Source organism: Cupriavidus sp. FW306-01-F10A (genome assembly GCF_058782785.1).
Genome location: NZ_JBYSYA010000003.1, coordinates 57836 through 279824, shown reverse-complemented (window position 1 = coordinate 279824; position 221989 = coordinate 57836). Strand labels below are relative to the sequence as shown.

Genomic DNA, 221989 nt, shown 5'->3' with positions numbered 1-221989 from the left:
CACGGCGGCGGTGCGCACCAGCACCTCGCGCGGGCCGGGCTTGCCGATGGCAACGTCTTCGATAATCAGCGGGGTCTTGGGTTGATGCAGGACAGCGGCTTTCATGAAGCTCCTTTGCGGCAGGCAACGAAGCGGAAAACCATACGCCCAAACCCGGGTTCAGGAAAGGCGCGGTGCAGCACCGCAGTCAGGTTTACAACTCTTCCTTGATCGGGAGCACGCGCAGCACGCCAATGCCCAGATGCTGCAGCGGACCCATGCCGGGTTCGCTGTCATAGACCATGAGCTGCCCTTTCTCGCGCGTGGTCCAGGTCAGGCGCCGGTTGCCGCCGTCGCCATCGGTCTGCATGCCGACGCGGTAGGCCATGTCGAGCAGCCCGTGCTCGGTGGACTTGATCATGCGCTCGGCCAGGGCCGGGCTGTCCAGCACGACGCCCATCTCGGTATTGAGCTTGGCCGAGCGCGGGTCCATGTTGAGCGAGCCGATGAATACCAGGTGCCGGTCGACGATGTAGTTCTTGGCATGCAGGCTGGCGCGGCTGGACGACAGCCATGAGCGCGAGCGCGAACCGCGCGCGGCCTTGCCGCTGCTTGCCAGTTCGGCGTAGGCGCTGGGCTTGAGCTCGTACAGCTCGACGCCCGCGGCCACCAGCGCCAGCCGGTGCGGGGCGTAGCCGGCATGCACCGGGCTGACATCGGTGGCGGCAAACGAGTTGGTCAGGATGCGCACGCGGATGCCGCGCTTTGCCAGGGCGATCAGCCAGGCCTCGCCGTCGTCGTCCGGCACGAAGTACGGCGAGATCAGCAGCACTTCCTTCTGCGCGCCGTTGATCATTTTCTCGAGCCGGGCGGTGGCGTGCCCGGGGTCGTCGTCGGTCTGGTGCGTAATCTTGGCGGCCTTGTCGGAGACCACGACAGCCTTGCCGCTGTAGGCAGGCATGCGGCCGCTCTCGATGCCCTTGGCCAGGCCGGACTCCAGCAATTCCTTCACGTAGGGGCTGGCGACGGCCTGGTCGCCGCGTGCTTCCAGGCCCTTGCGCAGGCTGCGCATCTCCACCGGCGCTTCCTTGCCTGCGGGGATCAGCGCCACCACCGGGTATGAGGACTGGTCGTTCCAGTATTCGTCGAACACGGCCGATACCTGCGGTACCGCCGGTCCGGCAATCAGCACATCAAGGTCGCTGAAATCCATGTCGGTGCGCGCGGAGAAGTAGGCATCGCCGACATTGCGCCCGCCCACCAGCGACATCTGGTTGTCCACCGTCATCGACTTGTTGTGCATGCGCCGGTCCAGCCGCTTGAAGCCTGCCAGCATTTCCAGCCAGCGCACGCTGCGGTTGGCAAACGGATTGAACAGGCGCACCTCGATATTGGGATGCGAATCGATGGCCGACAGGATTTTGTCCATGCCGCCGGTATGCAAGTCGTCGAGCAGCATGCGCACGCGCACGCCGCGGTCGGCCGCGTCGATGATGTCGCCCAGCACGGCGGCGCCGGTGCCGGTGGTTTCGAAGATATAGGTCTGCAGGTCCAGGCTGCGCTGCGCCGCACGCGCCATCGCCAGCCGCGCAGCGAGCGCGTCGGGCCCGGACGACAGCGGATAGAACAGCGATTCGCCGGGGCGCTGGGCAAGGCGCGGCGCCAGCACCTTGCCCAGCGGAGTATCGGCGGTACTGGCCGGGGCGCTCGAGGGGGTGCGCTGCGCCGAGGCCGGCAGGCTGGCGCACCCTGCCAGCAGCCCGGCCACCAGCGCCGACCCCAGCATGGCCGCCGTCAGCCGGCGCAGGCCCCGGCTGGCGCCCGCGTGTGCCGCGGCACGGCTTGACCGGGTATCGAACGGAATATGGCAGAGCGTCTGGAACATCCGTAAGGTCCCCCTGCGGCGGGATGGAATGGAGCTGGCCCCGCGCGCCGGCCGGCATGCAGCGCCTGCTACCTCGCACGATATACCGCGCGCCGCTGCCGTGGCAGCGGTGCCATTCCTGTTCCGCGCCGGGTGTTTGTCCTACACCTCATTGCACAGGCACGCGGCGACGCGGCGGATGCAGCACACCTGGCGGCCCACAGCCCGCGCAGCGGCTTTCCCTGCACAGCGATTTCTCTTATGATGCCGCCCAATATACCGGCCGGTAGAACCGGGAGGAGGCACTGGCGGCGGGCCGCCGCGACCCGTGCGGCTGGCGCTTCGGCACAGCTTGCCGCCTCTCGGCGATGCCGGCATAGTTGCGCGCCTTCGCGCCTTTTGTCCTGGCGCGCGCCCAGACCGGATCCTGATGTCAAGCCAACCTTCCCAGCCCACCTCTTCCGGCGCCCCCGCGCCGACGCTGCGCCGCACCCTGCGGGCACGCCATCTCACCATGATCGCCATCGGCGGCTCGATCGGCACGGGGCTGTTTGTGGCCTCGGGTGCCACCATCGCGCAGGCCGGCCCCGGCGGCGCCCTGGCCGCCTATATCCTGATCGGGGCGATGGTCTATTTCCTGATGACCAGCCTGGGCGAGCTGGCGGCCTATATGCCGGTGTCGGGCTCGTTCGCCACCTATGGCGCGCGCTATGTCGATGAAGGCTTCGGCTTCGCGCTCGGCTGGAACTACTGGTACAACTGGGCGGTGACCATCGCCGTGGAACTGGCCGCGGCCCAGCTGGTGATGCAGTACTGGTTCCCCGACACGCCGGGCGTGCTGTGGAGCGCGCTGTTCCTGGGCCTGATGTTCCTGCTTAACGCGATCTCGGTGCGCGGCTTCGGCGAGGCCGAGTACTGGTGCGCGCTGGTCAAGGTGGTGACGGTGATCGCCTTTATCGGCATCGGCACGCTGATGATCTTCGGCATCCTGCGCGGCGACGTGTCGGCCTCCCACGGACTGGCCAACCTGACCACCGGCGACGCGCCCTTCGTCGGCGGCCTGCCGGCGCTGATCGGCGTGGCCATGATCGCCGGCTTCTCGTTCCAGGGCACCGAGCTGATCGGCGTCGCCGCCGGCGAATCGGCCGATCCGGCCAAGAACATCCCGCGCGCGGTGCGCCAGGTTTTCTGGCGCATCCTGCTGTTCTATGTGCTGGCGATCCTGATCATCGGCATCCTGATCCCCTACACCGACCCGAACCTGCTCAAGAACGACGTGCAGACCGTGGGCGTCAGCCCGTTCACGCTGGTGTTCCGCCATGCGGGCCTGGCCTTTGCGGCAGGCGTGATGAACGCGGTGATCCTGACCGCGGTGCTGTCGGCCGGCAATTCGGGCATGTATGCCTCCACCCGCATGCTGTACAACCTGGCCACCGAAGGCCGCGCGCCGCGCATCTTTGCGCAGCTGACGCGCAACGGCGTGCCGCTGATGGCGCTGCTGGCCACCACCGCGGTGGGCGCGCTGTGCTTCCTGACCTCGCTGTTCGAAAGCAGGTCGGTCTACCTGTGGCTGCTGAACCTGTCCGGCATGACCGGATTTATCGCGTGGCTGGGCATTGCGGTCAGCCATTACCGCTTCCGCAAGGGCTTTGTCGCACAGGGGCTGGACCTGGACCGGCTGCCTTACCGCTCGCCGTTCTTCCCCTACGGGCCGATCTTCGCCTTTGCGCTGTGCCTGATCGTGACGCTGGGGCAGAACTACCAGGCCTTCACCAGCGGCAAGATCGACTGGGTCAGCGTGGCCGCCACCTATATCGGCATCCCGATCTTCCTCCTGATCTGGCTGGGTTACCGCATTGCGCGCAAGACGCGCTTCGTGTCCTATGCCGAGATGCAATTCCCCGCCCTGCCGGCCAGACGCGATGCCGCCCCGGCCCGCGCCGCCGTGCCGGCAATCGGTGAATAAGCGCCAATCCCGGGCGCTTCACAACCAGCAGTACACAAAAGCAAGAAAGCACAACAACAAGGAGCATCGCTTTGAAGAAAGCAATCCGCATGAGCATGCTGGCGCTTGGCGCCTGCATGGCACTGAGCCTGTCCGCGCACGCCGCGCCGACGCTGGTGGAATCGGTGCAGGGCTATACCCTGAAGCAGGACAAGGTCACCAGCTTCACCGGCCTGGTGTTCGACCAGGGCAAGGTGCTGGCCACCGGCGACGCCGCCGCGCTGCGCGCGCAGTACCCCGATGCCAGACGCATCGACGGCCACGGCAAGACCCTGCTGCCGGGCCTGATCGACGCCCACGGCCATGTGTTCCGCCTGGGCTTCAAGACCACCGAGATCTCGCTGTCCGGCACCAGGACGCTGGCCGACGCGCAAGGCATGATCCGCGCCTATGGCGACAAGAACCCGCAGCGCAAGTGGCTGCTGGGCTATGGCTGGAACCAGGTGAACTGGAAGCTGGGCCGCTTCCCGACCGCGGCCGAGCTGGACGCGGCGGTGTCGGACCGCCCGGTGCGGCTGGTGCGCGTGGACGGCCACGCCGCGTGGCTCAACACCAAGGCGCTGCAGGCCGCCGGCATCACGCGCGACACCAGGGACCCGGCCGGCGGACGCATCGAGCGCGATGCCAACGGCAACCCCACCGGCGTGCTGGTCGACAAGGCCATGGCGCTGGTCAACAGCGTGATCCCGCCGTACAGCGACGACGATCGCCGCGCCGCACTGGCCGCCTCGCTCGCGCACATGAGCGCGCTCGGCCTGACCGCAGCGGGCGACGCCGGCGTGACCGTTGCCGAAGACAAGATCTACCGCGAGTTCGCCGACCAGGGCAAGCTGACCACGCGCATCTACGGCATGATCCGCGACACCGGCGACGACTTCAAGGCGCTGTCGGCCAAGGGGCCGCTGGTGGGCTATGGCAACGACCGCTACTACCTGCGCGCGGTCAAGCTGTATGGCGACGGCGCACTGGGCAGCCGCGGCGCCGCGCTGATGGCACCGTACTCGGACGACCATGTGCACAGCGGCCTGCTCTTCATGAGCGATGCCGCCATGCAGACCGCGGTCAAGAGCGCGATCAAGGCCGGCTACCAGGTCAACATCCACGCCATCGGCGATGCCACCAACCACCAGGTGCTGGATGCCATGGAAGCGGCCTACAAGGACGTGGGCGGGCGCCAGCTGCGCAACCGCGTCGAGCACGCGCAGGTGATCGCGCTGTCGGACATCCCGCGCTTCAAGACGCTGGACCTGATCGCCTCGATGCAGCCCACCCACGCCACCAGCGACATGAACATGGCCGAAGACCGCGTCGGCAAGGACCGCATCAAGGGCGCTTACGCCTGGCAGACGCTGCTCAAGCAAGGCACCGTGATCGCGGGCGGCTCGGACTTCCCGGTGGAATCGGCCAACCCGTTCTACGGCCTGCACGCCGCGGTCACCCGCACCGACCATGAAGGCCGCCCGATCCGCGGCTGGCATCCGGAAGAGGCCATGACCCTGCCGCAGGCATTCCGCGCCTTCACGCTGGACGCGGCCTATGCCGAGCACCAGGAGAAGACGCTGGGCTCGCTCGAAGCCGGCAAGTGGGCCGACTTCATCCTGGTCGACCAGGACCTGTTCAAGGCCAAGCCGGCAGACATCTGGAAGACCCAGGTGCTGGAGACCTGGGTGGCGGGTGAGCGGGTGTACGCGAAGGACGGCAAGCGCTGAGCGTTTCCCACGCATCCCGCGCGCACGCGGTAAATCTCACCCGCTAGCCATGGCTGGCGCTCCCCCTCCCGCACGCGGGAGCGGGGAGCTCCCAGACCGCATCAGTCGCCTGCACGGCAGAGATCGGCCCTCAGATCGTCCAGCGACTCAAACCTGCGCAACCCGCCGGCCCGCGCTTGCCTCAGCGCAGCAATAGTCGCCGCATTTGGCGTCATCAACGCCAAGGGAAGTGCCTTGTCGGTTGCTATGCGCTTCAACAGCATGCGCACTGCGTCGGACACCGTCAGGCCCATCGCTTCCAGCACGGCAGAAGCCTTTTCCTTGGGTTCGCAGATCAATCCGGACACGAATGTTCGACATGGCCATGGCAGGCTCCAGTGATCGATAAGGGAGTCAGGGAGCCTAGCGCGAACGGCTACGCCAGCCATCCGTTGCTTTCACCGCAACACCCCTTCCCACACCTTGACCCTCGCAACCGGCTTAGGCATCATTCGGCCTTTTCCTAAATGCGAATTATTCGCATTTGTATTCTACATTTACATACAGGTTTGCCTGTCTCCTGCCCTCTGCGGGTCCCCTCATGAATCGTCAAGTCATTCGCGCCGCGCGCCTGCGCGCACCGAAACCCCGCCATCTCGCCGTGCTGGCGCATGTGGCCGTCCTGGCCGGCTTCCCGGCAACCGCCGCACTGGCGCAGCAAGCCGCGGCGCCAGCGGATGCGCAGTCGCTGCCCGCGGTGACCGTCAGCGCCTCGGCGGTCGACGATTCCGGCCTGCAGCTTGAGAAAAAGGCCAGCACCGGCGCGCTGGGCTCGCGCACGCAGCTCGACACCCCGTACTCCACCACCATCGTCACCGGCGAAGACCTGGCCGACCGCCAGGTGGCCAAGCTGGGCGATGTGTTTGCGATGGATGCGTCGGTCAGCGACAACGGCAACGGCTACAACAGCTGGTCCAGCTACCTGAGCGTGCGCGGCCTGCAGATCGACTGGCAGAACGGCTTCAAGATCAACGGGCTGCCGTTCGTGGCCTACGGCATCACGCTGCCCTATGAGCACATGGAGCAGGTGGAACTGCTCAAGGGGCTGCCGGGCTTCATGTACGGTTTTGCCACCCCGGGCGGCATCGTCAACTACGTCACCAAGAAGCCGACCGACACCTTCACCGCCTCGTTCGAACTGGGCTACCGCGCCGCCAATGTCTGGAGCGAGCACGTCGACCTGGGCGGGCGCGCCGGCCCGAACAGTATGTTCGGCTACCGCCTGAACGTGACGCACGAGGAAGGCACGCCCTACAACGCGCGCAATATCAAGCGCGACAGCGTCTCGCTGGGCCTGGATGCGCGCCTGACCAGGGACCTGACCTGGACCTTCGACTCGATCTACCAGGACCGCCGCGCCACTGGCCAGATGCCGTCGTTCAGCCTGTGGAGCTACGGCGACGCGGCCCTGCCGGCCGCGGTGTCCGGCCGCATCCGCAACTTCGCCGGTGCCGACCAGCACCTGAACACCAACCTGCAGCTGTACAGCACCGGCCTGCGCTACCAGATCAATCCTGACTGGGCGGCCAGCACCAACTACAGCTTCACCAAGGTCAACCGCAGCCGCAACGAAAGCACCTACAACCTGCTGAACCAGGCCGGCGACTACAGCGACCAGCGCTACGACACCGCGCAGAACCAGCAGGTGGGCCAATGGCAGGCGATGCTGGAAGGCAAGTTCCGCACCGGGCCGTTCGGGCACCAGCTGGTGGCGGGCCTGTCGTGGCAGAAGCAGATCGACCGCTATGACAACAACGGCTTCGGCGCCGTCATCGGCACCGGCAACATCTTCGAGCCCAACACCAACACGTACTACAGCTCGACCGCCTTCAACAAGGTGCGCAACAGCGACATTACGCAGAAGTCGGTGTTCGCCAGCGACACCGTGCAGCTGAGCGAGCGCTGGTCGGTGCTGGCCGGCCTGCGCGTGACCAACTTCGAGCAGAACGGCTACGTGCCGGTGAGCTCCAGCTACAGCAAGAACGGCGTGGTCACGCCCACGCTGGCGCTGATGTTCAAGCCGGTGCCCACGGCCACGGTCTACGCCAGCTACGTGGAAGCGCTGGAGCCCGGCTCGATCGTGCCGGATGGCTACACCAATGCACGCCAGCTGCTCAGCCCGATCCGCAGCAAGCAGTATGAAGTCGGCGTCAAGGCCGACCAGGCCGCCTGGAGCGCCACCGCCGCCGCCTTCCGCATCGAGCGCGGCGCCGAGTACGACAGCATCAACGGCGGCGTGCCGACGCGCCAGCAGGACGGCACCTCGATCTACCAGGGGCTGGAACTGGCCGGCGTGTACCGGCTGGGCCCGCAGTGGGAATTCGGCGCGAGCGCGATGTACCTGGACTCGTACTACGACAAGGGCCTGGCCAACAACGGCAAGCGCGTCGCCGGTGCGCCTGACCTGGTGCTGGCGGGACGCATCAGCTACCGCGTGCCCTTCGTGCCAGGCCTGCGCCTTGGCGTCGATGGCAAGTACACCGGCAATACCAAGCTGAACGCGGGCAATACGCTGGACGCCGGCGGCTACACGGTGTTCAATCTCGGCGCGAGCTACAACACCCGCGTCGCCGGCAAGGACCTGACGCTGCGCGCCGCGCTGAACAACGTGACCAACAAGCGCTACTGGGGCTTCCAGTACGAGAACTACATCCAGCCGGCCGATCCGCGCAGCGTGAGCCTGACGGCGAAGATTGCTTATTGAGATTGGCCGGAGCGCAAGGCCGCCCGCAGAAGCCCCGCTTCCGCAGGCGTCTGCCTTCAGTCAACCTTGACGTTCAGGTCTTTCACCACGCCAGCCCATTTGGCCAGCTCGGCGTTGACGAAGCGGCTGAGCTCAGCCGGGGTGCTGCTGGCCGGCGTCGCCCCTTCCCCGTTGAAGCGCTGAACAAGCTTCGGCGACGCCAGTGACCTGGCGACGGCCCGGTTCAGCGCATCGATCACCGGCTGGGGCGTATTCTTCGGTGCCAGCAATGCATTCCAGGTATTGATCTCGAAGCTGCCGAAGCCCGGCACTTCACGCATGGCGGGAACATCCGGCAGTTGCGGCGACCGCTCCCTGGTGGTCACGGCGATGGCGCGCAGCCTGCCGGCCTTTACCTGCGGCAGGGCGCCAGGCAGCGTGGCGAAGCTCAGTTGCGTCTCGCCGGCGATCACCGAAGTATTGGCAAGCGCTCCGCCCCGATACGGCACATGCACCAGCTTGGCATTGGCGCTCTGGGCAAACATCGCGCCGGCCAGGTGGACCGGCGAACCGTTGCCGCTGGATGCGTAGTTCAGCTCTCCCGACTTCTTCCGGGCCAGCGCCACCAGGTCAGGCACGTTCCTGGCGGGCAGGTTCGGGGTCGTGATCAGCACTAGCGGGATCGAGGCGACCATGCTGACCGGCGCAAAGCCGCTGACCGGCTCGTAGCCCAGCGTTTTCTTGTACAGGGCTGGGTTGATGCCGTGGCTCGACACGGTTGCCATGAACAGCGTATAGCCATCCGGCGCCGACTGCTGCACATAGGCGGCGGCCGAGTTGCCGGCCGCGCCGGGCTTGTTCTCGATGATCACCGACTGCTTCAGCTCGCTGGCCAGTTGTTCGGCCAGCGCCCGCGCCAGGATGTCAGTGGTGCCCCCGGCCGCATAGCCCACCACGATACGGATGGGCTGTTGCGGATATTGGGCCGCCGCGTGCCCTGCCAGGCCCAGGCCGGCCACGGCCATCGCGAGGACAAGCCTCTGCTTCGTGTTCATGCCATGTCTCCTCTCTTTTGTATGTGTCCCCACGTCATGCGTGGCGGCATTGCCGATACTCCCGGAGCTCCGGGATGTAACGCTTATTGGCCCTTGAAAGCGGGGCTGCGCTTTTCGGCGAAGGCGCGCTTGCCCTCGCGGTAATCGTCGCTGGCGAAGCACTGCATGACGAGCTGCTGCATGCCCGCGATATCGACCTGCGGGCCCAGCTGCTGCAATTGACGAATCATGCGTTTGCCGGCGCGCAGCGTGAGGGGCGCGTTGGCGGCAATCTGGTCCAGGCGCGCCTGCAGCGCCGTGTCGAGGTCGGCCGCATCGGTTACGTGGTGGACCAGGCCAAGGGCCTTGGCGTCGGCCGCCGAATAGCGGTTGGCGGTCAGGAAGATTTCGAGCGCATTGGCGGCGCCGACCGTGCTGACCAGATTCCGGATTGCGGTGAGCCGGTAGCCCAGGCCGAGCTTGCCGGCCGGGATGGCGAAGGTGCTGTCGCCCGACGCAATCCGGATATCGCAGCACAGGGCAATATTCAGGCCGCCGCCGATGCAATAGCCCTTGATCCTGGCGAGGGTCGGCTTGGCGTAGTCGTAGAGGGCCAGCTGGGCGGCCTCGGCCACTTGCTCATAGGCCGCGACGGCCTCTTCGCCGGAGCGCAGGCTGTCAAACTGCGCGATGTTTGCCCCGCTCACGAAGGCGCGTTCTCCGGCGCCAGTCAGCACTACCGAGCGCACTTCGTCGTCCTGCTCGAACGCTGCGAGCGCCTGGGGCAGTGCCGCCCACATGTCGAACGAGACGGCGTTGTGGCGGCCAGGGTCGTTGAAGGTAATCCAGCCGGTGCGGCCGCGTTTTTCCACCAGCAGGGTATCGGTAATCTCGCCTTGCAGTATGCGTGTCGTGGTCATGTTGTCTTTCCAGGCGCTCGGGCCTTATGTCTTTCAATACCGTTGGTCAAGTGGTAGCGCATGGCGGCGCGCGCCTGGTCGGCGTTCCCCACGGCAATGGCGTCGAAGATCGCGTGGTGCTCCTGCTCGACTTCCGCGATGCGCGTGGTCCCGGTCGAGGTGGAGCGCAGCGTGCGCACGGAGTCGTGGAGCACATGGCTCAGATGCGCCATCAAGCGGATGAAGTACGGATTGTTGGTCGCGTTGCCGACCGCGAGGTGGAAATCGAGTGCGGTGTCCGCGCCCTTTTCCCAGTCTCCGCCCGCTTCATCGACCTTCGCCAGCGCCAGTCGCAGCGCCTCCAGCTGCGCGGGCGTGCGGAACCGCGCCGCCAGCGCGGCCGCGCCCGATTCGATCTCGACGCGCAGCTGGAAGACATGCTCGAGCGCATCCTCATGCAGCAGCTCGTCGGTGACGATCTCGAAGTTGCGCTGCCCGATGCCCTGCGCCACGAACGTGCCGGTGCCGCGCCGGGTTTCAACGTAGCCGGCCAGCTTCAGGCGCGCGATGGCCTCGCGCACGACATTGCGGCTCACGTCGAACGCGGTGGCCAGCTCGTTCTCCGTGGGCAGCTGCTGCCCGTGGGCCAGGGTCCCGTCCAGGATGCGCTGGCGGATCTGGTGCGCGATCTCGTCGGGCAGGTTGTCCGGCCGGCGCAGGCTCGTGAATCCGCGAATCTCCATGCCAAGTTGGGCCTTCATCAGAATCTCCGTCATGTCCGTGGCCCCGGAAGCGGGGCAATCATGGCGGATATGGTAGCGCTCAATCAGATGACCCCCTGCGCTGCAAGCGCTTCGATCCGCGCGTAATCCAGGCCGAGCAGCGAACGGTACACGTCGTGGTTGTGCTCACCGCTCTCCGGTGCCGGCGCCAGTTCGCCCAGCGAGGTCCGGCTCAGGATCACCGGCTGGCCGACCACGGAGATCGTGCCCAGCCTGGGGTGCTCGATGGGCTGGCTCATGCGCAGATGTTCGACCTGCGGATCGGCGAAGGCCTCGTTCATGCTGAGGATGGGGCCGCACGGCACCCCTTCGCGATTCATGCGGCCGATCCATTCCTCGGTGGTGCGCGTGCGCGTGCGCTCGGCGATCGCGGCGTTCAGCGCCGGGCGATTGCGGGCACGCAACGGCACCGTCAGGAAGCGCTCGTCCGCGATGAGTTCAGGCACGTCGAGCACCTTGCACAGCCGCGCGAAGATGTCGTTGCCCATGGCGGCGATATTCATGTAGCCATCCTGCGTCGGGAACACGCCGGTCGGGCTGCTGGTGGGATGATCGTTGCCGCTCTGGCCCGGCACCTCGCCATTCATCAGCCAGCGCATGGCCTGGAAGTCCATCATCCACAGCTGCGATTGCAGCAGGGAGGTCTGCACCCACTGGCCCTGGCCGGACACTTCGCGTTCCAGCAGCGCCACCATCAGGCCGATCGCGCAGAACAGGCCGGCGGTCAGGTCCGCAACGGGAATCCCCGCGCGCATCGGTCCGCGCCCGGGTTCGCCCGTGACCGACATCATGCCGGAGATTCCTTGCGCGATCTGGTCCAGGCCCGGGCGCTCGTGGTACGGACCATCCTGCCCGAACCCCGATACGCTGCCATAGACGATGCGCGGATTGACCTTGCGCAGCGACTCATAGTCGATGCCCAGCTTGAACTTCACGTTGGGCCGGTAGTTCTCCACCACCACATCGGCCTTGCGCACCAGTTCCAGGAACAGCGCGCGCCCCTCCGGATGCTTGAGGTTGAGCGTAATGCTCTGCTTGTTGCGATGGGTGTTCTGGTAATCGGCAAATTGCGCCGAACCGCCAGGCTTGTCATCGGGCGCCTGGCCCGGCTCTTCGATCTTGATGACGGTCGCCCCCCAGTCGGCGAACTGGCGCACGGCGGCCGGACCGGAGCGCACGCGCGTGAGGTCAAGTACGGTGAATCGGGAAAGCGGACCATGCCCCAAAGTTATCTCCAATTTTGTCTCTTTGCCAGGCATCTACAGATGGGATGTTGGACATCCTATATTCAGGATCTGCACGAATCAAGCCGGGGGTAAACCCCTGAGGACATCCCGGAGTGGACGAAAAGACTTCAGGGAAAGCGAATGTTGACAATCACGAAACCGTGATCTACAACATCGTCTACACACCAAATCAATTTTGTAGACAATTTTGTAGTCAATAAAAAGCAGCTTTCCACCGGCGCACACCAAAGAGCCAAACGGCCGCATGTCGCCTATCGTCAAGACACACATCTGCCAGGAGACTCAGATGATGCAAACGACCGCAACCCCCGCCGACGCACCGCAGGTGCAGGCGGGGCATGCCGCACACGGCAACGCCCTGATCAAGCCGGGCTATGACGAACGCCTGACCAACGAGGACCTGGCGCCGCTGCGCAAGCAGACCTGGGGCACCTACAACATCTTTGCCTTCTGGATGTCGGACGTGCACAGCGTGGGCGGCTACATCACTGCCGGCAGCCTGTTCGCGCTGGGGCTGACCAGCTGGCAGGTGCTGGTGTCGCTGCTGGTCGGCATCCTGATCGTGCAGTTCTTCTGCAACCTGGTGGCCAAGCCCAGCCAGGTGACCGGCACACCCTATCCGGTGATCTGCCGGGCCTCGTTCGGCGTGCTCGGCGCCAACATCCCGGCGGTGATCCGCGGGCTGATCGCAGTGGCCTGGTACGGCATCCAGACCTACCTGGCTTCCAGCGCGTTCCTGCTGCTGGCGCTGCACTTCTTTCCCGCGCTGGCGCCGTATGCCGACGTGAAGCTGCACGGCTTTGCCGGGCTCTCCACGCTGGGCTGGGGCGCATTCATGGTGCTGTGGGTGCTGCAGGCGCTGGTGTTCTGGACCGGCATGGAGACCATCCGCAAGTTCATCGACTGGGCCGGCCCGGCGGTCTACGTGGTGATGATCGCGCTGGCGATCTGGCTGGTGAACAAGGCCGGCTGGGAGAACGTCAATTTCACGCTGAGCTTCGTCAAGTACACCGGCTGGGAATCGGTGCCGGTGATGCTGAGCGCGATCGCGCTGGTGGTGTCGTATTTCTCCGGCCCGATGCTGAACTTCGGCGACTTCTCTCGCTATGCCAAGGACTTCAAGTCGGTCAAGCGCGGCAATTTCTGGGGCCTGCCGGTCAACTTCCTGGGCTTCTCGCTGCTGACCGTGATCACGACCTCGGCCACGCTGCCGGTGTTCGGCAAGCTGATCACGGACCCGGTGGAGACCGTCAGCCATATCGACAGCACCTTCGCCATGCTGCTGGGCGCGTTCACCTTCATGACCGCCACCATCGGCATCAATATCGTCGCCAACTTTGTTTCGCCGGCATTCGACTTCTCCAACGTCTCGCCCAAGCACATCAGCTGGCGCACCGGCGGCATGATCGCGGCCGTGGCGTCGATCTTCATCACGCCGTGGAACCTGTACAACAACCCGGCGGTGATCCACTACACGCTGGACGTGCTGGGCGCCTTCATCGGCCCGCTGTTCGGCATCCTGATTGCTGACTACTACCTGGTGCGCCGCCAGCATGTCGACGTCGACGACCTGTACACGCTGAACCCGCGCGGCCGCTACTGGTACCGCAACGGCTTCAACCCGGCGGCGGTGGCCACCATGATCCCGGCGGCCATCATCCCGATCCTGTGCGTGGTAGTGCCGGCCTGGCAGTCCGCGGCCAACTACAGCTGGTTTATCGGCATGGGCATTGCGCTGGTGCTGTACCGGCAACTGGCGCCGCGCATGATGCCCGGCCACTTCGGCAGCCGCGCCGCCAGCCAGGCCTGATCTCCGGAACCATTCTTTCGACTGCACGATTTCGACCGCACTTAGCAGAGCCGCGCCCATGAAGCTGAAGATCATCAACCCCAATACCACCCAGAGCATGACCGACAAGATCGGGCAGTGCGCCGTCGCCGTGGCGGCACCGGGCACGCGCATCAGCGCGGTCAGCCCGCGCATGGGACCGGCTTCCATCGAAAGCCACTATGACGAAGCCCTGTCCGTGCCCGGCATACTCGACGAGATCCTGGCCGGCGAGCAGGAAGGCATGGACGGCTACGTGATCGCCTGCTTCGGCGACCCCGGCCTGTACGCCGCGCGCGAGGTGGCGCGCGGACCGGTGATCGGCATTGCCGAGGCCGCCATGCATATGGCCAGCGTGGTCGGCAGCAGCTTCAGCGTGGTGACCACGCTGGCGCGCACCTGCAATATCGCCTGGCACCTGGCCGAGCGCTACGGCATGAAACGCTTCTGCAACAACGTGCGCGCCTGCGACCTGCCGGTGCTGGAACTGGAGCGCCCGGGCTCGGACGCGCGCCGCATCATCACCGAGGCCTGCCGCCAGGCGCTGGTTGAAGACCGCAGCGAATGCATCGTGCTGGGCTGCGCCGGCATGACCGACCTGTGCGACGAGATCGCCGACGCCATCGGCGCGCCGGTGATCGACGGCGTGGTGTGCGCGGTCAAGATGGCCGAGGCGCTGGTCTCGGTGCGCCTGGGCACCAGCAAGCGCGGCGACTGGGCGCGGCCGCTGCCCAAGGCGTATGCGGGCATGCTGGCCCCTTATGCGCTGAACTGAACCGTATGACTTCCCGACCCATTTCCGACTCCACCACCATGCTCCAGTCCCGCTATCCACGCGATCTCATCGGTTACGGCGCCCGGCCGCCGCACGCCCGCTGGCCGGGCGGCGCGCGCGTTGCGCTGCAGTTCGTCCTCAACTACGAAGAAGGCGGCGAAAACTGCGTGCTGCACGGCGATGCTGCCTCCGAGCAGTTCCTTTCCGAGATCGTCGGCGCCGCGGCCTACCCCGACCGCCACATGAGCATGGAGGGCATCTATGAATACGGCTCGCGCGCCGGCGTCTGGCGCATCCTGCGCGAGTTCGAGAAGCGCGGCCTGCCGCTGACCGTCTTCGGCGTATCGATGGCGCTGCAGCGCCATCCTGAACTGACCCGCGCCTTGGTCGAACTGGGCCACGAGATCGCCTGCCACGGCTGGCGCTGGATCCACTACCAGGGCATCGACGAAGCCACCGAGCGCGAGCACATGCGCATCGGCATGCAGATCATCAAGGACCTGACCGGCGAACTGCCGCTGGGCTGGTACACCGGCCGCGACAGCCCCAACACGCGCCGCCTGGTGGTGGAGCACGGCGGCCTCCTGTACGACTCGGACTACTACGGCGACGACCTGCCCTTCTGGACCGAGGTCGAAGTCACTGGCGGCGAGAAGAAGCCACACCTGGTGGTGCCGTACACGCTCGACTCCAACGACATGCGCTTTGCCACGCCGCAGGGCTTCAATACCGGCGAACAGTTCTTCCAGTACCTGAAGGATGCGTTCGACGTGCTGTACGAGGAAGGCGACCCGAGCGGCCAGGACAGCCCCAAGATGCTGTCGATCGGCATGCACTGCCGCCTGCTCGGCCGCCCGGGCCGCTTCCGCGCGCTGCAGCGCTTCCTCGACTATGTGCAGGGTCACGACAAGGTGTGGATCTGCCGCCGTGTCGACATCGCCCGGCATTGGGCGCAGGTGCATCCGTTCGAAGCCGCCGGTGGTGCCGCAGCCGTGGGCACGATGCGCGAGGAAGTTGCTCCGGCCTGACAAATGCCGTCCATGTCGCCATATTTGTGTACGATATAGCCGTCTTTCGTCGCCAGTTCCGGCGACAGGCTGAATGTCCGTCCCCTGATATGGCAACCACATCGAAGAAGGCGGCGCCCGGCGCGGCAGCAAAAACGCCGCGCCGGCCCGCGTCCAAGGCAACCCTGAAAACGGCACCCAAGGCCGCCGCCAATGCCGCGCCGGAGGAAAGTGCCGGCCCGGAGGCCGCCGCCAGCGAGGCTTCCGCCACCGAGGCGATCTACCTCAGCCTGCTGACCGCGATCATGGAGCACCGCCTGCTGGCCGGCACCAAGCTGGTCGAGGAACGGCTGTGCGAAGTGACCGGCGCCAGCCGGGCCCGCATCCGCCAGGTCTTCGCGCGCCTGGCGCATGAGAAGCTGGTCACGCTGGTGCCCAATCGCGGCGCCTTTGTCTCCAGCCCCACGGTGGACGAGGCACGCGAGGTGTTCCAGGCGCGCCGCGTGGTCGAGCCCGCGCTGGCGGCCGAACTGGCCCAGCGTGCCACGCCGGCCAAAGTCCGCAGCCTGCGCCGCCATGCCATGGAAGAAGACAACGCGCGCGGCCGCGGCGACCGCGCGGCGATGATCCGCCTGTCAGGGGAATTCCATATCCTGCTCGCGGAGATGGCCGGCAATGCCATCCTCGAAAAGCTGATCCGCGAAATGGTGTCGCTGACCTGCCTGATCATCACGCTGTACGACCGCCCCGGCGCGCCGGCCTGCGCCGAGCATGAGCACCGCCAGCTGATCGACGCCATCGAGCAGCGCGACGCCGCGCGCGCCAGCGCGATGATGGCGCAACACCTGGAACACATCGAAGGCTCGCTCGACCTGAGCGTGCCCGACAGCGGCGCGCCGGACTTCTACAGCATCTTCAGCAAGGGTTGACGCCCTGCCCTCGCACGCCCAGGCAGGCATTGCACTCCGCGCCCGGCAGCCTAGACTGGCTGCATAACAACGCGCGCAATGCGCCGCAGGGAGGTGCGCCATGGCTGCCACTGCCGAACCCGTCACAACCGCGCGTGCGCCGCTGGCCTTTGAGCGGCTTTACGCGGATGCCGCCGGCGAATCCCACTTTGCCCCGCTTTCCGTTGCCATCACCGAGCGCCTGTTCGCGCCACCGGCGCGCGCCTTCTGGGTGTCGCCGCTGGACGAAGCCGCGCGCCAGGGCTTCCTGCTGGTGCCGGCCGGCTGGGTGGGCGCACTGCACCCGTCGCCGCTGCGCATGTGGATCTTCGTTCTGGCCGGTGCGATGGAGTTCGAAGCCAGCGACGGCGAACGCCGGCCGCTGTCGGCAGGCAGTGCGCTGCTGCTGGAAGACACCACGGGCAAAGGGCATCTGAGCAAGGTCGTCGGGCCAGCCGATGCCACGCTGGCCGTGGTGCAATTGCCGGCCCGCGACGGCTGAATCCGCGGCCCGCCTGGCCAGGCTGCGGAGGACGCAACGCCACCACCGGAGACGCCCATGAATGCTCCCGATCCAGCGGCTTCACCCGGGCCAGCGCCGCAGATGGTGCCCAACGGCTATCGGCAAGGCATCATCACCGCGATCACGGTGCTGCTGGGCTTTTCGCTGGCGTTCTGGCGCTTCTGGGGCTTCGAAAGCCCTGGCCACTGGAACCTGCGCGCGCTGTTCGCGGCGGTATCGCTACTGGCCGCCGTGTCGCTGCAGATCGTCGCGCTGTTCCGCGCGCTGCGCATCGAGGACGGTGCGGTGGACGAGTACCGCAGGACGGTACGATGGTTTATCGCGTCGGCCATCGCACTGCTGCTCGGGCTGGCCGTGGCGATGGTCGATGCGGCGCTCGGCCCGTAGGCTGTCCGCGGCTATGGTGCTTGCCGTCGATGCAAGCAACCGCGCAGTTCCGTTCCTGGTGCCGCCATGCCGCGCGGCGCGCGATCCTTCAGTTGCCGAGGATCTCGATGCTGCCGACGCGCTCCGGATAGAAGGCCAGGTACGAGCCCATGGCGGCGACCGCGGCGTAAGGCGCTTCATAGCTCCACACCGCATTGCGCGAACGCTCGCCGCCTGCGGGAACGGAGAAGTAGCTGCAGTCGCCCTTGTACGGGCAGTATGTAGCGTGCGCGGTACGCTCCAGCTGCGCCATGTCGACATGCGCGCGCGGGATGTACTGCACCGGCGGGTAGGCCGCCTCTTGCAGGGTCAGCGCAGCGTCGCTGTCGGCAATGGTGACGCCCGCCACCTTGACCACGACCCTGCCGGCGGTCGGCGTGATGGTGATCGGATGGTCGGGGCCGGGGATCTTGACAGGCTTGTCGGACATGGTCGTCCTCCTGGGGGCATCGCCACGGTGGCTGCAGGCATTCTAGGCGCTTGGCGCGCATCCTGCAGGCCACACCGTGCCCAGTCACTTAGCCGATCTTTTCCAGCGCCGTCCGGTAATACGCGGCACGCCGGACGTAGTCCTCGGCATTCACGCGCAGGTGCTTCACTTCCTCATCCGTCAACTCGCGCACAGCCTTGGCGGGCGAACCCAGGATCAGCGAGCGCGGCGGGAACTGCTTGCCCTCGGTCACCAGCGCGCCGGCGGCCACCAGCGACTCGGCGCCGATCGACGCGTTGTTCAGGACCACGGCCTGGATGCCGACCAACGCGCCATCGCCCACGGTGCAGCCATGCAGCATGGCCTGGTGCCCCACGGTCACGCCGGCCCCGAGCGCCAGCGGACAGCCCGGGTCGGTATGCAGCACCGCGCCTTCCTGCACGTTGCTGCCGGCGCCGATTGTCACCGGCTCGTTGTCGGCGCGAATCACCGCGCCGGGCCAGACCGAGACGTGTTCGGCCAGTTCCGCGCGGCCGATGATGGTGGCTTGCGCCGCGACAAACGCGGTACCGGCGATGGCGGGCGCGAGGTCGCCAAGTTTGTAGAGTGTCATGAACGAGAGCGTGAGGATGGATCAGGTGTGGTGCCGCAGCGAAGTGGGGCGCTATTCGATCTTGACGTTGGCTTTCTTCACCAGCGCGGCGTAGCGTGTGGCCTCGCTGCGGAAGAAGCTTGCGGCGGCTTCGGGTGTGCCGGGCTCGACCACGGTGGCTTGCTTCTTCATCGCTTCCAGCACTTCAGGCGAGGTGAAGGCCCTGGCGAATGCGTCATGCACGCGCTTCACCTCTGCCGGCGGCATGCCGGCGGGGCCAACCACGGCAAACCAGCCGGCGACGTTGTAGTGGGGCAAGCCTTGTTCGGCGATGGTGGGGATGTCCGGCGCTGCGGCTGAGCGCTTGTCGCCGCACACGCCGATCGCCCGCAGTGTGCCGGCCTTCAGGTGCGGCGCCACCGCGTTGAGCGCGACTACGCCCAGTTCCACCTGTCCGGCGATCAGGTCGTTCATCATCGGCCCGGTGCCCTTGTACGGCACATGGCGCGCACTCACGCCGGCCTCGTCCAGGAACATCTCCCCGGCCAGGTGGATGATGGTGCCATTGCCGGACGACCCGTAGTTGTAGCCGTCGGGCCTGGCCTTGAGCAGCGCCACCAGTTCCTTCACGTTCTTTGCCGGCACCTTCGGGTTCACGACAAGCACCAGCGGCGTGGTGCCGATCACGCTGATCGGGGTGATGTCCTTGATGGCATCGAACGGCATGGTGCGGAACACGCTCGGGTTGATGACATGGTTGTTGGAGACCAGCCCGAGCGTGCTGCCGTCCGGCTGCGCCTTGACCACGGCCGCGGCACCGGTGATGCCGCCGGCGCCGGGCAGGTTCTCGATCACCACCGGCTGGCCAAAGGCCTTGCCCAGGGCCGGGCCGGCCGCGCGCGCGATGGTGTCCACGCCGGAACCGGCGCTGATCGGCAGGATCAGGCGCACCGGCTTGCCGGTGCTGCCCTGCGCGAGCGCGCCGATGCCGGGCGCGGCCAGCGCGGCGGCCATGGTGGCGGCCAGCGCCAGTCCTGACTTGAAAAGGATGCGACGGGGGTGCATGGGGTTGTCTCCGTATCGTTATCGTAGGATCTTTGCGGGCTGCCGCTGTGGCGCGGCATGCCCGTCGTGGTACCGGTCAGCCGGCGCGGCCCTGGCCGAGCTGCGACAGGATCTCTTCGTTGTGCTCGCCGGCCCTGGGCAGCGGCCGGCGCACGCCCGGGCGGCGCCCGCCCATCAGCAGCGGCAGCAGCACCGTGGGCGTGGTCGAGCCGTCGTCGGCCTGCATCGGCACCAGCCCGCCGCTGGCGAGCAGGTGCGGATCGTCGAGCAACTGGTCCGGGCGCACGATCGGCGCATAGGGGATGCCGGCGGCTTCGAGTCTGGGCGCCAGTTCTGCGCTGCGGTGGTGGCGCAGGATCGCGCCCAGCTCATCGAGCAGTTGCGGACGCACCGCCACGCGCGAGGCATTGCTGGCGTACTCGGGCTTGTCGAGAAGCTCCGGATGCTCCAGCACCTGGCACAACGTCACGAACTGCTTGTCGCTGACCGCGCCGATGAACAGCTGCTCGTCTCCGGCCAGCGTGAAGACGTCATACACGCTCCATGCCGATACGCGCGACGGCATCGGCGGCGGCGCCTCGCCGGTCATCGCGAACTGCTGCATATGCTGCGAAGCCAGGAACACGCAGTTCTCGAACAGCGCGCTCTGGATCTCCTGGCCGCGCCCGGTGCGGTCGCGCTCGCGCAGCGCGGCCAGCACGCCGATGGCGCCGAACATGCCGCCCATGATGTCGTTGACCGAGGTGCCCGCGCGCAGCGGCCGCCCGCTGGGGCCGGTCATGTAGGACAGGCCGCCCATCATCTGCACCACCTCGTCCAGCGCCAGCCGGTTCTCGTACGGGCCGGGCAGGAAGCCCTTGTGCGAGACATAGATCAGGTGCGGGTAGTCGCGCGACAGCGTGGCGTAGTCCAGCCCCAGCTTCTGCATCAGGCCGGGCCGGAAGTTCTCCAGCAGCACGTCGCTCTGGCCCGCCAGCTCGGCGGCGGCGGCGCGCCCTTCCTCGGTGGTGATGTCCAGCACCACGCTCTTCTTGTTGCGGTTGAAGGCGCGGAAGAAGCCGATGCCCAGGCCCGGCAGGTTGCGCGTCTTGTCGCCGCCGGGCGGCTCCACCTTGATCACTTCGGCGCCCAGGTCGGCCAGGATCATGCCGCAGGTGGGGCCCATCACCATATGCGTGAATTCGACCACGCGGATGCCGGCCAGCGGCAGGGAGTTGCTGTTGTCTTGGGTCATCTTGCGTCTCAGGCAGTGGCGCCAGCGTGCTGGGCCGGGAAGGTCTTGGGCAGGCCGGCGCGCCACAGCGTGCCGTGCAGGGTTTCGTCCTTGAGCCAGCCGGCCACGTCTTCACGCAGCGCCAGCAGGCGGCCGATATCGATGCCGGTGTCGAAGCCCATGCTGCCGAGCATGTAGGCCAGGTCCTCGCTCGTGACATTGCCGCTGGCGCCAGGCGCGTGCGGGCAGCCGCCGATGCCGGCCAGGCAGGCGTCAAAGCGGCTCACGCCGGTTTCCAGCGCCGCGTGGACGTTGGCCAGGCCAAGCCCGCGGGTATCGTGGAAATGGCCGCACCAGAAGCGCTCGCCGGCGATCTCGACGGCGCGCGCAAACAGCTCGCGCACCATGCGCGGGTCGGCATAGCCGACGGTGTCGGCCAGGCTGACGCGGTCGGCGCCGGCATCGAGCAGCGCCTGCATCAGGCGCAGCACTTCATCGGGATCGACATGGCCCTGCAGCGTGCAACCGAACGCGGTACCGACACCGCCTTCGATCAGCGTCTTCGCGCCGCTGGCATCGCGCGCGGCCCGGATGCGGGCGACTTCCGCCACCACCTCGTCCGGCGTCTTGCGCAGGTTGGCCAGGCTGTGCGCATGGCTGGCCGACAGCGGCACGAGCATGAGGTCCGCGCCGCTGGCCAGCGCATCCTGCGCGCCGCGCAGGTTCGGCACCAGCACCGAGACGAACAGGCCCGGCAGCGTGCGCGCAAACGCCACCAGCCGCGCGGTATCGGCCAGTTGCGGCAGCAGGTGCGCGGGCACGAACGAGCCGACTTCCAGCTCACGCAGGCCGGCCGCGTACGCGCCGCGAATCCACGCTTCCTTGCTGGCCGTGGGCAGGATGGTGCGGATGCTCTGCAGGCCATCGCGCAATCCGACTTCGCGGATAACGGCGTGGCGGGGAAAGGGAACAGACATGATTCAGGGGCTTCCGGTTTGCGCCCTGCAGTGGGGGCGACGGAAGAACTCTATGAGTTTCTGCTCAAGAGCTGAAGCGGTGGTTTACGCACGATAACATTCCGAACCGGAATGTCTGCCGGGCGCCGCACGACGGCATCCAGGAATTCCCGGATGAATGATTACGGGCAAGCAAAGGGGCTTAACATTCCATTCCGGAAACCCCGCAGTCCCTCACAGCCATGCGAGACCTCGACCTCACCACCCTGCGCCTGTTCGTCGCCGTCTGCGAAACCCGCAACATGGCGCGCGCGGGCGAGCAGGAGCACATCGTGGCATCGGCCATCAGCAAGCGGCTGGCGCAACTGGAAGAGACGGTTGGCGCAACCCTGCTGGAACGCCGCCGCCGCGGCGTGATCCCCACGCCCGCCGGCGAGATGGTGCTGGCGCATGCGCGCGCCATGCTGGCGGCGGCGGACCGCGTCGCGCGCGACATGGCCGACTATGGCGCCGGCATCCGCGGGCAGGTGCGGCTGCTGGCCACGGTGTCGTCGATGGCGGAATCGCTGCCGGACGATATTGCCGCCTTCCTGCAGCAGCCGGCCAACCGCGACGTGCGCGTGACCATCGAGGAAAGCCTGAGCAGCGACGTGGTGCGCGCGCTGCGCGAGGGCTCGGCGCCGCTGGGCATCTGCTGGGACGCGGCCGACCTGGAGGGCTTCCAGACCCGGCCCTACCGCACCGACCACCTGGCGGCGGTGGTCCACGCCTCGCATCCGCTGGCGCAGGCCGAGGACTGCCGCTTCGAGGACACGCTGGACTACGACCATATCGGCATGCCCGCCCAGACCGCGGTGCAGACCATGCTGACGCGCTACGCGGCCATCCTCGGGCGCGGCATTGCCTACCGCGCGGTGGTCTCGACCTTCGACGCCGCGCTGCGCTGTGTGCGGGCCAACCTCGGCATCACCATCATCCCGGCCGAGATCGCCGCGCCGATCGCGCCCACCTTCGGCCTGCGCGTGATCCCGCTGCGCAACGACTGGGCGCGGCGGCGCTTTGCGATCTGCTTCCGCGACCTGGAACTGCTGTCGCCGGCGGCGCGGCTGCTGGTGGCCTTCCTTGAACAGACCGCGGCGGCGGAAGCGGCGGCCGCCCCCGCGGACATCGCGCCAGCGCGCAAGCCACGCCGCAATCGGCAATGACGCCGGCGCGGCGCGCAACTTCCTGTGCCGTTCAAGGGTTAGCCCGAGGCAATTTCGCAAGCAAATGTTGGGGAGCGGTGCGTAGACTGGCTTGCGTTTTTCGCCCCGGCCCACGATGGTAAAAGCCGGCCCCGGGCGATGCTGACCCCGACCATGCGCGCCACCACGGCGCAGGAGCACCAAGATGAACTTCAACGGCAAGAACGTATTGATCACCGGCGCACGCGGCAACCTGGGCCGCGCCGTGGCACAGGCCTTCGCGCAGGCAGGCGCGCGCGTGGTGCTGCTGGACCGGCATGCAGCGCCGCTGCCCGAAGCGGGCACCGGCCACCTGACGCTGCAGGCGGACCTGCTGGATGCCGCCAAGCTGAGCGAGGCCGTCGCGCAAGCGGTTCAGGCATGCGGCCGCATCGACGTGGTGTGCAACCTGGCCGGCGGCTTCGCCATGGGCCCAAGCGTGCATGAAACCAGCGCCGAGGCCTGGAACCACGTGTTCGACATGAACGTGGGCACGGTGCTGAACATGGCGCGCGCGGTGGTGCCGCACATGCTGGCCGCCGGCGGCGGCGCCATCGTCAACGTGGGTGCCAACTCGGCGGCGCGCGGGCTGGCGCAGATGAGCGCCTATTGCGCCTCGAAGGACGCGCTGGCGCGCGTGACCGAATCGATGTCGGCAGAGCTGCGCGACCAGGGCATCCGCGTCAACGCGGTGCTGCCCAGCGTGCTGGATACGCCCGAGAACCGCCAGGCCATGCCGGATGCCGATGCCGCGCGCTGGGTCAGCCTGGATGCGCTGGCCGATGCGATCCTGTTCCTGGCCTCGGATGCGGCGCGCGCGGTGCAGGGCGCGCTGCTGCCGGTGGTCAACCGCGCCTGACGCGGGGCTTGCGCGCGGCGGGTTCGGCCGCGCTGATGGCGCTGGCCGCCTCCTGGATCTGCTGGCGCAGCCAGCGCCGCAGCCGGTCGGCATCGGTGCGCGCGTGCCAGATCTGCATCATGTCGACGTGGGGCAGTGCGAACGGCACCGGCAACAGCACCAGATCAGGGTCGCGCGCCACGGCCTCTTCCGCGACCGAGCGCAGGCAGGTCAGCAGCAGTTCCGTGCCGCGCACCAGCCGGCTCGGCGCAAGGAAGCTCGACAACCCCGCCACTACGCTGCGCTTGTGCCCCTTCCGGGCCAGCGCGCGGTCGACCACGCCGTTGAGGTCGCCGGTCAGCGTGGTCAGCAGGTGTTCGCACGCCAGGAAGGCGTCGAGATCCAGGCCGTCGGCAATGCGCGGATTGGCGCGCGAGGCCAGCACCACGAAGTCTTCGCTGCACAGCCGCTGCTGGTGGAAGGTATCAGGCAGGTTCTCATAAAAACCCGCGATCGCCAGGTCGCAGGTGCCCTTCTCAAGTTCCTCGCGCGGCAGCTCGCCGCGCGTGTTGTGCGTGACCAGCACCACGCCCGGCGCCTGGCTGCGCAGCCGCGGCAGCAGGGCTGGCAGCAGCAGCTGCTCCATGTAGTCGGTGGTGTAGATGTGCAGGTGCTCGCTGCGCGCCAGGTAGTCGTGGCCGGCACAGGCGTCATAGAACGCGTCGAGATCCCCGACCAGCCGCTGCACCTGCGGCGCCAGCGCGTGCGCACGCGGCGTCGGCGTCAGGCCGCGCGGCGCACGCACGAACAGCGGATCGCCGAGCTCGTCGCGCAGGCGGTTGAGCTTGTGGCTCAGCGCGGGCTGGCTCAGCGCCATGCGCGCGGCCGCGCGCGAGGCATTGCCCTCCTGGTACAGCACGTGGAACACGTACAGCAGGTTCAGGTCCTTGCTGCCGATATTCATTTTTTGGATAACAGAGATCGAATAATAGAAGTTTTCGAATCATAGTCCGCTGCCTAGGATGTTGCCAGTGCCGCGGCATTTCAGCCCGGCTGCCTGTGAACCGACATGGAGCGGAACAATGAAAATCCTGATGGTGCTGACGTCGCACGACCAGCTGGGCAATACCGGCAAGAAGACCGGCTTCTGGCTGGAGGAATTCGCAGCGCCCTACTACGTCTTCAAGGACGCCGGCGCCGACATCACGCTGGCCTCGCCCAAGGGCGGCCAACCGCCGATCGACCCGAAAAGCGACGATCCGGGCGCCCAGACCGACGCCACCCGGCGCTTCCAGGGTGACCCGGCCGCCAGGGCCGCACTGGCCAGCACGCTGACGCTGGACCAGGTGAAGGCGGAAGACTTCGACGCCATCTTCTACCCGGGCGGGCACGGCCCGCTGTGGGACCTGGCCGAAGACAAGCGCTCGGCCGCGCTGATCGAGCAGTTCGACCGCGCCGGCAAGCCGGTGGGAGCGGTATGCCACGCACCGGCGGTGTTCCGCCATACCAGGGGCGCGGACGGGGAACCGCTGGTCAAGGGCAAGGAAGTGACCGGCTTCACCAACAGCGAGGAAGAAGCCGTGCAGCTGACCAGGGTGGTGCCGTTCCTGGTGGAGGATATGCTCAAGGCCAACGGCGGGCGCTTCACGCGTGGCGAGGATTGGGCCAGCCATGTCGTGGTCGCGGGGCGACTGGTGACCGGGCAGAATCCGGCATCGTCTGATGCGGCGGCGCAGGCGTTGTTGAAGATGTTGAGGTGAGGAAAGGCGGCAAACGCGCCGCCGCCGGTTTGCTCCCCTCGCCCGCTTGCGGGAGAGGGGAGCGTACGCCAGGCTTGATGGCTACTTCAAACGCATGGGTTGCCCCACTTACTGCGGCACCAACTCCAACCGCTCCCGGCTGGCCTTCTCCACCGCCTTGCGCGTATACACCAGCGGGAAATACTCCCCCTTGGCCCACAGCGGCGCCAGGTCGCGGTAATGCGGGCTGGCGGGATTGCCCGACTGCCCCGGCGTGTTGATCACGCGCGAGGCATCCCAGTTGCCCACATCCAGCACCATGCGGAACGACGCGCCGGCGGTCAGCCGGAAGTCGGTATTGCGGTAGCTGGTGTTCATCGGCGTGAAAGCCGAGCCGCCGATCGGACCGGCGTTGACATTGAACTGCTGGCGTTCCGCATCGCTCAGGATCGGGTCCATCGGATGCGTGAACACGGCGGTGTGGAGCTTGCCCCATTGCCATGCGCGCGGGTCGGGGCCGAGCTTGCCTTCCGCTTCCGCCATGGCGGCCTTCAGCGATTCGAGCATCACCGCATTGCGGCGCTCCACCGGCATCCACGGACCGGGCTGCTCCAGCACCGCCACCACGCGCGCGGCATCGCCGGCACCGACCAGGCGTGCGGCTTCGGGCGTCAGCGCGGCGCGCACCACGGCCTGGCGCAGGTGTTTGCTGAACCAGACTTCGAACAATGCCGCTGCGGCGCTGTCGGCGCGCTCGTTGCCGTCCCAGCCGCGCAGCAGGTCCAGGCCGCGGGCCAGTTGCGGGTCGTCGCTGCGCACGTCCTTCAGCAGCGCCACCACGCGCTGGGCCGGCAGCGACACGGTGTCGTTCTGCCACGCCATCGAGTCCTGCACCGAGCTGCGCGCATTGGCGCCCACCACGGCCTTGAGCCGGCGCGCGCGCGAGCTGTCGCTCCATTCATAGCCCACGCCAAGTTTCGCGGCCGGGTGCTCGGGCGGGATGTTGTTCTCGTTGGCGGTGACGATGTAGCCTGGCGCGGGGTTATAGGCCCATGGCAGCTCGTCCATGTTGCGGTAGCCGGCCCACTCGTAGCGGCCATCGCCGGCCACCGGCGTGAGGCCGTCCCAGTTGGGCCGCTTGACGGTCAGCCCGCCCGGGATCCAGCCGATATTGCCGCTGGTGTCGGCATAGACCTGGTTCTCGCCAGGCGCGCCCCAGCGGTTCATGGCGGCGCGGAACTGGTCCCAGTTGCGCGCGCGCATATAGTCCATCGAGCCGAAGTACGGCGCCATGCCGTAGTCGAGCCACGCGGCGCGCAGCGCCCAGGCCTGCGCGCGGCCGGCATCGGCGACCAGCACCGGGCCGTGGCGCGTGAAGTCGATGGTGACCTTGCGCGGCGCGGACTCGCCCTTGACCACGATCTCTTCGGTGATGGTCGCCATCGGTTCCCAGCGGCCCTTGTACTTGTACTCATGCGGGTTGGCCGGATTGAGCTCGTAGCCGTACAGGTCTTCCTGGTCCATGTAGAAGCGCGTCAGGCCGAAAGCGATGGTGCCGTTGTGCCCGATCGAGATGCCGGGCAGGAACGGCTCGCCCGCGCCGATCACCGACATCCCCGGCGCGTTCAGGTGGCTGATATAGCGCAGGCTGGGCGCGCCGTGCGAGCGGTGCGGGTCGTTGGCCAGGATCGGGCGGCCGGTGGTGGTGCGCTTGCCGCCGATGACCCAGTTGTTCGACCCGAGGCTGCGGCCGGTATCGCTGTTGGGGTCCACCAGTGCGTAGAGCTGGTCGAGCGAGATGCTGGCGGCCTGCACATTGCCCCACGCCTCTTTCGGGAAGCGCGCTGCGGCGGTGGCCAGTTCGTAGGCGCGGCGCAGTTCGGCGGCGGGAACCGTGCAGGGGTCGATGCCGGGGCTGAGCCTGGGCTCGATCTGCGGGTCGAGTTCGCGGCGCAGCCAGTCGGCACGCGGGGCGTCCTGCCTGGCCTGGCAATAGAGCTGGGCGCGTTCGACTTCGCCGGTGAAGTTGAGCGTCAGGCCGTGGTGGCGGATGCGCACGATATCGTCGGCGCGCCAGCGCGCAGGCTTGTAGTTGAGCTTGCGGAATTCCGGCGGCAGCAGCTCGGGCTTCTGCTCGGTCAGCGCCACATAGGCGTTCACCCCGGCCACGAAGGCCTCGGCCACGCGCTTGGCGTCGGAGCCATAGGCTAGCCATTCGCGGTACATGTCGCCGCGGAACAGCACCGCGCGCGCCATGCGGTCGCCATCGGCATAGGCCGGGCCGAAGTCCCTGGCCATCTCGCCGAGTCCGCGCTTGCGCCACAGGTCGATCTGCCACAGGCGGTCGCGCGCGGCCATGAAGCCCTGCACGAAGAAGGCGTCGTAGAGCGTGCCGGCATAGATATGCGGCACGCCCCAGCGGTCGACCAGCACGCTTGCGGGCTTTTCCAGGCCGGGCACGGCCAGCACGTTGTTGCGGGCGGGGGCTTCGGCCATGGCGGCCGGGATGGTGGCGGCGAGCAGGGCCAGCGCAGCGGCCAGGCGGCGGGGGGTGCGTAACATCAGGTCTCCTCGGTGTTGTGATTGGCTGCAGATGTCTTGCAGTTCACACCGAAGATAGTGCATCCCCGGCCAGCGCGCGAGCCGCGCGGCCGATCTCCGCACGGCGCGTGCCGCTGCGGGTTCGCTCAGTAGACGTCGCGCCGGTAGCGGCCGTCGTCGGCAAGCCGGCGCAGCGCGTCTGCGCCGAGGATCCCGGCCAGTGCGTCATGGATGCCGCCGGCCATGCCCTGCAGGCTGCCGCAGACATAGATGGCGGCGCCGTCCGCCACCCATTGGCGCACCGTATCGCCCTGCGCGCGCACGGCGTCCTGCACGTAGCGCGGCGCGCCGCCGTCGCGCGACCAGGCATGGTCCACGCGCTGCAGCGTGCCGTCGGCCTGCCATGCGGCCAGTTCCCCGGCAAAGAACGCGTCATGCTGCGCCGAGCGCTCGCCGAACAGCAGCCAGTTGCGGCGCTGCCCGGCCGCGGCGCGGGCCTTGAGCTGGGCGCGCAGCCCGGCCAGCCCGGTGCCGTTGCCGACCAGGATCAGGGGCCGGTCGTCAGTCGGCGGGTGGAAGCTGCGGTTGGTGCGGATGCGCAGCGCGATGCGGGTACCCACGGGCGCGTGCTCGGTCAGCCAGCCGGAGGCCAGGCCGAGGCGGCCGTCGTCGTAGCGGGTCTGCCGCACCAGCAGTTCGAGTTGCCCGTCCCGCGGCAGCGAGGCGATCGAATACTCGCGGTGCGGCAGCGGCGGCAGCGTGTCCACCAGTTGCTGCGGCGGCAGGCCCAGCATCGCCGCGAAGTGCGCCTCAGGCAGCGGCATGCGTGTGCCCAGCGCCTCGGCGAGCGTGGCGTCGCGGCCGTCGCAGCGCACCGGTGTGGCGCCGTCGAGGCCAAGCCGCGCCAACAGCCGTTCAACCTCGGCCGGCGCGTGGCACGGGCCGATCTCGGCGATGTCGCCGGCTTGCCAGTCCATTGCCGCATCGCCCTGCGGCGCCAGCGACAGGTGGAACACCGGCGCACCCTGGCTGCCGGGGTTCAAATGATGGCGTTGCGCGAGCCGCCAGCTGTCATAGCGCGGCCGTTCCCAGTCGGCAATTTCCGCGCCGCCGCTCAGGGCCGACAGGTGGTTCTGCCAGTGGCGCAGGGCGCCTGCGTCCCCGTTGTCGACTTCGACCAGATCAAAGAGCGGCTGCGCACGGTGGCGCTGCAGCCAGCCGTCGAGCTTGTGGCCGAAAGCGCAGAAGCGCGCGTAGCTGCTGTCGCCGAGCGCGAGGATGCCATAGCGCAAAGACTGCAGGCCATCAGCGCCGGCCAGCAAGCGGCGTGAAAAACCGGACGCGCTGTCGGGGGCGTCGCCCTCGCCGGTGGTGCTGACCAGGAACAGCGCCTGGCGGCATGCCTGCAGGCGCTGCGCATCGACATCGGCCAGCGAGAGCAGTTGCACCGGCACGCCCGCGCCTTGCAGCGCGGTGGCGGTCTGCAGCGCCAGCTGTTCGGCAAACCCGGTCTGGGAGGCATAGGCAACCAGCGTCGCGCCCTCTTCCGTGCCAGCCAGTGCGGCCGCGCGCGCGCGCCGCTGGCGATAGTGGGCAACCACCGCGCTGCAGAAGCCCGCATAGGCCGCCACCACGCCGGCCGCCATGGCCATGCGCGACGGGCCCAGCACGGACAGCGCGATGCCGCCGGCAACGGCAAGCCAGCTTGCGCCGGCGATGGCGGACGGCATGGCCTTCGCCCTCATGCCAGCATCGCGGCAAAGGCCGGCGAAAGATGTTCATCGAAACCGCCCGGCGTGCGCACCAGGAAGCGCGCGGCAATGCCCTGGCGGCGCGCGTGCGCCATGCCGGCCTCTGGGCCCAGCACCGTCAGCGCGGTGGACAGCGCATCGGCCAGCATGCACTGCGCATGGATGACCGTGACCGAGGCCAGCGCGTGGCTGGCCGGATAGCCGGTGCGCGGATCGATGGTATGCGCGTAGCGGCGACCGTCACTGTCGAAATAGCGGCGATAGTCGCCGGAGGTGGCGATGGACAGGCCGTGCAGCGCCACCAGCGTCTGCCCCCCGGCATCGCAGTCCAGGCCGGGGGGTGATTCCAGCGCGACCCACCACGGCATGCCGTCGGGCTTGACGCCATGGCCGCGCAGTTCGCCGCCGATCTCGGTCAGGTGGTGGTCAAGGCCCTGCTCACACAGGTAGCCTGCCACCGCGTCGACGGCAAAGCCCTTGGCGATGGCGCAGAAGTCCAGCGACACGCCCCCCGGCTGCCAAGCGCGCCGGCCCGTGGCATCGACTTCGATGCGGGCCCAGCCGCAGCGGCCGCGCGTGGCCTGCACCGCGTCTGGCGACGGCGGCGCGGTGCGCGCCGGTGCTGGGCCGAAGCCCCACAGGTCGACCAGCGGACCGGCGCTCGGGTCATAGGCGCCACCGCTGTCGCGCGCCACCTGCAGCGCGCATTGCAGCACCATGAAGCAGTCTTCAGGCAGCGCGTGCCAGCTGCCGGGTGCCGCGCGGTTGAAACGGCTCAGGTCAGAATCCGCTTCCCAGTTGCTCATCTGCGCGATCACGCCATCGAGCACGGCCCGGATGCCGGCGGCGATGGCGTCCGCATCCGTCGCCGGCGGCAGCGGCGCCGCCACCGACCAGGTCGTGCCCATGGTCTGGCCGCCCCAGCGCTGCAGCCGCGTATCGGCTGCGGGCGGCTGCGGCGGCGCGGTCAGCGCGACAGGTACCAGGACGCGGTTCAAACCCGGCAACCGGCTTATTGCGGCAGCACTTCGACCGTCACCGCATAGACGGCACGGCGCGATTTGGCCTGTTTGAAGGTGGTCTTGTCGTCCTTCACCTCGGCTTCCATCCAGTACATGCCTGGGGCCGGCCACTTGACGCTGAACTTGCCGTCGGCGTCGGTGGTGGCGCTGAACTCCTGCAGCTGGTCGCGGTAGCGGATGCCGCCCGGCACCACCGAGACCTTCAGGTTGCTGGCGGGCTTGCCGTCGAGCAGCATGCGGAAGCTGGCGGTGTCGCCCGCGACCAGGTCGTTCGGGTGCGTGATCGGAGCCAGTTCCAGGCCGCGGCCGGCGGTGCGCAGGCCCTTGTCGCTGGGCTTGCCGGCGGTGACGAAGGATTCGATGCGGCCTTCGGCCTGGGTGACCTGCAGGTCCTGCGCATTGGCCGGGACTTCCTTGGCGAAGTTCTCGGCCGAACCGCGCCAGCGCTTGGCCTGGCCGTCGACCTTGTAGCTGGCGAACAGGCCGTTGTTGACCACCGCCACGCGGTAGGTGCCGGGCTGGGTCAGGTGCAGGTCGAAGGTGCTGCGGTACTTGCCGGTGGCAGCGTTCTCGGCCTTGACGGCGCTGCCGTCGGGCGCGGTCACCTGCAGGTTGTCGAGCCGCATCGGCACGTGCTCGAAATAGAACAGGTCGTTGGAGACAGCGGCGTCCACGGTCACCCACGGATCGCTGCCGGACAGCACGGTGGCCGACGGCAGCAGCCACTGGCGGTGCGCGTGCGCGGCCAGCGGCGCCAGGGCGGCCAGGGCGAGCACGGCCACGCGCGTGGCCATGCGGGTAGATGCGGCGGACATCAGGGAAGGTTTCATCGTCTGGCTCCGGAAGGATTACGGCTTCAGTTCGACGGTCACGCCGCCGAGTTCGTGTTCGCCCTTGGCGCGGGCGGTCTGTGCGGCTTGCGGCGGCCATGTGAACGGCACGCGCAGCAGTTCGCGCCCGCCCACTTCACGCGCGGCTTCCACCACCAGCTGGTAGTTGCCGGCGGGCAGCTTGCCCAGCGGCGCCTTGCCGTCGCTGAAGCTCACGCCGTGCTCGCCCGGCGAGCGCGTGGCACCGGAGATGCCGTCGGCCGGCATGTGCAGATCGCGGCCGGCCTTGCGCCACCACTGGCGCATGTCCTTGAGCCACTTGGTGCCTTCGCCGTCCTTGAGCTTGCCGTCGTACCAGACCGCCAGGGTCTGCACCGGGCTCTGGTCAGCGCGCTCGACCCACATCGCCACATAGGGGCGGTGGTACTCGGCCACGGTCAGGCGCGGGATTTCGACCTTGACGTTCAGGTCCGCGGCCAGCGCGGGGCCGGCCAGGGGAACCGCGGCCATGCCGGTCAGGGTGACGGTGAGCAGTCGGCGCATATCGGAGAAACCTCGTCAGTGAGATGCAGGAAGGAAAACGGTTGGAATGGTTGACTCAATGGATAAACAGGAGCGCCAGCAGCACCGGGACCACCAGCCCCAGCCCCACCAGCGGCCAGGTCCCCACGCGCCCGGCCGCATGCAGCTTGAGCAGGAACAGGCCGGTCACGCTGAAGACCAGGCACGCCAGCGCGAACACATCCAGGAACAGGCTCCACGCGGCGCCGGTGTTGCGGCCCTTGTGCAGGTCGTTCAGGTAGGAGATGGCGCCGCGCGTGGTTTTCTCGTACTGGGCTTCGCCGCTGTCGAGTTCCAGGCTGACCCAGGCGTCGCCACCCGGACGCGGCAGCGCCACGTAGATCTCGTCGGCGGACCATTCGGCCTCGCGCCCGCTGGCGTCGATGTCCAGCGCCTGCGCCAGCCAGTCGGCCAGCACCGGCGGCACCGGCGCCTTCTTTTCACGCGCCTGGGCATCGCCCGCCGGCGCTTCGGCTCGCACCTGGTCGAGCACACGCGTGGGCATGGTGGCGTGACGCGTCTCGACCGCGGGCCTGGCCTCGATTTGTGCGGCGTGGTTGAGCGTGAAGCCGGTGACGGCAAACAGCAGCATCCCGATCAGGCAGATCGCGGAACTGATCCAGTGCCACTGGTGGAGATGCTTGAGCCAGAAGGCACGGCGCTGCTGGCCGGAGGCCGGCTGGGTTTCGGTCATTGCGGTTGGTCGGCGGGCGCAGCCCAAGTGGTGGCCCGGTCTTGCCTTGTGTACGGATAGCTGTAGCGCCCCTTGTGCGCGTCACACGGCGCTCAGGTGTGCCATTGTCTGCACAATGGCTGGCGGAAGAGAGAAGGATAATCGTTCGCATTTGAAATCGCAAACGGTTCGGGGTGGGCGCTGGATTACAGCGCGTTACAACGTGAAGCAGCGGGACGGATCACTTGTCCGCGGCGCTCCGATTCGCTGGAAGAGATGTGCAATGCACAAGCCCGACGGCACATGCAAGCCAATCAACCACATCACCCGAAGGGGTGAAATTCCCCGGTCAAGTTAGTTGCCTCCTGCGCCGTTAAGGCGATGACTCACACGCATGCGACAGGCGCCACCGATGCATGACGCCGCCGGCGTGTCGCCGACAAGAAACGCGCAGTGCGCGGAATATGGAGGAGTGGAAGCAATGCTGCACAACCTGAGCCTGAAGAAGAAGCTGTTATTGCCGCTGGTGCTGAGCTGGATCTGCCTGCTCGGCATCACGCTGTGGAACGCGTGGCAGATCCGCACGCTACGCATGGAAGAGCGGCGCCTGGACCTGGCCCACGTCACCGACACGGCATTCTCGGTGGTGGCCGAGTACGAGGCGCTGGCCAAGGCCGGCAAGCTGACGCAGGACGAGGCCAGGAAGCAGGCCATCGAGCGCGTGCGCGCGATGCGCTTCGGCAGCGATGGCTATTTCACGCTGATGCGCTCGGACACCGTGGTGCTGATGCATCCGTTCAAGCCGGAGATGAACGGCAAGGCCATGGAAGGCACCAGGGACCCCAACGGCGTCTACCTGTTCCGCGACATCGCCGAGATCGGCAAAGGGCCTGGCAAGGGCTTCGTCGAATACCTGTGGCCCAAGCCCGGCGCCGAAGCGCCGCAGCCCAAGCTGAGCTACGTGGCCAACTTCCGCCCGTGGGACTGGAACTTCATCGCGGGCCTGTACCTGGACGACATCGAGGCGGCGTTCCGCGCCGAGCTGATGAAGGCGTTCGGCATCCTGCTGGGGGTTGGCCTGCTGATGTCGCTGGTGATGGTGCGCGTGGCCGCCAGCCTGCAGCGCCAGCTGGGCGGCGAGCCCGCCACCACGGCGCACATCGCCGCGCGCATTGCCGAAGGCGACCTCGGCAGCCAGGTCGAGGTGCGCCCCGGCGACGAGCACAGCGTCCTCTATGCGATGCAGCGCATGCAGGCGCGCCTGACCGGCGCGATCGGCAGCATCCGCGGCTCGGCCGATTCGATCGCGGGCGCGGCCAAGCAGATCGCCGCGGGCAACGCCGACCTGTCGCGCCGCAGCGAAGAACAGGCCGCGTCGCTGCAGGAAACCGCCGCCAGCATGGAGCAGCTCACCAGCACCGTGCGCCAGAGCGCCGAGAACGCGCGCCAGGCCAGCCACCTGGCCGAAGGCGCATCGGACATCGCCGTGCGCGGCGGCACCATTGTCAGCCAGGTGGTGGACACCATGGGCGAGATCAAGAACGCCTCGGGCAAGGTGGTCGACATCATCGGCGTGATCGAGGGCATTGCCTTCCAGACCAACATCCTCGCGCTCAACGCGGCAGTGGAAGCGGCGCGGGCCGGCGACCAGGGCCGCGGCTTCGCGGTGGTGGCCGGCGAGGTGCGCACGCTGGCACAGCGCAGCGCCACCGCGGCCAAGGAGATCAAGGCGCTGATCGGCAACTCGGCGCAGCGCGTTGACGACGGCGCGGTGCTGGTGGAAAGCGCGGGCAAGGCCATGGACGAGATCGTCGGCGCGGTCAAGCGCGTGACCGACCTGATGGCCGAGATGCGCGCGGCCACCGAGGAGCAGACCGGCGGCATCGAGCAGGTCAACCAGGCGGTGTCGCAGATGGACCAGATGGCGCAGCAGAACGCCGCGCTGGTGGAAGAAGCCGCGGCCGCCGCCGCCTCGCTGGAAGACCAGGCCGACGCGCTGCATCACGCGGTCGGCCAGTTCCGGCTGGCGCAGGCTTGACGGCAGCGCCGCCGCTTGTCACTTGGGCGTCATACGCACCAGACTGCTGCGTGTATCATGAAGCGCAGCCGGCCGCCCCATGCGGTCGGCATGGACTCTGACCACTACCGGGAGAGCGCATCATGATGGCATTCATTGGCACCGTGTTCGTTGGCCTGATCGTCGGCCTGATCGCCAGGGCGGTCAAACCCGGCGACGACAAGATGGGCTGGATCATGACCATCGTCCTGGGCGTGCTGGGCTCGCTGGCTGCCGGCTACGTCGGCCGCGCCATGGGCTGGTACCAGCCGGGCCAGCCGGCCGGGTGGATCGCGTCGGTGCTTGGCGCGATCGTGCTGCTGGTGATCTACGGCATGGTCCGGCGCAAGGGCTGACTGGCGCGGCGCACGCCAACGGCATCGTTGGCGTCGGCCAGGTCCGGTACCTCGGGCGCGGCAGGCGCCTGCGGTACCGCGGCAGCATCGGGCTTGCCGCTGCGCGCCGGCGCCTGGAGACCCTGGGCCAGCGCGGCGCCAGGCACGGCATCGGCCGGCGCGGCCATGGTGGGCACGCGCGGCGTACGCAGCCCGGGCGCAGCATCGCGGCAGCGCAGCAGCGCGCGGTCGCCACCCGGCGCCATCGCCGACACCTGCGGCGCGATCGCCCGCAGGACCCGCACCGCCAGCGCGCTGGTAAAGCTGTAGCGCGCCGCATAGGGTTCTCTCACATTGACCACCACGGTGCCGAAGAAGCGCTCGCCCAGCGTGAACACAAAGGTGGCCGAGCGGTTCACCGAGCGCGACGAAATCAGCCGCCCACCCGGCCCGTAGACCTGGTAGCGCTGGTCGCCGGTGCCGGTCTTGCCCGCCACCGCCAGCGTGGCGCCATCACGCCCCGGCACCGTGAAGGCGCCGCGAATCGACTTGGCAGTGCCGCGCTCCACCACGTCCAGCATCGAGCGCCGTGCCAGCTCTGCCACCTCGGCCGGCAAGACCCGCTTGCCCGGGCCCGGCTGCAGCACGTAGCGCGTGGCGTACGGCGTGCCGTCGGCAAACGCCAGGCTGCGCACCGCCGTGTTCTGCGTGACCACGCCGCCCGCCAGCAGGATGCCGGCCAGCTCCGCCAGCGCGGCCGGCCGGTCGCCCGCGGCACCGATGGCGCTGCCGTACGACGGTGTCAGGGAATCGAACGGATAGCCCAGCCGCTGCCAGCGCCGCGCAATCCGCGTGAAGGCATCTTGCTCCAGCAGCGTGCGGATGCGGTTGTCCTGGCCGGCCTTGCTGCGCGTGCGGAACAGCCATTTGTACACTTCCTGGCGCTCGGCGGTGCTGGCCTTCAGGATCTCTGCCAGGGTCGCGTCGGGGTGCTGGTCGAGGTACTCCACCATCCACAGTTCCAGCGGATGCACCCGTGACAGGTAGCCCCGGTCGTTCAGGTTGAACTTGTCCTTGCCGTACTTGCGGTACAGCGCACTCAGGTCTTCGCCGGCCAGCTGCTTGTCGCCCAGGCGGGCGCGCATGATGCGGATGTAGCTGTCCTCGTCCAGCTGCGGCCGCGCGCTCAGCAGTGTCACCGACATGCGCACCGCGTTCAGGTGCGGCGTAGTCATGCGCACGCGGCCCAGCAGCGTGGTCAGGCGCAGCTCAGAACTCTTGCCGCGGTAGCGCTGGTAAAAGTTCGTCATGTAGGCGCTGCCCTCCTGGTCGGCAAAGCGCTCCAGGTAGGCGCGCCGGCCGGGCGCGTCGCGGTCATCGAAGAGCTCGCCAATGTCCGGGCTGGCGTGGAAGGTCTCGTAGCGCACGATGTCGCGCATCATGCGGATGAAGACCAGGTTGACCGAGTGCTGGAATGCGGTCCGCACCGTCAGGTTGCGCATGCCCGATTCACGCTCGAAGTTGGTGAAGCTCTGCAGGCCGCCGCCGGTGTAGAAGGCTTCGCCGGCGCCGCCCGAGTACTTGCGCTCCATGGCGGCCTCGAGCATGGCCATCAGCTCGCGCTCGGCGGGCTTGCGCGCCTTCAGCAAGTATTCGACCGCCCAGTGGCTGAGCGCATCCTGGCGTGCCAGCGGCACCGCGGCCAGCTGGGCGCTGGTCATGCCGGCGTAGCGTGCGTGCAGCTCGCTGATGATCTCCAGGTAGGTCACCAGCGTGCGCAGCTTGGCAGTGGAACCCAGGTTCAGGCGCGCGCCGCTGTTGATATCAAAGGGCTGGTCGATATTGTCGGCCTGGATCCGCACCACGCTGGCATTGCCCACGCGCTCATACAGCGTGAAGCTCGTCATCAGCTTCGACGGATCGTCGTGGTCGCGCAGCAGGTTGTGGCCGTACAGGCCCATGGCGCGCGCATCGGCCTTGTTGTTCACGCGCTGCAGGGTCTCGGTGACGATGCGCTGCGCCTCGCGGTTAACGGTGCTGTCCACGCTCAGGTCGAGCCGGTCCATGTCGTAGCGGCTCTCCACCCCCGTCAGCCGGGTGATATCGGCGCGCACCCGGTTGACGGCCTTGCGCGTGACAAAGGGCTCCTGCGGCGGGCTCTGGGGTGGCGCGGCCTTGTCCAGCGGCTGCGCCAGCGCCGCGTCGCGCAGCTCGGCGGTGATGACATTGTTGGCCGCCAGCAGGCGCAGGTAGCTGCCGGTCAGCGCATCCAGGTTGGTGTCGTCGCGGCGCAGGTGGTAGGACGGGCGGCGCTGCGAGATGATCAGCGACAGCGCGCGCTTGAAGGCCTGCGCCTGGCGCGGATCGGGCGCGCGCTGGTCCAGTTCCTTGAGCAGCCGGTTGACCTCGCCGAAGTCCTCGCCATACCAGACCCAGAGCCCATCGCCGATGCCGTTGATCTCGCCGAAGCCGGCGCGCGCCGACAGCGGCACCGTGTTCAGGTAGTCGACCACGATGCGCTCGCGCGCGCGCTGGGTGTCGGGGCCGTCCAGGTAGGCACGCAGCGACGCCGACGCCATCTGGCGGAATTTCTCGGGGATCGATGCGGTGCGGCCTTCGGGCGAGTGCCGGTATTTCTCGATCTGCGTGGCCAGCGTGCTGCCGCCGGGCGCGTCATGCGACTTGTCGGCAAGCCGGATCACCTGGTCAAGCACCGCGCGCGACAGCCGGCGCCAGTCCAGCGCCGGGTTCATATTGGGGTATTCCGGGTTGAGCAGGCCCTGGTTCTCGACATAGAGCAAGGCGCTCACCAGCAGTGGCGGCACCGCGCCGAAGTCCGGGTACTGGCGCTGCGGATAACGCTCGAACGCCAGCGTCAGCCCGTTGCAGTCGCGCAGCAGCAGGCCCGCCTGGTTTTTCTCGCGGTAGGGCGTGAACAGGCCTTCGTCGATCAGCCGCACCATGTCGGGCGACATGCGCGCCTGTTCGGCAGGAACGTAGCCGCGCTGCTCCAGCCGCTGCGCGAACAGCGGCATCCGGCCGTAGCCCATGCGGGCGTCATAGGGCCCGGAATGCGGGAAACGGATGCTGTCGCTGGCGCCCGGCTGGATCTCGAATGTCAGTCGCTGCCCCAGGCTGCCGATCAGCCGCGCCTGCAAGTGCGAGTTGCGCACTTCGCTTGCGACAAAGCTGTACACGACATAGGCGCCCCCACCAAGGGCGACCGCCAAGCCAGCGAAGATCCAGCCACGACGCGACACGTTTGGGCTTCCCTGTTGGGCCGATGCAGCGCGCAGGCGCTGCCATGCACCGGCTCGAAGCGCTATGTTCTCGCGGCGCGCGCACGCCGCGCGCCGCCTGTCTTGATATTAGTAGGAGTAAAGGCAGCCTGCAGCAAGCGCGCGCGCGGGCATCGTGCCGTTGCATACAGGCATCACTCCAGGCAGCGCCTGCGCCACATTGCGCCCCTGTCCGAAAGGGTCATCAGGCTGCCTGCGCGCGTGCCACGGGCCGCCCCCCCAACGGGTAACCCGGGTCGTTGTAGCCATGCGTCGAGGCATGACCCGGCGACACCAGCGCATCGACCATCGATTCTTCCTCGCGTGTGATGACGGCACCGGGAGCGCCCAGATAGTCCTCGAATTGCGCCAGCGTGCGCGGACCGGCAATGACCGACGAGATGATCGGGTTGGCCAGCACCCACGCCGTGGCGAACTGGCCCGGCGTCAGCCCGCGCCCTTCGGCATGGACCTTGAGCTGCTGTGCGATCACCAGCGATTCTTCGCGGAACTCGGTTTCCATCATGCGGCGGTCGGCGCGGCCGGCGCGCGTGCCCTCGCCCGGTGCCTGCCCGGGTGCGTACTTGCCGGTCAGCACGCCGCGCGCCACCGGGCTGTAGGGCACCACGCCCAGCCCGTAGTGCTCGCATGCCGGCAGGATCTCCACCTCCGGCATCCGGTTCAGCAGGTTGTAGTAGGGCTGGCACGCCACCGGGCGCGGCACGCCCAGCTCGCCGCACAGCCGTGCGATCTCCGCGATGCGCCAGCCGCGGAAGTTCGACACCGCCCAGTAGCGGATCTTGCCGCTGCGCACCAGGTCGCCCATCGCCCGCACCGCCTCTTCCAGGTTCGCGCCGGGATAGTCGCGGTGCAGGTAGAGAATGTCGATGTAGTCCGTCGCCAGCCGGTGCAGGCTGTCCTCCACCGCGCGCAAGATCCAGGTCCGCGAATAGTGGCCGTGATTGGGCGCCGCCTGCATCGCGTTGCCCAGCTTGGTGGCAAGCACCCAGTCGTGGCGGCTGGCGGTCAGCAGGCGCCCGACCATCTGCTCCGACGCGCCCTTGGTATACACGTCGGCGGTGTCGATGAAGTTCACGCCGTGGTCGCGCGCGCTGGCAACGATGCGGGCGGCTTCGGCCTCATCGGTCTGGTCGGCGAACATCATGGTGCCCAGGCAGAGTGCCGAAACGCGCAGGTTGCTGGCGCCGAGGCGGCGGTAAGGCATGGTGGTGGCGGGCATGGTGGCTCCTTGGGATGGGGTGGGATGGCGTCGGGGTGGTGAAAGCACAGGGCACAGGCGGAAACGGCAGGCTGTGACCACGGTTCCACATTTTGCCGCGAGTCGGCGTGGCTTGCTGGCCCCCTGCCGGTGTCCGTGCGGCCCATCGGGTATCCAGCCCGGGAGAATTGGTTTCAATATGTTGCAGGCCGGCCAACGGGAGCCAATTTGCAGTCATATTCTTGCGTTTGCCGCGTGAGGATGACGCTTTGCGCTACCCTCGCGGCCTCCATGCAATAGAAGAAAAGAATCGAATCTTATGAAAACGGAAACCACGGATGTCGTTATCATCGGCGCAGGGCCCGCGGGCTCGGTCGCGGCCGGCTTGCTGCGCAAGCATGGGATTCCGGTGCTGGTGATCGAGAAGGAAACCTTCCCGCGCTTTTCCATCGGCGAAAGCCTGCTGCCGCAGAGCATGGCCTACATCGAAGAGGCAGGCATGCTGCGCGCGGTGGTGGAAGCGGGCTTCCAGTACAAGAACGGCGCCGCCTTCTCGCGCGGCGACCGGCAGACCGCCTTCGACTTCCGCGAGAAGTTCTCGCCGGGCTGGGGCACCACCTACCAGGTGCAGCGCGCGCGCTTTGACGACGTGCTGATCCGCGAGGCGGCGCGCCAGGGCGCCGAGGTGCGCTTCTCGCACCTGGTCGAGGACGTCGACGTCAGCGGCGCGCAGCCTGAGGTGACCGTGCGTGCGCCGGACGGCAGCCGGTACACCGTGCGCGCGAAGTTCCTGCTCGATGCCTCCGGCTTTGGCCGCATCCTGCCGCGCCTGCTGCAGCTGGAATCGCCGTCGGGCTTCCCGGTGCGCAGCGCGCTCTTCACCCACGTGGAAGACCGCATCGCGCCAGGCGCCTTTGACCGCAACAAGATCCTGATCAGCGTGCATCCGCAACACCCGGACGTCTGGTACTGGACCATCCCGTTCTCGGATGGCCGCTGCTCGCAGGGCGTGGTTGCCGAGAAGGCATTCCTGGACCGCTACACCGGCACCGAGACCGAACGGCTGCGGGCGCTGGTGGCCGAGGAACCCGGCCTGGCAAAGCTGCTTGGCAACGCGCAGTGGGACACCCCGGCGCGCCAGATCGCCGGCTATTCGGCCAATGTGAAGTCACTGTGGGGCAACGGCTATGCACTGCTCGGCAATGCCGGGGAGTTCCTCGACCCGGTGTTCTCGTCCGGCGTGACCATCGCCTTCAAGTCGGCCAGCCTGGCAGCGCAATGCCTGCTGCGCCAGCTTGCCGGCAACACCGTGGACTGGGACAAGGACTTCGCCCAGCCGCTCAAGGCCGGCGTGGACTGCTTCCGCGTTTTTGTCGAAGCCTGGTACGAGGGCCGCTTCCAGCAGTTGATCTTCCATCCCAATGCCAACTCCGAAATCCGCGACATGATCTCGTCGATCCTGGCCGGCTACGCGTGGGACCGCAGCAACCCCTTCGTGGCCGAGCCACGCCGCCGGCTGGCGGTGCTGGAAGAATTCTGCCGCGTATGATGCGCCGCATCCGCGTGCGTTCCGCTTTCGCGCGCGCAGAGGACTCTTTTCAAGGACACCAGGTATGACCAATCCGACCGTGCTGGTTACGGGATCGTCGCGCGGCATCGGGCGCGCCATCGCCCTGCGGCTGGCCCGCGACGGCTATGACGTGGTGGTGCATTGCCGCTCGCGCCGCGACGAAGCCGACTCGGTCGCCGACGCGGTGCGCGCCTGCGGCCGCAAAGCCCGCGTGTTGTGCTTCGACGTGGCCAGGCGCGAGGAAGCCGCGGCCGCGCTGCTGGCCGATATCGCCGCCCATGACTGCTACTACGGCGTGGTATGCAACGCCGGCCTGGCGCGCGACGCGGCCTTCCCGGCCATGAGCGGCGCCGAGTGGGACGAGGTGGTGCACACCAACCTCGACGCCTTCTACAACGTGCTCAACCCGGTGGTGATGCCGATGGTGCAGCGGCGCCAGCCCGGGCGCATCGTCACGCTGTCGTCGGTCTCGGGCCAGGTGGGCAACCGCGGCCAGACCAACTACAGCGCGGCCAAGGCCGGCATCATCGGCGCCACCAAGGCGCTGGCGATCGAACTTGCCAAACGCGCCATCACGGTCAACTGCGTGGCGCCCGGCCTGATCGACACCGACATGGTCGAGCAGCACGTGCGCGACGAGGCGCTGCGCATGATCCCGGCGCGGCGGCTCGGCACGCCCGACGAAGTGGCCGCGACCGTGGCCTTCCTGATGTCGCCCGACGCCGGCTATATCACGCGCCAGGTGATCTCGGTCAACGGGGGCATGTTCGGATGAAGCGCGTCGTCGCCAGCGTGGCCCCATGAACGGGGTCAGCATCTTCTTCCTGCAAGCGATGCTGGTGGTCGCCCTGCCCTACCTGCTATGGCGTGGTGCCGGCCTGCGCTCGGTGTTTCCGCTGGTCGGCGTGCAGGTGCTGGCCGGCATCGTGCTGGGGCCGTCGGTGTTCGGGCAGCTGGCGCCGCAGGGCTGGACCGCGCTGTTCGGCCCCGATCGCCTGCCGATGCTGTCCGGCCTGCAGTGGCTGGCGGTGACGCTGTTCTGCTTCCTGACCGGCCTGCACCTGCGCGAAGACAGCGTGCCTGCGCACTGGCGCGCGACCCTGCAGATCTCGCTGGGCAGCATTGCGGCGCCGTTCGCGCTGGGGGCCGCTGCCGGCTGGTGGATGACCACGGCCGGCTGGCCGGTCGCGGGGGAACTGGCCAGCCCCTCCTGGTTTGCCTGCGCCATGGGCATCTGCACCGCCGTCACGGCGCTGCCGGTGCTGGGTGCGCTGCTGCGCGAAATGCGCCTGACCGGCACCCGCCTGGGCCAGCTGGCCTTGCGCTGCGCGGCCGTCAACGATGCCTGGGTGTGGCTGTTCCTGACCCTGGTGCTGCTGCAGCATGGCGGCCAGGACGGCGCCAGCGGCCTCACCGTGGCGGCCCGCGCCGGTGCCTACCTGGGGTTCATGTTCCTGGCGGTGCGCCCCGCGCTGGCATGGCTGCTGCGCCGCCGCGCGCCGGAGACCGAGCTGCTGCTGGCGATGGCGCTGTTCCTGGTGCTGGCCTCGGCATTCCTGGGCGAACTGGCCGGGCTGCACCATGTGATGGGCGGCTTCGTCGCCGGGCTGGTATGGCCCGCGCGCGAAGCGCAGCGCGTGCGCCAGCAGCTCGAACCGGTCACGGTGGTGGTGCTGCTGCCCTTCTTCTTCCTCGCCGCCGGACTGCGCACCGAGATCTCGCTGGATAATCCGATGACACTGTGGATCGCGTTGCTGTCGCTGGTCATCGCGATCACCGGCAAGATGGCCGGCGTGGCGCTGCCCGCGCGCCGCGCCGGCATGGGCTGGCGCGAATCGCTGGCGCTGGGCACGCTGCTGCAGACCAAGGGCCTGGTCGAGGTGGTGGTGCTGACCGTGCTGCTGGACGCGCGCATCATCAGCACCGCGGCGTTTTCCGGGCTGCTGCTGATGGCGCTGGCCAGCACGCTGCTGGCGCGGCCGTTGACGATGCTGGTGGCGCGGGGCCGGTCGCATTAAGCGCCATCCGGCCGCTCACACCGGGGTCAATCCCGGCAACCCTGCAATCGCCTGCGCCAGGTAGTCCAGCAACAGCCGCACCCGCTCCGGCTGGTAGCGCCGCGACGGATAGACCAGGAAGGCTTCCTGCGCCGGACCGCTCCAGCGTGGCAACACGCGCTGCAGGGCGCCGCTGTCGAGCAGGTCCTGCACCAGCCATGCCGGGGTCATGCCAAAGCCGGCGCCGGCCAGGAAGCTCTCGCGCATCGCCAGCGAGTTGTTGACACGGTAGCGGCAGGGCGCGCTGACCGGCGCCTGCCCGCCGGGCCCGTCGAGCACGATCTCGTCGCCGGCGGCCAGCCAGGTGAAGCGCAGGATCTGGTGCCGCGCCAGGTCGGCCGGCTGCCGGATGCGCGGATGGCGTGCGAGGTAATCCGGCGAGGCCACCAGCAGCCGCGGCGACACCGCGATGCGGCGCGCGACCACGTTGGGCGGCAGCGAGGCGCCGAGGCGCACCGCGATGTCGACGCCCTCCTCCACCAGGTCGACGAAGCGGTCGTCGAACAGCAACTCCACCTCCACCCCCGGATAGCGCTGCTGGAACGCCAGCACCAGCGCATTGAGCCGCAGCACGCCGAAGCTGGCCGGCGCGCTGACACGCACCCGCCCGGCCGGCTGCCCGGACATGCCACGCGCATCGCTGACCGCCTCGCCGTATTCATCCAGCACGCGGCGCGCGCGCTCATGGAAGCGCCGCCCCGCCTCGGTCGGCGACAGGCTGGTGGTGCTGCGCTCCAGCAGCCGCACGCCCATCTCTTTCTCCAGCGCAGCCACGACCTTGCTGATGGTCGGCTGGGTCGACTGCTGCTCGCGCGCCACCGCCGACAGGCTGCCCAGCTCCACGGCGCGCACGAAGACCTGCATTGCCCTGATGGTGTCCATGCCGTTCCTTGTGTGCCGACTCATTCCATCATGGCATGAGCGATATGCCATTCTGCCCGCTACCTGTCATTTCCGGAATGCCCTACCTTTGGCGTCATCCCGGCACCAACGCCGGTCCACGAACCGAGGCAAACCCAATGCTCCGCATTCCCCGCATCCTGCGCCGCCTGACTGCGCTGACGTTCTCCGCCACCATCGCCAGCACCGCGGCGCTGGCCAGCCCCTTGCAGGACCCGGCCTGGCTGACCAGCTGGATGGCAAGCCAGCAGCCGGTGTGGCAGCCCGGCGCCCAGCCGCTGCCGACTGGCGTGCCCGCGGTGCTGTCCGGCCAGACGCTGCGCCAGGTGGTACGGCTCAGCGTGGGCGGCAAGCGCGTGCGCGTGGTGCTGTCCAACCCTTACGGCCGCCACCCGGTCGCGGTCGGCGCGGCGCAACTCGCGCGCCATGCCGGCAGTGGCAGCATCGATGCGGCGGGCAGCCGCGCGGTGACGTTCGGCGGCAGCGCGTCGGTGATCATCCCGGCTGGCCAGTCCGTGGCAAGCGATCCGGTCGCCTTCGACGCCCCCGCACTGGGCGAACTGGCACTCAGCCTCTACCTGCCGCAACCGACAGCGATCGAGTCGTTCCATTGGGATGGGCGCCAGACCGCGTGGCTCGCGGCCGGCAATGCGACTACGCGGGCCATGCTGCCTGCGCCGCAGTGGTTCAGCGCGCGCATCCTGCTCAGCGAGGTGCAGGTCGATGCGCCCGGGCATGCCGGCGCCGTGGTGGCCATCGGCGATTCGATCACCGAGGGCAACGGCTCAACCCCCGACACCAACCGCCGCTGGCCCGACGTGCTGGCACAGCGTGCGGCCGGCAACGGCGTGGCTGTGCTCAATGCCGGCATCTCCGGCGGCCGGCTGCTGCGCGATGGCATGGGGGAGTCCGCGCTGGCGCGGCTGGATCGCGACGTACTGAGCCAGCCGCATGTGCGCACCGTGATCGCGGCGATCGGCATCAACGATATCGCCTGGCCGGGCTCCACCTTTGCACCGGGCGATGCGGTGCCGCAGGCCGCCGCGCTGATCGAGGGCTACCGCCGCCTGATCGCGCGCGCCCACGCGCGCGGCGTGCGCGTGATCGGCGCCACCATCACGCCGTTTGCGGGGGCGCTGCGCGATACGCCGATCCGCGGCTATGACAGCCCGGGCAAGGAAGCGGTGCGGCTGGCGGTCAACGACTGGATCCGCAACGGCGGCGCGTTCGATGGGGTGGTGGACTTCGACGCCGCGGTGCGCGATCCCGCGCGCCCGCAGGCGCTGCTGCCGGCGTTCGACAGCGGCGACCACCTGCATCCCGGCGACGCGGGCTATCGCGCCATGGCGGCGCAGATCGATGCGGCGCTGCCTGAGCTTGCCCGTCAGTCCCGGTCCGGCGCACCCGGTGGAAAGAGCGGGCGGTAGGGCCGCGCCTCGTCCACCGCGCGCGCGAACGATGGCCGCGCCAGCAGCCGGTTGCGATAAGCGCGCACATTGGCGCGCGCATCCGGGATGGGATGCACCCAGTCCGCATAGAACAGCGACGGCGCGGCAGCGCAATCGGCCAGCGTGAAGGCGCCGCCCGCGGCCCATTCCCGGCCGGCCAGCGTTGGCTCAAGCCAGGCATAGGCTGAGTCAAGCAGCTTGCGCGCCTCGGCCACGCCATAGGCATCGCGGTGCTCCGCCGGGCGCAGGTAGTCGGCCACGATGCGTTGCATCGGCGTCATCACGTACTGGTCGAAGAAGCGGTCGAGCATGCGCACTTCCAGCGCGGCGTCGGGCGAATCCGGCAGCCAGCGCACGGGGCCGCGGTGATGCTGGTCCAGGTAGTCGATGATGATGCTCGACTCGAGCACCGTGCGGCTGCCGTCGACCAGCACCGGCATGCGCCTGAGCGGCCATAGCCTGGCGAGTTCGTCCATGTTCTGCGCGTGTTCTGGCGACAGCATCCGGAATTCGAAGGGGATGGCGTTCTCGTACAGCGCAACCAGGACCTTCTGGCAATAGGACGAAAACGGGTGGGCGTATAGCTCCATCGTGGTCTCCGGTGGTGATCTTCGGTGGTGGTCGGCGCGCGACTACTGCTGCGCCGCAAAGCGATCGGTTGCGGCAATCAGCTGGTCCATGATGCCCGGCTCGGTCCACGCATGGCCGGCGCCTTCGATCAGGTGGAAATCGGCCGTGGGCCACGCCTGGTGCAGCGCATAGGCATAGCGCACCGGGCACGGCATGTCATAGCGGCCGTGCACGATCACGCCGGGGATGTCGGCCAGCTTGTGCGCGTCGCGCAGCAGCTGCCCGTCTTCCAGCCAGCAGCGATGCGTGAAATAGTGGTTCTCCAGCCGCGCGAACGCCAGCGCGAAGTGCCCGTCGTCATGCTTGGCGCTGTTGCCGGCGTCCGGCAACAGCGTGATGGTCTCGCCTTCCCAAACGCTCCATGCGCGTGCCGCTTCCACCTGCTTGTCCTGGTCGTCACCGGTCAGCAGCTTGCGGTACGCGGCCATCATGTTGCCCCGCTCGGCCTCGGGCACCGGCGCCTGGAAACGCGCCCACTTGTCGGGAAACATCTCGGACACGCCGTATTGGTAGTACCAGTCCAGCTCCGCCTGCGACACCGTGTAGATGCCACGCAGCACCAGCTCGCTGACGCGCTGCGGGTGCTTCTGCGCATAGGCCAGCGCCAGCGTCGAGCCCCATGAGCCGCCGAACACCAGCCAGCGCTCCACGCCGGCCAGATCGCGCAGGCGCTCGATATCGTCGACCAGGTGCCAGGTGGTGTTGGCCTCCAGCCCCGCATGCGGCGTCGAACGCCCGCAGCCGCGCTGGTCGAACAGCAGCACGTCATAGCGCGCCGGATCGAACAGCCGCCGGTGGTCCGCAGAGATCCCGCCACCGGGCCCGCCGTGCAGGAACACCGCCGGCTTGGCGCCGGGTGTGCCCACGCGCTCGTAGTAGATGACATGCCCGTCGCCGGCATCCAGCGTGCCGGTTTCATAGGGCTCGATTTCGGGATAGAGGGTGCGCAAGGCGGGCATGGATATGGTCTACGGAGATCGGGAGCCACAGTGTACGCCGGAGGGAACTGCAAACAAGTAGCCCGCCCCCTAACCGGCAAACACCGCCTTCACCCAGTCCCTCAGCAACCGCGTGGCGGGACGCTCCGCGGCGCGCTCGCTGTAGACAAGGTCATAGCGGAAGCTCTCCAGCGTAAGCCCGAAGGGCTGCACCAGCACGCCCGAGGCCAGCTCTTCCGCGACCAGCGTCAGGCTGAGCAGGCCGACTCCCTGCCCCGCGATGGTCGCCTGCACGGCGTGGATCTCGTCGGTAAAGCTGAGGCCAGCCTGTGGATCGGTGACCTCGACGCCGGCGTGCGCCAGCCACTGGCGCCATACCGGCGCGCGCTCGTCATCGCGCGCGCCGGCGCCCCATTCAAAGTGCACCAGCGTGGCGTGCTTCAGGTCTTGCACGCTGGCCAGCTTCAGGCCGGGGCTGCAGACCGGCGCAAACCGGTCGCGGAACAACGGCTCGACCACCAGGCCGGGATAGCTGCCGCTGCCGTAGCGGATGGCAGCGTCCGCATCGTGGTCCAGGTCGACGATCTGGTCCGACGCATCCAGGCGCAGCGTCCAGTCAGGGTAGGCCGCGCGGAACTGGCCGGCGCACGGTGCCAGGCGCCTGGCCATGAAGGCAACGGTCGACGTCAGCGTGGCAACGTTGGCCTGTCCGCTGCGCTGCACCGCCAGCACGGCGCGCTCCATCCCGTCCAGGCCGTCCCGCACCGCGGGAAACAACTGATGCCCGGCGGGCGTCAGGCGCACCTTGCGGGTCTGGCGCTCGAACAGCTTCACGCCAAGGCTCTCTTCCAGCAACCGGATCTGGTGGCTGACCGCCGTCGGCGTGACGTGCAGTTCGTCCGCCGCGTGCTTGAAGCTGGCGCGCCGGGCGGCGGCTTCAAAGGTGCGCAGGGCACCCAGTGGCGGCAGTTTGCGCAAGCTTCCTCCTTAGATGAGATGCATTCATGTGTCGACTGAAAAGCAACCATTTGTCGCGGCCTGATCCCGCTCCGATACTTGACCCATCGGATCGGCCATCCAGGCGATCAGGTGAATTCTACTAAACCATCTACCGGAGTCAGCAATGCTGCTGGAACAAGTCCACACCCAACCCGACCCCTATGCTCCCTATCTGCTTTCGCAAGCCATCCGGGCCGGCGGCTTCCTCTTCGTCTCCGGCCAGGCCGGGGTCGGCGACGATGGCGCCATCGTGGGCCGTGACGACTTCGATGCCCAGGCCGAGCAGGCGTTCAGCAACCTCAGGCGCGCGCTGCAGGCGGGCGGCTCGGGGCTGGACCGCGTGGTGAAGGTGACGATCTTCCTGACCTCGATGGCACACTTCCCGAAGATCGTCGAACTGCGCCGCAAGTGGTTCTCTGCCCCCTATCCGGCCGACACCATCGTCGAGGTCTCGGCGCTCTACTCGCCGGACGCGAAGATCGAGATCGAAGCCATCGCCCTGGCCGCAGAGGCTGCGCGATGACCACGCCCGCCACCCCATCGCTGTTCGATACGCTGGCGCTGAACGGCGTGCCGCTGCGCAACCGGCTCGCGGTGGCGCCGATGACGCGCATCAGCGCCACCGCCGCAGGCGTCCCCACCGAGGCCATGACGCGCTACTACGCAGGCTTTGCCCGCGGCGGCTTTGGCCTCATCGTCACGGAGGGCATCTATACCGACCGTGCCTATGCCCAGGGCTATGCCGGCCAGCCCGGTTTGACGGATGCGCAGCAAGTGGCCGCGTGGCGCCAGGTGGTTGCCGCGGTCCACCAGCAGGGCGGGCGCATCGTGGCCCAGCTGATGCACGCCGGTGCGCTGTCGCAAGCCAACCGCTTCCGCGACCACACGGTCGGACCCTCGGCGGTGCAGCCCAAGGGGCAGCAGATGACCGTGTATGCCGGCAAGGGTCCATACCGGATGCCGCGCGCCATGGAAGAGGCGGACATCCTGCAGGCCATCGAAGGCTTTGCGCAGGCCGCCCGGCTGGCCCGTGACGCGGGTTTCGACGGCGTTGAAATCCACGGTGCCAATGGCTATCTGCTGGATCAGTTCCTGACGGGCTATACGAATCAACGCCAGGACGCGTGGGGCGGCAGCATCGCGCAGCGCATGCGCCTGCCGCTGGAAACCGTCCGCGCGGTGCGCGTTGCCGTGGGGGCGGTCTTTCCCGTCGGCATGCGCATCTCGCAAGGCAAGGTCAATGATTTCGTCCACAAGTGGCCGGAAGGCGCGGAGGGCGCGGCCGCCGTTTTCTCCGCGCTCGCGGCGAGCACCGTGGACTACCTCCACGTGACGGAGCACGAAGCATGGCAGCCCGCCTTCGCGGACCACGGCGCGACGCTGGTGCAGCTTGCACGCCGTGCCGCACCCGGGCTCGCGATCGTGGCCAACGGCAGCCTGCATGAGCCATCGCGCGCTGCCAGCCTGCTGGACGATGGCGCGACGCTGGTCGCGCTCGGACGCGGCGCCCTTGCGAATCCGGACTGGCCGGTGCTGGTGCGCGAGGGACAGCCGGTGCGGCCGTTCGATGCGGCCGTTCTCGCGCCGCTGGGCAATATCAAGGATGCCGAACTAGCGCTGCGCGAAGCACGCCGCCCAGCGGTCACGCCGGGCTGACGGTCGCAACCGCCACGGCCTCCACCTCGACCTTCAGCCCGAAATGCAGCGGGCCGGTGGGCACCACGGCCCTGGCCGGCCGGGCCTCGCCGGCCCATGCGGCGTAGATCGCGTTGAAGGCGGGCCAGTTGTCCATCGTGTCCACGTAGACGCGCACCTGTACCAGCGCCTCGATGCTGCTGCCGGCGGCAAGCAGTGCGGCCTCGACGTTGGCCAGCGCCTGTTGCGCCTGTGCAGCGAACGTCGCGTCGACCAGCTTGCGTCCGTCCGGTGCAATCGGCAACTGGCCGGAGATAAAGACCAAGCCGCCGGCAGCGGCGGCATGGCTGTAGTGGCCGCCTGGTGCGGCGAGCGAAGCGGGACTGACTGTGCGTACCGCGCCGTGTTCATCGTTGAGCTTACCAGCCATGCAGACGGCTCCATTCGGTGGCCGCGCCATCCTCGGCAATGGCGTGGTAGGTGGGAAACTGCGCCCCGGTGGCGCAGGCGTGATTGGGCAGGATGCGCAGCATCGTGCCGACGGGCAAGCGTGCGGTGATATCCGGATCAGGCGTGCCTTCGCGCGAGAGGATGCCATGCTCCTGGTTGGCGCCGCTAAGGACGTAACCGGGCATGACGGTGCCGTCGATGGCGCAGGCCTGGCCGTAGCCGAAGTCGTGCTTGTGCTTCTGCGTGCCGCGGTCGCGGCTCATGGCCATCCAGCCGGCATCGACGATGGCCCAGCCCTTTTCCGGCTGATGCCCGATCACGGTGGTCAGCACGCTCAGCGCCACCTCGTCTTCGGTGCAGACGCCGACATTGCGCATGACCAGGTCGAAGAATACATAGACCCCCGCGCGCACCTCGGTCACGCCTTCCAGGCTGGCTGCCGACAGCGCGGTCGGGGTCGAGCCCACGCTGACCTCCGGGCACGGCAGGCCCGCCGCGCGCAGCCGCGTGGCGGCGCGCACGCAGCCGGCACGCTCTTGCTCGGCCATGGCCGCAAGCGCCGCGGGCGTGTCCAGGTCATAGCTGGAGCCGGCGTGCGTCATCACCCCGCCCAGGCGCACATCGCCATCATGCAGGATGCGCGCCACGTCGATCAGCGCGGGGGCGTCGGGGCGGACGCCGGAGCGGTGGCCATCGGTATCGATTTCGATCCAGACCTCGAACGCCTCGCGGTGTTCGTTGCAGAAGGCGACGATGGCGCGCGCGGACTCCACGCTGTCGGTCACGATCTTGAGATCGCAGCCGCGGCGGCGCAGCGCCAGCGCCTGGGGCAGCTTGCTCGCCACCATGCCCACGCCGTAGAGGATGTCGGTGATGCCGGCGTCGAAGAAGTGCGCGGCTTCCTTCAGCGTGGAGACGGTGATGCCGCTTGCGCCCGCATCGATCTGCGCGCGCACGACCGGCGTGCATTTGCTGGTCTTGGCATGCGGGCGGAAGCGCACGCCGAGCGCATCCATGCGCGCCTGCATGCGGTGGATATTGCGCAGCATGCGCGGGGTGTCGATCACTGCCGCAGGCGTTTCCAGGCTGCGCAGCGTGGCGGAGGAATCAAGCATGTTGTCGTTGGTGATGGTTGGTTCAGGAGGGCGCGGCCCGCTTCAGTCGGCAAACTGCCCCTTGGCCTTCAGGGCGGGCACGTCATCGCGCAGGCCGCGCGAGATCAGGCCGGAGACCACGCCCGGACCCATCGCGCCGGCGGCAGGCAAGTCAACCCCGACCGCCTGCATCTGACGGCGCAACTGGGGATCTGCCGCGGCGACGGTCATGGCGGCGTTGAGCCGCGTGACGACGGCATCCGGCGTGCCTTTGGGCACGAACAGCGCATTCCATGAGCGCAGGTCAAGCGGATAGCCCGATTCCCTGGCCGTGGCGACCGCTGGCAGTGGCTTCAGGCGCTCGCCTGACAGCACCGCCAGCGCCTTGATCTTGCCACCGGCCAGCTGCGGCAGCGCCGTGGTGGTCTGGTCGCACATGAAGTCGACCTGGCCGCCCATCAGGTCGCTGATGGCGGGCGCCACGCCGCGGTAAGGCACATGCGTGACCTTCTGCTTCATCGCCGCCAGCAGCATCACGCAGCCGTAGTGCGAGACCGAGCCCACGCCCGCGCTGCCGTACGAAGCCTGGTCGCCGCGGCGGGCCAGCCAGGCGCTGAACTCCTGCAGGTTGCTGGCTGGCAGATCGGCACGAGCGATCAGCAGGAGCGGCGCCGAACCCGCCAGGCCGATGGGGCGGAAGTCCGCCACCGGGTCATAGGGCAGCTTCTTGTACAAGGCGACGTTGGCCACATGCGTGCCGATAGTGCCCAGGCCCAGCGTATAGCCGTTGGGCTCGGCCTTGGCCACCTTGCCCAGGCCGACGGTGCCGCCCGCGCCGGAGAGGTTCTCGATCACCACTTGCTGGCCGAGTTCGTCGCCCATCTGCCTGGCGAAGCCGCGCGCCAGCGCGTCACTGGGCCCGCCTGCGGGGAATGGCACCACCAGGGTGATCGGCCGTGCCGGGAAGGCCTCGCCCTGTGCCATCGCGTGCGTGGCCATGGCCAGCGCCGCGGCGGCGGCCAGCCGGCGCAGCAGGCGCGGGGAAATTGCAGAAGGCTTGCAGGTCATGGCAAAGCTCCTCAGCGCGTGCCGGCATGGAAGGACCGCAACCATGGCAGTGCCGGCGCCAGCGTCGACGACTCGGCCTCAGGCGCAGGCGCGCCGCCGGGCAGGGCCAGGCCGACGCGGTTGTGCCAGTAGGTGCGCAGCCCGACGGCGGAGGTGCCGAACATGTCGTAGCCGGAGCCCGCGACAAACGCGGCATCCTCAGCACGCACGTCGAGCTTCTGCAGCGCAAGCCGGTAGGGACGCGGATCCGGTTTGTAGAAGCCGGCCGCTTCGGAAGTGATGACCACATCCCGGTCGATCCCCAGCAGGGCCGCGGCGCGCCGGCCCAGGCGCTCGGAACAGTTGGTCACCACCGCCAGGCGGCAATGCGGCCGCAGCGCCTGCAGCAGTTCGCGGGCACCGTCCCAGGGCGGCAGTTCGTCCCAATGCGCTTCCAGCGCGTCCGGGGCGCCGGGAGGCAGGCCGACCCGCGCGGCGGCCTCGCCCACCAGCTGCTCGTAGCCCACATAGGCGCCGCAGCCGTAGGTGAGCTTCAGGTACTCGGCGCGCCAGGCACGGCCCTGGGCCTCGGAGCCGGCCGCGGCATTCCAGACGGTCCAGGAGTCCAGCAGGGCGGTCAGCAGGTCGAACAGCACGGCGCGGGGCCAGGCGGGGGCGGTGGATGAGGCAAGTGTGTCCATGGCGTCCTTTGCGGGGCAGGTTGCGCGGAGGATTGGCAAGTTCCGCGCGGTTGTCTGAGGTTGCCAGTGTAGGTAGCGGATGATCGCTCGTGGTTAAATCCGGGAATATCAATCGTTAAGCTGAAGTGAATGATCCAGATCGAGGACCTGCGCCTGGTCGAGGCGCTGGCGCAGTCGCCTTCGCTAAGCGCGGCGGCGCGCTCGCTGAACGTGACGCCGCCCGCGTTGTCGGCCCGCCTGCGCAAGCTGGAGGCGACACTGGGCCTGGCGCTGGCGACCCGCACCGCCAGGCGGCTGAGCCTGACGCCGGAGGGTGAGCGCTTCGCGCGAGAGGGGGCGGCCCTGCTGGCACAGCTCGACGCCTTGCCCGAGTCGTTCCGGCGCGAGGACAGCCGGCTGACGGGCACGCTGCGCATTGCCGCGCCGTTCGGCTACGGACGCCACCGTGTGGCCCCGCTGCTGGCGCGCTTCGCCCAGCTGCATTCCGACCTGCGCCTGCAGCTTGACCTGCGCGAAACGCCCTGGCCCGACCGGCATGACTCGGACGCTGTCATCCATATCGGCGCCGTGCGCGATTCGTCCTGGATTGCGCGCACGCTTGCGTCCAATACGCGCTGGCTATGCGCCAGCCCCGCCTACCTGCGCCAGCGCGGCACGCCCGCCGTGCCGCGCGACTTGCTCGAGCATGCCTGCATCTGCATCCGCGAGAATGACGAGGACGTGACGCTTTGGCGCTTGCGCCGGGCCGGCACCGGGCGGCGTACATCGGCGCGCGAGAGCGTGCGCGTGGTGCCGGCCTATACCAGCAATGACGGCAGCGTCGCGCGGGCCTGGGCCGAACAGGGGCTGGGACTGGTGCTGCGCTCGGAATGGGACGCCGCCGACGCGGTGGCGCGCGGAGCGCTGGTGCGCGTGCTGGCAGACTGGGAATTCGACAGCGCGCCGGTGACGCTGCTGGTTCCTACGCGACGGGGACGCACGGCGCGCGTGCAGGCGCTGATGCAGTTCCTGGAAGAGGCCCTGGGAAGCGGCAAGCGGAACCAGGTGCCGGCGCGCCGGGCCCGTCCGCCAGGCTGAGACCTTATCCCGCTACCCCCCTGCGTGATCCCTGCGCCAGCTGGCCGGCGCCATCCCGAACTGCGCAGAAAACCACCGGGTAAAGGAGCTGGCCGACCCATACCCCAGCAACTGCGACACCCGCAGCAGCGAATAGCGCGGGTTCTCCACGTACCGTCGCGCCAGTTCGCGCCGCACGTCGTTCAGGATCTCAGTAAAGGTCTCGCCCGCGTCGTCGAGCTGGCGCTGCATGGTGCGCAGGCTCAGGCCCAGGCCCTCCGCCACGGCCTCGCAGGTGGCGCGGCCCATCGGCAGCATCAGGTAGATGGCGGCGCGCACTTCATGGCCGATGGACTGCGGGTTGGCGCGTGGCAGCGTGTCGATAAACTGCTGCGCGTAGCGTGCCATGACCGGATCCGCCGTCGGGTTCGGCGCGTCGAGGTCGGACGCGCGGCAGATGATGCCATTGCAGTCCGCGTTGAATTCCAGCGGGCAGCCGAACAGGCGGCGGTGGATGCGCAGGTCGGCCGGGGGCGCGTGCGTGAAGCTCACGCCGATCGGCTGCCAGCGCGGACCCAGCAGCAGCGCGCACATGCGGAAGACGACGCCGATGGCCAGCTCGGTGGCCTGCCGCGAGGGCGCGTCGCTGAGCACTTCCTGCCGGATGACCACGGCGCTGCCGGCATCCTCGAGCAACAGCGCCACCGAGTCGTTGACCAGGTGCCGGTAGCGGATGGTGGTGGCCAGCGCGGCGCGCAGCGTGGGCTGCTGGCTGATCAAGAGGCTCATCACGCCAAAGTCCGACAGCTGGCGCGACTCCGCCATGCGCAGCCCGAAGGTCGCGCAGGCCGAGGCCTGCGCGGCGGCTTCCAGCAGTGCCACGCAGGCGCTGAGCGGGACGCGCTGGTCGGGATCGTCCAGCCAGGCGCGCCGCAGCCGCGCCTGGCGCAGCAGCGGCTGCGGATCCAGGCCGAGGTCACGTGAAACCTCGAGGAAGTTGGTCAGTGCGGCTGCACGTATCAGGGTTTCCAAGCAGCGTTGCCTTGCGATGAGATGTCTGTTGGCGGCGCAGTCTGCCCGCCCGCAGCAGCGATCATAGGGCCGCGTGGCATGAAATGCAAAGTCATCGGTAGCCAATGCAAAGCCACCCGGGGCAGCAATCTCTACAGTTCCCTGCAGCTGCAGCGTGTTCTGCACCAACCAGATTCCAGGAGACAAGACCATGGCAAACGTTGTCCGCATGTACGAGACCGGCGGCCCCGAAGTGCTGCGCTATGAACACATGGAAGTGGGCGATCCGGGCCCGGGACAGGTCCGCATCCGCCACGTGGCGGTAGGACTGAACTACGCCGACACCTACTTCCGCAATGGCACCTATCCCGTGCCGCTGCCCAGCGGCATGGGCGTGGAGGCCGCCGGCGTGGTGGTATCCGTCGGCCCGGGCGTGACCAACGTGGCGGCGGGCGACCGCGTCACCTACACCGGCTTCGTCAACACGCTGGGCGCCTACAGCACCGAGCGCCTGGCACCGGCCGCGCCGCTGATCCGCCTGCCCGAGAGCATTGCCTTCGAAACCGCCGCGGCCATGACCATGCGCGGGCTGACCTCGGCCTACCTGATGCGCCGCATCTATCCGTTCAGCCAGGGCGACACCATCCTGCTGCACGCCGCGGCGGGCGGGGTCGGGCTGATCGTTTCGCAGTGGGCCAAGCTGCTGGGCCTGACCGTGATCGGCACGGTATCCACCGAAGCCAAGGCCGAAGTGGCGCGCGCGCACGGCTGCGACCACATCATCCAGTACACCCGCGAAGACGTGGCCAAGCGCGTGCGCGAGCTGACCGACGGCGTGGGAGTCTCGGTGGTATTCGACAGCGTCGGCAAGACCACCTTCATGGCGTCGCTGGATTCGCTCAAGCGGCGCGGCACCATGGTGTGCGTGGGTACCGCATCGGGCCCGATTCCGCCGTTCGACCCGGTGCTGCTGGCGATGAAGGGATCGCTGTTCCTGACGCGCCCGGCGCTGGCCGACTACATCGCCGACCCCGCGGAAAAGCAGGCGCTGGCGGGCGAGCTGTTCGACCACGTGGGCGCGGGCCGCATCCGCATCGGCATCAACCAGCGCTATGCGCTGGAAGACGCGGTGCAGGCGCACCAGGACCTGGAGGCGCGCCGCACCACCGGTTCGTCGATCTTCGTCATCTGAGAACAACAACAGAGGAGACCACACCATGCATGCAGAACCCCTGACCTGCACCATCGGCGCCGAACTGAGCGGCGTCAGCCTGGCCGACGCATCACGCGACGCCGGCCTGTTCGCCGAGATCAAGGCGCTGCTGCTGCAGCACAAGGTGCTGTTCCTGCGCGACCAGGACATCACCCGCGCCGAACACGTTGCCTTTGCGCGCCGCTTCGGCGAACTGGAAGACCACCCGGTGGTGGGCAGCGACCCCGAACACCCGGGCCTGGTGCAGATCTACAAGTCGCCCGACAGCAAGGTCGAGCACTACGAGAACTCCTTCCATTGCGACGCCACCTGGCGCCAGGCGCCGCCGATGGGCTGCGTGCTGCGCTGCGTGGAAACGCCGGCAGTGGGCGGCGACACCATCTGGGTGAACATGGGCGAGGCCTACCGGCGCCTGCCGCAGGACATCAAGGCCCGCATTGAAGGCCTGCGCGCCAAGCACAGCATCGAGCACACCTTCGGCGCCAATATGCCGCCGGAGAAGCGTGCGGCGCTGGCGGCGCAGTTCCCGATGGTGGAGCATCCCGTGGTGCGCACCCATCCGGAGACGGGCGAGAAGGTCCTGTTCGTCAACGCCTTCACCTCGCACTTTGCCAACTACCACCGCGACGACGTGGTCCGCTTCGGCAAGGATTTCATGCCCGGCGCGGGCGATCTGCTGCACTACCTGTGCGCGCAGGCGGAGATCCCGGAGTACCAGGTGCGCTGGCGCTGGAAGAAGAACAGCGTGGCGATCTGGGACAACCGCTGCACCCAGCATTACGCAGTGCAGGACTATGCGCCCACGGTGCGCAAGATGGAGCGCGCCGGCATCATCGGCGACGTGCCGTTCTGAAGGAGGCAGACATGCAACCAAACCTTGTGTCTGCGGCGCCGCAGGCTTACGCCTATCCCTTGCTCGTCAAGCAACTGCTGCTCAATTCGCTGTCGCTCTACGGCGACCAGCAGATCACGTACCGCGGGCAACTGCGCCATAGCTATCGCGAATTCCGCCAGCGTGTCGGCCGGCTGGCTTCAGCGCTGGCCGCGCAGGGGGTGGCGCACGGCACCACCGTGGCGGTGATGGACTGGGACAGCCACCGCTACCTGGAATGCTATTTCGGCGTGCCGATGATGGGCGCGACGCTGTTCACAGTCAACGTGCGGCTGTCGGCGCAGCAGATCCTGTACACGCTGAACGATTCCGGCGCCGAGGTGGTGCTGCTCCATCCGGACTTCCTGCCGGTGATGGAAGAGATCCGCGGCCAGCTGACCAGCGTGCGCAGCTTTGTCCTGCTGGCCGACGGCCAGCAGGTGCCGCCGACATCGCTACCGTTCAGCGGCGAGTATGAGGCCCTGCTGAGCGCGGCCTCGCCCGACTTCGACTTCCCCGAGTTCGACGAGAACACCCGCGCCGCCACCTTCTACACGACGGGCACCACCGGCGATCCCAAGGGCGTGTGCTACAGCCATCGCGATATCGTGCTGCATGCGCTGGCCTCGGCCACCAGCCTGTGCGCGCCGCGCGAAGGACAGCGCCTGCATCGGGAAGACGTCTACATGCCGATTACGCCGATGTTCCATGTGCTCGCCTGGGGCATCCCATATGTCGCGGTCATGCTCGGGCTGCGCCTCGTGCTGCCGGGGCGCTATGCGCCTGACATGCTGCTGCAGTTGCGCGAGACCGAGCGGGTCACGTTCTCGCACTGCGTGCCGACCTTGCTGCAGATGCTGTTGCAGGCGGCGCAGGCAAGCGGCCAGGACCTGTCGGGCTGGAAGCTCATCATCGGCGGCTCGGCGCTGCCGGCGGCCTTGTGCGAGGCTGCCCTCGAGCGCGGCATGGATGTGTTTGCCGGCTATGGCATGTCGGAGACCGGCCCCATCGTCGCGCTGGCCCAGTTGCCGCCGGGCGACGCGCCTCGCGACCACGAGACCGAAGTGCGCATGCGCTGCTCGACGGGCCGGCCGGTGGCGATGGTGGACTTCCGCCTGGTGGATGAATCGATGCACGACGTGCCGCGCGACGGCCAGGCGCGCGGCGAGATCGTGCTGCGCGCACCGTTCCTGACCAGGGCATACCACGGCAAGCCCGAGGCATCGGCCGAGCTGTGGGCCGGCGGCTACCTGCATACGCAGGACATCGCGGTAATGGGGGCCGACGGCTTCGTGCAGATCGTCGACCGGATCAAGGACGTGATCAAGACCGGCGGCGAATGGGTCTCGTCGATCGAGGTCGAGAGCCTGGTCACGCAGGTGCCGGGCGTGCAGGAGTGCGCGGTCATCGGCGTGCCGGACGCCAGGTGGGGCGAGCGGCCGATGGCATTCGTGGTGCGCAAGCCAGGTGCAACGGTGACCGCGGATGCGATTCGTGCGTCGCTGCTGGTGCGCGTCGAGGCCAACCGGCTCAGCAAGTACGCCGTGCCGGAATCTGAGCGGATCCTGTTTGTCGACGAGATCCCGAAGACCAGCGTCGGCAAGATCGACAAGAAGCGCTTGCGCGGCACCCGCGCCTGAGCCGGCAGCAGGAAGAAGAAAGGGCAGCCTCGGATGAGGCTGCCCTTTTGCGTTGCCGGGAACTGACTCAGGGCTGGATATTGAACGCCTTGACGATGCCGGCATTGCGCTCGAACTCCGTGCGCACTGATTCGCTCAGTTGCGGCAGGGGCTGCGCCGGCAGCGGCTCATAGCCAAGCGCCTCCATGCGGTCACGCACCTTGGCAGAAGCCGCAGCCTTGTAGGCAGCCGCGTGGACCTTCTCGGCCAGTTCGGGCGACAGCTTCGACGACGCAATCACGCCCACCCAGTTGCTGAACTCCATGTCGGGGTAACCCATTTCCGCAAAGGTCGGCACCTGCGGCAGCAGCGCCGAGCGGCTCTTCGACGCCACGGCATAAACCTGCACCTTGCCGGCACGGATCATCGGCAGCGAGGTCACCATGCCGTCGTACATCACGGCGATCTGATTGCCCATCACCTGCGTCAGCGCCGGCGCGGAACCGGCAAAGGGCACATGCTGCAAGTCCAGCCCGGCCTTCTGGTTCATGATCATGCCCGCGTAGTGCGAAGCGGTGCCGGCGCTGTAAGAGGCAAAGCTGAGCTTGCCCGGATTGGCCCGGGCGTAGCTGACCAGGCCCTTCAGGTCCTTGGCCGGCAGGCCAGGCGCGCCAATCATCACCATGCGCGAACGCGCCACGGCGGCGACGGGCCTGATGTCTTTCAGCGGGTCGAACGGCTGCTTGAGCACATGCGGGATCTCGGTCAGCACATTGCTGGCGGTGACCATGATGGTCTGGCCATCAGCGGGCGCGGCCAGCATGGTAGTGATGGCAATGCCGCCGCCGGCGCCCGGCTTGTTGTCGACCACCACGGGATGGCCTAGGTCCGCCGACAGCTGGTCTGCCAGCAGGCGCGCGAGCACGTCCATGGTGCCGCCCGCGGGGGCGGGCACCAGCATCCGGACCGGCTTGCTGGTCCAGGCCATGGCAGCGGGAGCCGCCAGCGCCAGGCCGGCCGCCACGGCGGCGATGCGCAGCAGGAATGAAGGGTGGGTGGGCATGTTGTCTCCGTTATGTAGTATGGATCTTCTGTCCAGCATTGCCGGGCGCGGCGTCACCGGGCGGTGAGCGCGATGCCTGGCGGGGGTGGGGAAGCGGGAGATGCGCGGGCCAGCGCCCGCAGCATTGCCTCCAGCAAGGCACGCGGCGGCCTGGCGCCGGCGATCGGCGGCGCACCGTTGATCACAAAGCGTGGCACGCCCAGGCCGGGATTGGGTAGCGGCACCTCCTCGCCATGCAGCGGCGGCAGCCATGCCAGGTCTTGCGCAGTGGCTGGTGCCGCCGCTTGCGGCATCGGCATGCCGGAGGCGATCGCCGCGGCGTGCAGCACGCGTGGATCGCCGAGGTCCTCACCGCGCAGGAAGTACCCTTCAAACAATCGGTCGATCAGCACGGATGCGGCCGCTTCGCCACCAGCCTGGCGCGCATACCGGATCAGGCGATGCGCAAGCACGGTGTTGGGCAGCACTTCGATGCGGTCGAGTTCCAGCGTGATGCCGGCCTCGCGCGCGGCGGCGCACACCTGCGCCTTCCGCAGCGCCACGGCTTCGGCACTGCCGAGCCGCGCCAGGCTGAACTTGCGATAGGGGATGCCGGCAGGCGGCAGCGTCGGAAACAGGAGAGAGCTGCGCCATTCGACCGTGACTGCTACATCGGGCCGTTGCTGGGCCAGTTGCGCCAGCGCCGTTTCAAGATGGCGCTTGCCGATCATGCACCAGGGGCAGACCAGGTCGAACCCGACCTGGATGAAGAGGGAGACGGGCTGGTTCATGGCAGAGCGCCCGTAGCGGCACGCTGCCCGCGGCGGGCCGGCGCCGCCGCCAGCACTTGCGCGCGTTCGGCCTCGCTCATCTGCGCCCAGCGCCCGATTTCCAGCCGCGTCCTGGCGCAGCCCTGGCAATAGCGGTTGGCGAGGTCCATGCGGCAGATGTTGATGCAGGGATTGGCGAGGGCGTCAGGGTGATGCATCACGAACTCCGGTAGTGCATGGCCAGGGCCGGCCGTTATGCCGGCCCCGCGGCCAGGATCAGGCCGCCGCGCGCAGCGGCAGGTTCTTCTGCCCTGCCTTGCGGTTGGGCGCCATGCCATTGGCTTCCAGCGTGGCGTCGGCGCTGTCGTACCAGGTGCCGATGCGGTAGATCTCGCGGGCTTCCTTGCCGGATGCGATCTCGCGGCCCAGTTCCTGCGCCACGCGCACGCACTGTTCGATCTGCTGCACCGAGGTCATGCGCTTGCCGTGCTGGTCGATGATGGTGTCTTCGATGCCGCAGCGCGGGTGCAGGCCCATCGCCATCGCCATCATGTTGAACGGCAGCACGTTCTTCAGCAGCGACTCGGCGGTCAGCGTGCAGCCGTCCGGCGCGCGGTGCACGAAGTTGAAGAAGTTGAACGGGTTGGGGCCGTCGAAGCCGCCGCCGATGCCGATCCAGGTCAGGTTCAGCGGGCCGGTGTAGATGCCGGCGCGCACCAGCCGCTCCAGCGTTTCCAGCGCGTGCATGCCGGTCAGCTGGAAATGCGGCTGGATGCCCGAGGCCTGCAGCCGGCGCAGGTGCTCTTCCACCCAGCCCGGGCCGGCCGGCACGGTCATTTCGCGATAGGCGGCCTGGTAGGCCGGGTGTTCCAGCGAGGTGCCCTTCAGGTATTCCGGATAGAGCAACTCCATGATGTTCATCTGCGTGGTGTTGATCGCCACGGTCACCTGGTCGGGCTTGGGCTCCAGCTCCGCCAGCATGTGGCGGGTGTCGTCGGACAGCCACTTGGCCGCCTGGCCGTCGTCTTCCGGCGCAAACGAGATCGAGCCGCCCACCTGGATGATCATGTCCGGCACCGCGGCGCGCACGCCGGCGATCAGCTCGTTGAACTTGGACAGGCGCTTGGAGCCCTTGCCGTCCGGTTCGCGCACGTGCAGGTGCAGCACCGTGGCGCCGGCGTTGTAGCAGTCCACGGCTTTCTGGACCTGCTCTTCCATGGTGACGGGGATGTCTTCGGGGAAGTCCTGCGGCATCCATTCCGGGCCATAGGGGGCAACGGTGATCACCACCTTGTCCATGTTTTCGGGGTGCAGGGAATCGTCAAGGAATTGCATGGATGGCTCCGGTTGGTTAGTGGTTGGAGTATCGGTGAACGACCGGCCGCGATTTGACGATTGGGGACATCCGATTTACATTTCGGGACACTCAGGGAAAGCACGGAATCCGCCCAATGTCCTACTATCTGCGCAGCGCCAGCCTGACCAATTACGTGGAAGTCGCGCGTTCGCTGGGGCTGGATCCATACCAGCAACTGAGGGCGGCAAAGATCAACCGCTCGGTGCTGCTCGATCCCGATATCCGCATCCCCGCGGCCTCGGTCGGCCGCTTGCTGGATGCGTCGGCACACGCCACCGGGGCCGACGACTTCGGCCTGCGCATGGCCGAGCTGCGCGAGTTCTCCAACCTCGGCCCGCTCGCCTTCGTGGTGCGTGAAGAGCCCACGCTGCGCCGCGCGCTGGAGTCGATGGTCCGCTACATGGGCCTGCAGAATGAGTCGCTGTCGATGCGCATCGAAGACAGCGATGAACTGGTGATGATCCGGCTGCAGGTGCTCACCGAAGCGCCGGGGACCTTGCGGCAGGCCGCCGACCTCGCGGTCGGCGTGGTGTTCCGGATGCTGAGGCTGTTCCTGGGGCAGTCCTGGCGGCCGCGCAGTATCTGCTTCACCCACCCCGCGCCGGCCAACGCGGCCACGTTTTCACGCGTGTTCGGCATGCCCTGCACCTTCAACCAGGATTTCGACGGCATCGTCTGCCTGGCCTCGGACCTGGAGGCGCCGTTGCCGTCGTATGACCCGGTGATGGCGCAGCAGGTCAAGCACTATCTCGGCACGCTGCTGGCGCAGTCGACCGCGGCGACCATGTCGGACATGGTGCGCAAGCTGGTCTATGCGCTGCTGCCCACCGGACTGTGCTCGGTCGAACGCGTGGCCCAGCACCTGAGCGTCGACCGGCGCACCGTGCATCGGCGGCTCGGGCAGGAACATACGACCTACTCCGACATCCTTGCCGAGGCCCGTGCCGACCTGGTGATCCGCTACCTGGAGAACCGCGAGCGTCCGCTGTCGGAAGTGGCTGCGCTGCTGGGGTTTTCGTCGCTGAGTGCGTTTTCGCGGTGGTTCAGCGGGCGTTTTGGGCGCAGTGTGTCGGCATGGCGGGCGCAGGTGGGGTAATTGAGGAAAGGTCCTTTGCGGATTTGAGGGTGGTGGCTGTTGGCGGTGTGGTTGATTGGGCTGTCGCTATGCAACAATCCAACAGCAGCCAACTCAGAACTTGTGCCGCATCCCCAAAGCCACGCCAACCATGCTGCGCTGCCCGTTGGCCGCAGCATAGCTGTTGCCCAACGACAGGCTGTTGGCATAGACCGTGGCCAGCGACTCCAGCATCAGCCCGGCATTGCGAGCATAGGCCGTAGACAGGTACACATCCGTGCGCCGCGAGAACGCATAGTTGGCAACAAAGGCAACCTGCCACGGATTGGCCACCTGCGTATTGCCGAACAGGCTCCTGACATTGTCGTAGTTGTACTCCAGCGTCAGCCCCACGGCGGGGGTGACCTGGTAGTTGGCGCCGATCCAGTAATAGTCATCGCGCTGGATCACCACGTCAGCGGCATTCTTGTTCTGGCCCCAGCGATAGCCACCCATGATCTTGGCCGGACCGAAGGCATAGCTCGCCGCCACGACCGCCTTGCGCACGGTGCCATTGCTGGTGCCGATGGTGGGGTTCCACTGGTCATAGCCGATAGTGGCGCCGAACGGCCCGGTGGCATACGCCAGCGAAGCCCCGTAGGCGGTGTCACGCCGGAACTGTCCGGGCACTTCGCCATTGCCGCCGATCGGCGTGGCAATGCCAACCGTTTGCGGCAGCGCCAGCCCGGCGCCGAACGACCAGTGCGCGCGCGCCGTCAGCGGACCGAACTGGCCGGTGTACTTGACCGTGTTGTCCTCGCGGAAATTGGCGCCCGCCTGCAGCACCACCGGTTCATATTGCGTGGCGTAGGCAGTAGGCGAGAAGTTCGCCAGCGCTTCAAAGATCGACGTGTACTGGCGGCCCAGGCTGAGCTGGCCGATGCCGGCGCGCTGCAGCGCGACAAAGGCCTGGCGGCCGAACAGGCGGCCGCTCTGCTGCATGGTGCCGTTGTCCAGGCTGAAACCGCTTTCCAGCACGAACGACGCCTGCCATCCCGCACCAAGATCTTCCGCGCCGCGCAGGCCCCAGCGCGACCCGGACAGCCCGCCCGAGGCCATGCGGAACACCTTGTCGCCCGGCCCCGGGTTGAAGCCGTTAGTGGCAACCGGCACAGCGCCGACGCGGTTCACGTATTCGACGTTGACGTCCGCCACGCCATACAGCGTGACTGACGATTGCGCGGCGGCCGCGAGCGGGCAGCCCAGCATCAGGGCCATCACGGTGCTTCTGGTTTTCATTTATCTCCTCCTTGATTGCCCGGCCTTTGCGGCCGGATTCTTTTGTTGTGCCGCGGATGCGGCGGGGTCACGAATCGCGCGTGACCAGGGTGCCCAGTTCCGCCAGCAAGTCATGGGCACGCGGCCACGGGCCGTAGCCCGCGGCAGGGTTGAGGTGGCCGACGTTGCCCAGGTCCACCAGGCGGCCGCCCCATGCGGCGGCCATCTCTGCGACACGCGCATGGCTGGCCAAAGGGTCGTTGCCGCTGGCAGCAACCAAAGTTGGGAACGGCAGAGGCGCGAGCGGCGTCGGCAGCCAGCCCCCCTGCACCAGCGCGTCCTGCGCCGGATAGCCGGGCGGCAGCGGCTGCGAGAAATCCGGCGGCGTCACCAGCAGCGCGCCCAGGATCTGGCGCTGGTGCCGTGCCGCCCAGTGCACGGTGATCATCACGCCAGCGCTGTGCGCGACCAGCACGACCGGCTTGTCGATGGCCGCCAGTGCCGCATCGAGTGCAGCGACGCGCGCCGCGCAGCTGAGCTTGTCGTGCTCCAGCGGCGGCACGCAGCGGACGTCGTGCCCCTGCGCCTGCAGTTCGGCTTGCAGCAGCGTTTGCCAGTGCTCGGCGACGTGGTCGCGCAGGCCCGGCACCATCAGGACAGTGTGGGTGGGTGTAGCAGTCATGGTCGGATTGGAAAGAGTCAGGCAGGAACAACGTCAGGCACAGCGTGGCCATCCAGGCGGCGCAGGTCCGCCGCGTAGTGCCGGCGGCCGAGGCAGAACAGCAGGGCCGCGGCCGCACCGGCCAGCGGAATCCATTGCAGCGCGCCGGTCAGGCCAATGTGGTCGGCCAGCACTCCGGTCAGGAACGGTCCCGGCGCCAGCCCCAGCAGGTTGTTGATCAGGGTCAGCGTGGCAAACGCGGTCGCATGGATGGCAGGCCGCGTCAGGTTGGCCACCATCGCGCTGGCGGGGCCGGCGGTGCCGCCCACCACCAGCATGCCCGCGCCGATCAGCACCAGCTGCGCGTGGCCCGCGGGCAGCCGGAACGCCGTCATCAGCAAGACGCAGCAAATCACGCTGTAGGCGATGGCCATCTGCCATTTGCGCGCGGGCAAGCGCCGCGCCACGCGGTCGGTCAGCGCACCGCAAGCCACCATGCCTACGCCGGCCACCAGCACCAGCATTGCCGCGGCCACGCCGGCGCGCCCGGTCGCCATGCCGTAGTCGCGCGACAGGAAGCTGGGCAGCCAGCCCAGCAGCGCCGCCATCACCAGCAGTTGCAGCGCACTGCCCGCGCAGGCGCAGAGCATGGAAGGCACCGTCAGCAGCTCGCGCACGATCCGGCGCGGCTCCAGTTGCCGGGCCGAGGCCGCCGCGTCGCCGTTGGCCGCGCCCACACGTTGCTGGAGCCCGCGCAGCCGATGCTCGCTGATGGTCAGGTAGTAGAGCGCCACCATCACCAGGCCGAAGCCGGCGATCCCGGCAAAGGCGATGCGCCAGCCAAAGTGGGCCGACAGGATGCCGCCCAACCCCATGCCAAGCACCGAGCCGAAGGCACCGCCGGCAATAAACGCAGCGCTGAGGCTGGCGCGCAGATGGCGCGGGAACACCGACACCACCACCGCGATACCCACGCTGCCATACGCCGCCTCGCCGATGCCGACGCAAAGCCGCGCCAGGAACATCTGGCCGAAGCTGTCCGCCACCGCGCAGCCCAGCGTGGCCAGGCTCCACAGCGCCGCCATCAGGATCAGGCTGCGCACGCGTCCCCAGCGGTCGGCCAGCAGCGACAGCGGAATCGCGAGCACGCCCACCATCAGCGCCACCACGCCGCCGAGCGCGCCCAGCTCCGTATCACCGAGCTGCCATTCGGCCTTCAGCAGCGGAAACACCGCGTTGAGCACCTGGCGCGACATATAGTCCGACAGCAGCAGCGCGAACGTCAGCGCAAAGACGAGCCACGCATAGCGCGGTCCGGCAGCAGCCGGCAGGACCGGCGTGGCCGGCTCTGCCGCAAGGGCAAGGCGGGGTCTGGACATGGGCGTCTCCGAAGCAGACCGGCGGTCTTCGCGCCGCCGTGCGTTCACAGCCCGCCCCCGAAGGGCGACGAGCGCACGCAGTATCTGGCGATCGGGACCGCGCGGTTTGATATTCCGGGACGTACGTTTGACATTCCGGGACAGCTGGGGAAAACGCCGAGACGAAAAAAAAACCGGCACCCGAAGGTGCCGGTTTCTCGCTGGCCCGCCGTCAGGCGAGGCGCGGCGACGCTCAGTCTTCCAGCTTCGGCAGCGAGGCGCTGACCTTGGTCGACAGCAGGCCGCTCTTGGCATACGTCTGCAGCTTCTCGCGCGTGTCGACGATATCCAGCGTGCGCATGGTCAGCTGGCCGATCCGGTCCAGCGGCGTGAACATCGACTCGCCCTTTTCCATGGTCAGCCGTTCCGGCTTGTAGGTCAGGTTCGGCGAGGTGGTGTTCAGGATCGAGTAGTCGTTGCCGCGACGCAGTTCGATGGTGACTTCGCCGGTGATGGCGCCGGCCACCCAGCGCTGGGCGGTTTCGCGCAGCATGATGGCTTGCGGGTCGAACCAGCGGCCCTGGTACAGCAGGCGGCCCAGGCGGCGGCCGTTGTCGCGGTACTGCTCGATGGTGTCTTCGTTGTGGATGCCGGTGATCAGGCGCTCGTAGGCGATGAACAGCAGCGCCAGGCCCGGGGCTTCGTAGATGCCGCGGCTCTTGGCTTCGATGATGCGGTTCTCGATCTGGTCGCTCATGCCCAGGCCATGGCGGCCGCCGATGCGGTTGGCTTCCATGAACAGGTCGACGCTGTTGGCGAAGGTCTGGCCGTTCAGCGCGACCGGCTGGCCTTCCTCGAAGCGCACGGTGACTTCCTCGCGCTTGACTTCCACGTCATCGCGCCAGAACTGCACGCCCATGATCGGCTGCACGATGCGGATGCCCGAATCCAGGTGCTCCAGGTCCTTGGCCTCGTGGGTGGCGCCCAGCATGTTGGAGTCGGTCGAGTACGCCTTTTCGGCCGACATCTTGTAGTCGAAGCCGTTCTGGCGCATGAACTCGGACATCTCGGCGCGGCCGCCCAGTTCATCAATGAACTGCTGGTCCAGCCACGGCTTGTAGATCTGCAGGCCGGGGTTGGTCAGGAGACCGTAGCGGTAGAAGCGCTCGATGTCATTGCCCTTGAACGTGCTGCCATCGCCCCAGATATTGACACCATCTTCCTTCATCGCAGCAACCAGCATGGTGCCGGTGACGGCCCGGCCGATCGGGGTGGTGTTGAAGTAGGTGATGCCGGCGGTCGAGATATGGAACGCGCCGCACTGCATGGCGGCGATGCCTTCGGCCACCAGTTGCGTGCGGCAGTCGACCAGGCGGGCTTCCTCGGCGCCGTAGGCCTTGGCGCGGCGCGGGATGTCGTCGTAGTCGGGCTCGTCGGGCTGGCCCAGGTTGGCGGTGTAGGCGTAGGGGACAGCGCCCTTCTGGCGCATCCAGAGGAGTGCCGCGCTGGTGTCAAGGCCGCCGGAGAAGGCGATTCCGACGCGCTGGCCGGAAGGAATGTGCTGCAGGATGGTAGTCATCGCCAGAAAATCTAAGTGAATTTGTCGGCTCTTGGGCGGGCTTCCGATACGCGCGTCGGGGCGGCGGGAAGCACGGCGACGCGGCCGGCCGAGTCACGTGCCGCGTCAGTGCCAAACGCGAATTGTGACACGGCAGCGCCCACGCGCCAAACGCCGGGGCTGGCGGGGGCGCCGGCGCCACCTGCATCCGGGCCTGCCGGACCATTCAAATCCCGCGAACGCGCCCTTCAAAACTCTCGACTGGTTCGCGCCAGGACCCCTCCCTATACTCCGCCGCACTGTCGTCTGAAAGCGGAGTCGTCATGCTGCATCGTGCCCTGGAAGGAGTCCGGGTCCTGGACCTGTCGCGCATCCTGGCCGGTCCCTGGTGCACCCAGAACCTGGCCGACCTGGGCGCCGAGGTGACCAAGGTCGAGCACCCAGAGCGCGGCGACGATACCCGCGGCTGGGGCCCGCCCTACCTGGAAGCGCCCGAGGGCAGCGGCGACACCCAGCGCCTGTCCGGCTACTTCATCTGCTGCAACCGCGGCAAGCGCTCGGTCGCGATCGACTACGGCACGCCTGAGGGCGCGGCGCAGGTACGTGAGCTGGCGCGCGAGGCCGACGTGCTGGTCGAGAACTACAAGGTCGGCACGCTGCGCCGCTACGGGCTGGACTACGACACGCTCAAGGCGCTCAACCCGCGCCTGGTCTACCTGTCGATCACCGGCTTCGGCCAGAGCGGGCCGATGGCGGACAAACCCGGTTACGACTATGTATTCCAGGGCATGGGCGGGCTGATGAGCTACACCGGCCAGCCCGACGGCACGCCCGGCGCCGGGCCGCTGCGCACCGGCGTCGCCGTGGTCGACCTGAGCACCGGCATGTATGCCACCTCCGCCGTCCTGGCCGCGCTGTACCAGCGCCAGGCGACCGGGCTGGGTGCGCACCTGGATATCGCGCTGCTCGATGTCGCGGTGGCGATGAACGCCAACCAGGCCGCCAACTACCTGGTGTCGGGCCAGAACCCGCAGCGCAGCGGCAACGCCCATCCCAACTGCGCGCCCTATGAGGTGTTCCGCTGCGCCGACGGCCACCTGATCCTGGCGATCGGCAATGACAGCCAGTTCGCGCGCTTCTGCGCCGTTGCCGGCATGCCGGATCTTGCGCAGGACCCGCGCTATGCCACCAATTCCGCGCGCATCGAACACCTGCCCGCGCTGCGCGCCCTGCTGACCGATCTCTTCCCCACACGCACCCGCGCTGCGTGGACCGATGCCTTCGATGCGGCCGGCGTGCCCTGGGGGCCGATCCACACCATGGCCGAAGTCTTTGCCCACCCGCAGGTGCAGCACCGCGGGCTGATGCAGACGGCCGAACACCCCGTCATGGGCCGCGTACCCATGGTGCGCAACCCGATGCTGGCCGGGCACGACCTGCCGCTGCCACCGCCGCCGCTGCTGGGCGAACACAGCCCGGCAGGCTGAACGGCGCGCAGCTACCCACGAGACCGAAAACACCGATACGGAGACACCGATGAAACCAACCTTCACCGCCATCGCGCTGCTGGCTGCATGCGCAAGCGGCGCCGCGCATGCCACCGCGTATCCCGACCGGCCGATCAAGCTGATCGTCCCCTATGCCGCCGGCGGCACCACCGACATCATCGCTCGCATCGTCGGCACGCGCCTGGGCCCGGTGCTGGGGCAACCGGTGGTGGTCGAGAACCGCCCCGGCGCCGGCGGCGCCGTTGGCAGCGCCTACGCGGCCAAGCAGCCGGCCGACGGCTACACGCTGGTGATGGAGGTGGAGAGCTCGCACGCGGTCAATCCCAACGTCTACCTCAAGACCGCCTACGACCCGGTCAAGGACTTCGCGCCGGTCAGCAACCTGGCCGACGTGCCCAACGTGCTGGTGGTCAACCCGGCGTTCCCGGCCACGGATTTGCAATCGTTCATCAAGCTGCTGAAGGCCAACCCCGGCAAGTACTCGTTCGGCTCGTCCGGCAACGGCGGGCTGAGCCATATGAACGGCGAGCTGTTCATGAACGCCACCGGCACGCGCATGCTGCACGTGCCGTACAAGGGACTGGGCCCGGCGCTCAACGATGCGGTGGCGGGCCAGATCCAGGTGGTGTTCGACAATATCCCGTCGTCGTCGGGCCTGATCCAGGGCGGGCGCCTGAAGCCGCTGGCGGTCGCCGCGAAGCAGCGGCTGAAGGTGCTGCCCAATGTGCCGACCTACGCCGAGGCCGGCCTGCCGGCGATGAACAACCCGTCGTGGTTCGGCCTGGGTGCACCGGCAGGCACGCCCGCAGCCATCCTCGACAAGCTCAACCACGCCGTGCGCCAGGTATTGGCCGAGCCGGATGTGATCGCCGCCATCGAAAAGCAAGGCGCGATCCCGGCACCGACTTCGCGCAAGGCCTTCGGCGACCTGATCCGGGCGCAGAATGCGCACTGGAAGCAAGTCGTCGAGGACATCCACTTCACCAAGCTCCAGTAAGCCACAAGGAACGACATGAGCGCACTTCAGCAAGAACCGCACGCCGGCGTCGAGATCGACGCGCGCGGCATCGCCACCGTCACCATCCGCGAGGCGGGCTCGCTCAATATCCTGAGCACGCCGGTGATCGCATCGCTCACGCGCGCCATCGAAGCGCTGGCCGGCAATGACGCGGTACGCGTGCTGGTGCTGCGCGGCGCCGGCGAGAAAGGCTTTGTCGGCGGTGCCGACATCAAGGAGATGGCCGCGCTGGACCGCGCCAGCGCCGAGGCCTTCATCAGCGGCCTGCGCCGCCTGTGCGATGCCGTGCGCCACCTGCCGGTGCCGGTGATCGCGCGCATGCCGGGCTGGTGCCTGGGCGGCGGGCTGGAACTGGCGCTGGCATGCGATATCCGCATCGCCGCCGACAACGCGCAGCTGGGCATGCCGGAAGTGAAGGTCGGCATCCCGTCGGTGATCCACGCCGCGCTGATGCCGCGCCTGATCGGCAATGCGCGCACGGCATGGATGCTGCTGACGGGCGAGATCTCCGATGCCGCCGAGGCGCTGCAGTGGGGGCTGGTGAGCCGCGTGGTGCCGCTGGCGGAGCTGGATCTGGAAATCGAACGCGTGGCCGCGCTGCTGGCCGGCTTTGGCCCGGCCGCGGTGCGCCAGCAGAAGCGCCTGCTGCGCGAGTGGGAGGATGCGCCTCTGGAAGTCTCGATCAACAACAGCGTGACCGAGTTCGGCAGCGCCTTCGACACCGGCGAACCGCAGCAGCACATGGCCGCCTTCCTGAACCGCAAGCGCTGAAGCGCGGGGAAAGTGCTTACGGCGCCGTGGCTGCCACGGCGCCGCCTTCGCGCGTGGCCACCACGCGCGGATCGTTCAGCAGGAACTGCACAAAGGCCTCGGCAAACGCCGGCAGCTTGCCGTCGGCGCGCACGATCAGGTTCAGTTCGCGCAGGGCCCACGGCTCGGCCAGCCGCACCCCCACCACGCGCGCCTCGCGCAAGGCCTGCGCCGCCACGCTGCGCGGCACCAGCGCCACCCCCACGCCGGCCTCGGCCAGCGACAGCACCGCATCGAAGCTGTGCGCATGCAGCCGCACGTTGGGCGCCTTGCCCGCGCGCTGCGCCATGTCGCGCAGGAACAGGAAGTTGCTGCTGGTGCGGCTCATGCAGACAAAGTCGAAGGCCAGCGCCGCGCCGAAGCGCACTTCAGGCTCGCGCGCCAGCGGGTGATCGGCGGCCACCGCAAGGATCAGCTCGTCGCGCGCGTAGCGCACCGAGCGCACCCCGGTGGCTTCACCGCCCGTCTGGAAATCGCCTGCCAGGATGCCGACATCGGCTTCATGCGCCGCCACCGCCGCCAGGATCGACTGGCTGGCGCGCTCCTCCAGGTCGATGTTCACATCCGGGTTGGCCAGCAGGAAGCGGCTCACGCTCGGGATGATGAAGCCGTTGAGCGAACTGCTGTTGGCCAGCAGCCGGATATTGCCCTTCAGCCCGGCAGAGAAGCGCCCCACCTCGCCATGCATGCGCTCCACGCCAAGCAGCAGTTCGCGCACATGGACCAGCAGCGTTTCACCGGCCGGTGTCAGCTCCATGCCGCGCGCGGTGCGCACGAACAGCGGCGTGCCCATCGCGTGCTCCAGGTTCTTCAGCCGGTAGCTCGCCGCCGACGCGGTGATATGCGTGGCCGAAGCGCCACCTGACAGGCTTTGCGCATCGGCAATGGCCTGGAACAGGCGCAGGTCGGTCAGTTCGTAACGCAAGGCAACTCCGTTTGGGGCGGGACGGTCGAAAGGATTGGCGCTTGGTGGTGTCGCGGCCATTCTAGTGCAGCACCGTGGGCTTCCCGCCCGCCATCCGGTCCGAACACGCTCCGCCCATTTAATGTGGACGTCGTCCATTTTCTTTGCTAAGGTATTGTGGACGGCGTACACAAAAGCATGCGCCAGTTGCCAGCGCGCCGCCTGATTCGCGCGCCATGCCGATATCCACGGCCGCCCGAGCGGCGGCCTACCTACAGGAGTTGTCATGCAAGTCCAGCCCTATCTGTTTTTCGAAGGCCGTTGCGATGAAGCCGTTGAGTTCTACAAGAAGATTCTCGGCGCCAAGGTCAACATGCGGATGACGTTCAAGGACAACCCGGAGGCCGACAAGGGCGGCGAGGGTTGCCAGCCCGGCGCCGGCACCGAAGACAAGGTCATGCACATGGAGTTCCAGATCGGCGAGAGCGTGATCATGGCCTCCGACGGCCGCTGCTCGAACCAGCCCAACTTCCACGGCTTCGCCCTGTCGATCAACTACCCTGACAAGGCCGCGGTCGAAAAGGCCTTCAACAGCCTGAAGGAAGGCGGCCAGGTAGTGATGCCGCTGGACAAGACTTTCTTTGCAGACCAGTTCGGCATGGTCACCGACCGCTTCGGCATCATGTGGATGCTGCTGACGGCACCGAAGTAAGCGGCACATCGCGCAAGTTTCCCGGCAGCGACGCGCCCTTTGAGCGTATGGGCTTACAATGCGCCGCCTGCCGGAGAAACCTTGCCATGGACGATCGCATCAACGAACTCGAAATCAAGCTCGCCTTCCAGGAAGACCTGCTTGATACCCTGAACAGCACCGTGGCGCGCCAGCAGCAACAGATCGACCTGCTGCAGGAGCAGTTCCGCGCGCTGTACCAGCAGGTGCGCAGTGCCGCCACCACCGCGGCCGAAGCCGACCCCCAGCAGGAAATCCCACCGCACTACTGATCGACGCGGCCCGCGCCATGCAGGCCGATCGCCGATGTGACGGAACGCCACCCCGCCCGCGCGGTCTGACTGGCTGACCCATCCACCGCCGCCCTCGACAGGCGCGCCCCATCCGCCACATGCGTGTGAAACCTTCCCTGCTGATTGCCGCCGCCTGCGTCGCTGGTGCCTCCTCGGCGCTGGCCGGCTACAACATCTGGACCGGCGAGTACTCCCTCTCCCGGCAGGAACTGCAGACCGCGCTGGACCAGCGCTTCCCCGCCACGCTGCGCTACGCCGATGTCGTAAGCGTGCAGCTCAGCCATCCCCGGCTGGTGCTGGACGAGGCCAACAACCGCGTCACCACCCATGTCGACGCACGCCTGACCAACGCCTTGCTGCCCTCCCCGCCGGTAGACGGCAAACTTGCGCTGAACAGCGGCGTGCGCTACGACCCGGCCAAACGCGCGGTGCTGCTCGACAACCCGACCGTACAGCAGGTGGAAGTCGCCGGCATGGGGCAATACCGCGAACAGCTCAACGCCATCGGCGCTGTGGTCGCGCAGCAGTTGCTGAAGGACTATCCGGTCTATACGTTCAAGCCCGAGGAACTGCGCGTCGGCGGCAAGGACGTGGAGCCGGGGGCGATTACCGTGGGCAAGGATGAGGTGCGGGTTGAGGTGAAGCAGCGGTAGGCATAGCCTGCGGACCAGGCTCGCTCCCTCTTCCTCTGCCTCAACCCCGCCCACCTCTGAACACCACCCCCAACCCCGCCAGCACCGCACCCATCCCGGCCATCGCCAGCGGCGCCATCCGGTTGCCCAGCAGCAGGTAGTCGAGCACCGCCGTGCCCGCCGGCACCAGGTAGAACAGGCTGGTGACGTTGACCAGGTTGCCAGCGCGGATCAGACGGTAGAACAGCAGCGTCGCGCCGATTGAAATGACCAGCGCCAGCCACAGCAGCGGCGCAGCAAAAGCCAGCGAAGCATCGAAGGCGAAGGGCTGGAACGGCAGGCACAACAGGCAGGCCGCGAGGCTCGCGCCGTACTGCAGCGGCAGCACTTCCGCGGGTGCACGCGTGATGCGCTTCTGCAGGATGGCGCCGACGGTCATGCTGGCGAGCGAGGCCAGTGCGCACAGCACGCCTGCCAGCGACAGCCTGGCCGGCAGCAGGCTGTCTGCCACCACCATGGCCAGCCCGGCGAGCGCGAGGGCAAGGCCCGCCATGCGAGCGGCGCTGAAGCGCCGCTCGGTCAGCAGCAGCGTCAGCATCGGCTGGGCGCCGAGCACGGTGGCGAGCACACCGGGCGTCATGCCGTGGTCGAGCGCAAGGAAGTAAAAGACGGAGTAGCCGCCGATCAGCAGCAGGCCGGTCACGGCGGTGTACAGCCGCTCGCCGCGCGGCGGCAGCAGGCGGTGCCTGGCCAGGCCGATCGCGCCAAGCACGGCGCAGACCAGCGCGAAGCGCAGCGTCAGCAAGGCGAAGGGCGTGGCGTGGTCGAGGGCCAGCCGGGCGGCGATGGCGCCGCTGCTCCACAGCAGCACGAAGAGGGGCGTGGCCCAGGCGGAGGTGTTGGTGGCGCGTGTGCCGGCGGCGGCGTCGAATTGCGCCGCGCGGTCTTTGTCGGTTGTCATGGATGTCATCTGTCGTCAGCTTGGCAGGCTCCGGCGACGCGCATGCGGCCATGGCACGGTGGCAGCACGCGCAGGCGTGCGGCTGCCGTGCGCGCAGGCACACGGATGCGGGACTACCGGAGACGAATGAGGCTGGGGGGCGTGCCCGTCAGCCGCGCGGCGGCGGCGCGACAGATGTGAACGCAGGCTGGCGACGCACGCGTGGCCACGCGCGGCCCGGGGGCGCGGCGTTGACGGGGCGTTGGCGGTCTGCGGTCATGGTGGGAATTGAAGACTTCGAAGAAGTAGTCCGGCGATGCTATGCCTGTGCGGCCATCGCGTCAACGCGATTCTGTTGTGCGCTGCTCCAGCCGGGACACCAGCGCCTGCAGCGTCGGCGCGCATCCGGCCTCCACCTTCAGCGCCAGCATCGCGTCCGCCCGCGTGGTGCCCAGGTTGAGCGCGGCCACGGGCTTGCCCATCTGTCCGGCCCAGACGCAGAAGCGGTAGCCAGAATAGACCATCAGCGACGAACCGACCACCAGCATGGCATCCGCTGCTTCCAGCGCCGCGCGGGCGGCATCGACCCGCGGGCGCGGCACGGATTCGCCGAAGAACACCACGTCCGGCTTGAGGATGCCGCCGCAGCGCCCGCACTCGGGCACGCGGAACTGCGCGAACAGCGGCGATTCGAAATGCACGTCGCCATCGGCGGCGGGCTCGGCGATCACGTCGCGCAGCGCGGCGTTCTGTGCCAGCAGCCAGTCCTGCAGGCCGGCCCGGTCATGGCGCGTGCCACAGTCCAGGCAGATGGCACTGGCCAGGCTGCCATGCAGTTCGATCACGCCCTCGCTGCCGGCGCGCTGGTGCAGGCCGTCGACATTCTGCGTGACCAGCGCCGTGAGCCGGCCGTGCGCGCCAAGGCGCGACAGCGCATGGTGCGCGGCATTGGGCCGCGCCTGCCACGCCACCGGCCAGCCCAGCATGCTGCGCGCCCAGTAGCGCTGGCGCCCCGCGTGCGAGCCCAGGAAGGCCTGCAGCGTGATCGGCTGCGAGCGCTGCCACTGGCCGCGCGCGTCACGGTAGCCGGGAATGCCGGAATCGGTGCTGATGCCCGCGCCGGTCAGCACGAACAGGCGCGGGTGGCGCTGCACGAAATCGAACAGGGCGGACGTCGGGTGCGGGGGTTGCAGCGGCTCGCTCAATTTGCCGGATCCTCGGCATGGCGCGCCGCCTGGCGCGCTTCCCAGGCGCGCAGCTCCTCGCGGTAGCGGTCCATCTCCTGGTAGTAGTAGTCGAAGATGCAGGGATCGCAGCCGGAGCCGCAGCACTCGTCATCGCCGGGCCGCTCTGGCGGCACCGGGCGGGGGTCGTCGGGGGGCACGGCGGGGGACGCTTGGGACACTGACAGTTCGCGAACAGGCGCATTGGCGGATCAACCGCCAGTATATTCCCGCCGGCCCCGGCCTGCCGCCGGACCCCTCAGTGGCCGAGCAGCCCCTCGCCGACCGGGATCACCAGCGCCGTGCCCGCCAGGCAGGCGATGTCGTCCTCGGCAAGCCGGCGCGACACCACGCTGGCCAGCCTGGCGCCGATGCGGGCAAGTTCGGCGGCGTCGGCCAGGTAGACGGCGTCGATCACGCTCTGGTCGAACTGCAGGGCCGCGCTCAGGCGGCAGCGTCCGGGCGAGCCGGCCGGCTCGGCCTGCCAGCTGACCTGCACCTGATTGCCGTCGCTGCGGTGGTATTCGGCCGACATCGGAAACAGCCGGCAGGTATGCTCGCGGGCCCACTCGACCAGGGCAGTCATGGCGATTCCCCTTTGGCGGGACAGCGCGTCCGCCGGTACGCCGCGTCAGCGGCTCAGTACATGGTAGAGCCAGTCGTGCGCGCGTGCCGGCACGCCCAGCGCGCTGGCATCGATGCGCCGCCCCTGCACCCGCAGTGTGCCTTCGTGCAGGGCATCCACCGCTGCCTGGGCATCCGGGAACCTCCCCATCACGCCATTGCCCAGCATCAGCATCCAGTCCTTCTCGCGGGGAATGAGCGTGAGCTGTCCCGCAGCGGTCTGGCAAAAGAAATAACCGTACATGCACCCCCCAAGCACCTTACCTGTATCCATCCTAGTGCAGGGCACCGCGGGGTCGCGTGCCGATCTGCACGCTTCCGAACGGCGTGATGAATTGTTTTTGCACGGCCGCGAGTGGGCGGCCTGCATGCAGCATTTTGCCCGAAGATAGCCAGACCTCCCCGCCCGGCGGCCGCCGGGCGGGGCCACTGCCGCCCGCTGCGGCCGACAGCGAACCGATTGCGAACCCACGGTGCCATGAAGGCAGCCCCATTCCATTGCTTGCGCAAACTGCTCGTACCGGCGGCCCCGGCACTGGCTGCGGGCGCGGTCCTGGCCGCTGAGCCGGCCTCCATGCCGGCGGCGCCGGCGATCGAGCCGCCCGCAAACCAGGTCGCGGCGGCCACGCCGCAGCGGGCCGCAGGCGCGCGCCCCCGCATCTGCCTGGTGCTCTCGGGCGGCGGCGCGCGCGGCGCGGCGCATATCGGCGTGCTCAAGGTGCTGGAGGCGATGCGCATCCCGGTCGACTGCATCGCAGGCACCAGCATGGGTTCGCTGGTGGGGGGCGCCTATGCCACCGGCATGGCGCCCGCCGAAATGGAGCGGCTGGTCGGCGGCCTGAGCACCGACAAGATCTTCAAGGAGCGCCCGCCGCGCCAGGACCTGACCATCCGGCGCAAGCAGGACGATTTCACCAACCTGTTCACGCCCGAGATCGGAGTGCAGGCCAGCGGCCTCTTGCTGCCCAAGGGCGCGGTCTCGGGCGTGCAGCTGGAGACCGTGCTGCGCCAGCTGGCCAAGGTGCCCGGCTACCGGGACTTCGACCAGTTTCCGATTCCCTACCGCGCTGTCGCCACGGACCTGGTGGCAGGCACGCCGGTGGTGTTCAGCCAGGGCGAGCTGGCCAACGTGATGCGCGCCAGCATGTCGGTGCCGGGCGCGGTGGCGCCGGCCGAGTACGAGGGCCGGCTGCTGGTCGACGGCGGCCTGACCGACAACCTGCCGGTGGACGTGGCGCGCAGGATGGGCGCCGATATCGTGATCGCGGTGAACCTGGGCACGCCGCTGATGAAGCGTGAGGAACTGACCTCGATCATCGGCGTGACCGGCCAGATGCTCAATATCCTGACCGAGCAGAACGTGCGTGCATCGCTGGCCTCGCTGCGGCCCACCGACGTGCTGATCGAGCCGGCGCTGGGCGATTTTTCCGCGACCGACTTCGACCACCTGCCGGCAACCATCCCCATCGGCGAGGCTGCCGCGCGCAAGGTCGCCGACCGCCTCGCGCCGCTGGCGCTGCCGCCGGCGCAATATGCACAACTGCGCGCCAGACAACAGGCGGTGCAGCCGCCTGACACCCGCCCGGTCGATGAGATCAGGCTGGCGCCGCTGCAGCGCGTCAACCCGGACTACGCCACCGCAGTGATGGAAACCAAGCCCGGGCAGCCGGTCGACCAGGCCACGCTGGACCAGGACATGCGCCGCCTGTTCGGCACCGGCGACTTCGAGCACGTCAACTACGGCATCCTGGAGGAGCCCGGCAAGCGCGTGCTGGCGGTCAATGCGGTGGAGAAATCCTACGGTCCCGACTACCTGCGCTTCGGGCTCGGGCTGAGTTCGGATTTCCGCGGCGATGCCTACTTCAACCTGGTGGGCAGCTACCGGCGCACCTGGCTCAATGCGCTTGGCGCCGAATGGCGCACCGATGCGCAGGTGGGCCAGACCTCGTCGCTGATCAGTGAGTTCTACCAGCCGCTGGATACGCGCCAGTACTTCTTTATCGCGCCGCGCATCGAGCTGGAGCGGCGCCCGGTCAATGTTTTCCAGGGCAGCACGCGCATCGCCACCTACGACCTGCGCCGCTTCGACATCGCGCTGGACGCCGGCAGCCAGTTCACCAAGTACGGCGAGCTGCGCGTGGGCGTGCAGACCGGCACGGAGCACGCCACCCTGAGCACCGGCCCCGAGTCGCTGTCGCCAGGCCCGGGCAATATCCGGCGCGGCGCCATCACCGGGCGGCTCTTGTTCGACCAGCTCGACAGCGTCGACTTCCCGCGCTTCGGCTATGCGGCCCGGCTGCACATCTACGGCTCGCAGCCGGGGCTGGGTGCCGACCAGGCTTATGTCAAGGCGCAGGCGGATGGCATCTATGCCCACTCGTTCGGCGACAACACGGTCTCGCTGGCCTTCAAGGTCGGCAGCAATATCGGCGGCAAGCCGCTGCCGCGCTATGACCTGTTCCAGTGGGGCGGCTTCCTGCAGCAATCCGGTTATGCCACCGGGCAGCTGCTGGGCGGCAACCTGCAGTTTGCGCGGCTGGTCTACTACAACAAGCTGGCGCGACAGACCCTGCTGCAAGGCGTGTACGCAGGCTTTTCGCTGGAGGCGGGCCGCATGGGCGACCCGCTGGTGCCGGGGAGCCCGACCGGGCTGCTCAAATCGGGCTCGGTCTTCCTGGCGCTGGACAGTCCGCTGGGCCCGCTTTACCTGGCCTATGGGCGCGCCGCCGCAGGCACATACAGCTTTTACCTGTTCCTGGGCAAACCCTTCTGAGCCGGCCAGCATAAGCACCCACCAAATGTGAGCCTGCCGCACCCTACCAAAGTTGTATGTAATGTCTTAATTCAAATGTCTATACTTTTTACGTCACCAAGACCCCTCTTGAATGACGACCTTCCCCGGTCGCCGCTCCCCAGCGGCGACTTTTTTTTGGGCGCCCGCCTGACATGCGGCGCCTATAATCCGGGCCTCGGGCTGCACTTGCGGCCGCACTGCGTCCCTTTCGCGCGCCTCCTCCCATGCAGATTGATTTCACCCATTTCACGCCGTGGCTGTCACTGGCCGGCGGGCTGGTCATCGGCCTCGCGGCGGCGCTGATGATCCTGGGTCTGGGCCGCATTGCCGGCATCAGCGGCATTGTCGGCGGCCTGCTGAAGCTGCCGCACGGCGACAGCGCGTGGCGCGCCGCCTTTGTGATCGGGCTGTTGCTGGCGCCATGGCTGGCGGGCGCGTTCGATGCCATGCCCGCGGCGCAAATCGATGCCGGCTGGGGTGAGGTGCTGGCGGCGGGGCTGCTGGTAGGCATCGGCACGCGCTACGCCGGCGGCTGCACCAGCGGGCACGGCGTGTGCGGCCTGTCGCGGGGCTCGGTGCGCTCGCTGGCCGCCACGCTGACCTTCATGGCGGCGGGCTTCCTGACGGTGCTGGTGCAGCGCCATTGGCTGGGAGGCTGACCGATGGGCATGCTCTTCTCATTGCTGGCCGGGCTGGTGTTCGGCATCGGCCTGATCCTGTCCGGCATGGCCAACCCGGCCAAGGTGCTGGGTTTTCTCGACCTGGCCGGCGCCTGGGACCCGTCGCTCGCCTTTGTCATGGCCGGCGCGATCCTGGTGGGGGTGGTGGCCTTCGCACTGGCGCGCCGGCGCCAGCGCTCCTGGCTGGGGCTGCCGATGCAGTGGCCGGCGCTGGCCGCGGTCACGCCGCGGCTGGTGCTGGGCAGCGCGGCGTTCGGCGTGGGCTGGGGCCTCGCGGGCTTCTGCCCGGGCCCGGCGCTGGTGGCGCTGGGTGCCGGCTATGCCAAGGCCTGGGGCTTTGTCGGCGCCATGCTGGCTGGCATGGCGCTCTACGAGATCGCGGAGCGACGCGGGCGTTGATGCCGTGCAGCATCCGGCCCGCGTGCCATGCGGGCGATGCGCGAATGCAGCAAAGGCTGGCCCCTGGCGGCCAGCCGGTTTAAGATTGCGCGATTATCGGACAACAAGCCCAGACAACACACCTCCCAATGGATGTCCTCCGCCCCCTCGGTCTTGGCCATGCACAGGCCGACACCGTCCGCGTTGCCCGGCCCCAGGCCGACCTGCTCGCCAGTTTTGCCGGCGATCCCAACTTCATGCTGTCGCTGGCGCGCGGGCTGACCGTGCTGGAGGCGTTCTCGGAACGCAAGCGCCCGCTGACGATCTCGCAGGTGGCGCAGCGCACGCAGTTGTCGCGCGCCTCGGTGCGGCGCTGCCTCTATACGCTGGAACAGCTCGGCTACGTCAGCCAGCAGGACGGGCAGTTCGCGCTGCGGCCGCGCGTGCTGCACCTGGGCCACGCGTATTTCTCGTCGACCTCGCTGGTGTCTCTGGCGCAGCCGATCCTGGACAACCTGAGCGCGCGCATCCACGAGACCTGCACGCTGGCGATCCTGGACGGCACCGACATCCTGTACCTGGTGCGCTCCGAAGTGCAGCGGGTGCTGAACTATTCGCTAGGCATGGGCAGCCGCCTGCCAGCCTACTGCACCTCCAACGGCCGGCTGCTGCTGGCGCACCAGCCCGCCACAGTGCTGGACGGCTTCTTCGAGCATGCCGAACTGCGCCCGCGCACGCTGCAGACCAAGGTCTCGCGCCAGGAGCTGGAAGCGTGCTTCGAGCGCGCCCGCGAAGTGGACTACGTGATCGTCGATGAAGAGCTGGAACCGGGCCTGCGCGCGATGGCGGTGCCGGTGCGCTCGGCCTCGGGCATCGTGCTGGCGGGGCTGAGCGTGAGCGTGCGCGCGGCGCGCGTCTCTGAAGCAGAGATGATCTCGCGGCTGCTGCCGCCGATACGCGAAGCCGCGGCGGCAATCGGCCGGCTGATCGGCTCCTGATTGCCGCTGACTACCCGGGCAGCCGCACGGGAATGAGGTAAGCCGGGCCCGGGTTGCGCGGCCTCGGCACCGGTGCTTCAGCCCCGGTGCGCCAGTTCCAGCGCAAATACCAGCCGCTGCAGGAAGTTCTCCATGCGCCCGTCCGGATGGATGAAGGCGCAGCCGAAATGGTGGATGGCGCTGTCGTCATGGCCCACCAGCCAGTGGCCAACCACCTGCAGGTCCAGCTCAAGCTTACCCAGCTCGCGGAAGTCCAGCCGGCACTTGCCGACCGTGGTGCCGACCGGCAGGTGCTCTGCCGAGACCGTCTTCGAGCGCAGACCCACGCCCGACAGCGACAGGTCGGCGATATCGAGCCCCAGCACGGTCTTGTCCGACATGTGGATCTCGCAGCGGTAGCCTCTCGTCACCAGCGTGCGCGCGCGGAAATGGCGGCGGCGCTGGAAGTGGTAGAGCTTCTCGGGGAATTCGACGACGAAGGCGGGGCCTTCCTCATAGCGCGTGGCGCCCGGCCGGCCCACTACGAAGTTGACCGGCACGCCGCGCAACAGCCCCGAGAACGCATTTTCATCCGAGGTCATCAGCGACATCCGTTCGGGTTCCGCATTGCACCAGTCGAACACGAAGGTGCGGTCGACCGGGTCAACGTGCAGGACCGACGTGACGAACTGGTGCCCGGTGCGGGTGCGCACGCTCAGCATGCACTTCTGCCAGGACAGGTCGCGCAGCACGGTGCCGATCTGCGAGTTGTGCGTCAGGCGATAACGGTCATCCGCCGGCTCAATGTCGGATTCGGCGCCGTTATCGGCTGGCCCGGAGGCATCGTGCTGATTCATGGATTCACGCAACATCTGGAGTGGCTGGGATCGCCGGTTACGGGGGCTTCGGCCTGCCGGCCGCGCGCATGTTAAGCGCGTGTCCCGATGCCCGGCAAGACGCATGCTCTCACTTCGGCAGATCTGTGGCAGAACTTGAGCACAGACTTCCGGGGGGTAGCGCGCACGCCGCTTTCAGGCGTCCGGTGGCGGCGCCGCAAGCGTTGCCTGCGCCTCTTCGCGCAACCACGCCAGCAGCACCAGCCGGCGCGTGTCGTGTTCAAACGGCGCGGGCGACAACAAATGATAGGCCGATCCGTCGGCAACAAAGCCGAACGGCGCGGCCAGCCGGCCATCGGCGATCTCGTCCGCGGCCATCAGCTGCGAGGCCATGGCCCAGCCCAGCCCTGCGGCGGCGGCCTGCAGACTGAGGTAGAAATGTTCGTACCAGGCGTCGCCGTCGCACTGCACGACGGGGGCGGCATCGTCGCGCACCGCCTGCCAGCGCTGCCATGCCTCGGGCCGCGTGCGCGTATGCAGCCGCGCCGGGACCGTGGCTGCCCCCTGCGCAAGCTGCGGCCGGCACACCGGCCCCACCCGTTCCTGCGCCACCTCGCGCGCATGCCAGCGCGCATCGAAGGCAAAGTCATTGCGCCGCAGTGCCAGGTCGGCGCCGCTGCGGGTGAAGTCGATCGGCCCGCCTGCTGCCATCAGGTGCAGCGGGATATCGGGATGGCGCGCGGCAAAGCGCGGCAGCCGCGGGATCAGCCAGCGCATGGCGATGGTCGGCTCGCATGACAGCACCAGCGCTCGCCCCGGCGGTTGCGTGCGGATGCGCGCGGCGGCGCCGGCCAGCACCTCCATCGATTGCGTCGACGCCGCGAACAGCGTGCGCCCCGCCTCGGTCAGGAAGACCCCGCGGTTGCGCCGCTCGAACAGCGCCACGCCCAGCGTGTCCTCCAGCTGGCGGATCTGCCGGCTGACCGCGCCATGGGTCAGGTGCAGTTCCTCCGCCGCCCGGACAAAGCTTTCGTGGCGCGCTGCGGCCTCGAAGAATCGGATCCAGCCCAGCCAGTGCATCAGTCAGTTTTTCTCACGTAATTGCGCGAGTATATATCGGTTGTGGCGGCGCTTTCCGGCACGCAGAATTGGGTACGGCCGGATCTCCCGATGTGGCGATTTCCGGATAACTGTAACGTAACCTCACAGAAAATGCCCCCAATCGCCGAATCCCTGGCGGTCGCCGCCGTGACCGTGCTGGCCGTTGTCAGTCCGGGCCCGGACTTCGCCATGGTCACCCGCAACAGCTACTTGTACGGCCGCCGCGCCGGCCTGCTCAGCGCCCTCGGGATCGCGCTGGGGGTGCAGGTGCATGTGCTCTATACGATGTTCGGGGTGGGGCTGCTGATGGCCCATGCGCACAACGTGCTGACGGTGGTGAAGATGCTGGGCGCGGCCTATCTGGTTTGGATCGGTATCCAGACGCTGCGCAACCGCGAGGCCCTGGCAGTAGACCTGCAAGGTGCGCGCACGCTGCCGCCGTGGGCGGCGCTGCGCATGGGCTTCCTGACCAATGCGCTGAACCCGAAGACCACGCTGTTCGTGGTCAGCACCTACACCCAGGTGGTCGATGTGCACACGCCGGTGCCGGTGCAATGGGCTTATGGCGGATTCATGTCGGTGGCGCACCTGGCGTGGTTCAGCCTGGTGGCGTGCGTGTTCACCGCGCCGGCACTGCGCGCGGCGATGCTGCGGCGCCAGCGGCTGCTGGACCGCACCATCGGCTCGGCCTTGTGCGGGCTGGGCGTAACGCTGGGGCTCAGCAACCTGGCGTAGGGCCGGCCTGCGTCAGTGGCCAGGCCTGGCGCACGAGATGCTGGGGGCCTTGCGGGCCGAGCCGGCTTTCGAACAGCACCAGCCGCTGCACCTGCCAGGCCTCGCTGGCCAGGCTACGGTGCGTATCGAGCCACGCGCGCAGCACGCTTTCGGGCACGGACGGCTTGCAGCGCGCCAGCGTCAGGTGCGGATGGAAGCGCCGCCGCTCCGGGGTAATGCCCGCGGCCCCGGCCAGCGCCTGCCCGACGTCGGCATGCAGGGCGCGCAGCGCGTCCAGGCCGGGACCTGGCGCCAGGCCCGCCCACAGCACCGAACCCTGGCCGCTGCGGAAGCGCCCGGTACCGGCTGCCTGAAGCAGGAAGGCAGGCGCGCGGATGCTGTCGAGCGCGGCCTCCAGCGCTGCGCCAGGCACGTTGCACTCACCCAGGAAGTGCAGGGTCAGGTGGACCTGCTCTGGCGCTGCCGGCCGCACACCGTGCGCGGGCGGCAGGGTCGACAGCAGCCATGCCGCCCGCGCGGGCGGGACTTCCACGGCAATGAACAGGCGCGGCATGGCAGCGCAGCCGGCGCCATCAGCCGGGCGTGGTGCCGACGCCTTCGCGCTGCAGCAAGGCGCGCTTGCGCTCGATGCCGCCGGCGTAGCCGGTCAGCGCGCCGGCGCTGCCCAGCACGCGATGGCAGGGCACGATCACCGACAGCGGGTTGCGTCCTACCGCGCCGCCGACTGCGCGCGCATGCGTGGGCGGCAGGCCCAGGGTGCGGGCCAGTTCGCCGTACGACGCGGTCTCGCCGCAGGGGATGGCCAGCAGCGCCTCCCACACGCGCTGCTGGAACGGGCTGCCGGCAAAGCGCACCGGCACGGTGAAGGTATCGCGGCGGCCGGCGAAATATTCGGCCAGTTCCGACGCGGCGCGGTCGAGCACCGCGGCGTCGGCCGGCGGCACGTCGCGGCTGTCGGCAATGCCTGCGGGATGGTATTTCTGCCCGGCGAAGAAAAGGCCAGTCAGGTGTGCGCCTTGCGCGCGCAGCAGGATGGTCCCGAGCGGGCTGTCGATATGGCGATAGCTGGTCATGTGATCGTCTCCGGTTCGGCCGCGGCACTGGCCGCATCCTTCATCGCTTCATAGCGATGCCACAGGTGGATGGCGGCGTAGGCACGCCACGGCGCCCATTGCGCGGTGCGCTCGTGCATCGCGCGCACGGTACTGACGCCCAGCACCTTGCGCAGCGCATAGTCGGTGCCGGGGAACGCATCGGGCCAGCCCAGCGCGCGCATGGCGACATACTGCGCGGTCCAGTCGCCGATGCCGCCGACCTCGCGCAGCGCCGCCACGGTCTGCTCCGGCGGCGCGTGCGCATCGAGCGCCAGCGTGCCGTCGGCCACGCGCTGCGCCAGCGCCAGCAGCGTGCGCGCCTTGCCCGCCGACACCCCGGCATCGCGCAAGCCTTGCTCTGGCAGTGTGGCAATGGCGGCGGCAGTCGGGAACGTGTAGCGCAGGCCGTCGGGGGGCGTGCCGTCCAGCGACTGCCCCGCGTGCCGCGCCAGCGCGCCCAGGATGCGCCGCGCCTGCACCACCGAGATTACCTGCCCCACCACCGCGCGCACCGCGATCTCGAAGCCATCGACGCTGCCCGGCAGGCGCACGCCCGGCATTGCCTCGGCAAGCTCGCCCAGGTGCCGGTCCACCACGTCCGGGCGGCAGCCCAGATCGCACAGGCGGCGCACCTTGCCCAGCGCCTGCGGAATCACGCGCGCCAGCGAGGCCGACAACGTGACGCGTAGCACCAGCCGGCGCGGCACATGTTCGATCCGTACCCAGCCGGTATGCGTGCTGCCGCCGGCATCCACCAGCAGCGTGCGCATATAGGTACCGTCCCGGATGGCCTCGATGCCATCCACCGCCCGGGTAGCCAGGAAGCGCAGCCATGCGTCCCAGGCAAACGGCGGGCGGTAGCCCAGGTCGAACACCAGCCGGTCGGCCACGCCGTCGGCGGCGCGGCGGCGCAGCGCCCGCGGCGTCAGGCCGTAGCGGGTCTTCAGCACATCGTTGAAGCGGCGCACGCTGCCGAAGCCCGCCGCCAGCGCCACTTCGGTCACAGGCAGCGCGGTGTCGGCCAGCAAGCGCTTGGCCAGCAGCAGCCGCTGCGTCTGCGCGTACTCCAGCACCGACACGCCGAACTGCGCATCGAACAGGCGCCGCAGGTGCCGCTCGGTCACGCCGATGCGCGCCGCCAGCGTGGCCACGCTGCCTTCGGCCATGAAGCCCTCGTCGATCAGCGTGGCCGCGGCCTGCGCCAGCCGGCCTGAAATATCGGCCAGCCCGTGCCCGGGCGCCAGTTCCGGACGGCAGCGCAGGCAGGGGCGGAAGCCATGCTTCTCCGCCGCCGCAGCGCTCTCGTAGAAGGTGCAGTTTTCGCGCTTGGGCGTGCGCACTGCGCACACCGGCCGGCAGTACACGCCGGTCGACGACACGCCCACGAAGAAGCGTCCGTCGAAGCGGCGGTCGTGCGAGGCCACGGCCTTGTAGCAGGTATCGGGATCGAGGTGCATGACGGCATGCTACCGCTACCTGCAAGTGCTTACCCGCTGGATTCGGACATTTCCCTCTGGCGCGCGGGCGTGGGCTGCGGCACAGTTCCTGGCAGGGGCGGCGGCTAGAATGCGCTTCGTGCCTCACCCGCCAACCCACTGCCACCGCCCGCCCGGAGACGCCATGCGCCGCACTGCCCTGCACCTGTCCTTGCTCGCTTCGCTTGCCTGCGCGCCGGCGTTGGCGCAGCCGGTGCAGACCGCGCCCACGGCGACGCCTGCCACAGCCACGCAGGTGGCATCGGTCGAAGGCATCACCGAATACCGCCTGCCCAACGGCCTGCGCATCATACTGGCACCGGACGCGGCCAAGGCCACCACCACCGTCAACATCACCTACCTGGTCGGCAGCCGCCATGAGAACTATGGTGAGACCGGCATGGCCCACCTGCTCGAGCACCTGCTGTTCAAGGGCACGCCATCGCTGCCCGGCAAGGCCATCCCGACCGAGTTCGCCCGCCGCGGCATGAGCGTGAACGGCACCACCGCGCAGGACCGCACCAACTACTTCGGCACCTTCAGCGCCAACGATGAAAACCTTGACTGGGCGCTGCGCATGGAAGCCGACCGCATGGTCAACAGCGTGATCTCGCGTGCCGACCTGGACAGCGAGATGACGGTGGTGCGCAACGAGATGGAAATGGGCGAGAACAGCCCCGGGCGCATGCTGATGCAGCAGACCATGGCCGCCGCCTACCGCTGGCACAACTACGGCAAGGCCCCGATCGGCGCGCGCAGCGATGTCGAGCACGTCAGCATCGACGGCCTGCGCGCCTTCTATCGCCGCTACTACCAGCCCGACAACGCGGTGCTGGTGGTGGCCGGCAAGTTCGATCCCGCCGCCACGCTGGCACGCATCGAGCGCTACTTCGGGCCGATCCCGCGCCCGACGCGCGTGCTGCCGCCCGAGCATACCGTCGAGCCCGCACAGGAAGGCGCGCGCGAGCTGGTCGTGATGCGCCCCGGCGACAACAGCCTGGTCGCCGCCCAATACCACGTCAGCCCGGGTGCGCATCCGGACAGCACGGCACTCTCGCTGCTGACCCTCATCCTCGGCGATACGCCGGGCGGGCGGCTGTACAAGGCGCTGGTCGAGCGTGGCCAGGCCGTGTCGGTCGGCACCGCGCTCTATGCGATGAAGGACCCGGGCGCGCTGCTGCTCATGGTCGAGACGTCCAAAGACCAGCCGCTCGCGGCTGCGCGCGCCGGGCTGATCACGCAGGTCGAGGGCTTTGCCGAGGCGCCCGTGACCGAGGCCGAGCTGGAACGTGCGCGCGTGCGCATGCGCAACGCCTACGAGCACTACATGAACGATCCCGGCGCGCTCGGCGTGGCGCTGTCCGAGGCCATCGCCAAGGGCGACTGGCGCCTGTTCTTCCTGGCGCGCGACCGCATCGAGACCACCACGCTGGCAGACGTGCAGCGCGTAGCGCTGAACTACCTGCAAGCCTCGAACCGCACCGTGGGCGTGTTCCTTCCCGCCGAGCAGCCGTCGCGCGCGCAGGTGCCGCCGGCGCCCGATGTCACGGCCATGGTCAGCGGCTACCAGGGCAGGCAGGCAATGGCCGCGGTGGCGGCATTCGATCCCAGCCCCGCCAATATCGAGGCCCACACCACGCGCCAGACGCTGGCCAACGGCATGCAGCTGGCGCTGCTGCCCAAGCCCGCGCGCGGTGAAGTGGTGCACGGCGCGCTGGTGCTGCGCATGGGCGACGCGCAGAGCCTGCAGGGGCTGACCACGGTGGGCGCGCTGACCGCCTCCATGCTCCGGCGCGGCGCGGCTGGCATGGACCGCCAGCAGATCGCCGACCGCATCGAGGCGCTGCGCGCACGCGTCGGCATCTCTGGCAGCTCTGAGCGCGTGGCCGTCAGCTTCGAGACGCGCCGCGCGCACTTGCCGGAACTGCTGGCCCTGCTGCGCGACCTGCTGCGCGCACCGACCTTCCCCGAGGCGGAGTTCGAAACGCTGCGCAAGACCAGCATCGCGGAGATCGAGAGCATCCGGCGCGAGCCGGGCGTGATGGCGTCCAACGCGCTGGGCCGCCATGGCGACCCCTACCCCGCGGGCGACCCGCGCCATGCGCGCACCTTTGCCGAGAACATCGCCGACCTGCAGGCCGCCACCCTGGCGCAGGTGCGCGACTTCCACGCGCGCTTCTATGGCGCGGGCCATGCGCAATTGAGCCTGGTGGGCGACTTCGATGCCGCGGCCGCGGCCGCGCAGGCAGCGCAGCTGTTCGGCGACTGGAGCGCGCAACGGCCCTACGCGCGCGTCGAGCGCCCCTTTGTGCCGATCCCGCCGGCGGAGTTCACGCTGCCCGCGCCGGGCAAGGCCAATGCCATCTACCTGGCCTCCACGCCGATCGACCTGACCAATGACGCGCCGGACTATGCGCTGATGATGATTGCCAACCGCGTGCTCGGCGGCGCCAGCCTGCGCGGCCGCCTGGCTGACCGGCTGCGGCAGCGGGAAGGCCTGAGCTATGGCGCGAGCAGCTGGGTGCAGGTGGGCGCGCTCGACCGCGCGGGACGCTTCGGCCTGCAGGCGCAATACGCACCGCAGAACCTGCCGCGCTTGCAACGCGCCGTGACCGAGGAGCTGGAGCGTTTCGTGCGCGACGGCATCACCGCGCAGGAACTGGCCGAGGCCGTCAGCGGCCTGCTGCAGCAGGGCATGGTCAGCCGCAGCAACGACGCCGCGCTGGCCGGCGCGCTGGTCAACCAGCTCTACCTGGGCCGCACCATGGCCTTCACCGCCGAACTCGAAGAGCGCCTGCGCAACGCCACGCCGGAAACCGTCAACGCGGCCATTCGGCGCTACATGCAGCCAGGCACGCTGTCGCGCGTCTATGCTGGCGACTTCAGCGGCGCACCGGCGCAACTGGGCCCAACCGGCAGCGGAAGTGGCTCCGGCGCGGCCGGCAGCACAGGCAACGAAGCGGCCGGCGCGGCACCGCAGGCGCAGCCCTGACATACGCGGGAAACAATATTCGGCTGCACTGGCAAGAGGCCGCAGGCGCGGCCAGCGCAACATCGCAGCGGCAAGGCAGGGAGCGGTCGGCAGGCGTCCGGTGCAAGCCCCTTGCCGCGACCCCGGGTTGACTGTATATTCGTACAGTATAAGTCGATATAAGAGGTGTGGATGTCAATCGTGCGAGCTGGCAGCAAGGCAGAAGCGCTCAGGCTTCTGGCCTCGGAAGGCGTGCTGGCGCTTGAGCTGGACTACGAGACAGGATGGCAGGATGCCGTCGAACTCGGCAGGCTCGGAGAAAAGCGCGGTATCAAGGTGCAGTATCGCGGACAAGAAAGCATCGCCGTCCGTTCCCGCGAAGCCCTGATCGAAGGGCTGGCCAAACCCAAGGCCACGTTCCGTCAACGCAATCTCTATTGCCAGTTCGATCTCGGCACGCTGGCGGACCATGAACTGCTCGACCTCGAGGCCAAGGCCACGCGGCTCGGGGACTATATCCTCGCCGGCCATCTGCTGCGCGATGTCGATGGCGTGTGGCCGCAATAAGCGGCTTGCGCGCACGCCGGGCCACTAGAAGAGAAAAAGCCGCCATGCAGGCGGCTTCCGTCATATTGCGCTGAGCATGTTCTTCGTGCCCGGTACCCCGGTCAATGCCACACCCGCGTGGCGTTGGCCCAGCGCGCCGCGCACGACGACTGCGCTACGGCCGCGTCGATCGTTTCGTTGGCGGCCTCCGCCGCCGGCACCGCCGCGGCGGTATCCAGCGCCGCGCGCCACAGCACCGCCGACACCAGCGTCTTGCACTGCCGCCGTTCGCCATGCGCAAGCGCCAGCAGCCGCTCATAGCCGTCCAGCACGATCAGCCGGTCACCACGGCGCGGATGCAGCGACAGCGTGTAGAGGTGGTCAGACTCGCATTGCAGGCTGCCGCCGCTGACCGCGACCACGATTGCACCCGGCAACGCAATGCCGCTGGCCTGGACCTCGCCACGCAAGCGCGCCAGGTGCGCGTGCGCGCGTGGATCGCTGGTGCCGCCCACACCGCCCGCCATCTCAGCTGGCAGCGCGCTGAGCGCCATCAGCTCGGCCGGCGACACCGCCAGCGTATAGGCCTGCAGCGTGGGACGATAGGTCGCCACCACGGCGCGCAGCCGGTGCGGCGCATCGCCATCATGCCCTGCCTGCAGCGGGCTGTCCGGCCCGCGTAACTGCATCGTGTTCATGTCGACTCCTGCCGCGCCGGGCGGTTGCATGGTCAGTCGCGCAGCAGTTGCTTGGCGATGATCAACTGCTGGATCTGCGTGGTGCCTTCATACAGGCGCAGCAGGCGCACGTCGCGGTAGAAGCGCTCGGCCTTGTACTCGGCGATATAGCCGGCGCCGCCATGGATCTGCACCGCGCGGTCGGCCACGCGGCCCACCATCTCGGTACAGAACATCTTGGTGCACGAGGCCAGCATGCTGACCTCCGGATCGCTCTTGCCGGCGGGCTTGGCGTCGTAGCGCTGGGCGCAGTCGCGCACCATCGACAGGCCGGCGTAGAGCTCGGCCTGGCTGTCGGCCAGCATCGCCTGGATCAGCTGGAAGTCGCCGATGGGCTTGCCGAACTGCTTGCGCTCCCTGGCATAGGCCACAGCGTCGGTGATCAGGCGATGCGCCATGCCGCAGGCCAGCGCCGAGATATGCAGGCGGCCGCGGTCGAGCACCTTCATCGCGGTCTTGAAGCCCACCCCCGGCACGCCGCCGATGATATTGGCGGCCGGCACGCGCACGTTCTCAAGCACCACGTCGCAGGTCTTGGTGCCGCGCTGGCCCATCTTCTTGTCCGGCTTGCCCAGCGAGATGCCCGGGGTGTCGGCCGGCACGATGAAGGACGAGATGCCCGAAGCGCCCGCGCCGCCGGTGCGCGCCATCAGCGTGAAGGCGCCGGCGCGCGGCGCGTTGGTGATGAAGCGCTTGGTGCCGTTGATAACGTAGTGGTCGCCGTCGAGCTCGGCCTTGGTCTGCAGCGAAGCCGCATCGGAGCCGGCGTTCGGCTCGGTCAGCGCGAACGAGATGATCAGCTCGCCGCTGGCGATGCGCGGCAGGTATTGCTGCTTCTGTTCCTCGGTGCCATCCATCAGGATGCCCTGCGAGCCGATGCCGACGTTGGTGCCGAACACCGAGCGGAAGGCAAAGGCGGTATGGCCCAGGTCGTAGACCACATCGCATTCCTGCGACATCGACAGGCCGATGCCGCCGTAGTTCTCGGGGATGGAGATGCCGAACAGGCCCATCTCCTTCATGTCCGCGACGATCTCGGCGGGCACGTCGTCGGTTTCCTCCAGCGTGTCTTCGGCGGGCTTCAGGCGTTCGTCGATGAAGCGCTGCACCGAGGCGCGCAGCAGGGCAAAGGATTCTTGGTCAAGGGCCATGATGATTCTCCGGGTCAAGCCAGTGCGTCAGTCTGGCCGCCTATGGTACGCTGGTCGCGGGATTTGACAATCCACTGAAACTTGGACAGAAGCGTCAGTATAATTTGACAATCGCGGTCGGCCTCAACCCAATGTGGCGGATAACAGGCCCGCCACGCCGATGGCCAGCGCCGCCAGCGCATCGCCCGCGATCAGGCCGCCACCGACCAGCGATGCCGTGCTCATATCCTGCGGCAAACCCCGGGCCGTCCTTGCGGGCCTGGCCACGGCGGCGGCCACGCTCGCCGCCACGCCGCCGGCCGCCATCCACCCGGCCGCCGCCAGGTTGACGAAGCCACCGAAAGACGACGCATAGGGCGAGGGCAGGATCGCCGCATCGAGCAGGAAATCCGCCACCCGCCCGCGCCGGCTGGCTTGCGCGAAGCGCTGCCACGCCTGCCGGCCGAGGATGGCCTTGCGCAATACCGCGGTGGCCAGGCCGAGCGCCAGACCCGTTGCCACCGCAACATGCTGGCCGGTGCGGCTTTGCGCCAGCCCGTGCAGCACGCCCACGATCTTGTATGTCATGGCCGAGGTCCAGCGCGCGGGCTGCTGGTCGGCCGGCAGGCTGGTCTGGTCCAGCGCCAGCACCGGATAGGCATGCATGAACAGCCGTGCCATCGCCACCGCCACCAGCGCACCCACGACGATGCCCGCCACCTGGTAGCCGAACTGCACCATGCGGTCGCTGCCCAGGCGCCAGCCGGTGGAGCGGTCCTGCTGCATGTCGCTCGCCTCGGCCGTGGCCACCAGCAAGACCGTGGCGGCGATCAGCCCGACATGGGGCGCGCGCAGCCCGGCGGCGGCCATCAGGATCACGGACAGCACGAAGGCGGACGAGATCGGGTTCTGGTCGACCATGCCGACCGAGATGCCGTTGACCAGCGCAAACACCAGCACCAGCAGCACCGCCATCAGCTGGAAGCCCAACGGCTGGCCGAACCAGGCCACGCCCGCCGCCACCGTGGCCGCGCCCCACAGCAGCGCCCAGGCCGCCACCCAGCCCATGCCCGGCCCGCGCCGCGGCGCAGGGTGGCGGCGCGCGCGCCACTGGCGGCACGCCTGTGCCAGCAGCAAGGCCACATCGACCGCAGCCGCCCCCATGATCATGCCCAGGGCCACCAGGAAGGTGGCCTTGCGATAGGGCTCGCCGGGCGCCATCCAGCCCGCGGCGACAAACCACGGGGTCATGGCCCAGCCGGCCAGCCCGCCCACCAGCGCGGCAATGCCCACGCGCGCGCCGACGATCATCCCGGCGCCGAAGGTCGCGGCCGACAGGTCCAGCGCCGCCAGCCACGGCATGCGCGCGGCGCCCAGGCCGCAACCCAGGCCCAGCGCCAGGCCGCCCCCGAGCCGCGCCACCGAACGCCGCAGCAGCGCCGGATCGGTCAGCGCGCGCAGGATATTGGCCACGGCCAGCCCCGACGGAAAGGTCAGCTGCATCCGGTCCACCAGCAATGGCGTGTACAGCATGCCCACACCCACCCCGAACATGCCGATGCACAGCATGTACAGCACCAGCTGCCACAACGGCGGCTGCGCCATGCCCAGCCACGCCATCGCCTGCAGCACCACGGCCATGCCGCCCATGCCCGCCACCGACGCCGCCGCGGTCTGGATGTAGTTGGCGCCGTGGCGCCCGGGCGCGCCATAGCCTGCAGTCACCACCGAGCCGAGGATGCCCGCCAGCACCTGCCCGCCGACAAAGAAGCCCAGCGAGAAATTCATATACGCGGCAGCGATGCCGCCCAGCGGACCCAGCACCAGCATGCCTGCCGCGCCCAGCAGCACGTGGTACTGCCAGCTGCCCGGCGCAGGCAGCCTGGTGGCGCGGGGTGCGGCATCGGTCGGGAGCGTGGGCATGGCGCAGCGGGTGGGCTGAAGTAGTGTGCCTCTTGCGAAGCATAGGCCAAGGACGGCCTGCGGCGATGTGCGACTTGTTCCCGACTTTCGCCGGATCGCCGTTTCCCGGCCGGGTTAACACTAGTTTCGTGCGCAACCATCTGGTCGATATAGTTGCGCACACAACTACATCGCAGAGACACTACGACCCCGCCATGCCAGACTCCACCGCACCCCACGCGGCCGTGCCGCCGGCACCGCCGCCCTCGTCATCGCGCCCATGGCCGCAGCACGTGCCGGTACTGATTGCCGGCGGCGGCCCGGTCGGCCTGACGCTGGCTGCGCTGCTGGCGCGCCAGGGCATAGCCGCGCTGGTGGTGGAAGCCGACGACGGCTACTGCGCCGGCAGCCGGGCCATCTGCATGGCGCGGCGTTCGCTGGAAATCCTCGGCTGGGTGGGCGCAGACCGCGCCACCGTCGAAACCGGCCTGCCGTGGGTGGGCGGGCGTAGCTACTACCGCGATGCCGAGGTGCTGCATTTCCGCATGCCCAGCGAACCCGGCGAGCGCTTCGCGCCGATGGTCAATATCCAGCAGTACTACCTGGAAGCCCTCGCCCACGACGCCGCGCTGCGCGGCGCTGCGCCAGCGGATGTGCGCTTCGGCGCGCGCGTGCAGGCGGTGCGCCAGCACGGCAGCGGCGTCGTGGCCGAGATCCAGACTGGCGCAGGCGTGGTGCAGGTCGACGCGCAATGGCTGGTGGCCTGCGACGGCGGGCGCAGCACCGTGCGCGAGCAACTGGGGCTGCGCATGGAAGGCACCCAGTACGAAGGCCGCTACGTGATCGTCGATATCGTGCAGAAGACGCGGCGCGAGGTGGAGCGGCTGGCCTGGTTCGACCCGCCTTCCAACCCCGGATCGACCATCCTGATGCACCGCCAGCCTGACGACGTCTGGCGCATCGACTACCAGATCCGCGACGACGAAGACCCTGACGAAGCCGTCAAGCCCGAGAACGTGCTGCCGCGCGTGCAGAGCCACCTCGACATGATCGGCGAGACCGAGCCGTGGCGGCCGCTGTGGATCTCCATCTACAACGCCAAGTGCCTGACCTTGCAGGACTACCGCCACGGCCGCGTGCTGTTTGCCGGCGACGCCGCGCACCTGGTGCCGATCTTTGGCGTGCGCGGGCTCAACTCCGGGCTGGACGATGCCGGCAACCTGGCCTGGAAGCTGGCGTGGGTGCTGCGCGGCCAGGCGCCCGACAGCCTGCTCGATTCCTATTCGGCCGAACGCGTGCATGCCACGCGGCAGAACATCGCCTACGGCGCCAAGAGCACCGAGTTCATGGCACCGCCCGACTTTGCCTTCCGGCTGATGCGCGAAGCCACGCTGCGGCTGGCGCAGCATGAGCCCGCGGTGCGGTCACTGATCAATCCGCGGCAGTCGGCACCGATTGCCTATACGGATTCGGCGCTGAACGGTCCCAGCGACTTTGGCGACGACTGTCCTGGCGCCGCGCCCGGCCTGCCCGCGCCGGAAATGCGCGTGGCAGGCCCCGACGAGGTCGTGCACCTCACGCAATGCTTCGGGCAACGGTTCACGTTGCTGTACTTCAGCGATGCGCCCTCGCTTCCCGAGCCACTGGCCGCATTCGAGAATGCGCATCCGGAGGCCGTGCAGACACACGTGGTGGTCACCGGCGGCAACGTGGCCGGCGCCACGGCGCTGGCCGACGTCGCCGGCCAGGCCCACGCCCGCTACGGCGCACGATCCGGCACGCTCTACCTCATCCGCCCCGATGGCTATGTTCTGGCACGCTGGCGCGAACCGTCATGGGACGCCGTGCGCGCCACCCTCGCCCCCCTGATGCAAACCGGAGCCCGCCATGCAAGCTGAAGACCTCGACCTCGCCTACACCCGCCTGTGCGAGGCTATGGGCCGTGCCGGCGAAGCACGCTCCCCGCTGCTATTGGCAATGGTGTGCCTGGGCCTGATGAGCCGGCAGGAAGCGCTGGCGCCGGTGCTGGCGCTGATCGACGAAGCCGAGGCTCGCAGCCAGCAATAGGGAGTACAGGACGCTAGAATGCCGACGCCTGACAAGGACACGCCATGAAGCCACTGCCACGCCTCGACCAGTTCCTGACCTACCGCCTGCACCAGGTCAACAAGCTCAGCGACAAGGACAGCGCCGCCGCCTACCTGGAGCAATGCGGCCTGCCGCTCAGCGAGGGCCGCTGCCTGGCCGCGATCGGCGCCTTCGCGCCGCTGTCGGTCAACCAGCTGGCGCAGGGCGCCAACCTGACCAAGGGCCAGGCCAGCCGCTCGGCGCAGGCGCTGGTGGCGCGCGGGCTGGTCAGCAAGGAGGCGAGCGAGGCCGACGGGCGCGGCGTGGTGCTGTCACTGACCGCACAGGGCAAGCCGCTATACCGGCAGGCGATCGCGATGATCGCCAGGCGCAATGCGGAGATCTTCGGCTGCCTGAGCGACGCCGAACAGGCGCTGCTGGGCAGCTTGCTCGACCGGCTGGTCGCGCACGCCGGCCAGCAGGACGAAGGCGGCGCCGAAGACGCCAACGCCTGATCCGTCAGCGGCGCAGGTTGTCCACCTGCAGGCGTGCGCCATCGCGGCGCGCGGCGTCGGCCACTTCATTGGTGACCACGGTCTGCCCGATCGGCGCCAGCGCAATGCCGGCCAGCTTCAGGTGCTGGATCGCAAACGGAATGCCGATGATGGTCACGAAGTTGGCGACCGCCGCCATCACGTGGCCGATGGCCAGCCACACGCCGGCAAAGATAAACCACAGCACATTGCCGACCAGCCCCAGCGCGCCGGTGCCGACATCGTCGCGCCCGGTCAGCTCGCGCCGGCTGATGGCCTGCTTGCCGAACGGGAAGAAGGTGAAAGTCCCGATCACGAAGCAGGCCTTGCCCCAGGGGATCCCGATGATCGAGATAAAGGCCAGCAGCCCGGCCAGCCACCAGGCCAGGCCCATCACCACGCCGCCAAGGATGAACCAGAGGAAGTTGCCGATTGCGCGCATGCCGTTCTTTTGCGAGTGAGGAAGAGAACACGCATGATACGCAATGGTGTGATGCGGTCATGGCGCCGAGGGGGGCGTACCCCGCAAAGCGTACCCGTTTCTGCGTGCCTTGCCGGAACCGGCGGAACGGTACTGCCGGCCCTTCGGGAATCGCGTTCGACCCTTGTTTATAGGCATATTCCATTCTGCAAGACCGGTCGCAAACCTCGCTGCCGCAGGCAAAGCGTACCCGTTTCTGCGTGCCTCCGCGCGTGCTGTCGCCTTCGGCAAGCCCGGCGCCGCAGCGCTAGAATGTGACGTCTGCCCGCTATCCGCGTGACGGACTCCGGGTGCATCCCACCCGCTGCCACCCCTCTCCGACTCCACCCCGCCATGAAGCCCACGCTGCTGATCCTGACCCAGGTCGCCACCCACCACCGCGACGCCATTGCCGAACGATTCGAGATCCTCTACGCGCCCGACGCCGAAGGCCGCGCAGCGCAGATCGCCACGCAGGGCGAACGCATCCGCGCGGTACTGACCATCGGCTCCACCGGCCTGACCGCGGCGGAGATCGACGCGATGCCAGCACTGGAACTGGTGTGCGCGCTGGGCGCGGGCTTCGAGAACATCGCCGTGGCCCACGCCCGCGCGCGCGGCATCGCCGTGGCCAACGGCGCCGGCACCAACGACAGCTGCGTGGCCGACCACGCCTTCGCACTGCTGCTGGCGACCGTGCGCGCCGTGCCGCAGCTGGACGCGGCCACGCGCGCCGGTACCTGGCGCACCGCGCTGCCGCTGCGGCCCAATGTCTCGGGCAAGCGGCTGGGGATCGTAGGGCTGGGCACCATCGGCCGGCGTATTGCCCGGCGCGGCGAAGGCTTCGACCTCGAGATCGGCTATCACAACCGCAAGCCGCGCGAAGATGCGGGGTACCGGTACTTCGACAGTATCGGTGCGCTGGCCGCGTGGGCGGACTACCTGGTGATCGCCACACCGGGCGGGGCGGGTACGCGGCACCTGGTCGATGCAAGCGTGCTGGCGGCGCTGGGGCCGGCCGGGTTCCTCGTCAATATCGCGCGCGGCAGCGTGGTGGATACCGAGGCGCTGGCTTCCGCACTGCGCGCTGGCAAGCTTGGCGGGGCCGGGCTGGATGTCTATGAGAGCGAGCCGGCGCCGCCGGTCGCGTTGTTCGACTGTCCTAACGTCGTGCTGACCCCGCATGTGGCCGGCTGGTCGCCGGAGGCCATCACGGCGTCCGTGACGCAGTTCCTGGAGAATGCGCGGCGGCATTTTGCGGGGGAGGAGGTATTGACGCCGGTGGGGTGAGGAGGAAGGTTTTGCATTGGCCAACGGTACGCCGTCGCTCGACAACAGCCCAACCTGCAGCTAAGACCTACCCGGCGCCAAACACCACCCTAACCCGCAACCCCGGCCCCGCATCCTCCAGCACCACCCGCGCCCCATGCGACTGCGCAATCTCCGCCACGATGGCCAGCCCCAGCCCGCTGCCGCCGGTCGGCGCATCGGCCACCCGATAGAACCGGTCAAACACGCGCGTGCGCTCTTCAGCGGGGATCCCCGGCCCGTTGTCGCTGACCACCAGTTCAACGGCGCGCCCATCGGCGCTGCGACCCACCAGCACATCGATACGGCTTCCGGCAGGGATATAAGCCAGCGCGTTATCCAGCAGGTTGGTCAGCAGGATGCGCAACGCATCCACATCACCCCGCACCACCGCCGGCGATGAGTCCTTGGTGCCGTCCAGCCCAAGATCGATATTGCGATCCAGCGCGGCCTGCGCCATGTCCGCGACCACGCTTGCGGCCAGTTGGTGCAGCTCCACCGGTTCGTGCCGGGGCATGGCTGCGCCCGGCTCCTGCCGTGCCAGCGTCAACAGCTGGGTGACCAGGTGGGTCAGCCGCTCCAGCCCCTGGCGCAGCTTGCCGATGGCTTCGTCACGCGCTGCGCCGTTCTCAGCCCGCTCCACCAGCTGTGCCTGCAGCTGCAGCGCTGCCAGCGGCGTGCGCAGGGCGTGCGCGGCGTCGGCGACGAAGGCGCGCTGGGTGTCGATGGCGTGCGAGAGCCGTGCCAGCAGCTGGTTCAGCGCCGCGCTCAGCGGAGCGATCTCGTCCGGCATCTGGCGCACGGCCAGTGGCGCCAGCGTGTTGGCGTCGCGCGCGCGCACCTCGGTGGCGATTTCGCGCAGCGGGCGCAGGCCGCGCCCCACCGCCATCCACACCAGCCAGCCCAGCAGCGGCAACAACAGCAACAGCGGCGCCACGGTGCGCAGCGCCATGCGCGCGGCCAGCGTGCGCCGTGCGCTCATCGGCTGCGCGATCTGCACCACGGTGGGCCCGAGCTGCATGCTGTACAGGCGCCATTCGCCCTGCTGCGTAGTCACGTTGGAAAAGCCCAGCTCCGCGCGCGCGGGCAGCGCCGGGTGCGAATGCGACAGGTACAGGCTGCGGCCGGAGCCGTCCCAGATGTGGATGACCACATCCTCGTCGGCGTGCGTCAGGTCGCCGGGCGAGCCCAGAAAAGGCGGCGCCACCGGGTCGGCAAACTGGCTGGGCAATGCCGCGGCCATCTGCTTCATCTGGTAGTCGAACAGCGCATTGGCTTCCTGCCGTGCCTGCCCGTAGATCAGCGCCGTGGCGACGGCGATGCCGGCAAGCAGGCCCGCGGCCAGCCACCACAGCAGGGTTCGCTGGATGGAGCGCATCAGGGGGTGTCTCCTTCGCCCGCGGATGCTGCATCCCCATCGAGGCGCGGCACCACATAGCCCACGCCGCGGATATTGCGGATCAGCGCCGCGCCGAACTTCTTGCGCAGCGCGTGGATATAGACCTCGACGGTATTGCTGCCGACTTCGTCGTCCCAGCCGTACAGCCGCTCCTGCAGCTGCGGCACCGACCAGACCTTGCCGGGCCGCGCCATCAGCGCGGACAGCAGCGCGAACTCGCGCGCCGACAGCCGCACCGGCTCGCCGTGGTGGGTGGCCTCGCGGGTAGTGGGGTTGAGCACGATGTCACCGTAGCTGACCAGCGGTTCCGCCCGGCCGGCAGCGCGGCGCGCCAGCGCGTGCATGCGCGCCGCCAGTTCCTGCAGGTCAAAGGGCTTGACCAGGTAATCATCGGCGCCGGCATTGAGCCCCGCGACACGGTCCGCGACGGCATCGCGCGCGGTCAGGATCAGCACCGGCGTCGGCACGCCGCGCGCGCGCAAGCTGCGCAGCACGTCGAGGCCCGGGCGCCGCGGCAGGCCGAGGTCGAGCAGGATCAGGTCATAGCATGCCTGGCCGTGCTGCGCGGTGCTGGCCGCCGCCAGGCCCGCGTCGCCGTCGCGCACCCAGTCGACGGTAAAGCCATCCTGGCGCAGCGCCAGCTTGACGCTGTCGCCGATCATGGCGTCGTCTTCCACCAGCAGCACGCGCATGGCTATGCGTTCCGGCCGCGGCCGTCGAGCTGCTCGGCCAGTGCGCGCGCCAGTCCCGGCAGCGCGGGGTGGCTGGCGGTGATGACGTGGACCGGCACGGCCTCCAGCCAGCCGCGCATGCGGCCCTTGGCGACAAAGCGCTCGGCAAAGGCCGAGGCCTGCAGCGCCGGCACGAAGCGCGGCAGGATGCCACCGCCCAGGTAGACCCCGCCACGCGCGCCCAGCACCAGGGCGATGTCGGCCGCAACCGAGCCGAGCAGGCCGAAGAACACCGCCATGGCGCGCTGGCACAGCGGGTCGTGGCGCTCGAAGGCGCCGGTGGTGACCTGCTCCGGCAGCAGCGGCGCGAGCAAAAGCGTACCCGTTTCTGCGGCCAGCGCGGCATGGATATGCGACAGGCCGCTGCCGCACAGGAGCCGCTCCGCCGACACCCGGCCGACGTTGCGATGGGCGGCGCGCCAGGCGATCCATTCGTCGTCAGTGTCGGGCATCAGCTCGATATGGCCGCCTTCGCCGGCCAGCGCCACGGCTGCTCCGCCCGGCGCCGGCACCAGGCCGGAAACGCCCAGCCCGGTGCCCGGCCCGACCAGCGCGAGCGGCGCGGTGCGCACCGCGGTGCCGGCACGCACGGGCACCAGCCCGTCGGCAGGCAGGTGCGGCAGGGCCAGCGCCAGCGCGGTGAAGTCGTTGATGGCCACCAGCGTCTGCAGCCCGAGCGCGCGCCGCATGCCGTCGATCGAGAACGACCAGTTGTGGTTGGTGAGCCGGACCTGGTCGCCGGTCACCGGGTTGGCCAGGCCGATCGCCGCGTGGCGCGGCACCGGCTTGCCCGACGCGGCAAGTCCGTCGAGGTATTGGCGCAGGGCCGCCTCGAGCGACGGGAAATCGGCCACCTTCAGCGCGGTCACCGGGCCGATCCGCATTGGTGCGGTTTCCAGTGCAAAGCGCACGTTGGTGCCGCCCACATCGCCGAGCAGGCGGGGGAAGTCAGCGCGGGAGGATGCAGTGGTGGCCATGGCGTCGGGTTCGCTCCGCTTGGGAATCAGTCTGTCAGGTCTTGAACACGTCAAGCCCGTGCCGGTGCCGTGACAGCACCAGGCTGACCGGCAACGACGGCGCAGGTCCCTGCAACGCGCGTTCGAGCACCTCGGCCTTGGCCGCGCCCGACACTGACAGGAACACGCGCTCGGCGGCCAGCAGCGCCGCCAGGTTGAGCGTGATGCGGGCATGCGGCGCGGCTGACGGGTGCGTGATCACGTAGCCGGGCTGCGGCTCGCTCAGCGCGCCCTGCAGTTCGGGCGCATCCGGGAACAGCGAGGCGGTATGACCGTCCTCGCCCATGCCCAGCACCACCACGTCGGGCTGGCGGAATGCGCTGTTGGCCCGCGCCACCGCCTGTGCCGGCGCGGCAACGTCCTGCGCATCGGCAATCAGCGGTACGAAGGCGGCGCTGGCAGCGGCCTCGCGCAGCAGGTGCGCGCGCACCAGGGCGGCGTTGCTGTCCGCGTGCTCGGGCGGCACCACGCGCTCGTCGACCAGCGTGATGGTCACCGCTTCCCAGCGCACGTGCCGGTGGCGCAGCCGCTCGAACATCGCCACCGGCGAGCGTCCGCCCGAGACCGCCAGCACCGCCCAGCCCTTGACGCGGATGGCCAGCTCCAGCGCATTGCCGATGGAGATGGCCAGCGCCTCGGCCTGGTCCATCGGGGTGGGATGTTCAAACACGCGCATGATGGTTTCCTTTGCGATTCTGCGGGCGCATGGCTCAGGCTTCCTCGTGCCACAGCCCGCCGTCGCGCGACATCAGCGCCGACGACGCGGCCGGTCCCCAGGTGCCGGCGGTATAGGGCTTGGGCGGCACGGTGCTGGCCTCCCAGGTGTCGATGATGGGTTCGACCCAGCGCCAGGCCTGCACTTGTTCATCGCGGCGCACGAACAGGCCCAGCCGGCCGCGGATCACGTCGAGCAGCAGCCGTTCGTAGGCGCCGGCGCGGCGCACCTTGAACGAGTTGGCAAAGTCCAGGTCGAGCGAGGTCGGCGTCAGCTCCAGCGTGTCGCCAGGCTGCTTGACCAGGCAGTACAGGCGGATGCTCTCTTCCGGCTGCAGCTGGATCACCAGCCGGTTCTGCGGCGACAGCGTCAGCGGCCGCGGGAAGATCGCGTGCGGCACGTCGCGGAAATGGATCACGATCTCGGCCACGCGGGACTGCATGCGCTTGCCGGTGCGCAGGTAGAACGGCACCCCTTCCCAGCGCCAGTTGGCGATCTCGGCCTTGATCGCGACAAAGGTCTCGGTGCGGCTGTCGGGCGCGATGCCCGCTTCCTCCAGGTAGCCCGGCACCGGCTTGCCGCCGATGGCACCGGAGCGGTACTGGCCGCGCACGGTCTTCTCGGCCACGTCCTGCGGCGTGATCGGCTTGAGCGCCTTCAGGATCTTGATCTTCTCGTCGCGGATGGCATCTTCGCTGAGGCTGGCCGGCGGCTCCATCGCCACCATGCACAAGAGCTGCAGCAAATGGTTCTGCACCATGTCGCGCAGCGCGCCGGTGCGGTCGTAGAAGTCGCCGCGCGTTTCCACGCCGAGTTCTTCGGCGATGGTGATCTGCACGTCCTGCACCCACTCGCGCCGCCACAGCGGCTCGAACAGCGCGTTGCCGAAGCGGATCGCCATCAGGTTCTGCACCGACTCCTTGCCGAGGTAATGGTCGATGCGGTAGATCTGCTCTTCGGCGAAGAACTTCGCCACTGCCGAGTTGATCGCCTCGTTGGATTCGAGGTCATGCCCCAGTGGTTTTTCCAGCACGATGCGCACGTTGGGCGCCTGGCGCGTGTTCAGGCCGGCGCGTGCCAGCTGCTCGCAGATCGACACGAACAGGTGCGGCGCGGTGGCGAGATAGCACACCACCACGTCAGGCTTGCGCGCCAGCACCTGCTCCGCGAGCGTATCGAAATGCGCAGGCACGCGTGCGTCGGCCTGCACGTAGACAATGCGCGCACAGAACTTGTCCCATGACTCGGGCGGCGCATGGGCTAGCCCGGGGCGCACGGTCTGCTCCAGCGAGGCGAGGTAGTCCGCGGTCGAGAGCGGCTGGCTGCCGGTGGCAAGGATGCGTGCGGCCGGGTGCAACAGGCCGGCGTGGTGGGCATCGAACAGGGACGGCAGCAGCTTGCGCCGCGCCAGGTCGCCGGTGCCGCCGAACAGCACCATGTCGAAATCAGGCATGCTCACCCTGGACTCCTTTAGCGATTTGAAGACCCGCCATGGAAGGCGCGCGTTGTGGCCAGTTTACGTGACTCGCCAGCGCTTGGCGAGGCGCAGGCCGCGGCACTTGCGTGGCAAAGGCATGACCGGAGCGCGAAGCGTACCCGTTTCTGCGTGCGCTGCGCAGTGGATCGTGCGGTACGCGGCAAAGTGCGCTAGGCTGAAAGCTCCCCCGCAGGAGAACCCCATGCCACGTCATCCAGTGCTCGAGCGGGTCACCGCCCGCATCGTCTCCCGCAGCGCCGCCTCGCGCCAGGCGTACCTTGACCGCACCCGCGCCATGGCCGGGCAGAAGGTCGAACGCGCGCAGCTTTCCTGTACCAACCTGGCCCATGCGGTGGCTGCCATGCCGGACGCCGCGAAGATCCGGCTGAAGGCCGACGAGCGGCCAAACCTGGCGATCGTCTCGGCCTACAACGACATGCTGTCGGCGCACCAGCCGCTGGCGGCTTTCCCCCAGTGGCTCAAGGAAGCGGCGCTCGAGGCCGGCGGCACCGCGCAGTTTGCCGGCGGCACGCCCGCGATGTGCGACGGCGTCACGCAGGGCCAGGACGGCATGGACCTGTCGCTGTTCTCGCGCGATGTGATTGCGCTGGCCACGGCGGTGGCGCTGTCGCACCAGATGTTCGATGCCGCGCTGTACCTGGGCGTGTGCGACAAGATCGTGCCCGGGCTGGTGATGGGCGCGCTGTCGTTCGGCCACCTGCCGGCCGTGTTCGTGCCGGGCGGTCCGATGACCACCGGCATCAGCAACGACGAAAAGGCGCACACGCGCCAGCTCTACGCCGAAGGCAAGATCGGCCGCAAGGAGCTGCTCGAGGCCGAGACCCGCTCCTACCACGGCCCCGGCACCTGCACCTTCTACGGCACCGCCAATTCCAACCAGATGCTGATGGAAATGATGGGCCTGCACCTGCCGGGCACGGCCTTCGTCAACCCCAACACACCGCTGCGCGAGGCGCTCACGCGCGAGGCCGCGCGCCAGGCGCTGAAGCTGGTGCACGGCGGCGAGCGCTATACGCCGGTGGCCGAGGTGCTGGACGAGCGCGCCTTCGTCAACGGCATCGTCGGGCTGCTGGCCACCGGCGGCTCTACCAACCACACGCTGCACCTGATCGCGATGGCGCGCGTGGCCGGCATCGTGCTGGGCTGGGACGACTTTGACGAGCTCTCGGCCGTGGTGCCGCTGCTGGCGCGCGTGTACCCGAACGGCAAGGCCGACGTGAACCAGTTCCAGGCCGCAGGCGGGCTGCCCGTGGTGATCCGCGGGCTGCTGTCGCTGGGCCTGGTGCATGACGACGTGACCACCATCGTCGGCCGCGGGCTGCAGGACTACACGCGCGAACCCGTGCTGCGCGACGGCAAGCTGACCTGGATCGACGGCCCGGCCGCGCCGCTCGACGACAGCATCGTGCGCGCCGCCGACGCGCCCTTTGCGCCGGACGGCGGCATCAAGGTGCTGGACGGCAGGCTGGGCCGCGCGGTGATCAAGACCTCGGCGGTCAAGGCCGAGCACCAGGTGGTGGAGGCACCGGCGATCGTGTTCGAGCATCAGGACGATGTGCTGCACGCATTCAAGCGCGGCGAGCTGGAGCGCGACTTCGTTGCGGTGCTGCCGTGGCAGGGCCCGGCCTCGTGCGGCATGCCCGAGCTGCACAAGCTCACGCCCACGCTGACGGTGCTGCAGGACCGCGGCTTCCATGTGGCGCTGGTGACCGACGGGCGCATGTCGGGCGCTTCGGGCAAGGTGCCGGCAGCTATTCACGTCTGCCCCGAGGCGCTGCACGGGGGCGCGATCGGGCGCGTGCGCAGCGGCGACATGATGCGCGTGGATGCGCCCGCGGGCGTGCTCGAGGTGCTGGTGCCGGACGACGAATGGCAGGCGCGCGCGCCTGCCCGTCCGGACCTCAGCGCCAATCGCCACGGCGTGGGCCGCGACCTGTTCGCCACCTTCCGCCGCCATGTCAGCACCGCGGAAAGCGGCGCCTGCACGCTGTTTTCCGACGAGGGCGACGACAACAATAACGCACCTGTGCTCGGCTAGCCCAGGTGCTGCACCGGCTGGCGCGGAGCCGCGCCGGCCGGGTGCGGCGCGCTCGCCGATGGCGCGCTGTCGGCCACCTTCACCGCACCCGGCACCGAGGCGGCGCCCGGCACGTGCAATTCCTGGATCGGCACCGCCAGCTTGCTGCCGGCTTGTTCCAGCACATGCTTGATGCGCTCGTAGAACGCGAAACGCACGTTCCAGTAGTCGTCGTTCGAGGTCCAGTAGCGCACGTTCAGCGTGATGCCCTGCTGCGTGTAGTTGACCACCATGGTCTCGGGCCTGGGTTCGGCCAGCAGGCGCGGCTCGCGCGCGAGCATCGCGCGCAGCGCTTCCAGGCTGCGCTGCACATCGCTGTCGAAGGTCACCGTGGCCTCGATGTCAGCGCGCCGCGTGGCGTTCTCGCTGTAGTTGGTGATGGCGCTGCCCCACAGCTTGCCGTTAGGCACGCGCAGGCAGACGCCATCGAAGGTGGTCAGCTCGGTCATGAAGAGGCCGGTCTCGCGCACGGTGCCGGCCACCCCCTGCGCATCGATGTACTGGCCGACGCGGAACGGCCGCAGCAGCACCAGCATGATGCCGGCGGCAATGTTCTGCAGCGTGCCCTGCAGCGCCAGCCCGATGGCCAGGCCCGCGGCGCCCAGCATGGCGATGATGCTGGCGGTCTGCACCCCGAACTGCGACAGCACCAGCACGATGGTCAGCACGCGCACCATCCATTGCAGAGCGTTGGCCAGCAGCGGGCGCATGGTCTCGTCCACGTGCGTGCCGCTGAGCGCGCGCCGGGCGCCCCGGGCCACGCGGGCCGACAGCCACCAGCCGGCCATCAGGATCAGGATGGCTGCCAGGCAGTTCATTCCCTGGTTGATGGCGAACTGGACCAGGTAGGTCCAGCCCGCCTCCAGCTTGTTGGCATCGATGAAGTTCAGGTCCATGGGAGCGGCTCCGTTTGCGCTTGTTATGGAGGAGACAGGCGGTGCTGCGTACCCGTTTCTGCGTGCGGCAGCGGGCTGCCAGATCGCCCCCAGGCGCCTGGCGGGAAACTTCCCGCTTGACAGATTTCCGTACGTTGCCAGCGCGATGTCAGAGGATCACCGACAATGCCGGCACGGCAATACAGTGAAGGGGACAAGCAAGGCGGGATTTGGTTTCCGGCGATTGCGTCACGCGGTTGCGTGCAGGCGCGCCAGCCCTTGTGCAATCAGGGCTGGCGGCGGATCAGAAAAATCCGAGCGAGGGAGGAACCAGGGGCAGCCAGGCCAGGCACGGCGCGGCGGGCCAGCTGTGCGGCACAACTTTCAGCGACGAAAGTTGGCGAATAGGGGTCGGCGATAGCGCCATCCGGGCATCGACAGGGACGCAGAAACGGGTACGCTCCCTGCCCTGCCCCGGCAATGGGTCAGGCCGGATGATCGTGCAGCCGGTCGCGCGCGGCCAGCGCAGGGAAGAACCGCATCCACAGCGCCACCACCAGCAGCGTGCCGACGCCGCCCAGGATCACCGCGCCCACCGGGCCCAGCAATGCCGCGGTGACGCCGGACTCGAACTCGCCCAGCTGGTTCGAGGCGCCGATAAACACCGAATTGACGGCGCCCACGCGCCCGCGCATGTCGTCCGGGGTGTCGAGCTGGACCAGCGTGGAGCGCACCACCACGCTGATCATGTCCGAGGCGCCCAGCACCACCAGCGCCACCATCGACAACGGCAGCCAGGTCGACACGCCGAACACCACGGTAGCCACCCCGAACAGCGCCACCGCGCCGAACATGATGCGCCCGGCGCGCCGGTTCAGCGGATGGCGCGCCAGCCACAGCGCCATCACCAGTGCGCCGACTGCAGGCGACGAACGCAGCAGCCCCAGGCCCCACGGCCCGGTGTGCAGGATGTCGCGCGCGTAGATCGGAAGCAGCGCCACGGCGCCGCCCAGCAGCACCGCGAACAGGTCCAGCGAAATCGCGCCCAGCAGCACCGGGCGGCTGCGGATATAGGCAAACCCCGCAAACACCGTGCGCACGCTGACCGGCGCGGTCAGGCGCTGCGCGGCCTGGCGCAGCGTGATGCCGCTGACCAGCACGGCGGCAATGGCAAAGAGCGTGGCACTCAGCCCATAGACCACGCCCGGCCCGGCCACGTAGGCAAAGCCACCAATGGCCGGGCCGATGATGATGGCGGCCTGCCCGGCGGAACTGGCCAGCGCCACCGCGCGCGGCAACTGGCGCGGCGTCACCACGCTGGGCAGCAGCGCCTGCAGCGTGGGGGTCTCGAACGCGCGCGTGGCGCCGATCAGCGCGACAAAGACAAAGATGTGATGGCTGTCGATCCAGCCGCTCAGGCTGGCCACAGCCATGCCGGCGGCCAGCAGCGCCTCGATCGCCTGGCAGGTGCGCACGATGCGGCGCCGGTCGAAGCGGTCGGCCACGTGCCCTGACATCAGGATCAGCACCACCGACGGCAGGAACTGCACCAGCCCGACCATGCCGAGCATCAGCGGGTCGCGGGTCAGGTCATACATCTGCCAGCCTACCGCCACCGTAAAGATCTGGTAGCCAATCGTGGTGCACAGGCGTGCGAACCAGTAACGGCGGAAAACGGCGTCGCCGAAGACGCTGTCCGGCGCGGCGGCCGGGACGGTGGCAGGGGAGGACATGAATGCAGGAGGGAGGCGAAGATTGCTGTGCACCGCCCAGCGCCGCCGTGCCGTTGAGGACGCCACGCCAGGCTTTGCAGTGCACAAAGGCAAGATTCTAAAGCGCCTGCTGAATACCTGCATACAGATGCCCACACGCGCACACGGGTTCAGGGAAATGTCGGCAATTCACCTCTTTATGGTGTCCGAATGTCTGCACATTGATGCACAGAAACCACAATGCACCGGCGCCGGGTGCTGGCCGTCTCGCTTCTGAGAATCACTCGCATTTATAATCGCGGCCCATTGGCGCGGCCGCCCACGACGTCCCTCTCTGGCTTGCGGAACGCGCTGCTTTTCAGGAATCTCATCTTGCAGCCCGCTTTCCGCCTTTCCGGGGGTGCCATCGGCGCCGCCCTGCTGTTCGCCCAGCTTGCCGCCCTGCCCGCCCACGCCGCTGATCCTGCCCCAGCTGCAACACCCGCCGCCAACCCCGAAGCCACGCTGAACACCGTCACCGTGGTCGGCAACTGGCTGGAAAACGCCAACGAGGCCAAGGTGCTGGAGCATCCCGGCGCGCGTACCATCGTCGACCGCGAGACCTTCCAGGAAGCCGGCGCCAACAATGTGCGCGAGGTGCTGCGCCGCATCCCCGGCGTGCAGGTGCAGGAGAACAACGGCACCGGCGGCAGCGATGTCTCGCTCAACGTGGGCGTGCGCGGGCTGACCTCGCGCCTGTCGCCGCGCTCGACCATCCTGATGGACGGCGTGCCGCTGGCAGTGGCGCCCTACGGCCAGCCGCAGCTGTCGATGGCGCCGCTGTCGCTGGGCAACCTGGAAACCATCGATGTGGTGCGCGGCGCCGGCTCGGTGCGCTACGGCCCGCAGAACGTGGGCGGCATCATCAACTTCGTGACGCGCCCGATACCGAAGACCTTCGCGGCGGATGCGTCGGTGTCGACCGACATCTACAGCCACGGCGGCAGCGTCAAGACCAACCCGACCGCATTCATCGGCGGCACCAACGACAACGGCCTGGGCGGCGCGCTGCTGTACTCGGGCATCCATGGCAACGGCTATCGCGAGAGCAACGACCACGTCAATATCGACGACCTGATGCTCAAGGGCGCGTACCGGATCTCGAAGACCGATGAACTGAGCGCGGCCTTCCACTACTACGAGGGCAGGGCCGGCATGCCCGGCGGCCTGACTTCGGCCCAGTATGCGGCCGACCCGTTCCAGTCGGTGCGACCCTACGACAATTTCGACGGCCGCCGCAGCGACTTCAGCCTGAAGTACAGCCACAACGACAATAACCGCAAGTTCGAGGTGCTGACGTACTACACCGACAGCTTCCGCGGCAGCAACATCGAGCAGCAAGGCACCGGCACGCAGGCCAACCTGCGCCGCCTGACCGCGGCCCCGCGCAACTACCACACGTTCGCGATCGAGCCGCGCTACTCGCAGCTGTTCCGCGGCGAGAGCATGAGCCACGAGGTCAGCGTCGGCTACCGCTTCCTGCGCGAAGCCAGCGACGAGAAGGCATCGCGCACGGTGTTCTACACCCCGGGCACCATCGACCCGACCACGCTGCGTTCGCCGGTGTACCAGTCGCGCACGGGCGGCACCACCGCCAATGCGGTCTACATTGACGACACCATCAACGTCGGCAGCTGGACCATCACGCCGGGCCTGCGCTATGAGTTCATCCGATCGTACGTGACCGACAACTTCACCGGCGCTCGCAACGACGTCTCGTCCAACGAGCCGCTGCCATCGCTGGCGGTGATGTACCACGTCAGCGACCAGTGGAAGCTGTTCGCCAATGCCGGCGTCTCGTTCGGCCCGCTGCAGTACTTCCAGATCGCGCAGACCACCAACGGCCTGACGCCCGAGAAGGCCAAGACGTATGAGGTCGGCACGCACTTCAACGCCAACGGCTGGGGCGGCGAGCTGACGCTGTTCAATATCGACTTCGACGACGAGCTGCAGCTGCGCGGCGGCACCGGCGGCGCGCCGGATGCGTGGACCAACCTCGGCGCTACCACCCACCGTGGCGTGGAATCGTCGCTGCGCTATGACTTCGGCGCGCTCGACAAGTCGCTGGCCGGCCTGTCGGCCTACGCGACCTACACCTTCACCGAAGCCACCTACAACCAGGGCAACTTCGCCGGGCGCGACCTGCCGTTCTATTCGCGCCACGTGGCCACCGTAGGCATGCGCTATGCGCGCAACCGCTGGGCGCTCAATGTCGATGGCTTCGCGCAGTCGAAGCAGCGTTCGCCGGGCGATCCGAGCACGTCGACCAACTACCAGACAGCGGAAAGCGCAAACGGTGCGCTGGGCGATATCCCGGGCTATGCGCTGCTGAACATGCGGCTGGGCTATGACTTCGGCAAGTCGGCGCAGAATCTGAAGGTGGCGGTTGGGGTGAAGAACGTGTTCGACAAGCGCTATTTCACGCGCTCGACCGACAACAATGCGGGCAAGTATGTGGGGATGCCGCGGACGTTCTATATCCAGGCGTCGTTGGCGTATTGAGGCGAAATCAGGGGGGTGCTCCCCTCAGGTAGCAAAACGGTCGCAACTGAACTGCACCCCATCCAATCTTTGGGGTGTTTTTCATGACGAAGTACGACGAGGCATTCAAGCGCAAGGTAGTTCAGGAGTATTTGTCTGGGGGGATTGGGATCCGGGCACTGAGTCAGAAGCATGGGATACAACGGGGAGATCATCGCTTGGCAAACCAGCGAACGACCTGACTTCGCACTGATCCAGAAGATGCTCGACAAGGCATTGCAAAGACTGCGGCCGGGGGAATCCCCTTTGCTGCACTCGGATCAGGGCTGGGCGTACCAAATGGCGGCGTATCGCCACAAACTGGCCGCACGAGGCCTGCATCAGAGCATGTCTCGCAAGGGCAATTGCCTGGACAACGCGGCCATGGAGAGCTTCTTCGGCACGCTCAAGTCAGAGTGCTTCCGGCTTGAGCGTTTCGCCGATCTCGACCAACTGCGCAAAGGCATAGCCGAATACATCCGGTACTACAATCACGACCGCATCAAGCTCAAACTAAAAGGGCTGAGCCCCGTGCAATACAGGACTCAGCCCTTGGCGGCCTAACTTACCCGTCCAACTTTACGGGGTCAGTTCAAACTGCGAGCCGTTTTGTTTTTGCAGCTTTAGTACGCGATCAAACGATCTCGCGCGTCTCCATGAACTGCAGCTCCGGGAACCGCTCCTGGGTCAGCCGCAGGTTCACCATGCTCGGCGCCAGATAGACATGGTCGCCCGCGCCATCGAGCGCCACGTTATGCCCTGCCTTGGCGATCAGCTTCTCGATCTCCGCGGGCGCGCCCTTGAGCCAGCGCGCGGTCGCGCATTCATGCGATTCGAAAATGGCATCGACGCCGTACTCATGCTCGAGCCGGTGCGCGACCACGTCGAACTGCAGGATACCGACCGCGCCCAGCACCAGGTCGTTGGAGGCGAGCGGGCGGAACATCTGCGTGGCGCCCTCCTCGGCCAGCTGCTGCAAACCCTTCTGCAACTGCTTGACCTTGAGCGGGTTGTTCAGGCGCGCGCGGCGGAAGAATTCCGGCGCGAACGACGGGATGCCGGTGAACTTGAGCGGCTCGCCCTCGGTGAAGACATCGCCCAGGCGGATGGTGCCGTGGTTGGGCACACCGATGATGTCGCCGGCATAGGCTTCTTCGGTGGTGTTGCGGTCCTGCGCCATGAAGGTGATGGCGTTGTTGATCGCCACGGTCTTGCCGGCGGACACGTGCAGCAGCTTCATGCCGCGCTCGAAGCGGCCCGAGCACACGCGCACGAAGGCGATGCGGTCGCGGTGGCGCGGGTCCATATTGGCCTGGATCTTGAAGACGAAGCCGGTGAACTTGGGCTCCTGCGGCTCAACCACGCGCGAATCCGTGTTGCGCGCCAGCGGCGGCGGCGACAGCTCGCACAGCGCATCCAGCAGCGACTGCACGCCGAAGTTGTTGATGGCCGAACCAAAGTAGACCGGGGTCTGCTTGCCGTTGAGGAACGCATCCTTGTCGAAGGTGTGCGAGGCACCGCGCACCAGCTCGATCTCGATGCGCAGCTCTTCAGCCTGGCTGCCCAGGATGCGGTCCAGCTCCGGGTTATCCAGCCCGTCGAGGATCGCGGCCGTGCCCTTCTCGCCGTGCGGATCGAACAGCTGCACCTTGTCGTCGATCAGGTGGTACACGCCGCGGAAGGCCTTGCCCATGCCGATCGGCCAGGTCATCGGCGCGCACTGGATCTGCAGCACCTCCTCGATCTCGTCGAGCAGCTCGATCGGCGAACGGCCTTCGCGGTCGAGCTTGTTGATGAAGGTGAGGATGGGCGTGTCGCGCAGGCGGCAGACGTTGAGCAGCTTGATGGTCTGCGCTTCCACGCCGTTGACCGAGTCGATCACCATCACCGCGGAGTCCACCGCGGTCAGCGTGCGGTAGGTGTCTTCAGAGAAGTCCTCGTGGCCCGGGGTGTCGAGCAGGTTGACGATGTTCTCCTGCGCCTTGCCATCGGCGGTCTCCCGGCGGTAGGGGAACTGCATCACCGACGAGGTCACCGAGATACCGCGCTGCTTTTCCAGCTCCATCCAGTCCGAGGTGGCGTGGCGGTCGGCCTTGCGCGCGCGCACTTCGCCCGCGACCTGGATGGCGCCGCCGAACCACAGCAGCTTTTCGGTCAGGGTGGTCTTGCCCGCATCGGGGTGGGAGATGATGGCAAAGGTGCGTCGACGCGCAATTTCAGAAACGAGCGAGCTCACGGCAGCGGAGTTTGACTGGGAAATATTGGATGGCCCGGCGGGCGGCCGGGCCAGGGCCGGCAGCGCCCGCGGGCGATGGCGGGGCCGGGCTCTGCGGGCACGCGAAGGGAATGGGGCGCTATTTTACCGGTTTTGGGCACCGCTCCGGGTTTGTGGCGCCCAGGTTCGGCAAGTTATTCCGCCAGCTTCTCTGCCGGCTTGCCACGCAGGCTGCCGAACTGCAGCGCGTACTGGCGCGTCAGTTCCGCGCCGAAAAAGAAGATCTGTGCCGAGTAATACACCCATAGCATCAGCGCCACCACCGAGCCCGCGGCACCGTATGACGAGGCCACGGCGCTGTTGCCCAGGTACAGGCCGATCAGCCGCTTGCCAATCGAGAACAGCAAGGCGGTGATGACCGCGCCCATGGTGACGTCGCGCCAGGCAATGCGCGCGTTGGGCAGCATCTTGAAGATCACCGCGAACAGCGCCGTCACTACGGCAAAGGAAAAGGCTGTGGAAATCACATCGGCCACCGGCGCGAACCACGATTGCGTCCACAACTGGCCCCACAGGCGCTCAACCACGGCCAGCGCCGCATTGACGATCAGAGACACCAGCAGCATGAAGGCCAGCACCAGCACCAGGCTGAACGACAGCAGGCGCGTGCGCAGCAATTGCTGCCAGCCCGCGGTCTCGGGCACCGGCACATGCCAGATATCGTCCAGGCTGCTCTTGAGCTCGGCAAAGGCACTCGTGGCGCCCACGAACAGGATGCCCGTCGCCACCAGCGCCGCCATGCCGCTGCCGCCGGCGCGGTGCGTGGCCGCCAGGATTTCCTGGATGGCCGTGGCGCCCTGCTCGCCCACCAGGCCTTCAAGCTGCGAGAAAATCTCGCCGCGTGCGGCCTCGGCGCCGAAGAACAGGCCGGCGATCGAAATCACCAGCACCAGGATGGGCGCCAGCGAGAACAGCATGTAGAAGGAGAGCGCCGCCCCTTTGCTGGCCGCCCGATGCGCGAACCAGGAGTTGATGGCGGCGGCGACCACGCGCAGGGTGCGTGCGCCGGTATGGCGGTCCGGCAGCCAGTGCGGGCGATGCCTGCGGTGCTGTGACGCCGCGCTGCCGGCGGAAGAGGACTGGTGTTCGGTATTGTCGGTCACGGCCAGGTGCTGGCGCGATGCGCCAGGCGGATCGCGTGTGCGTTGCGCATGCCTTCGCGGCGCGGTCTGTGCGGCGAAGGCCCGTGCGTTCATCATACTGCGCATTGCGCGCTGCCCCAAGCCGGCGCACGGAGGCAACCTGCTACAGTAGGACCAGGCACACCTGCCGGCGCAACCCGTGCCTGCGCGCCGGCGCAAGGAGGCACCGTGACCTGCAACCTCCGCACGCGCCCTGCGGCCGTGCTACTGATCATCGGCATGCTGGGCTGCGTCGGCTGCGAACGCAGCCAGCCGGGCCCCAAGCCCATTTCCGGCACGGCGGCCAGCGCCACCCCGGGCGCACCCGCCACGCTCAATCCCGCCGACACACCAGCCAAGCCGGCATCGGGGCAACCACGCTGACGGCACTGCAGGCAGGCACTGACCGGGGCGTACCCGTTTCTGCGTGACGTATCGGCGGCCGGTGCAGATGTTGCCGGGCCGCTTCCGCTGCAATGCCGGTTTCAGGCGTGCAACGCGTTGCAAGTGCGCGCCTGCGGGCGTAGCGCAGCGCGTTATCCCGCACCCCGCGTACGCAACGTGCACCCGGCACCGCACCAGCGCGGCCACCACGCGCGCCGCCGCGCGCATGGCGCGTTGCAGCGGCGAAACCGATTGGTCTGCCACCGCGCTCCGGGACCTGCCCGCACTCGCCCCGCATACCGCAAACCCGCGTGGCATAAGCCTTTGCGGCCCTTGGCACACTTGTCGCTCAGGCTGGGCAGGGGCACATGGGCCCGTGCCCATGGAATCAGCCATTGCATGCAGGAGAAAACCCAGACATGCGTCATCCGCCATCACGCATGACGGCGCGCCGGCGCTCCTACCGGCTCGCGGGTCCGCCGCCGTCGGTGGTGGACCTGCTGTCGTCGCCACTGCTGCCCCATCCGCGGGCGCGCACGCCGCCCGCCACGCCGGCCGCGCAAGGCGCTGGCTGCGCAGCGACGGCCAGGCACGGAGTTGCCAGGGCTGCCTTCCGGCGCCACGCGGGCAAGCGGCGCGCGTGACCGCAGGCAGCATTGGCAACGCAGGATGTCGCGGCAGGCTGGCGCCGCGAACGGAATGATGGCGGGTACGCGAGCCAGCGTGCCCGCGCGGATTTGGTGCTCCGTCCCCCGGCGGGCACCGTTTTTTCCACAGGGAGGCACCCGCCATGACAGCCGGAATGCTTGCCGCCACGGTGCTGGCGGTGTTCTCAACCAGCGCCGCGGCGGCAAGCTACGCCTGGTTCGACCGCCCCGAAGCGGCCAGCGCCGACAGCCACGCGGCGGTCAGCAATGATGTTTATGTGCGCGGCTTTGGCTGGGCCTGGGGGGAACTGCAGCTATCGCCGGACACGCCGTCCGGTGCCGCCGCGCCAACGCCAGGGCGGCAAGCGCGCGACAAGCCGGAGCGCGGCGCGATCGTGCCGTGGCGCCAGCATGACGAGAACGGGCCGCCGCGCCAGCCGCGCGGCAAGCTCAGCATGAACCTTGCCGCCGAGCCGATGGATGCGGCCAGCGGCGAGTCCGGGGCCAGGCAGCCCCTTGCGGTGGTGCGCTGACGTGCCGACGGGCACGAGGAAAGGCGGAGCCGGCGAGCGGACGTCGCCTGTTCCCCTTTCCTGCGGCGCCTGGGATTGCGTCCGGCCTCCGGCAACCTGCGCCGGCTTGCCGCTTACTCGCCCGCCGTCGCCTGGCTCTCCACGCGGATGTTGTGCTTGTGCATGAGCCGGTACAGCGTCACGCGCGAGACATTGAGTTCGCGCGCGGCCGGCACCACGTGAAAGCCGTGGCTGGCCATTACGGTGCGGATGGCCTCGCGCTCGGCTTCTTCGCGGATCGCGTCGAGGGTCTTGCGCGGCAGCTCCGCCCCGCCGTGCAGCTGCAGGTCTTCGGCGGTGATCTTGCGGTTGTCGGTCATCACGATGGCGCGGCGCACGCGGTTGATCAGTTCGCGCACGTTGCCCGGCCACGCGTACTGCATCATTGCCTGCGTTGCGCAGGCCGAGAACCCGCGAATGCGCCGGTGCGCCTCGTGCCCGTGCTCGGCCAGCACCGCGTTGGCCAGCTGCAGGATGTCCTCGCCGCGCTCGCGCAGCGCCGGGATGGTCAGCGTCAGCACGCACAGCCGGTGGAACAGGTCGGAACGGAAGCGCCCGTCGGCCTGTGCCGCCACCAGGTCCACGTGCGTGGCCGAGATGATGCGCAGGTTCAGCGGGATCGACTGGTGCCCGCCCAGGCGGGTGATCATGCCCTGCTGCAGGAAACGCAGCAGCGCCACCTGGCTTTCCAGCGGCAGATCGCCGATCTCGTCCAGGAACAGCGTGCCGCCCTGCGCCTGCTCGATCCAGCCGATCTTGCGCTGGTTGGCGCCGGTGAACGCGCCCTTCTCATACCCGAACAGCTCGGACTGCACCAGGTGCGAGGGAATCGCACCGCAGTTGATGGCGATAAACGGTCCCTTGCGCCGGCTCGAGGCATCGTGGATCGCCTGCGCGGCGAGTTCCTTGCCGGTGCCGGACTCTCCGGAAATGAACACCGGTGCTTCGTTGTGCGCCACCTTGGCCAGCGAGCGGAACATCGCCCGCATCGCCGCGCACTCGCCGATCATGGTGCCGCGCGAGGCGGTCTCCTGCGGGCGCGCGCCGTGCAGCGACGCCATGCCCTGCGCATGCTTGAGCGTGTAGAGCAATTCAGGCATCGAGAACGGCATGCGCACGTAGTCGACGCAGTAGTCGCGGATCAGCCGGCGCGCGCGCTCCTGCGCCAGCATTTCATCGGAGGTGATGGCCACCCATGTAATGTGCAGGTACTGCAGTGCCTGTTCGAGTTGCGCGAACTCGGCATCGCTGTAGTCGGACTGCAGGTCGATCACGCCTGCCATGGGTGGGCAGGCCCGCACCACGCGTTCAAGGTCGCGAATCTGCTGGACCCGGCGGATTTCCCATCCCGCGGCTGTGCCAGACGGGTCAAAACCAAAATCTTCATGACGCGACACGACCACGATCTGTGCAGTGCGTGACGCCTTGCACAGTCGGTCCATCACGATCTCCCGGACGTTAGGCTTGTTCTTGGTTCGGGCACCCGTGTCCGCCGTCGCGGCCTGCGGCCGCGGCGGACGGTGGGGCTGAACTGGCTGCGGGCACGCACCCGCGCGCGACGTCGGTATCACGAGCTGGACAGACTGCGGAGTTGCTCATCGGGCGCGGCAAGATCGTCCGCACCCGCCTGGAGCTGAGCGCGGATACGCCGCCGCACAGCCTCCTTTTCACGCATCAACTCCAGGCGCGGCGCCTGCTGCGACTGGCCGGAGTATTGGTAGTAGAGCGTCTTGTAGGTCTGTTGGCTCAGGATCCATTCCTGCAACAGCGTGCGCTGGCGTGTCAGTTCGCCTTCGAGCAGGCGATGGCGGCGCAGCAGGTTGGCCACGGCCGCGCGTGCGCTGTCGCTGAGTTCGCTGTCGTCGGCAAGCAGGGCGGCCACCTCGGCCGTCGCGCCGTCATGGACGGTCCGCTTGCTGGGTGCTTCGCCTGCGGCTTCCCCCACGGCAGCCCAGGCATGATGGATGGCTCGGATGGAGCGGTTATTAGTCTCCCTGACAGGCCCGATAGCGGGTCGCCGGATTTCTCCTGCGGTCATGATAATCCCCGTTGAACAACATCCCCCGGCACTACACGTCTGCGGTTACCACTTGTCAGTCTTTGAACTAGTTTTTGTCTGCGTGGCGCGCGTGTTTCCCGCACGCTCCCGGATGGTGGCTATGCCGCCTTGTTGACGGTCTGGACCGAAATGTCCACCGACCGGCGAACGGCGCTCAGGCGCTCTCGGTTGGCTCCGGCATCCTGCCGCATGCACCGGAGTCAAGAAGGGGCGCCTTGCCGCGCCCCTCTTTGCCACGTCTATAGTTCAGTGCATTTAGGCCACTTTGTCCAGCCCCGCGTGGGTGACTTACAGCCAATCTCATACTTTGGTATGAGGCCGCGCGCACACTGGCCGCCGGCCTGCCACCGCCACCTTTTCGGACACATTCCGAGCAGTCGATGTCTGCATCCATGCTACGCAGAAACGGGTACGCTTTGACACCCCCGAACGGGTGATGGCAGCACCGTCACCGCGGGTGGCGCAAGCCGTGCCGCATGCCCGAGGGGTGTAGCGGACGGTCACGCAGAAACAGGTACGCCCGGCCGGTGGACCCGCTTGCGCGGCCCGCAGAAACGGGTACGGCCGGCGAGTGTTGGACGGCGCCACGGCTCCCGCCCGGCATCACGATGGCAATATCATGACAGCAGCGCACCATGGAATAGGGCGGCCCAGGCCGCCCTTCCTTCATCCCATGCCGGCTGGCGCGCTCAATGCCCCGGCAGGTAGTAGAACTTGAAGATGAACACCGCCGCGATGATCCACACCATCACGGGCACGCTGCGTGCGCGGCCGGTCAGCAGCTTGAGCGCCGCGTAGCTGATAAAGCCGAACGCAACGCCGTTGGCGACCGAGTAGGTGAACGGCATGCCAAGCGCGGTCATCACCGCGGGCACGACTTCGGTGACGTCATTCCAGTCGATCTCCAGCAGCTCGCGCAACATCAGGCAGGACACATACAGCAACGCCGGCGCGGTGGCATAGGCCGGCACCGTGCCGGCCAGCGGCGCGATGAACAACGCCGCGAGGAACAGCACGGCCACCGTCACCGCCGTCAGTCCGGTGCGCCCGCCCGCCTGCACGCCGGATGCGCTTTCGATATACGCCGTGGTGGAAGACGTACCGAGGAACGAGCCCGCCATGATCGCGGTGCTGTCGGACATCAACGCCTTGTTCAGCCGGTCCATTTTCCCGGCCTTGAGCAGGCCCGCGCGGTTGGCGACGCCCATCAGCGTGCCGGTGGCGTCGAACAACTCCACCAGGAAGAACACCAGCACCACGTTGATGATGCCGATCGACAGCGCGGCGGAAATATCGAGCTTGAACAGCGTCGGGCTGAGCGACGGCGGCGCGGAGAACACGCCGTGGAAGGTATTGCCGGCAAACGCAAAGCTCAGCAGCGTGGTGAGCAGGATGCCGATCAGGATCGCACCCTTCACCCGCAAGTGGTCCAGCGCCACGATCACGAAGAAGCCGATGATCGCCAGCACCGCCGAAGGCTGGTGCAGGTCGCCGATGGTCACCAGCGTGGCCGGGCTGGCGGTGACGATGCCGGCGTTCTTCAGCGCGACAATCGCCAGGAACAGGCCGATGCCCGCGGTGATCGCCACCCGGATCGAGTGCGGAATGCCGTTGACGATCATCTCGCGCACGCGGAACAGCGTCACCAGCAGGAACAGGCAGCCGGAAATAAAGACCGCGCCGAGCGCCGCCTCCCACGCAAAGCCCATGCCCTTCACCACCGTATAGGCAAAGTACGCGTTCAGGCCCATGCCCGGCGCCATCGCGATCGGGTAGTTCGCGTAGAAGCCCATGATCAGCGTGCCGATCGCCGCGGCCAGGCAGGTGGCGACGAACACCGCGTCTTTCGGCATGCCCGCATCGCCCAGGATCGACGGGTTGACGAAGATGATGTACGCCATCGTCAGGAACGTGGTGACGCCGGCGAGGATCTCGGTGCGCACATCGGTCTGGTGTGCGCGCAGCCTGAACAGGCGCTCGATCAGCGAAGGCGCGGCCTGTGGCTTGCCGTGCGGCGGATTGGTGGTTGACGTGCCCGGCTTGGAAGCGGGTTCCGGCATCGACATGACTGGTCTCCTGATATCGTTATCTGTGCGCGGCGACAACAACGGCGCGGCCGCAGGTGGCTGGCTTCGGCCTGAAGCATCCCGCGACGCCCCGCTGGGCGGCAAGCGTACTCTGGTGCAGGTCGGCCCCGCTTCGCCACGCACAGGCGAATAAGCGATATGCAAAAGGCGTGATGATCCCACAGCGCGAACCGCTGAAGCCAGCGGCGCCACGGGGATGCTTCGGGGCGTCCCCGGCTTGACGCTTGCGGCAATCCCCCGTATAAAGCCGCCTAGATTCAAGCGACGAGGCAACAGTTCATTCGTTAGCCACCGTCTGGTACTTCGGTTGTCCATGGTGTCCTTTCCTTGAGTTTCCCGTGTCGGATGACGTTTTCGTCATGCGATGTTTTTTGTCCTTTTTCTGGAAAGCAAATCATGCAAACCGGTATCGTCAAGTGGTTCAACGACGCCAAGGGCTTCGGCTTCATCAAGCCGGACGCGGGTGGTGACGACCTCTTCGCCCATTTCTCGGAAATCCGCGCCGACGGCTTCAAGTCGCTGCAGGAAAACCAGCGCGTGCAGTTCGAAGTCAAGAATGGCCCGAAGGGCCTGCAGGCCGCGAACATCACCCCGCTGTAAGCATTGACTGCCGGCGCGCCCCGTGCGCGCCGAACAGCGCAGAACCCCGCCCGATGGCGGGGTTTTTTGTTTTCAGGCACGGATAGCGCGTTCAGCGGTGCTGGCTGCGCCACCTTCATCACGTCCCGGCCCCCGTCCTGTTCCCCGCCTCCCCGGTCATGCAGACCGCCAGGCGCTCCGCTCCAGCCCCCACCTGCCCATGCCGCCGCCAGCCAGCACCTCTGGCCTTGCGCGCGGCACGCTTTCCTGCACACCACCCAGCCTTGCGCTCCACGCAGAATCAGGTACGCCCTGCTGCGCCGCACTAGGTCAGCCGCGGCCCATGAGCCTCGCAGAAATGGGTACGGTCTGTCTGGCAGGCCAGCTCGCGCTGGGCAGCGCGCACGCAGAAACAGGTACGCCCTGCAGCTGCTGTGGTCTTTCCAGGCGCCTTATGGCACGAAGAAATGGGTACGCCCCATATTTTTTTCGAATTCGATTCGGCCGATGCCAGCGATTCTCCGGCCCACATTCCTCCTACATATCCACAAGACCGGGCCGGACCGACGACGCAGAAACGGGTACGGCGAATGTTGCAACGCAATAACCATCTGAAGCCCTGAGGCTGCCGCCACCTCACGCAGAAACAGGTACGCCCACGGGCGCAGGCGCACCACTCAACGCCACGCAGAAACGGGTACGCCAACGACATGCAAGGCCGCTGGCTACCCGGCCGCGCTGCGGTATCCATGATCTGTCTGCGCAGAAACAGGTACGCCGTGCAGCGCCGCGAATTTGTTACGTATACGTTGAGTGTAAGCGCTAGCTTTTTATGTAAGTCTCATGTAGAATGGAAACTTGGTAACAGTTGCGTCTGAACAGCGCCATGGGTCTGCGCAGAAACGGGTACGCATGACTCGGAAGAGCCCGGAAGGAGGTACGCAGAAACGGGTACGCTCCGTGGCGCACCAGGGTGCGAGAGTCGGCACGCAGAAATGGGTACGCCGCAGAAACAGGTACGCTGCGGCAGCACGGCAGCGGCTTTTCAGGCCAGCGCAGAAACGGGTACGGTTTCAGGCCTCGGAACGCAGAAACGGGTACGCCTGGCGTGCAAAGCGCCGTTCAGCAGCCCGGCAAATGAACCAGTTTCTGCGGGGATAACCGGTTTCTGGCGGTGCTTCTGCGGGAAAGACGCCCTGGAACGCCCGCAAAACGCGTATATCCGGCGCTCGCTCGCAGAAACGGGTACGGTTTGCGGAGTGGCCGCTGTGGAAAAGGCTGTGGAGCCCGCAAGTTATCCCCGCAGAAACCAGTTCGCCCCGCCCGCAGATACAGGTTCGGCTTGCCGCAGATACGGGTTCGGCCCTTCGCAGAATCGAGTACGTTTGCCCGCAGAATTGGGTTCGGCGGGGTTGGTTTTTCCCTTACGAATCAAGGCGCTGAACTTCACGTATACGGTTTACAAGTAGTTAACCCGTATCGGTATCGTTTACTGGTAGTGGATGGGTGGCGAACCGTGGACAACCCTGGCGGGTTGCCCACCGTCCGCCACCATGCGACCAGTCGTGAGATCCCCGGCTCGCAAAAAACAGGGCGAGCAAGGCAAAGGCTTTGCGTACCTGTTTCTGCGTGACAACCTTTGCGGCTTCGAGTACAAAGGCGGGTAATCCGAAGCACGCCAATATGCCCATCAAACGCTCCCCGGCCACCACGGGGGATCGAAGCGTCCTCGATCTGGACGCCGAACCCTCCCGCATCATTGTTCCCGGCAACGAGAACAACCTGGTTCCGTCCGAGAAATTCCAGCGTCTGTTCGACGAAGCGCAGGCCATGGAGCGTGAAGACGCCTGGCAAAGCGGTGAAGTCGGCTTCCTGAGCCGCGCCAGCGTCCAGGTAACGCTGCCCTACCGCGCGCCCAAGGGCGCGCCGCCGGTATGGACCCGCACCAGCGGCAATATCTCGCTGATGATCCAGCCTGGCTACTTCACGCAGCAACGCTCCGAGCGTGCCGCCAACGGCCGCCAGAAGCTGGTGTCCGAGACCGTCTCGCTGGGCTACCCCTATGGCTCCTATCCGCGGCTGATGCTGGCCTGGATCGGCAAGGAGATCATGGCGAAGAAAAAGCGCGGCGAATTCACCGGCACGGTAGAGGACCGGCGCATTTCGCTGGGCAATTCGCTGTCCGAGTTCATGTACAACCTCGGCATTCCGATGGCCACCGGCGGCAAGCGCGGCACCATGACGCTGGTACGCCAGCAGATGATTCGCCTGTTCTCGGCGACCATCGCCATCGTGCAGAACAAGTCGACGCCGAGCCAGAACCAGAATCCCAACCACGAGCCACTGTCGATCGATCGGGTGGGCTACCTGCTGGCCGACCAGCTGTCGACCTGGTGGGACCCCATGCAGCCTGGTCAAGGGTCCATGTTCGAGAGCTTCGTGGTGCTGTCCGAGCCCTTCTTCAACGAACTGGTCAACCGCCCCGTACCGGTCGACATGCGCGCGCTCAAGGCGCTGAAACAGTCGCCGTTCGCGCTGGACGTGTATTCGTGGCTGACCTACCGCTTCTTCACGATCCAGCGCCGCACGGAAATCCCGTGGGAGGCGCTGCAGATGCAGTTCGGCACCGAGACCGAAAGCGAGCGCAAGTTCCGTGCGCTGTTCCGCAAGGCCCTGAAGGATGTGCTGGTGGTGTATCCCGGTGCCAAGGTCGATGCGGATTCGTCCAAGGCGCTGATCCTGCAGCCTTCCCGGACCAGCGTGCGCAAGCTGGGCTGATCTGCTAGCTTCCCGCCCGGGGAGATCCGCGCACGCCGTTGCACGTGCTCTCGGGACGGTATCAGCAGGGCCGGGCGCCCCGGAGCTGAGGCCGGGCACCATGTCCGGCCCCTGAATGCAAAAAAGGCAAGCGTTCAACGCTTGCCTTTTTTGTTTGCCTGCCGCGGACGGAGCCGCAACGGGCGGGATCAGCCGAGGCTGGTCAGGCCGGCTTGATTGCCGAAGCCTGCAGGCCCTTCGGGCCTTGCTTGACTTCAAACGTCACGCGCTGCCCATCCTTCAGGGTCTTGAAGCCCGAGCCCTGGATTTCCGAGAAGTGCGCGAACAGGTCTGCACCACCGTCGTCCGGGGTAATGAAGCCAAAGCCCTTGGTCTCGTTGAACCACTTGACCGTACCGGTTGCCATAGGAATTTCCTTTTCGAAGCAAGTTCTTGTACACAACGCAAACAACCGTTCAAGCACGTTGAGTTCTCGTAGATACCGAACGGAAGCCGACGAGGTTGACACGACTTGACTCGACTGTAGCGCGCATCATAACCACTTTGGATTGCGGTGTCATGTGCGGCGTAATGCGCACTACAGATACTTTAGGCACATTCCGTCCTGCTTTTCAAGCAATTTTACGGTCCGGCCGGTTTCCGGCTGCCAAATGGCGGCCAGTGGGCCCCGTGGCGGCAACATATATTTTGTAAATTTGGAAAACGGTTGAAGCATCACGTGCTTTTGGCTACAGTTGCGCCTTAAGAATCAACCGCGCTTTCAGCGCTGAAAGAGAGGTCGCAGTGCCAGCCAAAATCATCACAGTCTTTAACCAGAAAGGCGGTTGCGGCAAGACTACGGTCAGCATGCACCTTGCTGGCACGCTCGGCCTGCGGGGCGCGCGCTCGATGCTGGTCGACATGGACGAGCAAGGCACCGCCACCCGCTGGGCGGCGCAGGCCAGCGACGAGCGGCCGTTCCCGGCTTCCGTGATCGGCCTGGCGCCCTCGGGCGGCGCCATGCACCGCGAGGTCCGAAAGTTCGTCCAGGATTATGACTACATCGTCGTGGATTGCCCGCCGGCGGTGCATTCGGCAGCGCCCTCGAGCGCGCTGCTGATTTCCGACCTTGCCATTATTCCGGTGGTGCCTTCACCGCCGGATCTGTGGGCGGCGGTTGCGGCCAAGACGCTGGCGCAACACGCCCAGGTCCAGAATGAGTCCTTGCTGATCCGCGTGATGGCCAATATGGTCCAGCGCCGCGTCTCGATCGCGCGCCAGGCCATTGAAATCCTTGGCGACGACGGCGACGTACCGCTTTTGAATTCGATGATCGGGTCGCGCTCGGCATTCCGGGAATGCCAGGCGATCGGCTGCACCGTGCACGGCGTCGCCGGCGCACGCGAGGCGGTGCAGGAGGTCGACATGATGGTCGATGAAATACTGTCTTTGATTGAGCACTAGGCATGGCTACCAAACTGAAGAGCCTCAAGGCTGGCATGCTGGCCGGCATGGCGGCCGAAAAGACCCGCAACGATACGCTGGACCGTTTCGCACGCGCGGAAGCGGCCATTTCCCAGCATCCGAATGGCTTGCTGCAGGGCAGGGGAGCCGATGGAGCGCCTGTTTTCAGCGCTGAAAGTCCTGGCGAAGCCGCCGCGGGTCGGCAGCTGATCAGGATTCCGCTGGCGCAACTGCACGACAATCCTCTCAACGCGCGGCGCCTCTACGATCCCGCCGTGGTGCAGGAGCGGGCGGCATCCATTGCCACGCACGGCCAGAAGACCCCCGGCCTGGCCGCGCCCGATCCGGCGCGCCCCGGCCATTACATCCTGATCGACGGTCATTACCGCAAGCGAGCCCTGGCGTCTGCCGGCAAGCTCGAGATGGAATGTTTTGTCGAAAACGACCTGAGCGACCTGGACTTCTACCGGCTGTCGTTCATGCTCAACGAGCAGCGCTCGGACCAGTCAGCGCTGGACAATGCGATCGCCTGGCGCCAGTTGCTGGACGAAGGCAAGGTCCAGAAGGAAGAGGAAATCTGCGAGCTGACCGGCATGTCGGCCGGCACCGTGAACAAGACGCTGGCGCTGCTGCGCCTGCCCGAGTCCGTGCTGGGCGTGATGCGCGAGCGCCCGAGCGCGATCGGCATCGCCGCGGGCTATGAGCTGACGCTGTACTGCAAGCTGGCGGGCGAGGAGCGCACGCGAGAACTCGTGGCGCGCATCATCAATGACGGCCTGTCGAGCCGCGAGGTTGAAGCCATCCGCAAGCACGCGCAGGAAGGCAAGGCGCGCAAGGTCAAGGAAATCAGCCGGCAATACAAGATCCGGACCGACAGCGGCCAGTTGCTGGGCACCATCAAGGAATGGGACTCGGGACGCGTGATGCTGGACGTGCAGCTGAGCGACCGCAGTGCCCGCGAGGCGCTGGTCGAGGCCCTGAAGGCCCGCTTCGGGCTGGATAACACGCTGCTCTGAGCCGGGAAGGCACGCCATGGCGGCGCTGCGGCAGCATTGCCGCCGCAGCGCTCAGGCCAGCAGGTCGCGCGGCGAGCGCGCGCCAAACTCCGGATCACAGGTCTTGCGGTAGCGCTCAAGCATGCTGGACAGCAGGGCATGCAGGCCACGCACCGAGTAGCCGGCCTGCGGCAATGCCGCCAGCTTGCGCTGCGCGCGCCGGGTCGGCGGCGCGGCCGGTGGACCGATCAGCGAGGCGTCTTCGGTGCCCGCGCCATCCCACTGGAGATTGCGGTCACGCCAATGCCGGGCCAGCGCGTGCTGCGTGGCCAGGCCAAAGCCAGGCGTTCCGTCTGGCACAATACTTTCCACACCGTCTTCCGGAACCCGCGCAGGCTGCTGCATCGGCGCCAGCGAACGCCGCGTGACCGAGGTCAGCCGGTCCAGGCTGAGCCGGTGTTCCCGCAACAGCAGGATTGCCGCATGGGCCGTTCGGTAGCGCTGGCCATCGCCGTCGCCGCCCCGGCGTTCCAGCCATGACAGGAAGGGGGCCAGGCTGGTCTCGGCAACCTGCAAGGTGTCCGGCCGCGCCGCCTTTGTTGCCGTCGAGGCATCGGTGCCATCCGGGATCCGGGCTGGCCAGAGCGCTGCGCCCGGGTAGCCGTTGCCATGCATCCAGCGGAACAGGGCGGCCAGCACCCGCATGCTGTGCCGCACGCTTGCCGGACTGAGCGGGCCGGTGAACGGACGCCATCCGGCCAGGTAGCGCGGCGCCCGTGGTCCGCACCAGCGGCTGGCCGGTTCGGGCTGCGCCAGGAAGCCCAGGTAGGCCCGGCGGTCGTCCAGATCGAGCTGCGACAGGCCCTTGCGCCGCTCCAGCGCTGCCCACAGCAGCAGGCGCTCCGCCTCCTTGCGGTAGGCCGAGAACGTGCTGCCGCTGTCACCAGCGGCATCGCGCAGCCAGGCCTGGACCACGTCGAGGCCCTGGCTGTACGGGCAGCTGGCGTCTGAGGCCAACGCGGGCGACGCGGTCATCCATTCCAGCGGCAACGGCTGGCGCAGCCCTGGTCCCAGCCTGCCTCGCTCGAGCAGAGTGCGGTTGCCGACGTGTTCGCCCAGCAATGGCTTGCCGTCCGGATCCCGGAAGGCAGCGCGGTTCTCGCCGAGCCAGCGGTTGACGGCCGCGCCGGCAAGCGCGCCAATGCGCGGGACGGTCCGCCACCAGGCGCTGCCGCGTCGGTTTGCAAGCTCAAAAAGAGTATTAAGAGTCACAATTTCAGCCTTGCGCAAGCGCCGCGCCAAGGCTGGTGCAAACCACAACTCCACGCCGTGCTGGGGGCGCGGCGCCGCCGTACCCAAGCGTTCGAGCTCCGCCAGCGCGTCGACGCGGCGATCCATGCCGCGGTTGGAGCGGCCAGGGCCGGCCAGCAGCAGTTCGGCCAGGTCCGCCCGTCCGTGCAGGTGCGCGAGCTGGACCATCCGGTCGCGCAGGGCAAGCAGGATTCGCAGCGCAGACTCGGCCCCGGCTTCGTCGTCATCGGCTTCGTCGGCCAGGTAGCGGGGCACCACCATGGCCGCCGGCATGCCCTGGACATAGGCGCGCACCGCTGCAAATTCGCTGCGGGTGAGGCTGACCGTCATCATTCCGGGAATCATGGGCAGGTATGCGCTGAATGGCTAACTTCTTGATTTATAAGGCACTTGAAGCGAGCGAGAATTCATCCGGCCCGAAATGCATAGGTAAATGCAATGCCGATAATTTTATGCGCGTTTTCACTGGAAAGTCATCCCCGCTGCCCTTGTGGGATCCGTATGCTGGTGTCAGGCAGTGCTCGGGGAAAACCCGCCGCAGCGCACCATCACCTTGCATTCGACCTACGCGTTTCATATGCTGCAGGTCAGGAGTTATAAATACTTAGATCAGACTTCAGTCGCATCTAAGACTCTTTCTACATAAGCGTCTTAACACGCAAAACGGGGCGATCCGGTATCTCCACGGGAAGGACGGACCTGCAGCCTGACGGGAAGGCTGCCGGGCGGTCTGGAGCGATGGCGGATCGTATGGAAGTGCAACCGCAAGATAGCGGAGCATTTCCGACAAGCAAGCGCGGATTGTCGCAGGGTCCGTACTTGCCGCAATAATAAGAGAGCGGCCATGGCCACCATCCTCTTGATCGAGCCTCACCCCCTCCTGCGCCTGGGTCTGCGCCATCTGCTGGCCCAAGCACATATTCCTGGTGACCTGATCGATATCGATCCCCTCGCCCCAGTCGATTCAGATTTGTGGCTGTACGATGCCGACCTGCTGATCTATGGCCTGCCAGCCGATCACGCCGGCGGCTGGGCCATGCTGGAGGAACTGTGCCAGCGGCTACGCCCGCAGCGCGTGCTGGTCCTCAGCGATCAGGCGGCGCCATCGCTGCCGGATGCAGGCTTGCCTGACCCGGTGCGCGGTTGCGTGGCCAAGAGCTGCAGTGCGGATGCGCTCGATGCCGCGGTGCGCCTGGTGCTGGCCGGCGGCGAGTGCTTCCCGGCGCGTGCCCAGGGCAGCCACCACGCCTGGCAACCGGAACTCGATGCCGGCCATGCCCCGGTGGCAAGCAGCGCAGGGCAGGGCGAGGCCCGGGTCGTGGCGCTGCGCGCAGGCATCGGCGAGGCCGTGCTCGAGCATGCGGTGCCCGCGCCCCAGCGCCATTTCCAGGCGCACGCGACGTACCACGAAACCCCGTCGGCCGGCGCGCACCTGCTGAACATCACCGAGCGCCAGTATGAAGTGCTGGCGCTGCTGGCGCGGGGCTATCCCATCAAGACGGTCAGCCGCATGCTGAATATCTCGGTAGCCACCGCGAAGACGCATGCCTGCACGCTGTACCAGCGCCTGCACGTACGCAACAAGGGCGAAGCCGTCTACGTTGCACTGCAGAAGGGTGCAACGCTCAACTGGGCCGGGCCCGCCACGCCCGTTAATCCGGTGACCCGGGTGCCGGCACCCGACCCCACCTGCCAGGCTGCGTGACGGGTGGCGGCGCGGCTTTCACGGGCCGCGCCTCATCCTTCTGGCGTGCGGCTCTCGGCCAAAAGCATGAGGCAATGGCGGCGGCGGCTTGCTACCTTGTGATGAAAGGCATCTGCAGACACTTTTTCCGGCGGCCGGCGCTGCCCTGATGCCCTGCAAGGCGGGCCGCCCACGCGGCCCGGCTCCCGACCGGGTGGCAAGCGCATCTGCGGCCCGGGCCCGCTGCCAGACCGAGTCAATGCCGACCTATCTCATCGCCAGCAATGAAATGATGTGCCGTGTCCTGGCGCGTCGCCTGAACGCACTGGACGTGCCGCAGCCGATCACGTGGCGCACGCCGCAGTGGCTGCATGAATCGGCGCGCGCATCGACGCAGGCTTCGTCTTCGGAGACGAAGCCGGACCCGGCCGATATTGCGCTGATCGATTGCAGCGCGCTGGAGGGCGACCCGCGTGCGTTGCTGGACCAGCTGCAGGCACGCCTGGCGCCACGGCGCTGGCTGGTGCTGTCCGATCGCCTCGATGCCTCGCTGATGCTGCATGCCGCGCTGCTCGGTGCCAGCGGGTGTCTCGCACTGCCGGCACCGCTTGAACTGGTCTGCGCTGCCACCGCGCTGGTGTGGGCCGGCGGCCAGTGCTTCCCGCGCATGGCGCTGTCGCTGACGGGCGCCAGCGGGACCACCGCCTCCCTCCTTTGAGCGAGCAGGCCTACATCCACCGGATGAGTGCGCATCGCACCTGATTGCCTATGCTTGATTCGCCCGGAGGCAGAAGCCAGCCCAGTTTGCAGGCAGGCCGCCCCGGGGAAGTAAGGGGGTCATATGGAGGCCGGACTGGAATTCCTCGTCGTTCGCGGCTTTGCTGTGCGCGAAGGCAGAGGCAAGTGGGCGTGCTGCTTCGAGATCAGGCTGGCTGCCAGCCTTGACCATGGTTGCCACGCGGGTGCCAACGAGGGCAGCGATGAGCCGCTGCTCTATCGCGGTGAACTGCACGGGCGTCAGTTTGACTGCGAGCTGGCCGCCGCCGACGCGGCCCGCGCGGCCGGTGAGCGCGAAGCGCGGCTGCGTGTGGAAAGCCTGAGGGCGCTGATCATTGCTCAGCATCGGCATCGCGTGCCGCCGCCACTCGTAGCCTGAACCAGCAGGCATCCAGCGAGAATCAGGCACAGTGGCACCCGGCGGCCTCGCCGGGTGCCACTGTGCCTTTGTCGTTCCCCTCGTGATTGCGCAGCTAGTGTCCTGTTCCGTAGATGGCTTGCCAAAATTTCATGGCAAGGTATTTGCGGAACAGGACACTAGCCGGCGAGCCAAAAAAGAAGCCCGCCGACCGGGGGACCATGCGGGCTTTGAAGGCGTGCGGGCCATACTGCCCGCCCACACGTCTCCTTGACGATAACCAATCAGCTCGCGCTCCTCCATCAACCAGAAGCACCATGCGCGCAACTTTGCGGCTGAGTGCCCCTGAACCGCCTGAACCCTTTGCCGGTTTGTGCGCCGTCCAACAGACTGGCCAGAACCGCGCGCGCCAAGATCGCCATCACGGCCAATGGCAGCAAGTATCTGGCTCGGGTTCAGGGGGAGACGGAAAAATGACTGGTGTCGGCGCTCGGCCTGCCGTATCGCTCGTCAGGCACGCGCGCGGGCCCGGCATGGGCCGTCCGTACCCGCTCATGAAACGGCATGGCAGGGGCGGAGGTCACTAGTGCACGGCGACACCAGGATGCGTGGACGGGGCGGACCGGGATTGCGCGGCGGCAATCCGGTGTGGTCGCACGTCAACTGCCATATCGACCTTTGGATCGAGCTGCTGCACGGGCTGGACCTGCCGCCGGTCGCGGCACTGGCCTGCGCGGTGCGGCAGGACTTCGAGGCCGACCACTTCACGCAGTGCCGCTTTCCGGATGCCGACCTGGAGCGGCTGTATGGCCTCACCGTGCACGCCCTGACGTTCTACGACTCGCTCGAGTCGCACGTGGCGGCACAGACCTCGCGCGGCCATATCGTCGTGATGGAGCTGGACAGCAGCCAGTTGCCGCCACCCCGCGGCGCCGGCTACCTGCGCCATTGCATGCCCACCTGCATTGCCATCGATGTGTTGATCCCCGAGGCCGGCGCGGTCGGCTACTACCACTCCGACGGCTACCACACCGCGACCGGCGAGGACTACGCCGCCATCATTCGCCTGGCACCGGGCGTGCGCAGTGCCGAGGCGCTGCCCTTCATGCACGCCGACGTGGTCCGCCGCAACGGGCACCCGCACGCTGCCGAGACGCTGCTCGAGGCCTCGCTGGCATTGCTGCGCTTTCACCTGGGAAACCGTCCGCGCGAGAACCCCGTCACCCTGTTTCGGGCGGTGTTTCCCCAGCATCTCGAGCGGCTGATGGCGCGCGGCGAACCGGGCTTTCACCACTACGCGTCGGGCGTGCTGCGCCAGCTCGGCGCCAATTTCGAGCTGCTGGCGCGCTACCTGCGCTGGCTGGTGATGCATGGGCAGGAGGTGCCTGAGAAGGCGGCGCAAGCCTGCTACACCATGGCCTCGGAGGCGATGGTGATGCAGTTCCGCCTGATGCGCGCGGTCATCAGCCGCAAGCCGGACCGTTGCGAAGACTGCCTGGACCAGCTCGAAGCCTCATACCTGGCCAGCGTGCCGTTGCTGGCCGCGCATTTCGGCGAGTTCACGCCATGAGCCGGCAGGCCGTGCCTGCAGCGGGCAACCCGTGGCTTGTGCGCCGCCTCTGGCGCGTGGCACAGAACCGGTTTGATCCGGCGCTGGGGGCAAGCCGGTGCATCCGCCATTTGCACGATAGCCCGGGTCTCATGCCGACAGCGGAGGGCATGCCATGCATCCAGGCTTGCGTGCCTGCCGCGGCTGATTAGCCCGGAACCACTTCCAGCCGCCATGCTGCCTCGCCTCGTGTGGCGGCGGCAGACATCGCGCCCGCCGCGGCGCATGGCGCCTTTGCCAGCGCCCGCTGCACTCTCGCCTTTCCGTCCAACCTCCCGATGGATGACCGTTTCCCAGCCGTTCGCCTACTGTCGGAGCGCGCTGCCATGACGCTAAATAGAGGCACTGGCTTGCAAAGAGCGCCGCATCTGGGTCGGTGGCGTGGCCAGCCGGTTCTCGGATAGCAGTCGTGCCGAGCCAGGCCGGCAGAGCGTTGTTCCCGGACACGGGATTGGACAGGGGGTACGAAAATGATTACGCATCGATCGGATCTGCATGTCAATCACCTGCTCAGCGCGCTGCCGCGCGGCGAGTGGGAGACGCTGGCGCAGCACTTCGAGCTGGTCCGTCTGCGCGCCGGCGAACTCCTGACTGATTCCGGCCAGCGCATCGTCCACGTCTATTTCCCGACCACCGCGGTGGTGTCGCTGCTGTCGCTGCTGGAGGACGGCGCGACGGTCGAGATCGCCGCGGTCGGCAACGAAGGGCTGGTCGGCATCCCCGTGGTCACCGGCGGCGACACCATGCCCAGCCGGGTGGAAGTGCGCAGCCCCGGAATGGCCTATCGCATTCCCGCGCGCCTGCTGCGCGGCGAGCTGCCGCGCCTGCCCACGCTGCAGCGCGTGACGCTGCTGTACGTGCAGGCCATGCTCACGCAGATTGCACAGACCGCGGCCTGCAACCGCCACCACTCCCTGAACAAGCAACTGTGCCGCTGGCTGCTGCTGGCCATCGACCGGCTCAGCTCCAACGAGCTGGTGATCACCCAGCAGGTCATCGCCAACATGCTCGGCGTGCGCCGCGAAGGCGTGACCGAAGCGGCCGGCAAGCTGGAAGACCTGGGCCTGATCCACCACAGCCGCGGCCATATTACCGTGATCGACCGCTGCGGGCTGGAGAAGCATTCGTGCGAGTGCTACAAGCTGGTCAAGCGCGAGTATGACCGCCTGCTGCCCGCGCTGGCCAGCGCCTGAGCGGCACGCTTCGGCGCGTGGCCTGCGAGGCGCGGCGTGCATACGCCGCGCCGATCCCATTTGAGGAGCCGTACTCGTGAGCAGACTGTCATATGCCGGTGGACCGGCTGAGAGCGCCACCCCGCGCCGTGATGCCCAGCCGGGCACCACGCAGGCGCGTGCGCTGATGGACCACCTCGGCTGGATCGCCGCGGCTGGCGTGGCCGGTGCGGCCGCCGGCTTGCTGGTGGCGCTGTCGGCGCCGCCGCAGTATCGCGCGCAGGCGCTGGTGCAGGTAGAGGGGCGCGATGGCGGCATGCGCAGCGTCGCCCAGATGCAGGGCCCGGCGGCCTTCGACGCGGGCCTGCTCAAGAGCCGCGCCGTGGTCGCTCCGGTGGTGGAGCGGCTGCGGCTCGATATCACCGCGCAGCCACTGCGTGCGCCGCTGCTGGGCGCGCTGGTCCAGCGCTTTTCCACACCCGGCCAGCCGCGCGGCACCTGGCCTGCCAGCCTGGGCTATGCCTGGGGCGGCGAGCGCCTGGTAATCGCCAGCATGACCGTGCCCGAGGCGCTGGTAGACCAGCCACTCACCTTCGAGGTGCGCAGCGACGGCCGCTACCGCCTGATGCAGCAGGACACCTTGCTGCTTGAAGGGCGGGCCGGCGAGACCGCGATGGCCAACGGCATTGTGCTGCGCGTGGACAAGATCGAGGCCGCGCCCGGTACGCGCTTCCAGCTCACGCGGCACGACCTGGCCCGCACCGCCGAGTCCGTGCGCCGCGGACTCACGGTGGAAAGCGAACGCAGCGAAACCCCGGCGAGCCTGGGCGGCGCGGCCGACTCGCTGTCCGCGCCGGGCGGCACCGTGCGCGTGAGCTGGCAATACCCGGACCGCCAGCTTGCCGCCCAACTCGTCAACGGGGTCACGCGCGCCTATATCGACGGCCAGACCGACAAGCGGCGCCAGGACGCGGCCGGCACGCTCGCGTTCCTGTCAGGCGAGCTGCCGCGCGTGCAGAGCGAACTCACGCGCGCCGAAGAGGCGCTCACGCGCTACCGTGCGCGCACGGGTTCGCTGCAGCCCAGCCGCGACGCGCAGTCGTTCCTGAGCAACAGCATGGAGTACCAACGCCAGATCGCAGCGCTCAGGCTTGAGCGCACGCGGCTGCTCCAGCGCTTCACGCCCGAGGCCAACGAGGTCCGCACCGTCGACAGCCAGATCCAGCAGATGACTCGCGAGCGCGCGGAGATCGACGCGCGCATGCAGACCCTGTCGGCCTCCGAGCGCGAATCGGTGGCGCTCACGCGTGACGTCAAGGTGGCCGAGGACATGTACATGTCCTTGCGCAGCAAGGTCGAGCAGCTGTCGCTGATGCTGTCCGACAGCTCTACCCAGATGCGCGTGGTCGATGCCGCGATCGCGCCGGTCACACCGGTCGGTCTCGGCACGTGGCCGTTCGCCTCCGCCGGCGCCTTGCTCGGCCTGTGCCTGGGCGTGGCCGCGGTCAACCTGCGCCAGCGCATGCGCCCGTCGGTAGCCAGCGCCGCCGATGCGGAACAGCGCCTGGGCATGGCCATGCTGGGCGATATCGCCTTCAGCAACGAGCAGACCGCGCTGGAACGACTGGTCGATGCCAAGCGCCGCCTGGGCATCGCCTCTGGCTTTGTGCTGCCGCCCAATGTGCGCCTGGGCTGGCCCGAGTCTGTCACCAGCGTGATCGACGCCGCCACGGCCGCCGCCCCGGAGGACGAGCGCGCGCGCGCCGAACGGCTGATGCGCCAGGGCCTGCACGACCAGTTCCTGCTGGCGCGGCGCGCCCCGCATTCGCTCGCCGTGGAAGGCCTGCGCACGCTGCGGGCGGCGCTGCATTTCGCGTTGCGCGATGCGCCCAACTGCGTGGTCGCGGTGACCAGCCCCGCCGCCGCCGCCGGCAAGACCTTCGCCGCGGTCAACCTGGCGGTGCTGTTCGCCGAAGCCGGCCAGCGCGTGCTGCTTGTCGACGCAGACCTGCGCCGCGGCCGCGTGGCGGACTGGTTCGACCTGCCTGCCGAGCCCGGGCTGGCAGAAGTGCTTGCTGGCCGCAGCGCAATCGCAGACGCGGTCAAGCCGAGCGTGGTCAACGGCCTGTTCCTGCTTAGTCGCGGCGCGGTGCCGGCCAATCCGTCCGAGCTGCTGATGCTGCCCGCGCTGGCGGAATCCCTGCGGCTGTGCGCGGGCCGCTTCGACCTGGTGCTGGTGGACACGCCGCCAGTGCTGGCGGTGGCCGATGCCACGCTGGTGGCCAACCTGGCCGGTTCCACGCTGGTGGTGGTGCGCGCCGATGTCACGGCGACGGCGCAGGTTGATGAAGCCCTCAAGCGCCTGGCGCACGCCAATGCCAGGCTGGCCGGTGGCATCCTCAACGGTGTCATGCCCCGGCGCAGCAACCGGGCGGACTTCAATACCATCAATCCTTATCTGGGGATGCCGTTGCCCCGAGCGGTAGCGAAGCCTCCCGCATTGGCCGGTCAAGCCGATCGGGTAGGGAAAGACTGACGCACGCCAAAGCACGCCAGAAACCGCACCGCCATTTGTGTGGGCGTACCCGTTTCTGCGAGCGTTTGGCGGACGTTCTGAGCACGCGCATTGGTGTGAAAACGCACTGATGCGCGTGCGACGTTCAGGCCCAATAGGTCACCAAGGCGTTGTACCTCAACCTGGAGCCCGGCATGCGAGCAGCGATACGCACCATACTTTTAGAAGTGGCCCGACTTGACGTACCAGTTGAATCGCTGGACGACCAGGCCGATCTATACGAAGCGGGACTGTCATCACTGGCAACGGTGCAAGTCATGCTCGCGATCGAGAATACCTTCGGCATCGAGATACCTGACCGCATGCTGACCCGCCAGCTGTTCCGCAGCATCAGCACACTGGCTGCGGCGACCGAGCAGATCAAACAAGAGCAGGAGGCGGCATGAGCCCGGTCCTCGCCAGCGTCGAGCAGGCCTTTCCGCGCGCAGAGACTGCTGACGCCGCACACTTGCTGGCCGGAGCGCGCCTGGCTGCGGCAGAAGCAGCCAGGCATGCAGACCAGGTCGACGCCGATGCGTGTTTTCCGCACCAGGCGTTTGCAGTCTTGCGTGAGCAGCGGTTGCTGGGCGCCATGGTGCCGCCAGCCTGTGGCGGTGATGGCGCGTCGCTGGAAACGATCGCAGCGGTCTGCCGCGTGCTGGGCGGTGCCTGTGCCTCGACGGGAATGATCTACGCCATGCACCAGATACAGGTGGCATGCCTGGTCAATCATGCGAGCACCAGCTCGTGGCACGCACAGCTATTGCAGCGCCTGGCCAGCGACCAATTGCTGCTGGCTTCGGCCACGTCCGAAGAGGCGATTGGCGGTGCCCTGCGCAGCAGCGGCTGCGCGGTTAACGCCGATGGCGGCAACCTGCACTTGCTCAAGATGGCTCCGACCATTTCCTATGGCGCCCACGCCGACGGGATCCTCGTCACGGCACGCCGCCATCCCGATGCCTCGCCATCGGACCAGGTCATGGTAAGCGTGCTCAAGCCAGACTACGTACTGGAAAGTCTCTCCACCTGGGATACCCTGGGCATGCGCGGCACCTGCAGCAATGGATTCCGGCTGGAAGCCCGCGGGCATACCGATCAGATCCTGCCCGTGTCGTTCGGCGAGATTGCCGACGTCACCATGACCCCCGTGTCGCACATCTTGTGGTCTGCCCTGTGGACCGGCATCGCCGCGGATGCGGTTCAGCGCGCCAAGGTGCTGTTCCAGGGCCAGGCGCGCGCCCGGCCTGGCACGCTTCCGCCCTCGGCTACGCGCGTGGCCGAAGCGGTTGCCATTATCCAGATGCTGGAGGGGAGGCTGGAACTGGCGTTGGCTCACCAACGCCAGCGTCATGCAAGCCAGAGTGTGTCGGCAATTTTCAACCTGGCGGCGGAAATGAACGGGCTCAAGACCAGCGTGTCGTCGCTGGCGCTCGAAGCGGTGCAAATCGCGATGCTGGTCTGCGGCATGGCGGGCTACAAGCATGGCACGCCGTTCAGCCTGGGACGCCACCTGCGGGATCTGTGGTCCGCCCCCTTGATGATCAACAACGATCGCATTCTGACCAATACCGCCAATCTGCTACTGGCGGACCGGTCTGCCTGAGGAGCCGTCCATGGACGATACCAGCAACGCTTACGTGCCAAGCGACGACTCATCCGTTGCCCCGGGTGACCATCATGCCGTGGCCACGCCGGCGCAGGATCCTGACACGGGCCGCCGGGCTTACCGGCAGGCGCTGATTGACGCCCGGGTGCTCTTCCCCACCACGGTCGACGGCATTTATGGTCGTAGCGGACTGTTCGAGAGTATTGCCGACGGCTTGAACTACGCGATCAGCAAACTGGGCGCCGACCAGGACGCGGAGGTGATGCGATTTCCTCCTGCCATGCCGCGCAAGGACTTTGAAGCGAGTGAATATCTCAAGAGCTTTCCCCAGCTGGCTGGGACGGTGCATTGCTTCTGTGGTGGCGATCGCGAGCATCACCGTCTGCTGGCGCGCCTGGAGCACGGTGAGGAATGGGCCGATCAGCAGCAGCCCACCGATGTGGTGCTGGCCCCTGCGGCGTGCTATCCCGTCTACCCGGTGCTGGCCAGCCGCGGTCTGATGCCTCGGGAGGGGCTGGTGGTTGACGTGTTGACGTATTGCTTCCGCCATGAGCCTTCGATCGACCCTGCACGCATGCAGATGTTCCGCCAGCGCGAATATGTCCGGCTCGGCACGGCCGGGCAGATCGTGGAATTCCGTCAACGATGGATGGAACGTGGTACGCAACTGGCCAGCCTGCTTGGCTTGCCGCACGAGGTTGACGTGGCGAACGATCCGTTCTTTGGCCGTGGCGGCAAGATCGTGGCCGACAGCCAGCGCGAGCTCAAGCTGAAGTTCGAGTTGCTGGTGCCGATCAATGATGGCGCGCCACCCACGGCTTGCATGAGTTTCAACTACCACATGGACCATTTCGCGCACGCGTGGCCGTTGCGTACCGCGGACGGCGCGCCGGCGCACACCGGCTGCGTGGGCTTTGGCATCGAGCGCCTGACGCTGGCACTGCTGCGTCATCACGGCTTCAAGCTGGCGAACTGGCCCCAGCGGGTGCGTGATGTGCTCGGAGGCATCTAGTACGTGCCAGCACGGCGCGACTGGACGACTTTACGTGCCGCATCCGTTCGGCCAATGAGGTGCCGTGACGGCGGATGCGGCCGGGGCCTCGCCCGGCGCGGCCGTCCCGTGCTGTCACGCGTGCTCCGCCATGCTGGCGTTCCGGTCCTGTCAGGTTTTCTCAGGGAAGGCAGTCCATGAAGGCGCAAACTAACGCGGACACGGGCACTTCGGCGTCCGCTCGGCAGGCATCGCCCGGCAGCCGTCCCGGCGTCGCCATCGGCAGTGCCGCGTTCGGCGGCGAGTGGGCCTGGGTGCAAACGCCCGCCGGCGCCGCCGATAGCCCCGCCGCACTGGATCCCGCCGCAGCCTGGTTGCCAGCACCCGTGCCCGGCACGGTGGCCAGCGCCCTGCGCGCTGCCGGGCGCTGGGACGACTCGGCGCCACCGCCACTGCACCTGCATGATTATTGGTATCGCGTCAGCTTTGCCGGCCGTGGCCGCCGCGTGCTGCGCTTTAACGGGCTCGCCACGGTGGCCGAAGCCTGGCTTAACGGAAAGCTCGTGCTGAGCGCGCAGCATATGTTCGTCGCGCATGAGGTCGAGGCCGACCTGGATGGCGACAACCTGCTGTACCTTTGCTTTCGCGCGCTCTATCCATGGTTGCGCAAGCAGCGCGGCCCCGTGCGCTGGAAGCCGCGAATGATCGTGCCGCCGACGCTGCGCACCGTCCGCACGACGCTGCTTGGCCACATGCCGGGGTGGTGCCCGCCGGTGCATGCGGTGGGTCCCTGGCGCTCGGTGGAATTGCTCGACCCGGCCAGCGACGACATCCTGCATGGGGTGCGCTCTGACCTGTGGGGACAGGTGCAGGGCGATCTCGGTGTCATCACGCTGCGCCTGCATTTTCCGGCCTCCGCGCCGGCTTCGGGATCGATCGAAGCCAGGGACGCGGAGGGTTGCGGCTATCCCGGCTCGCTGTCGCGCGTTGACGATCACACCCTGGTGGGCACGGTGCGCGTGGAACGCCCCAGGCTGTGGTGGCCGCATACGCATGGCGAACCTTGCCTCTACGGCGTCGATGCGAACATCGAGGGGCGCGCCATCGACTGCGGCCGGGTGGGCTTTCGCACGGTATCGTCGGATCGTGCTGGCGAGTCCGGGCACTTCGCACTGTGCATCAACGGCGAGCGGGTGTTTTGCCGCGGGGCCTGCATCTCAAGCCATGACCTGCCCGGCCTGGCAGACACCGATGAAGCATCCAGGCGTTGGTTGACGCTGGCGCGCCAGGGCGGCATGAACATGGTGCGAATCAGCGGCGTCACCTGCTATCCGGGCGAAGCGTTTTACCGGATCTGTGACGAACTTGGCTTGCTGGTCTGGCACGATTTCATGTTCGCCAATTTTGACTATGGCGGCATCGGGCCTGGCATTGGCCTTACCGATGACATCACGCGCGAAGTCAGCGAGTGGCTGACATCAACCCGGGCGCATCCGAGTCTCGCGGTGCTGTGTGGCGGTAGCGAGGCAGAGCAGCAGGCCGCGATGCTGGGCGCGTCGCGCAGCAACTGGAAGCAACCGCTGTTCGATGAACTGATTCCGGGCCTGGTTGCCGCCCATCGGCCGGACGTGGTGTATGTCAGCAATTCGCCGACCGGCGGCAGCTGGCCGTTCCAGCCTGACACGGGCATCAGCCACTACTACGGCGTCGGGGCCTACCAGCGACCGTTGGCCGACGCACGCCTGGCGCAAGTGCGCTTCGCTTCCGAATGCCTGGCTTTTGCCAATGTTCCCGGTGACCGCACGTTGACGGAGCACGGCTTGTCTGCGCCGCTGCACGCGCCGCGCTGGAAGGCCACGGTGCCGCGCGATGCCGGCGCTCCGTGGGACTTCGAGGATGTGCGCGAGCACTACTTGCGCGTGCTGTATGACGTGGATCCGCCGCGCCTGCGGTACGAACAGCCCCGGCGCTACCTGATGCTGTCGCGCGCCGTGGTCGCGGACGTCATGACCGAAGTCTTCAGCGAATGGCGGCGTGTCGGGTCGAGTTGCGCGGGTGGTCTGGTCTGGCAATTGCAGGATCTGATGCCTGGCGCCGGCTGGGGTATCGTCGACGCGTGTGGCCGTCCCAAATCGGCCTGGCATGCCTTGAGGCAAGTCTGGCAGCCGCTGCAGGTACTGATTACCGATGAAGGCCTCAACGGACTGCACTTGCACGTGCTCAACGAAACGCCGCAGCCACGTGCATTGCGGCTGGAGCTGGATTGCCTGCGCGATGGCGAGGCGGTCGTGGCGCAGGCTCGGCACAGCCTGTGCCTGCCGGCCCGCAGTGCGCAGCGCGTGGAGGCTGCTGCGTTGCTTGACCGCTTCGTCGACCTGACTTATGCCTACCGCTTCGGCCCGCTGACGCATGACGTCGTGGTGGCGACATTGCTTGCTGCCGACAGTGGCGAGCCACTGAGTCAGGCCGTCTATTTGCCCGACCGCCGTGCCGCGGCGCTCAAGGCGCCAGGCTTGCGGGCACAGCTTGAGCAAGCGGCAGGTGAGTGGTGGCTGACCGTGTCAACCCAGCGCTTCGCTCGCTGGGTGCACATCGAGGATCACGCCTACCATGCCGCCGAGAACTGGTTCCACCTTGCGCCGGGCAGCAGCAGGCGTGTCCGCCTCGTGCATGAGGGCAAGGTGGGGGCGCATGCTGTTCCGCCGCCTTCCGGCGAGATTTACGCTGTCAACGTGGAACATTCGCTTGGCTATGATGGTTGACTTTGGCCGATCGGATCATTGTCGACGCCACCGAAGGCAGCGATCAGTCCTTCCATGGTCCTGTCATGGCAGGTTTCCAGTGTGTCGAGGCAGTCCGTGCAGGGATCGGCGCGGCGGCGTGCCACCGCACGCGCCAGGCGGAACTGCAATACCTTGCTTTCTGTCGCGATGGTCCGTGCGGCGTTGATAGCGGCCATTGGCACCTCGCGTCCCTGCTCGCGCAGCCAGCACAGCCAGTGGTGCAGCATCTCGAAATTGGCGCCGAGCTGACGCGGGAAATTGAAAGTGTACAAGTGGAAGTAAGCCTCATCACGTGCCAGCAGCGCGTCCATATGCTTGCCGAAAACTTGTCGCCAGCGTCCCACCGGGTTGGCCGCAGGGCGCCGGGCCAGGTGGTAGTCCATCAACGCGACCGAGGCGTCGACCAGCGCGGACGACTCGAGCGATGGCCGCACGCGCTTCGCGCATTCGGCATAAGGGAACAGGATATTGCCATTGCCGCTGAGTTCAGGCAAAAGCCGCAGCAGGCCGCGATAGTCTTCATCCTGCGCGCTGTGATAGCCGAGACTGTGGTAGTACCAGAGGCGCTGGGCCTGGCTGTCGATACGGTCGATGGCCACGGTGGTCTTGACGTGCTCGCGCCGGTACGCGGTGGCGTGCGTGTCGGGCAGGTAATAGCTGTCGACCTCAAGCAGTACGGTGTGACCGCGTTCGACCTGGGCCAGGACGTGCGCCTGGAGCGTGTCGTAGACCGCCATTTCCTGCACGACGGTTCCGTACAGCGTCTCCAGATCCATCTGCGGGTACTTGAAGAAGGTGAAGTGATCCCCTTCAAAGTCCTGGGCAACCGTGAACGGAAGTCCCGCGCGCGGATCGAGCCCCCAGCCATGCAGCAGTTCCACCCAGAGGTCGATATAGCAATTGGTTTCCTGCCAGATGGCATCGGCGCCATGCAGCAGGTGGCGATGCGCGATCGCCGCGGGGCTAGCGTCGACTCCGCCGCCACCCTCGCCGCATGCTGTGGTTGCTTTCATTTCGGTTCTCCGGACCTGTCTCGCCCCAAGGCATTGCCTGCTTGCCTGCGCGTCGACGTTCACTCTAGCGGGAGGGCTCCCATCTCTCGGTGCGCTCTCCAACAGAATCGGAGGCTTGCCCCGTACGCCAGTGTATGGTGGCGAGGCGCCAGTGCAACGTGACCGGGGCCTGTAGCACAGGCCACTTGCACCGGCAATTTGCGTTCCGTGCCCGCCATCACATAGCCGCGCAACGCATGCTTGTCACCTTGACTATATTGAGCCAGTGGAGGCGTGCAGTCAGCGCTCGCGTGCGTGGCCGAAAACCAGGCCAAGGCGCAGGCGCAGGCGCGGGATGCGGCCTCTGCCTGCAATGTTCACACCTTCCCCGGGCATTCCTCCATGCGGCGACGCGGTGCCCACCTCCATCGCCTGAGGCCGGATTTCAACGGCAGGATGAACCATCATGAAGCGCATCTTTGACGTCTGCCTGGCCTCGCTGGGTCTCCTGGTGCTTGCCGTTCCGCTGCTGCTCCTGGCTTGCGCGATCCGGCTGAAGCTGGGCAAGCCGGTCTTCTTCCGGCAAGTGCGGCCAGGGCTTCACGGCGAGCCATTCGAGCTCCTCAAGTTCCGCACCATGACTGACGCCCGCGGCGAGGATGGCGAGCTGCTGTCTGATCCCGAACGGCTGACGAAATTCGGCGCATTCCTGCGCGCCACGAGCCTTGACGAGCTGCCGGAGCTCTGGAACGTCCTCAAGGGCGACATGAGCCTGGTGGGCCCGCGTCCGCTGTTGGTGGAATACCTGCCGCTCTACTCGGCCGAGCAGGCGCGCCGGCATGACGTTCGTCCTGGCATCACGGGGCTGGCGCAGATCAGCGGACGCAACGCCATCAGCTGGGAGGAGAAATTCAGGCTGGACGTATGGTACGTCGACCACGTATCGGTGTGGCTGGACGTGGTGATCCTGTGGAAGACGGTCATCAAAGTGCTGGCACGCGACGGTATCAGCGCCGCGGGAGAATTCTCCGCCCCCCGGTTCCGGGGCAGCAAGCGCAGCATGCCGGATGTCGATGTCGCCTGACATCGCGGTAACGGGGGCGACATGCCTGGAGGCGCAAGAGAGATCGGCGATTCCATGAGCAGGGCCGACGGTGCATAAGCCCTGGTGCAAATGCTGCTTGCCTGCTGGCCTACCGCAGCTTACCGGAGCTTACCGGAGCTTACCGGGACTCTTCCGAGCGTCCCTGCGTCAAGTCCCGGTAATCTTATATCACTGGTCGCGAATGCGGCGTGAGGTAATCTGGTGAGTCCCGGTAGTGATGAACTGCCGGTCTTTGGCGTTGGCCGAAACGCCGGTGTGTGAGTCCACCACGCATTCCGCACCGATTCTTATGCCGGGGTAGAGCGTCGCACGTGTGCCGAGGAAGCACCCCGGTCCGACCGCGGTGTTGCCATTGAGCACGGCGTGCGGCGAAAGCACCGAGCACGCGCCCACGCAAGCACCGTGGCCAATCCCCGAGAAGACATTGGCAACCACGCCGTCTTCCACCACCGCGCCCCGGCTGACGACGGTGAAAGGAAAGATCAGGGCCCCGATGCCCAAACGGGAGGAAGGCGAGATCAGGGCTTTGTCATGCACGTACAGCGGGACCGTGATCCCGTTCTGCAAGAGCCACGACAGTACCTCCTGACGCGCTTGCGGGGAGCCGATCGCGACCAGCACTGCCTGTCCCGGTGCGGGGCGGAACTGGCGAACTGACCCCAGATTGGGCGCATCGACCCCATCGGGAACCTTGCCTGGCGTGTCGTCAAGGAAGCCAGCCACGGTTGGCCCGCCGCGCAATGCCTCTTCGTACAGATAATCGTAGAGCTCTATCCCAAGGCCGCCGGCGCCGGCGATCACTACGGAAGAGACGGCAGGCGCATTAAGAAGTGGCATGGCTGGTTGAACGCCGAAGAAACGAAACTGAGGCCGACGGTGGCTGAAAGGCAACGGTGGCGCCCGTACCGGCCGCCACCGTTTATCTAAGCCTGCTTGGTCGGTGCATTGCCGTACTCGGCGAGATAGCGATACTTGCCGAAGTAATTGTGGGCCCGATACCAGCGTCCCTCGATCACGAGCCCGTTGAACAGCACGCCCTTGACCTCTGCGCCAGCCTGGCGGATGGTTCGCTGCGCCGCGACCAGCTCGCCGGCGGTGGTCTTCTCGGCGCGCGCCACGAGGAATACGGCGCCTGCCTTGCCGGCCAGGATGCCGGCGTCAGCGGCCGCGAGCACTGGCGGCGTATCGATCAGCACGAGGTCATAGCGCGATTTGAGTTGCGCCAGCAGAGAATCCATGCCCGGGCTCAGCAGCAGATCCGCCGTGTGCGGAGGCTTGGTGCCGGTCGAGATGAAATCCAGGCCGGGCGCCACCTGCCGCTGTATGACGTGCTCCAGCGGCGCACCCATCAGCAGCTCAGTCAGGCCGGGACCCCGCTTGGCCTCGAAGAGGCCATGCAAGCCGCCGCGGCGCAGGTCGGCATCGATGAGCACCACACGGTGCCCGGCTGCGGCAATCGCGGCGAAGTTGGCGCAGATGAAGGACTTGCCGACGCCTGGCGCGGGGCCGCTGATCACCACCGTCCGGCTGTTGTTGCCTGCAAGGGCGAACCGCAACGCGGTGCGGAAGCTGCGCAGACTCTCCATGGCGGGGTCGTCCGGCTTTTGGAGCGCCAGTAGCCCGCCTCCGGATGGTAGCAGCGACTGCTGCCTGCTGAAGGGGATGGTCGAGTAGACGGTCATGCCTGTCTGCCGCTCGATTTCATCCGCATCGGCGATGCCGCCATCGAGAGCGTGGCGCACAAAGATCACCAGAAGGCCGGCAAACAAGCCCATGGCCAATGACATTCCGGCAATCATCACCCGGTTAGGGCGCACTGGCTTGAGCGGTACATCTGCCGGGTCGACCATCCGCGCGGTGCCCACCTTGCTCGCCTTGATTAGCCTGAGCTGTTGGGCATCGTTTAGCAGCGACTGGAGCGACTCGGTGCTGACCTTGACGTCGCGCATCAGGCGCAGCACGTTCTGCTCTACATCCGGCAGCTTCTGGATGCGCCCGGATACGCCATTCAACTGAGCGTTCAGGCCGGCAATCTGATTATCGATCAGTGCAATGGCCGGGTGGTTTGCAGTAAAGCGCGCAGCCAGTTCCTGCCGCCTCTGCTGCAATTCCTGCAGCCTGGTCTGGATTTGCACCGATTGTCCCAGGATCAGCTTGGACTCTTCGCTGAGATCGATCGTGCCGCGCTGATTGCGCATCGCGTTGTAACGGGTCTCGGCCGCGTCGACCTGCTGCCTGAGCACCGGTAGCTGTTGCTCGAGAAAGGCCAGCGACTTTTCCGCTTCCGCAGCTTTGCGGCGGATGTTCTGGTCGACATAGGCGTTGCCGATCTCGTTGAGGACCGCTGCCGTCATGCTCGCCGAGATGCCTTCCAGCGACACGCCAAGCACGCCGCTTTGCTTGCCACGCTCGCCGATCATCAGCCGCTCCTGCAGCCGCGTGATGGCCGCGCTGCGAGGCAGTCGACGGAGCACGAACTGGCTGCCGGGGCGCCCATCGAGCTGGCTGACCAGCATGGTGACCGTGCCGGTGGCGGTGGTGATTGCCAACGGCGTTCCAACTGTGCCCGTAGCCTCGGCATTGTCGCTGGCGAACCGCACCCGATACTGGTTGTCACCCAGCGCTGTCAGCATGATCTTGCGCTCCTCCATCGGCGCAGGCACGTCGAGCTGGGGCACGGTGATCGACTCATGTCCCCAGGCAAAGCCGCCCCATCCAAACAGCCCCGGGCGCGACAGCTCCGGGTTGAAATTGGAGATGGCCGGACCAATCAGGGGGAAATAGCGCGGCGCGGCCTCGATATACAGGCGCAGGTTGTCGACCGCCTTGCCGACCACCATTCGTGAACGCAGGAGTTCGATCTCGGCAGAAGCGGCGGGCTTGACGTCAAACACCGGCGAGACGCCGGCCGCGAGCCTGTTGGAGGCATTGCCGCTCAATTCCTCCACCTGCACCGTCATGTCGGCGCGGTAGATCGGCTTGGCAACAAGGGCATAGACAAGGCCTACGCCGATGACCAGCCCGGCTACGGACAGGAAGGTCCGGCGATAGCGAACCAGCAAATCGAGATAGGCGGTCAGATCCACTGCTGTGCCGCAATCGTCCGCACCAGCGGGGACATTGTCCCGCGTACTGACCGTTTTCATGATGCCTCTCCTTGACCATCGGCCGGTACGACTTCCTCCAGCCGCATAGACCATGATGCGATGCCCTGCTTGATCAGTTCCAGCACGATAACGAACATGCCCGGCGAACATCCGTATGGATATGGCCTGCCACCGCCACGAGCGCTTCATCGGCAGCGCAGGCGCGATGACCGGCGAGATCGTATCCCTCGCTCGCACGCAACCTGACAGCGCTCGGGTCGGCGGGTGCACCAACTGGCGGGGCGAGCCCGGCAGAAACCACATCGCATGCGGGCAGGACACGGCTCAGCAGGCAAGCCGCCATCGGGCTGCGGCAGACGTTGCCGACGCAAATGACCAGGATTGAGCGAACCATCTCTCGCGTCCCGTTATCGCAGTGCGCTTGTGGCACTGAACACCGGCTGCGTACTCGGTATCAGCTGGTTGATCACGCGACTCCAGCGGACGACCTGGCGTGCGTCCACATACACCACGTCCTTCGGTTCCAACTCGAAACCCTCGGCGATGGCCAGCGCTGCTGGCGAATTGCCGTCCAGGTGGAATATATTGGGTTCGCCATCGGCCGCCTTGCGGATCACGTAGATCTGCTCCGCATTGGCCGAACTCGGATTGACCCCACCGGCATCGCCAAGCGCCTCGTTCAGTGTCATCCGCCCATTGCGCATCAGCAGGGAGGCCGGGCGCACCACTTCGCCGGTGACGAAGATCTTGTTGTCCTCGCGCTGTTCCACGCGGACAATATCGCCGGAGCGCAGCATGATGCGGGCCGGATCGACACCCTTGGCCAACAGCGCGGGGATGTTGACATACCAACTGCGCTCGCCGCGGGTAACACGAATGCGGCTGTTGTCACCGGTCAGGTTCAGCACACCGCCGGCGCGGTTGAGCGCTTCCACCAGCGTCATCGGCGCATCGTCGATGGCCTGCATGCCAGGCGTCTTGACCTCGCCGTCGACATAGACGCGCTGGCTGCGGAAGCCGAGCACGCGAACCGTCATCTGCGGATCCCTGACCACTCGCGACAGCACGCGCGCCATCTGGTTGCGAACATCGTTTGCCGTTCTGCCGGCCACCTTCATGACGCCGGCGTAGGGGAACTGAATATCGCCCTGCGCGCTGACCACATAGCCAGGCACGTTGGAGCCACCGGTCGACGTGGGGGGCTCAAAGGCGGCTCCGATGCTGTAGGTCTGGGTGGGAAAGACCAGTTCCGGATGGTCCCACACCACGACCGAGATGATGTCGCCAGGGCCGATCCGATAAGGCTGCGGAGTCGCGAACAGTTCCTCGACCCGCTCGTTGTCCGTACGAGCCTTACTGCGTTGAGCTTTCACCAGATCGAGGGTGATCGGTGTCACCTTGGGTACGACATCGGGCCCGATTGCACTCACTACCGCCTTGTTGTCGAAGTACATGCCCGGCGACGCGGCGCAAGCCGCGAGCAGACCTGTAGCAATAACTATCGCCAGACTGGAAAGGACATTATGGCGATCGGTAGCGAAGGTCCGGGAATGAATGCGCCAATTGACTGGTCTCACGGCGATCTCCTTGCTGATAGCAGTGGACATCGCACCGTATATGCCATGCCCCCCGACGATTGCATCGTAGGAGGGGCTGCTCCCCGATTCGGTGCGTTGTCGCACACTGAATGCGACGTCTGCGAAGCCCGCTGCTAGATGGTCGCAAGCACATCATGCCTGCGCGCGCTGCGGCTTTTTTTGCTATTACGCAGGCCGAAGTCTCCGGTGACCTTCCAGATGCCGGGGCACGGGGGATGCAAAGCTGCCGCAGCATCAAGATAGGCGGTCAGGCCAATCGGCTTGGCATAGGCACCCTGACCGTTGGACACGGCTTCGCGTGTACCGGCTGTCTTCATGATGCGTCTCCATCGGTGTGTGCGGATGTTGCAGCCTCAATCTGTGCCGACCACGTCTCGATGCCTTGCTTGATCAGCCCCAGTACGATGTTGAACATACTGAGGGAGCCGCCGTACGGATCCGGCACATCCGCAGGCACAAATTCGCAAAGGCGGTATGTCTTTCCCCGGGCTTGCGGAAAGAGCAACTCCAGTTCCGTGCGCTGTTCGTTGTCCATCACCAGGACCAGCTCGGCAGCTGCCACCATGATCGCGTCGACGGCGCGCGCGCGATGGCTGGCGAGATCACAGCCCTCATCTGCCAGCAGCCTGATCGCACGCGGATCGGCATTCGCGCCAATCGGAGGCGCGAGTCCTGCCGAGGCGATCTCGCAGCCCGGCAAGGCGCGCCGGAGCAGGCACGCTGCCATCGGGCTGCGGCAAACGTTGCCGACGCAGATGACAAGGATGGACCTGATCATGCTGTCGCGCCTGTCAGACAACACTGATGGTACTGAACATGGGCTGGGTGACGGGGAGCGGCAGGTTGATCATGTGGCCCCACCGTACCATGTCAGTCACGTCTGGCACAGCGTCGGGTCCGATTGCCGCAACTTTTGTCTTCAACCCGGAATACGTGCCTGGCGACGCGGCGCGTGCGGCCAGCACCAATACAGAGCCAAGCAAGACGAAGCATGATGTGATGGCATGGCAGAGCCATCCTAGTCCCACCCCACCTGAGTCCTTCCCGGCCGGGATCGGTCTCATAGCAGTCTCCTTTATGGATACGAGCGGACATGGTGCCCCATGCATGTCTCAGCTATTGCATCGTAGGGAGGCACAAGCAATTACTCGGTGCGCTCTCGCACACTGGTCGGGTTCGCCGCCATGGGTGGAAAGCGGGCAGGCTGCATTTGGGCGTCTGATCGGAGGACTCATCCCTGAGGATGAGAGCGCAGTGGGCGAGGCACCGTCCATGCGCTTTTCCTCGGGCGCGCAGCATCGCATTCAGCCTTTAGAACGACAGCCATAGCGCGGCGTCGTTGCCAGACCCCAGCGGTCGGCTGCGGCCGAGTTTGGCAGCTTCGTCTCAAGTTGTGCTGCCGGCCAATTGTCCTTGCTGCCCGGCCCGGGAATGTGCGGGCGGCAACGGTGCTGAAGAAGAACCCTGGGCCAGTATTTCCCCAATCCACTGAAACAGCCCGAGCTGCGCAATGTATCCACAGATTTCCGATTCGCCCGGTCCGATTGAAGGCGCGGCGCGCCCGCTATCCATCCGGTCTTCTGTACGCCAAGGCACGAAGCCCCGCGCACAGAGCGCTGCCCGCCCCGGATAATCCTTCAAAAGTCCGCTCTTCCATGCCGGCCCCGTCAGGCTCACTCACCCAGGAGATCACGGCCATGGACCTCAGTAATGCACAAATCGCCATCATCGGCCTGGGTTACGTCGGCCTGCCGCTCGCGGTGGAGTTCGGCAAGCAGCGGCCCGTCGTGGGCTTCGACATCAATGCCGCGCGCATCGATGAGCTGCGCAGCGGCCGGGATGCCACGCTGGAGGTCAGCCCGGATGACCTGCGCAGCGCACGCCACCTGAGTTACAGCAGCGACCCCGCGGCCCTGAGGGACTGCAAGGTCTTTGTCGTTACCGTACCCACGCCGGTGGACAAGGCCAAGCGTCCGGACCTGACACCGCTGATCCTGGCGAGCGAGACAGTGGGCCGCGCAATGGCGCCAGGCGCCGTAGTGATCTACGAATCGACCGTCTACCCAGGCGCCACCGAGGAGATCTGCGTGCCGGTGCTGGAACGGCATAGCGGCCTGAAATTCAACGCGGACTTCTTCTGCGGATACAGCCCGGAACGCATCAACCCGGGCGACAGGGAGCACCGGCTGCCGGATATCCGTAAGGTTACCAGCGGCAGTACGTCCGAGGTCAGCGAGGCCATCGACGAGCTCTACCGGAAGATCATTGTGGCCGGCACGCACCGCGCGAGCAGCATTCGTGTGGCCGAGGCCGCGAAGGTCATCGAGAACACCCAGCGGGACGTGAACATTGCGCTGATGAACGAACTCAGCCTGCTCTTCCATAAATTGGGAATCGACACGCTCGAAGTGCTGAGGGCTGCCGGCACGAAGTGGAACTTCCTGCCATTCCGCCCGGGCCTGGTTGGCGGGCACTGCATCGGCGTCGATCCCTACTATCTCACGCATAAGGCGCAGGAGGTCGGCTATCACCCGCAGGTGATCCTGGCCGGAAGGCGCATCAACGACAAGATGGCCTTCCACGTTGCCGACGAGGTGGTGAAGCTCATGTTGCGTCGGGGTATTCCCGTGCTCGGCAGCCGCATCCTCGTGCTTGGCCTGACCTTCAAGGAGAACTGTCCGGACGTGCGCAATACCAAGGCCGTGGACATCGTGACGACGCTGCGGGGCTACAACGCCGAGATCGACGTCTATGACCCCTGGATCAACGTCGAGGAAGCCGAGGAGGAATATGGCCTGGCGTGCCTGCGCGAGCCTCCGCGGTGCGATCAGTACGACGCGATCGTGCTGGCCGTGCCCCATCACCAGTTCGTCACCATGGGCGTGAGAGCAATCAAGGCCTTCGGCAAGCCCCATGCGGTGCTGTTCGACGTGAAAGGAATCTTGCCGAGGAGCGAAGTTGACGCACGCCTGTAGGAATGCCCGGAAAGCAGCCGGAACCGGCACGGCACAAGAGCAAGCCATGGAAGCCAACAGCTACGCGCCTCTCAAGGTCCGCCTGGCCGCTACGCCATGCACGTGGCTTGTCACCGGCGTCGCCGGATTCATCGGCAGCAATCTGCTGGAAACATTGTTGCGGCTAGACCAGCGCGTTGTAGGCCTGGACAACTTCTCCACTGGCCATCGCCGCAATCTCTGCGAGGTCGAGGCGCTGGTGTCGCCCAGGCAGTGGGCCAATTTCCAGTTCATCGAAGGGGATATCCGCAACTTCGAGCATTGCCGCAGCGCCATGGTATTTCGCGAGCCCCAGGCCAAGGGAGCAGCCGCCGACGTGTATCCGGTGGATTTCGTGCTGCATCAGGCGGCTCTCGGCTCCGTGCCCCGCAGCCTGGAAGACCCCATCTCGACTCACAGTGTCAACATCAGCGGCTTCCTGAACATGCTGGTCGCCGCCCGCGACGCCCAGGTCAAAACCTTCGTCTATGCGGCAAGCAGCAGCACCTACGGCGACCACCCGGGCCTGCCGAAGGTGGAAGAAAACATTGGCAAGCCCTTGAGCCCATATGCGGTCACCAAGTACGCGAACGAGCTGTACGCAGACGTCTTCGCCCGCTGCTACGGCGTGCATGCCGTCGGACTGCGCTACTTCAATGTGTTCGGACCGCGCCAGGACCCCAACGGCGCCTATGCGGCCGTGATCCCGAGATGGATCGCGGCGCTGTTGCGACGTGAGACTGTCTACATCAATGGCGACGGGGAAACGAGCCGCGACTTCTGCTACGTCGCGAACGCCGTGCAGGCCAACCTGCTGGCCGCCGCCAGCGAAAGCCAGGAGGGCGACAGCCAGGTCTACAACATCGCCGTCGGCGACCGCACCACGCTGAGCACGCTGTTCCAGCTTCTTCGCGATGGGCTCGGCCCCTACGGCATCGCCGCCGACACCGAACCGGTCCATCGCGCCTTCCGGGCGGGCGATGTGCGCCACAGCCAGGCGGACATCGGCAAGGCGAAACGGCTGCTGGGATACCGGCCCACTCACCGCATTCGCGACGGCTTGGCCGAGGCGATGCATTGGTATGTGCAGATGCATCAGGCGCTGGACGTCTGATCGTAACCGGAAGATAGGGGAAGACAACGATGTGCGGATTCGCAGGATTTCTTGGCGGCTTGCCTGCCGCTCCGCCCGACCGTGCGGCCATGCTGTCCGAGATGGCACGCCGGATCCGCCACCGTGGGCCGGACCACGGCGATCTCTGGTGCGATCCGCACGCGCCGTTCGGCTTCGCGCACCGGCGCCTGGCGATTGTCGATCTCACCCCCGCCGGCCAGCAGCCGATGATGGCGGCCGGTGGCCGATACGTCATTGTGTTCAACGGCGAGATCTACAACCATCTCGAAATCCGCGCCGAGCTCGAAGGCGTCGGCGCCGCGCCTCAGTGGCGAGGGCATTCGGACACGGAGACGCTGCTCGCCAGTATCGATGCCTGGGGCGCCGATGCCACCGTCCGGCGCGCCATAGGGATGTTCGCCTTTGCATTGTGGGACCGGCAGACGCGCACGCTGACGCTGGCGCGCGACCGGATCGGAGAAAAGCCGCTCTACTACGGCTGGCAAGGGGCAGGCAGAGGCCGTACCTTTCTCTTCGGGTCGGAACTCAAGGCACTGCGCCCGCATCCGGCATTCGAGGGCCGCATCGACCGCGACGCGTTGAGCCTGTACATGCGCTACAACAACGTGAGCGGTGCCCATTCTATCTACCACGGCATTGCCAAACTGCCACCGGCGCACCTGTTGACCGTCTCCATGCAGGCGCCCGATCCTGTGCCGCGCGCCTACTGGTCTGGCGCCGCGGCGGCGCTGAATGGCAAGCAAGACCCCTTCTCAGGTGACCCCGAACAAGCGGTGGACAGGCTGGAGGCGCTGTTGCGCGAGGCGGTGCGCCGCCAGATGATGTCGGACGTGCCACTGGGCGCCTTTCTTTCCGGCGGCGTCGACTCCTCGACCGTAGTGGCGCTGATGCAGTCCCAGTCGTCCCAGCCGATCCGCACATTCTCCATCGGCTTCCATGACTCGGACTACAACGAAGCCGCGCACGCGAAGGCCGTCGCCCGGCATCTGGGCACGAGCCATACCGAGCTGTACGTCACGCCGGAGCATGCGATGGCGGTCATCCCGGAGCTGCCCGAAATCTACGACGAGCCGTTCTCCGACTCCTCGCAGATCCCGACGCTGCTTGTCAGCGAACTGGCCAGGCAGCACGTTAAGGTGTCGCTCTCGGGCGACGCGGGCGATGAATTGTTCGGCGGGTATAACCGCTACCAGATCACGGCCGAACTGTGGCATCGACTTGCTCACATTCCCCGCCCAGTGCGCGCCGCAGCGGCATGGGGGCTGACCCGCCTCTCTCCGCGCCGGATCAATCAGATCGCAGCATCGCTTCCCATGGCTTCGCGCTGGGCCAACGTGGGCGAAAAGGTCCACAAAGGTGCCGGCGTCATGGCCGCGCGCTCTGCAAACGAGCTCTACCTTGGCATGGTTTCCCAGTGGCAATTCCCGAAGGCAATCGTCGTGGGTGGGGCGGAGCTGGCCTCTGTGCTGGACAGCGCCATGGGTTCGCTCGAGACGCTGAGCGACGTAGAACGCATGATGGCGTCCGATATGCTGACCTATCTGCCCGACGACATCCTCACCAAAGTCGACCGCGCGGCTATGGCGCGAAGCCTGGAGACGCGCGTGCCGTTCCTCGATCACCACGTGGTCGAGTTTGCCTGGCGCCTGCCCCTGGCTTACAAGATCCGCCGGGAAGGCGTCGGCTACACCACAAAGTGGGCGCTCAGACGCGTGCTTGACCGCTACGTGCCCAGTGAACTGATCGAGCGGCCGAAGATGGGTTTTGGCGTCCCGATCGACGCCTGGTTGCGAGGGCCGCTGCGTGACTGGGCTGAGGATCTTCTTGACGCGCAGCGCTTGCGACGCGAGGGCTATCTGAATCCGGAACCGGTTCGCAGGCGGTGGGCAGAACATCTTTCCGGGCAGCGCAATTGGCAGCATCCGCTGTGGTGTGTGCTCATGTTCCAGGCTTGGTTAGCACACGAAACCGCACAGCAGACTTCCCCCGAACAGGCCTGCCGGGTTGAATTCAATTGGAGGCCGGCATGCGCTTTCTGATGATCGCGAGCTTTGCCGAGTCGCTGATCGCGTTTCGCGGCCCGCTCATGGAGGCATTGCAGGAAAAGGGACTGGAGATGCATGTCGCCGCGCCGGACATGCCGGTGGGACACTCCATCCGCACCGCGCTGGAGTCGCGCGGCGTGGTCGTGCATCACGTTCCCCTCGAACGTAACGGCAAGAACCCGCTGGCCGACGCGCGCACGCTGCTCGCTTTGCATCGCCTGATGCGGCGGGTCAGGCCTGACTGCGTAATGTGCTATACGATCAAGCCCGTCATCTACGGCATGCTGGCGGCCTGGCTGGCCCGTGTGCCACGCCGCTTCGCGTTGATCACGGGGCTGGGCTACGCCTTTGGCGAGGACAGGGGCAGGAACGGCCTGCGTGCCGTGGTGCAGCGGCTGTATGCGCTGGCACTCAGCCGGACAGATACCACCTTTTTCCAGAATCCGGATGACGAGGCGCTGTTCCGCCGGTCCGAGATCCTGCCACCCGACAGGCGTTCGTGTATCGTCAACGGCTCCGGCGTCGACGTCGCCAGCTTCCAAGTCGCGCCCTTGCCGGACGACAGCCCCCGCTTCCTGCTGATCGCCCGCCTGCTGGGCGACAAAGGCGTGCGCGAGTATGCCGAGGCGGCTCGGCGCATCCGGGCGCGGGGCGCCAGAGCGCGCTTCAGCCTGGTCGGCTGGATCGACAACGGCCCCGACGCCATCGCGCAGCAGGAACTTGACGCATGGGTGGCCGATGGAACCATCGACTACCTCGGTCGCCTGTCCGACGTCCGCCCGGCTATTGCTGGCTGCAACATCTACGTGCTGCCTTCCTACGGAGAGGGCACACCGCGTTCCGTGCTCGAAGCCATGGCGATGGGGCGCCCCATCATCACCACCGATGCACCGGGCTGCCGCGAGACGGTGGTTGATGGAGACAACGGCCTGCTGGTGCCGGTCAGGTCAGTCGGCGCGCTGGAGCAGGCCATGATGCAGCTGATAGAGGACTGGGAAAAGGTCGTAAACATGGGCCAGCGCTCGCGCCAGATCGCCGAAAGCAAGTACGACGTGCGCAAGGTCAACGCGGCGATGCTGCGCGAGATGGGGTTCGAGTAGGCGCCGGCAGACGCAGGGCGCGTGGAGCATCGCTTGCCCGGATCGCACATCCATGGATTGGGCCTTGAGTCGTCCGGCCTGACGTGCAGAGGATCATGAGGTCCGCTGCCCGTGACGTCGTTGCCGGAAATCTGGATACCCACAGGGTGGAGCCCGTCTAACCATGAGCGAACCGAGGCGCAGTTTCCTGGCGGGGCTAGCCGTCTTCCCTTTCGTATCCGGCCGGAGTGTCAGGTTTGAGTTTGGATGTCATCGTGTTGATGTTGCGGCCTGCGAGAACATGGTCGCCATTTTCGGGGCTATCTTTTGCACGCAGTAGAGGTTTTCGACGAGCCCGCGTCCAGCTCTCCCCATGGTGTCTCGAAGCTCGGCGCTAGTGAGCAATAGCGACAGTCTCGAGATCCAGTCCGCCTCGCCCCGCGCCAGAAAGCCATTAAAGGTATCCCGCACAATCTCCTGGTTGACCCCTATTGGCGAGGCGATCACTGGCAGGCCGCATGCCATGTACTGGATCAGCTTGTACCCGCATTTGCCTCGTTCCCATGGAGAATCGACGAGCGGCATGATACCGACGTCGCAATCCGCAATGGAGGCAGCCTCCGTGTCTTCGGTCCAGGGGATGCATTCCACGTCCACGCCCGGGGCGCTGAACTGGCTGCCTATCACGCGCAGGGTGAATTCATGGTGGTCGGCCAGGGAAGCTAGGGCTGATTTCAGAACACCCAGGTACTTGACAGTGGAGGGCGAGCCGATCCAGACAATACGCAAAGGCGTGGCAGGATTCTCGCTCAGTCGACGCTGGACGGTGTAGCGGCCCAGTTCGACGACTGTCGGGACAATCTCGACCCAACTCGCGCCTGCGCGCCTTGCGCGCTCCGCCAGGTACTCGTTCCCGGCGATGACCAGGCGGGCGCCCGACATCAGGGTGTCCAAACGACGACCGTACAAGGATCGCACCAGTGCGGAACGATGGAGATCATAGACATGGAACTGCGCGTCATCGTAGTCCAGAATATATGGCACCCCCTTCAACAGGCCACTTTCCAGCCAGACCGGGAACCAAGGGAGCGCCTCTTTCTCGATCCAGATGAGGTCAAAGTCTCGCCGCCTGACCAGCGCGAGCAAACGTCGCGCATAGGACTGAAGCAGCGACGTGATGACGTAACCGGCACGGCTGTAGCGCTGTCTGAGAACCGCATCAGATAGCAGCGGCTGCACCGTCACCGACAGGCCGGCGCGTTCCAGCCATGGCAGAAATTGCAGGCCGCGCAGACGAGACGATGCGCCAAGCCGTCCGTACCTTGTAAGCACCAGGATGCGAGGTCCTTTCATTGCCGATTCCCCTTGGCAGGGAACTGCCGGTTCACGAGATGGGCCACGGGAAGGATGTAAATCCATTGGAAGGTGACAGCTTCGATATAGCGTCCGGCGTTATCCGTCTTCAACGCCGGTTCGTGGGTCAGGGCACATCGCCACGACTCACGGCACTTGCCGGTTTGAGCTCATCCGGACTGTCGCCAAGCAGGCCACGTGCCGTGATTTTCCGGATCGTCGCGTGTAACGGCTCGCGGGCCTCTTCCGCTGATTTCGGCCTTCGTTCGCCAGAGCGGGTTGCATCCAGCGAGCTGTAGGGAGCGTATTCCGGCACGATCAACTGCACCGCCGTCTGGATCGCGATTTCGTCGCGCATTTCGCAGGCGGCGAATAGCCGGTCCAGCCTGCTGTGCAGATCGGCCTCTTCCAAGCATGGCTCATGCGAGCACATGATGCGTTCGTGCACACTGGGCGTGACGTCACCGCCGATCAGCAGTTCCTCGTAAAGCTTTTCGCCCGGTCGCAGCCCGACGAACTTGATCTCAATGTCGCCACTTGGATTCTTGCGTGTACGCTCGACCAGCCCGGACATCTCGATCATCGTGCGCGCCAGATCAACAATGCGTACCGGCTTGCCCATGTCCAGCACGAAAACCTCACCGCCCTTGGCGATGGCGCCGGCCTGGATGACGAGCTGGGCCGCCTCCGGGATCAGCATGAAGAAGCGGATCACATCCGGATGCGTGATCGTGATGGGCCCGCCCTCGCGGATCTGCTTGCGGAACAGCGGTACCACGGAGCCGGATGAGCCCAGCACATTGCCGAAGCGAACCATCGAGAAGGTAGTGCGCGTGCTCGGGCGCGCGGCCGCGGCCTGGAACACGAGCTCGGCAATGCGCTTGCTGGCCCCCATCACGTTGGTGGGCCGTACAGCCTTGTCGGTGGACACCAGCACGCAGGTTTGCACGCCGAAATGGTCCGAAAGATTGGCGACTGTGCACGACCCTAGCACGTTGTTGCGTATGCCTTCCGGCATGTTCGCTTCCACCAGCGGCACATGCTTGTAGGCCGCGGCGTGGTAGATCGTGTCCACACGCTGGCCGCGCAGCGCGGCGGAGACTGCCGTGGCATCGCAGACGGAGCCGATCCGTGCGGTGATCTCCAACTCGGGGTAACGCAGCCTGAGTTCTTGCTCGATCGCGTAGAGCGCGTACTCCGAGTGTTCGAACAGGATCAGGCGCTGGGGATCCTGGGTCGCGATCTGGCGGCACAGCTCCTTGCCGATGGACCCGCCTGCGCCGGTGACCATGACCGTCTTGCGATGGATGCATTTGGCGAACAGTTCTTCGCGAGGTCGGACACTGTCGCGGCCCAGCAGGTCCTCGATGCTGACGTCGCGGATGGACTGCACGCTGATTTTTCGATCTACCAGTTCCAACAGGCTGGGCAGCGTGCGCACGCTGACTGAATAGCGGTGCAGTCTGTCGATAATCTGCCGGCGGCGCTCGACAGACAGTGACGGCACCGCCAGTACGACCTCATGGATGCCGTGCTGCTGAATCTGCTCGCGCATTTGGTTGCTGTGATAGACCGGCAGGTCGGCGAAGATATTGCGGTTGAGCGTAATATCGTCGTCGAAGAAGCATACCGCCTTGTGGCCAACGCTTGATCGCATGGCAATGGCTAACTGGAATCCTGCTTCGCCAGCACCGAAGATGCCAACACGCAACGCCGAGCGATCGCGCTGAGCCTGGCGATTTTTTTCTTGGGAGAACGTCAGCAACGAGCGTGCGACGAAGCGTGACGTCACAAGATAGGCAAATGCAATGAACCAGTAGATGAGCAGACCGCTACGAGGCAGCCGGTCGAGATGCACAAGGAACGAGAGTGCATAGGTGAGTCCGACCAGGCAGGCCAGGCTGATGCCGGTGGTCCAGAGAACCTTCAGATCAAAATATCTGATCACAGTCCGATACAGCCCGCTCAGCGAGAAGACGGGGATCGTACATGCGGCAATGATGAGCGGCGGCGCCATGCCGTACTGCACCAGCAGTTCGGGATTGCCCGCGCGCAGGAACAACGCCAGCGCGAAGCACAGGGGCAACGCCAGCAGGTCCGCCGACAACATGAGTGCCACCTTATGGCGTCTTGGTAGCGCTATAAGCCACTGCGACAGGAGATTTTTCATTTGCCAAGGCCTCACGTCATCACAGCTGAGGTCCGGCTGCGACCAGACCATAACCCAGGTGCGCCCAATGGCGGGACACACAACAGCGGTTTCGCGGCGTTCTCCATTGTTTTGAGTTTTCTTAGGGAAAGGCTGTGGCGGCAACCGGCATCTTGCTGCCGGCATTGACGCCCGACTTGCCTTTAATGCCGTCCGGGCGACGGAATGCCTTCGACACTGGTGCAGATGGAAGCCATTATGGGTTTTGCCCGGCGACGCGTAATGTCGCAAGGTGCGTTCGCGTACGAAAGTGCATAAGTCCGGGAGAGCGCACATGAGTCTCAACTGTGCGAACTAGTCCATCTGGCCGGCTTCACGCCCGAGGTCAGGTCTGATTAGATAAACGCAGCTTCCATGAGCAAAGCGGGCGGCATCGTGCAACGAGTCCCCCATATGTTTGTTCGGCTTTGTGGCCGATGCCATGGAGACTGCGACGCCCGTGCCGACTTCGATTGCTGAGGTGGATGACCATGTTAGACAGCGGTTTCTCTCCCTGGCCGAGCTTTACTACCGAGGAGGCAGCCGCCGTGCAGCGGGTACTGCTTTCGAACCGGGTGAACTATTGGACCGGCGCCGAATGCAGGGCGTTCGAGAAGGAGTTTGCCGAGTGGACCGGTTCGTCCTACGCGGTCGCGCTGGCAAACGGTACGCTCGCGCTGGACCTTGCCCTCAAGGCGCTGGACGTCGGCCCCGGGGATGAGGTGGTGGTCACGCCGCGGACATTCATCGCCAGCATTTCGTGCGTGGTCAATGCCGGTGCGATTCCGGTGTTTGCCGATGTCGATGCCGATAGCGGCAATCTGACGGCGAATACCATTGCGCGCGTGCTGACGCCAAGAACGCGTGCGATCATCTGCGTGCATCTCGCGGGCTATCCGTGCGACATGGACCCGATCATGGAACTGGCGCGATCGAGAGGGTTGAAGGTCATCGAAGATTGTGCGCAGGCGCATGGGGCTCGTTATCGCGGGCGTGCTGTTGGCACAGTCGGACATGTCGGTGCCTGGTCTTTCTGTCAGGACAAGATCATGACCACCGGCGGCGAAGGTGGCATGGTGACCACCAACGACGAGGCGCTCTGGTCGCGCATGTGGTCTTACAAGGATCACGGAAAGAGCTGGGAGGCCGTGTACCAGCGCCCCCATCCGCCTGGATTCCGTTGGCTGCACGAGTCTTTCGGCACCAACTGGCGCATGCTGGAGCTGCAGGCCACGATCGGCCGCCTGCAGCTCAGGCGCATGGAGCATTGGACTCGCCAGCGCACTGCCAACGCGATGGCGCTGATCCAGGCGCTCGCTTGCTGTCCTGCGTTGCACGTGCCGCTGCCACCTGCCGACTGCCAGCACGCCTGGTACAAGCTTTACGCCTACGTCCGGCCGCATGCGCTGAACGCTGGCTGGGACCGCGACCGCATCATGGCCGAAATCAACGCCGGCGGCGTGCCCTGCTACGCGGGAACGTGCTCAGAGGTCTACTTGGAGAAGGCCTTCGAGGATACCGGCTGGCGCCCGGCTGAGCGGCTGTCTGTGGCGCGCATGCTGGGTGCGACCAGCCTGATGTTTCTGGTGCACCCGACCCTGACCGCGGCCGAGATCGAGCAGACTGGCGCGATGGCGTGTGCTGTGATGCGGTCTGCCACGCGAGCGGTTGCATGATCGGATGGATATGTCATAGCCGCGCCGGCCGGCGGCGGGGGCAACGATGAGTCCCTGGATGCCACTAATCCTGCTTGGGGACAGCAGGTTGGTTTTGCCGCTGGCGGCCGCTATTGCGCTATGGCTGACCGGCGCTGGGCAATGGCGCCACGCCTTGCGTTGGCTGGTCTGGTTCGGATCGGGGGCGGCCCTGGTTGCCGCGGACAAGCTCGCGTTCGCGTCCAGTGGCTGGTCCTGGCCCGCGATTGACTTGTACGTTGTCAGCGGCCATGCCATGCTGACAACAGCGACCTACCCGGTATTGCTGATGTTGATGGGCGCGCGAATCAGCGTACGTGGGGCGCGCTGTGGGTGGTTGGCGGGGCTTGGGATGTCGGCCCTGATGTGCGTCGTGCTGGTGGCGGGACACTACCATACCATTGCGGAGACCCTGACAGGTGCCGTCATCGGGCTGGCAATTTGCACGTTCAATGCCGGTATGCCGACGCGCCTGCAAAGCAGGTGCACTCCGATAATGTTGGCATTGCTATTATTTTTGGCCTGTGCGGCCGCGATTCCGGCCGGGCGCAAGACAGCCAGGCACGCTGTCCAGTTGCTCGGTACGGAGCGGCAGGGCATATCACTGCAGTACTTGCGGCACATTCATGTGAACCCTGATACGGGAAAGACCGTAGTGACCGTCTTGCGGTGCTGGGGGTAATGCGACGTGACGGTCGACCAAAATAATGACTCTTTGGGAAGACCTGGTGCATGCCAATCTGTTTAGATCGGATGATGCCGAATGGCGCGATCTTCTGAAGCGTTGCTGGCACGACTGCCACCAAAAGCCGGGCTGGCTGCGAGCCGCTGAGCATGCTGATGGCGGGATTGCACTGGCGGTGCATGTGAGTGATGGCAAACACGAGTTGCTGGTGCCGATCTTGCGTCGTGAGCTCGGTGCAGGCATCTGGGATGCAACGTCGCCCTATGGCTATGCCGGCCCTGTTGTTACCGGGGCGGCGCGGGATGGCTTTGCCGACGAGGCCATGCAGGCTGCAGTTTCATTCCTGCGCGAGCAAGGCTGCGTGTCATGGTTTATCCGGCTGCATCCGATCCTCAACGCGGACTGGCGGAGCAGACTTGGCCTGGTGGTAGTGCACGGTCCAACGGTTTCGATCGATCTCTGCAAAACGCCGGAGGAACACTGGCGCGAAACCCAGTCTCGTCATAGGCGCGGCATCGACCGTGCTCGGCGCGCCGGTGTCACCGTACGGCTGGACACGAAATTCGAGAGCATTCCGTGTTTTGTCGATGTCTACAACCGCGCCATGGACAGGCTTGGTGCATCGAGTTACTACTATTTCGGGCAGTCCTACTATGAGGCCCTGATCGAGCAACTCGGCGACGAGTTGCTACTGTTCGTCGCCGAGGAAGAAGGGCGCATCATCGGTGGCGCGACGTTCACAGTGGCACCACAGGCCGGCATTATGCAATATCACCTGTCCGCGGCCGAAGACAAATTCCGCCACCGTCAGCCGGCCAAGCTGATTATCCACACGGCCCGAGAATGGGGGCGCCAGAATGGTTACAAGCGCCTTCATTTGGGTGGAGGCCTGGGCTCGCAGCAGGATTCGCTGTTCGAGTTCAAGGCCGGCTTTTCAGCTGATACCCATGTGTTTCGCACCCAACGGGTGGTGGTCGATCCGCAACGGTATGTGGCGCTGGCGGGCAATACGGCATCGGTACTGGACGACCTGAGTGGCTTCTTCCCCGCCTACCGGAGCGATGCGCAGAGGCCCACCCGCCCGCCTGCTGACCAGCTTGACACGAAGGCTCGTCTCTAGGGGCAGCTTCGGTTCGGCGTTGCCAATGCCTTCGCCGCATGGAGTGAAAAGCCACCATGATGCGGACATACGTTGTTCACCACGGTTCGCAGAAACGGGTACGCGATAGCGCTATTCGCGCGGCACAGGCGTGCGCAGGCCAGCAGCGGGCCCAGTTCCCAAGCGCTCATCGGCATAACGGTTGCGCAGCAGCCACCACAGGTAGCTCGCTGTAGCGTAGAAGAGGCGGATTCCGTGCGGACCTGCTGCGCGCAGATTGCGCCCAAGGTCATGAGGAAGCGCCATCAGCAGGAACAGGGCTTTGGACGGACGTTGCCTGCCGTGGCCATTGCGACGGCACGCCACAAACAGGCGAGAGGCTTCACTGGCGGGGCAAGACCGGCCTCCAGACAGCGACGGCAAGCGTTGGTTGACAGCAGTCGCGACCATCTCGATGCGGTAGCCGTGTTCCTGTACTGCGCAGCCAGACAGTTCGAGCTCGTCATATCCTCCGGCCAATTGCTCGTCAAACACCACACTCGCGAACAGTTCCCGCGGGAACACGGCGCTGCGCAGCAGCACTGTGCACAACCGCTCGCCATGGCGATAGTTCTGCGTCGGATACCCGAGGAAGGCCGGCTTGCGTGGATCGCAGCGCTGCCCCTGGCAGAGTTCGGCCCCGGTCAGGATGAGCGGCGTCGCACAGCCGGCGGTGGCCCGGCGGATATGGTCGTCGGCAATACACTCGGCCATCTGCTGCAGAAAGGTCGCACCCAGCAGCGTCTGATCATCCAGGAACAGCACATGCGAGCCGGTGGCCGCGCACAGAGCGCGGTTGCGGTTGGCCGCCGGGGTACGGCGCGGGCCTTCCAGGTAGGTGATGTCCGGATAGTCCCGGCGCATCATCTCGCGCGTGTCGTAGCCGCTGCTGTCGTCGGTGACGATGAGCTGGTGCGGCGGCATGGTGGAATCAGCGACCGATTGCAGCGTGTGCCGCAGCTGCTCGGGATGGTCGCACGTGTAGATGCACACCGAAACGGTGGGCAGGAACGAGCTTGCCGGCATGGTGACCCCTCCAATGTTCGGCAGATGGCAGACACCTGCGCCGGCCCGTCTGGTGCGGGCGCGGCGCAAGGTCCTGAACTACAGCACCGGGCTGGCGGCCTGGAACGCGGCTTCGCCGGTGCGGGACGCAACCACAGGGCGCGCGGTGCTGCCGCGCGTGAAGCGTTCATCGCCGCTGACCCACTCGAGCGTCGCGCCACGTTGCAGGGCGGCATAGACGGCCTCGCCCTTGTTGCGTACCTTCAGGCGCTGGTACAGCGTGCAGGCGTGACTCTTGACCGTTGCCACCGAGATATTGAGCATGCGGCTGACGGTCTTGATCGGGTAGCCGCGTGCCAGCAGCACCAGCACCTCGTACTGGCGCGGCGTGATCTTCAGCATTTCGGCTTCGTCGTAGCTGGGCTCTTCCTCGACCAGCGGCGCTGCATTGGTGGCAGCCGGGGCCGACAGCGGCTGCCCCGGCCGCAGGCCGGTGAGGTCGCGCACCGCCACGGTGGTGCGTGCGGCACCGGGCGTGCCGGCGCATGCCACCAGCGACAGTTGCTCGCCTGTGAGCGCGTGCGCAGGGTTCAGCGGAAGCGGCGCGGCCGAGGCCAGCGACTGCACGGCCGGCATGGCCGAACGCGACGCCGACGGCATCGAGCCGGTTTCGGCCGAGAACAGCAGCCCCTGCACGCCTGACACCGCCAGCCGGATGGCCGCCTCGATCACCGCCAGCGAAGCGGATTTCGGCAGGCAGCCGCAGACGCCGCGGGCGCTGTCCGCGTTGGGCACATGCAATGGCAAGATGTCTGCCAGGATCAGGATGCGTTGCGGCGACAGTGCTTCGCGGGCCTGTTCGAGCTGCGGCCAGCCAGACCCCACATCGGCGGGCATGCCGAATACCAGCAGGTCTGCGTTGTGGTGCCGGGTGTCCAGCCTGGCGATGTCCGCGGGCGCAATGGCGGCAACCTGGGCAGACTCCTGGATGTTCTCGAGCATCTGCAACAGCCCGAGCCGGAGCAGTGGATGCTCCTCGATCAGCAACGCGTTCATTGACTTCACTCCCCGTTACTCGGGGGCGGAATGCGGGGCGCTTTGCGTATGGAGGGCATTGCAGGACAGCAGTCACCTGCGGCGACTGGCTGCTTGTCTGACCCCCATGCTTCCATGCTCCGGCAGTCCCGTTCTTCTGGATAGAACTTGTCGGTGGCTGGAAGGTTGACCCGAACCCGAACCCGAAAGATTCTCGCTCCTAAATCGGCTTAAATTCATCTTATGGGCTGGTTGAATGGAATGCAAGCGGGCCGGTCTGGGACGAGTGGGGGTGGGAATGAAAGGACATACATAATCCTTTCAAAAATCATCCGAACGCACCGGTCCAGGTTCCGCAAACGCCGCGCTGACGCGGGGTCCAGGAGGTTTCACGGATGTGACATCCGGATTTAATTTGGTTGCAGCATTGAAACAGATAGCATTATCTACACCCCCTGTAAGTAGTGTTCTTAACCCCATGGTGGGGTATCGGTAATATATCTGCGGCGGATTGCTCCAATCATGAAACGCCGCTTTCATATGTGTTTTCGAAATAGGCCTGCCTGATTTTCAGGCAGGTCGGGCGCATGGCCTAGTGCTTCTGGATGAGAGACGTCTCCCACCTCGGGATGAGCGCTGCGGCGCCGGCTGCGCCGGCCTGCACCGGACTTGCCACCGCCTGCCGGGAGGACAGCGTGGCGGGCCCGGGGCCGGCCGGCAGGTCCGCCCGCGGCGGCGTCAGCGGGCCCAGTGGCCGGGGCGCATGACCCAGCCGTGCGGGCCGCGCACCCAGCGCTCGGGCACATAACGGTAGCCTGGACGCTGCGCCTTCCAGTAGCCGCTGCGCCAGTCGTAGCGCCCGCCGGCGGCGGCCCAGTGTCCCGGCACCCAGACCTGGCCGCGGCGCGCGGCGGGGTGCGGTTCATAGCGCGGCGGCGGGGGCGGATGGCCATAGCCGTGGGCGACCGCCACCGGATGGGCCTCGGCGGGGGCGGTCAGTCCGAAGGCGCCGCCCGTGGCGAGGACGGCTGCGGCAAGCAGGAGCTGGCGTTTCATGTGGATTCTCCTTGGGGCGGTTGGAAGCGGTTCGAAGCGGCTGGATCGGTCAATAGCGGTCGTAGTGGTGGTGGCGCGGCGGCGGGCCGCCGCGCGGTGGCACTACGATGCAGGCGGACAGCAGTGCGGCCGTGGTGGACAGCAGCACCAGCAGCGAGAGGGCGCGTTTCATATGGGCTCCTGGCGGGTTCGCGTTGGACATGGCTTCAATGTAGCGAGCCGACCCCGCAGCGCGTGCTTGCACTTGTAAGGCTGTCTCACAAGGGCTTGTGCTGCTGGCGCAGGCCCGCCCCGGGCGCGCGGCATCCCGGAAGCCCTTGCGTATCAAGGCGTTGCGCGCATGGCGGCAGGCCCATGGCGTGGCCTGCGCGTGCCGGGGCGGAGGTAATGTGACGTTACACGGGAAATAATTCTCGCAACGCAACGGGCCCCGGAGCGGGCGCCGCACCCTTTGTGGGCGGCCTGGCCGGGCACGCAGAAACGGGTACGCCGCGATGGTGCGCGATGCCTCGGCATGGCCCGGCGGGGGGGCACTGGCAGCGTCACGGCGCCATCACGGTGCGTTCAGTCGCGCAAATCGGTGGGGCGGAAATGGCATGAAGCTTGCGCCATGGGCTATACCAGTCGGAAGTGGCCTCGTGTGCTTGAAGGAGGCGTCATGCCGGTCATGCTCATCGTGCTTGCCCTGCAATGGCTGCAGGGGCTGTCGCCGCCCGCCGCGGCGTTGTTCGCGCTGCCGCAGGAGATGGCGCCTGCGGATGCCGCGGCCATCGTCGAACCCGCGCTGACACGCTGACATGGGCTGACGCCGGGGTGGTATGACTACCCTGCCGCCGCGGCAGTCCGAGTGGTTCCATCCAACCTACCACTGTCATGGAGTCAGCATGAACCGCAGCGACGTCACCGACCTCATCATCGAAGCCAAGGTCACCCGCGGCATTGCCTGGGCGCAGGTGGCCGAACGCGTCGGCCGCAGCAAGGAATGGACAACCGCGGCGTGCCTGGGCCAGATGGCATTCGACGCCGCCGGCGCGCGCGCGGTGATGGAGCTGTTCGGGCTGCCGCCCGAGGCCGAACCCTGGCTGCGCGAGGTGCCGTACAAGGGCTCGCTGCCGACGCAGGTGCCGGCCGATCCGCTGATCTACCGCTTCTACGAACTCATCAGCGTGTACGGCACCACGTTCAAGGCGCTGATCCATGAAGAGTTTGGCGACGGCATCATGAGCGCGATCGACTTCCGCATGGACCTGCAGCGCGAGCCCGATCCCAACGGGGACCGGGTGCGCATCGAGATGTCGGGCAAGTTCCTGCCCTACAGGACCTACTGAGCAGCGACTGCGCGCATCGGCGGCAGCGCAAGCGACACGCCATAGCGCGTCGGGTCCAGGCGCATGGTCAGCACGCCCACCAGCGCGGCGCAGGCCAGGTGGTACCACCAGCCCGCGGCGAAGCCGCCGGTGCGTTCGTGCAGTATGGCGGTGATCCAGGGCGCCAGCGACGCCAGCAGGAAGCCGCCGCCTTGCATCAGGGCGCTCAGCGCGCCGGCGCTGTCGGGGTCCGGCAGGTGGTCCAGTGCCACCACCAGGTACAAGGCAAAGCAGCCACCGAGGCCGGCGCCGCCGATCACGGCCCACGCGTGCGGCGCGGCGTCGGGCCACAGCGCCAGTCCGCCGAAGCCCGCCACCTGCATGGCCAGCGCCAGCGCCATCCAGGCGCGGCGGTCCAGGCTGCGCGCGGCCAGCAGCGGCAGCAGCAGCGCCGCGGCGGCCTGCGCCACCGCCATCAGCGCCACCAGCGACCCGCTCGCCGAAGCGCTCCAGCCGTGGTCCTGGTAGAACGGCGCGAGCCACGCCACCAGCGACGCATAGCCGCCGTTCATCACGCCAAAGCAGGCCATCAGCAGCCAGGTGCGCGGACGCCGCAACAGCGCGCGCGTTGCCCTCGCCGGGCGGCTTGCCGGCACCCCGGGGCCGCGCGCCGCGGCGCGCGGCAGTGCCACCCAGGCCAGCGCCAACGCTGCCAGCGCAGGCACGGCCCACAGCGCCAGCGCATCGCGCCAGCTGCCGGCCAGTGCCGTCACGTCGGGCGACAGCTGCGCGCCGAGCGCGCCGCCGCCCATCAGCGCGGCGGAGTACAGCCCCATCACCGGCGCCACGCGCCCCGGGAATTCCTGCTTGACCAGGCCCGGGCAGGCGGCCTGCACCACGGCCACGCCCAGCCCGCACAGCGCGGCCGAGGCGATCAGCCAGGTGCCGTCCGCCACGCCCAGCCGGAGCGCGCAGCCGGCACCGAGCAAGGCCAGCGCGCCAAGCACCGCGGTGCGCGCACCCAGCCGCTCGCGGATGGCCGGCCCGAAGAACGCGCCCACGCCCATCAGCAGCATCGGCAGCAAGGTCAGCCAGGCCATGCCCTGGTAGCTGAGGCCGGTGCCGCTGCGGATGGCCGGGGCCAGCGGCCCCACCGCGGTCAGGAACGGCCGCAGGTTCAGGCCGATGCCGGCGACCGCGGCCAGCACCAGCCAGCGCGGGGTGGCGCCGCGCGCGCCCTCAGCCACGGGGCGCGCGCGGGCCGTAGAGCTGCGCCGCAGAGAGATCGACCGCCACCCGCGTGAGCGGCAGCGGCGGCGGGTTCAGCGACAGGCGCAGCGCCTGGTAGGCGGCCTCGCTCGACATGCCGTAGGGCGCGGCATCGTGGTTGTCGAAGGCGTAGTAGACCGCCTGCACGCCGGCCATGGTCATCGCCGCCAGGCACATCGGGCAGGGGTGGCCGCTGGCGTAGACCACGCTGCCGCGCAGATCGGGGCGGCCCAGCTTGCGCGCGGCGGCGCGCACCGCCTCCATCTCGGCATGGGTGGTGGGGTCGTGGCTGTGGACGATGTCGTTGACGCCGGTGGCGACGGCCTCGCCGTCGAGCACCAGCACGGCGCCGAAGGGGCGCGCGCCACGGTCACGGTTGGCCGCGGCAAGGCGAACCGCCTCGCGCATGAATTCCTGGTGAGTGGTCATGGTTGGCAAAAAAGTGAGTGCATGCTCGCGAGCAGGGCGGCATGGGTCTTTTGAGGGGCGTTCCCGGTGGCCGCAGGGCGCGGGCCGGGGCAGCGTGCCAACTGTACGCCGGGGCTTGGTAATTGGGAAATTAAATGATGAAATCGCCGGCAGTGGAAAAACCAATGGATAACCGGCCATGCAGGACCCTCGCCTCGATCCCGTGCTGCTGCAGAGCTTTGTCGCCGTGGCGGAAAGCGGCAGCTTTACCCGCGCCGCGCAGCGCGTGCACCTGACCCAGTCAACGGTCAGCCAGCAGGTGCGCCGGCTGGAAGACCAGCTCGGCTGCGTGCTGCTGGACCGCGGCGGCCGCTACGTCACCACCACGCCCGAGGGCGAGCGCCTGCTGGGCTACGCGCGCCGCCTGCAGCAGCTGATGGCCGAGGCGGTGGGGCAGCTGCGCCAGAGCGCCGGCCAGGGCGAGATCCGCATCGGCGTGCCCGAGGACTTTGCCGCGCGGCCGCTGACGCCGGTGCTGGCCGGGTTTGCCGATGACTGGCCTGGCATGCGGCTGGAGGTGACCAGTGGCATGAGCCATGAGCTGTGGCAGCGCTTCCAGGACCGGGAACTGGACCTGGTGCTGGTCAAGCAGCGGGTCGGGCAGGCGCCGGGGCTGGCCAGCTGGCCCGAGCCGCTGTGCTGGATCGACAGCCGCAGCCGTCCGGCGGTGGCGCGCGACCCGGTGCCGCTAGTGGCGTTTCCGGTGGGCGGGCTGTACCGCGGCGAGATGACGCACGCGCTCGACGCCGGCGGACGGCGCTGGCGTGTGGCCTTTGTCAGTGCCAGCCTGGCCAGCATCCTGGCCGCGGTGGCCGACGGCCTGGGCGTTACCCTGCTGCCGCGGCGCCTGGCCACGGCTCAGCACCAGGTGCTGGAGGACGGCGGCTGGCCCGCCGCGGTGCCCGACGTCGAGCTCAGCCTGCACGCGCAGCCGGACCTGCCGGCCGCGGCGCGCGACATGGCCGCGCGGCTGGCCGCGCTATGCGAGACCGTGATGGGGTCGGGCGCGCCGCCCGCGGATCAGCCGAAGAACTCGTTGTAGTAGCGGGTGCAGGTGCCGGCCGGGCGGAAGGTGTAGGGCAGCTCGGCCATCGCCGCGGCTTCCAGTGAGCCGAACGGGATGTCGGGCGCGGCCAGGGGGCCGGCTTCGGGGGCGGACTGGTGGTCGGAGCGCGCAAGCTCGGCGCGGGTGTTGGATGGCGAAGTCATGTCAGGCTCATTCTCAAGGGCCGGGCACTGCACCCGGCAACTGCGGATCGGCGTTGTCAACGCGTGCAGCCATCCTAATGCTGCAGCGCGGCGCAGTCAGCCGCCCCAGCCTGAACACACTGTTGCGCAATCGCGCCCAATCGGGGCGACTTGCCCGGCGTTGCGCGCGCCCGGCTGCCGCCGGCGACTTGCGCCAACGCCGTCCGCGGCAGGGTCTATATTGGCTGAGGGTTGCCTGCGCCGCTTGCTTTGCGGGCAGTGCGGGCCTGAGTGCCGCTGACCTTCCGGAGCGTGCCATGTCGTTGCCTCCATGCTTTACCGATCGCCGCGAGGCTGGCCAGTACCTGGGCCGCCGCCTGGCCGAACTGGGTTTTGGCGCCGCACAACTGGGCCAGCCCGCGCTGGTGCTGGCGCTGCCGCGCGGCGGGGTGCCGGTGGCGTTCGAGGTGGCGCGCGCGCTCGACGCGCAGCTGGACGTGCTGCTGGTGCGCAAGATCGGCGCTGCCGGCTATCCCGAGCTGGCGCTGGGCGCGGTGGTGGAGGGCGATGCCGGCGGCGGCGGCCCGCACACCGTGGTCAATGACGATCCCTGGGCGCGCCGCGCCGTGGAAAGCGGCAGCTTCGATGCCGAGCGCGGCCGCCAGCTCGACGAGATCGCGCGGCGCCAGCGGCGCTATCGCGGCGGTGCGCCGGTGCCAGAGCGCGCCGGGCGCACGGTGATCGTGGTCGATGACGGCGTGGCCACCGGCGCCACCATGCGCGCCGCGCTTGAAGGCGTGCGCATGGCCGGGGCGGCGCGGGTGGTGGCGGCCACGCCGGTGGGGTCGGAGCAGGGGCTGGCCAGCCTGTCGGCCGCGGCCGACGAGGTGATCTGCCTGAACACGCCCCCCAGCTTCGGCGCGGTTGGCGCCTTCTACCTGGATTTCTCCCAGACCAGCGATGAAGAGGCGCTGGCCCTGCTGCGCGCGGCGGCGCCGCCGCCTGCGCGCTGAGGTTCGCTCAGCCCTTGCCCAGGCGCGCCTTCAGGTGCGGCACCAGCCCGCCGGCGGCCAGGATCGCCCGCAGGAAGTCGGGGATGGGCTCGCACGCGACCAGGCTGCCGTCGTCCAGGCGCAGCTGTGCCGTCGCCAGGTCCAGCACCGCGTGCGCGCCGTCGGCCAGGCGGCTGGTGTCGGCGCAGACCAGCACCGGCAGGCCCAGGTTGATGGCATTGCGATAGAACAGCCCGCCGAAGGACTGCGCCACCACGGCGCCCACGCCCAGCGCGCGCAGCGCCTGCGGCGCCTGCTCGCGCGAGGAGCCGATGCCGAAGTTGGCACCCGCCACCAGCACGTCGCCGGCTTGCACGCTGCCGGGGAACTCCGGGCGCAGCGAGGCCAGGCAATGCCGGGCCAGCACGGGCAGCGGCGATTTCATCAGCACGGCGGGGGCCATGGCATCGGTGTCGATGTTGTCGCCGAAGCGCCAGAGGCGGCCAGTGGAATCGGGGGCGATAGCAGAGGTCATGCAAGAAGTCTGTCCCGCCAGGCGGGTACGAAGTCAGGCCCGCAGCGTTACTCCAGCAGGGTGCGCGGATCGGTAATGCGGCCGGTGACGGCGCTGGCGGCCACGGTCATCGGCGAGCCCAGCCACACCGCGCTGCCGGCGTCGCCCATGCGCCCGGAGAAGTTGCGCGCCGTCGACGCAATCGCGCGGCTGCCGTCCGGGAAGCGCGCCGCGCCATAGCCGGCGCAGGCGCCGCAGGCGTTGGGCAGCAGCGTGGCGCCGGCGTCGGTCAGGATGCCAAGCGTGCCCTCCTGCTCGGCCAGCAGCTGGTCGCGGCGCGAGGCCGGCGCCACCTGCAGTGTCACGCCCGCCGCCACGCGGCGCCCGCGCAGCACGCGCGCGGCCATGCGCAGGTCTTCCAGCTTGGCGCCGGTGCAGGCACCCAGGTAGGCGATCTGCACGGGCTCGCCGGCGGCCTGGTCTACCGGCGCGCTGTTGGCCGGAGAGTGCGGCGCCGCCACCTGCGGCACCAGTGCCGCGGCGTCGAAGCGGTGGGTGGCCAGCACCGGCGCATCGGGGTCCGTGCGCCAGTGGGCCAGGTCGATCGCGGCCAGCGTCTGCGCCGGCACGCCGGCCTCGGCCAGCCAGCCGAGCGTGACCGCGTCGGGCGCCACCAGGCCGGTCTGCGCGCCCAGCTCGGCGCTCATGTTGGCCAGCGTCATGCGCTCCTGCATCGGCAGCGCGGCGACGGCGCTGCCGGTGTACTCCAGCGCCTCATAGCGGCCGCCGCCCATGCCGAGCGTGGCGCACAGGAACAGCATCATGTCCTTGGCGCAGACGCCCGCTGCAAGCTGGCCGTCCCATTGCAGCCGGATGGTATGGGGCACGCGCAGCCAGATCTCGCCGGTGGCCAGCACGCCGGCCATCTCGGTCGCGCCCACGCCGAACATATAGGCGCCGAAGGCGCCGCCGGTGGGGCTGTGGCTGTCGCCGCCGACAATCAGGCGGCCCGGCAGCACATGGCCGCGCTCCGGCAGCACCACATGGCAGATGCCTTCGGCGTCGATGAAATGGGCGCCGGACTGGCGCGTCCAGTCGCGCGTGAAGCGCAGGATCGACTCGGCCTGGGCATCGCCGCCCGGCACGAAATGGTCGGTCACCACCACGTAGCGCGACGGGTCCCAGACCCCGGTGCCAAGCTCTTCCAATAGCGGGGCCACGCGGCGCGGGCCGCTGGAGTCGTGCGACATCGCCAGGTCGACCCGGCAGATCACGATCGTGCCGATCTCCGCATGCGCCAGCCCGGCGGCGCGCGCCACCAGCTTCTGCGCCAGCGTGGCGGGGGTGTGGCTCATTCCGGCGAGGCTCCCGAATACTTGACCACGGCGGCCCAGCGCCTGACGTCCTGCTTCACGAACGCGGCGAAGGCGTCGGGCGGCGTGCCCATCGGCTGCGCGCCGTCGTTCTCCAGGCGCTTGCGCACCGCGGGCGTTTCCAGCCCCTTGCGCGCGGCGTGATACAGCGCCTGCGTGACTTCGTGCGGCATGCCGGCCGGACCGAACAGGCCGAACCATGCGCTCGACTCGAAGCCCTTCACGGTGGCGCCGATCGGCGCCGCGCCCGGGAACTGCGGCAGCGGCGCGGGGCTGGTCACGCCCAGCACCTTGAGCTTGCCCGCGCGCACATGCGGCAGCACGTTGATGGTGCTGGCGAACATCAGGTCGCACTGGCCCGCCAGCACGTCGGTGAGCGCGGGCGAGGTGCCCTTGTACGGAATGTTGACGATGTAGGTGCCGGTCATCATCTTGAACATGTCGCCGGCCATGTGCAGCGACGAGCCCACCGAGCCGATGGCAAAGTTCAGCTTGCCCGGTTCGGAACGCGCCAGGCGGATCAGCTCGGGCACATTGCTGGCCGACAGCTTTGGCGTGGCCACCAGCACGCTCGGCACGGTGGCCACCAGCGTGATCGGGGTGAAGTCCTGCACCGGGTCGAACGGCAGCTTCTTGTACAGGGTGGCGTTGATGGTGTGGCTGGTGAAGCTCATCAGCAGCGTGCTGCCGTCCGGCGAACTCTTGGCGACCAGGTCGGCGGCGATATTGCCGCCGGCGCCAGGGCGGTTCTCGACCACCACCGGCTGGCCGAGCTCCTGGGACATTTCCTGGGCGATGGTGCGCGCCAGCGTGTCGGTGGTGCCGCCGGCGGGCGCGCCCACCAGGATCCGGATCGGCTTGCCGCCGGCCACCTGGGGTTGCCCCTGGGCCGCGGCGGACAGCGGCAGGGCCAGCGCGCACGCGGCCAGGCTGGCCATGGCCAGGCGCTGCACCGCGGCGCGGCGGGGGATCGAAGGCAGACGGGTCGGGCTGGACGGGACCAGGCGGAACACTGGCATGGCGACGGCTCCTCGCTTGATGTGATCAGAGATGCGCAGTATCGCTCGGAACGTTACCTGGCGCATCCCTTGTAGCGCCGCCTGCGGGAAGTCGGCGGCGGTCCGCGGGGTCAGTCGCGCAGGCCCGGGCGGGTTTCGCTTTCCACCCAGACGTTGGCGCTGTCGACGCCGGCCGGCGACAACTCCATGCGGTACTCATAGCGGTCCGGTCGGTACTGGCCGAGCAGCAACTGGACCGGGCGCCCGGCCGCGTCCTTGACCACGCGGCGCACCGCCAGCAGCGCGCCGCCTACCGGCACGTCCAGCAGCGGCGCCACCACCACGTCGGCCAGGCGCGCGGACAGCACCTGGCTGGCACGGCCCAGCTTCACGCCGCCGGCCTCCAGCAGCCGCAGCACCGGCTGCTCTTCCAGGGACTGGCGCGTGATCGGCCGGCCCAGGTCGGCGGGCAGGTAGACCGTGATATGCGACAGCGGGCGGTTGCGGTAGTGGCGCACGCGCACGATCTTCACCACCGGATCGCCCGGCTCGATCTGCAGCGATTCGGCCACATCGGGCGTGGCATGGACTTCGTCGATCGAGATCACCTTCACCGACGTCTTCTGGCCCATGTCGATGATGTTGTCGAGCAGGCTGGTGCCGCGTTCCTCGCCGGCCGCCGTCGCCGGGCGCACCGGATGCGGATTGACGAAGGTGCCAAGCCCGCGGTGGCGGCGCACCAGGCCTTCTTGCACCAGGCGGTCGAATACGCGCCGCATGGTCACGCGCGAGGCATGGAACTGCTTGGCCAGGTCGATCTCGCCCGGCAAGGGGCCCTGGCCGAAGCGGCCTTCCACGATCTGCTGGCGCAATACCACGTAAATCTGGTGATACAGGGGAACGACGGCTTCACTCATGGTTTCCCTTGCGGAGAGATGACAAGTCTGTAATGCCTCTAATGTACTTTAAATCAGACATAGAGCCTAGCATGGATAGCCGCAGTGGCGCTTGCGGGACAACTGCGCCGGCGCAGTGTTGCAGCGATGCATCTCGTCTGCGCCGAGACCCCTTGGCGGGTTGCGCCAGCACGGGTGAAGTCGGTCCGGCGCCGCTGCATGCCTTGCCGGGAAGGACAACGCCGGTGCGGTGGAGCGGGTTGTGCCGTGCGGCGAGAACAGGACATCGGGGCGCCGCCGCGGCAATGGGGAGATGCCTCACACGGGCGGCGACGACGGCACCCTCGATGCCGTGTTTCAGTCCCGATACGTAAGGCCGCGCCTCGGGCAAATCCTGGCTGCCTGCATAAGACCCTGAAAAGTAAGGCGTTTTCCGACCACCCCGGAGCCCCCTCAGGTAGGCCGGGAGTGGCCGTGTCACAGCGGTGTGACATGTCGTCTGCCGTGCACAGGGGCGAGGCCGGCAGGCGTCGCGCAAAGCCGCGGAAAGTTCCCGCCAGAGTGCCGGGCAGGCCTTGTAATACAAGGAGTTGGCACCGCAGGTGGCGCAGCTGGCACCGATTATGCGCAGGGGGAGTCTGGTTTGGCTGGGTGCCGGACCTGAACCTCCAGCCGTCGTTCCTCGCAAGAGCGCCGGCCGGAGGCTGAGCCGCTGTGACACTGTGCAATTCTCCTGGGAGCTTCGTATGAAAAAGACCTTACTGGCGTCGGCTATCGCCATGGCATTTGCGGGACAGGCCTGGGCAAATCCGACCAATAACAACGACGTGGTAAGAGGTGGCGGCGACAACACGCAAACCGCCACAGCGACCTCGACGCAGGGTGGCAGCGGCGCGGCGGCAAACGAATATTCGACCGCAGTCCAGGCCAATGACAGCAGCACCAACACCAGGACCACCACGGTTGGCGTCAACAAGACCAAGACCACGACCAACTCGAACAACAGGAGCAGGATCGACTTTGACCATGGCGTAGGCAACGCGGGCTCCAACGGTGGCAGCGCAACCTCCAGCGTCAGCAACGCCTTCAACACCAGCAAGGCACTGGCGATCAGCAAGCTGAATGGGACGGTTTCCAACAACAGCATTGGCCCGATCGGCAATTACGCCACCAACTGGGGTAACGCGAATGGTGCAGCCGGTGGCCGGGGCGGCAATGGCTTTGGCGGTACCGGCGAAGGCGGGCGCGGCGGCAATGGCGGCAACGGCGGTAACGGCGGCAGCGGCGGCTCCGGTGGCAGCGCTACCAACGGTAGCGCCACCAATGGCGACGCCACCAACGGCAGCGCCACGGCTGGTAATGGCGGTGCCGGCGGCAAGGCGATTGGCTGGGCCGGCAGTGGCGGTGACGGCAAGGCATATGGCGGCAGCGCGCTCTCCGCAGCGGGCAGCAAGGGCGGCAGCGGCGGCGATGCTTATGGCAAGGGCGGCGGCGCTCTGAGCGCATCGCTCGGCGCCGGCGGCCGCGGCGGCAGTGCCGGCGCGATCGGCGGTGGTGGCCTGGGTGCCAGCGGCGCCCTGGGCGGCTTGGCAGGTTCGGCCGGCGGCTCGGGTGGCAGCAGCGGCAATGCCAATGGTGCGGGTGGCGACACTACCACTGGCGGCGCGGGCGGCGCAGGCGGCGCAGCGGCCGGTACCAACACGGCTGGCGCAGGCACCGGTTCGGGCGGCGCAGGTACCGCGAGTGGCGGTGCGGGCGGTGCCGGAACGGCAGCTGCAGGCGCGAACGGCGGTGCCGGCAGCGGCACCGGCGGTGCCGGTGGCGCCGGCGGCGCGGCGACCTCGACGGCAACGGCGGGCGCGGCAAGCGGCACCGGCGGCGCGGGCGGCACGCAAGCCAGCGTTGGCGGCGCGGGCGGTGCTGGCGGTTCGGCTACGAACGGCAGCGCAACGAGCTCGGCCTCCAATGGCAGCTCCACGGCTGGCAACGGTGCGGTGGGTGCTACCGGCGGCGCCGGCGGCGCGGGCGGCACTGGCAATGGCGGCACTGGCGGCACCGGCAACGGCGCAGTCGGCGGCGCTGGCGGTAATGGCGGCTACAACATTGTTGACGCGGGCACCTTCAATATGTCCAACACCATGACCAGCGTTGGTCAGACGGCGGCGGGCATCATGATGGCCAACCAGAACAGCGGCGCTGCCTCGCTCGTGCAGCAAAGCGTGAACGTTCAGGCCAACCTGCAGGTCGGCGGCAACCGGTAAGGCGTGCAGCCACGGTCCGGCCCGGGACTTGTGCCCGGGCCAGACCGGCAGCTCGCACTCATGCCGGCAGGGCCGGCGCCCGCATCCTGTGTGCGGGCGCGCGGGCCCTGTCATGCCCCAAGCAAGCCTGATTGCCTTGCAGCCGCCCGGATGGGGGCGGCCGGCAGGCAAGGGGAGACGACATCATGCAATCGGTCCGCTTCGCCGTCGGCGCATTCGCGACGGTCTTACTCGCCTGGCCAGTGCTGCAGGCGCACGCTGAGCCGCCAGGGCTGGACGCCGCCATGGCAGCGGCGCGCGCTGCCTCTGGCACAGCCCCGGACACGGCTGCAACCACCGCGCAGCCGGCGGCCGCAACTTCCTTGTTCGGAGGGGTGGCGAAAGCCGTACCCGTGTCTAAACTGGATGACATTCGTGGCGGCGCCGAAGTCACGGTCAACGATATGCGCCTGCACGGTACCGTGGCCGACAACGCCGCGGTCAATATTCTGTCCGGCACCAACAACATCGCGGACGGGGCCTTCTCGAATGCGGCAGGGATTCCCACCGCGATCCAGAACTCGGGCTCCAACGTACTGATCCAGAACGCCACTATCGTCAACGTCCAGTTCAAGCAATGAAGCCGCTGCGAAACCTGTTGGCGTCTGTACCGTTCTTGCTGGCCGCGGGGGGCGTTCCATGTGCCCAGGCTGCCGACACCCTGATATACGGGCCGGTCGGCGAGCCCTACAGCGTCCGGGTCACGAGCGTGCGCGAGGCGCGCTTCAAGTCCACGATCCGGCAGCAGTTCGACTTCAGCTGCGGCTCGGCCGCGGTGGCCACGCTGCTGAGCTACCAGTACGGCCATCCGATGAACGAGGCCACGGTCTTCCAGAACATGTACCTCAACGGCGACCAGCAGAAGATCCGCGCCGAGGGGTTCTCGCTGCTCGACATGAAGCGCTTCCTGGCCGCGCTCGGCTATGAGGCCGACGGCTACGAGCTGCCACTGTCCAAGCTGGAAGAGACGCAGGTGCCGGCCATCGTGCTGATTGTGGAGAACGGCTACCACCATTTCGTGGTGGTCAAGGGCGTGAAGGGCGACCGCGTGCTGATCGGCGATCCCGCACGCGGCACGCGCGCGATGTCACGCGAGCATTTCGAGCAGATCTGGGACAGCCAGCTGCTGTTCGTGATCCATAACCGCACCGAACGGGCGCGGTTCAACCTTGCAGCCGACTGGCGCGTTGCGCCCAGCGGTCCTTACTGGATGGGAGTCAACCGGGATAGCCTGTTCTTCACCGTCATGCCCAAGCATGGCGCGGGCGATTTTTGAGGAACGCATCATGTTGCAGACTTCCTTCCCGACCCCAGCAGCCCCTCGCAGCGCCGGTCATGCGGCCGCGGCGATGCTGCTCGGCGCCGGTTTGGCCTGTGCCGGCACGGCACAGGCCACCATGCTGCCACAGCCCGACGCGGTCGACGCGTCGGCGCTTCCATCGCAGGGGGCCATGCCCTCGAGCGACGGGCAGGACCAAAACCCTCTGGCTGCCGCACGCGGCAGCATGGCCGGCTGGAAACCGGTTGCACACGAAAAGCTCGACGACATGCGGGGCGGCTTCGAGATGCCGGGCCTGCAGGTTTCGTTCGGTATCGAACGCGCGGTGTACATCAACGGCGCCCTGGTGGTTGCCACCAGCATTAACATCCCCGATGTCAGCCGCATCACTGCCGACCAGGCCGCGCGGCTTGCCTCGACGCTGGGCCCGGCCATCGTTGCCAGCACCAATACGGCGGTCGCCAACGCGCTGGCGGCGGCGGGCGCGGCCGGTTCGGATGGGAGCGCCACCTCGGCGGCCAATGGCGCCTCGGCCAGCAGCACCGGCACGCCCGGGGCCGGTTCGGGCGCCAGCGGTGCGGCCGGCTTGCCGGCGGCGGTGGTGAATACGGCCACCGGTCAGGTCGTGAGCAATGGGCTGCTGAACGTGATCCAGAACGGCCCGGGCAATGCGGCATCGGTGGGATCGCTGGCGGGGACGCCAACGACCGTGATCCAGAACACCTTGAACAACCAGAGCATCCGGAGCCTGATGACAATCGACGCAAGCGTAAATACGCTGCAGGCATTCCGGTCGCAGTTGGCCAACACCACGCTGAACAACGCGCTGATGCGGGCCGCAAGCATGAGGTAGTCGTAGCGAGGCATCGGGCAGTACAGGTCGCAGGCTCCTGCAAGAACAGTCTGCCGTCCCGGGGGAGGAAGACGTCATGAAGAAGCGGTCGATGCAGGGCATTCGCAATGCGGGATGCTCGACGTTACTGTTGCTCGGCGGCCTGGCGCAGGCCCAAACGCCGCCGGATGCGGGACCACCCGCAGCCGGACTGGAAGCACTGCAGAAGGAGCTTGCCGAACAGGCCAGCCAGCTCGACGCCATGAAGCGGGCTCTGGCCGAACAGGAGGCGGTGATCCGCGAACTGCGCAACGTGATCGGCACCGAGGTGCTGGCCAACAAGCGCGGCGGCCAGCGCGCGGGGCCCGGCGTGTCGCCGTCCGACAACGCCACCAACGCCGCCACCGCGGCGGCCGCTGCCAGCGCCACCCAGCCAGCGCCCAACGCGGTCAACAACCCGCAGCAGATCATTCTCCAGCCACCGCAGGACATGGCCCAGGGTCCGCAGGCGGGCGAGTCCGCCGACCGGCAGACCGTGGCCCTGGAAGAACCCGTGGGCCGCCCGCCGGAGGAAGACCGCCGTCCGCCCGAGATCGCGCCGATCATCGACCAGCCCGGTGTGCTGACCGCCCAGGGCAAGCTGGTGATCGAGCCCGGCTTCCAGTACGGCTATTCGTCCAATAACCGCGTCGCGCTGGTCGGCTACACGGTCATCCCGGCCATCCTGATCGGCCTGGTCGATGTGCGCGAGGTCAAGACCTCGACCTACATTCCGTCGGTCGCGTTTCGCTACGGCCTGACCAAGCGGCTGGAAATCGAAGCCAAGGTGCCTTACGTGCACTCATCGGGCCAGACCGTCAGCCGCGAGGTCTTCACCGGCACGGCCGTCGACCGCGTGTTCAATGCGAGCGGCAGCGGCATCGGCGACGTCGAGGCGACGGTGCGCTACCAGCTCAACTACGGCAACGAGAAGATTCCGTACTTCGTCGGCTGGCTGCGCTACAAGTCCAATACCGGCAAGGACCCGTTCGAAGTCGTGACCGATTGCGTGACGCGCTGCGTGGGCAATGCCACCGGCACCGGCCTGCCGCTCGGGCTGCCCACCGGCACCGGCTTCCAGGCGCTCCAGCCCGGCATCACCTGGCTGCTGCCGACCGACCCGGCGGTGTTCTTCGGCACCTTCAGCTACCTGCACAACTTTGCGCGCGACAATGTGAGCCGTACCGTGCTGAACGGCGAGAAGGAGAATCTCGGCAAGATCGCCCCGGGCGACATCTTCGAGTTCAGCTTCGGCATGGGCCTGTCGCTCAATGAGAAGGCGTCGTTCAGCATCGGCTATGACCAGGCCATCATCTGGCCGACCAAGCAAAACGGCCAGACCGTGCCGGGCTCGGTGCGCGTGACCCAGGGCACCTTGCTGGTGGGCTATTCGTACCGCTTCAACAACCGCTACACGGTGAACCTTTCAGTGGGTGCGGGGCTGACGCGCGACACCCCCGACCTGCAGGTGAACCTGCGCCTGCCGATCACTTTCTGACGCGCTTTTCTGCGCATTTCCGCCTGACGTGACGCGTGCCCCGCATGTGCGGGGGCACGTGCGCATCACATCCGCGGCGAGGGTGCGCAGGCACGGAAACGCGCCTTGCGCTGGCCCCTTGAACGGCGTACAAAGAAATAACCCCGCGCCGCCAGCGGTACTTTCTGACCAGGTTCAAACTCACCGGCGGTGCGGCCTGAAAAAGGAGAGAGACATGCGCAAACGCATCTTCTGGTTGTTGCCCGACCTGGCGAGTGCCCGTCGCACCATGGACGACCTGCTGCTTGCCCGGCTCGAGAACCGCCACATCCACTTCGTGGCGCGCGACGGCTCCGACATGACCGGCCTGCATGAGGCCAACCTGTTCCAGACTTCCGACATCGTGCATGCCGCCGAGATGGGCCTGATGGTCGGCGGCGGCGTGGGCGTCGTGGCCGGCGTGGTGGTGGCGATGTTCCCGATCGTCAGCGACACCCCGCAGTGGGGCCTCGTCGGCGTGCTGGCGGTGCTGGGCGCGGTGTTTGGCGCGTGGGCTTCGAGCATGATCGGCAGCTCGGCACCCAACAGCCGCCTGCGTGCGTTCGAAAAGGACATCGAGGCCGGCAAGATCCTGCTGATGGTCGACGTGCCGCGCGGCCGTGTCGAGGAAATCGAAACCCTGCTCGCGAACGCGCATCCGGAAGCCAGCTTTGCGGGGATGGACCCGGCTGTACCGGCTTTCCCCTAAGCCACCGGCTTATCGCCGCTGGTTGTCGTCCAGCGCTGTCGCATCTCTTTGCGCGCGCCCTTGCGGCGCGCCTTGACGCGCATCCTTTGGCGCGCCCCGGCTCGCACCGGAACTGCCTGCGCGGTTCCGGTGTGAGGCTGCTGCAACACCCCGAACTTTCCCGGTTTGCCCCCATGAGACGCATGCGGTAACTTGCGTGACGGCGCACGGCCGTCCATGCCGTGCCGCAATAAAACGATGAAGCCAGCCGGACAGGCGCAAGGGGTCGAGACAATGAAAGCGAAATGGATCGCGTGCGGCATGCTGGCCGCCACGCTGGGATGGGCCGCGCAGACGGCCCTGGCGGAACCGGGCGTGACCCGCAACACCATCCGCATCGGCCAGTCGGCCGGCGTCACCGGTCCGGTGGCCGGTTCGGTCAAGGAGCAGATCGCCGGCGCGCAGGTGTACCTGCGCACCATCAACGCCAGCGGCGGCGTGGCCGGGCGGCGCATCGAGCTGGTGACCCACGATGACGGCTTCGATGCCAAGCGCACCCCCGACAATGTGCGCAAGCTGATCGACGAGGACAAGGTGTTCGCGCTCTTCATGGTGCGCGGCACGCCGCAGAACGAAAGCATCCTGCCCATCATCGCCGCGCAGAAGGTGCCGCTGGTGGCGCCGCTGACAGGCGCGATCACGCTGCACCGGCCGGTCAACCGCTACGTGTTCAATGTGCGCGCCAAGTACCAGGACGAGGTGGCGCGCGCGATCAACCACCTGGCCACCTCGGGCATGAGCCGCATCGGCATCTTCTACGCCAACGACGGCTTTGGCCGGGACGTGCTCGAAGGCTACAGCGCCGCGTTGCAGGCGCGTGGGGTGCAGCCGGCGGCGACGGCGAGCTTTGCCCGGCCCATGGGCGATATCACCCAGAGCGTGGCCGCCATGAACAAGGCCAACCCTCAGGCGGTACTGGTGATCGGCTCGGGCTCCGAGGCGGCGCGCATCATCCGCGAACTGCGCCGCGCGGGCAGCGAGGCACAGTTCGTCACGCTGTCCAACAACGCGGCCGATTCCTTTATCCGTGAACTGGGCGACGATGCACGCGGGCTGATCATCACGCAGGTGGTGCCGGGCACCAACTCCAGCCAGATGACGCTGGCCAGCGAATACCGCAGCCTGGCCAAGCAGCAGGGTGTGGAGCCGTCCAACGCCGGCATGGAGGGCTTCATGTCGGCCAAGGTGCTGGTCGAAGGGCTGCGCCGCGCCGGCCCCGACCTGACGCGCGAGCGCCTGGTCACGGCGCTGGAAGGCATGCGCGACTACGACCTTGGCGGCATCCTGATCAGCTACAGCGCCGAGCGCCATACCGGCTCGTCGTTCGTGGAAATGTCGATCGTCTCGTCCACCGGCAAGCTGATCCGCTGAAAGCCGCGGGCAGGGGGGCTGCGGTATAGTCCCCCGCATGGCTACTCCTACCCCCTCCCCCGATTCCCGTACCCCGTTCTCGCTGCACGGCCGCGTGGCGCTGGTGACCGGCGGCGCGCAGGGCCTGGGCCTGGCGATTGCCGCCGGGCTGGCCGACGCCGGCGCCCATGTGCTGGTGGTGGCGCGCAATGCGCAGCGCGTGCAAGCGGCCGTCGCCGCGCTGGCCGCGCGCGGCGGCAGCGCCGAGGCGCTGGTGCTCGATATCACCGATGAAGCCGCCGTGGCGGCCGCGTTCGACCGCATCGACGCCGCCCATGGCCGGCTCGACATCCTCGTCAACAACGCCGGCGCGCGCAACCGCAGCACCATGGCGCAGCTCGATGCCGGCGACCTGCGCGCCATGCTCGAGACCAACCTGGTGGCGCCCTACGCGCTGTGCCGGCTCGCCGCGCAGCGCATGCGCGGCGGCGATTACGGGCGCATCGTCAATGTGAGCTCGATCGCGGGCCAGGTCGCGCGTGCCGGCGACGTGCTCTACCCCGCCACCAAGGGCGGCCTGGATGCGCTCACGCGCGCCATGGCGGCCGACCTGGGGCGGCACGGCGTCACCGTCAATGCGATCGCCCCGGGCTACTTCGCTACCGAGCCCAACCAGCCCATGGTCGAGGACGAGAGCGTGGCCGAGTGGCTGCGCCAGCGCACCTCGCTGGGCCGCTGGGGCCAGCCGGAGGAAGTGGCGGGGGCGGTGGTGTTCCTGGCGTCGCCGGCCGCATCCTATGTCACCGGGCAGGTGCTGGCCGTGGACGGCGGCTATCTCGGGCACTTCTGAGGCGCCATCGGCAGCAAAGCGTACCCAATTCTGCGTGCCGCTCCTGCCGGGTTTTCAGCGCCGCGCGGGCGGCTTGCCGCCGCGGTAGAACGCCTGCAGGCAGTCGATCATCGCGGCTGCCGCGGCCGAGTCGCCGCGGTCCTTGAGCCGCACCAGGCAGATATCGCGCACCAGCGACGGCAGCTGCAGCGGCCGGATCGCCAGCCCCTCGCGCCGGAACTGAAACAGCGCCAGCGACGGCACCGCGCTCACGCCCAGCCCCGCCTGCACCAGCGCCGCCACCGTTGCCAGGTGCTCCACCTCCATCACGCTGGTCAGGCGCAACGGATGCAGCGCGGCGTCCAGGTGCTGGCGCACGCTGGTCGTGCGCGACAGCTGGATAAACGGCAGGCCCGCCAGCATCTGCGGCGTGATGCGGCGCTTGCGCGCCAGCGCATGGTCCGCCGGGCACACCAGGTGGAAGGTGTCGCGCACCAGCGGCTCCACGCGCAGGTCTTCGTCCTGGGCCGGTGCCGGGGCCAGTGCAAAGTCGGCGCGGCCCTGGCGGACCAGTTCGATGCAGCCGTCGGCGAGCTGGTCGAACAGCTCCAGCGCGATGCCCGGATAAAGCGCGCGGAACTGCGCCAGCAGCGGCGGCAAGTCGCCGCCGGCCAGCGACGGCAGCGCCGCGATCGACACCCGCCCCTTGCGCCGCTCGGCGTGCGCGCGCAGGTCCTCGAACGCGGTTTCGAAATCAGCCAGCAGCCGGCGCGCGGTCTGCTCCAAGCGCACGCCGTCGCTGCTCAGCTCCACATGCCGCGTGGTGCGTTCGAACAGCCGGCTGCCGGCCTGTTCCTCCAGCGTCTGCACCAGCGCGCTGAAGGCCGATTGCGACAGGTGGCAGGCGCGCGCCGCGCGCGTGAAGTTGCGGTAGGTGGCCAGCGCCACGAAGGCGCGCAGGTGCTTGACCGAGAGGTTCATGGGCCGGGCGGATTTATCCACTAAATCGATAGATTAATCCAAATAATCCGTTTTTTGGCTGAACGTACCCGCCCTAGAATGGGATCGACCCCACCAACAACCTGCCCCCGACCATGACTGCTCCCTTGCTGATCGGCTCCGGCGCCGGCTTCTCCGGCGACCGCACCGATGCCGCGCTGCCGGTGGTGCGCACGCTGATTGCCTCCGGCCAGCCGGCCGCGCTGATCTTCGAGACCCTGGCCGAGCGCACGCTGGCGCTGGCGCAGCTGGCGCGGCGCAACGATCCCGCACAGGGCTACGAGCCGCTGCTCGATGCGCTGCTGGAGCCGGTGCTGGGCCTGTGCCTGCAACACCGCATTCCCATCGTCGGCAATTTCGGCGCCGCCAATCCGCGCGCCGCGGCGCGGCGCGTGCTGCAGCTGGCGCAGGAACTGGGCCTGCCCGCGCCGCGCGTTGCAGTCGTGGAGGGCGATGACTTGTCCGACGATACGGGGCGCGCGCGCTTGCAGGGCATTCTTGGCGATGCATTTGACGCCGATCGCTTCGTCTGCGCCAACGCCTATATCGGAGCACAGGGCATCGCCGAGGCGATCACTGCCGGCGCCCAGGTGGTGGTGTGCGGACGCGTGGCCGATCCGGCGCTGGCAGTGGGGCCGGCGATGGCGCACTTTGGCTGGTCGTGGGACGACTGGGACCGGCTGGCCGCCGCGACCATGGCCGGCCACCTGCTCGAATGCGGGGCGCAGGTCTGCGGCGGCTACTTTGCCGATCCCGGCATGAAGGACGTACCCGATGTGCATGCGGTGGGCTTCCCGATCGCGCAGCTGGCCGAGGACGGCGGCATCGAGATCTTCAAGGCCGCCGGCACCGGCGGCTGCGTCGACCTGCGCACGGTCAAGGAGCAGCTGCTGTACGAGGTCCACGATCCGGCCGCTTACCTGACGCCCGACGTGGTCGCAGATATTGGTACGGTCACGGTCACGCAACTGGCCCCCGACCGCGTGGCGGTGCGCAATGTGCGCGGCCATCCCCGCCCGGCGCAGCTCAAGGCCAATGTGTTCAGCCACGGCGGCTGGCTGGCCGAGGGCGAGATCTCGTACGCCGGCCCCAATGCCGCCGCCCGCGCGCGGCTGGCCGCCGACATCCTGCGCCGGCGCATGCAGTTGCTGGGCCATGAGGCACCCATCCGCTTCGACCTGATCGGCGTGCTCAGCGTGCTGGCCGACGATGGCGGCGCCATGTTCGCCCAGCGCCAGCCGCATGAGCAAGCGGCGCAGGACGTGCGCCTGCGCGCCGCGCTGGCGCATCACGACCTGGCGGTGGCGCAGGCCCTGCAGCGCGAGGTCAATGCGCTCTATACCTGCGGCCCGGCCGGCGGCGGCGGCGTGCGCACCGCGCAGCGCGCGCGCCTGAATGCGGTGTCGTGCCTGGTGCCGCGCGAGGCCGTGACGGCCACGCATTCCTTCATTGCCTGAAGAGGTCCGACCATGACTGACACTGCCGCGCTCTACCAGTTCGCCCACGGCCGCACCGGCGACAAGGGCAACCGTTCCAACATCAGCGTGATCGCCTACGACGCGCGCGACTACGACCACCTGGTCGCGCACGTGACCGAGGACGCCGTGCGCGCGCTGTTCCGCGAGCGCCGGCCCACGGCCGTCACGCGCTACCTGGTGCCGTCGCTGCAGGCGATGAACTTCGTCCTCGACGGTGTGCTCGATGGCGGCGTCAACGACGCGCTCAACCTCGACACGCACGGCAAGGCGCTGTCGTTCCGCCTGCTGCAGCTTGAGATCCCGGTGCCGCCGCGGCTCGCGTCCGGCACCGCGGATAGCCACTGATCCATCGCTTCACACCAACAACGATTTCACCAGGAGACCACGATGTACCCATTTCTCAAGCCACTGGCCGTTGCCGCGGTTGCGCTGGTCCTGCCCGCGGGGCAGGCCTGGGCCGAGTTCCCGGACAAGCCGATCCGCTTCGTGGTGCCGTTCGCCGCCGGCAGCGCCACCGACCAGCTGGCGCGTGCCATCGGCCAGGCCATTACCGTGGACAGCAAGGTCACCGTGGTGGTCGACAACAAGCCGGGCGCCAATGGCTTCATCGCCGCGTCGGACGTGGCCAAGGCCGCGCCGGACGGCTACACCGTGCTGATCAGCACCAACACCACGCATGCGGCCAACGAGCACCTGTTCAAGAAGCTGCCCTACGACCCGGTCAAGGACTACGCGCCGATCACCGCGCTGGGCCGCGGCGGCCAGATCATGGTGGTCAACCCGCAGGTGCCGGCCAAGACCGTGGGCGAGTTCATCGCGCTGGCAAAACAGCAGCCGGGCAAGCTCAGCTTCGGCAGCGGCAGCTCGTCGTCGCGCATTGCCGGCGAGCTGTTCCAGCAGATGGCGCATGTGGAGTTGCTGCACGTGCCGTACAAGAGCAACCCGCTGGCCATCACCGACCTGCTCGGCAACCAGATCCAGATGATGATCACGGACACGGCCACCGGCCTGCCGCAGGTCAAGAGCGGCAAGCTGCGCGCGCTGGGGGTGTCGGGCAAGGCGCGCTCGCCGCTGGCGCCGGACGTGCCCACCATCGACGAGGCCGGCGTCAAGGGCTACGAGATGAGCTACTGGTTCGCGGCCTATGCGCCCGCCGGCACGCCGCAGCCGGTGGTGGCGAAGCTCAATGCGATGATGGTCAAGGCCGCGCGCGGCGATACCGCGGCCGGCTTCTACAAGTCGACCGGCACCGAGGTGTTCACCAGCACGCCCGCGGAGCTGGCGAAGTTCCAGTTGCAAGAGTCCGGCAAGTGGGGGCGCATCATCAAGGCGGCGAATATCCAGCCGGAGTGAACGCAGGGCAGCGCAAGCTCCCATGCATGGAAGACGGGGCCAAACGGCCCCGTTTTTTACGCAGAAGTAGGTACGCTTTGGTGCTTGCGGCCTTGATGGGCAAGGGCCGGCTAAGATATGCCTGGCCGCGCGGCCTTGCCGCTCCGGCCTACTCCTCGACAATACCAACCAGAACAGGAACAGGATATGAAGCAGCAGTCCGTGGTGTGCCATGCAACCTTACAGCCGGGCCGTCGCCCGGGGCTGCGCCAGGCCGTATTGCGTGCCGCCATCGCCGTCACCATGGGGGCCGCCGTGCTTCCCGCCATCGCCACTGCGCAGACCGCCACGCCGCCGGCGCAGCAGAAGACCCAGGTGCCGGGCTACTACCGCATGATGGTCGGCCAGCTCGAGGTCACGGCGCTCTATGACGGCTACATCGACCTGGACCCGAAGATCCTCAAGTACACCAGCGCGCGCGAGGTGCAGAGCCTGCTGGCGCGGATGTTCGTCGAATCGACGCCGGGCATGCAGACCGCGGTCAACGCCTACCTGATCCATACCGGCAGCCACCTGGTGCTGGTCGATACGGGCGCGGCTGCCTGCTTCGGGCCCACGCTCGGGCGCATCGGCGAAAACCTGCGCGCGGCGGGCTACGCGCCGGAACAGATCGACACCGTGCTGCTGACCCACCTGCACGGCGACCACGCCTGCGGCCTGGCCGCCAACGGCAAGGCGGCGTTCCCGAACGCAACCGTCTATGTCGACAAGGCCGATGCCGACTACTGGCTCAGCGAAGCCAATGCCGCCGCCGCGCCGAAGGAGGCGCAGGGCCTGTTCGCCATGGCGCGCGCCGCGGTCGCGCCGTATCAGGCGGCGCAGCGCTTCCGGCCCTTCAACGGCGGCGCCGGTGTCGAGCCCGTTCCCGGTGTGCGCGCGGTGCCGGCCAATGGCCATACTCCGGGCCACAGTGGCTACCTGTTCACCTCGGGCAAGGACAGCCTGCTGCTGTGGGGCGACATCGTGCACAGCCATGCGGTGCAGTTCCGCCGCCCGCAAGTGGCGATCGAGTTTGACGTGGACAGCAAACAGGCCGTGATCACGCGCCAGCGCATCCTGGCCGATGCCGCCAAGGGCCGGCTGTGGGTGGGGGGCGCGCATATGCCCTTCCCGGGCCTTGGCCATGTGCGCCGCGATGCGGCCGGGTATGCATGGGTGCCGGCCGAATTCGGTCCGATCCGCAACGACCGCTAGCCGTCCACGCACGGCCATCGCTTTTCGCCTAGAGTCATCCCAGCGGCCCGTATGACGTACGGGACGGATGGTCGTGTCCACTGCGGAGGATTTGCGATGAACGCCAAGGCATCCCGCTTCGATCCTGCCCGCCGCCGCTGGCTTGGCGCCGGCGCCGCGGCCCTGGTGCTGGCCGTGCCCCTGCCGCGCGCCGCGCGCGCCCAGCCTGGCCCGGCGGCCAGCCGCGAGGCCGCCGCGCAGCGTATCGGCGTGATCGGCTCGGGCCGCATCGGCGGCACCGTGGGCGGGCTGTGGGTCAAGGCCGGACACCCGGTCCTGTTCTCGTCGCGGCACCCGGAGGCACTCAAGCCGCTGGTCGAAGAATTGGGTACGCTGGCGCGCGCCGGCACCGTGGCCGAGGCCATTGCGTTCTCTGACGTACTGTTCCTGGCCACGCCCTACGGCGCGTTGCCGCAGCTCAGCCGCGACCATGCCGATGCCTGGCGCGGCAAGATCGTGCTCGATGCCACCAACGCCTATGAGCACCGCGATGGCCCGATCACCGAAGAGGTCAGGCGTGACGGCATCGGCATCACCACCGCGCGCTACCTGCGGGGCGCGCGCGTGGTGCGGGCCTTTAACTTCATGGGGGCGGCACAGTTTGCCAGCGAGCACCACCGGGCGGGCGGCCTGGTGGCGGTGCCCATCGCCGGCGACGACAAGGCCGCGCTCGATGTGGCCGCGCAGCTGGTGCGCGATGCGGGATTCGAACCGGTGGTGGTGGGGCCGCTGGCCAGCGCGGATCGCTTCGCTCCGGGCGGGCCGCTGTTCCGGCAGGTGGGTACGGCCGAGGAGTTCCGGCACAAGATGGGCGCCCGCTGACGCTGCGCCGGGCGCGCTGGCGGATCAGGGCCTGCGCCGCTCCATTGCCACCATCGACGGCGTAAAGCCGAGCTGGCCGAAGAATGCGGCTTCGGAGGAACGCGCCGCGCGCAGCATCCAGGTGATGTCGGGGTCGTTGCCCACGATGTGCCGCACCAGGGCGCGGCCGATGCCGCGCCGGCGGTGGCTGGGCGCGACGGCAACCATCGACAGGAAGCCGTCGCAGACGTCGTCGCACAGCGCGCGGGCAAAGCCGACGATCTCGCCGTGCTCCACCGCGACGACCACGCGTTGGGAGTTGGCCACCAGCCGTGCGAATTTCTCCGGGCCGCCAACCCGGTGGGCCCAGCCGTTGGCGATCAGTAGTTGTCTGGCTGCCTCGATGTCGTCGGGCAACAGGTTACGGATTTCCATCGGCGGCTCTCCCAGTAAAGCGTGTACGGCCCCTCGCCGCCCCTTGCCACCAGGGGCGCCGCGAGTCGAGAACGGCACGGGAACCCGTGCCGCGCAATTGGCGGAGTGTAGCGAGCGGGCGCGGGCGCGTCAATTTGGCTTCCGGCGGGGTCGGGTGCTGCTCACGCCGGCGCGCCGGCGCGGTATCATGGCCTCCATGAACGCCCCCGTCTTTTCCTCCGCACATCCGGCCGACCAGCTTGCCGAGTTCACCGACGCGGATGCGGCGATCGCGCGCATCCGCGACATCTACGAAGCTTCTGTCGGCGCCGTGCGCGCGCGCTTCGATGCCTTCGCCAGCGGCAAGCCGCTGCCCTCGGCCGCGCATGCGTGCTATCCGTACCTGGGCATCTCGGTCAACATCGAGACCATGGTCACCGACAGCCGGCCGTCCTGGGGCACGGTGGCCTACCCGGGCGTTTATGGCACCACCGTGACCCGCCCCGACCTGCTGGCGGACTACTACCGCGACCAGATCGAGCGGCTGATGCGCTATCACCGCGTGCCGGTGGTGGTGGGGCTGAGCCGGCGCCCGATCCCGCTGCCGTTCGTGATCGAGGCTTCGACCACCGACATCAGCTACACCCAGGCGCGCGAGCTGGAGGCATCGTTCGTGCTGCCCGAGCTGAGCCGCATCGACGACGGCATCGCCAACGGCACCTATGAGCCGATCCCGGGCGAGGCCTGGCCGCTGTCGCTGTTCCCGGCCGAGCGCGTGGACCTGGCCCTGCAGCGGCTGTACCACTACACCGGCACGGCACCGCAGCATTTCCAGCGCTTCGTGCTGTTCACCAACTACCAGCGCTATGTCGACGAGTTTGTCGAGCTGGGCCGGGGCCTGATGGCCAGCAGCGACGGCGGCGGCTACACCCGCTTTGTCGAACCCGGCGACGTGATGCAGGAACTGGGCGGCGCGGAACCCGACGACGCCTCGCGCCCGCGCGCGCTGCCGCAGATGCCGGCCTATCACCTGGTGCGCGAAGACAAGCTGGGGGTGACGCTGGTCAATATCGGCGTGGGACCGTCCAACGCCAAGACCATGACCGACCACCTGGCCGTGCTGCGCCCGCATTGCTGGCTGATGGTGGGCCACTGCGGCGGCCTGCGCCGCTCGCAGCAGCTCGGCGACTACGTGCTGGCGCACGCCTATGTGCGCGACGACCACGTGCTCGACCACGACCTGCCGCCGTGGGTGCCGGTGCCGCCAATCGCCGAGATCCAGGTGGCCCTGCAGGAGGCCGTTGCGCGCGTGACCGGGCTGTCCGGCAACGAGATGAAGACCCGCATGCGCACCGGCACGGTGGTCTCGACCGATGACCGCAACTGGGAGCTGAAGTCCAAGTCGCTGTATGCGCGCTTCAACCAGTCGCGCGCGATTGCCATCGATATGGAAAGCGCGGCGGTGGCGGCCAACGGCTTCCGGCTGCGCGTGCCCTATGGCACGTTGCTGTGCGTGTCGGACAAGCCGCTGCATGGCGAGCTCAAGCTGCGCGGCATGGCCAACGCCTTCTATCGCCAGCGTGTCAGCCAGCATATGACCATCGGGCTGGAGGCGATCCGCATCCTGCGTGAGAACGGAGTCGAGCAGCTGCATTCGCGCAAGCTGCGCAGCTTTGATGAGCCGGCGTTCCGGTAGGTCGGCACCCGCGCTCATCCGGAAAAGCAGAAGGCCGGCGCCTGATTGGCGCCGGCCTTTTGCATGGCACTGCAGGATCAGAAGCGATACCCCACCCCCATGCTGAACAGCCACGGATCCAGGTTCACCTTGGACACCTTGACATCGCCGGCCTTCACATCGCTCGACAGCCAGATCTTCTTGATGTCGGCGTTGAGGAACCAGTTCTTGGTCAGCTTGTAGTCCATGCCGATCTGCAGGGCCGGGCCCACGCTCCAGCTATCGAGCTGCAGCGCGTTGTTGGCAATGTTCTCGCCCCAGATGCGGGTGAAGTTCAGGCCCGCGCCGACATACGGGCGGAAGGTGCCGTTGGGGATGAAGTGGTACTGCACCAGCAGCGTCGGCGGCAGATGCTTGAAGGTGCCGACCTTGTTGCCGTCCAGGTAGACGTTCTGCTTCTGCGGCACGGTCAGGACCAGTTCGGCGGCGATGTTCGGCGTGAAGAAGTAGGTGACGTCGAACTCGGGAATCCACTTGTTGTTGACCGTGATGCGGTCCGAGGGGCCGACGCCGCCGACAGGGTCGGAGCTGTTGGCCATGTCGAGATAGGTGCCGCGCAGGCGCACCATCCAGTTGCCCTGCGCATCGTCCGCGGCGGCGGCAGGGGTGGCGAAGGCGCCCAGCATGGCGCAGGCGGCGATGGCGGAACAGGTGACCCGGGTGCGAAGAGAGAGTGTTTTCATGAGGTTCTGCTTGGTCTGGTATCAAATCCGGACCCAGTTTGGCCGAGCAGGTCGGGCTGGGCTTTGACCCAAAACAAGTAGCAGGGAACGGGGCCGGCGCGCGTGGCGCAGGCGCTACAGCGAGGAAGGCGCCGCGGTGCCAGTTGCGCCGGCGCTTCTAAACACATGCGGAATTATTCGTGGCGCGGTGCGATGCTGCCCCTTACGCTGTGCGAAAGATCCGAGCACGCATGCAGCGTGTGCGGATCGGCACCGAGCATGTCGTGGGCGTCCGCAAGGGCGTCTTTCCGGGTGTGCCCCGTGGGGGCGGGGCACACCGGTTTTCTTGCGGCGGCTTGCGGTGTCAGGCCTCGGCGGCCTCGGCGGACTGCGGGGCCTGCGCCGCGCCAAAGCCGGCCTGCAGGTGCCGGTTCACGCCCGAGATCACCGCGCGCAGCGACGCCGTGACCAGGTTGGCGTCGATGCCGGCGCCGAACCCTGTCGGCGAATCGCCCACGCGCACTTCCACATAGCAGGCCGCGCGCGCATCCGCGCCGGCGGTCATCGCATGCTCGTGGTAATCCATCACGCGCACCGGCAAGTCCAGCGCATTGACGAAGGCATCGATGGGCCCGTTGCCGGTGCCGCGCACGCTGCACGGCTTGCCGTCGCGCACCATCTGCACTTCGATCTCCGTGGCGCCGCCGCTGTCAGATACCAGCTGGTGCGATACATAGCGCAGCGGTGTCTGCTGCGCGAGGTACTTGCGCTGGAACAAACCATAAAGATCCTCGGCACTCGCCTCGAGCCCGGTGTCGTCGGTCATGGCCTGCACCGCGCGGCTGAATTCGATCTGCAGGCGGCGCGGCATGTAGATGCCATGCACCTGCTCCAGCAGGTAGGCCATGCCGCCCTTGCCGGACTGGCTGTTGACGCGGATCACCGCGTCATAGCTGCGGCCCAGGTCGGCCGGGTCGATCGGCAGGTAGGGCACTTCCCAGATGCCGTCCGGCTGCTGCTGTGCAAAGCCCTTGCGGATCGCATCCTGGTGCGAGCCCGAGAACGCGGTGAACACCAGGTCGCCCACATACGGGTGGCGCGGATGCACCGGCAGCTGGTTGCAGTGCTCAACGCACTGGCGCACTGCGTCGATATCGGAGAAGTCCAACCCGGGTGCCACGCCCTGCGTATAGAGGTTGAGCGCCAGCGTCACCAGGTCGACATTGCCGGTGCGCTCGCCGTTGCCGAACAGGCAGCCTTCGACGCGGTCCGCGCCCGCCATCAGCGCCAGCTCCGCGGCGGCCACCGCGGTGCCGCGGTCGTTGTGCGGGTGCACTGACAGCGCGATGTGTTCGCGCCGTTCCAGGCGGCGGTGCATCCATTCGACCTGGTCGGCGAACACGTTGGGCGTGCTGCATTCGACCGTGGTCGGCAGGTTCAGGATCATCGGCCGGTCCGGGCCGGCCTGCCAGGCGGCAGAGACGGCGTTGCTGACTTCCAGCGAGAAGTCGAGCTCGGCCAGGCTGAAAGTCTCGGGCGAGTACTCATAGGTCCATGCCGTGCCAGGCATGGCACCGGTCAGCGACCTGATCAGGCGCGTGCCCGAGACCGCGACCTCCTTGATCTCTTCACGCGAGGCATTGAAGACGATGCGCCGCCAGGCCGGCGCGATCGGGTTGTACAGGTGCACCGTGGCCCGCGCTGCGCCGCGCACGGACTCGACGGTGCGGCGGATCAGGTCTTCGCGCGATTGCGTCAGCACCACGATGTTGACGTCTTCGGGGATGCGCTGCTGCTCGATCAGCATGCGCACGAAGTCGAAATCGGTCTGCGAGGCGGCGGGGAACGCCACTTCAATTTCCTTCAGGCCGATTTTCACCAGCTGCTCGAAGAAGCGCAGCTTGCGCGCCGGGTTCATCGGCTCGATCAGGGCCTGGTTGCCGTCGCGCAGGTCGGTGCTCATCCAGCGCGGTGCGCGCGTGATGGTGCGGGCGGGCCAGGTGCGGTCAGGGATGTCGACGGTGGTGGCGGGCTGGTACTTGGTGGCGGGATTGCTGAGCATACGGGGTCTCCTTCCTCGCTAAGGGAAGTAAAGGAAAAACGGAAAAAACGGTGGCGAAAGGCTGCCGAACTGCCACGGGGCACTAGGCCCGGCAACCGGTCGATAGGCTTAGCAGTAGCGAGGAAGCGCGCAGGGCGCGGCCCGATGCCAGGGCAGCCAGCACGCGCGCGCGGGCAGCGATGCGGGACGCATCGGCAGCCTGGCTGAGTGTGCTGGTGTAACGGTTCATCGTGCCTGGAGGAGGAGGGCCGGGGGCCGCTCGTGGTTGATGCGCATCCGGCAGGAGCCGGATGACCCGCAAAGGTTAGTCGACAAGGCCGGCCCCGGTCAAGCGCGGGAGAGCGCCGGGTGCGGGCGTGGCCCGATCGGGGGACTGCCATGCGCGGGTTGCGCCAAACGGCTGGGGCCGGCTTGCGGCCGGGACCCTGCCGGTCATGTTTGCCTCGCCCGAATGGCGGTGCCGCTGCATTGAAAGGATGAACCACGCGCATGTTCTGTGCGCCGCACCTCAGTCCTCTGGCCGGTATTGCGCTGGCACCTTTGTGCCTAGGCTGGTAGCGCGGGAAAAAACACATGACTGGGGGGAACATCATGAGACTGAGAACGTGGGCATCCTGGCTGGCAGGCTCTGCCATGACCTTGCTGTTGGCAGCGTGCGGCGGTGGCGGCGGCGGTTCGAGCACGCCCACCACGCCAAACGCGGGCGGCTCCACACCGCTGACCTATACGGTGAAGATGAGCTTGACCTCCGGCGAGGTCGGCGTCGGCCGCACGATCACCATCAGCGCGCTGGCGGTAGACAGCAACGGCATCGACGTGTCCGGCAACACCACCTTCAACTGGACCAGTGCCGACAGCGGCATTGCCACCGTGGAGCCGAGTGCCACCACGCCGGCCAGCGCCGTGGTCAAGGGTATTGCAACCGGGACGACCACTGTCCAGGTGGTGGCGAGCGTCAAGGGCGCCGACAACACCACGGTGCAGCTGCCCGCGCAATCCGCCACCATCACCGTGGTGCCGGCCTCGGCGCTGAGCTACAGCCTGTCGATCCCGAACAGCAGCCTGTCGATGAGCGACGGGCAGGAGCTGCCGGTCAAGGTATCGCTGGTCGATAGCAACGGCGCCGATGTATCTGCCAGCGTCAACAGCTGGGCATGGTCCAGCAGCGGCTCCGCGGTCCAGGTCACGGCCAGCCAGAACAGCGCCACGCTGAAGGCGAGCAACAGCTCACCCACCGCCGTGGCCACGGCCAGTGTCTCGGTATCGGTGACCGCACCGGACGGGCATGCCATTGCCGGGTTGATCGTGGTGACAGTGCAGAAGAACGGCGCCGCCGCCTATCGCGTGGTGACGACCAAGGGCGGCCGCGAGGTGAATGCGCTGCAGGTCTTCAGCAACCGTCCGGAAACCTTCAGCTCGCGTGTGCTGCGCCACGACGGCCAGGACGTGACCGCGGAGTTCGACGGCGCCTGGACCTACACGGCGACCTCGGACACGCTGTCCGCATCGGAAGCGGCGGGTACGCATGACGCCACGGTCAGCACCAGCCTCGCCAACGACAAGGGTCCGGTCCAGAGCAGCCTGACGGTGACGGCTGTCAGCACCAGGCTGGGCGAACGCCGCAGCGCCACGCTGACGGTGACCGAGAACCCGGTCTGGGCGCTGGTTGGCGACAACCAGGATCCGATGACGCTGCTGCTGATGCCGCCGATGAGTATCCCGGTGACCGCGCGCATGAAGCACCTTGGCGACGATGCGCAGTACACCGCGTGCATCAACTGGGCGTGGACCAGCACCGGCCCGGTGGAGTTGTCGCCTGGCGTCGCGGATCATCAGAAGAACGTCACGGGCACAGCGCAGGGCGACTTCACTCTTACCGTGACCTGTAATGCCGTCGCCGACAATACGCCGCTGAAGCTGGTCTTCTACGGTACGGTCAAGTAAGCAGCAGGTTCCCGCGCCTGGCGAAACGCCCTCCATCCGGAGGGCGTTTCGCTTTGGCGGAAATTGCAGGCTGCCGGTTTGCTCCCCCTCTCCCGCAAGCGGGAGAACAAGCGGCCGTCGGGAGGGATGCCGGCAAAGCGTACCCGTTTCTGCGTGACCGGCGCCAAGCGTTTCAGGTGCTGCCGGGGCAGGCCAGCAAAGGCGTCGGGACAAGGCTGAGCCTGCCTTTGCGGGACGTCCCCTATATGCGCACCAGGCAAGCCCAGTACGCAAAGCGTACCCGTTTCTGCGTGCAAAAATGCCAGCCCTTTCAGGCATGTTTTATCGCCGCAGGACAGCTCGCAGGCGAGCGCAAAGCGCTGCCTCCGCGCCGGGCGGAAGCAGCGGGCGTACCCGTTTCTGCGTGGATTTGTAGAGGAGGAAAGCGCGCCGTTTAGCGCTTGCGCACGAAGCGGATCACCTGTTCGGCAGGCTTGTCCTGCGTGCCGGAGGTGGTGCCGGCGGTGTTGGATCCGCAGGTATTGCAGCCGCCGTCGTCGCAGCCGCTGGCGCAGCCCGCGGCGGCTTGCGGGGCCAGCCAGCGCACCAGCCGGGCACGCCAGCCGGTGGCGGCGCCGCCGCCCAGGCGCGCGGCCAGCGCCGCCTTGACGCGCTCGCGCGTGCGCGGCGCGTAGCGCGCGATCACCGACACCGCGCATGCCAGCACGATCAGCGGGACCAGCAGCGTTTCGATGGCGTGGTAGAGGGTCATGGCGGCGCGGTGCCTCAGCTGAACATCAGCGCGACGCGGTAGGTCACGAAGGCCGCCAGGTAGGCCAGCCCGGTCAGGTAGGCCGCCGACAGCGCCATCACCTTCCACGAGTCGGTCTCGCGCCGGATCACTGCCAGCGTGGAGATGCACTGCGGTGCGAACACGTACCAGGCCAGCAGCGACAGCGCGGTGGCCAGCGACCATTGCGCGGCGATCATCGGCGCCAGCTGCGTGGCCACGGTCTCTTCGCTGCCCGACAGCGCATAGACGGTTGCCAGCGCGCCCACGGCCACCTCGCGCGCAGCCAGGCCCGGCACCAGCGCAATGCAGATCTGCCAGTTGAAGCCCACCGGTGCGAACACCTTCTGCAGCGCATGGCCGATCATGCCGGCAAAGCTGTAGTCGATGGCCGGCGCGGTCGCGCCCACGGGCGCGGACGGGAAGGACGACAGGAACCACAGCAGCACCGTCAGCGCCAGGATCACCTTGCCCACCCGCGACAGGAAGATGCGGGCACGCTCCCACAGGCCGATGGCCACATCGCGCGGATTGGGGATGCGGTACGACGGCAGCTCCATCAGCAGCGGATGGTCGGTGCGGTCGCGGCGGAAGAACTTGAGCGCGTAGGCCACCACCAGCGCGCTGACGATGCCCGCCACGTACAGCGCGAACAGCACCAGCCCCTGCAGGTTGAACAGGCCCATCACGGTGCGCTCGGGGATGAAGGCGCCGATCAGCAGCGCATACACCGGCAGCCGTGCCGAGCAGGTCATCAGCGGCGCCACCAGGATGGTGGTGAGCCGGTCGCGCGGGTCCTGGATGGTGCGCGTGGCCATGATGCCGGGGATGGCGCAGGCAAAGCTGGACAGCAGCGGGATGAACGAGCGCCCCGACAGCCCCGCGCCCATCATCAGGCGGTCCAGCAGGAAGGCCGCGCGCGGCAGGTAGCCGGATTCCTCCAGCGTCAGGATGAACAGAAACAGGATCAGGATCTGCGGCAGGAACACCACCACGCTGCCCAGGCCCGCGACCAGGCCGTCGACCAGCAGGCTCTTGAGCATGCCGTCGGGCAGGTAGGCGCCCAGCATCTCGCCGGCCCAGTGCACGCCGCCCTCGATGCCGTCCATCAACGGCTCGGCCCACGAGAACACCGCCTGGAACATCAGGAACAGCAGCACCGCCAGCAGCAGCAGGCCGATCACCGGATGCAGCACGATGCGGTCGAGGCGGTCATCGAGCGCGGCGGTGCGCGCCGGCATGCTGACCGCGGCCGCCAGCAGGCGGTTGACCTCGGCATGCACGTCAATGTCGTTGGCGGGTTCCGGCGTGACCGGCGGGGCCGGCGGCAGGGTGTCGTCAAGCAGGCTGACCAGTGTCGCGGCGCCGTCGTGCTTCACCGCCACGGTGCTGACCACCGGCACGCCCAGCGCGGCCGACAGCTTGTCGCGATCGATCTGGATGCCGCGCCGCGCTGCGGCGTCGCTCATATTGAGCACGACCACCATGGGCAGGCCCAGGCGGCGCAGTTCCAGCACGAAGCGCAGGTGCAGGCGCAGGTTGGTCGCATCGACCACCGACACCAGCAGGTCCGGGCGCTGCTCGCCGGCGCGCCTGCCCAGGCAGACATCACGCGTGATGGCTTCATCGAGGCTGGCCGCGTGCAGGCTGTAGGCGCCCGGCAGGTCCAGGATGCGCACCTGGCGCCCGGCCGGCGACACGAAGTAGCCTTCCTTGCGCTCGACGGTCACGCCCGCATAGTTGGCCACCTTCTGGCGGCTGCCGGTCAGGCGGTTGAACAGTGCGGTCTTGCCGCAATTGGGATTGCCGACCAGCGCAATGCGCAGGGCAGAAGTGGAAGGAGCTGCAGACATAATCCGGGGGAAGGCTCAGGCAGTCCGTTTTGCGGACGGTTTGGCGGTCTGGTCGCCGCCCTGCGTGGCGGGGGCGATGCTGGTGACCGAGGCGCTGGCGACCTCTACGCCGATGCGTGCCGCTTCCGAGCGGCGCAGCGCAAAGCGGGTGAAGCCTACCTGTGCCACCAGCGGGTCCATGCCGAAGGGGCCGTAGGCGATGATCTGCACGGCTTCACCGGGGACGAAGCCCAGTTCGCGCAGGCGGCGCGCGACCGGGTCTCCCGGGGTGGCGTCGTCCACCGATTGCACAACGGCGGGCGTGCGCCGTGGAAGTTCAGACAACCGCATCATGCTTCCAGTCCGTGGCGCGGTCTGCCGCCAAGCGGTCAGCGCGACCACGCCGGGGTGTGTAAATGAAAATCGTTTTCATTGTATCGTAATTGAGGCATGGCGTTGCCCCCTCAAAGGGCGGGCACGCCGGCCTGCTGCCGCCGTCATTGCGCCGCAGGAAGCAAATGATAACCGTTCGGGGTGTGGGGGCTGGGGATGCGCGGGGCGGGTCATGCTGCCTCGGCAACGTTTCCCGGGCCTAGCGTCACGCGCGAGCGGTGCCGCAGGGGGCTGGTAGAAGTGTAGAAGGCTGCGCATGAATTCAGCCCGATGCAGCGCAGTTCGGCTTTGCGAAGCCGAATGCAACCAGCTTCATGCAGTGCCGGTCAATTACTGCATTTGCGTTATTGGATGCCGTAAGCGGCCAGGGTTAAGCTTCAGGCACGCTGAACACCCCGTTCCACGCGTACTTCACAAGCCATCGGTCTATGGACCGGTGGCTTTTTCTTTGTGGCTGCCTTGGGCGGCGGCTGTCATCTCCCGCACCATGCCGACGAAATGGTCGCGCGCCGGATGGTCCGGCGCCGTCTTCCACGCGCAGTAGACCTCCGAGCGCACCGACGCGTCGGCCAGTGGCCGGAACGCGGCCCCGGCCATGCCGGAGCGCGCCAGCGCCGCCGGCACCACCGCCACGCCCATCCCCTGCGACACCAGCGACACCACCGACAGCCAGTGCCGGACTTCATGCCGGATCTGCGGGTAGAAGCCCTGCGCGGCGCACATGTCGAAGATGCGGCTGTAGTAGTCCGGCGACGCCTTGCGCGAGAACAGCACGAATGGCTCGCCGCGCAATGCCGCCAGCGGCAACTCCGGCAGCGCGGCCAGCGCATGGTCGGCCGGCAGGCAGCAGACAAAGGGCTCGCTGTGCACCAGCGTTGCCTGCAGCGTGTCCGGCACGCGGCCGCTGTGGATAAAGGCGGCGTCGAGCTCGTCATGCAGCAGCGCGTCGATCTGCTCCTGTGAGTTGAGCTCGGTCAGCGCCACCTGGATGCCGGGATAGGCCGCCTGGAACGCGCGCAGCGTCTGCGGCAGCCCGCGATACAGCATCGAGCCGACAAAGCCCACCCGCAGCCGCCCGACCGCGCCCGCCTCGATCTCGCGTGCCAGCACCCGCGCCGCCTCGGCCTGCGCCAGCAGCGCCGTGGCCGATTCGCGGAAGGCGCGCCCGGCCGCGGTCAGCCGCACGCCGCGGCTGTCGCGGTCGAACAGCCGCGCCCCGACCGAGGCCTCCAGCTGCTGGATATTGAGCGACAGCGGCGGCTGGGAAATGGCAAGCCGGCGCGCGGCCCGGCCGAAGTGCAGTTCCTCGGCCAGCACGAGGAAGTAACGCAGGTGGCGGAATTCCATGGCGATACAGAAATTATATTGATCAAGCCAATTTTAGAATTAGACGCGAATCTTTGGGGTTCCAATAATGGAGGCCAAAGGGGCCGCAAGTCGGCACCAGCCAATTCCAGGAGACCAGCCATGCCGTCCAGCGCCGTGCGCGACACCACACTTCAAGCCCAATCCGCCGCACCGGCCGCTGCCCACCCGGTACCGGACCGCCAGGGCGGCAGCCTGTTTGCCGCCGACCCGGACCTGCGCGCGCTGCTGCCGCTCTACCTGCCGTCCGACCTGTTCAAGCACCTGCTGCCGCACCTGGAACGCATGGGTGCGCTGGCCGGCGGCGTGCTCGACGAACTGGCCGGCGTGGCCGACCGCCATCCCCCCGAACTCAGCTACCGCACCCGCGCGGGCGTGGACGCGCAGCGCATCGACAAGCATCCGGCCTATGTGGAGATGGAGCGCGTGGCCTTTGCCGAATTCGGCCTGGCGGCGGCGTCGCACCGCAGTGGCGTGCTGGGCTGGGACAAGCCCATGCCGCCTGCGGCTAAGTACGCACTCACATATCTGTTTGTGCAGGCCGAGTTCGGCCTGTGCTGCCCGCTTTCGATGACCGATTCGCTGACGCGCACGCTGCGCAAGTTCGGCGACCCGGCGCTGGTCGGGCGCTACCTGCCCAACCTGACCACCCAGGTGTTCGATGATCTGTACCAGGGCGCGATGTTCATGACCGAGCAGGGCGCCGGCTCCGACGTCGCCGCCACCGCCACCCGCGCGGTGCGCGACGCTTCGGCCGAGGGCGGCTGGCGCCTGCTGGGCGACAAGTGGTTCTGCTCCAACCCCGACGCCGCGCTGGCGATGGTGCTGGCGCGCGTGGAGGATGAGGCCGGCATCGCCGTGCCGGGCCACAAGGGCGTGTCGCTGTTCCTGCTGCCGCGCAAGCTGGCCGACGGCAGCGACAACCACTACCGCATCATCCGCCTGAAGGACAAGCTGGGCACGCGCTCGATGGCCAGCGGCGAAATCCGGCTGGAAGGTGCGCATGCCTGGCTGGTCGGCGAACCCGGCCGCGGCTTCGTGCAGATGGCCGACATGATCAACAACTCGCGCCTGTCCAACGGCGTGCGCGCCGCCGGCCTGATGCGCCGCGCGCTGACCGAGGGCCTGTTCATTGCACGCGAGCGCCAGGCGTTCGGCAAGCGCCTGCAGGACATGCCGCTGATGCGCCGCCAGCTGCTCAAGCTGACCCTGCCCACCGAGCAGGCGCGCACCATGGTGTTCCAGACCGCCGAAGCACTGCGCCGCGCCGATGCCGGCGAAGCCGACGCCTACCCGCTGATGCGCATCCTGACGCCGCTGATCAAGTTCCGCGCCTGCCGCGACGCGCGCAAGGTCACCGGCGACGCCATGGAGATCCGCGGCGGCTGCGGCTATATCGAGGAATGGAGCGATCCGCGCCTGGTGCGCGATGCCCATCTCGGCTCGATCTGGGAAGGCACCAGCAATATCGTCGCGCTTGACGTGCTGCGCGCGGTCCGCCGTGAAGGCGCGCTGCCGGTACTGCAGGCACACCTGGCCGGCCTGCTGGCCGATACGCCGATGCATGCGGCGGCGCGTGCCGTGTTCGAAGGCGCCATCGCCGCCGCTGCGAAGCTGGCCGCGCAAGCCGCTGATGCCGGCGCCGACGGCGAACTGCTGGCGCGCCAGGCGGCCTCGGCGCTGTACCACGTCACCAGCGCGGTGGCGATGGCCTGGGAGGCCGGGCGCATCGGCTCGGTGCGCCGCATGCGGCTGGCGCAGCTGGTGTTGCGCCACCGCGTGCTGCCGCAGGACCCGCTGGCCGCACAGGCCGAGCCCGAGTGGCTGGCCGAGACCGTCGCGCCGGCTGACGGCACCGTGCGCGCCGCCGGCGCGGTCGACCAGGTCAACGTGTTCTGACCGGATCCACGTCCGGCACCAATCCCCCCGCAACACCATCCCGCCACCAGCGGGAGACGTCCTATACCCAGGAGACAACGCCATGAAACTCTGGCACCGCGTAGCGGCCATCGCCGCCTGCTCGCTCTGTATTGCCCCCGCCTTCGCGCAGAAGGACTTTCCGTCCAAGCCGATCATGATGGTCGTCACCTACCCGCCGGGCGGCCCCACCGATGCCATGGCGCGCACGCTTGCCGCCGCGCTCAAGACCAGCCTGGGCCAGCCGGTGGTGGTGGAAAACCGCGCCGGCGCCGGCGGCAATATCGGCGCCGAGGTGGTGGCGCGCGCCGAGCCCGACGGCTACACGCTGATGTTCGGCACTTCGGCGCCGCTGGCGATCAACGTCAGCCTGTACCGCAAGATCAACTACGACCCGGTCAAGAGCTTCGCGCCGGTGATCCAGATCGGCCAGCTGCCCAATGTGCTGGTGGTCAACCCGTCCGTGCCGGCGAAGAACGTCACGGAGCTGATCGCCTATGGCAAGGCGCACCCGGGCAAGCTGACCTATGCCTCGTCCGGCAACGGCGCCTCATCGCACCTGGCCGGGGTGCTGTTCAACAACGTCACCGGCACCGATTTCCAGCACATCCCGTACAAGGGCACCGGCCCCGCACTGAACGACCTGCTGGGCGGGCAGGTCAGCATGACCTTCACCGACGTGCTGACCGCGATGCCCTTCATCAAGAGCGGCAAGGTGCGCGCGCTGGGCGTCACCACCAAGGCGCGCTCGCAGGCGCTGCCGGACGTGCCGACCGTGGCCGAGCAGGGCGTGCCAGGTTTCGATGTATCGGTGTTCTTCGGCGTGGTCGCACCCGCCGGCACGCCGCCCGAAGTGATCGGCAAGCTCAACCGCGCCTTTGCCGATGCGCTCAAGCAGCCCGAGGTGCGCAAGACCCTGCAGGCGCAGGGCCTCGAGTTCGCGCCGTCGACCACGCCCGAGCAGCTTGGCGGCTTCGTCAAGGCCGAGGTCGGCAAGTGGCGCGCCGTGGTGCAGAAGTCCGGCGCCCAGCTCGACTGAACCGCACAGGAAAACCAGCCATGACCCAAACCAGTCCCGGCGCGCTCGCCGGCATCCGCGTGGTCGACCTGTCGCGCATCCTGGGCGGCCCATACTGCGGCCAGATCCTGGGCGACCACGGCGCCGACGTGCTCAAGATCGAACCGCCGCAGGGCGACGACACCCGCACCTGGGGGCCGCCGTTCAAGGACGGCGTGGCCTCTTACTACTTCGGCCTGAACCGCAACAAGCGCGTGATGCGGCTGGACCTGACCGCCGAGGCCGATCGTGAGGTCCTGCTTGCGCTGCTGGCCGAGGCCGACGTGCTGGTCGAGAACTTCAAGACCGGCACCATGGAGAAGTGGGGGCTGGGCTACGACACGCTGTCCGCGCGCTTCCCGCGGCTGGTCCATTGCCGCGTGTCCGGCTTCGGCGCCGATGGCCCGCTGGGCGGCCTGCCCGGCTACGACGCCGCCATCCAGGCCATGTCCGGCATCATGAGCATCAACGGCGAGGCCGATGGCGATCCGCTGCGAGTGGGTTTGCCGGTGGTGGACATGGTGACCGGCCTGAACGCCGTGATCGGCGTGCTGCTGGCACTGCAGGAGCGCGCGCGCAGCGGGCGCGGCCAGTTCGTCGAGGCCGCGCTCTATGACTCCGGCCTGTCGCTGCTGCATCCGCATGCGGCCAACTGGTTCATGAGCGGCAAGACGCCGCAGCGCACCGGCAATGCGCATCCCAACATCTACCCGTACGACACGGTGGCGACCGCCACCGACCCGATCTTCCTGGCGGTGGGCAACGACCGGCAGTTTCGCATCCTGTGCGAGCACCTGCGGCTGCCTGCGCTGGCCGATGACGAGCGCTATGCCACCGCGGGCGCGCGCTCGGTGAATCGCGTGGCGCTGAAGGCGGAACTGGAAGCCAGGCTGTGCGAGTTCGATGGCAAGGTGCTCGCCGACGAGCTGGTGGCCGCGGGCGTGCCCTGCGCGCCGGTGCTGTCCGTGGCTGATGCCTTGCAGCATCCGCATACGCAGCACTGCGAGATGGTGGTGGAGATGGAGGGTGGCTACCAAGGGCTGGGTGCGCCGGTCAAGCTGAGCCGGACGCCGGCGACGTACAGGTATGCGCCGCTCACCGAAGGGGACGAGTTCCTGGATTAGACGCGACGTTGCCGCGCGGCAAACGAAAAGGCGGCCATATGGCCGCCGTTCTTCATTGATTCCTGCTACCCCATCACCCCGGGATCATCCCCGGCAACAGGTAAGCCTGCACCACCGTCATGATGCCGATGATCACGGCAAACAGTAGGCTGTGCTTGACCGTGAAGCGGAACAGCTCCGACTCCTTGCCCACCAGCCCGGTCGCCGCGCAGGCCACGGCGATCGATTGCGGCGAGATCATCTTGGCCGTGACGCCGCCGGTGGTGTTGGCGGCGACCAGCAGCGTGTCCGACACGCCGATCTGGTGCGCCGTGGTGTTCTGCAGCGCGCAGAACAGTGCATTGGACGAAGTGTCCGAACCGGTCAGGAACACCCCCAGCCAGCCCAGGAACGGCGAGAAGAACGGGAAGGCCGCGCCGGTGCCGGCCAGCAGCAGCGCCAGTGTCGACGACATGCCGGAGTAGTTGGCGACAAAGGCGAACGCCAGCACCAGGCCGATCGACAGCACTGGGCGCGCCAGTTCCACCAGGGTCTCGGCAAAGGTGGCCAGCAGCGTGCGCGGCTTCATGCGCAGCAGCACCGCCGAGATCAGCGCGGTCAGCAGGATGGCGGTGCCGACGGCGGAGAGCAGGTCGAGCTTCAGCACCGCGTCATAGGCCTTGGGCGTGGCCACGATCGGCGCGGCCTTGATCACCATCTGGTCCAGGCCCGGGATCTTGAACTTCAGCACCGTGCCCGCCAGCGCGCCATTGGCGGCAAACAGCGCCTTGAACGGCTGCAGGCTCCACACCGTGACGATCGCGGTCAGGATGCCGAACGGCGCCCACGCGCGCAGCGTCTGCGCCAGGGTGTAGGGCGAAGCCTTGCGGCTGGACATCGCACCGCCGAAACCGCCGCCGAAACCGCCGCCGAAGCCCGCCAGCGCGACGGTGCCGCCGCTGACATTGCCGGCACGCTGCGACGCGTTGCGCGGTTGCCATACCTTCAGGAACGCGGCCAGCGACACCAGGCTGACCAGCGCCGAGGTGATGTCCGGCAGCTCGGGCCCGATATGGTTGGAGGTGAAGTACTGCGTCACGGCAAAGCTGCCGCCGCACACCAGCGCCGCCGGCCAGGTTTCGCGCACGCCCTTGGCGCCGTCCATCATGAACACCAGCCAGAACGGCACCAGCAGCGACAGCAGCGGCAGCTGGCGTCCGGCCATGGCGCCGATATGGAAAGGATCGATGCCCGTCACCTGTCCGGCCACGATGATGGGGATGCCCATCGCGCCGAATGCCACCGGCGCGGTATTGGCGATCAGGCACAGGCCCGCCGCATACAGCGGGTTGAAGCCCAGGCCCACCAGCAGCGCAGCGGTGATCGCCACCGGCGCGCCGAAGCCCGCCGCGCCTTCCAGGAAGGCGCCGAAGGCAAAGCCGATCAGCAGCATCTGCAGGCGCTGGTCGTCGGTGATCGACAGCACCGAGGCGCGGATCACGTCGAACTGGCCGGTCTTGACCACGATCTTGTAGAGGAACACCGCGGTCACGATGATCCACGCGATCGGCCACAGCCCATAGGCAAAGCCGAAGCCGGCCGAGGCCAGCGCCTGCTGCGCGGGCATGCCGTAGGCGAAGATCGCCACGGCCAGCGCCAATAGCAGCGTCACGGCCGCGGCGACATGGCCCTTCATGCGCCAGACGGCCAGCGCAATGAAGAAGAACAGGATGGGAATGGCTGCCGCCAGCGACGACAGCCACAGGCTGCCCAGCGGTGTATAGATTTGGGTCCAGGGTTGCACGGTTAGTCTCCTGCTTTGGTGGTGTTTCGGGAAATCTCTGTCTTGTTGGTGAGGACTGCGGGCATCGCAATATCGCGGGCCTTGAAACTCCCGCTTGTTCGCTCCCTCTCCCGCTTGCGGGAGAGGGAGCACGCCGGCGGTATGGGAAGGTTTGTGGTGCTGGCCGGCGCTCCTACTCCGGCTGCCCCTTCTCTTTCAGCAAATCCGCCAGGCTCTTCGCCGCCGGCTTCAGCGGCGTGCGGTGCTGCGTCCAGCCCATCTGCTTCGACGGCGTCAGCGCGCGCAGCCGCGTGGCGGCCCAGCGGAACAGCCGGTACGTTGCCGGGTGCGAATACGCGCCGCTCCAGAAGCGCCACACCAGGTGCTCGCCGCGGCTGTACTTGGCGCCCTGGCCGCGCAGCGGGTTGGCGACCTGCTCTTCCGGATCGCGGTTGGCCTCGGTGCGCAGGCGCACCAGCAATTGCGGGATCGGGATGCGCACCGGGCACACTTCGCCGCAGGCGCCGCACAGGCTCGACGCGGTGGCCAGGTCGGCGGTGGCATCCAGCCCCAGCAGGTGCGGCGAGATGATCTTGCCGATGGGGCCGGGATAGGTCGTGCCATAGGCATGGCCACCGATGCGCGTGTAGACCGGGCAATGGTTCATGCATGCGCCGCAGCGGATGCATTGCAGCGTCGCGCGCAGCTGCGTGTCGGCATAGGCCTGGGTGCGGCCGTTGTCGAGCAGCACCAGGTGGACCTCGCGCGGGCCGTCGCGCTCGCCCGCGCGGCGCGGCCCGGAGATCAGGTTGAAGTAGGTGGTGATGGCCTGCCCGGTGGCCGAGCGCGTCAGCAGCGTGGACAGCGGCACGATGTGTTCCAGCCGGGCCACGACCTTCTCCATGCCCATGATGGCGATATGCACGTCGGGCACGGTGGTGGAAAGCCGGCCGTTGCCTTCGTTCTCCACCAGCCACAGCGTGCCGGTGTCCGCGGCGGCGAAGTTCACGCCGGACAAGCCGATATCCGCGTCGACAAAGGCTTGGCGCAGCGCACGGCGGCCGGCCTGGATCAGCGCATCGACATCCTCGGTATAGGGCGTGTCGGGGATATGCGCCTGGAACAGCTGCGCGATATCGCCCTTGGTCTTGTGGATCGCCGGCATCACGATATGCGAGGGCTTTTCGCCGGCCAGCTGGACGATGTACTCGCCCATGTCCGACTCGATACAGTCCACCCCGCGCTCGGCCAGGTAATGGTTCAGCTCGATCTCCTCGCTGGCCATCGACTTGCCCTTGATCACGCGCTGCGCCTGCTTCGATGCCGCGATGCGGTGGATGATCGCGTTGGCTTCGTCGGCGTTCTCGGCCCAGTGCACCTGCACCCCGGCGGCGGTGAGCTTTGCCTCCAGCTGCACCAGCAGGTCCGGCAGGTTGGCCAGCGCGTGCTGGCGCACCGCCTCGCCCAGGTCGCGCAGGCGCTCCAGCTCATCCGCGTCGGGGAACTGCGCCAGGCGCTTGCCTTGCAGGAAGTCCATCGCGCCGCGAAAGCTCTGGCGCAGCTTGGGATCGTCCAGCGCTTCGCGGGCGCGTGCCTTGAAGTCCTGCGGCGGAACAAAATTCAGTGTGTGCTGGCTCATTGCCCGGCCTCCGCAGTGTCGGTCTCGATCACGACCCACAGCCGGCGCGGACCATGCGCGCCGTAGGCCAGCGTCTGCTGGATGTCGGAGGTCTTGGACGGGCCGGAGATCAGCACCAGGTTGGTCGGCATGCCGTCGGACCAGCGCTCGGTGCGCGCGGCCATATGCAGGTCGGCGTGCAGCGTCGAGGCGCGCACCAGCGCGACATGCAGCGGCGGCACCAGCGACACCGTGCGTGGCGAGCCCGCATCTGGCGCGACCACCAGCGTGCCGGTGGCGGCAATGCCGGAGCGCGACACGGTGAAGCCGGCATCGATGGTGTCGAACAGCTCCGCCTTCCAGGCTTCGATCGGGCGGTCGTAGCCGATGGCTTCGATATGGGCCGGCAAGGCGGCCGCCAGCGCGGCACCGGCCGTGCTGGCGGGATCAAGCAGCAGGCGCTTCACGCCGGCATTGGCCAGCTCAGTGGCCAGCAATGCCGGCCAGGCCGCTTCGCTGGCGCACCAGACCTCGGCATGCAGGCCTTGCAGTGCCGCCTGCATCGCGTCGACCAGTTCGCCAACGGCTGGCGTGCCGTGGCGGCGTGCCTCGAAATGGCCGTCGATGCGGCGGTCGAGTTCCGCTGTGCCTTGGGAAGGCGCAGGCGCGGCGGCGCGCAGCCGGCCGAGCATGCGTTCGCGGGCGCCGGGCGTGCTCATGCGGCACCTCCGCTACGGCGCCACAGGAAGGTGGCCAGGTGCTCCACCTGCAGCGGGGCGCGGTCATGTGCCGCGGTATGGCCGATATTGAGCAGGCAGCCGCAGTCGGCCGAGACCAGCCGGTCGCAGCCGGTGGCGCAGGCCGAGGCCACCTTGTCGCGCACCATGGCGCCGGAGATATCGGGATGCTTGAGCGAGAAGGTGCCGCCGAAGCCGCAGCATTCTGATTCGCGTTCATGCTCCACGCGGGTCACGCCCGGCAGCGCGTCGACCAGGGCCACGCCGTGCTGGCGCGTACCCATTTCTCGACGGGCGCCGCACGAGGTATGCAGCACGATGCGCTCCTGCGGCTGGCCCGCCGCTGCGGCATCGCCAAAGTCCACCTTCAGCACATGCAGCAGGAATTCGCCCAGTTCATAGATGCGTCCGGCCAGTTCCAGTGCCTTGGGGCCGGCCACCGGATCGTCGGCAAAGAGCTGCGGCCAGTGGTGGCGCATCATGCCCGCGCACGAGCCCGATGGCACGATCACCGGCCAGGGCTGGCTGAACAGGTCGAGTTGGGCGCGCGCCACCGCACGGGCCGCGTCGGGGTTGCCGCTGCTGTAGGCGGGCTGGCCGCAGCAACTCTGGCCGCGCGGGAAGTGCACGGTGAGCCCTTCGCGTTCAAGCAGCCGCACGGCGTCGAGGCCGGCCTGCGGCACGAACATGTCGACCAGGCAGGTGGCAAACAGGTAGGCCTGCGTGGGGGCAGGGCCGGTGGGGTACTGACGATCCTTCATGTCTCGCTCCGGACGTGCTGGGGTCGCACGTTTCGGCGCATAATTCCCGCTTCCGCGCGGCGGTACAAATTGGTTGGACCAATCTGCGCAACGACGCGCGCAAGCTCAGGAGCGAGGACACACGGCATGACGGCAGCGGCAGTAAGGCACGGGCGCACCCGTGGGCGCGTGGAGTCGGTCATGCGCCGGATCGAGACCGCGCTGCTCGACGGCACCTGGCCGCCCGGCACGCGGCTGCCGGCCGAGCGGGTGCTGGCCGGGCAATACGAGGTCGCGCGCAACACCGTGCGCGAGGCGATCCAGCGCCTCGCCGCGCGCGGCCTGCTGCAGAGCCGGCGCGGTGCCGGGGTCTACGCCACCGACCAGCTGCGCGCCGGCATTGCCTCGCCCTGGGGCCAGCTGGTGGCCGACCACCCCGCACTGCGCGACGACATCCTGGAGTTCCGCCGCGTGCTGGAGGGCGCGACCGCGTATTTTGCGGCGCTGCGCGCGGATGCCGCTGACGTGAAGCGGATCCGCGCCCTGATGGCCGAGCTGGAACGCGCGCGCGCCGCCGACGACAAGCAGGCAGAGGCCGATGCCGATGCGCAGCTGCACGACGCCATTGCCCAGGCCTCGCACAACACCATGTTCCTGCACCTGCATACCAGCGTGATCGGCATGCTGCGCGAGCACATCACCATCAATGGCACCGGCCTGCGCGAACAGGACGACGGCGCGTCAGACCTGCTGCTGCTGCAGCACCGCACGCTGTGCGATGCGATTTGCGCGCGGCGCCCGGAAGAGGCGCGCACCGCCATGCAGACCCATATCGACTTCGTGCGCAGCCGGGTGGAGCAGGACGGCGCCTGAGCAGGTATTGGTCCTACCAGCGCCGCGGCGAGCCGGCTGCGGCACTCAGATCAGTCCGGCGCCGGCCAGTTCCCGCTTCAGGTAGGCATAGAAGATCGGTCCGGCGATCACGCCCGGGATGCCGAACAGCGTTTCCATCAGCAGCATCACCATCAGCAGTTCCCACGCCGCGGCCTGGATGCGCGCACCGATGATGCGCGCGTTCAGGAAGTACTCCAGCTTGTGGATCACCACCAGGAACACCAGCGACGCCACCGCGATCGGCAGCGACACCGACAGGGAGGCCACCACGATGGCGGTATTGGAAATCAGGTTGCCCAGCACCGGCAGCAGCCCGGCAACGAAGGTGATCACCACCAGCGTCTTGGTCAGCGGCAGGTGCACGCCAAAGAGCGGCAGCACCAGCAGCAGGTAGATCGCCGTCAGCACGGTGTTGATGGTGGAGATCTGGATCTGCGCGAAGATGAACTGCGAGAACGCCTGCTGCAGCGCGCGTGCGCGCGCCACCAGCGCCGCGGCCAGCGGCCGGCGATTGGGCCGAACCACCGCGCGATACAGCGCCACCATCGCGCCGATCACCAGCCCGATCAGGATATGCACCAGCGTGCGCAGCACCTCGGCGCCCAGCTTCTGCGCCATCGCGGCATGCTCGCGCAGCGTCTCGATCAGCGTGTTGGCCAGCTCGTCCACGCCCTTGGGCAGCGCATCGCTAAGCCACGGCGGCATCTGCCCGCGCGAGCGGTCGATGATGTCGGCCACATGGTTGAGCAGCCCGTCCAGGGTATTGCCCTCGCCACTGACAAAGCGCACCAGCAGCCAGCCCGCCAGCGTCAGCCCCAGCAGGATCAGCGCCGACAGGATGGCCACGGCCAGGGCGTCGTGGCGCTGGTGCAGGCGCTGCAGGCGCGGCGCCAGCACGTCCACCAGCGAGTACAGCAGCAGCCCGGACAGCAATGCCGCCACCAGGTTGGCGTGGAGCACGGTCCACAGCGCCAGGGCGGTCAGCAGGTAGGCGACGGTGCCGACGCTGTACCACGCGGCCGGCAGCAAGCGCGGGGTGGTGGTCGGGTCGGGGTCTTTCATCGAGGTCTCCGGCATGCAAATTGCTCAAAATTTATTCTGAATTCTCGCCGATCCAGATGTTGTTCCTGAGTCAGGCCGTGTGCGCTGAGGCGATGTTGGCATCACGGCACACGCAAAGGCTGTCTATATTAGGGGGAATCGCGCCCGGCAAGGCGCCCGGCGCACCGCTGTCATCGTTTTCCCCAGAGTCCAGGAACGGAACGCATGGCCTACACCCACACCATCGGCACCCACCGCCACGTCTTTGCCGACCTGCGCACGCTGCTGGCCCGGGCCAGCCCGGCGCGCTCCGGCGACGCGCTGGCGGGCGTTGCCGCGGCCAGCGAGCAGGAGCGGATGGCCGCGCGGCTGGCGCTGGCTGAGGTGCCGCTCAAGCAGTTCCTGACCGAGGCGCTGGTGCCGTACGAGGACGACGAGGTCACGCGCCTGATCCTGGACCGGCATGATGGCGCGGCCTTTGCCGCCATCGGCGCCACTACCGTGGGCGACCTGCGCAACTGGCTGCTGCTGCATGAAACCGACAGCGCCACGCTGGCGCGGGTGGCGCCGGGCATCACCCCGGAGATGGCCGCCGCGGTCAGCAAGCTGATGCGCAACCAGGACCTGGTGGCGGTGGCGCGCAAATGCCAGGTGGTGACGCGCTTTCGCAGCACGGTGGGGCTGCCGGGCCGGCTCTCGGTGCGGCTGCAGCCCAACCACCCGACCGACGATCCCAAGGGCATTGCCGCGTCGATCATCGACGGGCTGCTCTATGGCTGCGGCGATGCCACCATCGGCGTCAACCCGGCTTCGGACAACCTGGGCGCCATCGTCTCGCTGCTGCGCATGATCGACGAGCTGCGCAGCCGCTTCGACATCCCCACGCAATCCTGCGTGCTGACCCACGTCACCAATACCCTGCGCGCGATCGGGCAGGGCGCGCCGGTGGATCTGGTGTTCCAGTCGGTGGCCGGCAGCGAGCGCGCCAACGCGGCCTTCGGCATCAGCCTGGCGCTGCTGGCCGAGGCGCACGACGCCGCGCAGGCGCTGGCGCGCGGCACCGTTGGCGACAACCTGATGTACTTCGAGACCGGGCAGGGCAGCGCACTGTCGGCCAATGCGCACCACGGCGTCGACCAGCAGACCATGGAGGCGCGCGCCTACGCGGTGGCGCGCGCGTTCGCGCCGCTGCTGGTCAATACGGTGGTGGGCTTTATCGGTCCCGAATACCTGTACGACGGCAAGCAGATCATTCGCGCCGGTCTGGAAGACCACTTCTGCGGCAAGCTGATGGGGGTGCCGATGGGCTGCGACGTCTGCTACACCAACCATGCCGAGGCCGACCAGGACGACATGGACACGCTGCTGACGCTGTTCGGCGTGGCCGGCATCAATTTCATCATGGGCGTGCCCGGCGCCGACGACATCATGTTGAACTACCAGAGCACCTCGTTCCACGATGCGCTGTACCTGCGCGAGGTGCTGGGGCTGCGCCCCGCGCCGGAGTTCGAGGCCTGGCTGCAGCGCATGGGCATTGCCGATGCCAGCGGCAGGCTGCTCGAGCCCGCCGCGCGCCAGCCGCTGCTGCAGATGGCCCACAGCCTGTAAGGTGCAGCCGATGACGGACAGACGCCCGCCACCCGCCGATCCCGCCAACGCCGATGCCGACCCGTGGCAACGCCTGCGCCAGTTCACGCGCGCGCGTGTAGCGCTGGGCCGTACCGGCCACAGCCAGACCACCGATGCGGTGCTGGCCTTCGGGCTGGCCCATGCGCAGGCGCGCGATGCGGTGCACCTGCCGCTGGACGTGGGCGCGGTCACCGCGGCGCTGGATGCGGCGGGGGTACAGAACCTCGCCGTGCACAGCGCGGCGCCGGACCGCGCGCACTACCTGCGGCGCCCCGACCTGGGCCGGCGCCTGGACGATGCTAGCCGCGCGCGGCTGGCCGCGGCACGGCCTGGCGAGGCGCCCGATGTGGTGTTCGTGGTTGCCGACGGCCTGTCCGCGCTGGCCACGCAGACGCACGCGCTGCCATTGCTCGATGCCACCCGCCCGCGCCTGCCGCCGACATGGCGCATCGGCCCGGTGGTGGTGGCCGAGCAGTCGCGCGTGGCGCTGGGCGACGAGATCGGCGAGCTGCTGGGCGCGCGCCAGGTGGTGATGCTGATCGGCGAACGGCCGGGCCTGAGTTCTCCCGACAGCCTTGGCGTCTACCTGACCCATGCGCCGCGCACGGGCCGCACCGATGCCGAGCGCAACTGCATCTCCAACGTGCGCCCCGAAGGCCTGCCGTATGCGCAGGCCGCCGACCGGCTGGCCTTCCTGCTGCGCGGCGCGGCGGCATTGGGCCGCTCGGGCGTGGACCTGAAGGACGACAGCGTGCCGGCGTTGCCTGCAGGCTGAAACGTCTGCCTCACTCACCCGCCCGCCAGCATGCAAAACGGCCGCCACGCGGGTTCGCAACCGCGTGGCGGCCGTTCAGTGGCCAATAAAATGCGCCGCTTACATCATGCGGCGCGAAAACTGCCCGTGCCCAGCGTCCGACATCAACTTCGAGAACTGCTCGCCGCTCATGTGCACCAGTTCCTGGTGGTCACCGCCTTCGAAATACACGTCGGGCTGCGCCATCAGGCTGTCGTCCACATAGGTCTGCATGCCGTAGGCCATCGCCACCGGCGGGATCGCGCCGAGGTCGCAATCCTTGAAGATCTCGCGGATCTCGTCCTCATGCGCCAGCACCAGGTTGCGCCCGGTCTGTTCGCAGATGGCGGCCATGTGCAGATGGTGGCTTGAAGGAATCACGGCAGCGACATAGCCGCGGTCATCCTCCAGCAACAGCGTCTTGGCCAGCCGGTCCCCGGGAACATGCGCTGCCTCGGCAGTGGCCATGCTGCTGAGGGTGTAGGGGTGGCGGATGATGTCGTACTGGGTGTTCTTGCTGCTCAGGCAGCTTGCAAGCGTGCTAGCCAGGGCCATGGTAGCTCCTCAGGTGCGGATGCGCCGACGGTTATCCTTGTGCTCCTACTATAGTCCGTGGCGACCACTGCCGAAGGCACCGCTAGCGGTGCAGCCGCGGCCACACTGCCTGCAGCTCGGTTTTCAGGAAGTTCAGCAGGTAGCGCGTGGCCAGCGTCTGGTAGCGGTTGGGCATGGTCAGCATGTAGAGCTTGCTGCCGAACACGCTGATGCGGTAGTCGCACAGCAGCGGCACCAGGGCGCCGCTGTCCAGTTCCGCGCCGATCGCATAGATCGGGAAGATGCCGATGCCCAGGCCCGCCAGCACCGCCTCTTTCAGGAAGGCAAAGTTCTCGGAGGTGAGCGTTGGCTCCAGCACCACCTGCTCACGGATCTCACCGCCGTCGCCGCCGCCACTGTGCCGGATGCCCGTTGCCTTGAGCTTCTGCCCCTCGGGCGACGCGCACACGAACGCATGCCCCTGCAGCTCGGCCAGCGCTTGCGGCGCCAGGTGGCCGGCGAGGTAGGCTGGCGACGCGCACACGATCCAGTCGACTTCGCCGATCTCGGTGGCGACCACTGAATCCGGCGGGGTGGAGATGATGCGCAGGGCCACTTCGACGTCCTCGGACACCAGGTTGTGCACACGGTTGTCGAAGACCACGTCGAGCGTGATGTCGGGATAGCGCTGCTTGAACAGCACCAGCAGCGGCGACAGCAGTGAATGGCCCAGCCCGGTAGGCACCGAGAGCCGCACATGGCCCTTCAGGCTTTTGCCCATATTACTGATCAGTGCATTGGCGGCGGCCACCTCGCCGAGGATGTTGCGGCCGTGCTCGTACAGGCCGGCACCGACCGGAGTCGGCTCGACATGGCGCGTGGTCCGGCGCAGCAGCTGCACACCCAGCTCTTCTTCGAGCGCCTTGAGCCGGTAGCTGACATTGGCGCGCGTCATCTTGAGCTTGCGCGCGGCCGCGCTCAGGTTGCCCGCATCGACGATGTCGACGAACAGGCGCAGGGCGTTCAGGTCCATGGGGTGATCAATGAAAGAGGGGGCGATTACAGCCCCCGTATATTGCCATGCTCTTGGCGGCGTCCCGCGGCATTGCACCGCGGGGTGCGCATCAATGCTCGTGATGCAGGTATCTGGCCTGGCGCGGCAGGCGCAGGCTGACGAAGAAGGCAATCACCATCATCGCCGTCACGTACCAGTAGAACGCGGTCTCGTGGCCTAGCGTCTTCATGCCCAGCGCCACATACTCGGCCGAGCCGCCGAAGATCGCGTTGGCGATGGCATAGGCCAGGCCCACGCCCAGCGCGCGCACCTCGGGCGGGAACATCTCGGCCTTCACGATGCCGCTGATCGAGGTGTAGAAGCTGACGATGGCCAGCGCCACGGCAATCAGCACAAAGGCAAGCTCAGGGCTGCTGACCGTGCCCAGCGCGGTCAGGATCGGCACCGTGCAGAGCGCACCCAGCGCGCCGAACAGCAGCATGTTGGTGCGCCGGCCGATGCGGTCGGAGAGCGCGCCGAACACCGGCTGGATGCACATGTACAGGAACAGGCATCCCGTCATCACATAGCTGGCGGTCTTGATCGACATGCCGGCAGTGTTGACCAGGTACTTCTGCATATACGTGGTGAAGGTGTAGAAGATCAGCGAGCCGCCCGCGGTATAGCCCAGCACGGTGAAGAAGGCGGCCTTGTGGTGGCGGAACAGCGCGGCCACGCTGCCGGCTTCCTTGTTGCCGCGGGTGGCTGCCGACGAGGTCTCGTGCAGCGTGCGGCGCAGGAACAGCGCCACCACCGCGGTGACCGCGCCGACCACGAACGGGATGCGCCAGCCCCAGGCCTTCAGTTCGGACTCGTCCAGCAGCTGCTGCAGGATCACCACCACCAGCACTGCCAGCAACTGGCCGCCGATCAGCGTCACATACTGGAACGACGAGAAGAAGCCGCGCCGGCCGCGCAGCGCCACCTCGCTCATATAGGTGGCGGTGGTGCCGTACTCGCCGCCGACCGACAGGCCCTGCACCAGGCGCGCGAGCAGCAACAGCGCCGGCGCCCAGTTGCCGATGCTGTCATAGGTGGGCAAGCAGGCAATCAGCAGCGAGCCGGCACACATCATGATCACCGAGATCAGCATCGAGTTCTTGCGGCCATGGCGGTCGGCGATGGTGCCGAACAGCCAGCCGCCAATGGGCCGCATCAGGAAGCCGGCGGCAAACACGCCGGCGGTGTTCAGCAGCTGCGCGGTGGGATCGGACTTGGGGAAGAACGACGGCGCGAAGTAGATCGCGCAGAAGGCGTAGACGTAGAAGTCGAACCATTCGACCAGGTTGCCCGACGAGGCGGCGACGATGGCGTAGACGCGCTTGCGCACTTCTTCGCGGCTCGGGGCGGCCGTTTGGGCTGGAGTAGCGGTGAGATCGGTCATGTTGTTGTGTGCAGTCAGGGGCGGCGCAGGGCAGCCGCGGGTCAGGTCGCGCTGCGCAGTGCTGGCGGCAGATGCCGGAAGACATGGCGGCCGCAGGGCACCGGAACGGTGGGGGCGGCAAGGGGAACACGGGGGAAGGCCGGGCGGAAGCCCGTCGGTCTGGGGCGTGAACTGGCGCGCACTGCGGCGCATTTGCCATCGAAGCGTAGCCCGATCCGCCAGACCTGCCCACCCCTTGATATGCTGCAGTGCAGCATGGATCGACCGGGTCGACGCAGCCATCAGGGTTTGCGGGCGATTGTCCATGTGGCTGGACACTGAATCTGGCTGCGGCCCGTCTGGCGCCCAACCGCAACAGGGTATTGCTTGCGCTGCGGCTTGCAGTGTGCGCGGGGATGGGCAATGATGCGAGCCGGACCTTCAACTGGCCTACTGCGCCCCCCGTTTGCCATGCACCGCTCGTTGCGTCGATGGCTGTGCCTGCCTTTGCTCTTTGCCGGCGCCAGCGCCCCTGCCCAGGACCTGGTCGAATGCAAGCGGATCGAGCACGACCAGCTGATCACCGCCTCGCAGGAAACGCTGCTGTTCCTGCGCTGCCGTGCGCGCCAGGTCGCGTATGAAGCGCCGCGCCTGAAGGGTGTTTCGCAGCGCGTAAAGGACGACCTGGTGTTCGCCTGCCTGGACCAGGCCGACGCCGTGGAGCACCAGCTGCGCGTGCGCCACGGCTACTCGCGCGACACGCTGGCGCGCCAGCGCTGCGAACTGTCCTTGCCGGCGCCCGGGGGCTGACTTCTGGCCCGGCGGGCAACGGCTCAGGCAAAGCCCCCGTTCACCCGCACCACCTGCGCATTGACCCACGCCCCATCCGGCCCGGCCAGGAACGACACTGCCGCGGCAATGTCCTCGGGCGTGCCCAGCCGCTCCAGCGGCGCCACTTTGGACAGCTGCGCCACCTGCTCTTCCGATTTGCCATCGAGGAACAGCTCGGTCGCGACCGGCCCCGGCGCCACCGCGTTGGCGGTGATGCCGCGCCCGCGCAGCTCGTTGGCCAGGACCCGCACCAGCCCTTCCACGCCTGCCTTGGCTGCGATATAGGGACCGTAACCGGGGAAAGAACGCGCGATCACGCTGGTCGACAGCGCGATGATGCGTCCGCCCTGGCCCAGCCGGGCGGCGGCCTCGCCCAGCACCAGGAAAGCGCCGCGCAGGTTGGTGGCGATGGTCTGGTCGAAGGCGTCCAGGCTGGCCGGCGCAACCGGCGCCATCTGCATGATGCCGGCGCTATTGACGACCACGTCGAGCCGGCCGAACGCCCGCTGCGCGGCATCGAACAGCCGTGCCACGTCTGGCGCGTGCGCCACATCGCCCTGGATGGCGATGGCATTGACGCCGGCCTCGCGCGCCGCCGCCACTGTCTCTTGGGCCCGGGCGGCGCTGCCGGCGTAGCCAATGGCGACGTCGAAGCCGTCGGCGGCCAGCCGCAGCGCGATGGCGCGGCCGATGCCGCGGGAGGCGCCGGTGACGAGCGCGGCGCGGCGGGAAATAGCTGGGGTGAAGGTCATGGCAGTTTCCTTGGGGAGCAAAGGGAAGATGACCTCATGATGGATGTTGGCTGTCTTTGGATAAATGTGCGGAAATAAACTTTATTAGCTAAAATTTCTCAACAATATCTGGCGTGCCGCATGCGCCGCACCGCATTGCACATCCGGGAAATCCCGCGCTGGCGTTGCAGGCTCCGCCTGCGCCGCCCCCAAGCATGCGTTAAGATTCTTCCTTTCCAGCCGTCTTTGGCGCTGCATCCTGCCGCTGTATCCCGCGTTTCGCCATGAGCAACCTGAACCAGCAATCCATCCTCTCCGTCCATCACTGGACCGACACCCTTTTCAGCTTTACCTGCACGCGCGACCCTGGTTTTCGCTTTGAAAATGGCCAGTTCGCCATGGTCGGGCTGGAGGTGAACGGTCGCCCGCTGCTGCGCGCCTACAGCATTGCCAGCGCCAACTATGAGGAAACGCTGGAATTCTTCAGCATCAAGGTGCCCGACGGCCCGCTGACCTCGCGCCTGCAGCATCTGCGCGAGGGCGACCAGATCTTCGTCGGCAAGAAGCCGACCGGCACGCTGCTGGTGGACAACCTGCTGCCCGGCAAGACGCTGTGGCTGCTGGCCACCGGCACCGGCCTGGCGCCGTTCCTGTCGATCATCCGCGATCCGGAGGTCTATGAGCGCTACGACAAGGTCGTGCTGACCCACACCTGCCGCTTTGTCGAAGAACTGGCCTACCGCGAGCTGATCCAGGAACACCTGCCGCAGCACGAGCACCTGGGCGATCTGGTGCGCGAGAAGCTGGTGTACTTCCCGACCGTGACGCGCGAAGAGTTCGATAACCGCGGCCGCATCACCGACCTGATCGCCTCGGGCGAGCTGTTCGAGCGCCTGGGCGTGGAGCCGTTCTCGCTGGAGAACGACCGCATCATGCTGTGCGGCAGCCCTGACATGCTCAAGGACGTCCGCGCCATCCTGGAAGAGCGCGGCTTTGCCGAAGGCAATATGAGCCATCCTGGCCATTTCGTGCTGGAAAAGGCCTTCGTCGGCTAAGGCCGGCCTGCCCCGGCGCGGATCGGTTCCGTGCCGGGGCGCATCCCTGCTGTACCCCCCGCTGTACTCCCGCTATACCTCCCGCTATACCTCCCGCTATACCTCCCGCTATACCTCCCGCTATACCTCCCGCGTCATCCCCTTCAGGTCGATCCACTCGGCAAACTGCGCCTCGGTGACATGCCCGGACGCGATCGCCGCCTCGCGCAGCGACAGGTTGCGCTTGACCGCCAGCTTGGCGATCTCCGCGGCCTTGTCGTAGCCGATATGCGGGTTGAGCGCGGTCACCGGCATCAGCGAACGCTCCAGCAGTTCGGCGATGCGTTCGCGGTCGGCCTCGACGCCTTCGACCATATGCTCGGCAAAGCTCGACGCGGCGCCCGCCAGCAGGCTCACCGACTGCAGCAGGCTGTAGATGATCACCGGCTTGTAGGCGTTCAGCTCCAGCGTGCCCAGCCCGTTGGCCAGCGTCACCGTGGTGTGGTTGCCGATCACGCGGCAGCACACCATTGCCAGCGCCTCGGCCTGGGTCGGGTTGACCTTGCCCGGCATGATCGATGAGCCCGGCTCGTTGGCCGGCAGCACCAGCTCGGCAAAGCCGGCGCGTGGCCCTGAGCCCAGCAGCATGAAGTCGCGCGCGATCTTCAGGAACGACGAGGCCGTGGTGCTGAGCGCGCCGGACAGGTCGGCCAGCGCATCGTGCGAGGCCTGCAGCGCATAGCGGTTGGGCGCGGGCTCGAACGGCAGGCCGGTGTAGTCGGCCAGCGCGCGCGCGAAGGCCGCGGCGAAGCCGTGCGGGGCGTTCAGGCCGGTGCCCACCGCGGTGCCGCCCTGTGCCACCGGCATCGCGCGCAGCATGGCCTGCTGCAGGCGCGACTGCGCATCGGCCACCTGCGTCATGTAGCCCGAGAACTCCTGCCCCAGCGTCAGCGGCACCGCATCCTGCAGGTGGGTGCGGCCGACCTTGACGATATCGGCAAAGGCTTCCACCTTGCGCGCGAAGGTCTGCTGCAGCTGCTCCAGTGCCGGCAGCAGTTGCTGCTGGATTGCGCGCGTGGCGGCGATATGCATCGCGGTGGGGAAGCTGTCGTTGGAGGACTGGCTGGCGTTGACGTGGTCGTTGGGATGCACCGGCGTCTTGCTGCCGACCTTGCCGCCCAGCAATTGAATCGCGCGGTTCGCGATGACCTCGTTCAGGTTCATGTTGGTCTGCGTGCCGGACCCGGTCTGCCAGACCGACAGCGGGAACTCGTCGGGCCAGCGGCCTTCGATGACTTCGGTCGCGGCTTGTTCGATCGCGTGCGCCAGTTCGGGCTTGAGCACGCCAAGCTCAACATTGGCGCGCGCCGCGCACAGCTTCAGGACGGCAAAGGCCTCGATCAGCGCCGGCGGCATTTTCTCGTTGCCGATGCGGAAATTCTGGCGCGAGCGCTCGGTCTGCGCCCCCCACAGGTGATCGGCGGGCACGGGCACGTCGCCCAGGCTGTCTTTCTCGATGCGGGTGGCGGCGGTGGACGGGTCAGACATGGGCAGACTCCTATGCAAGGCAGCGGACGGTTGGACCGGGTGGCTTGGTGCAGTCCATTAGAATACCGCTTCACCGCGGCCGGCGCCCACGCGCCCGCCGCCCTTGCCTTGCCCTTAGCGACATCCCTCGGCCGCATGCTCATCGCCCAGCTCAAGTCCTTCTTCATGGTGGCCCGCATCGGCAGCGTCACGCAGGCCGCCAAGCGCCTGGGCCTGTCGCAGCCCACCATCACCGCGCAGATCCGTGCGCTGGAAGAAGCCTACGGGGTCGAGCTGTTCCACCGCGGCGGGCGCCGCCTGGCGCTGTCAGACGCGGGGCTGGCATTGCTGCCGCGCGTCGAGGCGCTGGTGCAGCAGGAAACCGAGATCGACTTCTTCCTGCGCCATTCGGGCGACCTGCGCACCGGCAGCCTGCGCGTGGGCGCGACCGCGCCCTACTATGTGCTGGAGCTGATCCGCGGCTTCAGCGAGCGCTTTCCCGCCATCGATGTCAGCGTGGTGACGGGCAATTCGCAGGAGGTGCTGGAAGCGCTGCAGGAATACCGCGTCGATATCGCCACCTCGTCGCAGCGGGTGGACGACGCGCGCCTGTCGCGCGTGCTGCTGGGCGTGGACCCGCTGATGCTGGTAGTGCACCGCACCCATGCGCTGGCCGGGCACACCGAAGTGGCCGTCAGTGCGCTGGCGGGTTGCCGCCTGCTGATGCGCGAGCTCGGGTCGACCACGCGCATCGCCACCGAAGACATGCTGGCGCAGGCGCGCGTGAGCCCCGCCGCGCAGATGGAGATCGGCAGCCGGGAGTCGATCCGCGAGGCCGTTATCCGCAATCTGGGCGTATCGGTGATCGCCCGGCACGAGGTGCCGAGCCATCCGGACCTGCGCGTGCTGGGCTTCACCGATGCCTCGCCCTGCCTGCACGAGTATCTCTACTGCCTGCGCGAGCGGCGCGGCGCCAGGCTGATCGATGCCTTCGTCGCGCTGGCCGAGCCGCCGCAGGGGCGGCAGGAATCGGGCGCGGACCGCTAAGCCGTCATCTTCAGGCACTGCTCCATGCAGGCTGCGCAGGCGCGGGCGCATTCCTGGCAGTGCTCGTTGTCATGGTGCTCGCATTCCTCCTTGCACCACTTGCAGACTTCGGCGCAGTCTTCGCACACCAGCGTCGCGAACTCGCTGTTGCGCAGCATGTAGGACGCGGCCAGCTGGGCGATGCCGGCGCAATCCATGTCCAGCGCGATGCA

At 67.6% G+C, this 221989-nt stretch carries 203 protein-coding genes and 1 pseudogene (2 of these 204 cut by a window edge); 98 read left to right on the top strand and 106 right to left on the bottom strand.

The window, feature by feature from the left end:
• Positions 1–105 carry the beginning of a Zn-dependent alcohol dehydrogenase gene (locus tag AC3WLF_RS06800; protein ID WP_492318241.1) on the bottom strand. It extends 981 nt beyond the left edge of the window, so 105 of the gene's 1086 nt are visible here — the first part of the coding sequence; its start codon is at positions 103–105; its stop codon lies beyond the left edge, outside the window.
• Between the two features lie 88 nt (positions 106–193).
• On the bottom strand, positions 194–1864 hold the full coding sequence (locus AC3WLF_RS06795) for a phospholipase D family protein (protein WP_492318240.1): 1671 nt from the start codon (positions 1862–1864) through the stop codon (positions 194–196).
• A gap of 409 nt (positions 1865–2273) precedes the next feature.
• Between AC3WLF_RS06795 and AC3WLF_RS06790 the strand changes: the two genes are divergently transcribed.
• Positions 2274–3809, top strand: coding sequence for an amino acid permease (locus AC3WLF_RS06790; RefSeq protein WP_010810746.1), 1536 nt, complete (start codon positions 2274–2276; stop codon positions 3807–3809).
• 71 nt (positions 3810–3880) lie between these two features.
• A complete protein-coding gene (locus tag AC3WLF_RS06785) occupies positions 3881–5557 on the top strand; it encodes an amidohydrolase (RefSeq protein WP_492357980.1) in 1677 nt (558 codons plus the stop codon).
• Positions 5558–5658: 101 nt separating this feature from the next.
• Here AC3WLF_RS06785 and AC3WLF_RS06780 read toward each other — a convergent pair whose 3' ends face one another.
• Positions 5659–5904 carry a type II toxin-antitoxin system RelB/DinJ family antitoxin gene (locus AC3WLF_RS06780; protein ID WP_492350889.1) on the bottom strand — a complete coding sequence of 82 codons (246 nt, stop codon included), beginning with the start codon at positions 5902–5904 and terminating at the stop codon, positions 5659–5661.
• Between the two features lie 233 nt (positions 5905–6137).
• On the opposite strand from AC3WLF_RS06780, the gene AC3WLF_RS06775 reads away from it, so the two are divergent.
• Positions 6138–8300 (top strand): TonB-dependent siderophore receptor, encoded by a 2163-nt coding sequence (locus AC3WLF_RS06775; RefSeq protein ID WP_492357979.1) that lies wholly within the window; start codon positions 6138–6140, stop codon positions 8298–8300.
• A gap of 56 nt (positions 8301–8356) precedes the next feature.
• On the opposite strand, the gene AC3WLF_RS06770 is transcribed toward AC3WLF_RS06775, so the two are convergent.
• The 4 genes from AC3WLF_RS06770 to AC3WLF_RS06755 all read right to left on the bottom strand — a co-directional run bounded on the left by AC3WLF_RS06770 (position 8357) and on the right by AC3WLF_RS06755 (position 12220).
• Positions 8357–9334, bottom strand: coding sequence for a Bug family tripartite tricarboxylate transporter substrate binding protein (locus AC3WLF_RS06770; RefSeq protein ID WP_492357978.1), 978 nt, complete (start codon positions 9332–9334; stop codon positions 8357–8359).
• 83 nt (positions 9335–9417) lie between these two features.
• Positions 9418–10233, bottom strand: coding sequence for an enoyl-CoA hydratase (locus AC3WLF_RS06765; protein ID WP_492357977.1), 816 nt, complete (start codon positions 10231–10233; stop codon positions 9418–9420).
• Positions 10230–10973, bottom strand: coding sequence for a FadR/GntR family transcriptional regulator (locus tag AC3WLF_RS06760; RefSeq protein ID WP_492357976.1), 744 nt, complete (start codon positions 10971–10973; stop codon positions 10230–10232). The genes AC3WLF_RS06765 and AC3WLF_RS06760 overlap by 4 nt, the downstream gene beginning before the upstream one ends.
• Positions 10974–11038: 65 nt before the next feature.
• Positions 11039–12220: a CaiB/BaiF CoA transferase family protein gene (locus AC3WLF_RS06755; protein ID WP_492358001.1), complete on the bottom strand. Its 1182-nt coding sequence runs from the start codon at positions 12218–12220 to the stop codon at positions 11039–11041.
• Between the two features lie 307 nt (positions 12221–12527).
• Here AC3WLF_RS06755 and AC3WLF_RS06750 point away from each other — a divergent pair, with 307 nt between their 5' ends.
• The 6 genes from AC3WLF_RS06750 to AC3WLF_RS06725 all read left to right on the top strand — a co-directional run bounded on the left by AC3WLF_RS06750 (position 12528) and on the right by AC3WLF_RS06725 (position 17708).
• Entirely contained in the window at positions 12528–14051 is a 1524-nt protein-coding gene (locus tag AC3WLF_RS06750; RefSeq protein WP_492350892.1) for an NCS1 family nucleobase:cation symporter-1, read from the top strand.
• Between the two features lie 58 nt (positions 14052–14109).
• Positions 14110–14844, top strand: coding sequence for an aspartate/glutamate racemase family protein (locus AC3WLF_RS06745; protein ID WP_492357975.1), 735 nt, complete (start codon positions 14110–14112; stop codon positions 14842–14844).
• Positions 14845–14882: 38 nt separating this feature from the next.
• Positions 14883–15872 (top strand): allantoinase PuuE, encoded by a 990-nt coding sequence (gene puuE / locus AC3WLF_RS06740; protein ID WP_492355960.1) that lies wholly within the window; start codon positions 14883–14885, stop codon positions 15870–15872.
• An 89-nt stretch (positions 15873–15961) separates the two neighbouring features.
• Positions 15962–16780, top strand: coding sequence for a GntR family transcriptional regulator (locus tag AC3WLF_RS06735; RefSeq protein ID WP_492318231.1), 819 nt, complete (start codon positions 15962–15964; stop codon positions 16778–16780).
• Positions 16781–16880: 100 nt separating this feature from the next.
• A complete protein-coding gene (locus AC3WLF_RS06730; protein ID WP_492318230.1) occupies positions 16881–17300 on the top strand; it encodes a cupin domain-containing protein in 420 nt (139 codons plus the stop codon).
• A 57-nt stretch (positions 17301–17357) separates the two neighbouring features.
• On the top strand, positions 17358–17708 hold the full coding sequence (locus tag AC3WLF_RS06725; RefSeq protein WP_492357974.1) for a hypothetical protein: 351 nt from the start codon (positions 17358–17360) through the stop codon (positions 17706–17708).
• An 88-nt stretch (positions 17709–17796) separates the two neighbouring features.
• Here AC3WLF_RS06725 and AC3WLF_RS06720 read toward each other — a convergent pair whose 3' ends face one another.
• The 5 genes from AC3WLF_RS06720 to AC3WLF_RS06700 form a co-directional block, all read right to left on the bottom strand.
• Complete coding sequence (locus AC3WLF_RS06720; protein ID WP_492318228.1) at positions 17797–18177, bottom strand: DUF427 domain-containing protein; 381 nt, start codon at positions 18175–18177, stop codon at positions 17797–17799.
• An 88-nt stretch (positions 18178–18265) separates the two neighbouring features.
• Positions 18266–18790, bottom strand: coding sequence for a gamma carbonic anhydrase family protein (locus AC3WLF_RS06715; RefSeq protein ID WP_492318227.1), 525 nt, complete (start codon positions 18788–18790; stop codon positions 18266–18268).
• A 51-nt stretch (positions 18791–18841) separates the two neighbouring features.
• The gene (locus AC3WLF_RS06710; protein WP_492355884.1) at positions 18842–19834 is read right to left on the bottom strand and encodes a tripartite tricarboxylate transporter substrate binding protein; all 993 of its coding nucleotides are present in this window, start codon (positions 19832–19834) and stop codon (positions 18842–18844) included.
• A 76-nt stretch (positions 19835–19910) separates the two neighbouring features.
• Complete coding sequence (locus AC3WLF_RS06705; protein WP_492318225.1) at positions 19911–21068, bottom strand: CaiB/BaiF CoA transferase family protein; 1158 nt, start codon at positions 21066–21068, stop codon at positions 19911–19913.
• Between the two features lie 8 nt (positions 21069–21076).
• A complete protein-coding gene (locus tag AC3WLF_RS06700; protein WP_492318224.1) occupies positions 21077–22024 on the bottom strand; it encodes a hydroxymethylglutaryl-CoA lyase in 948 nt (315 codons plus the stop codon).
• Between the two features lie 221 nt (positions 22025–22245).
• Between AC3WLF_RS06700 and AC3WLF_RS06695 the strand changes: the two genes are divergently transcribed.
• Both AC3WLF_RS06695 and AC3WLF_RS06690 read left to right on the top strand, forming a co-directional pair.
• On the top strand, positions 22246–23208 hold the full coding sequence (locus AC3WLF_RS06695) for a LysR family transcriptional regulator (RefSeq protein ID WP_492352448.1): 963 nt from the start codon (positions 22246–22248) through the stop codon (positions 23206–23208).
• A 184-nt stretch (positions 23209–23392) separates the two neighbouring features.
• The gene (locus AC3WLF_RS06690) at positions 23393–24085 is read left to right on the top strand and encodes an SDR family NAD(P)-dependent oxidoreductase (protein WP_492318222.1); all 693 of its coding nucleotides are present in this window, start codon (positions 23393–23395) and stop codon (positions 24083–24085) included.
• On the opposite strand, the gene AC3WLF_RS06685 is transcribed toward AC3WLF_RS06690, so the two are convergent.
• On the bottom strand, positions 24072–25028 hold the full coding sequence (locus AC3WLF_RS06685; RefSeq protein WP_492352447.1) for a LysR family transcriptional regulator: 957 nt from the start codon (positions 25026–25028) through the stop codon (positions 24072–24074). The genes AC3WLF_RS06690 and AC3WLF_RS06685 overlap by 14 nt on opposite strands.
• 118 nt (positions 25029–25146) lie before the next feature.
• Between AC3WLF_RS06685 and AC3WLF_RS06680 the strand changes: the two genes are divergently transcribed.
• Entirely contained in the window at positions 25147–25824 is a 678-nt protein-coding gene (locus AC3WLF_RS06680) for a type 1 glutamine amidotransferase domain-containing protein (protein ID WP_492318220.1), read from the top strand.
• A gap of 108 nt (positions 25825–25932) precedes the next feature.
• Here AC3WLF_RS06680 and AC3WLF_RS06675 read toward each other — a convergent pair whose 3' ends face one another.
• From AC3WLF_RS06675 to AC3WLF_RS06650, 6 genes are all read right to left on the bottom strand, one after another.
• Positions 25933–28365: a penicillin acylase family protein gene (locus tag AC3WLF_RS06675; RefSeq protein ID WP_492357973.1), complete on the bottom strand. Its 2433-nt coding sequence runs from the start codon at positions 28363–28365 to the stop codon at positions 25933–25935.
• A gap of 125 nt (positions 28366–28490) precedes the next feature.
• The gene (locus AC3WLF_RS06670; protein ID WP_492355881.1) at positions 28491–30074 is read right to left on the bottom strand and encodes a sulfite reductase subunit alpha; all 1584 of its coding nucleotides are present in this window, start codon (positions 30072–30074) and stop codon (positions 28491–28493) included.
• Between the two features lie 11 nt (positions 30075–30085).
• A complete protein-coding gene (locus AC3WLF_RS06665) occupies positions 30086–31093 on the bottom strand; it encodes an FAD:protein FMN transferase (RefSeq protein ID WP_492319444.1) in 1008 nt (335 codons plus the stop codon).
• 14 nt (positions 31094–31107) lie between these two features.
• Positions 31108–31947 carry a DUF4198 domain-containing protein gene (locus AC3WLF_RS06660; RefSeq protein WP_058698784.1) on the bottom strand — a complete coding sequence of 280 codons (840 nt, stop codon included), beginning with the start codon at positions 31945–31947 and terminating at the stop codon, positions 31108–31110.
• A gap of 18 nt (positions 31948–31965) precedes the next feature.
• Entirely contained in the window at positions 31966–32490 is a 525-nt protein-coding gene (locus AC3WLF_RS06655) for a DUF2271 domain-containing protein (protein WP_492357972.1), read from the bottom strand.
• A 55-nt stretch (positions 32491–32545) separates the two neighbouring features.
• On the bottom strand, positions 32546–33202 hold the full coding sequence (locus AC3WLF_RS06650; protein ID WP_492319443.1) for a PepSY-associated TM helix domain-containing protein: 657 nt from the start codon (positions 33200–33202) through the stop codon (positions 32546–32548).
• Between the two features lie 460 nt (positions 33203–33662).
• On the opposite strand from AC3WLF_RS06650, the gene AC3WLF_RS06645 reads away from it, so the two are divergent.
• Positions 33663–35219 carry a methyl-accepting chemotaxis protein gene (locus tag AC3WLF_RS06645; RefSeq protein WP_492340393.1) on the top strand — a complete coding sequence of 519 codons (1557 nt, stop codon included), beginning with the start codon at positions 33663–33665 and terminating at the stop codon, positions 35217–35219.
• Positions 35220–35341: 122 nt separating this feature from the next.
• On the top strand, positions 35342–35593 hold the full coding sequence (locus AC3WLF_RS06640; RefSeq protein WP_492319441.1) for a GlsB/YeaQ/YmgE family stress response membrane protein: 252 nt from the start codon (positions 35342–35344) through the stop codon (positions 35591–35593).
• On the opposite strand, the gene AC3WLF_RS06635 is transcribed toward AC3WLF_RS06640, so the two are convergent.
• Both AC3WLF_RS06635 and AC3WLF_RS06630 read right to left on the bottom strand, forming a co-directional pair.
• Positions 35566–38832, bottom strand: coding sequence for a transglycosylase domain-containing protein (locus AC3WLF_RS06635; RefSeq protein ID WP_492357971.1), 3267 nt, complete (start codon positions 38830–38832; stop codon positions 35566–35568). The two genes, AC3WLF_RS06640 and AC3WLF_RS06635, sit on opposite strands and share 28 nt — an antisense overlap.
• Before the next feature lie 223 nt (positions 38833–39055).
• Complete coding sequence (locus tag AC3WLF_RS06630) at positions 39056–40090, bottom strand: aldo/keto reductase (RefSeq protein ID WP_492357970.1); 1035 nt, start codon at positions 40088–40090, stop codon at positions 39056–39058.
• A 298-nt stretch (positions 40091–40388) separates the two neighbouring features.
• Here AC3WLF_RS06630 and AC3WLF_RS06625 point away from each other — a divergent pair, with 298 nt between their 5' ends.
• From AC3WLF_RS06625 to AC3WLF_RS06615, 3 genes are all read left to right on the top strand, one after another.
• On the top strand, positions 40389–41618 hold the full coding sequence (locus AC3WLF_RS06625; RefSeq protein ID WP_492357969.1) for an NAD(P)/FAD-dependent oxidoreductase: 1230 nt from the start codon (positions 40389–40391) through the stop codon (positions 41616–41618).
• A 64-nt stretch (positions 41619–41682) separates the two neighbouring features.
• Complete coding sequence (fabG, locus tag AC3WLF_RS06620) at positions 41683–42414, top strand: 3-oxoacyl-ACP reductase FabG (RefSeq protein WP_492355879.1); 732 nt, start codon at positions 41683–41685, stop codon at positions 42412–42414.
• 25 nt (positions 42415–42439) lie between these two features.
• On the top strand, positions 42440–43657 hold the full coding sequence (locus AC3WLF_RS06615; protein WP_492357968.1) for a cation:proton antiporter: 1218 nt from the start codon (positions 42440–42442) through the stop codon (positions 43655–43657).
• Positions 43658–43672: 15 nt separating this feature from the next.
• Here the strand turns inward: AC3WLF_RS06615 and AC3WLF_RS06610 are convergent, their stop codons facing one another.
• Positions 43673–44578 (bottom strand): LysR family transcriptional regulator, encoded by a 906-nt coding sequence (locus AC3WLF_RS06610; protein ID WP_492319436.1) that lies wholly within the window; start codon positions 44576–44578, stop codon positions 43673–43675.
• Positions 44579–44715: 137 nt separating this feature from the next.
• Between AC3WLF_RS06610 and AC3WLF_RS06605 the strand changes: the two genes are divergently transcribed.
• On the top strand, positions 44716–46023 hold the full coding sequence (locus AC3WLF_RS06605) for an SGNH/GDSL hydrolase family protein (protein WP_492357967.1): 1308 nt from the start codon (positions 44716–44718) through the stop codon (positions 46021–46023).
• Here AC3WLF_RS06605 and AC3WLF_RS06600 read toward each other — a convergent pair.
• From AC3WLF_RS06600 to AC3WLF_RS06590, 3 genes are all read right to left on the bottom strand, one after another.
• The gene (locus AC3WLF_RS06600; protein ID WP_492319434.1) at positions 45981–46634 is read right to left on the bottom strand and encodes a glutathione S-transferase family protein; all 654 of its coding nucleotides are present in this window, start codon (positions 46632–46634) and stop codon (positions 45981–45983) included. The two genes, AC3WLF_RS06605 and AC3WLF_RS06600, sit on opposite strands and share 43 nt — an antisense overlap.
• 42 nt (positions 46635–46676) lie before the next feature.
• Positions 46677–47633: a prolyl aminopeptidase gene (gene pip / locus AC3WLF_RS06595; protein ID WP_492319433.1), complete on the bottom strand. Its 957-nt coding sequence runs from the start codon at positions 47631–47633 to the stop codon at positions 46677–46679.
• A 69-nt stretch (positions 47634–47702) separates the two neighbouring features.
• Complete coding sequence (locus tag AC3WLF_RS06590; protein ID WP_492352424.1) at positions 47703–48590, bottom strand: LysR substrate-binding domain-containing protein; 888 nt, start codon at positions 48588–48590, stop codon at positions 47703–47705.
• A 145-nt stretch (positions 48591–48735) separates the two neighbouring features.
• Here AC3WLF_RS06590 and AC3WLF_RS06585 point away from each other — a divergent pair, with 145 nt between their 5' ends.
• Positions 48736–49134 (top strand): RidA family protein, encoded by a 399-nt coding sequence (locus AC3WLF_RS06585; RefSeq protein WP_492319431.1) that lies wholly within the window; start codon positions 48736–48738, stop codon positions 49132–49134.
• Positions 49131–50267: an NADH:flavin oxidoreductase gene (locus tag AC3WLF_RS06580; RefSeq protein WP_492319430.1), complete on the top strand. Its 1137-nt coding sequence runs from the start codon at positions 49131–49133 to the stop codon at positions 50265–50267. The genes AC3WLF_RS06585 and AC3WLF_RS06580 overlap by 4 nt, the downstream gene beginning before the upstream one ends.
• On the opposite strand, the gene AC3WLF_RS06575 is transcribed toward AC3WLF_RS06580, so the two are convergent.
• The 4 genes from AC3WLF_RS06575 to AC3WLF_RS06560 are packed head-to-tail and all read right to left on the bottom strand — an operon-like array spanning position 50254 to position 53538.
• Positions 50254–50676 (bottom strand): RidA family protein, encoded by a 423-nt coding sequence (locus AC3WLF_RS06575; RefSeq protein ID WP_492319429.1) that lies wholly within the window; start codon positions 50674–50676, stop codon positions 50254–50256. The genes AC3WLF_RS06580 and AC3WLF_RS06575 overlap by 14 nt on opposite strands.
• Positions 50666–51811, bottom strand: coding sequence for a DSD1 family PLP-dependent enzyme (locus tag AC3WLF_RS06570; protein ID WP_492355875.1), 1146 nt, complete (start codon positions 51809–51811; stop codon positions 50666–50668). The genes AC3WLF_RS06575 and AC3WLF_RS06570 overlap by 11 nt, the downstream gene beginning before the upstream one ends.
• A gap of 42 nt (positions 51812–51853) precedes the next feature.
• Positions 51854–52858: a tripartite tricarboxylate transporter substrate-binding protein gene (locus AC3WLF_RS06565; protein ID WP_492357966.1), complete on the bottom strand. Its 1005-nt coding sequence runs from the start codon at positions 52856–52858 to the stop codon at positions 51854–51856.
• Positions 52859–52869: 11 nt separating this feature from the next.
• Positions 52870–53538, bottom strand: a complete 669-nt coding sequence (locus AC3WLF_RS06560; RefSeq protein ID WP_492319426.1) for an HAD family hydrolase — start codon at positions 53536–53538, stop codon at positions 52870–52872.
• A 129-nt stretch (positions 53539–53667) separates the two neighbouring features.
• On the opposite strand from AC3WLF_RS06560, the gene AC3WLF_RS06555 reads away from it, so the two are divergent.
• Positions 53668–54615 (top strand): LysR family transcriptional regulator, encoded by a 948-nt coding sequence (locus AC3WLF_RS06555; protein WP_492357965.1) that lies wholly within the window; start codon positions 53668–53670, stop codon positions 54613–54615.
• 12 nt (positions 54616–54627) lie between these two features.
• On the opposite strand, the gene AC3WLF_RS06550 is transcribed toward AC3WLF_RS06555, so the two are convergent.
• Positions 54628–55626: an AraC family transcriptional regulator gene (locus AC3WLF_RS06550; protein WP_492319424.1), complete on the bottom strand. Its 999-nt coding sequence runs from the start codon at positions 55624–55626 to the stop codon at positions 54628–54630.
• A gap of 190 nt (positions 55627–55816) precedes the next feature.
• Here AC3WLF_RS06550 and AC3WLF_RS06545 point away from each other — a divergent pair, with 190 nt between their 5' ends.
• From AC3WLF_RS06545 to AC3WLF_RS06535, 3 genes are read left to right on the top strand one after another with little or no spacing between them, the layout of a single operon-like run.
• Positions 55817–56797 carry a quinone oxidoreductase family protein gene (locus AC3WLF_RS06545; RefSeq protein WP_492319423.1) on the top strand — a complete coding sequence of 327 codons (981 nt, stop codon included), beginning with the start codon at positions 55817–55819 and terminating at the stop codon, positions 56795–56797.
• A 25-nt stretch (positions 56798–56822) separates the two neighbouring features.
• On the top strand, positions 56823–57671 hold the full coding sequence (locus AC3WLF_RS06540; protein ID WP_492352420.1) for a TauD/TfdA dioxygenase family protein: 849 nt from the start codon (positions 56823–56825) through the stop codon (positions 57669–57671).
• Between the two features lie 11 nt (positions 57672–57682).
• Complete coding sequence (locus tag AC3WLF_RS06535; protein WP_492355872.1) at positions 57683–59329, top strand: fatty acid--CoA ligase; 1647 nt, start codon at positions 57683–57685, stop codon at positions 59327–59329.
• Positions 59330–59396: 67 nt separating this feature from the next.
• Here the strand turns inward: AC3WLF_RS06535 and AC3WLF_RS06530 are convergent, their stop codons facing one another.
• The 4 genes from AC3WLF_RS06530 to AC3WLF_RS06515 are packed head-to-tail and all read right to left on the bottom strand — an operon-like array spanning position 59397 to position 62455.
• The gene (locus tag AC3WLF_RS06530) at positions 59397–60371 is read right to left on the bottom strand and encodes a Bug family tripartite tricarboxylate transporter substrate binding protein (protein WP_439669490.1); all 975 of its coding nucleotides are present in this window, start codon (positions 60369–60371) and stop codon (positions 59397–59399) included.
• A 53-nt stretch (positions 60372–60424) separates the two neighbouring features.
• A complete protein-coding gene (locus tag AC3WLF_RS06525) occupies positions 60425–61141 on the bottom strand; it encodes a DsbA family oxidoreductase (protein ID WP_492319420.1) in 717 nt (238 codons plus the stop codon).
• Entirely contained in the window at positions 61138–61338 is a 201-nt protein-coding gene (locus AC3WLF_RS06520; RefSeq protein ID WP_010810818.1) for a DUF1289 domain-containing protein, read from the bottom strand. Before AC3WLF_RS06520 ends, AC3WLF_RS06525 begins: the two co-directional genes overlap by 4 nt.
• 58 nt (positions 61339–61396) lie before the next feature.
• A complete protein-coding gene (locus AC3WLF_RS06515) occupies positions 61397–62455 on the bottom strand; it encodes a beta-keto acid cleavage family enzyme (RefSeq protein ID WP_492319419.1) in 1059 nt (352 codons plus the stop codon).
• Between the two features lie 116 nt (positions 62456–62571).
• Here AC3WLF_RS06515 and AC3WLF_RS06510 point away from each other — a divergent pair, with 116 nt between their 5' ends.
• Complete coding sequence (locus AC3WLF_RS06510) at positions 62572–63573, top strand: AraC family transcriptional regulator (RefSeq protein WP_492319418.1); 1002 nt, start codon at positions 62572–62574, stop codon at positions 63571–63573.
• A 93-nt stretch (positions 63574–63666) separates the two neighbouring features.
• Here the strand turns inward: AC3WLF_RS06510 and AC3WLF_RS06505 are convergent, their stop codons facing one another.
• The 4 genes from AC3WLF_RS06505 to argG form a co-directional block, all read right to left on the bottom strand.
• Positions 63667–64830 (bottom strand): porin, encoded by a 1164-nt coding sequence (locus AC3WLF_RS06505; protein ID WP_035823417.1) that lies wholly within the window; start codon positions 64828–64830, stop codon positions 63667–63669.
• Positions 64831–64897: 67 nt separating this feature from the next.
• On the bottom strand, positions 64898–65491 hold the full coding sequence (locus tag AC3WLF_RS06500; protein WP_492319417.1) for an RBBP9/YdeN family alpha/beta hydrolase: 594 nt from the start codon (positions 65489–65491) through the stop codon (positions 64898–64900).
• A 17-nt stretch (positions 65492–65508) separates the two neighbouring features.
• Positions 65509–66849 carry an MFS transporter gene (locus AC3WLF_RS06495; protein WP_492352416.1) on the bottom strand — a complete coding sequence of 447 codons (1341 nt, stop codon included), beginning with the start codon at positions 66847–66849 and terminating at the stop codon, positions 65509–65511.
• 232 nt (positions 66850–67081) lie between these two features.
• The gene (gene argG / locus AC3WLF_RS06490) at positions 67082–68407 is read right to left on the bottom strand and encodes an argininosuccinate synthase (RefSeq protein ID WP_013954052.1); all 1326 of its coding nucleotides are present in this window, start codon (positions 68405–68407) and stop codon (positions 67082–67084) included.
• Between the two features lie 302 nt (positions 68408–68709).
• Here argG and AC3WLF_RS06485 point away from each other — a divergent pair, with 302 nt between their 5' ends.
• Genes AC3WLF_RS06485 through AC3WLF_RS06475 form a run of 3 tightly spaced genes read left to right on the top strand, consistent with a single transcriptional unit; the run spans position 68710 to position 71683 of the window.
• Positions 68710–69873, top strand: a complete 1164-nt coding sequence (locus AC3WLF_RS06485; RefSeq protein WP_492355870.1) for a CaiB/BaiF CoA transferase family protein — start codon at positions 68710–68712, stop codon at positions 69871–69873.
• A gap of 49 nt (positions 69874–69922) precedes the next feature.
• Positions 69923–70891, top strand: coding sequence for a tripartite tricarboxylate transporter substrate binding protein (locus tag AC3WLF_RS06480; RefSeq protein WP_492357964.1), 969 nt, complete (start codon positions 69923–69925; stop codon positions 70889–70891).
• Positions 70892–70906: 15 nt separating this feature from the next.
• Positions 70907–71683: an enoyl-CoA hydratase gene (locus AC3WLF_RS06475; protein ID WP_492319414.1), complete on the top strand. Its 777-nt coding sequence runs from the start codon at positions 70907–70909 to the stop codon at positions 71681–71683.
• A 16-nt stretch (positions 71684–71699) separates the two neighbouring features.
• Here the strand turns inward: AC3WLF_RS06475 and AC3WLF_RS06470 are convergent, their stop codons facing one another.
• The gene (locus AC3WLF_RS06470; protein WP_492357963.1) at positions 71700–72647 is read right to left on the bottom strand and encodes a LysR family transcriptional regulator; all 948 of its coding nucleotides are present in this window, start codon (positions 72645–72647) and stop codon (positions 71700–71702) included.
• Between the two features lie 265 nt (positions 72648–72912).
• Here AC3WLF_RS06470 and AC3WLF_RS06465 point away from each other — a divergent pair, with 265 nt between their 5' ends.
• The 3 genes from AC3WLF_RS06465 to AC3WLF_RS06455 all read left to right on the top strand — a co-directional run bounded on the left by AC3WLF_RS06465 (position 72913) and on the right by AC3WLF_RS06455 (position 74302).
• On the top strand, positions 72913–73338 hold the full coding sequence (locus AC3WLF_RS06465) for a VOC family protein (protein WP_492319412.1): 426 nt from the start codon (positions 72913–72915) through the stop codon (positions 73336–73338).
• 86 nt (positions 73339–73424) lie between these two features.
• Positions 73425–73628, top strand: a complete 204-nt coding sequence (locus AC3WLF_RS06460) for a SlyX family protein (protein ID WP_010811191.1) — start codon at positions 73425–73427, stop codon at positions 73626–73628.
• Between the two features lie 119 nt (positions 73629–73747).
• Positions 73748–74302 carry a DUF1439 domain-containing protein gene (locus AC3WLF_RS06455; protein WP_492319411.1) on the top strand — a complete coding sequence of 185 codons (555 nt, stop codon included), beginning with the start codon at positions 73748–73750 and terminating at the stop codon, positions 74300–74302.
• 40 nt (positions 74303–74342) lie between these two features.
• On the opposite strand, the gene AC3WLF_RS06450 is transcribed toward AC3WLF_RS06455, so the two are convergent.
• The 5 genes from AC3WLF_RS06450 to AC3WLF_RS06430 all read right to left on the bottom strand — a co-directional run bounded on the left by AC3WLF_RS06450 (position 74343) and on the right by AC3WLF_RS06430 (position 77312).
• Positions 74343–75242, bottom strand: coding sequence for a DMT family transporter (locus tag AC3WLF_RS06450; protein ID WP_492357962.1), 900 nt, complete (start codon positions 75240–75242; stop codon positions 74343–74345).
• Between the two features lie 320 nt (positions 75243–75562).
• On the bottom strand, positions 75563–76426 hold the full coding sequence (locus AC3WLF_RS06445; RefSeq protein ID WP_492319409.1) for an NAD-dependent protein deacetylase: 864 nt from the start codon (positions 76424–76426) through the stop codon (positions 75563–75565).
• Positions 76423–76626 (bottom strand): oxidoreductase-like domain-containing protein, encoded by a 204-nt coding sequence (locus tag AC3WLF_RS06440; RefSeq protein WP_492319408.1) that lies wholly within the window; start codon positions 76624–76626, stop codon positions 76423–76425. Before AC3WLF_RS06440 ends, AC3WLF_RS06445 begins: the two co-directional genes overlap by 4 nt.
• 77 nt (positions 76627–76703) lie before the next feature.
• Positions 76704–77030: a hypothetical protein gene (locus AC3WLF_RS06435; protein WP_035823400.1), complete on the bottom strand. Its 327-nt coding sequence runs from the start codon at positions 77028–77030 to the stop codon at positions 76704–76706.
• A 45-nt stretch (positions 77031–77075) separates the two neighbouring features.
• Positions 77076–77312, bottom strand: coding sequence for a hypothetical protein (locus AC3WLF_RS06430; protein WP_010811185.1), 237 nt, complete (start codon positions 77310–77312; stop codon positions 77076–77078).
• 234 nt (positions 77313–77546) lie between these two features.
• On the opposite strand from AC3WLF_RS06430, the gene AC3WLF_RS06425 reads away from it, so the two are divergent.
• The 4 genes from AC3WLF_RS06425 (at position 77547) to AC3WLF_RS06410 (ending at position 81918) form a co-directional block, all read left to right on the top strand.
• Complete coding sequence (locus AC3WLF_RS06425) at positions 77547–79841, top strand: patatin-like phospholipase family protein (protein WP_492353238.1); 2295 nt, start codon at positions 77547–77549, stop codon at positions 79839–79841.
• Positions 79842–80086: 245 nt separating this feature from the next.
• Positions 80087–80521 carry a YeeE/YedE family protein gene (locus AC3WLF_RS06420; protein WP_035819085.1) on the top strand — a complete coding sequence of 145 codons (435 nt, stop codon included), beginning with the start codon at positions 80087–80089 and terminating at the stop codon, positions 80519–80521.
• Positions 80522–80524: 3 nt separating this feature from the next.
• On the top strand, positions 80525–80941 hold the full coding sequence (locus AC3WLF_RS06415) for a DUF6691 family protein (RefSeq protein WP_492319406.1): 417 nt from the start codon (positions 80525–80527) through the stop codon (positions 80939–80941).
• Between the two features lie 128 nt (positions 80942–81069).
• The gene (locus tag AC3WLF_RS06410) at positions 81070–81918 is read left to right on the top strand and encodes an IclR family transcriptional regulator domain-containing protein (protein WP_013954068.1); all 849 of its coding nucleotides are present in this window, start codon (positions 81070–81072) and stop codon (positions 81916–81918) included.
• Between the two features lie 77 nt (positions 81919–81995).
• Here AC3WLF_RS06410 and AC3WLF_RS06405 read toward each other — a convergent pair whose 3' ends face one another.
• Both AC3WLF_RS06405 and AC3WLF_RS06400 read right to left on the bottom strand, forming a co-directional pair.
• Positions 81996–82769 carry a flagellar brake protein gene (locus tag AC3WLF_RS06405; RefSeq protein WP_492319405.1) on the bottom strand — a complete coding sequence of 258 codons (774 nt, stop codon included), beginning with the start codon at positions 82767–82769 and terminating at the stop codon, positions 81996–81998.
• 159 nt (positions 82770–82928) lie between these two features.
• Positions 82929–83813 carry a LysR substrate-binding domain-containing protein gene (locus tag AC3WLF_RS06400; RefSeq protein ID WP_492319404.1) on the bottom strand — a complete coding sequence of 295 codons (885 nt, stop codon included), beginning with the start codon at positions 83811–83813 and terminating at the stop codon, positions 82929–82931.
• A gap of 132 nt (positions 83814–83945) precedes the next feature.
• On the opposite strand from AC3WLF_RS06400, the gene AC3WLF_RS06395 reads away from it, so the two are divergent.
• Entirely contained in the window at positions 83946–84569 is a 624-nt protein-coding gene (locus AC3WLF_RS06395) for a LysE family transporter (RefSeq protein WP_492357961.1), read from the top strand.
• Here the strand turns inward: AC3WLF_RS06395 and thpR are convergent.
• The 3 genes from thpR to AC3WLF_RS06380 are packed head-to-tail and all read right to left on the bottom strand — an operon-like array spanning position 84553 to position 87120.
• Complete coding sequence (thpR, locus tag AC3WLF_RS06390; RefSeq protein WP_492357960.1) at positions 84553–85122, bottom strand: RNA 2',3'-cyclic phosphodiesterase; 570 nt, start codon at positions 85120–85122, stop codon at positions 84553–84555. The genes AC3WLF_RS06395 and thpR overlap by 17 nt on opposite strands.
• Before the next feature lie 19 nt (positions 85123–85141).
• Positions 85142–85642, bottom strand: a complete 501-nt coding sequence (locus AC3WLF_RS06385) for a methylated-DNA--[protein]-cysteine S-methyltransferase (RefSeq protein WP_492357959.1) — start codon at positions 85640–85642, stop codon at positions 85142–85144.
• Entirely contained in the window at positions 85639–87120 is a 1482-nt protein-coding gene (locus AC3WLF_RS06380; RefSeq protein ID WP_492319400.1) for an AlkA N-terminal domain-containing protein, read from the bottom strand. Before AC3WLF_RS06380 ends, AC3WLF_RS06385 begins: the two co-directional genes overlap by 4 nt.
• A 163-nt stretch (positions 87121–87283) precedes the next feature.
• Between AC3WLF_RS06380 and AC3WLF_RS06375 the strand changes: the two genes are divergently transcribed.
• Together AC3WLF_RS06375 and AC3WLF_RS06370 are read left to right on the top strand one after the other, a co-directional pair.
• Entirely contained in the window at positions 87284–90130 is a 2847-nt protein-coding gene (locus AC3WLF_RS06375; protein WP_492357958.1) for a M16 family metallopeptidase, read from the top strand.
• 171 nt (positions 90131–90301) lie between these two features.
• Positions 90302–90676 (top strand): hypothetical protein, encoded by a 375-nt coding sequence (locus AC3WLF_RS06370; RefSeq protein ID WP_010811174.1) that lies wholly within the window; start codon positions 90302–90304, stop codon positions 90674–90676.
• 101 nt (positions 90677–90777) lie between these two features.
• On the opposite strand, the gene AC3WLF_RS06365 is transcribed toward AC3WLF_RS06370, so the two are convergent.
• The 3 genes from AC3WLF_RS06365 to AC3WLF_RS06355 form a co-directional block, all read right to left on the bottom strand.
• Entirely contained in the window at positions 90778–91353 is a 576-nt protein-coding gene (locus AC3WLF_RS06365) for a hypothetical protein (RefSeq protein WP_492319398.1), read from the bottom strand.
• Positions 91354–91385: 32 nt separating this feature from the next.
• Positions 91386–92543 (bottom strand): acyl-CoA dehydrogenase family protein, encoded by a 1158-nt coding sequence (locus tag AC3WLF_RS06360; RefSeq protein WP_010811172.1) that lies wholly within the window; start codon positions 92541–92543, stop codon positions 91386–91388.
• Between the two features lie 123 nt (positions 92544–92666).
• Positions 92667–94445, bottom strand: a complete 1779-nt coding sequence (locus AC3WLF_RS06355; protein WP_492319397.1) for an OPT/YSL family transporter — start codon at positions 94443–94445, stop codon at positions 92667–92669.
• 194 nt (positions 94446–94639) lie between these two features.
• Here AC3WLF_RS06355 and AC3WLF_RS06350 point away from each other — a divergent pair, with 194 nt between their 5' ends.
• Genes AC3WLF_RS06350 through AC3WLF_RS06340 form a run of 3 tightly spaced genes read left to right on the top strand, consistent with a single transcriptional unit; the run spans position 94640 to position 97006 of the window.
• A complete protein-coding gene (locus AC3WLF_RS06350) occupies positions 94640–96322 on the top strand; it encodes an FAD-dependent oxidoreductase (RefSeq protein WP_492319396.1) in 1683 nt (560 codons plus the stop codon).
• Positions 96312–96491: a hypothetical protein gene (locus tag AC3WLF_RS06345; protein ID WP_010811169.1), complete on the top strand. Its 180-nt coding sequence runs from the start codon at positions 96312–96314 to the stop codon at positions 96489–96491. Before AC3WLF_RS06350 ends, AC3WLF_RS06345 begins: the two co-directional genes overlap by 11 nt.
• Before the next feature lie 44 nt (positions 96492–96535).
• Positions 96536–97006: a MarR family winged helix-turn-helix transcriptional regulator gene (locus tag AC3WLF_RS06340; protein WP_492319395.1), complete on the top strand. Its 471-nt coding sequence runs from the start codon at positions 96536–96538 to the stop codon at positions 97004–97006.
• A gap of 4 nt (positions 97007–97010) precedes the next feature.
• Here the strand turns inward: AC3WLF_RS06340 and AC3WLF_RS06335 are convergent, their stop codons facing one another.
• Complete coding sequence (locus AC3WLF_RS06335) at positions 97011–97466, bottom strand: YccF domain-containing protein (RefSeq protein ID WP_492319394.1); 456 nt, start codon at positions 97464–97466, stop codon at positions 97011–97013.
• A 372-nt stretch (positions 97467–97838) separates the two neighbouring features.
• On the opposite strand from AC3WLF_RS06335, the gene AC3WLF_RS06330 reads away from it, so the two are divergent.
• The gene (locus AC3WLF_RS06330) at positions 97839–98774 is read left to right on the top strand and encodes a 2-hydroxyacid dehydrogenase (protein ID WP_492319393.1); all 936 of its coding nucleotides are present in this window, start codon (positions 97839–97841) and stop codon (positions 98772–98774) included.
• 67 nt (positions 98775–98841) lie between these two features.
• Here AC3WLF_RS06330 and AC3WLF_RS06325 read toward each other — a convergent pair whose 3' ends face one another.
• From AC3WLF_RS06325 to zwf, 5 genes are read right to left on the bottom strand one after another with little or no spacing between them, the layout of a single operon-like run.
• The gene (locus tag AC3WLF_RS06325) at positions 98842–100170 is read right to left on the bottom strand and encodes a sensor histidine kinase (RefSeq protein WP_492319392.1); all 1329 of its coding nucleotides are present in this window, start codon (positions 100168–100170) and stop codon (positions 98842–98844) included.
• The gene (locus AC3WLF_RS06320) at positions 100170–100883 is read right to left on the bottom strand and encodes a response regulator (RefSeq protein ID WP_492319391.1); all 714 of its coding nucleotides are present in this window, start codon (positions 100881–100883) and stop codon (positions 100170–100172) included. Before AC3WLF_RS06320 ends, AC3WLF_RS06325 begins: the two co-directional genes overlap by 1 nt.
• 2 nt (positions 100884–100885) lie before the next feature.
• Positions 100886–101899 carry a glucokinase gene (gene glk, locus AC3WLF_RS06315; RefSeq protein ID WP_492319390.1) on the bottom strand — a complete coding sequence of 338 codons (1014 nt, stop codon included), beginning with the start codon at positions 101897–101899 and terminating at the stop codon, positions 100886–100888.
• A gap of 34 nt (positions 101900–101933) precedes the next feature.
• Positions 101934–102614: a 6-phosphogluconolactonase gene (pgl, locus tag AC3WLF_RS06310; RefSeq protein ID WP_492319389.1), complete on the bottom strand. Its 681-nt coding sequence runs from the start codon at positions 102612–102614 to the stop codon at positions 101934–101936.
• Positions 102615–102648: 34 nt separating this feature from the next.
• Positions 102649–104106 carry a glucose-6-phosphate dehydrogenase gene (zwf, locus tag AC3WLF_RS06305; RefSeq protein ID WP_492319388.1) on the bottom strand — a complete coding sequence of 486 codons (1458 nt, stop codon included), beginning with the start codon at positions 104104–104106 and terminating at the stop codon, positions 102649–102651.
• A 226-nt stretch (positions 104107–104332) separates the two neighbouring features.
• Here zwf and edd point away from each other — a divergent pair, with 226 nt between their 5' ends.
• A complete protein-coding gene (edd, locus tag AC3WLF_RS06300) occupies positions 104333–106189 on the top strand; it encodes a phosphogluconate dehydratase (protein ID WP_492319387.1) in 1857 nt (618 codons plus the stop codon).
• Here the strand turns inward: edd and AC3WLF_RS06295 are convergent.
• Positions 106186–107124 (bottom strand): mechanosensitive ion channel family protein, encoded by a 939-nt coding sequence (locus AC3WLF_RS06295; RefSeq protein WP_058697703.1) that lies wholly within the window; start codon positions 107122–107124, stop codon positions 106186–106188. The genes edd and AC3WLF_RS06295 overlap by 4 nt on opposite strands.
• 464 nt (positions 107125–107588) lie before the next feature.
• Positions 107589–108836, bottom strand: coding sequence for an MFS transporter (locus tag AC3WLF_RS06290; RefSeq protein ID WP_492357957.1), 1248 nt, complete (start codon positions 108834–108836; stop codon positions 107589–107591).
• A gap of 351 nt (positions 108837–109187) precedes the next feature.
• Here AC3WLF_RS06290 and AC3WLF_RS06285 point away from each other — a divergent pair, with 351 nt between their 5' ends.
• Positions 109188–111356 carry a TonB-dependent receptor family protein gene (locus tag AC3WLF_RS06285; RefSeq protein ID WP_492319385.1) on the top strand — a complete coding sequence of 723 codons (2169 nt, stop codon included), beginning with the start codon at positions 109188–109190 and terminating at the stop codon, positions 111354–111356.
• Positions 111357–111533: 177 nt separating this feature from the next.
• A pseudogene (locus AC3WLF_RS06280) lies at positions 111534–111938 on the top strand (IS3 family transposase); the annotation flags it as partial.
• A 70-nt stretch (positions 111939–112008) separates the two neighbouring features.
• On the opposite strand, the gene AC3WLF_RS06275 reads toward AC3WLF_RS06280, so the two are convergent.
• The gene (locus AC3WLF_RS06275; protein WP_035819145.1) at positions 112009–113610 is read right to left on the bottom strand and encodes a peptide chain release factor 3; all 1602 of its coding nucleotides are present in this window, start codon (positions 113608–113610) and stop codon (positions 112009–112011) included.
• A gap of 173 nt (positions 113611–113783) precedes the next feature.
• Entirely contained in the window at positions 113784–114857 is a 1074-nt protein-coding gene (locus AC3WLF_RS06270; RefSeq protein WP_492319383.1) for a YihY/virulence factor BrkB family protein, read from the bottom strand.
• Between the two features lie 102 nt (positions 114858–114959).
• Here AC3WLF_RS06270 and AC3WLF_RS06265 point away from each other — a divergent pair, with 102 nt between their 5' ends.
• The 3 genes from AC3WLF_RS06265 (at position 114960) to AC3WLF_RS06255 (ending at position 116334) form a co-directional block, all read left to right on the top strand.
• Positions 114960–115154: a hypothetical protein gene (locus tag AC3WLF_RS06265; RefSeq protein WP_492319382.1), complete on the top strand. Its 195-nt coding sequence runs from the start codon at positions 114960–114962 to the stop codon at positions 115152–115154.
• Between the two features lie 419 nt (positions 115155–115573).
• Positions 115574–115798, top strand: a complete 225-nt coding sequence (locus AC3WLF_RS06260; protein ID WP_231881471.1) for a hypothetical protein — start codon at positions 115574–115576, stop codon at positions 115796–115798.
• 146 nt (positions 115799–115944) lie between these two features.
• The gene (locus AC3WLF_RS06255; RefSeq protein ID WP_492357466.1) at positions 115945–116334 is read left to right on the top strand and encodes a hypothetical protein; all 390 of its coding nucleotides are present in this window, start codon (positions 115945–115947) and stop codon (positions 116332–116334) included.
• A 113-nt stretch (positions 116335–116447) separates the two neighbouring features.
• Here AC3WLF_RS06255 and AC3WLF_RS06250 read toward each other — a convergent pair whose 3' ends face one another.
• The 3 genes from AC3WLF_RS06250 to AC3WLF_RS06240 all read right to left on the bottom strand — a co-directional run bounded on the left by AC3WLF_RS06250 (position 116448) and on the right by AC3WLF_RS06240 (position 120498).
• Positions 116448–117815, bottom strand: coding sequence for a sigma-54 dependent transcriptional regulator (locus AC3WLF_RS06250; protein ID WP_492319380.1), 1368 nt, complete (start codon positions 117813–117815; stop codon positions 116448–116450).
• Positions 117816–117940: 125 nt separating this feature from the next.
• On the bottom strand, positions 117941–118411 hold the full coding sequence (locus AC3WLF_RS06245) for a hypothetical protein (protein WP_492319379.1): 471 nt from the start codon (positions 118409–118411) through the stop codon (positions 117941–117943).
• A 710-nt stretch (positions 118412–119121) separates the two neighbouring features.
• The gene (locus tag AC3WLF_RS06240; RefSeq protein ID WP_492357956.1) at positions 119122–120498 is read right to left on the bottom strand and encodes an NCS2 family permease; all 1377 of its coding nucleotides are present in this window, start codon (positions 120496–120498) and stop codon (positions 119122–119124) included.
• 417 nt (positions 120499–120915) lie between these two features.
• Here AC3WLF_RS06240 and AC3WLF_RS06235 point away from each other — a divergent pair, with 417 nt between their 5' ends.
• Entirely contained in the window at positions 120916–121119 is a 204-nt protein-coding gene (locus AC3WLF_RS06235) for a cold-shock protein (RefSeq protein ID WP_010811149.1), read from the top strand.
• A gap of 1662 nt (positions 121120–122781) precedes the next feature.
• On the top strand, positions 122782–123876 hold the full coding sequence (locus tag AC3WLF_RS06230) for a replication protein RepA (protein ID WP_010811148.1): 1095 nt from the start codon (positions 122782–122784) through the stop codon (positions 123874–123876).
• Positions 123877–124078: 202 nt separating this feature from the next.
• Here the strand turns inward: AC3WLF_RS06230 and AC3WLF_RS06225 are convergent, their stop codons facing one another.
• A complete protein-coding gene (locus tag AC3WLF_RS06225) occupies positions 124079–124282 on the bottom strand; it encodes a cold-shock protein (protein ID WP_006159056.1) in 204 nt (67 codons plus the stop codon).
• A 377-nt stretch (positions 124283–124659) separates the two neighbouring features.
• Between AC3WLF_RS06225 and AC3WLF_RS06220 the strand changes: the two genes are divergently transcribed.
• Together AC3WLF_RS06220 and AC3WLF_RS06215 are read left to right on the top strand one after the other, a co-directional pair.
• Entirely contained in the window at positions 124660–125319 is a 660-nt protein-coding gene (locus AC3WLF_RS06220; RefSeq protein ID WP_010811147.1) for an AAA family ATPase, read from the top strand.
• A 2-nt stretch (positions 125320–125321) separates the two neighbouring features.
• Positions 125322–126335, top strand: coding sequence for a ParB/RepB/Spo0J family partition protein (locus tag AC3WLF_RS06215; protein WP_492319377.1), 1014 nt, complete (start codon positions 125322–125324; stop codon positions 126333–126335).
• A gap of 51 nt (positions 126336–126386) precedes the next feature.
• Here AC3WLF_RS06215 and AC3WLF_RS06210 read toward each other — a convergent pair whose 3' ends face one another.
• Positions 126387–127970 (bottom strand): phage integrase family protein, encoded by a 1584-nt coding sequence (locus tag AC3WLF_RS06210; protein WP_492357955.1) that lies wholly within the window; start codon positions 127968–127970, stop codon positions 126387–126389.
• 499 nt (positions 127971–128469) lie between these two features.
• Between AC3WLF_RS06210 and AC3WLF_RS06205 the strand changes: the two genes are divergently transcribed.
• From AC3WLF_RS06205 to AC3WLF_RS06160, 10 genes are all read left to right on the top strand, one after another.
• Entirely contained in the window at positions 128470–129330 is an 861-nt protein-coding gene (locus AC3WLF_RS06205; protein WP_492319375.1) for a helix-turn-helix transcriptional regulator, read from the top strand.
• Positions 129331–129568: 238 nt separating this feature from the next.
• Positions 129569–130027: a DNA-binding response regulator gene (locus tag AC3WLF_RS06200; RefSeq protein WP_492319374.1), complete on the top strand. Its 459-nt coding sequence runs from the start codon at positions 129569–129571 to the stop codon at positions 130025–130027.
• Positions 130028–130150: 123 nt separating this feature from the next.
• Positions 130151–130465, top strand: a complete 315-nt coding sequence (locus AC3WLF_RS06195) for a hypothetical protein (protein WP_010811142.1) — start codon at positions 130151–130153, stop codon at positions 130463–130465.
• Between the two features lie 583 nt (positions 130466–131048).
• On the top strand, positions 131049–132014 hold the full coding sequence (locus tag AC3WLF_RS06190; protein WP_492319373.1) for a DUF1839 family protein: 966 nt from the start codon (positions 131049–131051) through the stop codon (positions 132012–132014).
• A 509-nt stretch (positions 132015–132523) separates the two neighbouring features.
• Positions 132524–133246 (top strand): Crp/Fnr family transcriptional regulator, encoded by a 723-nt coding sequence (locus AC3WLF_RS06185; RefSeq protein ID WP_492352411.1) that lies wholly within the window; start codon positions 132524–132526, stop codon positions 133244–133246.
• A gap of 76 nt (positions 133247–133322) precedes the next feature.
• Positions 133323–135761 (top strand): polysaccharide biosynthesis tyrosine autokinase, encoded by a 2439-nt coding sequence (locus tag AC3WLF_RS06180; RefSeq protein WP_492357954.1) that lies wholly within the window; start codon positions 133323–133325, stop codon positions 135759–135761.
• A gap of 173 nt (positions 135762–135934) precedes the next feature.
• A complete protein-coding gene (locus tag AC3WLF_RS06175; protein WP_010811137.1) occupies positions 135935–136186 on the top strand; it encodes an acyl carrier protein in 252 nt (83 codons plus the stop codon).
• Positions 136183–137382: an acyl-CoA dehydrogenase family protein gene (locus tag AC3WLF_RS06170; RefSeq protein WP_492319370.1), complete on the top strand. Its 1200-nt coding sequence runs from the start codon at positions 136183–136185 to the stop codon at positions 137380–137382. The genes AC3WLF_RS06175 and AC3WLF_RS06170 overlap by 4 nt, the downstream gene beginning before the upstream one ends.
• Positions 137383–137392: 10 nt before the next feature.
• Positions 137393–138397, top strand: coding sequence for an amino acid--[acyl-carrier-protein] ligase (locus AC3WLF_RS06165; protein ID WP_492319369.1), 1005 nt, complete (start codon positions 137393–137395; stop codon positions 138395–138397).
• A 176-nt stretch (positions 138398–138573) separates the two neighbouring features.
• Positions 138574–141138, top strand: coding sequence for a beta-mannosidase (locus AC3WLF_RS06160; protein WP_492319368.1), 2565 nt, complete (start codon positions 138574–138576; stop codon positions 141136–141138).
• On the opposite strand, the gene AC3WLF_RS06155 is transcribed toward AC3WLF_RS06160, so the two are convergent.
• Complete coding sequence (locus tag AC3WLF_RS06155; RefSeq protein WP_492319367.1) at positions 141126–142172, bottom strand: DUF1839 family protein; 1047 nt, start codon at positions 142170–142172, stop codon at positions 141126–141128. The two genes, AC3WLF_RS06160 and AC3WLF_RS06155, sit on opposite strands and share 13 nt — an antisense overlap.
• A 445-nt stretch (positions 142173–142617) precedes the next feature.
• Here AC3WLF_RS06155 and AC3WLF_RS06150 point away from each other — a divergent pair, with 445 nt between their 5' ends.
• The gene (locus AC3WLF_RS06150) at positions 142618–143235 is read left to right on the top strand and encodes a sugar transferase (protein WP_492319366.1); all 618 of its coding nucleotides are present in this window, start codon (positions 142618–142620) and stop codon (positions 143233–143235) included.
• Positions 143236–143424: 189 nt separating this feature from the next.
• Here the strand turns inward: AC3WLF_RS06150 and AC3WLF_RS06145 are convergent, their stop codons facing one another.
• The 6 genes from AC3WLF_RS06145 to AC3WLF_RS06120 all read right to left on the bottom strand — a co-directional run bounded on the left by AC3WLF_RS06145 (position 143425) and on the right by AC3WLF_RS06120 (position 148739).
• Positions 143425–144093, bottom strand: coding sequence for an acetyltransferase (locus AC3WLF_RS06145; protein ID WP_492319365.1), 669 nt, complete (start codon positions 144091–144093; stop codon positions 143425–143427).
• An 86-nt stretch (positions 144094–144179) separates the two neighbouring features.
• Positions 144180–146402 carry a polysaccharide biosynthesis tyrosine autokinase gene (locus AC3WLF_RS06140; RefSeq protein WP_492319364.1) on the bottom strand — a complete coding sequence of 741 codons (2223 nt, stop codon included), beginning with the start codon at positions 146400–146402 and terminating at the stop codon, positions 144180–144182.
• A 73-nt stretch (positions 146403–146475) separates the two neighbouring features.
• Positions 146476–146706, bottom strand: a complete 231-nt coding sequence (locus tag AC3WLF_RS06135; RefSeq protein ID WP_492319451.1) for a hypothetical protein — start codon at positions 146704–146706, stop codon at positions 146476–146478.
• Positions 146707–146770: 64 nt separating this feature from the next.
• Positions 146771–147982, bottom strand: a complete 1212-nt coding sequence (locus tag AC3WLF_RS06130) for a polysaccharide biosynthesis/export family protein (protein WP_492319450.1) — start codon at positions 147980–147982, stop codon at positions 146771–146773.
• Between the two features lie 92 nt (positions 147983–148074).
• Positions 148075–148278, bottom strand: coding sequence for a hypothetical protein (locus AC3WLF_RS06125; protein ID WP_492357953.1), 204 nt, complete (start codon positions 148276–148278; stop codon positions 148075–148077).
• A complete protein-coding gene (locus AC3WLF_RS06120) occupies positions 148275–148739 on the bottom strand; it encodes a low molecular weight protein-tyrosine-phosphatase (RefSeq protein ID WP_492319362.1) in 465 nt (154 codons plus the stop codon). The genes AC3WLF_RS06125 and AC3WLF_RS06120 overlap by 4 nt, the downstream gene beginning before the upstream one ends.
• 919 nt (positions 148740–149658) lie before the next feature.
• Between AC3WLF_RS06120 and tviB the strand changes: the two genes are divergently transcribed.
• From tviB to AC3WLF_RS06100, 4 genes are read left to right on the top strand one after another with little or no spacing between them, the layout of a single operon-like run.
• Entirely contained in the window at positions 149659–150936 is a 1278-nt protein-coding gene (tviB, locus tag AC3WLF_RS06115; protein ID WP_492319361.1) for a Vi polysaccharide biosynthesis UDP-N-acetylglucosamine C-6 dehydrogenase TviB, read from the top strand.
• A gap of 46 nt (positions 150937–150982) precedes the next feature.
• The gene (locus AC3WLF_RS06110; protein ID WP_492352407.1) at positions 150983–152068 is read left to right on the top strand and encodes an NAD-dependent epimerase/dehydratase family protein; all 1086 of its coding nucleotides are present in this window, start codon (positions 150983–150985) and stop codon (positions 152066–152068) included.
• A gap of 29 nt (positions 152069–152097) precedes the next feature.
• The gene (gene asnB, locus AC3WLF_RS06105; RefSeq protein WP_492357952.1) at positions 152098–154128 is read left to right on the top strand and encodes an asparagine synthase (glutamine-hydrolyzing); all 2031 of its coding nucleotides are present in this window, start codon (positions 152098–152100) and stop codon (positions 154126–154128) included.
• Entirely contained in the window at positions 154116–155234 is a 1119-nt protein-coding gene (locus AC3WLF_RS06100) for a glycosyltransferase family 4 protein (RefSeq protein ID WP_492319358.1), read from the top strand. The genes asnB and AC3WLF_RS06100 overlap by 13 nt, the downstream gene beginning before the upstream one ends.
• Positions 155235–155483: 249 nt before the next feature.
• Here the strand turns inward: AC3WLF_RS06100 and AC3WLF_RS06095 are convergent, their stop codons facing one another.
• Together AC3WLF_RS06095 and AC3WLF_RS06090 are read right to left on the bottom strand one after the other, a co-directional pair.
• Positions 155484–156566 carry a glycosyltransferase family 4 protein gene (locus AC3WLF_RS06095; RefSeq protein WP_492319357.1) on the bottom strand — a complete coding sequence of 361 codons (1083 nt, stop codon included), beginning with the start codon at positions 156564–156566 and terminating at the stop codon, positions 155484–155486.
• A gap of 127 nt (positions 156567–156693) precedes the next feature.
• The gene (locus AC3WLF_RS06090; protein WP_492319356.1) at positions 156694–158736 is read right to left on the bottom strand and encodes a polysaccharide biosynthesis protein; all 2043 of its coding nucleotides are present in this window, start codon (positions 158734–158736) and stop codon (positions 156694–156696) included.
• 509 nt (positions 158737–159245) lie between these two features.
• Here AC3WLF_RS06090 and AC3WLF_RS06085 point away from each other — a divergent pair.
• Genes AC3WLF_RS06085 through AC3WLF_RS06075 form a run of 3 tightly spaced genes read left to right on the top strand, consistent with a single transcriptional unit; the run spans position 159246 to position 162253 of the window.
• The gene (locus AC3WLF_RS06085; protein WP_492358000.1) at positions 159246–160430 is read left to right on the top strand and encodes a DegT/DnrJ/EryC1/StrS family aminotransferase; all 1185 of its coding nucleotides are present in this window, start codon (positions 159246–159248) and stop codon (positions 160428–160430) included.
• A 58-nt stretch (positions 160431–160488) separates the two neighbouring features.
• Complete coding sequence (locus AC3WLF_RS06080; RefSeq protein ID WP_492319355.1) at positions 160489–161130, top strand: hypothetical protein; 642 nt, start codon at positions 160489–160491, stop codon at positions 161128–161130.
• A gap of 25 nt (positions 161131–161155) precedes the next feature.
• A complete protein-coding gene (locus AC3WLF_RS06075; RefSeq protein ID WP_492357951.1) occupies positions 161156–162253 on the top strand; it encodes a lipid II:glycine glycyltransferase FemX in 1098 nt (365 codons plus the stop codon).
• Between the two features lie 111 nt (positions 162254–162364).
• On the opposite strand, the gene AC3WLF_RS06070 is transcribed toward AC3WLF_RS06075, so the two are convergent.
• The 4 genes from AC3WLF_RS06070 to AC3WLF_RS06055 all read right to left on the bottom strand — a co-directional run bounded on the left by AC3WLF_RS06070 (position 162365) and on the right by AC3WLF_RS06055 (position 165539).
• Entirely contained in the window at positions 162365–163297 is a 933-nt protein-coding gene (locus AC3WLF_RS06070; protein WP_492319353.1) for a glycosyltransferase family 2 protein, read from the bottom strand.
• Between the two features lie 78 nt (positions 163298–163375).
• A complete protein-coding gene (locus AC3WLF_RS06065) occupies positions 163376–164332 on the bottom strand; it encodes a response regulator transcription factor (protein WP_492319352.1) in 957 nt (318 codons plus the stop codon).
• 717 nt (positions 164333–165049) lie between these two features.
• Positions 165050–165367, bottom strand: a complete 318-nt coding sequence (locus AC3WLF_RS06060; RefSeq protein WP_492357950.1) for a hypothetical protein — start codon at positions 165365–165367, stop codon at positions 165050–165052.
• Between the two features lie 49 nt (positions 165368–165416).
• The gene (locus AC3WLF_RS06055; RefSeq protein ID WP_010811106.1) at positions 165417–165539 is read right to left on the bottom strand and encodes a hypothetical protein; all 123 of its coding nucleotides are present in this window, start codon (positions 165537–165539) and stop codon (positions 165417–165419) included.
• A gap of 486 nt (positions 165540–166025) precedes the next feature.
• Between AC3WLF_RS06055 and AC3WLF_RS06050 the strand changes: the two genes are divergently transcribed.
• The gene (locus AC3WLF_RS06050; protein ID WP_010811105.1) at positions 166026–166163 is read left to right on the top strand and encodes a hypothetical protein; all 138 of its coding nucleotides are present in this window, start codon (positions 166026–166028) and stop codon (positions 166161–166163) included.
• An 88-nt stretch (positions 166164–166251) separates the two neighbouring features.
• Positions 166252–166695: a cyanase gene (cynS, locus tag AC3WLF_RS06045; protein ID WP_492357949.1), complete on the top strand. Its 444-nt coding sequence runs from the start codon at positions 166252–166254 to the stop codon at positions 166693–166695.
• On the opposite strand, the gene AC3WLF_RS06040 is transcribed toward cynS, so the two are convergent.
• Positions 166689–167921 carry a cyanate transporter gene (locus AC3WLF_RS06040; RefSeq protein WP_492319350.1) on the bottom strand — a complete coding sequence of 411 codons (1233 nt, stop codon included), beginning with the start codon at positions 167919–167921 and terminating at the stop codon, positions 166689–166691. The genes cynS and AC3WLF_RS06040 overlap by 7 nt on opposite strands.
• A complete protein-coding gene (locus AC3WLF_RS06035; RefSeq protein ID WP_081225744.1) occupies positions 167914–168372 on the bottom strand; it encodes a nucleoside deaminase in 459 nt (152 codons plus the stop codon). Before AC3WLF_RS06035 ends, AC3WLF_RS06040 begins: the two co-directional genes overlap by 8 nt.
• Before the next feature lie 178 nt (positions 168373–168550).
• Between AC3WLF_RS06035 and AC3WLF_RS06030 the strand changes: the two genes are divergently transcribed.
• Positions 168551–169453 carry a LysR family transcriptional regulator gene (locus AC3WLF_RS06030; RefSeq protein WP_010811101.1) on the top strand — a complete coding sequence of 301 codons (903 nt, stop codon included), beginning with the start codon at positions 168551–168553 and terminating at the stop codon, positions 169451–169453.
• Here AC3WLF_RS06030 and AC3WLF_RS06025 read toward each other — a convergent pair.
• The gene (locus tag AC3WLF_RS06025) at positions 169432–169620 is read right to left on the bottom strand and encodes a hypothetical protein (protein ID WP_492319349.1); all 189 of its coding nucleotides are present in this window, start codon (positions 169618–169620) and stop codon (positions 169432–169434) included. The two genes, AC3WLF_RS06030 and AC3WLF_RS06025, sit on opposite strands and share 22 nt — an antisense overlap.
• A gap of 296 nt (positions 169621–169916) precedes the next feature.
• Here AC3WLF_RS06025 and AC3WLF_RS06020 point away from each other — a divergent pair, with 296 nt between their 5' ends.
• The gene (locus AC3WLF_RS06020) at positions 169917–170612 is read left to right on the top strand and encodes a phosphoribosyltransferase (protein ID WP_011616326.1); all 696 of its coding nucleotides are present in this window, start codon (positions 169917–169919) and stop codon (positions 170610–170612) included.
• Between the two features lie 7 nt (positions 170613–170619).
• On the opposite strand, the gene AC3WLF_RS06015 is transcribed toward AC3WLF_RS06020, so the two are convergent.
• From AC3WLF_RS06015 to AC3WLF_RS06000, 4 genes are all read right to left on the bottom strand, one after another.
• Positions 170620–171126, bottom strand: coding sequence for a LeuD/DmdB family oxidoreductase small subunit (locus tag AC3WLF_RS06015; protein ID WP_492357948.1), 507 nt, complete (start codon positions 171124–171126; stop codon positions 170620–170622).
• 47 nt (positions 171127–171173) lie between these two features.
• A complete protein-coding gene (locus AC3WLF_RS06010; RefSeq protein ID WP_492319347.1) occupies positions 171174–172460 on the bottom strand; it encodes a 3-isopropylmalate dehydratase large subunit in 1287 nt (428 codons plus the stop codon).
• Positions 172457–173497 carry a tripartite tricarboxylate transporter substrate binding protein gene (locus AC3WLF_RS06005; RefSeq protein ID WP_492352404.1) on the bottom strand — a complete coding sequence of 347 codons (1041 nt, stop codon included), beginning with the start codon at positions 173495–173497 and terminating at the stop codon, positions 172457–172459. The genes AC3WLF_RS06010 and AC3WLF_RS06005 overlap by 4 nt, the downstream gene beginning before the upstream one ends.
• A 110-nt stretch (positions 173498–173607) precedes the next feature.
• Positions 173608–174393 (bottom strand): GntR family transcriptional regulator, encoded by a 786-nt coding sequence (locus AC3WLF_RS06000; protein WP_492319345.1) that lies wholly within the window; start codon positions 174391–174393, stop codon positions 173608–173610.
• Positions 174394–175118: 725 nt separating this feature from the next.
• Here AC3WLF_RS06000 and AC3WLF_RS05995 point away from each other — a divergent pair.
• From AC3WLF_RS05995 to AC3WLF_RS05960, 8 genes are all read left to right on the top strand, one after another.
• Positions 175119–176633, top strand: coding sequence for a hypothetical protein (locus AC3WLF_RS05995; RefSeq protein WP_492319448.1), 1515 nt, complete (start codon positions 175119–175121; stop codon positions 176631–176633).
• Between the two features lie 185 nt (positions 176634–176818).
• Complete coding sequence (locus AC3WLF_RS05990) at positions 176819–177253, top strand: hypothetical protein (RefSeq protein WP_492319344.1); 435 nt, start codon at positions 176819–176821, stop codon at positions 177251–177253.
• On the top strand, positions 177250–177948 hold the full coding sequence (locus AC3WLF_RS05985; protein WP_492319343.1) for a C39 family peptidase: 699 nt from the start codon (positions 177250–177252) through the stop codon (positions 177946–177948). Before AC3WLF_RS05990 ends, AC3WLF_RS05985 begins: the two co-directional genes overlap by 4 nt.
• A 10-nt stretch (positions 177949–177958) precedes the next feature.
• Entirely contained in the window at positions 177959–178804 is an 846-nt protein-coding gene (locus AC3WLF_RS05980; protein ID WP_492356801.1) for a flagellin, read from the top strand.
• Positions 178805–178880: 76 nt separating this feature from the next.
• Positions 178881–180320 carry an acetate kinase gene (locus AC3WLF_RS05975; protein ID WP_492319341.1) on the top strand — a complete coding sequence of 480 codons (1440 nt, stop codon included), beginning with the start codon at positions 178881–178883 and terminating at the stop codon, positions 180318–180320.
• Positions 180321–180534: 214 nt separating this feature from the next.
• Positions 180535–181047: a DUF1269 domain-containing protein gene (locus tag AC3WLF_RS05970; protein WP_492319340.1), complete on the top strand. Its 513-nt coding sequence runs from the start codon at positions 180535–180537 to the stop codon at positions 181045–181047.
• Positions 181048–181320: 273 nt separating this feature from the next.
• Positions 181321–182457 (top strand): ABC transporter substrate-binding protein, encoded by a 1137-nt coding sequence (locus tag AC3WLF_RS05965; RefSeq protein WP_010810450.1) that lies wholly within the window; start codon positions 181321–181323, stop codon positions 182455–182457.
• A 37-nt stretch (positions 182458–182494) separates the two neighbouring features.
• Positions 182495–183286 (top strand): SDR family oxidoreductase, encoded by a 792-nt coding sequence (locus AC3WLF_RS05960; protein ID WP_492319339.1) that lies wholly within the window; start codon positions 182495–182497, stop codon positions 183284–183286.
• Between the two features lie 54 nt (positions 183287–183340).
• Here AC3WLF_RS05960 and AC3WLF_RS05955 read toward each other — a convergent pair whose 3' ends face one another.
• The gene (locus tag AC3WLF_RS05955; RefSeq protein ID WP_492357947.1) at positions 183341–184246 is read right to left on the bottom strand and encodes a LysR family transcriptional regulator; all 906 of its coding nucleotides are present in this window, start codon (positions 184244–184246) and stop codon (positions 183341–183343) included.
• Positions 184247–184359: 113 nt separating this feature from the next.
• Between AC3WLF_RS05955 and AC3WLF_RS05950 the strand changes: the two genes are divergently transcribed.
• From AC3WLF_RS05950 to AC3WLF_RS05930, 5 genes are all read left to right on the top strand, one after another.
• Entirely contained in the window at positions 184360–185721 is a 1362-nt protein-coding gene (locus tag AC3WLF_RS05950) for an acyclic terpene utilization AtuA family protein (RefSeq protein WP_492319337.1), read from the top strand.
• A gap of 12 nt (positions 185722–185733) precedes the next feature.
• Positions 185734–186087 (top strand): AtuA-related protein, encoded by a 354-nt coding sequence (locus AC3WLF_RS05945; RefSeq protein WP_035819275.1) that lies wholly within the window; start codon positions 185734–185736, stop codon positions 186085–186087.
• Between the two features lie 42 nt (positions 186088–186129).
• Positions 186130–187095, top strand: a complete 966-nt coding sequence (locus AC3WLF_RS05940; RefSeq protein ID WP_492319447.1) for a Bug family tripartite tricarboxylate transporter substrate binding protein — start codon at positions 186130–186132, stop codon at positions 187093–187095.
• A 186-nt stretch (positions 187096–187281) separates the two neighbouring features.
• Entirely contained in the window at positions 187282–188328 is a 1047-nt protein-coding gene (locus AC3WLF_RS05935) for an MBL fold metallo-hydrolase (protein ID WP_492319335.1), read from the top strand.
• Between the two features lie 96 nt (positions 188329–188424).
• Entirely contained in the window at positions 188425–189189 is a 765-nt protein-coding gene (locus AC3WLF_RS05930; RefSeq protein WP_492319334.1) for an NADPH-dependent F420 reductase, read from the top strand.
• 24 nt (positions 189190–189213) lie between these two features.
• On the opposite strand, the gene AC3WLF_RS05925 is transcribed toward AC3WLF_RS05930, so the two are convergent.
• Positions 189214–189603 (bottom strand): GNAT family N-acetyltransferase, encoded by a 390-nt coding sequence (locus tag AC3WLF_RS05925; protein WP_010814084.1) that lies wholly within the window; start codon positions 189601–189603, stop codon positions 189214–189216.
• Positions 189604–189790: 187 nt separating this feature from the next.
• On the opposite strand from AC3WLF_RS05925, the gene AC3WLF_RS05920 reads away from it, so the two are divergent.
• On the top strand, positions 189791–191278 hold the full coding sequence (locus AC3WLF_RS05920; protein ID WP_011616336.1) for an AMP nucleosidase: 1488 nt from the start codon (positions 189791–189793) through the stop codon (positions 191276–191278).
• A 77-nt stretch (positions 191279–191355) separates the two neighbouring features.
• Here AC3WLF_RS05920 and AC3WLF_RS05915 read toward each other — a convergent pair whose 3' ends face one another.
• Both AC3WLF_RS05915 and leuA read right to left on the bottom strand, forming a co-directional pair.
• On the bottom strand, positions 191356–192000 hold the full coding sequence (locus tag AC3WLF_RS05915; protein WP_492352398.1) for an OmpW/AlkL family protein: 645 nt from the start codon (positions 191998–192000) through the stop codon (positions 191356–191358).
• A 343-nt stretch (positions 192001–192343) separates the two neighbouring features.
• Positions 192344–194041, bottom strand: a complete 1698-nt coding sequence (gene leuA, locus AC3WLF_RS05910; RefSeq protein WP_492357946.1) for a 2-isopropylmalate synthase — start codon at positions 194039–194041, stop codon at positions 192344–192346.
• Positions 194042–194674: 633 nt separating this feature from the next.
• Here leuA and AC3WLF_RS05905 point away from each other — a divergent pair.
• Positions 194675–195985, top strand: coding sequence for a hypothetical protein (locus AC3WLF_RS05905; RefSeq protein ID WP_492357945.1), 1311 nt, complete (start codon positions 194675–194677; stop codon positions 195983–195985).
• A 433-nt stretch (positions 195986–196418) separates the two neighbouring features.
• Here AC3WLF_RS05905 and AC3WLF_RS05900 read toward each other — a convergent pair whose 3' ends face one another.
• The 4 genes from AC3WLF_RS05900 to AC3WLF_RS05885 all read right to left on the bottom strand — a co-directional run bounded on the left by AC3WLF_RS05900 (position 196419) and on the right by AC3WLF_RS05885 (position 200326).
• A complete protein-coding gene (locus AC3WLF_RS05900; RefSeq protein ID WP_492319330.1) occupies positions 196419–196736 on the bottom strand; it encodes a DUF6587 family protein in 318 nt (105 codons plus the stop codon).
• Positions 196737–196750: 14 nt separating this feature from the next.
• A complete protein-coding gene (feoB, locus tag AC3WLF_RS05895; RefSeq protein WP_492319329.1) occupies positions 196751–198607 on the bottom strand; it encodes a ferrous iron transport protein B in 1857 nt (618 codons plus the stop codon).
• 15 nt (positions 198608–198622) lie between these two features.
• Positions 198623–198937: a FeoA family protein gene (locus tag AC3WLF_RS05890; RefSeq protein ID WP_035820831.1), complete on the bottom strand. Its 315-nt coding sequence runs from the start codon at positions 198935–198937 to the stop codon at positions 198623–198625.
• Positions 198938–199405: 468 nt separating this feature from the next.
• Positions 199406–200326 carry a LysR family transcriptional regulator gene (locus AC3WLF_RS05885; protein WP_492357944.1) on the bottom strand — a complete coding sequence of 307 codons (921 nt, stop codon included), beginning with the start codon at positions 200324–200326 and terminating at the stop codon, positions 199406–199408.
• A 120-nt stretch (positions 200327–200446) separates the two neighbouring features.
• Here AC3WLF_RS05885 and AC3WLF_RS05880 point away from each other — a divergent pair, with 120 nt between their 5' ends.
• The 3 genes from AC3WLF_RS05880 (at position 200447) to AC3WLF_RS05870 (ending at position 204442) form a co-directional block, all read left to right on the top strand.
• Positions 200447–202243: an acyl-CoA dehydrogenase family protein gene (locus AC3WLF_RS05880; RefSeq protein ID WP_492319327.1), complete on the top strand. Its 1797-nt coding sequence runs from the start codon at positions 200447–200449 to the stop codon at positions 202241–202243.
• 82 nt (positions 202244–202325) lie between these two features.
• Positions 202326–203300 (top strand): Bug family tripartite tricarboxylate transporter substrate binding protein, encoded by a 975-nt coding sequence (locus tag AC3WLF_RS05875; protein ID WP_013951795.1) that lies wholly within the window; start codon positions 202326–202328, stop codon positions 203298–203300.
• A 20-nt stretch (positions 203301–203320) separates the two neighbouring features.
• Positions 203321–204442 carry a CaiB/BaiF CoA transferase family protein gene (locus tag AC3WLF_RS05870; RefSeq protein ID WP_492319326.1) on the top strand — a complete coding sequence of 374 codons (1122 nt, stop codon included), beginning with the start codon at positions 203321–203323 and terminating at the stop codon, positions 204440–204442.
• 73 nt (positions 204443–204515) lie between these two features.
• Here AC3WLF_RS05870 and AC3WLF_RS05865 read toward each other — a convergent pair whose 3' ends face one another.
• The 4 genes from AC3WLF_RS05865 to AC3WLF_RS05850 form a co-directional block, all read right to left on the bottom strand.
• Complete coding sequence (locus AC3WLF_RS05865; RefSeq protein ID WP_492319325.1) at positions 204516–206225, bottom strand: lactate permease LctP family transporter; 1710 nt, start codon at positions 206223–206225, stop codon at positions 204516–204518.
• A 172-nt stretch (positions 206226–206397) separates the two neighbouring features.
• The gene (locus tag AC3WLF_RS05860; RefSeq protein WP_492353280.1) at positions 206398–207843 is read right to left on the bottom strand and encodes a LutB/LldF family L-lactate oxidation iron-sulfur protein; all 1446 of its coding nucleotides are present in this window, start codon (positions 207841–207843) and stop codon (positions 206398–206400) included.
• Complete coding sequence (locus AC3WLF_RS05855) at positions 207840–208541, bottom strand: LutC/YkgG family protein (protein WP_492319324.1); 702 nt, start codon at positions 208539–208541, stop codon at positions 207840–207842. Before AC3WLF_RS05855 ends, AC3WLF_RS05860 begins: the two co-directional genes overlap by 4 nt.
• A complete protein-coding gene (locus AC3WLF_RS05850; RefSeq protein ID WP_492319323.1) occupies positions 208538–209320 on the bottom strand; it encodes a (Fe-S)-binding protein in 783 nt (260 codons plus the stop codon). Before AC3WLF_RS05850 ends, AC3WLF_RS05855 begins: the two co-directional genes overlap by 4 nt.
• Positions 209321–209500: 180 nt before the next feature.
• Here AC3WLF_RS05850 and AC3WLF_RS05845 point away from each other — a divergent pair, with 180 nt between their 5' ends.
• The gene (locus tag AC3WLF_RS05845; protein WP_010814059.1) at positions 209501–210172 is read left to right on the top strand and encodes a FadR/GntR family transcriptional regulator; all 672 of its coding nucleotides are present in this window, start codon (positions 209501–209503) and stop codon (positions 210170–210172) included.
• Between the two features lie 45 nt (positions 210173–210217).
• On the opposite strand, the gene AC3WLF_RS05840 is transcribed toward AC3WLF_RS05845, so the two are convergent.
• Positions 210218–211255, bottom strand: a complete 1038-nt coding sequence (locus tag AC3WLF_RS05840) for an AI-2E family transporter (protein ID WP_492319322.1) — start codon at positions 211253–211255, stop codon at positions 210218–210220.
• A 204-nt stretch (positions 211256–211459) separates the two neighbouring features.
• On the opposite strand from AC3WLF_RS05840, the gene AC3WLF_RS05835 reads away from it, so the two are divergent.
• On the top strand, positions 211460–212842 hold the full coding sequence (locus AC3WLF_RS05835) for an ethanolamine ammonia-lyase subunit EutB (RefSeq protein WP_492319321.1): 1383 nt from the start codon (positions 211460–211462) through the stop codon (positions 212840–212842).
• Positions 212843–212852: 10 nt separating this feature from the next.
• Entirely contained in the window at positions 212853–213638 is a 786-nt protein-coding gene (gene eutC, locus AC3WLF_RS05830; protein ID WP_492357943.1) for an ethanolamine ammonia-lyase subunit EutC, read from the top strand.
• Positions 213639–213737: 99 nt separating this feature from the next.
• On the opposite strand, the gene AC3WLF_RS05825 is transcribed toward eutC, so the two are convergent.
• The 3 genes from AC3WLF_RS05825 to AC3WLF_RS05815 form a co-directional block, all read right to left on the bottom strand.
• Positions 213738–214211 (bottom strand): aminoacyl-tRNA deacylase, encoded by a 474-nt coding sequence (locus AC3WLF_RS05825; RefSeq protein WP_010814055.1) that lies wholly within the window; start codon positions 214209–214211, stop codon positions 213738–213740.
• 82 nt (positions 214212–214293) lie between these two features.
• A complete protein-coding gene (locus AC3WLF_RS05820) occupies positions 214294–215223 on the bottom strand; it encodes a LysR family transcriptional regulator (RefSeq protein WP_492319319.1) in 930 nt (309 codons plus the stop codon).
• A 91-nt stretch (positions 215224–215314) separates the two neighbouring features.
• Positions 215315–216628, bottom strand: a complete 1314-nt coding sequence (locus AC3WLF_RS05815) for an MFS family transporter (RefSeq protein WP_492357942.1) — start codon at positions 216626–216628, stop codon at positions 215315–215317.
• A 450-nt stretch (positions 216629–217078) separates the two neighbouring features.
• On the opposite strand from AC3WLF_RS05815, the gene AC3WLF_RS05810 reads away from it, so the two are divergent.
• Positions 217079–217417 (top strand): hypothetical protein, encoded by a 339-nt coding sequence (locus AC3WLF_RS05810; RefSeq protein ID WP_051398545.1) that lies wholly within the window; start codon positions 217079–217081, stop codon positions 217415–217417.
• A gap of 23 nt (positions 217418–217440) precedes the next feature.
• On the opposite strand, the gene AC3WLF_RS05805 is transcribed toward AC3WLF_RS05810, so the two are convergent.
• Entirely contained in the window at positions 217441–218190 is a 750-nt protein-coding gene (locus AC3WLF_RS05805) for an SDR family oxidoreductase (protein WP_492357941.1), read from the bottom strand.
• 263 nt (positions 218191–218453) lie between these two features.
• On the opposite strand from AC3WLF_RS05805, the gene AC3WLF_RS05800 reads away from it, so the two are divergent.
• The gene (locus AC3WLF_RS05800) at positions 218454–219224 is read left to right on the top strand and encodes a ferredoxin--NADP reductase (protein WP_010814051.1); all 771 of its coding nucleotides are present in this window, start codon (positions 218454–218456) and stop codon (positions 219222–219224) included.
• Between the two features lie 120 nt (positions 219225–219344).
• Here the strand turns inward: AC3WLF_RS05800 and fumC are convergent, their stop codons facing one another.
• On the bottom strand, positions 219345–220751 hold the full coding sequence (fumC, locus tag AC3WLF_RS05795; protein ID WP_492352698.1) for a class II fumarate hydratase: 1407 nt from the start codon (positions 220749–220751) through the stop codon (positions 219345–219347).
• A gap of 135 nt (positions 220752–220886) precedes the next feature.
• Here fumC and AC3WLF_RS05790 point away from each other — a divergent pair, with 135 nt between their 5' ends.
• The gene (locus AC3WLF_RS05790) at positions 220887–221777 is read left to right on the top strand and encodes a LysR family transcriptional regulator (RefSeq protein ID WP_010814049.1); all 891 of its coding nucleotides are present in this window, start codon (positions 220887–220889) and stop codon (positions 221775–221777) included.
• Here the strand turns inward: AC3WLF_RS05790 and AC3WLF_RS05785 are convergent.
• On the bottom strand, positions 221774–221989 hold the 3' portion of the coding sequence (locus tag AC3WLF_RS05785; RefSeq protein ID WP_010814048.1) for a four-helix bundle copper-binding protein. 135 nt of this gene lie beyond the right edge of the window; only the last 216 of its 351 coding nucleotides appear in the window; its start codon lies off the right edge, out of view — the gene reads right to left on this strand; it ends in the stop codon at positions 221774–221776. The two genes, AC3WLF_RS05790 and AC3WLF_RS05785, sit on opposite strands and share 4 nt — an antisense overlap.

What these genes read in the sequence shown, in the direction of transcription:
- AC3WLF_RS06480 (WP_492357964.1), top strand. Translation starts at nt 69,923, where the DNA reads ATGAAACCAACCTTCACCGCCATCGCGCTGCTGGCTGCATGCGCAAGC.
- AC3WLF_RS06290 (WP_492357957.1), bottom strand. Translation starts at nt 108,836, where the DNA reads ATGTCCTCCCCTGCCACCGTCCCGGCCGCCGCGCCGGACAGCGTCTTC.
- AC3WLF_RS06135 (WP_492319451.1), bottom strand. Translation starts at nt 146,706, where the DNA reads ATGGCGGCTTGCCTGCTGAGCCGTGTCCTGCCCGCATGCGATGTGGTT.
- AC3WLF_RS06625 (WP_492357969.1), top strand. Translation starts at nt 40,389, where the DNA reads ATGAAAACGGAAACCACGGATGTCGTTATCATCGGCGCAGGGCCCGCG.
- AC3WLF_RS06005 (WP_492352404.1), bottom strand. Translation starts at nt 173,497, where the DNA reads ATGCCAGTGTTCCGCCTGGTCCCGTCCAGCCCGACCCGTCTGCCTTCG.
- cynS (WP_492357949.1), top strand. Translation starts at nt 166,252, where the DNA reads ATGAACCGCAGCGACGTCACCGACCTCATCATCGAAGCCAAGGTCACC.
- AC3WLF_RS05980 (WP_492356801.1), top strand. Translation starts at nt 177,959, where the DNA reads ATGTTGCAGACTTCCTTCCCGACCCCAGCAGCCCCTCGCAGCGCCGGT.
- AC3WLF_RS06175 (WP_010811137.1), top strand. Translation starts at nt 135,935, where the DNA reads ATGCGAGCAGCGATACGCACCATACTTTTAGAAGTGGCCCGACTTGAC.
- AC3WLF_RS06670 (WP_492355881.1), bottom strand. Translation starts at nt 30,074, where the DNA reads ATGCCGTCCGCCATCGCCGGCGCAAGCTGGCTTGCCGTTGCCGGCGGC.
- AC3WLF_RS05890 (WP_035820831.1), bottom strand. Translation starts at nt 198,937, where the DNA reads ATGCGGTTGTCTGAACTTCCACGGCGCACGCCCGCCGTTGTGCAATCG.
- AC3WLF_RS06520 (WP_010810818.1), bottom strand. Translation starts at nt 61,338, where the DNA reads ATGCATCACCCTGACGCCCTCGCCAATCCCTGCATCAACATCTGCCGC.
- AC3WLF_RS06385 (WP_492357959.1), bottom strand. Translation starts at nt 85,642, where the DNA reads ATGACCAGCTATCGCCATATCGACAGCCCGCTCGGGACCATCCTGCTG.
- AC3WLF_RS06655 (WP_492357972.1), bottom strand. Translation starts at nt 32,490, where the DNA reads ATGCGCCGACTGCTCACCGTCACCCTGACCGGCATGGCCGCGGTTCCC.
- AC3WLF_RS06050 (WP_010811105.1), top strand. Translation starts at nt 166,026, where the DNA reads ATGCCGGTCATGCTCATCGTGCTTGCCCTGCAATGGCTGCAGGGGCTG.
- AC3WLF_RS06000 (WP_492319345.1), bottom strand. Translation starts at nt 174,393, where the DNA reads ATGAGTGAAGCCGTCGTTCCCCTGTATCACCAGATTTACGTGGTATTG.
- AC3WLF_RS06495 (WP_492352416.1), bottom strand. Translation starts at nt 66,849, where the DNA reads ATGTCCAGACCCCGCCTTGCCCTTGCGGCAGAGCCGGCCACGCCGGTC.
- AC3WLF_RS06370 (WP_010811174.1), top strand. Translation starts at nt 90,302, where the DNA reads ATGTCAATCGTGCGAGCTGGCAGCAAGGCAGAAGCGCTCAGGCTTCTG.
- AC3WLF_RS05975 (WP_492319341.1), top strand. Translation starts at nt 178,881, where the DNA reads ATGAAGAAGCGGTCGATGCAGGGCATTCGCAATGCGGGATGCTCGACG.
- AC3WLF_RS05905 (WP_492357945.1), top strand. Translation starts at nt 194,675, where the DNA reads ATGACCTTGCTGTTGGCAGCGTGCGGCGGTGGCGGCGGCGGTTCGAGC.
- AC3WLF_RS06195 (WP_010811142.1), top strand. Translation starts at nt 130,151, where the DNA reads ATGGAGGCCGGACTGGAATTCCTCGTCGTTCGCGGCTTTGCTGTGCGC.
- AC3WLF_RS05825 (WP_010814055.1), bottom strand. Translation starts at nt 214,211, where the DNA reads ATGGCCCTGGCTAGCACGCTTGCAAGCTGCCTGAGCAGCAAGAACACC.
- AC3WLF_RS06140 (WP_492319364.1), bottom strand. Translation starts at nt 146,402, where the DNA reads ATGAAAACGGTCAGTACGCGGGACAATGTCCCCGCTGGTGCGGACGAT.
- tviB (WP_492319361.1), top strand. Translation starts at nt 149,659, where the DNA reads ATGGACCTCAGTAATGCACAAATCGCCATCATCGGCCTGGGTTACGTC.
- AC3WLF_RS06330 (WP_492319393.1), top strand. Translation starts at nt 97,839, where the DNA reads ATGAAGCCCACGCTGCTGATCCTGACCCAGGTCGCCACCCACCACCGC.
- glk (WP_492319390.1), bottom strand. Translation starts at nt 101,899, where the DNA reads ATGGCCACCACTGCATCCTCCCGCGCTGACTTCCCCCGCCTGCTCGGC.
- AC3WLF_RS05845 (WP_010814059.1), top strand. Translation starts at nt 209,501, where the DNA reads ATGCGCCGGATCGAGACCGCGCTGCTCGACGGCACCTGGCCGCCCGGC.
- AC3WLF_RS06460 (WP_010811191.1), top strand. Translation starts at nt 73,425, where the DNA reads ATGGACGATCGCATCAACGAACTCGAAATCAAGCTCGCCTTCCAGGAA.
- AC3WLF_RS06365 (WP_492319398.1), bottom strand. Translation starts at nt 91,353, where the DNA reads ATGAACACGATGCAGTTACGCGGGCCGGACAGCCCGCTGCAGGCAGGG.
- AC3WLF_RS06515 (WP_492319419.1), bottom strand. Translation starts at nt 62,455, where the DNA reads ATGCAATTCCTTGACGATTCCCTGCACCCCGAAAACATGGACAAGGTG.
- AC3WLF_RS06630 (WP_492357970.1), bottom strand. Translation starts at nt 40,090, where the DNA reads ATGCCCGCCACCACCATGCCTTACCGCCGCCTCGGCGCCAGCAACCTG.
- AC3WLF_RS05990 (WP_492319344.1), top strand. Translation starts at nt 176,819, where the DNA reads ATGCAATCGGTCCGCTTCGCCGTCGGCGCATTCGCGACGGTCTTACTC.
- AC3WLF_RS06100 (WP_492319358.1), top strand. Translation starts at nt 154,116, where the DNA reads ATGCGCTTTCTGATGATCGCGAGCTTTGCCGAGTCGCTGATCGCGTTT.
- AC3WLF_RS06425 (WP_492353238.1), top strand. Translation starts at nt 77,547, where the DNA reads ATGAAGGCAGCCCCATTCCATTGCTTGCGCAAACTGCTCGTACCGGCG.
- AC3WLF_RS06015 (WP_492357948.1), bottom strand. Translation starts at nt 171,126, where the DNA reads ATGACCTCTGCTATCGCCCCCGATTCCACTGGCCGCCTCTGGCGCTTC.
- AC3WLF_RS06525 (WP_492319420.1), bottom strand. Translation starts at nt 61,141, where the DNA reads ATGAACCAGCCCGTCTCCCTCTTCATCCAGGTCGGGTTCGACCTGGTC.
- AC3WLF_RS06485 (WP_492355870.1), top strand. Translation starts at nt 68,710, where the DNA reads ATGCTGCATCGTGCCCTGGAAGGAGTCCGGGTCCTGGACCTGTCGCGC.
- AC3WLF_RS06430 (WP_010811185.1), bottom strand. Translation starts at nt 77,312, where the DNA reads ATGTACGGTTATTTCTTTTGCCAGACCGCTGCGGGACAGCTCACGCTC.
- AC3WLF_RS06345 (WP_010811169.1), top strand. Translation starts at nt 96,312, where the DNA reads ATGCAAGCTGAAGACCTCGACCTCGCCTACACCCGCCTGTGCGAGGCT.
- AC3WLF_RS05880 (WP_492319327.1), top strand. Translation starts at nt 200,447, where the DNA reads ATGCCGTCCAGCGCCGTGCGCGACACCACACTTCAAGCCCAATCCGCC.
- AC3WLF_RS06700 (WP_492318224.1), bottom strand. Translation starts at nt 22,024, where the DNA reads ATGTCTGTTCCCTTTCCCCGCCACGCCGTTATCCGCGAAGTCGGATTG.
- AC3WLF_RS06340 (WP_492319395.1), top strand. Translation starts at nt 96,536, where the DNA reads ATGAAGCCACTGCCACGCCTCGACCAGTTCCTGACCTACCGCCTGCAC.
- AC3WLF_RS05965 (WP_010810450.1), top strand. Translation starts at nt 181,321, where the DNA reads ATGAAAGCGAAATGGATCGCGTGCGGCATGCTGGCCGCCACGCTGGGA.
- pgl (WP_492319389.1), bottom strand. Translation starts at nt 102,614, where the DNA reads ATGCGCGTGTTTGAACATCCCACCCCGATGGACCAGGCCGAGGCGCTG.
- AC3WLF_RS06745 (WP_492357975.1), top strand. Translation starts at nt 14,110, where the DNA reads ATGAAGCTGAAGATCATCAACCCCAATACCACCCAGAGCATGACCGAC.
- AC3WLF_RS06110 (WP_492352407.1), top strand. Translation starts at nt 150,983, where the DNA reads ATGGAAGCCAACAGCTACGCGCCTCTCAAGGTCCGCCTGGCCGCTACG.
- AC3WLF_RS05850 (WP_492319323.1), bottom strand. Translation starts at nt 209,320, where the DNA reads ATGAAGGATCGTCAGTACCCCACCGGCCCTGCCCCCACGCAGGCCTAC.
- AC3WLF_RS06690 (WP_492318222.1), top strand. Translation starts at nt 23,393, where the DNA reads ATGAACTTCAACGGCAAGAACGTATTGATCACCGGCGCACGCGGCAAC.
- AC3WLF_RS06775 (WP_492357979.1), top strand. Translation starts at nt 6,138, where the DNA reads ATGAATCGTCAAGTCATTCGCGCCGCGCGCCTGCGCGCACCGAAACCC.
- AC3WLF_RS06450 (WP_492357962.1), bottom strand. Translation starts at nt 75,242, where the DNA reads ATGACAACCGACAAAGACCGCGCGGCGCAATTCGACGCCGCCGCCGGC.
- AC3WLF_RS06500 (WP_492319417.1), bottom strand. Translation starts at nt 65,491, where the DNA reads ATGACTGCTACACCCACCCACACTGTCCTGATGGTGCCGGGCCTGCGC.
- asnB (WP_492357952.1), top strand. Translation starts at nt 152,098, where the DNA reads ATGTGCGGATTCGCAGGATTTCTTGGCGGCTTGCCTGCCGCTCCGCCC.
- AC3WLF_RS06095 (WP_492319357.1), bottom strand. Translation starts at nt 156,566, where the DNA reads ATGAAAGGACCTCGCATCCTGGTGCTTACAAGGTACGGACGGCTTGGC.
- AC3WLF_RS06725 (WP_492357974.1), top strand. Translation starts at nt 17,358, where the DNA reads ATGAATGCTCCCGATCCAGCGGCTTCACCCGGGCCAGCGCCGCAGATG.
- AC3WLF_RS06060 (WP_492357950.1), bottom strand. Translation starts at nt 165,367, where the DNA reads ATGAAACGCCAGCTCCTGCTTGCCGCAGCCGTCCTCGCCACGGGCGGC.
- AC3WLF_RS06410 (WP_013954068.1), top strand. Translation starts at nt 81,070, where the DNA reads ATGGATGTCCTCCGCCCCCTCGGTCTTGGCCATGCACAGGCCGACACC.
- AC3WLF_RS06645 (WP_492340393.1), top strand. Translation starts at nt 33,663, where the DNA reads ATGCTGCACAACCTGAGCCTGAAGAAGAAGCTGTTATTGCCGCTGGTG.
- AC3WLF_RS06560 (WP_492319426.1), bottom strand. Translation starts at nt 53,538, where the DNA reads ATGGACACACTTGCCTCATCCACCGCCCCCGCCTGGCCCCGCGCCGTG.
- AC3WLF_RS06125 (WP_492357953.1), bottom strand. Translation starts at nt 148,278, where the DNA reads ATGAAGACAGCCGGTACACGCGAAGCCGTGTCCAACGGTCAGGGTGCC.
- AC3WLF_RS06695 (WP_492352448.1), top strand. Translation starts at nt 22,246, where the DNA reads ATGCGAGACCTCGACCTCACCACCCTGCGCCTGTTCGTCGCCGTCTGC.
- AC3WLF_RS06395 (WP_492357961.1), top strand. Translation starts at nt 83,946, where the DNA reads ATGCCCCCAATCGCCGAATCCCTGGCGGTCGCCGCCGTGACCGTGCTG.
- AC3WLF_RS06165 (WP_492319369.1), top strand. Translation starts at nt 137,393, where the DNA reads ATGGACGATACCAGCAACGCTTACGTGCCAAGCGACGACTCATCCGTT.
- AC3WLF_RS06235 (WP_010811149.1), top strand. Translation starts at nt 120,916, where the DNA reads ATGCAAACCGGTATCGTCAAGTGGTTCAACGACGCCAAGGGCTTCGGC.
- AC3WLF_RS06240 (WP_492357956.1), bottom strand. Translation starts at nt 120,498, where the DNA reads ATGTCGATGCCGGAACCCGCTTCCAAGCCGGGCACGTCAACCACCAAT.
- AC3WLF_RS06335 (WP_492319394.1), bottom strand. Translation starts at nt 97,466, where the DNA reads ATGCGCGCAATCGGCAACTTCCTCTGGTTCATCCTTGGCGGCGTGGTG.
- AC3WLF_RS05915 (WP_492352398.1), bottom strand. Translation starts at nt 192,000, where the DNA reads ATGAAAACACTCTCTCTTCGCACCCGGGTCACCTGTTCCGCCATCGCC.
- AC3WLF_RS06705 (WP_492318225.1), bottom strand. Translation starts at nt 21,068, where the DNA reads ATGACCCAAGACAACAGCAACTCCCTGCCGCTGGCCGGCATCCGCGTG.
- AC3WLF_RS06030 (WP_010811101.1), top strand. Translation starts at nt 168,551, where the DNA reads ATGCAGGACCCTCGCCTCGATCCCGTGCTGCTGCAGAGCTTTGTCGCC.
- AC3WLF_RS06160 (WP_492319368.1), top strand. Translation starts at nt 138,574, where the DNA reads ATGAAGGCGCAAACTAACGCGGACACGGGCACTTCGGCGTCCGCTCGG.
- AC3WLF_RS06580 (WP_492319430.1), top strand. Translation starts at nt 49,131, where the DNA reads ATGACCACGCCCGCCACCCCATCGCTGTTCGATACGCTGGCGCTGAAC.
- AC3WLF_RS06120 (WP_492319362.1), bottom strand. Translation starts at nt 148,739, where the DNA reads ATGATCAGGTCCATCCTTGTCATCTGCGTCGGCAACGTTTGCCGCAGC.
- AC3WLF_RS06760 (WP_492357976.1), bottom strand. Translation starts at nt 10,973, where the DNA reads ATGAAGGCCCAACTTGGCATGGAGATTCGCGGATTCACGAGCCTGCGC.
- AC3WLF_RS06545 (WP_492319423.1), top strand. Translation starts at nt 55,817, where the DNA reads ATGGCAAACGTTGTCCGCATGTACGAGACCGGCGGCCCCGAAGTGCTG.
- AC3WLF_RS06155 (WP_492319367.1), bottom strand. Translation starts at nt 142,172, where the DNA reads ATGAAAGCAACCACAGCATGCGGCGAGGGTGGCGGCGGAGTCGACGCT.
- AC3WLF_RS05900 (WP_492319330.1), bottom strand. Translation starts at nt 196,736, where the DNA reads ATGACCCTCTACCACGCCATCGAAACGCTGCTGGTCCCGCTGATCGTG.
- AC3WLF_RS06605 (WP_492357967.1), top strand. Translation starts at nt 44,716, where the DNA reads ATGCTCCGCATTCCCCGCATCCTGCGCCGCCTGACTGCGCTGACGTTC.
- AC3WLF_RS06715 (WP_492318227.1), bottom strand. Translation starts at nt 18,790, where the DNA reads ATGACACTCTACAAACTTGGCGACCTCGCGCCCGCCATCGCCGGTACC.
- AC3WLF_RS06025 (WP_492319349.1), bottom strand. Translation starts at nt 169,620, where the DNA reads ATGACTTCGCCATCCAACACCCGCGCCGAGCTTGCGCGCTCCGACCAC.
- AC3WLF_RS06375 (WP_492357958.1), top strand. Translation starts at nt 87,284, where the DNA reads ATGCGCCGCACTGCCCTGCACCTGTCCTTGCTCGCTTCGCTTGCCTGC.
- AC3WLF_RS06075 (WP_492357951.1), top strand. Translation starts at nt 161,156, where the DNA reads ATGACTCTTTGGGAAGACCTGGTGCATGCCAATCTGTTTAGATCGGAT.
- AC3WLF_RS06685 (WP_492352447.1), bottom strand. Translation starts at nt 25,028, where the DNA reads ATGAATATCGGCAGCAAGGACCTGAACCTGCTGTACGTGTTCCACGTG.
- AC3WLF_RS06200 (WP_492319374.1), top strand. Translation starts at nt 129,569, where the DNA reads ATGCCGACCTATCTCATCGCCAGCAATGAAATGATGTGCCGTGTCCTG.
- AC3WLF_RS06065 (WP_492319352.1), bottom strand. Translation starts at nt 164,332, where the DNA reads ATGAACGCGTTGCTGATCGAGGAGCATCCACTGCTCCGGCTCGGGCTG.
- AC3WLF_RS05835 (WP_492319321.1), top strand. Translation starts at nt 211,460, where the DNA reads ATGGCCTACACCCACACCATCGGCACCCACCGCCACGTCTTTGCCGAC.
- AC3WLF_RS06080 (WP_492319355.1), top strand. Translation starts at nt 160,489, where the DNA reads ATGCCACTAATCCTGCTTGGGGACAGCAGGTTGGTTTTGCCGCTGGCG.
- AC3WLF_RS05840 (WP_492319322.1), bottom strand. Translation starts at nt 211,255, where the DNA reads ATGAAAGACCCCGACCCGACCACCACCCCGCGCTTGCTGCCGGCCGCG.
- AC3WLF_RS05790 (WP_010814049.1), top strand. Translation starts at nt 220,887, where the DNA reads ATGCTCATCGCCCAGCTCAAGTCCTTCTTCATGGTGGCCCGCATCGGC.
- AC3WLF_RS06610 (WP_492319436.1), bottom strand. Translation starts at nt 44,578, where the DNA reads ATGGACACCATCAGGGCAATGCAGGTCTTCGTGCGCGCCGTGGAGCTG.
- AC3WLF_RS06720 (WP_492318228.1), bottom strand. Translation starts at nt 18,177, where the DNA reads ATGTCCGACAAGCCTGTCAAGATCCCCGGCCCCGACCATCCGATCACC.
- AC3WLF_RS06215 (WP_492319377.1), top strand. Translation starts at nt 125,322, where the DNA reads ATGGCTACCAAACTGAAGAGCCTCAAGGCTGGCATGCTGGCCGGCATG.
- AC3WLF_RS06680 (WP_492318220.1), top strand. Translation starts at nt 25,147, where the DNA reads ATGAAAATCCTGATGGTGCTGACGTCGCACGACCAGCTGGGCAATACC.
- pip (WP_492319433.1), bottom strand. Translation starts at nt 47,633, where the DNA reads ATGCCCGCCTTGCGCACCCTCTATCCCGAAATCGAGCCCTATGAAACC.
- AC3WLF_RS05920 (WP_011616336.1), top strand. Translation starts at nt 189,791, where the DNA reads ATGGCCTCCATGAACGCCCCCGTCTTTTCCTCCGCACATCCGGCCGAC.
- AC3WLF_RS06735 (WP_492318231.1), top strand. Translation starts at nt 15,962, where the DNA reads ATGGCAACCACATCGAAGAAGGCGGCGCCCGGCGCGGCAGCAAAAACG.
- AC3WLF_RS06770 (WP_492357978.1), bottom strand. Translation starts at nt 9,334, where the DNA reads ATGAACACGAAGCAGAGGCTTGTCCTCGCGATGGCCGTGGCCGGCCTG.
- AC3WLF_RS06405 (WP_492319405.1), bottom strand. Translation starts at nt 82,769, where the DNA reads ATGTTGCGTGAATCCATGAATCAGCACGATGCCTCCGGGCCAGCCGAT.
- AC3WLF_RS06535 (WP_492355872.1), top strand. Translation starts at nt 57,683, where the DNA reads ATGCAACCAAACCTTGTGTCTGCGGCGCCGCAGGCTTACGCCTATCCC.
- fabG (WP_492355879.1), top strand. Translation starts at nt 41,683, where the DNA reads ATGACCAATCCGACCGTGCTGGTTACGGGATCGTCGCGCGGCATCGGG.
- AC3WLF_RS06570 (WP_492355875.1), bottom strand. Translation starts at nt 51,811, where the DNA reads ATGCTTGATTCCTCCGCCACGCTGCGCAGCCTGGAAACGCCTGCGGCA.
- argG (WP_013954052.1), bottom strand. Translation starts at nt 68,407, where the DNA reads ATGACTACCATCCTGCAGCACATTCCTTCCGGCCAGCGCGTCGGAATC.
- AC3WLF_RS05935 (WP_492319335.1), top strand. Translation starts at nt 187,282, where the DNA reads ATGAAGCAGCAGTCCGTGGTGTGCCATGCAACCTTACAGCCGGGCCGT.
- AC3WLF_RS06360 (WP_010811172.1), bottom strand. Translation starts at nt 92,543, where the DNA reads ATGGCCCTTGACCAAGAATCCTTTGCCCTGCTGCGCGCCTCGGTGCAG.
- AC3WLF_RS06465 (WP_492319412.1), top strand. Translation starts at nt 72,913, where the DNA reads ATGCAAGTCCAGCCCTATCTGTTTTTCGAAGGCCGTTGCGATGAAGCC.
- AC3WLF_RS06150 (WP_492319366.1), top strand. Translation starts at nt 142,618, where the DNA reads ATGAAGCGCATCTTTGACGTCTGCCTGGCCTCGCTGGGTCTCCTGGTG.
- thpR (WP_492357960.1), bottom strand. Translation starts at nt 85,122, where the DNA reads ATGCCGCGCCTGTTCATTGCCGTGGAAGTCCCGCCCGCGCGGGCGGCA.
- AC3WLF_RS06320 (WP_492319391.1), bottom strand. Translation starts at nt 100,883, where the DNA reads ATGCGCGTGCTGCTGGTGGAAGACGACGCCATGATCGGCGACAGCGTC.
- eutC (WP_492357943.1), top strand. Translation starts at nt 212,853, where the DNA reads ATGACGGACAGACGCCCGCCACCCGCCGATCCCGCCAACGCCGATGCC.
- AC3WLF_RS06035 (WP_081225744.1), bottom strand. Translation starts at nt 168,372, where the DNA reads ATGACCACTCACCAGGAATTCATGCGCGAGGCGGTTCGCCTTGCCGCG.
- AC3WLF_RS06400 (WP_492319404.1), bottom strand. Translation starts at nt 83,813, where the DNA reads ATGCACTGGCTGGGCTGGATCCGATTCTTCGAGGCCGCAGCGCGCCAC.
- AC3WLF_RS06455 (WP_492319411.1), top strand. Translation starts at nt 73,748, where the DNA reads ATGCGTGTGAAACCTTCCCTGCTGATTGCCGCCGCCTGCGTCGCTGGT.
- AC3WLF_RS06295 (WP_058697703.1), bottom strand. Translation starts at nt 107,124, where the DNA reads ATGGACCTGAACTTCATCGATGCCAACAAGCTGGAGGCGGGCTGGACC.
- AC3WLF_RS06380 (WP_492319400.1), bottom strand. Translation starts at nt 87,120, where the DNA reads ATGCACCTCGATCCCGATACCTGCTACAAGGCCGTGGCCTCGCACGAC.
- AC3WLF_RS06355 (WP_492319397.1), bottom strand. Translation starts at nt 94,445, where the DNA reads ATGCCCACGCTCCCGACCGATGCCGCACCCCGCGCCACCAGGCTGCCT.
- AC3WLF_RS06325 (WP_492319392.1), bottom strand. Translation starts at nt 100,170, where the DNA reads ATGCGCTCCATCCAGCGAACCCTGCTGTGGTGGCTGGCCGCGGGCCTG.
- AC3WLF_RS06415 (WP_492319406.1), top strand. Translation starts at nt 80,525, where the DNA reads ATGGGCATGCTCTTCTCATTGCTGGCCGGGCTGGTGTTCGGCATCGGC.
- AC3WLF_RS06070 (WP_492319353.1), bottom strand. Translation starts at nt 163,297, where the DNA reads ATGCCGGCAAGCTCGTTCCTGCCCACCGTTTCGGTGTGCATCTACACG.
- AC3WLF_RS06085 (WP_492358000.1), top strand. Translation starts at nt 159,246, where the DNA reads ATGTTAGACAGCGGTTTCTCTCCCTGGCCGAGCTTTACTACCGAGGAG.
- AC3WLF_RS06750 (WP_492350892.1), top strand. Translation starts at nt 12,528, where the DNA reads ATGATGCAAACGACCGCAACCCCCGCCGACGCACCGCAGGTGCAGGCG.
- AC3WLF_RS05820 (WP_492319319.1), bottom strand. Translation starts at nt 215,223, where the DNA reads ATGGACCTGAACGCCCTGCGCCTGTTCGTCGACATCGTCGATGCGGGC.
- AC3WLF_RS06250 (WP_492319380.1), bottom strand. Translation starts at nt 117,815, where the DNA reads ATGGACCGACTGTGCAAGGCGTCACGCACTGCACAGATCGTGGTCGTG.
- AC3WLF_RS06790 (WP_010810746.1), top strand. Translation starts at nt 2,274, where the DNA reads ATGTCAAGCCAACCTTCCCAGCCCACCTCTTCCGGCGCCCCCGCGCCG.
- AC3WLF_RS05800 (WP_010814051.1), top strand. Translation starts at nt 218,454, where the DNA reads ATGAGCAACCTGAACCAGCAATCCATCCTCTCCGTCCATCACTGGACC.
- AC3WLF_RS06090 (WP_492319356.1), bottom strand. Translation starts at nt 158,736, where the DNA reads ATGAAAAATCTCCTGTCGCAGTGGCTTATAGCGCTACCAAGACGCCAT.
- AC3WLF_RS05855 (WP_492319324.1), bottom strand. Translation starts at nt 208,541, where the DNA reads ATGAGCACGCCCGGCGCCCGCGAACGCATGCTCGGCCGGCTGCGCGCC.
- AC3WLF_RS06205 (WP_492319375.1), top strand. Translation starts at nt 128,470, where the DNA reads ATGGCCACCATCCTCTTGATCGAGCCTCACCCCCTCCTGCGCCTGGGT.
- leuA (WP_492357946.1), bottom strand. Translation starts at nt 194,041, where the DNA reads ATGCTCAGCAATCCCGCCACCAAGTACCAGCCCGCCACCACCGTCGAC.
- AC3WLF_RS06555 (WP_492357965.1), top strand. Translation starts at nt 53,668, where the DNA reads ATGATCCAGATCGAGGACCTGCGCCTGGTCGAGGCGCTGGCGCAGTCG.
- AC3WLF_RS06185 (WP_492352411.1), top strand. Translation starts at nt 132,524, where the DNA reads ATGATTACGCATCGATCGGATCTGCATGTCAATCACCTGCTCAGCGCG.
- AC3WLF_RS06640 (WP_492319441.1), top strand. Translation starts at nt 35,342, where the DNA reads ATGATGGCATTCATTGGCACCGTGTTCGTTGGCCTGATCGTCGGCCTG.
- AC3WLF_RS06615 (WP_492357968.1), top strand. Translation starts at nt 42,440, where the DNA reads ATGAACGGGGTCAGCATCTTCTTCCTGCAAGCGATGCTGGTGGTCGCC.
- AC3WLF_RS05875 (WP_013951795.1), top strand. Translation starts at nt 202,326, where the DNA reads ATGAAACTCTGGCACCGCGTAGCGGCCATCGCCGCCTGCTCGCTCTGT.
- edd (WP_492319387.1), top strand. Translation starts at nt 104,333, where the DNA reads ATGCCACGTCATCCAGTGCTCGAGCGGGTCACCGCCCGCATCGTCTCC.
- AC3WLF_RS06765 (WP_492357977.1), bottom strand. Translation starts at nt 10,233, where the DNA reads ATGACCACGACACGCATACTGCAAGGCGAGATTACCGATACCCTGCTG.
- fumC (WP_492352698.1), bottom strand. Translation starts at nt 220,751, where the DNA reads ATGTCTGACCCGTCCACCGCCGCCACCCGCATCGAGAAAGACAGCCTG.
- AC3WLF_RS06795 (WP_492318240.1), bottom strand. Translation starts at nt 1,864, where the DNA reads ATGTTCCAGACGCTCTGCCATATTCCGTTCGATACCCGGTCAAGCCGT.
- AC3WLF_RS05860 (WP_492353280.1), bottom strand. Translation starts at nt 207,843, where the DNA reads ATGAGCCAGCACACACTGAATTTTGTTCCGCCGCAGGACTTCAAGGCA.
- AC3WLF_RS05950 (WP_492319337.1), top strand. Translation starts at nt 184,360, where the DNA reads ATGACTGCTCCCTTGCTGATCGGCTCCGGCGCCGGCTTCTCCGGCGAC.
- AC3WLF_RS06710 (WP_492355884.1), bottom strand. Translation starts at nt 19,834, where the DNA reads ATGCACCCCCGTCGCATCCTTTTCAAGTCAGGACTGGCGCTGGCCGCC.
- AC3WLF_RS05960 (WP_492319339.1), top strand. Translation starts at nt 182,495, where the DNA reads ATGGCTACTCCTACCCCCTCCCCCGATTCCCGTACCCCGTTCTCGCTG.
- AC3WLF_RS06420 (WP_035819085.1), top strand. Translation starts at nt 80,087, where the DNA reads ATGCAGATTGATTTCACCCATTTCACGCCGTGGCTGTCACTGGCCGGC.
- AC3WLF_RS05930 (WP_492319334.1), top strand. Translation starts at nt 188,425, where the DNA reads ATGAACGCCAAGGCATCCCGCTTCGATCCTGCCCGCCGCCGCTGGCTT.
- AC3WLF_RS06010 (WP_492319347.1), bottom strand. Translation starts at nt 172,460, where the DNA reads ATGAGCCACACCCCCGCCACGCTGGCGCAGAAGCTGGTGGCGCGCGCC.
- AC3WLF_RS06350 (WP_492319396.1), top strand. Translation starts at nt 94,640, where the DNA reads ATGCCAGACTCCACCGCACCCCACGCGGCCGTGCCGCCGGCACCGCCG.
- AC3WLF_RS06225 (WP_006159056.1), bottom strand. Translation starts at nt 124,282, where the DNA reads ATGGCAACCGGTACGGTCAAGTGGTTCAACGAGACCAAGGGCTTTGGC.
- AC3WLF_RS06575 (WP_492319429.1), bottom strand. Translation starts at nt 50,676, where the DNA reads ATGGCTGGTAAGCTCAACGATGAACACGGCGCGGTACGCACAGTCAGT.
- AC3WLF_RS06565 (WP_492357966.1), bottom strand. Translation starts at nt 52,858, where the DNA reads ATGACCTGCAAGCCTTCTGCAATTTCCCCGCGCCTGCTGCGCCGGCTG.
- feoB (WP_492319329.1), bottom strand. Translation starts at nt 198,607, where the DNA reads ATGTCTGCAGCTCCTTCCACTTCTGCCCTGCGCATTGCGCTGGTCGGC.
- puuE (WP_492355960.1), top strand. Translation starts at nt 14,883, where the DNA reads ATGCTCCAGTCCCGCTATCCACGCGATCTCATCGGTTACGGCGCCCGG.
- AC3WLF_RS06660 (WP_058698784.1), bottom strand. Translation starts at nt 31,947, where the DNA reads ATGAAACCTTCCCTGATGTCCGCCGCATCTACCCGCATGGCCACGCGC.
- AC3WLF_RS06260 (WP_231881471.1), top strand. Translation starts at nt 115,574, where the DNA reads ATGCGTCATCCGCCATCACGCATGACGGCGCGCCGGCGCTCCTACCGG.
- AC3WLF_RS05815 (WP_492357942.1), bottom strand. Translation starts at nt 216,628, where the DNA reads ATGACCGATCTCACCGCTACTCCAGCCCAAACGGCCGCCCCGAGCCGC.
- AC3WLF_RS05885 (WP_492357944.1), bottom strand. Translation starts at nt 200,326, where the DNA reads ATGGAATTCCGCCACCTGCGTTACTTCCTCGTGCTGGCCGAGGAACTG.
- AC3WLF_RS06255 (WP_492357466.1), top strand. Translation starts at nt 115,945, where the DNA reads ATGACAGCCGGAATGCTTGCCGCCACGGTGCTGGCGGTGTTCTCAACC.
- AC3WLF_RS05925 (WP_010814084.1), bottom strand. Translation starts at nt 189,603, where the DNA reads ATGGAAATCCGTAACCTGTTGCCCGACGACATCGAGGCAGCCAGACAA.
- AC3WLF_RS05945 (WP_035819275.1), top strand. Translation starts at nt 185,734, where the DNA reads ATGACTGACACTGCCGCGCTCTACCAGTTCGCCCACGGCCGCACCGGC.
- AC3WLF_RS05805 (WP_492357941.1), bottom strand. Translation starts at nt 218,190, where the DNA reads ATGACCTTCACCCCAGCTATTTCCCGCCGCGCCGCGCTCGTCACCGGC.
- AC3WLF_RS06650 (WP_492319443.1), bottom strand. Translation starts at nt 33,202, where the DNA reads ATGACCGAAACCCAGCCGGCCTCCGGCCAGCAGCGCCGTGCCTTCTGG.
- AC3WLF_RS05810 (WP_051398545.1), top strand. Translation starts at nt 217,079, where the DNA reads ATGCACCGCTCGTTGCGTCGATGGCTGTGCCTGCCTTTGCTCTTTGCC.
- AC3WLF_RS06270 (WP_492319383.1), bottom strand. Translation starts at nt 114,857, where the DNA reads ATGCGCAGTATGATGAACGCACGGGCCTTCGCCGCACAGACCGCGCCG.
- AC3WLF_RS06475 (WP_492319414.1), top strand. Translation starts at nt 70,907, where the DNA reads ATGAGCGCACTTCAGCAAGAACCGCACGCCGGCGTCGAGATCGACGCG.
- AC3WLF_RS06730 (WP_492318230.1), top strand. Translation starts at nt 16,881, where the DNA reads ATGGCTGCCACTGCCGAACCCGTCACAACCGCGCGTGCGCCGCTGGCC.
- AC3WLF_RS06585 (WP_492319431.1), top strand. Translation starts at nt 48,736, where the DNA reads ATGCTGCTGGAACAAGTCCACACCCAACCCGACCCCTATGCTCCCTAT.
- AC3WLF_RS05955 (WP_492357947.1), bottom strand. Translation starts at nt 184,246, where the DNA reads ATGAACCTCTCGGTCAAGCACCTGCGCGCCTTCGTGGCGCTGGCCACC.
- AC3WLF_RS06230 (WP_010811148.1), top strand. Translation starts at nt 122,782, where the DNA reads ATGCCCATCAAACGCTCCCCGGCCACCACGGGGGATCGAAGCGTCCTC.
- AC3WLF_RS05940 (WP_492319447.1), top strand. Translation starts at nt 186,130, where the DNA reads ATGTACCCATTTCTCAAGCCACTGGCCGTTGCCGCGGTTGCGCTGGTC.
- AC3WLF_RS06540 (WP_492352420.1), top strand. Translation starts at nt 56,823, where the DNA reads ATGCATGCAGAACCCCTGACCTGCACCATCGGCGCCGAACTGAGCGGC.
- AC3WLF_RS06170 (WP_492319370.1), top strand. Translation starts at nt 136,183, where the DNA reads ATGAGCCCGGTCCTCGCCAGCGTCGAGCAGGCCTTTCCGCGCGCAGAG.
- AC3WLF_RS05995 (WP_492319448.1), top strand. Translation starts at nt 175,119, where the DNA reads ATGAAAAAGACCTTACTGGCGTCGGCTATCGCCATGGCATTTGCGGGA.
- AC3WLF_RS06210 (WP_492357955.1), bottom strand. Translation starts at nt 127,970, where the DNA reads ATGATTCCCGGAATGATGACGGTCAGCCTCACCCGCAGCGAATTTGCA.
- AC3WLF_RS06510 (WP_492319418.1), top strand. Translation starts at nt 62,572, where the DNA reads ATGTCCTACTATCTGCGCAGCGCCAGCCTGACCAATTACGTGGAAGTC.
- AC3WLF_RS05870 (WP_492319326.1), top strand. Translation starts at nt 203,321, where the DNA reads ATGACCCAAACCAGTCCCGGCGCGCTCGCCGGCATCCGCGTGGTCGAC.
- AC3WLF_RS05985 (WP_492319343.1), top strand. Translation starts at nt 177,250, where the DNA reads ATGAAGCCGCTGCGAAACCTGTTGGCGTCTGTACCGTTCTTGCTGGCC.
- AC3WLF_RS06245 (WP_492319379.1), bottom strand. Translation starts at nt 118,411, where the DNA reads ATGACCGCAGGAGAAATCCGGCGACCCGCTATCGGGCCTGTCAGGGAG.
- AC3WLF_RS06530 (WP_439669490.1), bottom strand. Translation starts at nt 60,371, where the DNA reads ATGCCCACCCACCCTTCATTCCTGCTGCGCATCGCCGCCGTGGCGGCC.
- AC3WLF_RS06600 (WP_492319434.1), bottom strand. Translation starts at nt 46,634, where the DNA reads ATGGAGCTATACGCCCACCCGTTTTCGTCCTATTGCCAGAAGGTCCTG.
- AC3WLF_RS06190 (WP_492319373.1), top strand. Translation starts at nt 131,049, where the DNA reads ATGCGTGGACGGGGCGGACCGGGATTGCGCGGCGGCAATCCGGTGTGG.
- AC3WLF_RS06675 (WP_492357973.1), bottom strand. Translation starts at nt 28,365, where the DNA reads ATGTTACGCACCCCCCGCCGCCTGGCCGCTGCGCTGGCCCTGCTCGCC.
- AC3WLF_RS06435 (WP_035823400.1), bottom strand. Translation starts at nt 77,030, where the DNA reads ATGACTGCCCTGGTCGAGTGGGCCCGCGAGCATACCTGCCGGCTGTTT.
- AC3WLF_RS06020 (WP_011616326.1), top strand. Translation starts at nt 169,917, where the DNA reads ATGTCGTTGCCTCCATGCTTTACCGATCGCCGCGAGGCTGGCCAGTAC.
- zwf (WP_492319388.1), bottom strand. Translation starts at nt 104,106, where the DNA reads ATGCCTGATTTCGACATGGTGCTGTTCGGCGGCACCGGCGACCTGGCG.
- AC3WLF_RS06505 (WP_035823417.1), bottom strand. Translation starts at nt 64,830, where the DNA reads ATGAAAACCAGAAGCACCGTGATGGCCCTGATGCTGGGCTGCCCGCTC.
- AC3WLF_RS05970 (WP_492319340.1), top strand. Translation starts at nt 180,535, where the DNA reads ATGCGCAAACGCATCTTCTGGTTGTTGCCCGACCTGGCGAGTGCCCGT.
- AC3WLF_RS06055 (WP_010811106.1), bottom strand. Translation starts at nt 165,539, where the DNA reads ATGAAACGCGCCCTCTCGCTGCTGGTGCTGCTGTCCACCACGGCCGCA.
- AC3WLF_RS06145 (WP_492319365.1), bottom strand. Translation starts at nt 144,093, where the DNA reads ATGCCACTTCTTAATGCGCCTGCCGTCTCTTCCGTAGTGATCGCCGGC.